The sequence below is a fragment of the Ensifer adhaerens genome (genome assembly GCF_000697965.2).
GTDB lineage: Bacteria > Pseudomonadota > Alphaproteobacteria > Rhizobiales > Rhizobiaceae > Ensifer > Ensifer adhaerens.
Genome location: NZ_CP015880.1, coordinates 2,531,781 through 2,756,110 on the forward strand (window position 1 = coordinate 2,531,781; position 224,330 = coordinate 2,756,110).

The window sequence follows — 224,330 nt, forward strand, 5'->3', positions numbered from 1 at the left end:
TGTCATGGCATTGACGATGTACCAGCTCTCCATTCCCGCACTCGTTCGCGGCCTTGGTGTCCTCACCAAGCTGCTCGACAAGGCAGAGGCTTTCGCTGAGGAAAAGGGCATCCCCACGGATGATCTCGTCCACGCCCGGCTGGCGCCCGATATGCTGACGCTTGCCGGTCAGGTGCAGCGTGTCAGCGACACCAGCAAGGGCCTGGTCGGCCGGCTGACGTCGATCGAAGTGCCCCGGTTCCCGGACGAGGAAAAGACGTTTGACGAACTGCGCCAGCGCATCGCCAAGTCCGTCGCCTTCCTTGAAACGGTGCGCCCTGTCGATCTCGAAGACAGCGACAGTCGCGAAGTCGTGCTGAATTTCCCGAACCTGAAGGTGACGCTCACGGGTGAGGAATACCTGCTAAAATTCGTGCTGCCGAACTTCTACTTCCACCTGACGACCGCCTACGACATCCTGCGCCACAAGGGCGTGCCGCTCGGCAAGGCAGACTTCCTCAGCCTCACCGCCTGATTCCGCCGCGGGAGACCCCCGGACACAAGAATGCCGCGCATCCACCCGGATGCGCGGCATTGTTTTTCAGGCAGGCAGGAAGCGCCTAGAACAGCCCTTCGATGTAGCCCTGATCATTGAGGAAGATCTTTTCCGACGAAGGCACCTTCGGCAGGCCGGGCATCGTCATGATCTCGCCGGTGATCACCACGATGAAGCCGGCGCCGGCGGCCAGCCGCACTTCACGGATCGGCACAGCATGGCCTGTCGGCGCACCGCGCAGGTTCGGATCGGTCGAGAAGGAATACTGCGTCTTTGCCATGCAGATCGGCAGATGGCCGTAACCCTGATCTTCCCAGCTGCGCAGCTGGTCGCGCACCGACTTGTCGGCAATCACCTCGCTCGCATGGTAGATGTCCTTGGCGATCGTCTCGATCTTGTGGAAGAGCGACATGTCGTCGGGGTAAAGCGGCGAGAACTGCGAGTGTCCGCCCTCGGCAAGTGCCGCCACCTTCATCGCCAGCTCCTCGATGCCGGCGGAGCCCTCGGCCCAATGGCGGCAGAGCACCGCTTCGGCGCCAAGCGTCGCCACATAATCCTTGATAGCCTGCACTTCGGCCTCGGTATCGGAGGTGAAGTGGTTGATCGCGACGATGACGGGTACGCCGAACTTCTTGACGTTCTGCACATGCCGGCCAAGGTTGGCGCAGCCCTTGCGCAGCGCCTCCAGATTTTCCTTCCCGAGGTCGTCCTTCTTGACGCCGCCGTTCATCTTGATCGCGCGGACGGTCGCGACCAGCACCGCGGCATCCGGCTTCAGCCCGGCCTTGCGGCACTTGATGTCGAAGAATTTTTCCGCGCCGAGATCGGCGCCGAAGCCGGCTTCGGTCACCACATAGTCGGCAAGCTTCAGTGCCGTCGTCGTCGCAATCACCGAGTTGCAGCCATGGGCGATGTTGGCAAAGGGGCCGCCATGGACGAAGGCGGGGTTGTTTTCGAGGGTCTGCACCAGGTTTGGCTGAATAGCATCCTTGAGCAGCACCGCCATCGCCCCATCGGCCTTGATGTCGCGCGCAAAGACCGGGCTCTTGTCACGGCGGTAGCCGATGATGATGTTGCCAAGCCGCTGCTCGAGATCCCTAAGATCCGCCGAAAGGCAGAGGATCGCCATGACTTCGGAGGCAACGGTGATGTCGAAGCCGGTCTCGCGTGGATAACCGTTGGCGATCCCGCCGAGCGAGCCGACGATGTTGCGCAGTGCGCGGTCGTTCATGTCCATCACCCGCCGCCACGAAATACGACGGACGTCTATGTTCTGCTCGTTGCCCCAGTAGATGTGATTGTCGAGCAGCGCCGCCAGCAGGTTGTGCGCCGAGGTGATCGCGTGGAAATCGCCGGTGAAGTGGAGGTTCATGTCCTCCATCGGCACAACCTGCGCATAACCGCCGCCGGCAGCACCGCCCTTGACGCCGAAGCAGGGCCCGAGGGACGCCTCGCGGATGCAGATGATCGCCTTCTTGCCGATGCGGTTCAGCCCATCGCCGAGGCCCACGGTCGTTGTCGTCTTGCCTTCGCCTGCCGGCGTCGGGTTGATCGCCGTCACCAGGATCAGATGGCCGTTCTTCTTCCCGCGCTGGCGGGCGATGAAATCGGCGCTGATCTTCGCCTTGTCATGGCCGTAGGGCAACAGGTCCTCCGGCGGTATGCCGAGTGCGGCCCCGATCTCCAGGATCGGCTTTTTCTTCGCCGCGCGCGCAATCTCGATATCGGACTTGACCTCCGCCATGACAGTTCCCTCCCCAGGGTCTCGTTTTTACCCGCGCCTTTCAAGGCGCAGTTCATGATACCGGAGCGGGATGAGGAAACGCGTCTGCGGTTTTCGACCCGCGTCCCGCTTGAACTCAAGTAATCGGCAGCGCCCGGATACTCGGGCGCCACCTTACCGTTCGGTCTTAGCGCGCGAGGATGTCGCGCATCTCGACGATGTTGGAGCGGACGCGCAGCGTATAGAAGCCCATCGTCGCCAGATGCGTCGGCATGATCCAGCCGGCTTCCTCGCCATTGGAGATGATCCATGGCTGGATGCGGAGTGCTGCCCGCAGTTGCTTGATCGTTTCCGTCCAGATCGGCAACAGGCCGCGCTGGGCGACGACGTTGTCGAAGTCGGCACCGGCGGCCGAAAGGATGCCGTAGTAGCCGTAGAGCTGGCCATAGGCGAACCAGAAGCGGTCATCCGCACGCGTGTCGAACCAGCCGCCATTGTGGTTTTCCGAGCGCTCGCGCAGGATCGCCGAGGTGTTGCCGAGGTCGTTGGCGACACGGTCGAGGAACTCGACGAGGTTATCGGAGCGGCCGTCGAAAATCGCCTCACACTTGCTGAGCGAGGTGTTGAAAGACCTCAGATCCTTCATCGCCGCGCGATAGAAGCTCGGCGTCGGAGTTTTCGGACCGAACGGGTTGATCCCGAAGTACCAGGTCTCTTCATCGAACTGCATGTTGCCGCGCGCGCTCTGCAGGGCGTTGTTGATGCCCGAGGTGCCGCGCATGCGACCGAGCGAGTCGACGAGCTCCACGGAAGTACGGCGGATCGCCTGGTTGACCCCGCGCTGGAACGACGCCTTGTTGTCGAGCCAGGGCGTGTCGTCCCAGTCGAGCCCGAAGAGACCGACCTTGTAGAGCAGCATCGACGAGATCCAGGCATTCTCGTTGACATTGAAATCGATGAGGTCGGCGGTGACATCGACGATCGCCGACGTCTGGCACACGGTGCCGGCCGGCAGTTGAACGGCCGCGAGCGCCTCCGGCGTCGATTCCATCGGCTGCGTTGCGACACCCGCAAGGTTGTTGGCAGTGCCGCCGGTCGTCGACTGTCCCGTCGACGTCGCACCGGGGCCGCTCATCGGCGAGCCGGCGGGCACCTTGCGCTCTGCCAGCTTGTACTGGTCGATGTAGTCTTCGTTGAAGTTCGTCCAGGCCTGGGTCTGCCAGATGAAGTAGCCGTAGAACAGGACCAGACCGATGAGGATGAGGCCGATCGGCCCCTTGAGCAGCCAGCTGCGCTGCCGGTACCAGTTGCCCGCCGCCACGAAGGGCCAAAGCAGCCAGGCAACGACGAGCCCGATGCCGCGCCCGATCGCGGTGAAGACACGCTGGAAAAACGCAACGATCGGATCGAACATGTCCTATTCCTCTCTGAGCCCATAGAGCTTGTGGCGGAAGGCCGCCTTGTCTTTCAGATATGTGCCGGTCAGCGTCGCCACAACATACTCCTTGAAGGTTTCGCTATAACGCTCGTAGGCGTCGTAGAAACCTTGCTTGTCGAAGACGAAGCGCGAGACGAAATCGCGGGGCACGAGCTGGGATATCAACCGGTTGACCAGCCACTGGTCCGGATGGGTGGGTGCTGCGCGCACCAACATGAAGCGATTTGCCGGCGCCACGTCCTGCATCCTGATCGTGCCGGTGGCAGCGACCGTGCGGATCATCTCCTGCAGGAACGGATAGGCGCCGTCTTTCGCGACCGCGGCGGCATATCGGTGCATCCAGGTCTGCAGCCAGATCCGGTCGGCATTGGCAAGATCGGCCGTCGGGTCGCTCTCGTTGATCAGCCCGCGCACCACCATGTCTGCGCGGTGCTGATAGAGCCCGGAATCCTCGACCCAGGAGGCCTGCGGCAGTTGCAGCCGCTTGGTCGAGGCGAGGAAATCGTAGATCCGGGCGTGATCGTTTATGGCGATATAGCTCACCTGCCAGGGCCGCGAGCGGCGGAAGCCTGGCACCGAGGGGTCGCAGATGACTGTCGTCGTCTTGTCGTCGAGAAAGACATAGACGCCGCCGAAATGATTGGCCCAGAAGGCTTCGTGATGGAAGACGAGCTGATCCGGCACCAGTGCGTTCTGGCGGATATCGCCGGTCTGCTTGGCAAGCTCGACCATGCGCGTCAGCATCTCGTCGTCGGCCCAGGCCGTCGGCACCTTCTTCAAGCGGTCGACGAGACCACGCAGTTCGGCCGCCTTGCCGAGCATGTCCTCGGCCGAAAGCACCCGGAACCGCACCTCGTTGATCGACAAGAGATCGTCGATGTCGTTTACGACCGAGACCGAATCCTCGATCTCGCCATAGAGCGCATCCTTGATGGTAATCGCGTTGATCGCACGGCTGTTGGCGTTGAAGAACTCGTGCATCAGCGCGGCCGTGTTGGAAAAGCTCGTATGCACGACCGGCAGCTCCGCCTGCTCCGGCGTCATGATGATGAAGCGGCGGTTGACCCGGTTCGGATCGAGGTAGTCCCGATCCCCCAGTTCCTCGGCGATCTCGGGCGAAAAGCCGGTCATGTCGATGCTGAACTGGGTCAGCGCCGTCGATCGCAGGCCAAACCCTTCGAGCGCCTTGTTGTAGCGCGCGATCAGATGCGGCTCGGAGATATCGAGCAGCCGTCCATAGATGAGTTCCGCTTCAAGCAGGCGTTTCATCGGTCTGTTTTTCCTAGCATCACCCCTGCCACCGGCCGTCGCGTTTCATCGCCTCGATCTCGCGGATCGCCTTTTCGCGCTGGCGCTCGCGGCGGATGATGTCGGTGACGGCGGCATCGTCCGACTTGTCGGTGTAGCGGAATTCGCTGTCGGCGTAGCGGTTGATCTCCTGCAGCACCATGTCGATGGTGATCGGACCCCGCAGCGCCTCGATCATCGCTTTCTTCTCGTCATAGCCCTTGTGCATGAAGGAGCCGGCGTCCTTGAACCAGTCATCCGGCAGTTCCACGTCCATTGCTCTCAGCTTGATCGCGTCGGTGATGTTCTTGATCGCCCGACCGGTAAAGCGCGGCTCGGCCTCCTTGATCATGTGCAGATAGGCGCCGACATCGGCCAGCGAGGCGATCGCGCCCTTCTCCTTCTCGTAACGCTCCCAGACAGCGACGAGGCCATCTTCCTTCGGCCGCGCGTGCTCAGCATAGGACTGAGCAACCGCGCGTTTGATCTCCTGCCCCTCGAAAAGCTGGTGCTCGCCAAGCGGGATCTTGTGGTTCTTGCCGACGAGCAGCGCGAAGATGTCGATGTAGTCGTCTTCGGTCTGCGGCCCATCGACCAGCCAGCGGGCGCCAGCGCGCTGGCGCAGCGCATCGTCGACATTCTCCGGGTAGTTGGAGAACATGCCGAAGGTGCAGTTGCCGCGCACCACGGTAGAGGCGCCGGCAAAGCTCTCCATCAACACCGCCGTCACCTCGTGCTGGCCGGCAGAGGCTCGATCGTCGGAGCGCTTCGCCGCCACCTGGTCGACATCGTCGATCGTGCCGAAACCGATCGCCCGCGGATTGATGACGTTGTTGACGAACTCCTTGCAGTTTTGCCCGGACTTGCCCTGATAGGAGGAGATCTGGTCGACGCCGAAGTTCTCGTAGTGGAAGGCGTAGCCGGCGATCTCGCAATAATCGTTGAGCATGCCGGCCAGCATCTGGATCAGGATCGTCTTGCCGGTGCCCGGCATGCCGTCGCCGATGAAGGTGAAGAGGAAGCCGCCGAGCTCGACGAACGGGTTCATCTGCCGGTCGAAGTCGTAGGCCATCAGCATCTTGGCAAGCTTCAGCGCCTGATACTTGGCGATGTGGTTGCCGATGATCTCCTCGGGCTTCTTGAAGGTCATGACCAGCGGCTTGCGCTTCTGGCCGGGTGCGACGTCCAAACCGTTCAGCGTAAAATCGTCCTGGTCGAGCCGGATATGCACGGTCTCGAAGCTCTGCAGCCCGGTAAAGCGCGCCTTGCGGGCAATCAGCCCTTCAATCGCCACCCGCGAGAAGGCCCGCGCCCGGGCGGTCAGCGCCAGATCATCGGGGGCCCCGGCAAGACCGCGATCGAGCGCCGAAATCAGGCTCTTCAGCGCGTCCTGCGGCGTGTCGAACAGGAAGTCGGGCTCGACAGCATCGTCGACCGGCTCGCCCTCGCCCGCCAGGGTCGCGCCGAGATAGGCAGCGAGTGTGAAGGCCGCGACGTAAGCCGAAGCCGACAGCAGCGCCTTGAACTGGTTCGCCTCCTCTCCGCCAAGCGGCGAGGTGGCGTTCTTCGCCTGCAGCTGTTCGAGGCTCGTCTGGCGGGCAAAGACATCGGCAACGGCCAGCGCCACCTGGATGCCGCGGCGCGTCCGGTAGAGCACGGCGTGCTGGGCCGGAGAGAACATCGGGTCGCCCTGGCGCACCGCCTGGATCGTCTTCGTCAGCTCCACCTCGCGCGTGCGCCGCTGGCCGCCAGTCGAAACTGTCGACACGAAGCGCCGGCCGGTGCCGGCAAGCGACGTTCCGGCGGCGGCATCTTCCCGCTCCAGGATGATGAGCTTCGTCACCAACCCTTGCGCCACCGCCTGGTGCTTGGCGATGTCGTCCTCGTGCAGCGTCGTCAGCCCCGTATTGAGTGTCATCGTCAAACCTCGCTCACGACCTGGTTGCCCGAAATGACATGCACCTTGTAGTCGCCGAACACCTGTTCCGCCTCGCCGGCGGCATAGAGCGCCTGGTAGGCGTCGTGCGGCACCAGCGCGTGCTTCTCGTAGGAAGAAACCCCCATGCGCGTCGCTTCCAGATTGGCGGTGTCGATGTGGAATTCTTCCTGCGCCGGGGTCGACGACCAGAAGCCGCGCTTGGCCGGCCGCTCCGATTTCGAGAAGACCTCCTGCACCGTCCAGGTCAGGAGCCAGGCGTTCTCGGTCTTGCGTACCTTCGAGAGGATGTCGTTGATGCGCGCATTGTTCTCGGTGATCCCGGCCGAGTAGAACGGCCCGAGCACGATGCGACGCAACTGCTTCGGATGCAGCTCGTCAAAATCCTTGTCGAGATTGGTGGCGATCGTCACCGGTGTCAGCGAATAGCTGCTGTTCTTGGACGCAAAATCGTCAAAGCGGCTGGCAAGCTCCGGATTGAGCAGGCCGCCAACCGGCAGAGGAATTTCCACCTGCGGGTTGAGCTTGCCATCAGCGGTCACCAGCATGTCGACGATCTTTTCCGAGGAATCCTCGATCGTCGCCATGTAGACCATCGGCAGAGTATTGGCCCCGTCGAAGGCGCCCCAGCTCACGATATAATAGGGCCGCATCGTCTTGGAATTGACGGCGACACGGATGGTCTCCGGCAGGATGAAGGGCGAAAAGATCTCGCCCTTGCCGATCTGCTCCAGATAGAGCCGCTCGGCCATGCGCGTCTGCAGCGCTTCCGGAAACGCCTTCTGCCTCAAGATGAAGTCGACCATCTCGTCGCGCAGCGCATCGGCCGATGGAATATCGGCCAGGCGCTTCGTCGCCGTCTGGCGATCGTTCTCCAGTTCCAGCACGTTCTGAAAGACCGGAAAGCCGCTTTCGGCGCGCGAAATCCGGAACTGGTCGACGAAGCCGATCCGGTTCTCCCAGCAGTCGATCGAGGCCTTCAACCGACCAAGATAGGGAACGATCACTTCACCGACGACGGTGTTGCGATAGAGCGGCGAGTTGCGGTCGCCGAGAAAGAGCTCAAGCCCGGCGAGTGCCGCGTGGATCGACGCGAAATACTGTGCGACAGCGGATGAAGCCGCGACCTTCATGCAAATCCCCGTGGCGCGTGCCGAAAGGCAAACTCGGTTCGGATCATGCGCCGCCCGTTCACTGCTTCACGTAATTGGCAGTGTTGTGCTTGTCCATGACAGCCTGGAAGCGGCGGGCAAAGGCATCGTCTGCCAGCTTCTTGCGGCGCTGGATATCCTGCGTTGAAAGCATGTTCTTTTCATGCATTTCCAGGAGATCGCCGATGTGGCGTTGCGCTGCGGCACCGATGCCGGCCATCGTCTCCTCGGCGGCCGTATCGACCTGGCTGCCGAGCGTGTTGATCTTGTGGGCGACGTCCTGCTGGGCGGCGGTCTTCAGCGAATCTTCCAGCGCCTTGTAGAGCACGATGCGCTGCTCGGTATCGATCGTCAGCTTGTTGATCAGCGTGTTCTGCGCGGCGATCTGGTTGTTGAGCGAATCGACGAAGGTCTGGAACATCGAGGTATAGCGCTCGAGCGTCTGGCTCTCGGCCAGCAGTTCCTGTTCCTTGGCCTGCTTCTCATTATATTCGGTCGCAAGCGCGGAGCGCTCGCCTTCGAGCTCGGTGCGCACCTTCTGCTCGATCGAGGCGGCGATGCGGTTTTCGATGTCGAGCAGCAGCGGGTTCAGTTCCTCGATGCGCTTCTGCACCGCTTCGAGGTTCGCCATCGTGCCCTTGCGGCGCTCGATCACCTGGATCAGGCTCTGCTCCGAAGTCTTGTAGCGCTGGTCGAGGATCGACTTCTGTTCCTTGAGGATGCCGACGATCATGTCGGACTTGGAAAGCAGTTCCTGCAGGTTGCCGGCAAGCGACATGTTGCGCACGCGGTCGGTGCGCATGCGCTGCATCTTCTGCTTGGAGAAGATGCCGATGAACTTCTCGTAGCCCGTATAGTTCTTCATGCTCTCGAATTCGGAGCCGAAGACATTGGTCGCGTCTTCGAGGCCGATGATCAGGTCGGCGATGTTGGCTTCCATCACCTTTTGCTGGTTGATCACGTCCTGGATGCGGGCATTCTCGATGTCGAAATTGACGTCGCCAAGCTTGGTTTCGGCCTTGGCGAACTGTTCGAGCACGACACCTGATTGTTCGAGCTTGCCGCGCATCTGCTCGACCACGCCCTTCGTCTTTTCGATCTCCGCGTCAAAATTCTGAAGAGTCGCCATGTCCTGCCCCTCGGTCCACCGCGGCGATATCCGCCAGCCCGGCTGAATTATTCAGCCTTCGATTGCAGTTATATAAAGGGTGTTTACCGAAAGAGAACAAGCCTTTCCCGGCAGCTTTTTGATCAGCCACCACAGCGAAGTGCTTGAGATATCGACGGCATTGCCGCGCGCAGGTCCAGGAAAGATGGGAAACGGCTTTCCGTCCGGGGTTTGCGTCGTCCCTATTTGGCAGCCGGCGACGCCTTCAAATAGGCAATCACGTCGGCGATGTCCTGCGGCTTCTTCAGACCGGCAAAAGCCATCTTGGTGGCACCGACCATTGCCTTGGGGCTCAGCAGGTATTCGCTCAACGTCGCCTCGTCCCAGACGCGACCCTCAGCGCCAAAGGCCTTCATTGCATCGGAGTAGTTGTAGTCGGCGACGGATGCGGCCGGACGTCCGACGACACCCATGAGGCTTGGGCCGACGCGGTTTGTCGGCTCGCTTGCCGTGTGACAGGCCGCGCATTTGCGAAAGACGGCAGCGCCAGCCGTAGCGTCGCCGCCGGCATGGGCGACCGTTACGCCAAGACAGAGTGTGCCAAGACAGAGCGTGATGGAAAGGCTGGTGACGAGACGCAACATCTAAGACCCCTGGCGTGCGATAGAGCGGAGAATGACATCGCGCGCGTGGCGGTTTCAAGCCGCCACGACGCCGCACTCACTCGCAGCGCATCAGGTCGTCCCAATGGCGCCGGCAATAGGAGACATATTTCTCGTTGCCGCCAACCTCGACCTGGGCGCCCTCGCGCGCGACCTTGCCCTCACCGTCCAGGCGCACGACCATCGTCGCCTTGCGGCCGCAATGGCAGATGGTGCGCACTTCGCGCAGCTCGTCGGCAATCGCCAGCAGCGCCATCGAGCCCGGAAACAGCTTGCCCTGGAAATCCGTACGCAGACCATAGGCCATGACCGGAATGCCGATGCGGTCGGCGACGCGGGCGAGCTGCCAGACCTGCCCCTCATTGAGGAACTGCGCCTCGTCGACGAAGATGCAGGCGATCTCGCCTTCGCCATCCGAGTGCAACCGATCGATCAGCCCATAGAGATCGTCGTCGCCGTGAAAGGGAATGGCGTCCGCACCAAGACCAATGCGGGAGGAAATGCGGCCGACGCCGCCCCGGTCGTCATGGGCGGCGATCAGCATCACCACGCGCATGCCGCGCTCCTGGTAGTTGTAGGAGGCTTGCAGGAGCATCGTGCTCTTGCCCGCATTCATCGTCGCATAGCTGAAATAGAGTTTGGCCATAGTCACCGCGTCCGGTTTTTCCGTTTTTTGGGTAATGACGAGGCTTGGCCGGGAAGGCCAGAGCCCGTTTGCAGCACCCACAGTTTTTCGGCGGACTAGACTATTTCGTGGACATTGCGACATCGAGCGTCGCATCGTGCACCCCGCCAGCATATTGACGCAATACACTTCCTCCGACATCAAAGCGCTTGAATTCGCTATCCAATGGTGTTTGGCTAAAACAATAATCGAGGCAGGGGAACGACAACGATGAAAAAACGACTCTCTCTCAAACTGATACTGGCAGGCGCCGTTTCGGTCGTCGCCATCACCGCTCAGCAGGCTGCAGCTGCCGAGCCGGAAAGCTGTGGCACCGTCCGTTTCTCCGACGTCGGATGGACGGATATCACCGCGACCACTGCCACCGTTTCCACCGTTCTAAAGGGCCTCGGCTACCAGACCGACATCAAGGTTCTCTCGGTTCCGGTCACCTACACCTCGCTCAAGAACAAGGACATCGACGTCTTCCTCGGCAACTGGATGCCGACCCAGGAAAACGATGTTCGTCCCTTCCTCGACGACAAGTCGGTCGAATCCTTCGGGCCGAACCTGGTCGGTGCCAAGTACACGCTGGCGACCAACGCCAAGGGCGCCGAGCTCGGCATCAAGGACTTCAAGGATATCGCCACCAAGAAGACCGAACTCGACGGCAAGATCTACGGCATCGAGCCGGGTAATGACGGCAACCGCTTGATCATCGACATGGTCGACAAGGATACCTTCGGCCTCAAGGGCTTCGAAGTGGTCGAATCCTCCGAGCAGGGCATGCTGGCGCAGGTCGCCCGTGCCGAAAAGGACGGCGCGCCGGTTGTCTTCCTCGGCTGGGAACCGCATCCGATGAACGCCAACTTCAAGCTGACCTATCTTTCGGGTGGCGACGACATCTTCGGCGCCAATTTCGGCGGCGCGGAAGTCTTCACCAATGTGCGCGCCGGCTACACCACCGAGTGCCCCAACGTCGGCAAGCTTTTGACCAACCTCAAGTTCTCGCTCCAGATGGAAAACGAGATCATGGGCAAGATCCTGAACGACGGCCAGGAGCCGGACAAGGCGGCCGAGGAATGGCTGAAGGCCAACCCGACTGCCGTCGATCCGTGGCTCGCCGGCGTGACCGCCAAGGATGGCGGCGACGGCTTGGCCGCAGTCAAGGCCGCGCTCGGCCTCTGATCGGCATCAAGGCGGGGAATGACCCCGCCTTTTTTCACCGCGTCATGCGCTCCTTTTTGACCTGACGAGACGGATTACCTTCGTGGAATATCTGACCGATAACCGCATCCCCATCGGCGGCTGGGCCAAGGCATTCGTCGACTGGCTGACGACGAATTTCGATTTCTTCTTCGACCAGCTCGCCCGCTTCCTTCAGGCCGTCGCCGACTCGCTGCTCTGGGTGCTTTATGCCCCGCACCCGCTGATCGTCGTCGCCGTCATCACCGGGCTCGCCTGGTGGTTCCGCCGTTCGATCGGCATAACGCTGTTCACCGGCCTGGGCCTGCTCCTGATCATCAACCAGGGCTACTGGAAGGAAACGACGGAAACCCTGGCGCTTGTGCTCGCTGCCACCGCCGTGAGCATGGCCGTCGGCGTGCCGCTCGGCATCGCAGCCGCCCGTCGCCCATGGGTCTACGCCGTCATGCGGCCGATCCTCGACCTGATGCAGACGATCCCGACCTTCGTTTATCTGATCCCGGCGCTGATCCTCTTCGGCCTCGGCATGGTTCCGGGTCTGATCGCGACCGTGATCTTCGCCATTCCCGCACCGATCCGGCTGACGCGCCTCGGCATCATCTCGACGCCGCCGTCGCTGGTGGAAGCCGCACAGGCCTTCGGCGCGACGCCCGGCCAGGTATTGCGCAAGGTGGAGCTGCCCTTTGCCATGCCGCAGATCATGGCTGGCCTCACCCAGACCATCATGCTGTCGCTGTCGATGGTGGTTATCGCCGCGCTCGTCGGCGCCAGCGGCCTCGGCGTTCCGGTCGTGAGAGCCTTGAACACGGTCAACATCGCCAAGGGCTTCGAAGCTGGCCTTTGCATCGTCATCCTGGCGATCATTCTCGACCGCCTTTTCCGCTCGTCCGACGAAGGAGAAGGCGCATGACCAACGCCGTCGTTTTCAAGAATGTCGACATCATCTTCGGCAACAACCCTCAAGTCGCGCTGCAGATGGTCGACCAGGGCAAGACCCGCGACGAGATCGGCGCCGAAACCGGCCTCGTGCTCGGCGTCGCCGGCGCCTCGCTCGAAATCACCGAGGGCGAGATCCTCGTGCTGATGGGGCTTTCGGGCTCCGGCAAGTCGACGCTGCTTCGCGCGGTCAACGGCCTTGCCCCGGTCGTGCGGGGCGACGTCGAGGTGAAGACCGCAAATGGTGCGCTCAATCCCTATCGAACCAATCCGAAGTCGCTGCGCGACTTCCGCATGCACACGGTCTCGATGGTGTTTCAGCAGTTCGCGCTTCTGCCCTGGCGCACCGTCGCCGACAATGTCGGCTTCGGGCTTGAGCTTGCCGGCATGCCGGACGCCGAACGCAAGGCGCGCGTCGGCGAACAGCTCGAACTCGTCAATCTCTCGAAATGGGCGGGTCGCAAGGTCAACGAGCTTTCGGGCGGCATGCAGCAGCGCGTCGGGCTTGCCCGCGCCTTTGCGACCGGTGCACCGATCCTGTTGATGGACGAGCCGTTCTCGGCCCTCGACCCCTTGATCCGCACCCGCCTGCAGGACGAGTTGCTGGAGTTCCAGCGGCGGCTGAAGAAGACCATCATCTTCGTCAGCCACGATCTCGACGAGGCCTTCCGCATCGGCAACCGCATCGCCATCATGGAGGGCGGGCGCATCATCCAGTGCGGCACGCCTCAAGATATCGTCAAGAACCCGGCCAACCAGTATGTCGCCGATTTCGTCCAGCACATGAACCCGATCACCATGCTGACGGCGAAGGACGTGATGCAGACCGGCGTCCAGCGCGGAGTGACTGTTGCCGGCGTGACCGCGACGGCCAAGCCCACGACACCGCTCGTCGACATCCTCGACGCCATGTCCCGCCAGCCGGGCAGCATCGGTGTCGTCGACAACGGTTCCGTGGTCGGTACGATCGACGCCCAGGATATCGTCCAGGGACTGACGCGCCACCGCAACAAAAGTTGACGAAGCCGCTCAACAAGCCAATAAAAGCCCGGAGCGTCGTTCCGGGCTTTTTTCGTCCCGGCGACGACCGCATGGCAGGAAAAGGGAAAGACCATGAGCGACAAGCCGAACGTTCTGCGCGACACCGATAACGAAGCCCGCACGCTGGCCCGCACGCTTCTGCGGGGCGCGCGCAGCGCATCGCTTGCGGCGATCGAGCCGGAGAGCGGCGGCTTCCCCTTCGTCAGCCGCGTGCTCGTCGGCATGGATGTCGACGGGGTGCCTGTCATCCTGATCTCGAAACTGTCGACACACACGCAGGCGCTGCTGGCCGACGCCAGGGCCTCGCTCCTGACCGGCGAGCCTGGCAAGGGCGACCCGCTCGCCCATCCTCGCCTGACCGTGCAATGCACCGCCGAACAGGTTGCGCGCGACAGCGAAGCACATACCCGCATCCGCGAGCGATTCGTCCGCCGCCACCCCAAGTCGAAACTCTACGTCGATTTTCCCGATTTCGGCTTCTTCCGGCTGTCGCCGCTGCGTGCCAGTCTCAACGGCGGCTTCGGCCGCGCCTATGTTTTGACCGCCGAAGACCTTCTGATCGACACGCCTGCCATCGCCTCGCTCGCCGCGATGGAGGCGAACGCGATCGATCACATGAATACGGATCATTCTGACGCAGTTCAGCGCTATGCGGTGAAGCTCTGCAAGGCACCGGAAGGCAACTGGAAAGTCGTGGGTATCGACGCCGCGGGGCTCGATCTTGCAGATGGCGATCAGCTAAAACGCCTTGAGTTCCCGACACCTATCGAAGATAGTTCCAATTTACGGGCAATTTTGCGTGAACTTAACGGTTAATCGCTGGAGAGCTACCCCCATTTCTTGCAGTAGGTGGTTGCCCTTTTATGCATCACGACTAATTATCTTGCTTCGTCAACCATAACTACGTGTGATGTAATTTTCGCATGGAGCACGCAATGCAGCCACTTTCGCCTGAAAAACACGATGAAGCCGAGGTAGCAGCCGGTTTCCTCTCGGCCATGGCAAATCCTAAGCGCCTCCTCATCCTCGATTCCCTCGTGAAGGAAGAGATGGCAGTCGGCGCATTGGCCAACAAGGTTGGGCTGAGCCAGTCGGCTCTCTCCCAGCATCTTTCTAAGCTCCGTGCTCAGAATCTCGTCAGCACCCGTCGCGATGCGCAGACGATTTACTATTCGAGCTCATCCGACGCGGTCATGCGGATTCTAGGCACGCTCAATCAAATCTACGGTGACGACCAGAGCGCCACTGCAGAAAAGACTCCGGTCCGTAAATCGGCCTGATATTCGGTCCGCATCTGCGGACCCGTTCGGACAGCCCCACACGAGAAATCGCGCGGGGCTTATTCTTTGGCGGATAGTCTTCCCAGTTTGCACGCGAAAGGTGCCGGCGCTTGCTGGCATTTACCGAGCCTTGAGACTTCCGGGGCACGATGCGCCGCGACAGAATCAGCCGGAAAGCGGACATCGGGATATGCGTGACAAGGTCCGCTGGGGCATCGCCGGAACCGGCACGATCGCAAACAGTCTTGCCTCGGACTTCCGCTTCGCAACCCATGCGAGCCTCGTCGCCGTCTCGTCCCGCAGCGCGCAGAAGGCCGAGAGCTTCGCTGGGCGTTTCGGCGGCATCCGCGGCTATCAGGGCATCGAGGCACTGGCGGCCTCTCCCGATATCGACGCGATCTACGTCGCCTCACCCAATGCTGAGCACTTTCAACAGGCCACCCTCGCCTTGGCCGCCGGCAAAGCCGTTCTCGTCGAAAAGCCGCTGACGACGTCGTCGGCCGACGCGCGCACGCTTGCAAACGCCGCTGCCGCCGGCAGCACCTTCGCCATGGAGGCACTGTGGACCTGTTTCCTTCCGGCGATTTCCAGGGTTCGCGAACTGCTCGCGGCCGGAACGCTCGGCGCGATCCGCCATGTCCGGGCGAACCTCGCCTACGAGAAACCGTTCGACGCCGGCAGCCGGTTCTTCGATCCGGCGCTCGGCGGCGGGTCGATGCTCGACCTCGGCATTTATCCGATCGCCCTTTGCCTCAATCTGTTCGGGCACCCCGGGTCCGTCGATGGCACATGGAAGCGCGCGCCGACCGGCGTCGACAGTTCAGCCAAGATCAAGCTGGCCTATGACGGCTTTGACGCTGAACTGGGCTGCGGCTTCGATCGAAACGGGCACAATCGCTTCGTTATCGAGGGCGAGCGCGGCACGCTGGTTATCGACACGCCGTTTCTGAAGGCAAGCCGCCTCTTCGTTGTCACCGGCGGCGCGGCGCGCAAGCTACTGGCTTTCAACGGAAAAACGACCTGCCGGCTGGCCCGGCATATCCCCCTGCCCGGCCTTACCCGCCACGATCATCACTTCCCCGGGAGCGGCCTGCAATTCGAGATCGAGGCAGCAAGCGCGGCGATTCTCGAGGGCCGCAGCGAACATCCGTTGATGCCGCTATCGGCCAGCATAAAGGCCCTGGAAATCATCGAGACGGTCCGCTCAAGGACACCTGAGGCAGGCTAGTTCTACCTCGAAACGGAACGCAAAACGTGGCCGACGCTGCGCCTCTAGAGGTCGAGCGGACGGTAGTCCCGCCAGCCGCCGTTGAGCGCCAACACCACCTCCGTTAGATGTCGCGCCGTCGCGCCGGAGAAAAACGGTGTTTCGCCGCCTTTGAGCGCCTGCGCCTGCACTGCAATGCCGCGCACGAAATCGATCTGCGACGGAAAGGCCGGAAGCGCACTTGCCGATGGCGCCGTCGGATAGCGCATCTTGGTTCCGGGATAGAGCCGAAGCGGAAGCTTGCGGCCGAGTTTCCACTCCAGCCAGTCGAGCCCGCGATGCAGGAGCGGCCGCTTCGCCCCGAAGATCTCCAGATGGATCGGCGAGCGATTGTCCCAGAGATCGCGAACGGTGATCATGCCCTTTTCGCCGATGATCGTCAGCGAGCGGTCGCGCGGCGCCGCCAGGCCGCAGGTGACCCGCGCCGTCAGGCCGGAGCGGAACGTCAGGCAACCCACGGAAAAATCGGGCCCGAGCGCCAGCGTCTCGGTTCCCGGCCCCTTGTCCGGAAAGGTCAGCGCCGAGACGGCACTGACTTCGGCGACCGGGCCGAAGAGGGAGACAAGCCAGCTTGCTGCATAACCCGCATGTTCGAGCGTGCAGCCGACCTCGAACTCATGCACGCCCGGCCAGCGGGCGCCCGAGCGGCTGCGCCAGGCGCGCCAGTTGGCCTTGAACACCGGGCCATCTTCCATCTCGGCATAGACAAGCCGCGGCGTGCCAATGGCACCGTCCGCAAGCAGACGGGCGCAGAGCGCCTGCGCGTCGCTGAGCCCATTGGCCGGTGCACCGGCCAGAACAAGCCCCTTGGCCCTTGCCAGGTCGACGAGTTCGCTCGCCTGCTCCACCGTCATCGCCAGGGGCTTTTCGCAATAGACGTGCTTTCCGGCCGAAAGCGCCCGGAAATTTACGGTATAGTGGCTCTCCGGCGTCGTCAGATTGACGACGATCGACACCGCGGGATCGGCAAGCACGGCGTCGAGCGAGGCGTAGGGCGAAACCTTCCAGTAGCGTGCGAACGCGTCGAGGCGCTCGGCATCGCGATCCCAGACGCCGGTGAGCCGCAGCTCCGGATGGTTGGCAAGCGTCGTCATGTAATAGTCGGCGACGAAGCCGGTTCCGACAAAGGCAATCAAGGTCACGCTTTCAGTCTCCTATCGCGCGTCGGCCAGGAACGACGCGACGTAAACGAGCGGCGCATTCCAGTTGATGGCGATTTCGTTGGACCCATAGGCTTCGATATCGTCGACATAGCAGGTTTGCGGCGCGCAACCGCGCAGCCGCTCCCTGGCGATGTCATCGACAAAGGTCGAGTTCGGACCGCCGGCAAGCGAACCGACGGGCGGATTTGGCAGCTGCGGATCGCGCTGACGGGCATACCAGCGGCTGTGCTGGTTCTGCGGCGAGCGGCTGCCATAGCCGGTTATGTAGGAAAGCCCCATCGCATTGCGCCCGAGGATGTAGTCCATGCCCTCGCGCGCGCCGTCAAGAAAGACCCTGTCGCCGGAGAGATCGTAGGCGGCCGACAGCACGACGATGTTCTGCAGCATCAACTGGTTCGATCCCCAGTCGTAGCGGCGCTCGTTCGGCCGGTAGACGATACCGAATGGCTCCGCCTGTTGCAGCGACAGCAGGTGCTGCGCGCTCGTGAGCACCGAATTGCGGATCGTTTCCTGATCGACCGCCGGCAGCGCCCTGCCATAAAGGGCGAGTTGCAGCCGCGCGAAGCCGGCAACGTCTCGCCAGTTGAAAGCGCCGCCGGGCGAAAACACATCCGCCTCCCAGAGCGGCGAGGCCCGCAGGGTCTTGAGATATTCGCCGTTGCCGGTCGTCAGATAAAGCTCGGTCGCCGCCCAGAAAAGCTCGTCGGAAATGCTGTCGTCGTCGTAGTCGCCGCCGCCGCCGAACCCATCGGACTTGGGGGCGAGGAGCGCCGGATTGGCATTCGCCGCCACCCACGCCTTGCGCGCCGCCGAAAGCAGCCGCGCGGAAAATGTCGGGTTATGCTCGGCAAAGAGCCTCGCGCCCTGGGCAGCCACCGCCGCAACATCGAGCGTCGCCGCGGTCGAGGGGCGGTAAAGCGCGCGCGGCTGCGGGTCGTCGCCCGGCAGCATAGGTGCGGCGGTCCAAGCCGTATCGTGGATCTTGTGGTGCACCATGCCGGCGAGCGGCTCGCCGTCCGGGACCATCATCCGCAGCAGGAACTCCAGCTCCCAGCGCGCCTCGTCGAGGATGTCCGGAAGGCCATTGCCGTTTTCCGGAATACGCAACAGCCCGTCGCGCATCACCGCCGATGTGGGCGCAAACGTCAGGCCGCGTTCGTAGGCGGCCAGCAGTTGGGCAGCAGCCAGCGCTCCGGTCACCGCATATTTGCCGTGGTCGCCCGCGTCATACCAGCCGCCGGTGACGTCCAGTTGGTAGGAACAGGACCAGCCGCCGTAGAGCGCCTCGGCCTGCGCGCCGCCAAGGCACGTAACCGCCTTGTCGCCCTGGTTCGGCGCGACGCCGACATGGCCGGCCGTCCGGGCATAGGCCTTGCCGGCGATCGCCCCCCTGATCTCGATCCCGCTTCTTTGCGGGTAGAACCAGGACAGCGCATCGACCCGCAACCGCATGTAGAGATCCTCGCCGATCGAAAAGCGGTCGCTTGCCCAGTCGCCGGATACCAGTCGATAGCCGTCGCCCGGCGTCTTGAACGCTGAGAAGTCCGCAACCTGCGTCTCGACCCCGGCCGTCGGATCGAAACCGTGGGGCTGCGTCTTGCCCTTGCCGACGATCCTGTCCGCAGAATCCAACAGTCGAAAATCGATGGGTTGTTTCGCATCGGCGACGAAGGTCGCCCGCTTCGGGCCATCCGTCAGGTAGCCGAGCTGGTTGACGCGAATGGCCGGCCCTTCGGCCGCCCGCCGCGCCGCCGGCGAGGAAACCCCGGTCGCCACCAGCGAGACGTCGTCGAGGCAGACACGGCCGCTCTCGCCGCCGCCAAGCGGAAAAACGAGCTGCGCTTCGTCCGGCTCCTGCCCCGCGAACTCCGCCGAAAAAAGGCTGCCCTCCGGCGTGCCTTCCATCGTGAATTCGTCCACCATGGTCCAGGGATCGGCGGCGCGCTGCACCCTTGCCTGGACGCTGCGCGCCGGCTCGGCGATCACCCTCATCGACAAACGGTAGATGCGACCGGGCTCGAGCTTCAAGCCATTGGTGCCGATGAGTTGGCTCCAGGCTTCACCGCCCCGCGCAGCCTCGACGCAAAGCCGGCCGTTCTCGCGCGCGAACGCCAGCCCGTCGCTCGCCCAGAACGTGTCCTGTCTTTTGTCAAAGTGGCCGTCAGCAATCAGTTCGGCGCCCTTTGCCAGGCCCGGCAGGAAGAGCACGGCAATCGCCGCGTGTGCTATCCCGAACCTCGACACGTTTCCAACTCCGAACTCGCCGGCCGCCCAAAAGGCGCCACGGAGCCGACAAGCCATGGCAGCAGAGCGTTGCCGCAAACAAGTTAAGCTTGAGAAAAGATCCGGCGGCGCGGCGAAATTTCGCTGTCGCCAAGACCCGTCGCGACCTGTCTGGCGGACCGGTGCGAGGCTTGACGCGCCTCGGCGCCCTGATAGTTTGACCAAAGGGTAAAAATTTGGGCGGCAGCACCGCCCGGACGACAAGAGAGACCGAGGAGAACTGGAATGTCGAACCGCCTTAACACGCCGAACGACCTGCGTGCTTTCTGGATGCCGTTCACTGCGAACCGGCAGTTCAAGAAGGAACCGCGCCTCTTCGTCGGCGCCAAGGACATGCACTACACGACCCATGACGGCCGCACGGTACTGGACGGCACGGCGGGTCTGTGGTGCGTCAATGCCGGCCATTGTCGCCCGAAGATCACCGAGGCGATCCGTGAGCAGGCGGGCGAGCTCGACTATGCGCCGGCCTTCCAGCTCGGCCACCCCAAGGCCTTCGAACTGGCAAACCGCCTGGTCGACATCGCGCCCGAGGGCATGAACCACGTTCTCTACACCAACTCTGGCTCGGAATCGGTAGACACCGCGCTGAAGGTGGCACTCGCCTATCACCGCGCCAAGGGCGACGGCTCGCGTTTCCGCCTGATTGGTCGCGAGCGCGGCTATCACGGCGTCAACTTCGGCGGCATTTCGGTCGGCGGCATCGTCTCCAACCGCAAGATGTTCGGCACGCTTCTGACCGGCGTCGACCATATGCCGCACACCCACTTGCCGGCCCAGAATGGCTTCACCCGCGGCGAGCCCGAGCATGGCGGCGATATCGCGACCGAACTCGAGCGTATCGTTACGCTGCATGACGCCTCCACCATCGCAGCCGTCATCGTCGAACCGGTGGCCGGCTCCACCGGCGTGCTGATCCCGCCGAAGGGCTACCTGCAGAAACTGCGCGAGATCTGCACCAAGCACGGCATCCTGCTGATTTTCGATGAAGTCATCACCGGTTTCGGCCGCCTCGGCACGCCGTTTGCCGCGCAGTATTTCGACGTGAAGCCGGATATCATTACGACCGCAAAGGGTCTCACCAACGGCGTCATCCCGATGGGTGCGGTCTTCGTCACCTCCGAGATCCATGATGCCTTCATGAATGGCCCGGAGCACATGATCGAGTTCTTCCACGGCTACACCTATTCGGGCAACCCGATCGCCTCGGCCGCCGCCCTCGGCACGCTCGATACCTACAAGGAAGAGGGCCTCTTGACCCGCGCCGCCGAGTTGGCACCCTATTGGGAAGAGGGCCTGCACTCGCTGAAGGACTGCCCGCATGTCATCGACATCCGCAATCTCGGCCTGATCGGCGCGATCGAGCTGCAGCCGATCGCCGGCGAGCCGACGAAGCGCGCTTTCTCCGCCTTCCTCAAGGCCTATGAGAGCGGCCTCTTGATCCGCACCACCGGCGACATCATTGCGCTGTCACCGCCGCTGATCATCAGCAAGGCAGAAATCGACGAGCTGTTCGGCAAGCTGCGCGCCGTTCTCAACAGCAATATCTAAGCAGGCCTCGTCGAGACCGTCAGAACCCTTTCCCCGGCAACGGGGGAAGGGTTACTCTTATCCGCAACAATGAAACCAAGCGTCGTCCCGCCGAGAGAGCATCCGGGGCGCGTATAAGAAATGGAGTTGCCTCATGTCCGAAGCGCTGGAACGCTATATCGATCAGGGCGTTGGACGCGAGCCGGCTGACATCGTCTTGAAGGGCGGGCAGTTCTTCGATCTCGTCACTGGCGAACTGGTCGCCTCCGACATCGCGATCTCCGGCGACCGCATCGTCGGCACCTTCGGCAGCTACGAGGGGCGCGAGGAAATCGACATCACGGCCCGCATCGTCGTGCCCGGCTTCATCGACACCCATCTGCACATCGAATCCTCGCTGGTCACGCCGCACGAGTTCGACCGCTGCGTCCTGCCGCTCGGCATCACCACCGTCGTCTGCGATCCGCACGAGATCGCCAACGTGCTCGGCACCGAGGGCATCGAGTATTTCCTGGATTCGGCGCTCGAGACGATCATGGACATCCGCGTCCAGCTCTCCTCCTGCGTGCCGGCGACGCATCTCGAAACGTCGGGCGCCGACCTGCCGATCGAACGTCTCCTGCCCTTCCGCCACCATCCGAAAGTCATTGGCCTTGCCGAGTTCATGAACTTTCCGGGTGTTGTGCACAAGGACCCGGTCTGCCTCGCCAAGCTCGATGCCTTCCAGGGCGCCCATATCGACGGTCATGCTCCACTGCTTTCGGGCAAGGACCTGAACGGCTATCTGGCAGCCGGCATCCGCACCGATCATGAATGCACCAGCGCTGAAGAAGCCATGGAGAAGATCCGCAAGGGCATGCACATCCTCGTGCGGGAGGGCTCGGTCTCCAAGGACCTGCATGCGCTGATGCCCATCATCACCGAGCGGCTGTCGCCGCACCTGGCGCTCTGCACCGACGACCGCAACCCGCTCGACATCGCCGAGCAGGGTCACCTCGACCATATGATCCGCACGGCGATATCCGCCGGCGTCGAGCCGCTGGCGATCTACCGCGCCGCCTCGATCTCGGCCGCCCGCGCCTTCGGTCTGCGCGACCGCGGCTTGGTCGCGCCCGGCTGGCGCGCCGATCTCGTGGTCATCGACAGCCTGGAAAACTGCAAGGCCGAAACGGTGTTCTCCGGTGGTCGCCGCGTCACCGACGCGCTCTTTGCCACCCGCAAGACGGTCGCCCCCGTCGGGCTCGACAGCGTCAAGGCCGGCCAAGTCCATGCCAGCGCCTTCGGCATTCCGGTCGCAGACGGCGACACCTCGGTCATCGGCGTTCTGCCCGGCAAGATCATCACCGAGCACCGCCGCTACCGCCTGCCGGCGGTCGGCAACCAGACCGGCGTCGATCTCGGCCGCGACATCATCAAGGTCGCCGTCATCGAACGCCACGGCGTCAACGGCAATCATGCCAATGGCTTCGTGCAGGGGTTCGGGCTGAAGAAAGGCGCGATCGCCTCGACCGTCGGCCATGACAGCCACAACATCTGCGTCGTTGGCGTCAACGACGAGGACATGGCGATCGCCGCCAACCGGCTCGGCGAGATCAAGGGCGGTTTCGTCGTCGTCGAGGACGGCAAGGTGACCGGCGAGATCGCGCTTCCGGTCGCAGGCCTGATGAGCCTCGAGCCCTATGAGAGCGTCCGTGACACGCTGCACGACCTGCGCCACGCCGCCTTCGCGCTCGGCGCAACGCTGGAGGAACCCTTCCTGCAGCTCGCCTTCCTGCCGCTGCCGGTCATCCCGCATCTGAAGATCTCGGATCGCGGGCTGGTCGATGTCGACAAGTTCATGCTGATCGGGTGATTGGCGGCGGCACTCAGTTGTCGGCCACGGCGGGCGCCAGTTCCTTGCGGAAATAGACGACGCGCTCCGTCTCCTCAAAGCCAAGCGCCATGTGCAGGCTTTGGCTCCTCAGATTGTCGGTCGCCGTGTCGGAGGCGAGTTCCTGGCAGCCCCGGCTTGTCGCCCAGCGTTCGACCGCGGTGATCAGGGCGCGCGCCACGCCGCGACGGCGGTAGGCGGGCAAGACGTAAATGCCTTCGAGGAAGCCGACGGGCGAGGTCTCGCAGCCGTTGACGTAATCGTGGCGGATCGACGCTTCAGCGAAACCGGCAGCGACGCCGGCTTCGTCCTCGCAAAGGAACGAAGCGTAGCGGTCGCCCTCCGCGAGACTGGATTCGACTTCGGCGCGATGATCCGCCGCCGGTGTATCCGGCCAGAGCGCCAGACGCATCTCGACCCAGCGGCCGATGGTTTCGCCATCCATCAACAATACGCGCATCAGAACTTCCCTGAGAAGGCCGACAGTCCGGCAACCCTGATGCTACCGGCTTCAGGCCGTGCCGGATATCCGGGCAATTCCAGGGGCTCAACCGCCGACGGCGCCAGAAACTCCAGCGGTTCCCGGGTGAGATTGAAGACGAAGAGCAGCCGCTCGCCGTCTTTCTCGCGAACAAAGGCCAGGAGATCGCTGTTCGTGTCGAGGAACCGCATCGTGCCATCGCTGAGTGCCGGCTGCGATCGGCGGAAGGCGAGCGTCGCGCGATAGTGATCGAGCACCGTGTCCCCGGTTTGCTGGGCGTCGACCGAAAGCCGCCGATGATCCTCGGGCACCGGCAGCCACGGCTTGCCGGCGGTAAAGCCGGCATTGGCCGCCGCGTGCTCCCAAACCATCGGTGTGCGGCATCCGTCGCGGCCCTTATAGGAGGGCCAGAAACGGATGCCATATGGATCGCGCAGATCCTCGAAAGCAAGCTCCGCCTCCGGCAGCCCCAGTTCCTCGCCCTGATAAAGGCAGATCGAGCCGCGCAGGCTGGAAAGCAGTGTGATCGCCAGCCGCGCCACCCTCTCCCGCTCCGCTTCATTGCGGGCAAAGCGGCTGACATGGCGCGTCACGTCGTGGTTGGAAAAGGCCCAGCAGACCCAGCCGTCGGTCACCGCCTCCTGGAAGTTCTCGACGCAGCGGCGGATATGGGTCGCGGTAAAGTCCGGCCCCAGGAGGTCAAAGGTATAGCACATGTTGAGCTTGTCGCCGCCGCTGGTATAGGCGGCCACGGTCTTCAGCGAGCGGGCGCCGTCGCCCACCTCGCCGACGGTCATGCGGCCTTCGTAGCGATCAAGCAATGCCCGGAACCGCGCGAGGAAGGCGATGTTTTCCGGCTGGCTCTTGTCGTGGAGATGGTCCTGCATGCCGTAGGGGTTCACGTCGGGCGCATCGTTGCTGGTGGCATCCGGATCCGGCACGAGCGGCGGGTTGTCCCGCAAGTGCTTGTCGTGGAAGTAGAAGTTGACCGTATCTAGACGGAAGCCGTCGACGCCCCGCTCCAGCCAGAAGCGGGCAGCATCGAGCACCGCGTCCTGAACTTCGGGATTGTGAAAGTTGAGGTCCGGCTGCGAGCCTAAGAAGTTGTGCATGTAATACTGCTTCCGCACCCCGTCCCATTCCCAGGCCGGTCCGCCGAAGATCGACAGCCAGTTGTTGGGCGCTGTGCCGTCCGGCTTAGGATCGGCCCAGACATACCAGTCCCCCTTCCCGTTCGTTCGGCTGGAGCGGCTCTCGACAAACCAGGGATGGCGATCGGCGGTGTGGGAGATCACCTGGTCGATGATCACTTTCAGGCCAAGACGATGGGCCTCGCCAAGCATCTCGTCGAAATCGGCGAGTGTTCCGAACATCGGATCGACGTCGCAGTAATCCGAGACGTCGTAGCCCATGTCGGCCTGCGGCGAGGTGAAGAACGGCGACAGCCAGATCGCTTCGACGCCGAGCGAGGCGATGTGCGGCAGCCTGCGGGTGACACCCTTGAGATCGCCGATGCCGTCGTCGTCGGTATCCTGGAACGAGCGCGGATAGACCTGATAGATCACCGCACCGCGCCACCAATCGTCACCCGATACCTGCCGAGACGCCATGTAAGCCCCCTGAAGACGGTCTGTCGCGCAAAGGTGTAGCGTTGCCCGGCGCCGGAGTAAACGCCATTCACCGCCACGCACGGATCGCCACCAAACAGCCGGAAACTATCTCTTGCCGAGAACGATCGAGACCCTTATCCCGTCTCAGACGAAATCTTGTGAGGAGGAAAGTCGTTGGCCGGAAAGATGCTTGCGATCGGAGAGTGCATGGTCGAGCTCATGCAGGCGGAAGGCGGGCTCTTGCGCAAAGGCTATGCCGGCGACACGTTCAACGCCGCCTATTATGCGCGGCTCTTCATGCCTGCTGATTGGACCGTCGCCTATTGCTCCGCCGTCGGCACCGACACGGTTTCCGACGAGATGCTGGCCTTCATGGCGGAAAAAGCGATCGACACCTCGGCCGTCCGTCGCATCGAGAACCGCTCGGCAGGCCTCTATATGATCCATCTGAAGGACGGCGAGCGCAGCTTCTCCTACTGGCGCTCGCACTCGGCTGCCAAGCTGCTTGCCGACGACGCCGAGCACCTCAGACGCGCAATCGAAGCCTCCGACCTCATCCTCTTCTCCGGCATCACGCTGGCGATCCTTGCGCCCGATGCCGTAGAAACGCTGCTGTCGGAACTGCGCCGCGCCAAGGCTGCCGGCAAGACGGTGGTCTTCGACCCGAACATTCGCCCGCGTCTCTGGGACGATGCCGAGCGCATGCGCCGCACGCTGACCGACGGTGCCCGCGCCGCGACCCTGGTGATGCCGAGCTTCGACGACGAGATGACCCATTTCGGCGATGCATCGATCGACGCGACGATTGCCCGTTACAAGAGCCTGGGCGCCACCAACCTTGTCGTCAAGGATGGCGAGAAGGGTGTGACGCTCGCCTTCGGCGATGCCCCGGTTGAGCATGTGCCGGCGACCCCGGTCGAGCGCGTCGTCGATACGACCAGTGCCGGCGACAGCTTCAACGGCGCCTTCGTCTCCCGCCTGGTGGCGGGCGACAAGCCAGCCCAGGCCGCCGCCCTTGCGGCAAGCGTCGCTGCCGGCGTCATCGGCCATCACGGCGCGCTCGTGGCGCGGGAGAAGCTGCCTGCCGCGTGAGCGGCGGGGTCACTTTTCAGGAACTTTAGGAAGGATGCAGACGGAAAGCCTGTTTGGTTTTCCGCTCCCTCTTTAGCGGCGCTTCTTCGCCTTGGACTCGTACGGGTTGTCGCCCGAACGGAAGTGCATGCGGATCGGCACGCCCGGCAGGTCGAAATCGTTGCGCAGGCCGTTGATCAGGTAGCGCACGTAGGATTCCGGCAGCGCGTCCGGCCGCGTGCAGGAGATCATGAAGCCCGGCGGGCGCGCCTTCACCTGGGTCATGTACTTGAGCTTGAGCCGGCGACCGGAAACGGCCGGTGGCGGATGCTGAACCGTCTGCGATTCCAGCCAGCGGTTGAGCCGCGCGGTGGAGATGCGGCGGTTCCAGGTCTTGTCGGTCTCGATGATCGCCTGCATCAGCCGATCGAGGCCGTAGCCGGTGTGACCGGAAATCGGCACGGCACGGATGCCGCGGGCCTGCGGCAGCAGCCGCTCGGTCTTTTCGCGAAGATCGGCAAGCACCGCCTGCCAATCCTCGACCAGGTCCCACTTGTTGAAGGCGAGAACGGCCGCCCGGCCTTCGCGCAGCACGAGGTCGACGATCTGCAGATCCTGCTTCTCGAAAGGGATGGTCGCGTCGAAGACGATGACCACCGTTTCGGCAAAGCGGATCGCCCGCAGGGCGTCGGCGACCGAGAGCTTTTCGAGCTTCTCCTGAACCTTGGCCTTGCGGCGCATGCCGGCAGTGTCGAACATCTTGATGGTGCGACCGCGCCAGTCCCATTCGACCGAGATGGAATCGCGGGTGATGCCGGCTTCCGGGCCGGTCAACAGCCGGTCTTCGCCGAGGAAGCGGTTGATCAGGGTCGACTTGCCGGCGTTCGGCCGGCCGACGATCGCCACCCGCAGCGGCTTGGTCTCGTCATAGGCGGTCTCCACCTCTTCGTCTTCACCGTCGTCCTTGAACGTGGGGCGCAGATCGATATCGGTTTCGGCCACGTCGTCTTCCGGCGGGTAGGCCCGGTCTTCGCCGATCGCAGCGACGATCGCGTCGCGCAGATCGAGCATGCCCTGGCCGTGTTCGGCCGAGATCGGGCACGGCTCGCCAAGGCCAAGCGTGAAGGCATCGTAGAAGCCACCGTCGGAACCGCGTGCTTCCGACTTGTTGGCGACCAGCACCACCGGCTTGCCGCGGCGGCGCAGCATTTCGGCAAGCGTCTCGTCTGCCGGCGTCAGGCCGCCCTTGGCGTCCACCAGGAACAGCGAAAGATCGGCTTCGTCGATCGCGGCCTCGGTCTGCGCCCACATGCGCCCCTGCAGCGTGTCGGGTCCCGATTGCTCGAGACCGGCCGTGTCGATGATGCGGAAGCGCAGATCGATCAACTTGGCGTCCCCCGGGCGACGGTCGCGGGTGACACCCGGCGTATCGTCGACGAGCGCCAGCTTCTTGCCGACCAAACGGTTGAACAAGGTGGACTTGCCGACATTGGGACGCCCGACGATGGCGACGGTGAAGCTCATGGATCTATCCGTTTCCGCTTGGAGCGCTGCTGCCAACAAGGCGGCTGCGCTCATAAATTCGTTTTCTGCCGCATCGGGCAGCGACAGTCCCAGCAGGAACTGTTCCGATTGTACTCGGCAATCCCGAACGCAAAACCGCTTAAGCACTTTTGCTGGAACTGCTTGCCTTGTCTCTCACAGTTCCGGACGCAAAACCGCTGAGCACTTTTGCTGAAACTGCTTTAAACGCTTTAGCGCACAATCCCAAGGTCGAGACCGACATTGGGATCATGCGCTGATTCGAAAGGGTCTTTCACCCTGTGCCCTTCCGGTGGGATGGGCTGTCGTCTTATGCCTTGCCGCTCGCGGCGATCACGTCGAGCAGCATCTGGGCGCGACCGGTGACGTTGCGCGGGCTCTGCGCATCGTCGACGATCTGCTGGAACCAGGTCTTCGCCTTGGCGTAGTCGCCGGACTTGTAGGCAGCGAGGCCAAGGGCTTCACGCGCCGAGTGGCGCATGTTGTTCTGCGGCGTAGCAAGCTGCTCGACCTCGGCCGAAACCTGGTCGTAACCGCCGGTATCGACGAGCAGGTAGGCTGCACGCAGACGCGCTGCCTCCTGGATAGCTGCCGGGACGCTGCTGTCCTTGCCGATAGCGGAGAAGGCCTTGGCAGCCGCCTCTGTCTCGCCCTTCTGCGCCTGCAGCGTGGCAGCGCGCAGACGCGCCAGCACCGGATAGGCGCCGTAGCCGTCCTTCTCCAGCGTGTTCAAGGCGGCGAGCGCCTCGTCCGTCTTGTTTTCCTTGGCGAGGTTCAACGCCTGCAGGAACGCATCGCCCGACTTCGAGGAGGCGCCATCCTGCCAGTAATCGAAGCCGACCTTGCCGATGGTGCCGAGTACGATAAGCACGGCGATGGCCACGATGACGCCGCCGAAGCGGGCCCAGATGCTCTTCATCTGGTCGGAACGCAGTTCCTCATTGACCTCGCGGATAAAGCTGTCGTCTTGGTTCGCCATCTATTGCCCCGGCCTTGCCTGCACACTGGCCCGTCGCGCCAACGGTCATATGACGATCGGCGAAACGGACACTCTCAAACTGTTCGAGCATGCACGAGGGGTCCTTGCCGCACCCGCCGCACTCTCATGGATTTTGCGCCTTCTACCCGATTTTGCGGCGCTTGTAAGGGGGCCGACGCGATTTAGAGCGCCTATGGCCGACACGAGGCCGACTCCGTCGCTCTAAATTTTCTGTTACTGCAATTCCGGACGCAAAACCGCGGTGCACTTTTGCTGGAAATTGCATCAGCCCATGACGACCGGTGCAACGCCGATCAACCATTCGTGCAGCTTCCAGACGAAGAGCACGTAGGCGACGAGGCCGATGATGATGGCGAGCACGTCGTTGGAGGCCGATTTGAACACCGGCAGTACGCGTTCGCCTGCCCGCTCGCGGCGTTTCAGCGAGATACGCAGGATCACCGCCCAGGCGAGAAACGAGCCGAACAGCAGGACGGAGGACGTCTCGCCGTTGGCGAGCAGATGCGCCAGCGCCCAGACCTTGATCGAAAGCACCTGAGGATGCTTGACCGCAACCGCGATGCGCCCGGCCGGAAGGAAGCCGGCAGCAAGGAAGATGAAGGCAAAAAGCATCAGAAGCAGTGCGATGTGGCGCATGAATACGGGCGGATCGTAGAGCATGCCCGTTTCGCTGCGGGCCTGGCCGAAGCCATAGATGATCAGACAGAGGCCGATGAGGCTGAGGATTGCATAGATCCCCATCCAGGTGCCCTTGCCGCGGCGCTCGATGACGCCGGCGCGGAAACCGGGCGCGACGACGCGGATGAGATGCAGGCCGAGAAAAAGAAGGATGCCGAGAACGAGTATCGCCATGGGGCCACCGCTTTGTTCGAGTATCGGGCAAACTCAGCGCCGCTCGTCGGAAAAGACGGGAGCTGGCCGCTGAAGCGTGTTGATTTCCAGTGTATTCGGTTCCCGGACCGATTCCGCCCAGGTTGCTATGGAGTAGCCTTGATGGCGCGTTTTTTCCAGACCGATCAAAGGATTGCCGCATTTTCGAACCATTTGCGACAAAACCAAAACAGTGCAGTTGATCATGATCCGTATTCCGCTTGCCCTCTCGCTCGCCCTTCTTCCCGCTCTTGCCAGGGCCGAGCCGGCGTCGCCGGCCACCGCGCCCGCCGGTGACAGGCAGTTGGTGATCGTCTCGTTCGACGGCGCGCATGACAACGCGCTATGGGAAAAAAGCCTGGCGATGGCCAAGCGCACCGGTGCGCATTTCACCTATTTCCTCTCCTGCACCTTTCTGATGACCCGGGCGGACGGCAAGACGCTCTACAAGCCGCCGGGCCAGAAGGCAGGCCGCTCGAATGTCGGCTTCGCGCAGAGCCGTGAAGAGATCGCGGCCCGCGTCGGCCACATCTGGCAGGCCCATCTCGACGGCCACGACATCGCCAGCCACGCCTGCGGCCACTTCGACGGCAAGGGCTGGAGCAAAGCCGACTGGCAAAGCGAGTTTTCGACCTTCAACGCGGCGCTCAAGGACGCCTGGAAGAAGGCGGACAAGCCCGAGGCCGAGCCGGCCGGCTGGGCCGAATTCGCCGCAACCGGGATCAAGGGATTCCGCGCGCCCTATCTGTCGCTGAGCGACGGCCTGCTGCCGGCACTCAAGGCGGACAACTTCACCTATGACGCAAGCCTGGTGACCAAGGGTCCGGGCTGGCCGACGACAAAGGATGGCCTGCCGCGTTTCGGACTGCCGCTGATCCCCGAAGGGCCGTCGCAGCGCCCTGTCATCGGCATGGACTACAATCTCTTCGTCCGCCACTCCATGGGTGTGGAGAACAAGAAGGACAGCGCCCGCTTCGAGGAGCGCACCTACGAGGCCTACAGGAAAGCCTTCGACCGGGAATATGCGGGCGACCGCATCCCACTGCAGCTCGGCTTCCATTTCGTCGAAATGAACGGCGGCGCCTACTGGCGCGCGCTCGATCGGCTGCTGGGCGAAGTCTGCGGCAAGCCCGACGTCGCCTGCGTCAGCTACGCCCAGGCGCTGCCGCTGATCGAGCAGGCAAAAAAGAAGGCGGGTCGAACCGCCTTCTGATTGGCTTTTTTCGCTCGCCTCAGGCCAGCTCTTCGTTGCCGCCAACCGCAATGAACTTCTGGTCGATGTGCGGCAGCGGCTCGTCATCGATTGCCGCTTCGAATGCGCGCAGGCGCTTGTAGATCGACAACAGTTCGACGATCGTCGGCCAGGACGAAACTAGGTACTGAAATGACGACGACACCTGCCCGAAAGCATTCGAGATCTGGTTCAACGCACCAAGCGCAACCTTGCCGGCGATGATCGAAGGCACGATGATCACCAGCGAAAAGATACCATTGATCTGCAAATAGAAAATGCGGGCAACGTTGAAGTACAAATAGTGGAAATAGAGCCGGAAGTAGTTCCGGCGAACGTTATCGAAGAGATCGGCGACCGTCGGCGGTTGGGCGCGATCAGCATGGTCCTCACCATAAACCAGCTCTTTGCGGTAGGCAGCTTCCACGCGCTGGTTGCGGAACTCGAGGCCCGGCAGCTTGATACCAACGAGAGCCAGGAACACCGTACCGAACAGCGACCAAAGTATAGCGGACGTAACGAGCGGATACGGGATGACGCCAATGAGCGGCAATTCGGTGACGTGCGACTCGAGCCGGATCAAGACCGGCATGAACGCTATCAACGTCATCACACTATCGATCAGGCTAACGCCAAGCCCTTCCACTGTAGTGGAAAAGCGCATCGTGTCTTCCTGCACGCGCTGCGAGGCCCCTTCGATATGGCGCAGCTTGTCCCAGTTGGCCATGTAGTATTCGTTCATCGCTGTTCGCCAACGGAAGATGTAGTGACTGACGAAAAAGCGTGTGATGACCCCGACCGCGACCGCGACCATGGCGATGCCGAGAAAGACGGAGATTTCTCCGTAGACTTCCGCTGCAGGAACCACCTTGGTCTTCGCAATGATTGCCTGGATCATATCCCAGAACGGGCCGTACCAGTTGTTGATTGCGACGCTGACCTGCACCTGAAAATAGGTGACGAAGAGGATGAGTGCCGAGCCGAGGATCGACCAGTTCTGCCAACGGTGCGGCGAGTAGACGTACCAGAAAGCGGCAAACAGCCCGACGACAAGCGCGAAATAGAGGTAGAACCAGATGAAGGCCGGCGACCAGAAGGCAGAGATGCCGGTGATCGGCGGCGCATCCGCGGCCAAAGGCGGCATTCCGAAGACGGCACCCAGCTGTTCGCCACCGCCATACCAGAAGGCTACGGCAACCAGCGACCAGACGACAAAAGATATGAAGAAGAGCTTCGGCTTCGGAAAGAAGGATAGGAACAAGTGCGGCACTCTCGTTTCGGTGGAGACGAACAACTCGCCTCCCGAAGCGCCGAAACTAGGGCAAAGCGCCGTCGTCAACAATCGGGTAATGTAAACGTTACTGTTATTTCATCCAGGCGCGCGCCGGTGCCGGAGGGTCTTTTTTCGCCGCTGCTCAGGCCCTCAATGCCTGTGAAATCCGCTTCAGCTCGACGACGATGACCCCACCGCACAGGAAAAGAACGGCAGCCGCGATCAAGGTTGGTGCGGCGAAGCTGCCGGTGCGCTCCGCAAGCCAGCCGGCGACCAGCGGACCGACGATTTGCCCAATACCGAAAGCAGCCGTCATCAACGCAAGCGCCTTGCGCGGGCTCTCGGGCGCCAGCTTCCGGCCGATCTGCAGGCCATAAGCAGTGATCATCATGAAGGTTGCGCCGAGCATCAGGCCGCCGGCAAGCGGCGCATAGGGCAAAGGCAGGCTGACCGTCAGCACCAGCCCGACCGCCTCGACCAGAAGGCCGATCGCGTAGACACCGGCAAGACCGAAGCGCGGCACGGCAAAGCGCCAGAGATAGACGGAGAGCGCTGCGGCAAGCCCCGTTAGCAGCCAGGCGAGAAATTCGATGCTGTGGCCGCCGCTCGGATCGCGCGCCATGGTGACGAGGAAGGTTGCGGTGATCACGTAGCCGAAGCCGAAGAGCGCATAGGTGAACGTCACTACGGTCAGCGGCCGCGTCCAGCGCAGCGGCCTTTCGCGCACCGGACCAGAACCGGACGACGGAACGCCGGGAAGAAGTGCGGCAACGACGATCGTCCCGACCAATCCGACCAGCGCGCCGGTAAACCAGTCGCCCATGGAGGTCGTCAGGCCGGCGTGACCCGCGATCGGGTTCGCCCAGACGCAAAGCGATGAAAACGCGATACCGAGGCCGACGCCGCCAAAGTGAACGGCCGGCACGTGTTCCGAGCGCGCGAGCACGCCATGGCCGAGCACGATGCCGGAGATGAAGATCATCGCAAAGGCGCTGGCAAGGCCGGCGAGGAAACGGATCAGCGCCAGCACGACGACGGAGGACGAGAGGCCCATGGCCGCCAGCAGAGCCGTCGTGGCGACGAGCGACAGCAGACCGATCCGCCGCTCGTGCCCATGGGCCCAGCCATAGGCCGCAAGAATGGCGCCGGCGAGATAGCCGACGAAATTGGCCGAGGCGATGAGCCCGGCATCACCCGGCGACAGGCCGAGATCCACCATCATCGCCGGCAGGATCGGCGTATAGGAGAAGCGTCCGAAGCCCATGGCGACGGCCATGGCGATGGCGCCGGCGGTTGCCGTGGCGGAGATGTTGGTCTGCAGCGGTCGGTCGAGCGTGGTCATATCATTTTATTGCGCCGCAACACGACGCACGACAAACGACAATAATTGAAGGATCTATTGAAGAAATCGAACGATCGCCGATTTCAATGGCTTAGACCAATCGCCTAAAAGGTGAGGTGCACCACATCACGGCGGCAGATCATGCATCGCGGCGATGGAGCAAAAAATCGTCTGGAGGACGACGGAGGCTGCAGGCCGCCGCCGTATCCCTGGGTCAGCCCGGTAGTGTCACCACCAGCGGCCCGCCGCGGGTGACGACAACTGTGTGCTCATACTGCACCGTCGGCGCGCGCGGGTCGCTGTAGAGCGTCCAGTCGTCGTTGCCGCCCTCGGCCCATTGCGCGCCCATCGACAGGAAGGGTTCGACGGTGAAGACCATGCCGTCGGTCATCCGGCGACGTTCGCGCGGATCCGGCCAGGTGGCGATCTCGGTCGGCTCCTCGTGCAGCGAGCGGCCGATGCCGTGGCTGGCGAGATTGGTGACAAGCGAATAGCGGTTCTTGCGGGCGAAGTCGCCGATCGCGTTGCCGATGGCAGCCAGCGGCTGGTCGGGGCGCACCTGCTTGAGGCCCACCCACATCGCCCGCTTGCCATCGCGGCAGAGCCGGTCGATCGCGGCCGTGACCGGCGGTACCGGGAACGAGGCGCCGGTATCGGCAAAGATGCCGTCCTTTTCGGCCGAGACGTCGATGTTGACGAGATCGCCGGCCTTGATCACGCGGTTGCCGGGAATGCCGTGGGCGATTTCCTCGTTGACGCTGATGCATGTGGCACCAGGAAACTGGTAGCAGAGTTCGGGCGCCGAGCGTGCGCCGGCCTCTTCCAGTACCTTGCGGCCGATCGCATCGAGTTCCGCAGTGGTAATGCCGGGCTCGAGCGCCTCGCCCATCGTCTGCAGGGCATTGGCGCAGATGCGGCCGATTTCCTTCAGCCGCAGCAGATCTTCTTCGTTGTTGAGGGTCATCCGTGTCTCGCTTTCGCGCTCACATGTAGCGTGTCGCAACGCGTTATGCCAGCGTCGAGCGGGACGACCGGAGCCGGGCCCCAGCCCCGGTCGTCGAATGGTCAGACGGAGGCCGCCGCTGCTGCCCTTTCCTCGGCCAACGCCTGGCGCACGAGCGGCGCCACCCTGGTGCCGTAGAGTTCGATGCCGCGCATGATCTGGTCGTGCGGCATCGGACCGATCGCCATCTGCAGCAGGAAGCGATCGTTACGGAACAGCTTCCAGTTCTCGACGATCTTCTCGGCCACCGTTTCCGGATCACCGAGGAAGAGGTTGCCGGAGGGGCTGCGCGCCTGGTCGAAATGCGCCCGGTTCGTCGGTCCCCAGCCGCGCTCGCGGCCGATGCGGTTCATCACTTCCGCCTGCGGCCCGTAGAACTGGTCGGCGGCAAGATCGGTCGTATCGGCGATGAAGCCGTGCACGTTGATGCTGGTCTTCAGCCTGGCGGCGTCCTGGCCGGCACGCCGGGCCGCCTCGCGGTAGAGATCGAACAGCGGCGCAAACCGGCGCGGCTCTCCGCCGATGATCGCAAGCGCCACCGGCAGGCCGAGCGCACCCGCGCGGGCCACCGATTGCGGCGTGCCGCCTACGGCGATCCAGAGCGGCAGCACCTCCTGCAGCGGCCGCGGATAGACGCCGCGATCATGGATCGCCGGCCGCATCTCGCCGGCCCACGAGACCTTTTCGCTTTCGCGCAGCGCCATCAGGAGGTCGAGCTTTTCGGCAAAGAGCTGGTCGTAGTCATCGAGCGACTGGCCGAAGAGCGGGAAGGATTCGATGAACGACCCGCGACCGGCCATGATCTCGGCGCGGCCGCCCGAGATCAGATCAAGGGTCGAGAATTGCTGGAAGACGCGTACGGGATCGTCCGAGCTCAACACCGTGACGGCACTGGTCAGCCGGATATTCTTCGTTTTTGCCGCTGCGGCCGCGAGGATGACCGCCGGCGCGGAGGCCGCGTAGTCAGGCCGATGGTGTTCGCCGAGCCCGAAAACATCGAGGCCAACCTGATCTGCAAGCTCGATTTCCTCGAGAAGGTTCTTGAGGCGACGCTGGCCCTCCATGCCCTTGTGATCCGCGTTCGGATCGACATCCGCAAATGTGTAAAGCCCGAGTTCCATGAGGTCTGTCCTTTTTCTGTTTGCACAACAGATAGTTGGCGCACACATGAGCAGCAAATGCGCATCCGGGAAACGCTGTGTTTCCCGGATGCATACGAACGAGACCTTACCCTCTCGGTAGACCGTCAAGCAGGACGTCGAGGCCCTTCCGGAACGTGCCATCCCAATCGCTGTCCAGGAGCAGGCGCGTGCGCTCGATCGTCGGGTAGCGTTCGCTGAGCGCCGAGAGGCGCTTCTGTCCGGCAGCCTGGTCGGCGTGCGAAAGCGCGAAGCTCGCCCGGGTGACGGTGGCGCCGAGCACGTAGTTCCAGAGCGACCAGATCGCGACATTCATGTCCGCGTCGGCAACGCCGGCTCTCGACAGCACCTCGCTCATGGTTTCCAGGCGGCCGAGTACATTCGCGCCGAGCGCCCGGCGCGGCAGCAGCGACGCCGACCAGGGATGGCGCAGCATGATTGCGCGCCAGTCTTCGAGCATGTGAACCACATCCCTGCGCCAGTCCTCGGGCTCGATCCTTTGCGGGGGGGCGCGATAGGCAAACACCGCATCGAGCGCCAGGTCGAAAACCTCCTCCTTGTTGGCGACATGCCAATAGAGGCTCATGACGCCCGCACCGAGACGGTCGGCGAGACGGCGCATCTTCAAGCCGTCGATACCCTCGGCGTCCAGCAATTCGACCGCAGTCGCCACGATGCGCTCCAGAGACAGGGACGGCTCGCCGCCCGGCTTCTTCCCGGCCTGGGCTGCCGACTCTATCCGCTGGGAGCGTTTGCCCTGCCCGCCGTTCCCTTTCGCCGCCATGCGTCTTCCTTGCTGATTGGAGTGTCGATTTACGCCGACAACGCGCCGGATGTCGATCCTGAACGATTGACTCGTACGGCGTACGATGTAAATGAGTCGTACGCTGTACGAGTCAATAGCAAGAGCGTCGGCGAAAGGTCAAACCTGCAGGCCTGCAAGCGGCATCGCGCGCAGACCTCGGAGACGAGAGAACACCATGTCACGCGCAATCAGACATCTCATGATCGGAGGACTCATCATCATGACTACGGGCGTTTCCACGGCGGCCACCGCGAGCGAGCAGGCGGCCAAGCTGACGGTCGTCAACCCCAAGAACCTCTACGACCCGACGCCGCATGGCTATAGCACCGCGGTGATCGTGCCTGCCGGGGCACGGGTGGCCTACATTTCAGGACAGGGCGGCCAGGATAGCACCGGCGGCCTGTCTCCCGACTTCGCGGTTCAGGTCAAGCAGGCCTATGCCAATCTGGGCGCAGCGCTCGAGGGGCTCGGCGCAAGGCCGGACCAGGTCGCCAAGCTCACCATCTTCGTGGTCGACCACGACATGTCCAAGCTCGAGGTCCTGACCGGCAGCGTCAAGGAAATGTTCGGCGCGACGCTGCCGGCGCAGACACTGGTACCCGTGCCCAAGCTGGCGGTCGACGGCATGCTGTTCGAGGTGGAAGCGGTCGCTGTCATCGACTGACGGCGGCCCGGTTTGCGGCACCGCGCGTCGGCCCGGAAGGCAGAGTATGGTCGGGAGAAACGGACGCGCGGCGAAAATCGCCGCTCGCCCGGCTCTTAGCTCAGCGTCCTTTTGACCGCGTTGCGCCAACCCTTGAACTTGGCCTTACGCGTCTTTTCGTCCATGGCGGGCTCGAAGCGGCGGTCGCGTGCCCAGGACTTGGCAAAGTCTTCCTGCTTCGGCCAGACGCCGGCGCGGCTGCCGGCAAGCCAGGCGACGCCGAGCGCAGTCGTTTCCAGGATGACGGGCCGATCGACCGGCGCGTCGAGCAGGTCGGAAAGCCGCTGCATCGTCCAGTCGGAGGCAACCATGCCGCCGTCGACGCGCAGAACCGTCTCCTTGCCGTTGCTGCGCCAGTCCTTGTGCATCGCCTCAAGCAAGTCGCGCGTCTGGTAACAGACGGCTTCGAGTGCCGCGCGGGCAAACTCCGCCGGACCGGTGTTGCGGGTCATGCCGAAGATCGCGCCGCGCGCGTCCGGATCCCAATGCGGCGCGCCGAGCCCGGTGAAGGCCGGCACGAGATAGACGTCCTGCGTCGGATCGGCGCTTGCGGCAAGCGTCCCGGTATCGGGCGCAGCCTTGATCACCTTCAGCCCGTCGCGCAGCCATTGCACCGCAGCACCCGCGACGAAGATCGAGCCTTCGAGCGCATAGGTGGTTTCGCCATCAAGCTTGTAGGCAATGGTGGTGAGCAACCGGTTCTTCGAACGCACCATGTCCTTGCCGGTGTTGAGCAGTGCGAAGCAGCCGGTGCCATAGGTGGATTTCAACATGCCCGGCTTGAAGCAGGCCTGGCCGATGGTCGCCGCCTGCTGGTCGCCGGCAACGCCGAGGATCGGGATCGCCGCGCCGAAAAGTGCGGTATCGGTAACGCCGAAATCGGCGGCGCAATCCTTGACCTCGGGCAGCATGGCGCGCGGCACCTTGAGGATCTTCAGAAGCTCGTCGTCCCAGGCATTTTCGGCGATGTTATAGAGCAGCGTGCGCGAGGCGTTGGTCGCGTCGGTCACGAAGGATTTGCCGCCGGTCAGCCGCCAGATGAGGAAGGTATCGATGGTGCCGAAGCAGAGTTCGCCCTTGGCGGCGCGGGCCTGCGCCCTGTCGATGTTGGTCAGCAGCCAGTTGAGCTTGGTACCGGAGAAATAGGGATCGAGCAGCAGGCCCGTCTTCCGGGTGAAAGTCTTTTCCAGCCCCTGCTTCTTCAGCCGATCACAATAGGAGGCGGTGCGACGGTCCTGCCAGACGATGGCGTTGTGAATGGGATTGCCGGTCTTGCGATCCCAGACGACGACGGTTTCGCGCTGGTTGGTGATGCCGATCGCCGAAAGGTCGCCGGCCTTGATGCCGGCCTTGGCGATAGCGTCCTCAACCGTCGAAAGCACCGTTTGCCAGATTTCCTCGGGATCGTGTTCGACCCACCCGGATTTCGGAAAATACTGCTTGAATTCCTTGTGGCTGGCCCCGGCGATCTGCTGCTGACCGTCGAAGATGATCGCCCGGCTCGAGGTCGTACCCTGATCGATCGCGAGAATATATCCGCCCATATGCCCCTCCCCGGCCACACGCATGTTTGTTCACCCGGCCTTGAAGGCGGGATCTCATTTCGAAAACTTCAATACGATGGCAAAACGAATGTCAAACGAAAACAAAACGCAACCGCCGACTTCGCCATTCCCCTCCTCAACTCTGCGGTCCCGATCCCAAAAACACAATTGTCAGCGCCGGCGTTTTCCGCGTAGGCTGGCGCTGTTGCGCCGCAACAAAGCAGTGCGCGGCGCCACAAAGGGAGAGAGCAGCAATGACGAAAACAGCGGTCATCACCGGTTCGACGAGCGGCATCGGGCTTGCGATCGCCAAGGCCTTCGCCAAGGGTGGCGCCAATATCGTGCTGAACGGCTTCGGTAGCCCGGACGAAATCAAGAAGGCGACGGACGACGTGAGCGCGCTGACGACAGGAACGGTCGTCTATCATGCCGCCGACATGACGAAGCCAGCCGAGATCGCCGATCTGATCACCACGGCGACGACCCGCTTCGGCGGCGTCGATATCCTCGTCAACAATGCCGGTATCCAATATGTCGAGAAGGTCGAGGATTTCCCGATCGAGCAATGGGACCGCATCATCGCGATCAACCTCTCCTCGTCCTTCCACACGATCCGCGCCGCTATTCCCGGCATGAAGGCGAAGGGTTGGGGCCGCATCATCAACATCGCCTCGGCCCATGGCCTCGTCGCCTCGCCCTTCAAGGCGGCCTATGTGGCGGCGAAGCACGGCGTTCTCGGTCTGACGAAGACCGTGGCGCTCGAAGTGGCCGAAAGCGGAATCACCGCGAACTCGATCTGCCCGGGCTACGTGCTGACGCCGCTCGTCGAAAAGCAGATCCCCGATCAAGCCCGCACCCGCGGCATCACCGAGCAGCAGGTGATCAACGACGTGATGCTGAAGGGGCAGCCGACGAAGAAGTTCATCACCGTCGAACAGGTCGCAGCCCTTGCCGTCTATCTCGCCGGCGACGACGCGGCACAGATCACCGGCACCCATGTGTCGATGGACGGCGGTTGGACGGCGCAGTAACGGCCGACATTCGTCAAGTGGTCGGCAGCGCGGACCGGATGCCCCCCGCGCTGCCCGCATGGCGTGCAAAAGTCCGCCCAGCCCTTTGCTTTTCTGCATAACCACCTAAGATCAAAGTGATTTCAGGACGTATGCAGCAGCAGGGAATGAATGGCATGCCCCAACCGACCGGTTCAATCAGCTTCATCCTCAACGACCGCGAGGTCGCTCTTTCCGACATCGCACCGACAACGACGCTGCTCGACTATCTGCGGCTGGAACGCCGGCTGACCGGCACCAAGGAAGGTTGTGCGGAGGGCGACTGCGGCGCCTGCACCGTGCTCGTCGGGCGGCTGGTCAGCGACCGGCTCGTCTATGAGAGCGTCAACGCCTGCATCCGCTTCCTCGGCTCGCTGCAGGCAACCCATGTCGTCACCGTCGAGCATCTCGCCGGTCCGGATGGCACGCTGCATCCGGTGCAGCAGGCAATGGTCGATTTTCACGGCTCGCAATGCGGCTTCTGCACGCCCGGCTTCGTCATGTCGCTCTATGGCCTCTGGCTTGGCAACGACAGCCCCAGCCGCGCCGATATCGAAAAGGCGCTGCAGGGCAATCTCTGTCGCTGCACCGGTTATGAGCCCATCGTGCGCGCGGCCGAAGCGGCGGCAGAGGCGCGCCCCTCCGACATCTTCGATCCGATCACCAGGGAGCGGGAAACGATCACCATCAGGCTGAAGGCGCTGGCACCGACGGAAACGATCACACTCCGCCAGGGCGAATATTGTCTGATCGTGCCGGCCGACGGCAGTGGCCTGGCGGAAGCACTCGCCGACCATCCCGGGGCGACGGTCGTTGCCGGCTCCACCGATGTCGGCCTCTGGGTGACGAAGCAGATGCGGGCGATCAACCCGGTGATCTTCATCAACGGCATCACCGAATTGCAGCAGATCGAGGAAACCGCGGACGGCCTGATTATCGGCGCCGGCGTCAGCTACACCATGGCCTATGCCGCCCTCGCCAAGACGTTTCTCGGGCTCGGTCCGCTGATCAACCGCATCGGCGGCGAACAGGTGCGCAACATGGGCACGATCGGCGGCAATATCGCTAACGGCTCACCGATCGGCGACAGTCCGCCGCCCCTGATCGTGCTTGGCGCGACGGTGACCCTGCGCTCGACCGCCGGTCGGCGGACGTTGCCGCTCGAATCCTTCTTCATCGCTTATGGCAAGCAGGATCGCCAACCCGGCGAATTCGTCGAAAGCATCTTCGTGCCGCGCCTGCCGGCGGGCGATCTCTTTGCCGCCTACAAGATCTCCAAGCGCCGCGACGAAGATATCTCCGCGCTGCTTGGCGCGTTCCGTCTATCGGTGGATGGCGGCATCGTCCGCTCCGCCCGCATCGCCTTCGGCGGCATGGCCGCGACGCCCAAGCGCGCCAGCAACGTCGAGGCGGCGCTGATCGGCAAGCCATGGACCGAGGAAACGGTCCGCGCCGCGCAAGCCGCCTTCGAGAGCGATTACCAGCCGCTCACCGACTGGCGGGCAACGAGCGACTACCGCATGCTTGCGGCGAAGAACCTTCTGATGCGTTTCTTCCTGGAAAGCGGCGGCGAGCCGGCGCAACTGGTTCGCTTTGCTGCGGGAGGCCGATAGTCATGGACAAATCCACCTTCGAGGAACGCAAGACGATCCGCGGCGAGATGCATGTTTCCCAGCGTCACGACAGCGCCCACAAGCATGTCTCCGGCACCGCCGACTACATCGACGACATGCCCGAGCCGGCGGGCACGCTGCATGGCGCGCTTGGCATGACCGACCGGGCGCATGCGGAAATCACCGCCATGGACCTTTCGGCCGTCGCCGCCGTGCCCGGTGTCATGCTGGTGCTGACCGCCAAGGACATGCCGCATTCCAACGACATCAGCCCGAGCCACCTGCATGACGAGCCGGTGCTTGCCGATGGCCTCGTGCAGTTTCATGGCCAGCCGGCCTTCGCCGTGATTGCAGAAACCCGTGACATCGCCCGTCGGGCGGCAAGGCTCGCCAAGATCACCTATCGCGACCTGCCGCATTTCACCGACATTCTCGATGCCGTCGCCCATGGCGGGCAGTTGGTCACCCAGCCGCTCACGCTGCAGCGCGGCGATGCCGAGGCGGAGCTGGAAAAGGCGCCACGGCGGCTCAAAGGCAGCATGCGCGTCGGCGGACAGGAGCATTTCTACCTCGAAGGCCATATCGCCCTTGCCATTCCCGGCGAGGACGACGAGGTCACCGTCTGGTCCTCGACCCAGCATCCGAGCGAGATCCAGCACATGGTCTCGCACGTGCTCGGCGTGCCCTCCAATGCGGTGACCGTGAACGTGCGCCGCATGGGTGGTGGCTTCGGCGGCAAGGAAACGCAAGGAAACCAGTTCGCAGCCCTTGCCGCGGTCGCGGCGAAGAAGCTCAACCGCGCCGTCAAGTTCCGCCCGGATCGCGACGAGGACATGACGGCAACCGGCAAGCGCCACGACTTCCTCGTCGATTACGACGTCGGCTTCGACGACGAGGGCCGCATCCATGCGGTCCATGCCAACTACGCGGCGCGCTGCGGCTACTCTTCGGACCTCTCCGGCCCGGTCACAGACCGTGCGCTGTTCCATGCGGACAGCTCCTATTTCTATCCGCATGTGAAGCTCACCTCACAGCCGCTGAAGACCAACACGGTCTCAAACACCGCTTATCGTGGCTTCGGCGGCCCGCAAGGCATGGTCGGCGGCGAGCGCATCATCGAGGAAATCGCCTACCAGCTCGGCAAGGATCCGCTCGAAATCCGCAAGCTGAATTTCTATGGCGACAAGGGCTCCGGCCGCGATGTCACGCCCTACCATCAGCAGGTCGAAGACAACATCATCGCGCAGATCGTCGCGGAGCTGGAAGAAAGCGCCGACTATCAGGCGCGCCGTCAGGCGATCCTCGCGTTCAATCGGGAAAGCCGCGTCATCCGCAAGGGCATCGCGCTGACGCCGGTGAAGTTCGGCATCTCCTTCACCATGACCGCCTTCAACCAGGCGGGCGCGCTTGTGCATATCTACCAGGACGGCTCGATCCACCTCAACCACGGCGGCACCGAGATGGGCCAAGGCCTCTACATCAAGGTCGCGCAGGTGATCGCCGACAGCTTCCAGGTCGACCTCGACCGCGTTCGCATCACTGCGACGACGACCGGCAAGGTGCCGAACACGTCGGCGACCGCCGCCTCTTCGGGCTCTGACTTGAACGGCATGGCCGCCTTCGACGCCGCGCGCCAGATCAAGGACCGTCTCGTCGGTTTCGCCTGCGAGCGCTGGCAGACGACGCCCGAGAATGTCAGCTTCGTCGCCAACCACGTGAAGATCGGCGAGGAGCTGATCCCCTTCCCTGAATTCATCAAGCAGGCCTATATGGGCCGTATCCAGCTTTCGGCCGCCGGCTACTACAAGACGCCGAAGATCCACTGGGATCGAGCCAGCGGCCGCGGCACACCCTTCTATTACTTCGCCTATGGCGCTGCGGTTTCGGAGGTTTCGATCGACACGCTGACCGGCGAATACATGGTCGACCGGGTCGACGTGCTGCACGACGTCGGCCGTTCGCTCAATCCGGCGATCGACCTCGGTCAGATCGAGGGCGGCTTCGTGCAAGGGATGGGCTGGCTGACGACGGAAGAGCTCTGGTGGGACGACAAGGGACGGCTTCGCACGCACGCCCCCTCCACCTACAAGATCCCCCTTGCCTCCGACCGGCCGAAGATCTTCAACGTCAAGCTTGCCGAATGGTCGAGCAACGCCGAGAAGACCATTGGCCGCTCCAAGGCGGTGGGAGAGCCGCCCTTCATGCTGCCGATCTCGGTTCTGGAAGCCCTGTCGATGGCGGTGGCGAGTGTCGCCGACTACCGCGAGTGCCCGCGGCTCGATGCTCCGGCAACACCGGAGCGTGTGCTGATGGCCGTCGAACGTCTGCGCAATCGCTGACAGCCATCACGATTTGCCTCAGATCCGCGGCAGTTCATTGATGCTGAACAGGCGGCGAGCGTTGGCCATCGCCTCCTCGTCGTCGCGGTGCGGGCTATGAACATCCATGAAACCCATGTCTCTCTTGATATGATCGGAGAGCGTGTTGACATCGAGCATCGGCTTGGGGGCAACAAGGCCACCGAACAGGGCGGCTGTGAGCCGGGCGACCGGCTCGAATGAAAGAAATGCTTTTCTTTCAGTACGTTCGTAAGTGTCGCAAGTCATTTCAGCACCTGTTTCGTCTTGGGAAGTTGACTTGAAGGATGCCGTGGAGGAGGATCGAAATCCAATCGAACATCCGTCTGGATGCATCAAGAGAACTTATCCATGAAGATGTCGAAGCAGTTTCCGCTGAATGCGCTGCGGGTCTTCGAGGCGGTCGCAAGGCTCGGCAGCTTCACCAAGGCCGGTGAAGAGCTGGGCATGACCCAGACGGCCGTAAGCTACCAGGTCAAGTTGATCGAGGAGAATGTCGGCGAGCCGCTGTTCCTGCGGCGCCCGCGCCAGATCTCGCTGACGGAAGTCGGCCAGCGCATGGCGCCGCGCGTCACCGAAGCCTTCGAGATGCTGCAGGAAGCGGTTTCGAATGCCCGTGGCGATATCGACAGCGCGCTCCTGATCAGCTCGACGCCGACCTTCGCCTCGCAATGGCTTGCCCGCAACATCGGCAGCTTCCAGCTCGCCCATCCGAACATCGCCGTTCGGCTGACGACCAGCGACTCGCTCACCGATTTTACCCGCGAACCGGCCGACCTTGCCATCCGCTCCGGTGCCGGCGTCTGGCCCGGCCTCGACACGCATCCGCTGATGCGGGTGGAATTCAGCCCGATGCTGAGTCCGGCGCTTGCCGAGACCATTGGCGGCGTGCACGAGCCGCGCGACCTGCTGAAGCTGCGCATCATCGATCCCGGTGACCCCTGGTGGCCGATGTGGTTCAAGGCCGCCGGCGTCAAGGATCCCGATCTCGAAGGACGGCCGCACAGCCGCCTCGGCGCGCAATCCTTCGAGGCGCGCGCCGCCATCGCCGGCCAGGGCGTGGCGATCCTGACGCCGGAATTCTACCCCGATGACGTGGCGCTCGGTCGGCTCTACCAGCCCTTCGAGCTGCGCTGCAGCGACGGCTGCGATTATTGGCTCGCCTATCCGCACGCCCGCCGCAACACACCCAAGATCAGGATTTTCCGCGACTGGATCCTCGGCGAACTTTGCGCGCCGAACTTCCTGCAAGCAAATAGCGCTTGAGGAGCGTCGAAGCCCCTTTTCCCCTCCGTGGTTTATGCGCAAAGTGAGGCAACGGAGACAAAGGGGATCTGAATGTACGAGTTCGCCATCGCCTGGGAATGGCTGGCCTTTGCCGTGCGCTGGTTGCACGTCATCACCGCCATCGCCTGGATCGGCTCATCCTTCTATTTCATCGCGCTCGACCTGGGTCTCGTGAAGCGCGATCACTTGCCCGTCGGCGCCTATGGCGAAGAATGGCAGGTCCATGGCGGCGGTTTCTATCACATCCAGAAATACCTGGTCGCACCGGCCTCGATGCCCGAGCATCTCACCTGGTTCAAATGGGAATCCTACGTGACGTGGCTTTCTGGCTTCGCCATGCTCTGTGTCGTCTACTATGGCGGCGCCGATCTGTTCCTGATCGACCGCCACGTGCTCGACATCTCGGCGACCACGGCGATCCTGATTTCGCTCGCCTCGCTCGGCATCGGCTGGCTGTTTTACGATCTGCTCTGCAAGTCGCCGATCGGCAGGAACACCTGGGGGTTGATGGCACTGCTCTATGTGGCGCTGGTCGTCATGGCCTGGGGCTATACGCAGGTCTTCACCGGCCGCGCCGCCTTCCTGCATCTCGGCGCTTTCACCGCGACGATCATGTCGGCCAACGTCTTCTTCATCATCATCCCCAACCAGAAGATCGTCGTCGCCGACCTGATCGCCGGCCGCACGCCGGATCCGAAACTCGGCGCGCAGGCCAAGCAGCGCTCGCTGCACAACAACTACCTGACGCTGCCCGTCATCTTCTTCATGCTGTCGAACCACTATCCGCTTGCGTTTGCCACCGCGTTCAACTGGATCATCGCCGCACTCGTCTTCCTGATGGGCGTCACCATCCGCCACTGGTTCAACACCACCCACGCCCGCAAGGGCCGGCCGACCTGGACCTGGCTCGTCACCGCCCTCCTCTTCATCCTGATCATGTGGCTTTCGACCGTGCCGAAGGTGCTGACCGGCGGCGAAAAGGCCGAGGTTGCGCCCGCCTTCAGCCGCTTCGCCGCCAATGCCCACTTCCCTGCAGTCAAGGACACGGTCTCGACACGCTGTTCCATGTGCCATGCGGCAGAACCGGTTTATGAGGGTATCACCCAGGCGCCGAAGGGCGTGATGCTCGAAAGCGACGCGGAGATTGCCGCCCATGCCCGCGAAATCTATATCCAGGCCGGGCGCAGCCATGCGATGCCGCCCGGCAACGTGACAGACATGACGACGGACGAGCGCCAGCTTCTGACAGCCTGGTTCGAAAGCGCCGTCGAGGAAGGCAAGACACAATGACGACCACCCTCATCCGCGGCCGATTGCTGAGCTTCAACCGCGCGCCATCGTCGATCGACGACAGCGCCGCCTACAGCTACGAGAGCGACGGTGCGCTTCTGATTGAGGGGGGACAGATCGCCGCGAGCGGCTCCTATGCTGCGGTCAAGGCAAGCGCGCCTGACGGCGTCGCTGAAGTGGACCATCGCCCACACCTGATCGTGCCCGGCTTCATCGACACGCATCTGCATTTCCCGCAGATGCAGGTCATGGCCTCCTATGCCGCCAACTTGCTTGAATGGCTGAACACCTACACCTTCCCCGAGGAGTGCCGCTTCGTCGAGACCGCCCATGCGGAGCGCATCGCGACGCGCTTCTTCGATGAGATGGTGCGCTATGGCACGACAACAGCAACCGCCTATTGCTCGGTTCACAAGGCGTCGGCCGATGCCTTCTTCGCCGAGGCGCTGCGCCGCGACATGCGCATGGTCGCCGGCAAGGTGATGATGGACCGCAACGCCCCGCAAGGCCTGCTCGACACGCCGCAGATGAGCTACGACGAAACCCGCGCGGTCATCCGCGAATGGCACGGCAAGGGCCGCAATCATGTGGCGATCACCCCGCGCTTCGCCATCACCTCAACGCCGGAGCAGATGGACGTCGCGAAGTCGCTGGTGCACGAATTCCCCGACCTGCACCTCCAGACGCACCTTTCGGAAAACCGCGACGAGATCGCCTTTACCTGCGAACTCTATCCGGAAGCCAAGGACTACACAGACGTCTACGCCCGCTACGGCCTGCTCGGACCGAAGAGCCTGTTCGGCCACTGCATCCATCTGTCTGAGCGCGAGGCGGATGTCATGAGCGAGACCGGCTCGGTCGCCGTTTTCTGCCCGACCTCCAATCTTTTTCTCGGTTCTGGCCTCTTCCCGCTGCGCGCGCTCAGCCGCCGCGAAAAGCCGGTGCGCACCTCGGTCGCCTCCGACATCGGCGGCGGTACCAGCTATTCCATGCTGAAGACGCTCGACGAGGCCTACAAGATCCTGCAGCTGCAGGGCGAGCGGCTGAACCCGTTCGACAGCTTCTTCATGATGACCCGCGGCAATGCCGAGGCGCTATCGCTGGTCGACAAGATCGGAACTTTGGAAGCCGGCACCGACGCCGATTTCATCGTGCTCGACATGGCGGCGACGCCGGCGATGGCGCTTCGGGCCGAAGTGGTCAACTCTCTGGCAGACGAACTCTTCCTGCTGCAGACCATGGGCGACGACCGGTCGATCGTCGAAACCTATGTCGCCGGCAAGCCGGCAAAATCGGCGCTTGCCGCCGCATGACCGACCAAAAGCAGAGAGGTCAAGAAAATTGACCTCTCTGCGTTCTGGCTATTAACAAGCCTCTGCCAAACATGGTAATGGCTCGTTCAATCTCCGTTGGACGAAGGCCTTATCCATGACGCAAATCCTCGAAATCAGCGATCTCAAGGCGCTCGCCAAGCGCCGGGTGCCGAAACTCTTCTTCGATTACGCCGACAGCGGCGCCTGGACCGAAGGCACCTATCGCGCCAACGAGGAGGATTTCGCCAAGGTGAAGCTGCGCCAGCGCGTGCTGGTGGATATGACCGACCGGTCGCTGGAAACGACGATGATCGGCCAGAAGGTGTCGATGCCGGTGGCACTCGCCCCGACCGGCCTCACCGGCATGCAGCACGCCGACGGCGAAATGCTGGCAGCCCAGGCGGCTGAAGCCTTCGGCGTGCCCTTCACGCTCTCGACGATGAGCATCTGCTCGATCGAGGACGTCGCCTCGGTCACCACCAAGCCCTTCTGGTTCCAGCTCTACGTCATGCGCGAACGCGAATTCGTGCTGAACCTGATCGACCGGGCCAAGGCGGCGAAGTGCTCGGCGCTGGTGCTGACGCTCGACCTGCAGATCCTCGGCCAGCGTCACAAGGATCTTCGCAACGGCCTCTCGGCACCGCCGAAGATGACGCCGAAGCACCTCTGGCAGATGGCGACGCGCCCCGGCTGGTGCATGAAGATGCTCGGCACCAAGCGCCGCACCTTCCGCAACATCGTCGGCCACGCGAAAAGCGTCACCGACCTCTCGTCGCTCGGCGCCTGGACGGCGGAACAGTTCGACCCGCAGCTCTCGTGGAAGGATGTCGCCTGGATCAAGGAACGCTGGGGCGGACCGCTGATCCTCAAGGGCATTCTCGACCCCGAGGACGCCAAGATGGCAGCGGCGACCGGTGCCGACGCGATCATCGTCTCCAACCACGGCGGCCGCCAGCTCGACGGCGCCCATTCCTCGATCAGCATGCTGCCGCGCATCGTCGATGCGGTCGGCCACCAGATCGAGGTGCATATCGATGGCGGTATCCGCTCCGGCCAGGACGTGCTGAAGGCCGTCGCCATGGGCGCCAAGGGCACCTATATCGGCCGCCCCTTCCTCTACGGCCTCGGCGCCATGGGCAAGGAGGGCGTCACCAAGACGCTGGAAATCATCCGCAAGGAGATGGACATCACCATGGCCCTCTGCGGCAAGCGCGATATCAACGACGTCAACCGCGACATTCTCGCGGATTGATCGACCGCGTCAGCGATCCGCATTTGTTGCCCGGATGAGGGAGGGCTTCAGGGTCTTCTCTCAATCCGAAGTACCCGGCTCGCCGTCGATAAGGTCGGCTTCGGACAACCGAGTTCGTGGCGAAGATTGCTTACGGAACCGCCACAGCAAGCGTTCTGGTGAAAAAGGCTGCGATTTCAGCGTTGATGGTGCGATGGAGTTCTACCCGATCAACCCCGGGAGGATCCGCGCATATCGCGGGCACGGCGTCTCTCATTTGCGGCGAGCACGGAGCAAGGAACGTGAAATGCCCGGCGTTTGGGACGACCTCGACGCGGATTTCGGACTGCATGTCGCGCGCAAGCGCCAGGGCGTTGTCATCAGGCGATAGCTCCTCATCCTTTTCGCCGACATAGACCGATATCGGAGCCGCAACGGATTTTAGCCCTTCCGTAGGGAAGAGGACGCTGAGCGGTGCCAGCAAAACGAAGGATCGGATTCGCGCGTCGGCTGAAGCCCCAAGTTCGGCACCCTCCACCCCGATGCGCCCGCGAGCTTCGCAGACATGGCGATCATCGGGACGTTTGGCGCAATAGCCTACAAGACGGGAAAGGTCAGGCTTGGCTCCCGCCAGGATAAGCCCCGTCGTCCCGCCTGCGGAAAACCCGACGAAGCCGATCCGCTCGCGGTCGATGTGCAGAGCAAGGACGGGATCATCGAGGGTGGCCGTCAAAGCCGCCGATATTTGCATGGCGCGTCCGTAGATGGCGCCGGCGGTGCTGATCCGACTTGTGTCCTGAAAATTGTCGCCGACATGCGTGACGCTGACGACCATGTATCCCTGCCGCGCGAGGGACGAAGCCAGGTCGTGGTGGCCCCACATACTCCCCATGCTGCCATGCGAGAGCATGATCAAAGGGTAGCGGTCGTCACCGATGGGCGCCGATCGAGACACGTCGACCTCGTAAGGTCCGATGCTGCTGACATCCGTCTGGTCGGGGCTTGGAAAGAACACGACCGCATCCATCGGCTTTTGCTCGACGGGGTCGACCACCTCAAGCTTCTTGGCGCCTACGCCTTCGATAACGCCGGCGCTGGCATTGGCACTCCAGAGAAGGACGAGGCACAGAGAGGCCAGCAATCTGAAAAACATATCGCTTGGATCCAAGAGAAATGATGATGTTTAAGCCATTGAAAATTATATTTTAAATATCACCCTTTGCATCACCACGAACACTCATCCTTCAATCTCAGCTGCCGCGGTAGGTCGAATAGCCGTAGGGCGAGAGAAGCAGCGGCACGTGATAATGGCTCGCCGGATCGGCGATGCCGAAGCGCAAGGGGATGCGGTCGAGGAAGGCCGGCTCCGGCAGTGTAACGCCGGACCGGCGCAGATAGTCGCCGGCATGGAACACCAGCTCGTAGTTGCCGGCCATGAAGCCGATGCCTTCGACCATCGGGCCGTCGACACGGCCGTCGCTGTTGGTATGTACGGTGCGGATCAACTGCCGCTCTTCCCCCTCCAGCCAGTAGAGGTCGATGCGCAGACCCTCGGCCGGTTTCCCGAGAGCGGTATCGAGAACATGGGTGGTCAGGCGGCCGGCGCTGCTCATGGCTTCTCTCTTTCACACATTGGCGCGGGATGCTGTCAGAAGCCGCGCGCACGTCCTGCTAGATAGCGCTGTCTATGACGAAAGGCTCGTCATAGAAGAACTCCTCGAGATTGTTACCCGGCCCTTCGCGGTCGACGATGAGGAAATCGCTGACGGCGCCGACGGACATCAGCGGGTGGTGCCAGATATTGCGGCCGTAGTTGACGCCCTGCCGGCCGTTCGCCTGGAAAACGCGCGGCGTGCCCGGGCGCCCGTCCTCGTCGTCCGCCACCACGACGAGCCATGGGCGGTCGTCGAGCGGCGAAAAGCTCTGGCTGCCGAGCGGGTGGCGCTCCATCATCGTCACCGAATAGGGGAAAGACCGCGGCTGGCCGCGGAAGATGTTGATGATGACATTGGCGCCGTCGCCGACGACATCGGCACGCGCAAGACCGTGGAAACGTTCCGTGTTGCCGCCGTTGATGTGGCGCATCGTTGCCGGATCGGCTTCGATGATGGTGCCGAAGGGAGCGAAGGCCTCGCGTGTCAGCGGTTCGATTTCGAGCAGGCGCGACATTATGCGGAGACCTCGCAGGACGATTTTGCGCTTGCGGATGTCCGATCCAGTTCGAGGGCCCTCCTCATGAGCGGGGACAGGCATCGAACGGTTTTGTCAGGCATTTTCGTCTCCAGGAATCATCGACTGCAGGCGCAGGCGGGCGATTTTCTCGACCTGTGCGCAAGCGGTTTCAAATTCCTCTTCGGGCGAATTGTCAATGCGGCTTTGGAAGGAGGCAAGAATTTGCCCCTTGGTCAGCCCCTTCACCGCGATGATGAAGGGGAAGCCGAATTTTTTCGTGTAGGTGTCGTTGAGCGCGGTGAAGCGCTCATGCTCCTCTGGTGTCAGCCGGTCGAGGCCGGCAGACGCCTGCTCCGCCGTCGAGTCCGCCGTCAGCTTACCGGCGATCGCCAGCTTGCCGGCAAGATCGGGGTGCGCGCGCAGCACCTGCATCTTCTCGCGCGGCAGCGCCGTGCGAAAGGCCTGGCAGAGCGCCGAATGCACCGTGCCCGCCGTCAGCCCGGTCGCCGCGGCTCGGTCGTAGGCGCGTTCGGCAACCCAGGGCGAGTGCTCGAACACGCCACCGAGCCGGGCAACGAAGGCATCACGGTCGGTCATCAGAGCGCCCCTTCCGGCTTGTGGTGCTGGTACCAATGGTTGGCGATGTCAATGCGACGCGGCACCCAGACCTTGTCGTGCGACATGACGTAGTCGATGAAGCGAGCGAGCGCAGCAGCGCGGCCCGGGCGGCCGACGAGACGGCAGTGAAGGCCGATATTCATCATCTTGGCGTCGCCCTGGCGACCTTCCTCGTAGAGCACGTCAAATGTGTCCTTGAGGTAGCTGAAGAACTGGTCGCCGCTGTTAAAGCCCTGCGGCGTCGCAAAGCGCATGTCGTTGGCATCAAGCGTATAGGGAATGATCAGGTGCGGCTTGTCGGCCGAAAGACCCGGCACCCAGTAGGGCAGTTCGTCGGCGTAGCTGTCGCAGGAGTAAAGGAACCCGCCTTCCTCCAGCACCAGCTTCAGCGTATTGGCCGAAGGCTTGCCCTGGTAGATGCCGAGCGGCCGCTCGCCGGTGAGCTCCGTGTGCAGGCGGACGACCTCGCGGATATGCTCGCGTTCGACCTCTTCCGGCACGTCCTTGTATTCCAGCCAGCGCAGACCGTGGCTGGCGATTTCCCAGCCGGCTTCCTTCATGGCAGCGACGGCTTCCGGATTGCGCGCCATGGCCTGCGTCACGCCATAGACGGTCAGCGGGACGTTGCGGCTGGTGAACATGCGCCACAGCCGCCAGAAGCCGGAACGGGCACCGTATTCGTAGATCGATTCCATGTTGAGGTTACGCTGGCCAGCCCAGGGCTGCGCGCCGACAATTTCCGACAGCAGGCACTCGGACGCTGGGTCGCCATCGAGAATGCAGCTTTCGCCGCCCTCTTCGTAGTTCAGCACGAACTGCACGGCGATGCGCGCATCGCCCGGCCAGTTTGCCTTCGGCGGATTGCGGCCGTAGCCAACGAGGTCGCGCGGATACTTAGTCTCAGACATCAAATCACCCTTCGAATTTTTAGGAACGGTATCACCGCCGACCGGATTGTCGATACCGAAATGACGTGAGGCAGGGCAGCGGCAGCGCCACGGCCCTGACGGAAATTACCAGAAAAATTCGGCTGAGCCCGAGGTTGAGAGATTTTTCGAAACAGCGTTGAATGGATCGGCAAGGACAACGGCCCTCATCGAGATGAAATCCTACATTCAAGCGCTCCGCGAAAAAGTCGGTCCCGGCCTGCTTCTCTGCCCGTCAGTGGCGGCCGTCATTGTCGATTCCGATGGCCGGGTCCTCTTGCAGGAGAAAGCAAGTGGCGAAGGCTGGAGCCTGCCGGCCGGCGCGATCGAGCCGGGCGAGACGCCTGTCGATGCGGTCATCCGCGAGGTCATGGAGGAAACCGGCTATCCGGTCTCGGTCGAGCGGATACTGGGCGTCTTCGGCGGAGAAGCGTTTCGCTACACCTACCCGAACGGCGACCACGTCGAATATGTGGTTACCCTCTATCGATGCCGGATCGTCGGTTCCCAGCAGCCGATCACCGATGGCGAAACGAAGTCGCTGCGCTACTTCGCGCCGGCGGACATGCCGGACCTCGGCCTGCCCTATCCGAAAGCGCTGCTCTTTGCAGCTTCGCCCGCGTCCGTTTCCGATTAGCGCTGCGCCATCAGCGCAGCGACGATCAGCGGCAGCGGCCGGACCGCGCCTTGCGGCGCCAGCGATGGGTCGGCGGCGGCCCGCTTCGCCCGCTCTGCGCGCGTGTTCGTCGAGATCTTGCCGAGCGGGTGCTGTGAATGCACCCGCATGGGTGCGCCCGTCTCCTGCTCGACAAACAGCGCAAGGCTGCCGATCGAAAGCGGTTTTGATAGGCAGGGCTCGAACAGGTCACGGAGCGGCGCCTCGAGCCGCCGCATCGCGTCTGGCGCAAGCGGACCGGTCAGCATCATGTGGAAACGGTATTCGTCCATCACATGCGGATCGCCCCAACGGTGCAGGTTGGAGAACTGTGGGGCGGTCAGCCGGTCCGGATCGGAGCGCTCGATCTCGTCTTCGCTGAGCGGCGCGCGGAAGGCGTCGAACTCCTGGATGACGTTGGCCGCAAGCAGATGCATGGCCGTGCTCGGCACCTGCGGCATCAGCCCGAAGCATCGGCCGATGCGGGCGACCTCCAGGCGATCGATTTCGAACGGAGTCTGGGCGCCGGCAAAATGCATCAGCGCCTTCAGAAGCTTCGGTTCCGTCATGTCCGGATGCAGGCGGAACGGCGACATCATCACCGCATGAAAGCCGAAGCGTCGCGGAACCGCCGTGTGATAGGCGACATCCGCGGCGCTCAAGCCCGCGACCGACGGCAACTCGGCAGGTTCCCCGGAATAGACATTGCGCCCCAGCCAGCTTGCAGCGGTCGCGGAAAGCGGGTCGGCCATCGGCGGCGTAAAACAAATGGCATAGCGCATCGGCTGGCTCCGGGTATCCGTCAGCGCAGGATGAGCAATAGCTGCGGTTTTCCGCCCTCACCCCGACTTGTCCAATGGCCGCGTCTTAGGTGATTTGCGTGACAGATTGACGAAGTCGGCCGGGGATGAGCGCGGCAGCGGTGCGAACGTCACCCCTCGTTTTTCGGAACCATCCGGCCCATCGCCCGTTCCTAAAAGGTAGGAAAACAAGGATGGAGAAGAAGCGTGACCTATCACAATGCGAACCTTCAGGACGCCCGGATCAAGGAGACCCACGACCTGATCGCAAGCGACAAGGTTGAAGGCACGAGGGTCTATGGCCCCGACGACAAACACATCGGCTCGATCGAGCGCGTGATCATCGAGAAGCGCAGCGGGCGCGTCGCCTATGCGGTGCTCGGCTTCGGCGGTTTTCTCGGCCTCGGCGAAGACCACTATCCATTGCCTTGGGCAAAGCTGACCTATGACGAGAAGCTCGGCGGCTATCGCACTGATGTGACTCGCGATCAGGTCGAAAACGCGCCGAAATATCACGGCACCGAAGAATACGACTGGAACGCGGAAAACGGACGCCGTGTCTACGACTACTACGGCGTGCCGCCCTACTGGATGTAATGCCTGACTTTCGATCTTTCGGGTCCCGCCGCGGGCGGGGCCCTTCGCATGTCCGGCCCTAAAGATGTTTCTCGCGAAGTGCGGCTATGTGATTCCGGCAGAAGAAAGAATCGGGAATATCGATCGCCGGAGAACCGGCGATCTCTTCGACGACGAAACGCGCCAGGCGGTGTGCGATGCCGAAGCTCACCTTGAACCCGCCGGTCAGGACCGAGACGTTCGGATGGTCCGGATGCCGGCCTGCCATCGGCTCGCGCCCCGTCGCTTTCGGGCGCAACCCTGCCCATCGCTCCACCACCTCGGCACCCGCCAGGCGCGGCGCGAGCGCTACGGCGCGCCGAAGCAGCTCATCCAGCTGCTCGTCCGTCGACAGGGGATCGGCAAAACTGTTTTCGCTGGTGCTGCCGACCGCCACATGGCCGTCGTCATGGGCAATAATGTAGACGCCGTCGGCAAAGATCACCGGAAGCGCCGGATCGATCTCCGCGCGCAGCAGTGCCGCCTGCCCCTTGACAGCCGTGCCGCTCGTTTCCGCCAGCGGCACCGACACGTCGTCGATCAGTTGAAAACTGCCGACGCCGGCCGCGATGATGCAATGCTCGAAATCGATCCGGGTGCCATCGTCGAGTTCGGCCCGGCCGCGTTCCGGCTCGATCCGGCGCACGCCCCTGCCCTCGTCTAAATAGGCGTTCGGTGCCTGCAGGAGCGCTGTGCGGAGCGCAGCAAGCATGCGACGCGGCGAAACCCGTGCGGCGAGCGTGTCGAAGACCATGCCATGCGCCGCCGCGGCAGCACCCGGCCAGCCCTCAGGCCCGTCGTCCTTCACGTGCCAGTGGAACTGCCTGTCGGCCGCGCGCCAATGGCTCCGTGCATCCTGCTCGTGCCGGAGGGCGATATCGCGCAGGTGAGGCTTGGCAAGCGGGATCAAACGACCCGTCCGCCGATAGCCGGTCGAAAGCCCTGTCTCCGCCTCGAGCGCCGCTATCTCTTCCTCGAGCGTCACAAGCGCGTCGAATTGGAACTGTTTCTTATCGTTCCAGCGATCCGGCATATGCGGCATGAGCGCGCCCAAAAGGCCACCGCTGGCGCCTGCGCCGATCGCTTGTTGCTCGGCGACCCGCACGGCCATGCCCCTGCGCGTGGCGCAAATGGCGGCCCACAGCCCCATGATGCCGCCGCCGACGACCAAAAGCTCGCTCATCGATTGACCTTCTCCGGCCGGCGGATTATCGCCTTGGCCATGACAGGATCCGCAGACCCGATCGAGCCCCCGGCGCACCAGAACCTTGATTGGCACGAGGGCGATATGCCCTATTCCCGGGAGTTTGGCGATCACTTTTATTGCCGCACCGACGGGCGGCTGGAGTGCGGCCACGTCTTCCTGTCGGGCAACGGCCTGCCCGATCGTTGGGTCGGTGCGGGCACCTTCCGCATCGGCGAACTCGGCTTCGGTACCGGGCTCAATTTCTGCGAGACGTGGCGCCAGTGGAAGATGACCGCGGCCGCTGGCGACCAGCTGCAGTTCGTGTCCTTCGAGCGCTTTCCGATGGCGGCCGAAGAGATTTCGCGCGCCCTCAGCCATTGGCCAGAGATCGACACGGAGCACCAGGCGCTGGCCTCGCGCTGGCCGGTCGAGCCTGATGGTGATGTCCAGATCGACTTTGGTGACGGCGTCAGCCTCACGGTCGTCTGCGGCGCGGCACTCGGCGGCGTCGCCCGCGCGGAAGACCCGTTCGAAGCCTGGTATCTCGACGGCTTCGCGCCGTCGCGCAATCCCGACATGTGGTCGGAGGAACTGATGCGGCTGGTCTTCGAAAAGACCACGCCCGGCGGCAGCTTCGCCACCTATGCCGCCGCCGGTTTCGTCCGACGCAATTTGCAGGCCGCAGGCTTTGCCGTCGAGAAGCGCAAGGGTTTTGCCGGCAAACGCGAGATGCTGCGGGGCGACCGACCCTAGCGCTCGTCGCGATTGCGGCCTGTCTTGAACGGTTGCGCCACCCGACTGCAGAAATGCGTCAGCGCAAGCGTTTTACTCCACAAGAGAACTGAACTGTCGCAAATGGCGGGCCATCGCCGTCTCGAATCTGCGACACACTCCCCATCGGCAACACGGTGGGTCTTTCATGAACGACGATCAGTTTCCCGATGCAGCAACCGGCGACGCAACCTCGACGCCGCTGGAGCGCCGACGCCGCCCGGGCGGGCGCAGCGCCGAGCGTGTGCGCAAGTCTCCCGGCGGGAAATATCTCAATCTTGTCAATACGCTGGCGAAATCCACCGTACTTTCGGATGATGCGCTTGAATCGGTGCATGAGGCATCGCTAACGATCCTCGAAGAGATCGGCATGGACGTTATCCTGCCGGAGGCGCGCGAGCGGATGAAGGCGGCTGGCGCCGACTTGACGCCCGGCACCGACCGGGTGCGCTTCGACCGCGGCCTGATCATGGACATGATCGCCTCTGTTCCTCCGGCCTTCACCATGCACGCCCGCAACCCGGCCCGCAATGTCGCGATCGGCGGCAACAATCTCGTCTTCGCCCAGATCGCCAGCGCGCCGTTCGTCGCAGACCGGGACGGCGGCCGCCGCACCGGCAACCAGGAAGACTACCGAAAGCTGGTGAAGCTCGCGCAGTCCTATGACATCGTCCACACGACCGGCGGCTATCCGGTCGAGCCGGTCGACATCCATGCCTCGGTGCGCCACCTCGATTGCCTCTCCGACATGGTGAAGCTCACCGACAAGGTGTTCCACGTCTATTCGCTGGGCAAGCAGCGCAACACCGACGGCATCGAGATCGCCCGCATCGGCCGTGGCATCACGATGGAGCAGATGGAGCGCGAGCCGTCGCTCTTCACCATCATCAACACCTCCTCGCCGCTCCGGCTCGACGGGCCGATGCTGCAGGGCATCATCGAGATGTCCTCGCGCAACCAGGTGGTGGTCGTCACGCCCTTCACGCTCGCCGGCGCCATGGCGCCGGTGACGATCGCCGGTGCGCTCGTCCAGCAGAACGCCGAAGCGCTCTGCGGCATCGCCTTCACCCAGATGGTCAGGCGCGGCGCACCCGTGATGTATGGCGGCTTCACCTCCAACGTCGACATGAAGACCGGAGCGCCCGCCTTCGGCACGCCGGAATACATGAAGGCGGTGGTCGCCGGGGGCCAGCTCGCCCGCCGCTACAACATCCCCTACCGCACCTCGAACACCAACGCCGCCAATACGCTGGACGCTCAAGCGGCCTACGAATCCGCCATGTCGCTCTGGGCGCTGACGCAAGGGGGCGGCAATTTCGTCATGCATGCCGCCGGCTGGACCGAAGGTGGGCTTACGGCCTCCTTCGAGAAGTTCATTCTCGACGTCGACATGTTGCAGATGGTGGCGGAATACCTGACCCCGCTTGATGTCAGCGAAGATGCGCTGGGCCTCGATGCCGTGCGCGACGTCGGCCCGGGCGGCCATTACTTCGGCACGCTGCACACGCTGCAGCGCTACGAGACCGCCTTCTATTCACCGATCCTGTCGGACTGGCGCAACTTCGAGACCTGGACCGAAGCCGGGCGGCCGACGACATCCGATCACGCCAACCGGATCTTCAAACAGAAGCTGAACGAATACGAGCGCCCGCCCCTCGATCCGGCGATCGAGGAGGAACTCGATGCCTTTGTCGCCAAACGCAAGGCCGAGGGCGGCGTCCCCACCGACTTCTGACGGGACGCCTTGGGTAAACCGGAAAGCGTTACGAAGTCCGGCTGCGGCCGAGCCTTAAGGGAACACCGCGGCCCGTGCCGTTGCGATCAGTTGCTCGGTGGTTGCAGCCACGCAGTTGCGGTCGATCTCGGCGACTGTCCGCTCGCGGACATGGGCGGAAAGCTGCTTGCGGAGATCGCCAAGCGTCCGGGGTGCTGCGCAAATCACCAGGCTGTCGAAGGCATGGTTGGCGGCGTAGCTCTCCAGCCTTCCGGCCACGTCCGCAACAAAGCGCTGCTGCTCCTCGCGAACGGGATCGCTCTTGTATTCCATGGCCGAGCGTCCGTGTCCGACGGACGAATGCGACCGGCCCGGCTTGTCGGCCATGATGTCCTGAACGCGCTTCGGTTCGGTGTGAAAGGTCTCCTCCTCCGGCCGCTGGCGCTCTTCCTTCAACAGGTTCACGCCCTTGACGATGCGCGCGGTGTTGCCATCCGCGGCCAGTATCCAAGTCCGGTTCTGCACGATTGTCTCCCAGTGAAAGGTGTGGATCGCGAAGGGTCATGAAAACCCTGTAAAGGAAACGAACGAGCGGCGATCCGGTTCCATCGGAAGGTGGCGATGATGCTGATTATTTGGCCGGATGCGCCGGTCACATCCGCGCGATATAGGCTTCGAAGCTGCGTTCCGGCGTCACCTCGTAACGCTCGCGCTGGACACGAAGCGTGCTGATCCTGTCGACCCGGAAATCGCGGAAATCCGACCTCAGTTCGCACCAGCCCGTCAGCAGCCAGAAGTGGCCGAAGACGCTGAGGCCGAGCGGCCAGATGGTGCGCTCGGAATGTTCGTCCTTGAGGCTGTCATAGGCCAGGCGAAGCTTGCGGCGACCGGCGATCGCCAGGCGGATCTCGCCGAGCAGCGCCGGCGGTTCCGGCTGGAGCGAAGAGCGGAAGGCGCGAAGGGGCGCGGCTGTCAGCCGCTGCCGATGTTCGGGCGGCAGACCATGGGCGATCTTCTCCATCGCCTCGCGCGCCGCCTGGGCGAGCCTGCCGTCGCCGAGCATCTGCACGGCGCGGGCGCCGAAAGCGAGCGCTTCCAGCTGCTCGAAGGTAAAGGCAAGCGGCGGCGCATCGAACGCACCGCGCAGGAGATAGCCGACACCGCGTTCGCCGTCGATCGGCGCGCCGGAGGCGATCAGGTGCTCCATGTCGCGATAGATGGTGCGCTGGGCGACCTCCATCTTCTCGGCGATCTCGCGCGCCGTCATCACCCGGCCGCTCGCGCGCAGGAGCTGGATGATGCGAAACAGCCGGTCGGCGGGTCTCATGCCTGGCCTCCCCGCGGCAAGACTTCGTTCAAAAGGGCTACCGCGCGCATCGCGTGTCCACAAGCACGGCACCGTCGATAATGGCCATAAGGCTGTCAGTTGCCCTGTGTTAAATCAAGCGACAACTCACAGGGAGCCTCATCATGACCAGCGATCACATCCTTGAACTTGCTGTCTGCATCGTCACCGACAGGCCGGCGGCCACAGCCACGCGCCAGCGAGCGATGCAGGCCGTTTCCCGCTATCCGGGCTTCGTCTCCTGGCGCGCGGTCGATTCCTGCGAGACCTCGGGCATGTTCGCAGACCTGGTCGAATGGGAGACACTGGAGGCTGCGCAATCGGCCGGAGAGCGCGTCCGGGTCGATCCGGAGTTCGCACCTTACGCAGCGACGATCAGCGCGGTAATGCTCGTGCAGCATTTTAGCGGCGGCCAGAGGATCTGACCGGCCCGGAATTGGACGAGCAAAGGACTGCCTGAGCGATGGCCGAACCACTGAAGAATCTGCTGCACCCCGGTGTCGTCATCGCCATCGCCGATGCGCTCGAACGCAACGCCGCCGGTTTCGACCGCAAGAGGTTCGTGGCGCTTGCGGGTGACGGGCTGGAGGCGCTGGAGCTGATGCAGCGCTCGCTGCAGATCCGCGACGCGCTGGTCGAGACGCTGCCGCAGGCGTTTCCGGAGGCGGCCGCCAACCTCCACGCCTGCCTTCCTCGCGACGGCGCGGACGGTATCAGCGGCTGGTCGCTGCTGCCCTTCAGCCAGTACGTCGCCTTGCGCGGCCTCGACGACTTCGACCTGTCGCTGTCGCTGTTGCGGGCGCTGACGCCGCATTTCACAGCCGAGTTCGGCATCCGCGTCTTCATCGATCGCGACCAGGAGCGCGCCCTCGCGACGATCCGGGACTGGACGAAGGATCCCAACCATCACGTCCGGCGACTGGCGAGCGAAGGCACCCGCCCGCGCCTGCCCTGGGCGATGCGACTGCTGCAGCTCATCCGCGATCCGCAGCCGATCCTGCCGATCCTGACCGCGCTTCTCGACGACCCCGAGGAGTATGTGCGCCGCTCGGTTGCCAACAGCCTCAACGACATCGCCAAGGACCATTCGGATCTGGTGGCTGCTTTCGTCGCCGAACAGATCGGCGACGCATCGCCGGAGCGCCGCCAGCTTCTGCGCCACGCCTCGCGCACGCTGCTGAAGCAGGGGCACGCGGACGCGCTCGGCAATTTCGGTTTCGCTCCCCCGGCCGGCATCAATGCGCGCTTTTCGCTCGATCGTTCGGACATCGTGCTTGGCGAAAGCCTCGGCCTGCGCCTCGCCGTCAGCCATGACGCCGAGACGAGCCAGAAGGTGATGATCGACTACGCTGTGCACCATCGCAAGGCAAACGGTGCGACCTCGCCGAAAGTCTTCAAGTGGACATCCGCGACGCTTGTCCCCGGCGGCTCGATCGAGATCGAGAAACGCCATGCGATCCGGCCCATTACGACCCGTCGCTATTACCCGGGCGCGCATCGCATCGTCATCCTCGTCAACGGCCAGGAAGCGGCAGAAGCGGGCTTCGATCTCGCGCTTGAGTAGATCTCATTTCGCACCTGCGAAAAGATGGACCTTGACTTTTTCGTCCAAACCAACGACATGGTGCCCAGCGTCACCTTCCGGCCGCCGCGTGAGCGCGCCCTCGGCAGACATCGAAAGCCGTGAAGAAGGATAGCGCACATATCACCGCGATAGGCGGTACAGCACAGGCGCTTGACGACTTAATTCAACCCACAAGTTCCCAATTCACGCGGGGTTCTTGACGCCGAACGACACCGGAACAGCAACGATGCGGTTCCGGCGAATGCGTTTGGCGCCCCCAAAAGGTATATGCATTTGTCCACCTTTAAAGATCTCGGCCTCTCCGAGCACATTCTGGAAACCCTGACTGCCAACGGCTTCGAAAAGCCGACCCCGATCCAGGCTCAGGCGATCCCGCTGGTGCTGAAGGGCAACGATCTCATCGGTCTCGCCCAGACCGGCACCGGCAAGACGGCCGCCTTCGGCCTGCCGATGATCGAGAAGCTCGTTGCCGAAGGCAAGCGCCCCGATCCGCGCAACATTCGCGCCCTGGTTCTGGCGCCGACCCGCGAACTGGTCAACCAGATCGCCGCCAACCTCAAGCTGTTCGTCAAGAAGTCACCGCTGAAGATCGGCGTTGTCGTTGGCGGCGTCTCGATCAACAAGCAGACCGAACAGCTCGCCCGCGGTGTCGACATCCTGGTCGCAACCCCCGGCCGCCTGCTCGACCTCGTTGCCCGCAAGGCCGTGACGCTGACGCAGGGCCGCTACCTGGTTCTCGACGAAGCCGACCAGATGCTCGACCTCGGCTTCATCCACGACCTGCGCAAGATCTCCAAGCTGGTGCCGAAGAACCGCCAGACGCTGCTCTTCTCGGCCACCATGCCGAAGCAGATCGCCGAGCTTGCTGGCGAGTACCTGACCAACCCGGTCAAGGTCGAAGTCACGCCTCCGGGCAAGGCTGCCGACAAGGTCGAACAGTATGTTCACTTCGTTCCCGGCAAGGACCTGAAGACGACCATCCTCAAGAAGACGCTGACAGAGAACCCGGACGGCCTGTCGCTGATCTTCAGCCGCACCAAGCATGGCGCCGAGAAGCTGATGAAGCATCTCGACCACGTCGGCTTCAAGGCCGCCTCGATCCACGGCAACAAGAGCCAGGGCCAGCGCGAGCGCGCGCTCAAGGCCTTCCGTGACGGCGAGATCCGCGTGCTGGTCGCGACCGACGTCGCCGCCCGCGGCATCGACATCCCCGGCGTTACTCACGTCTACAACTACGACCTGCCGGAAGTGCCGGATGCCTATGTTCACCGCATCGGCCGCACCGCGCGCGCCGGCCGCGACGGCATCGCCATCGCCTTCTGCGCGCCGGACGAAATCCGCCTGCTGCGCGACATCGAGAAGCTGATGGGCATCAACATTGCCGTTGCCAGCGGCGAGGCTCCCGCCGACCAGGCGCGTCCGGCCAAGGGCCGCGGCGGCCGTGGCAACAACGGCGCCGGCCACCGCAAGGGCAATGGCGGCGGTCACCACCAGAACGGCGGCCGTCCGCCGCGCCGTGAGCGTCCGGCCGGCGAGCCGGTTGCTGCGACCAGCGGCTTCACCGGTGACGACCTATTGCGCGACGAGCGTCGCCCGCAGCGCCAGGAGCGCCGCGATCACGGCCATCCGCAGACCGACGGCCGTGGCGAAGGCAACCGCAACCACGAAGGCAAGAAGCACCACGGACGTCCCGGCCAGAAGCAGGGCGAACGTCGTGACCGCAACCATGGCGGCCGCAACGAAAACCGTGGCGGTGGCGAGCGTCGCGAAGGCGGCCAGGGCCAGCGTCGGGGCAATGGCGGCAATCGCGGCCACCAGGGCTGACCCAGGCGCTGCGCGTCAACCGGGCGCGCAAAAGCCAGCGTAGAATTTTGAAATGTGAACGGCGGGTCGCTTCGGCCCGCCGTTTTAGTTTTGGGCCAAGCGCATGCCGCTATTGCAAAACCGCTTCACACTCTCGCGCGTCGTGCTTCACGCCTGCTTGCGGTTGGTGAGATAGACGCCGGCAACGGCAATGATGGTGCCGATGACCATCGGCAGCGTCAGCGCTTCGCCGAAGAAGAGCCACGCCTGCACGGCGGCAAGCGGCGGCACGAGATAGATCAGCGACGCTGCGCGCGACACCTGCCCCCGACGGATCAAATAAAGCAGCAGCGCGATCGCGCCCATCGAGAGCCCGAGAACCGACCAGGCAAGTGCCAGAACCACCTGGAGGTTCCAAGTGACGTGCAAGTCTTCGAGCATCAGCGCCAGCGGGATCGTCACGATCAGCGCGCCGAGATATTGCAGCGCTGCGATGGTGCGGATGTCACCGCTCTGCAGATGGCGCTTCTGGTAGAGCGTGCCATAGGTGACGGCGCCCATGCCGAGCACGTTGATGATCACAGGCAGAAAGTGGATCGGCGTCGCCCCCGTGTCGATCGCCAGCACCTTCGGCAGGACGGCAAGCGCAATGCCGAAGAAGCCGAGCACCAGCCCGAGCTTCTGCTGCGTGCTCAGCCTCTCGTCGATGACGAAGGCCGCGGCGACCGCGGTCATCAGCGGCTGCAGGCCGGCGATGATGCCGGAAATGCCGGCCGGCACGCCCTCGCCGATCGCCCACCAGACCGACCCGAGATAGAGCCCGTGCAGGAACATGCCGGACACGATCGCATGACCGGCCATTTTCCAGGACTTCGGCCATCGTGCGCCGGTGACGACGCAGAACAGGATGAAGAGCGCGATCGCCAGCGTGTAGCGCAACACGAGAAAGGTCAGCGGATCTGCGTAGACCGCAGCATATTTCGCCACCACCCAGCCGGTGGACCAGAGCAGAACGAAGATGGCGGGAGCCAGACGGGCGAGCATGGTGAGCCTATCGGAATGACGGCGGCAGGTGGAAGCAATGAACCGCCCTCGCTGAAGCGCGTCGGGCTGTTGTAACGCTTTGATCTGCCGCTGATTTCGCGCTCAAATCCCTCCGATTTAAGCACTCATGCAAGTATCCGCGCCGGTATCGATGGTCAAAGCAATTTTTCTGATGGGAAGCATCAGCCAATCGGAACCATCAGCCTGAGCGAGGATAGCGACAGCGAGACGAAACCGGGATCGTACTCCTCGCGATAGTGCAGCAAGGCGGTATCGACCGCGTGGCCTTCGGCCGCGATCCAGTCGAACATTCTCTGGTAATGGGCAAAGACGTCGCCACTATCAGGGTGATGCAGGGCCGTGACGAAGCGCATGGCCGGCAGGTCGACAAAGCCTGGGTGCACGGTCGTCTCTGCCTTGTCGGAAACATAGCCGACGAGATAGCGGAATCCATCCGGGCGATCGTTCCAGGAGATGCCGACCAAGGCTGCATGATCGCCTGGATGCAGATGCTGGTGATGCCCCTGCATTTCGGCGATCAGCCGGCGAACGGCACCATCGGCCGCCTCGCCGAAGGTGCCCTCCCAGAACGATCCGGAAATGCGCTGTGCGGGTCTCTCGACAATTTCGAACACCATGGTCGCCTCTTAAAAAAGAGATCCTGCAGCGATTGCCAGGGGTCTCCCGCATGGCAAGCCCTGGAGCAAAACGGAATTTGCCTCAAAGCAGTTCCACGAAGGCCCGCGCCGCGTGGCTGAACTGCCTCTCGCGGTGGGTCAAAAGCTCGAAGCTGCGCTCAGCCAGTTCGAACGGCAGTTCCACGAGCCGGCCGCTATCGACGAAAGGTTGTGCTGCGAGCCGGGAAACGGCCGTGACGAAAGGACCGCTTTCGACCGCCGTCAGCACCGCCTCGTTCGAGGGCAGCTCAAGCTCGATCCTGAGCCGATCGACGTCTGCTCCATGATCATTCATCGATTGCAGGAACATTGCCCGCGTGCCGGAGCCTTCCTCGCGCAGCACCCAGCGCGCAGAAAGCAGCATTTCCAGATTGACGGCAGCCCCAACGAACGCGTGCAAGGGCGCGGCATAGACGGCGATGCGATCGACGGCGACGCGGCGATGGTCGAGCTTGGCGCCATCCACGCGCCCCTCGACGAAGCCGAGCTGCGCCGTGCCCTCTTCCACCGCCTCGGCGACGACGGCCGTGTTGCGCACGGTGAGCTTCACATCGACCTGGGGATAGTCGTGGGTGAAGCGGGCAAGGCGCGACGGCAGCCAATAGCTCGCGACCGTCTGGCTGGCAGCGATCGACAGTTCGCCGCGGCGAAGCTCCGAGAGATCGCGCAGGCAGGCAGTGGCGGCGAGCGCCCGGGCGAGCACCGCCTTTGCCTCCGGCAGGAAGATCTTGCCGGCATCGGTCAGCGTCAGGCCGCGGCCGACGCGATCGAACAATCTGATGTCGTGCTGGGTTTCGAGCGCCGCGATGGCCGCGCTTGCGGCCGACTGCGTGACGTTCATCGCCTCGGCGGCTTTGGTCATGTGCAGCCGCTCGGCGACCGCGACGAAGATTTTAAGCTGATCGAGTGTCATGGTAGATCAATCGCAAAAATCGATCAGAATGACAAGAATAATCCGTTAGACTGATTCATGGATGAGCGTAGGTTGCGCCCATGTCCAGATCGCATTCCCCATTTCGCTCCCAATTTTCCTCAGTCGCCTCCCGCCTGACGTGCATTCTTCCGGGCCTTTTCCTCTGCTGTCTCGTCGCACTTGCGGCCATCGGTCTGGAATGGATCGAGCGGCGCTGGACCGGCCGCGCCTGGCTGGAAGCGCTCGTTCTCGCGATCCTTCTCGGCGCTATCGTCCGCAGCCTCTGGACACCCGGCCCCCGCTTCCTCTCCGGCATCCACTTCTCGGCGAAAGTCCTGCTGGAGACAGCGATCGTGCTGATCGGCGCGATGCTGAGCTTCGATGCGATCGCCGCGAGCGGGCCGACCCTGCTCGTCACCATCGTCGCCATGGTTCTTCTGTCGATTTCCACCGGCTACGTGATTGCGCGCATGCTCGGGCTGCCGAAACGCCTGGCGACCTTGATTGCCTGCGGCAACGCCATCTGCGGCAACTCGGCGATCGCCGCCGTCGCACCGGCCATCGGTGCCCGCGGCGAGGAGGTCGCAGCTGCAATTTCTTTTACCGCCATCCTCGGCATCGCCGTCGTCCTGTCGCTGCCCTTCGTCGGCGGTTGGCTCGGCATGACGCCTCAGGGCTACGGCGTCTTTGCCGGCATGACCGTCTATGCCGTACCCCAGGTCCTGGCCGCGGCCAGCCCCTTCAGCCCGCTCTCGGTCCAGGTGGGCACGCTGGTCAAGCTCGTGCGCGTGCTGATGCTCGGCCCCGTCGTCTTCTGCTTCTCGCTAATTGGCAGCCGCGATACCGAGCCGGAATGCAAAGCGCCCGGACAACGGAAGTCGCGCCTCGCCACGATCCTCCATTTCGTTCCCTGGTTCATTCTGGGTTTCCTCGCCGTTGCGATCGCCCGCAACAGCGGCGCAATCTCCGACACACTCGCGACCGACGCCGTGACGGTCTCCACCTGGCTGACGGTCATCGCCATGGCCGCCCTCGGCCTTGAGGTCGACATCCGCGCGCTCGCCCATTGCGGGCCGCGTGCAAGTGCTGCCGCCACATTGTCGCTGCTGGTGCTCGGTGTCCTCGCGGTCCTCGCGATCGTCTGCCTGGGTCTCGGCTAGCTTCGGCGCCCGCGTCCAAATTTAGAGCAAGTGCATATTTCTTGCCCACCCGGTCGCAACCACTTTCTGCGACCGGATGCGGCTGCCCTGTCGTTGGGCAGATTTCCCCGCGAACGGGCGCTTCTGGCGTGGCCAACTTTCTTTTCAGGCGACTGAGCACGCTTCTTGCATTGCAACCAGCCTTGTACTCAAATGGTCAAAAATAAGGGGACCACGCCTTTGGCATTTGACGAAATGATGAATGCGGACAGCAGTCCGCGCCAGCCATATTCGACCTATCATGATTGGTATGCCAGCCAGGACAGAAATCGGCTCATAGCGAAATCCAAGGACGCCGAGAACATCTTCCGGAAAACCGGCATCACCTTCGCGGTCTACGGACACGCAGACAGTTCCGAAAAGCTCATCCCCTTCGATCTCATCCCCCGCATCATCTCCGGCCGCGAATGGCGCAAGCTCGCCCAGGGCATCGAACAGCGGGTCATCGCTCTCAACGCCTTTCTCGACGACATCTACCACAAGCAGGAAATCATCCGCGCCGGCCGCATCCCGCGCGAACTGATCGAGAAGAACGAAGCCTTCCTGCCGCAGATGATCGGTTTCCGCCCGCCGGGCGGCGTCTATACCCATATCGTCGGCACCGACATCGTCAGAACCGGCGAAGACCAGTTCTACGTTCTCGAAGATAACGCGCGTACCCCGTCCGGCGTCAGCTACATGCTGGAAAACCGCGAAACGATGATGCAGATGTTCCCGGAACTCTTCCATCAGAACCGCGTGCGCCCGGTCGAGAACTACCCCTACCTGCTGCGGCAGAGCCTTTCGTCGCTAGCCCCTCCCGGCTGCAGCGGCAAGCCGCGCGTCGCGGTGCTGACGCCCGGCATCTACAATTCGGCTTACTACGAACACGCGTTCCTCGCCGACCAGATGGGCGTCGAGCTCGTCGAAGGATCGGACCTGCGGGTGATCGACGGCAAGGTGAAGATGCGCACCACCCGCGGCTACGAGGCGATCGACGTGCTCTACCGCCGCGTCGATGACGACTTCCTCGACCCACTCACCTTCCGACCGGATTCCGCCCTCGGCATTCCCGGCATCATGGACGTCTACCGCGCCGGCAACATCACCATTGCCAACGCGCCCGGCACCGGAATTTCCGACGACAAGGCGATCTATTCCTACATGCCCGAGATCGTCGAGTTCTATACCGGCCGCAAGCCGCTCTTGGAAAACGTCCCGACCTGGCGCTGTTCCGAGCCGCAGAGTCTCAAATACGTGCTCGAGCATCTGGAAGAGCTGGTGGTCAAGGAGGTCCACGGCTCAGGCGGCTACGGCATGCTGGTAGGCCCGACGGCGACCAGGAAGGAACGCGCCGTCTTCGCCGAGAAGCTGAAAGCCCGCCCGACCAATTACATCGCCCAGCCGACGCTTTCCCTTTCCACCGTGCCGATCCTCGTCAACAAGGGCATCGCGCCCCGGCACGTCGACCTTCGCCCCTATGTCCTCGTCTCCGACAAGGTCCAGATCATCCCCGGCGGCCTGACGCGCGTGGCGCTGAAAGCCGGTTCGCTCGTCGTGAACTCCAGCCAGGGTGGCGGGACCAAGGACACCTGGGTGCTGGAGGACTGAGAGATGCTGGGAAGAACTGCAAACGGCCTCTACTGGATGTTCCGCTATATCGAACGCGCCGAAAACAGCGCCCGGCTGATCGATGCCGGCCTGCGCATGGCGCTGACCCGCAGCGAGGCAACGGAGGGCGACTGGGACGGTGTGCTGCAAAGTGCGGGCGTGCGCGAACTTTATGACGAGGTGCACGAAACGCTGACGAGCATCGACGCGATCGACTTCCTGCTGCGCGACCGGGCCAACCCCTCAAGCGTGATGTCCTGCATCGAGGCGGGGCGTCACAATGCCCGCATGGTGCGCACGGCGCTGACGCGCGAAACCTGGGAAGCCACCAACGAGTGCTATCTCGAGATGAGGGCAATGCTGTCGAAGAAGGCGCGCCCGACGGACATGCCGGAGATCATCGACATGATCAAGCGCCGCGCCGGCCTCATCCGTGGCGCCTTCCACGGCACCATGCTTCGAAACGAGATCTTCAATTTCTCGCGCATCGGCACCTTCATCGAACGGGCCGACAACACCGCCCGCATACTTGACGTGAAGTACTACGTGCTTCTGCCGGCGGTCGCCGCCGTCGGCTCGTCGATGGACAATGTGCAGTGGGAATCGATCCTGCGCTCGGTCTCGGCGCATCGCGCCTATGGCTGGGTCTATGACGCCGAACTTCGCCCCGCCAACATCGCCGACTTCCTGATTTCCAACGGCCGCATGCCGCGCTCGCTTGCCTATTGCTACGAGAAGATCGCCAGCAACCTCGGCTATCTCGAGCGGGAGTATGGCGAACGCCATGCCGCCCACGAGACGGCCGACCGGACGCTAGCGTCGCTGCGCAGCCAGTCGATCAAGGACATCATGGATCAGGGGCTGCATGAGTATCTCGAAGAATTCATCAGCCACAACAACCGTCTGGGACAGGAAATCTCCGACGGCTACCGATTCTACTAGAGCAGTTTCAGCGAAAGTGTAACGCCGTTTCGCGTTTGGAATTGCGTAAAAACAAGGAGATAGAGCGCTTTCACAACTCCGTTTTGACCGGAAGCGTTCTAGATCGGAGGATGGCATGCACCTGAAGATCAGCCACACGACCGAATATCACTATGACGAGCCCGTGCAGTATGCCCTGCAGCGCTTGCGGCTGACGCCGCTCACCCAGGTGGGCCAGACCGTGCTCGGCTGGGAGACCCTCGTCGATGGCGCTGCGATCGAAGTGAACTACGACGACCACTTCGGCAACCGTGTTCACCTCGTCAGCATCGACGGCGACCGCGAAACGATCCATATCACGGCCTCCGGCGAGGTCCACACGGAGGACCGCGCCGGCGTCTTCGGCCCGCACCAGTCCTATGTGCCGCTGTGGCTCTTTGCACGCGAAACACCGCTTACCAAGGCCGGAAAGCTCATCCGCGAGCTCGCAAAATCCGCCGAAGGTGACACCGCCCTTGCCCGCATGCATGCGCTGATGGAGACGATCCACGAGGCGGTGACGTACAAACCCGGCGAGACCCATGCGGAAACGACGGCCGAGGATGCGCTGGAAAGCGGCCAGGGCGTCTGCCAGGACCATGCCCATATCCTGATCGCAGCGGCGCGCTCGCTCGATCTACCGGCGCGCTACATCTCGGGCTACCTGATGATGGAGGGGCACCCCGAACAGACGGCCAGCCACGCCTGGGCCGAGGTGCATCTCAACGGGCTCGGCTGGGTCGGCTTCGATGCAGCCAACAAGATCTGCCCAGATGATCGCTATGTCCGCATCGCCTCCGGCCTCTGCTACCGCGACGCCGCCCCCATCTCCGGGCTGATCCACGGCGAGGCGAAGGAGACGCTGAAGGTGTCGGTCACGGTCGAACAGCAGCAGCAAAGCCAAAACCAAAGCCAGGCCCGGGGCCAGAGCCAAAATCAGAGTCAGTAGGGCCTGAGGCGGGGCGGCGAGGACGCCCCGCCGAAGCTGCAGGGTGTTGCAACTACCGCGAGGCGCTCGCCTGCAGGATGCGGCAGAGCGAAACCAGCCCGCTGTCATAACCGCCGCCAACGACATCGCGACAGCGTTTGATCAGCTTGACCCGCTCGCCGACGGGCAGTGCATTGAACGCGGCCATCGAAGCGCCTGGTGAAACCGAGCCTCCCGAACCGCCTCCGGTTCCACCGCCAACGCTGCCGCCACCCCCGGAGCTCCCGCCGCCGGATCCCGTTCCAACTCCCACGCCGAGCCCAAGCCCGACGCCGTTGCCGCCGCCTGCATTGGCCTTGAGACCAGCAGTCAGGCCATTCCGTCCACCGACCGTGGCATTGACCGAAGTGTTGAGCCCTTTTCCGCCGCCAAGGCCGACATCGGCATCCGCGTTGATGCCATTGGCGCCGCCGGCGCTCGCCTGCACATCGGCGTTGACGCCTTGCGCACCGCCGATCGAGGCGTTTGCGTTGGCATTGACGCCGTTTGCGCCGCCGAGCGATGCATCGACATCGGCCTTAAGGCCGTTCGAGCCACCAAGTCCGACATTGGCGTTCAGCCCGCTCGGGCCACCGACGGACACGCCGACGCCAAGACCGTTCGCACTCTGTGAAAATGCCGGCTGGGACAGCGCCACCGTCGCAAGAAGACCGAGCGACAACGCAAATACATTCCTCCGCATGATCGTCCTCCTAACAAGGTCAGGGTCGGAATGGCCCCGACAAAGGGGATACGTCGCAGGGTTGCTGCCGGTTGCAGCGGATCAGCCGAAAAGCGAGGGTTTTGCCCGGTGTGGATAACACAGGGCGAAGATGCGGCCGAAGGCGTGTCTTTTCGAAACGATGGCCTTGGCACCCAAACAGGATCGCCGCACTGAAAGTGGTGCGGTGATCGTTCTGAGGCTCTTAGCGGATCAAAGGACGTCTGATGAGACGCGCGCCGTTGTAAGGCTGGCCAATGGCCCGAAAAAGCCGATGATGCGCGTAATGCGCGTCGCGTTGGGATCGAGGAATGCGATGTCCAGACCCTCGGGGAAAGATGATCCGTCGGGCATCACAAATCGCCAGGCGAAGCGTGCGATCCCATGATGAACATCCACGTCGCTTGTCCGAGTAATACGCGCGCCCGGGTGCCCAGCCTGAATACCTGCAATGTGCGCGAGCAGTTCTTCTGCACCGGCGGCATGAACCGTCGGGTCCGTGTACGTTGCGCCATCGGCCCAGATCGGCACCAGCAACGCCCGCCTCTGCTCGGCGTCCTCCGACGACCAGGCAGCGCAATACGAATCGATAAGATCTGTTAACGGCACGCTTCTTCACTCCCTTAGATCATAGGTTCCGACACGCTCCGACGGCCAAGTCGAGGAGCATGCTCCTTCTCGCCGCAAGATAGCTGACGGCTGTTCGGCTGCTGCATTTATCCTTCGATCGTCTCCGATCAATGGAGCACTGCCGCGGCCGCCCACCTGCAGGCACGCAACGTCGCGGGAGAAAACTATGACGTCGACGCTGCGAGGCCAATACGCACCGCGCGGTCAGTGGTTACCCAGAGGTAAGGGAAGATGAACAGGCCCGCCGACTAGGGCTGATTGCAGCGATGAAGACGGTCGCGGGTCAGTGCGAGCATAAAAGTTACAGGTCCCGTCCCGCGACGATGCTTGCGGGTGCGCCAAGCCTGCTCAGCTCGCAGCGGCCTCCTCGACGCTGGCACCTGGGACCGTCGCACCGCAATTACGGTGCGACGGCGGCCTTTGCGCGTCTGTTATGACGCAAGCTGTGTTGAGCGCCAAAGACAAGAGCGAACTGTCCGCTCTCGCGCCGACAGCGTCAGTGGCTGTCGCGGTTCATCGGAATTTCCGCGCCGCGCGGACCGACGAGGAAGTCGAGATCCGCGCCCGTGTCGGCCTGCATCACGCTCTTGACGTAGAGGCCGGCATAACCACCCTTGAGCGGCATCACCGGCGACACCCAGGCAGCGCGACGACGGGCCAGTTCTTCGTCGGAGACATCGAGATGGATGGTGCGGGCCGGCACGTCGACGGCGATCATGTCGCCGTTTTGAACCAGTGCCAGCGGGCCGCCATCGGCCGCTTCCGGCGCCGTGTGCAGGATGACCGTACCGTAGGCCGTGCCGGACATGCGCGCATCGGAGATGCGGATCATGTCGGTAATGCCCTTTTTCAGCACCTTCGGGGGCAGGCCCATGTTGCCGACCTCGGCCATGCCCGGGTAACCCTTCGGGCCGCAATATTTCAGCACCATCACGCAGGTCTCGTCGATGTCGAGATCATCGCGATTGATGCGGGCGTGGTAGTCCTCGATGCTCTCGAACACCACCGCCCGGCCCTTGTGCTGCATCAGGTGCGGCGATGCGGCGGACGGCTTCAGCACGCAGCCCTTGGGCGCAAGATTGCCGCGCAGCACCGCGATGCCGCCGGACTTGGTCAGCGCTTTGTCGCGCGGCACGATGACGTCGTCATTGTAGTTGACGACATCCTTGACGTCGTTCCAGATCGTGTCACCGGTGACGGTCACAGCATCCTTGTGAAGGAGGCCCATTTCGCCCACGGCCTTGATCACGACCGGCAGCCCGCCGGCATAATAGAACTCCTCCATCAGGTACTTGCCCGACGGCTGCAGGTTGACGATCGTCGGCACGTCGCGGCCGAGGCGATCCCAATCGTCGAGACTGAGGTCGACACCGACACGGCCGGCAAGCGCCAAGAGGTGCAGCACGGCGTTGGTCGAGCCGCCGACCGCGCCGTTGACGCGAATGGCGTTCTCGAAGGCCTGCTTCGTCAGGATATCCGAAGGCTTCAGATCCTCCTTGACCATGTCGACGATGCGGCGGCCGGAGAGCTGGGAGATCACCCGGCGGCGGGCATCGACGGCAGGGATCGCCGCATTGCCGGGCAGGGTCATGCCGAGCGCTTCGGCCATCGAGGCCATGGTCGAGGCCGTGCCCATGGTCATGCAACTGCCGGCCGAGCGGGCCATGCCCTGCTCCGCATCCATGAATTCGGCGAGCGACATCTCGCCGGACTTCACCATTTCCGAAAACTGCCAGATCGCCGTGCCCGAGCCGACATCCTTGCCGCGCCACTTGCCGTTCAGCATCGGGCCGCCAGAAACGAGGATGACCGGGATGTCGACGCTGGCAGCCCCCATCAGCAGGCTCGGCGTGGTCTTGTCGCAACCGCCGAGCAGCACGACGCCATCGACCGGATTGCCGCGGATCGCCTCTTCGACGTCCATGGCCGCAAGATTGCGGAACATCATCGCCGTGGGCCGCAGCGTGCTTTCGCCAACGGAAAACACCGGGAATTCGACCGGGAAGCCACCGGCCTCGTAGACGCCGCGCTTCACCCGCTCTGCGAGATCACGCAGATGCGCGTTGCACGGCGTCAGCTCCGACCAGGTGTTACAGATGCCGATGATCGGCCGGCCATCGAAGGTGTCGGCGGGCAGGCCCTGGTTCTTCATCCAGGAGCGGTGCATGATGGCATTCTTGCCGGTACCGCCGAACCAATCCTGCGAACGCAGCTTGCGCGGCCATTCAGCTTTCTTCTTCATCTCTTCCTTCCTTATGCGGCCCGCACCGTTCACGCGGGCCCGATGACGGCGTGCTTCAGGCGAGCGTGTAGGCCGTCTTGACGGTGGTGTAGAACTCGGCGGCGTAGCGCCCCTGCTCGCGCGAGCCGTGGGACGAACCCTTGCGGCCGCCGAAGGGCACGTGGAAATCGACGCCCGCCGTCGGCAGGTTGACCATCACCATGCCGGCCTCGGCATTGCGCTTGAAATGGGTCGCGTGCTTGAGGCTGGTGGTGGCGATGCCCGAGGACAGACCGAAGGGCGTGTCGTTGGCGACAGTGAGCGCCTCATCGTAGTCCTTGACGCGGATGACGGATGCGACCGGCCCGAAGATCTCTTCCCGAGAAATGCGCATCGCGTTCGTCGCTTCGGTGAACAGCGTCGGCTGCAGGTAGAAACCGGGCGTGTCGCGCTTCAGAAGCTCGCCGCCGAAGGCAAGCTTGGCGCCTTCCTGGCGGCCGATGGCGATATAGTCGGTGTCCTGGTTGAGCTGGCTCTCATCGACCACCGGACCGATCTGGGTGCCGGCCTTCAAGGCGTCGTCGATCACAAGCCCCTTCATCCGTTCGCCCATGGCCGCCACGAAGCGATCATGAATGCCCTCGGTGACGATGAGGCGCGAAGATGCCGTGCAACGCTGGCCGGTCGAGAAGAAGGCGGAGTTGACCGCGGCTTCCACTGCAACATTGAGGTCGGCGTCATCGAGCACGACGAAGGGGTTCTTGCCGCCCATCTCCAGCTGGTATTTGCGATTGTGTTCGACGGAGGCGAGCGCCACGCGTTTGCCCGTGCCGGTCGAGCCGGTGAAGGTGATGGCGTGAATGTCGGGGCTGTCGAGCATCGCCTGGCCGACGACCGAGCCCTTGCCCATGACGAGGTTCAAGACGCCCTTCGGCAGGCCGGCGCGGTTAAGAATGTCGACGATGGCCCAGGAACTGCCGGGCACCAGTTCGGCCGGCTTGAAGACGACGGTGTTGCCGTAGCAGAGTGCCGGCGCGATCTTCCAGGCGGGAATGGCGATCGGGAAGTTCCAGGGCGTGATGATGCCGACGACACCGACCGGCTCGCGGGTGATCTCGACGCCGATATTGGGTCTTGCCGACGGCAGCACCTCGCCCGCCAACCGCAGGCACTCGCCGGCGAAGAAGTCGAAGATCTGGCCGGCGCGCACCGTCTCGCCGATGCCTTCGGCCAAGGTCTTGCCTTCCTCACGCGACAAGAGCTTTCCGAGTTCGTCCTTGCGCGCAAGGATCTCGTCGGCGGTCTTCCTCAGGATCGCGTGGCGCTCGAGAATACCGGAGCGCGACCAGGCCGGAAACGCCGCCTTCGCAGCCGCGATCGCCAAACGCGCATCCTCGGCTGACGCGCGGGCGTATTCGCCGACCACGTCGTTGGTATCGGACGGGTTGATGTTGGCAACCCCGTCACCGCCGACCCATTCGCCGGCTATCAGGTTCTGGTGCAAAGTCATGGCCTCAGGCCTCCTTCATAGATGCGCATGACCGTCCCTCGCGAACGGTCGCGCTTAGGAGATGTGTCAGAGCTGGCGGATCGCGACCTCTTCGTCAGCTGCGATCGCGAGAGCGTTGCGGAGCGGAAGGCCAAAACCATCGGCCTCGATCTCAAACACGTCACCTTCCTCGGTGCGGATGCCATCACCGAAGGACAGCGTCGCCGTGCCGAACATGTGCACGTGGATGTCGCCCGGCTGGCGGAACAAGCCATACTTGAAATGGTGATGCTCGAGATTGGCAAAGCTGTGCGACATGTTGGCTTCGCCCGACAGGAACGGCTTTTCCCACAGCACCTTGCCACCACGCAGGATACGCGACATGCCGCGAATGTCCTCCGGTGCGACACCGATGCGGATCTCCGGACCGAAGCTCGCCTGGCGCAGCTTCGAATGCGCGAGCCAGAGATAGTTGACCCTCTCGGTCTTGTGGTCGGAGAATTCGTTGGCAACGGCAAAACCGATGCGGAACGGCACGCCCTCGTCGGAGATCACGTAGATGCCGGCCATTTCCGGCTCTTCGCCACCATCCTCGGCAAAGGCGGGCGAAACGAGCGCATCACCCGGCGCCACGGCGGAGGTGCCGTTGCCCTTGTAGAACCATTCCGGCTGCACGCCTGTTTCGCCGGCCTTCGGCTTGCCGCCTTCGAGCCCCATGCGGAACATCTTCATCGAGTCGGTCAGGGTTTCCTCGGCCGCCTCGCTCGTCTTCTTGTGCATGGCGTCGCGGGTTGCGGCGGAGCCGAGATGGGTGAGACCCGTGCCGGTCAGGTGCAGGTGTGCCGGATCCGGATGAGTGATCGGCGGCAGGAAGCGCCCCTCCGCATAGGCCTTTTCGAGGTCGACGGCGGCGCCGAGCCCCTTGGCCTCGATCGTCTGCTTCAGGCTCCATCCGGCATTGGCCGCTTCCACCGCCAGCGCATAGACGCTTGTCGCGCCGTTCACCGCATGCGCCGCCTCACCCGGCAGCCGTACCGCCACCGTGATCGACCCGTCTTCGTTCCTGATCTGCGAAATCAGCACGATGCTATCCTTCCTATCGTCTTGGGTCGCTGTGTTCGCCTCTTCAAGGCAAAAGCGTCCCCGTGGGTGGCTTTCGCCACCCAATTCCGGCGGACCAATCCGCCGATCCTGGCAGCTGTGGCTGCCGGTGAATGTTACTGGTTCGCGTCGGGTCTTATGGCTTTCCGCTCAACCCTTGTTCTTGTTGTAGACATCGAAGAACACGGCAGCGAGCAGCACGAGGCCCTTGATCAACTGCTGGTAATCGATGCCGATGCCCATGATCGACATGCCGTTGTTCATCACGCCCATGATGAAGGCGCCGATGACGGCCCCGATGATCTTGCCTACACCGCCCGACGCCGAGGCACCGCCGATAAAGCAGGCCGCAATGACGTCGAGCTCGAAACCGACGCCGGCCTTCGGCGTTGCCGAATTGAGGCGAGCGGTGATGATCATGCCGGCGAGTGCCGCAAGCACGCCCATGTTGACGAAGGTGTAGAAGGTCAGCCGCTCGGTGTTGATGCCCGAAAGCTTGGTCGCCTTGACGTTGCCGCCCATGGCATAGATGCGGCGACCGATCGTCGAGCGCGTGGTGACGAAGGTATAGAGCGCAATCAGCACGGCCATGGCGATCAGCACGTTCGGCAGGCCGCGATAGGTCGCAAGCTGGAAGCCGATGAACAGCGCCACGGCAGCGATGACAGCCATCTGCACGGCGAAGAAAATGAACGGCTCGTTCTCCGTGCCGTGCTGCTCGTTGATCTTGCGGTCACGAATGCCCGCGTAGATCGCGTAGCCGACGAGCGCGATGACGGCGACGAGCGCCACCATGTTCTGAATGGTCTCGGGCGCCGGATTGAGGAAATAGAGGAAATCCGGAACGAAGCCGGTCGACAGCAGCTGGAATTCCTTCGGGAACGGACCGATCGGGCGGCCGCCGAGCACCACATAGGTGAGCCCGCGGAACACCAGCATGCCGGCCAGCGTCACGATGAAGGATGGGATCTTCTGGTAGGCAACCCAATAGCCCTGGGCCGCCCCCATGACGCCGCCAACGATCAGACAGGCGGGAATGACGATAATGGCGGGCAAGCCCCATTTGACCAGCATGATCGCTGAGATCGCGCCGATGAAGGCGACGATCGAGCCGACCGACAGGTCGATATGCCCGGCAACGATGATCAGCAGCATGCCGAGCGCCATGATGACGATGAAGGAGTTCTGCAGCACCAGGTTGGTGATGTTGACCGGCTTGAACAGCACGCCGTTGGTGACGAACTGGAAGAACAGCATGATCACCACGAGCGCGACGAGCAGGCCGTATTCGCGGATGTTGTTCTTGAGATAGTCCCCGATCGAGGGCTTGTTGTTTTGGGTGCTCGTATCGGCGACCATTAGTGTTTCTCCCCTGAACGCATGATGGCACGCATGATGGATTCCTGGCTCGCTTCCGCCTTCGAAAGCTCCGCGACGATGCGGCCCTCGTTCATGACGTAGATGCGATCGCAGGTTCCAAGCAGCTCCGGCATTTCCGATGAGATCATCAGGATGCCCTTACCCTCGGCGGCAAGCTGGTTGATGATGGTGTAGATCTCATACTTCGCGCCGATATCGATACCGCGTGTCGGCTCGTCGAGAATGAGAACTTCCGGATTGGTGAACAGCCATTTGGACAAGACGACCTTCTGCTGGTTGCCGCCCGAAAGGTTGACCGTTTCCTGATAGATCGAGTGCGAACGGATGCGCAGCTTCGAGCGATAGTCGGAGGCGACCTTCGCTTCCTTGCGATCGTCGATGACGCCGTTCGCGGCCACCGCCTTCAGATTGGAGAGCGTTGTGTTCTCCTTGATGTTGTTGATCAGCACGAGCCCGAGCTGCTTGCGGTCCTCGGTGACATAGGCGAGCCCCGCATCGATCGCACGCGGAATGGTGCTGACGTCGACGGGCTTGCCGCGCATCGTCACGTCGCCGGTGATCTTGTGGCCCCAGGACTTGCCGAAGAGGCTCATCGCCGTTTCGGTGCGCCCTGCCCCCATCAACCCGGCGATGCCGACGACCTCGCCGGCGCGCACGGTGAAATTGACGTCGTGCAGGAACTGCCGGTCGCGGTGCTGCTGGTGGAAGACGTTCCAGTTCTTCACTTCGAGCAGCGTCTCGCCGATCTTCGGTTCGCGCGGCGGATAACGGTCTTCCATGGCGCGGCCGACCATGCCCTTGATGATCCGGTCTTCGCCAATGTCTTCGCTGTGACAGTCGAGCGTTTCGACCGTGCCGCCGTCGCGCAGGATGGTGATCTGGTCGGCGACCTTGCGGATCTCGTTCAGCTTGTGCGAAATGATGATCGAGGTCATGCCCTGGGTGCGAAACTCCATCAGCAGCTTCAAAAGCGCATCGGAATCGGTTTCGTTGAGCGAGGCGGTCGGCTCGTCAAGGATCAACAGCCGCACCTTCTTCGAAAGCGCCTTGGCGATCTCGACCAGTTGCTGCTTGCCGACACCGATGTCGGTGATCAACGTCGCCGGGGATTCGCTCAAGCCAACCTTCTTCAGCAGTTCCTGCGTACGGGCAAAGGTCTGCGGCCAGTGAATCACACCGTTGCTGGCGATCTCGTTGCCGAGGAAGATGTTCTCGGCGATCGACAGCAGCGGCACCAGCGCCAGTTCCTGGTGGATGATGATGATGCCGAGGTCTTCGCTGTCGGAAATCGTCGAGAAGCGGCGGGCTTCGCCGCCATAGTGGATTTCGCCATCATAGGTGCCGGCGGGATAGACGCCGCTCAGCACCTTCATCAGCGTCGACTTGCCGGCGCCGTTTTCGCCGACGAGTGCGTGGATCTCGCCTTCGCGGACCTTGAAGCTGACATTGTCCAGCGCCTTGACGCCCGGGAACGTCTTGGTGATGCCCCGCATTTCAAGAATGATATTGTCCATGTTCAGTCATTCCAGCGGCAGTCTTCAAGAGAGTACCGGCTCCGTCATCTGGATAAAAGGGCCCGCGCGCATGCACGGGCCCTCACGCTCAAAAAGATCAGTTGTTGATCTGGTCTTCGGTGTAGTAGCCCGAGCTGACGAGCACGTCCTTGATGTTGGACTTGTCGACGGCAACCGGCTTCAGCAGGTAGGACGGAACCACCTTGACGCCGTTGTCATAGGTCTTGGTGTCGTTCACTTCCGGCTCCTTGCCTTCCATGATCGCGTTGACCATGCCGACGGTGACCTTGGCGAGTTCGCGCGTGTCCTTGAAGATCGACGAATACTGTTCGCCGGCAAGGATCGACTTGACCGACGGCAGTTCGGCGTCCTGGCCGGTGACGGCAGGCATTGCCATGTCGCCCGAACCGTAGCCGACGCCCTTCAGCGCCGAAATGATGCCGATCGACAGGCCGTCATAGGGCGACAGAACGCCATCGACCTTGGCGTCGGTGTAGTTCGACGACAGCAGGTTTTCCATGCGGGCCTGGGCCACGGCACCGTCCCAACGCAGCGTGCCGACCTGGTCCATGCCCTTCTGGCCGGACTTGACGACGATCTTCTTGCTGTCGATCAGCGGCTGCAGGACCGACATCGCGCCGTCGTAGAAGAAGAAGGCGTTGTTATCGTCCGGCGAACCACCGAACAGCTCGATGTTCTTCGGCTCGGTTGCGCCGTCGAGCTTGAGGCCCTGGACCAGCGACGTGGCCTGCTGCACGCCGACCTGGAAGTTGTCGAAGGTGGCGTAGTAGTCGACATTGCCCGAGTCGCGGATCAGGCGGTCATAGGCGATGACCTTGACGCCGGCGTCGTGGGCCTTCTGCAGGATGTCGGAGAGCGTGGTGCCGTCGATGGCGCCGATGACGAGAACCTTGGCGCCCTTGGTCACCATGTTCTCGATCTGGGCGAGCTGGTTCGGGATGTCGTCGTCAGCAAACTGCAGGTCCGGCGTGTAACCAGCTTCCTTGAACAGCTTCTCCATGGTCTCGCCGTCGGAAATCCAGCGGGTCGACGTCTTCGTCGGCATGGAAATGCCGACCGTGCCCTTGTCCTGCGCAAATGCCGGTGCAGCGAAGGACGCGATCGAAATCGCGGCGGCTGCGAGAAGCGAAGTCATCAATTTCATCAGTTCTCTCCCAAAAAAGTTGAAGCCGGCAGGCGAGAGCCTTTCCGTCTATGCGCAGCAATCCGCCGCCCGAGATCTTCGTCTCCGGCAGCGGATCAAGGTGAAGGAGAGGCCTCCCCGCCTCGCATGCTCCTACATGCGCTGGCACATAAGCAAAAACTGGAATGAAACCATATAACTGTCAAATACAATTTTGCTTTGAATACATACCAAAAGTGATATATCGAGCGCAAACAGTGTGATTTTTGAAAATCCCTGAAAACCAAAGAAAAAAACGCAGAGGTTGAAATGCGCGATCAGAAACCGAGCACCGCCGGCGAACTCTTCGATTCGACGCTTTTCCGCTCGGGCCTGAAGATCAGCCACCTCCGGCTGATTCTCGCGATCGACGATCACCGCCGCATCAGCGCAGCCGCTGACGCCCTCGGCATCTCGCAACCGGCGGCCTCGCGCATGCTCTCGGAAATCGAGACCATGCTGAAGGCGCCGGTCTGCGAACGCGTTGCCCGCGGTGTCCTGTTGACGCCCTATGGCGAAGCGCTGGCGCGACGCGCGCGCAGCATCTTTCTGGAACTCCGGGAGGCATCGCGCGAGATCAACGAGTTGAAGACCGGCAGCGGCGGCTCGGTTTCGCTCGGCTCGGTCACCGGCCCGGCGCTCAATCTCGCCGTGCCCGCCATCCGTCAGGTGATGACCGCCTATCCCGGCATCGAGATCAACGTCCAGATCGAAAACAGCAACGTGCTGGCAAGGGAACTGCTCGCCGCCCGCCACGATTTCATCATCGGCCGCATCCCCGACGACCAGCCGCCGCGGCTCTTCAACATGGTGGAGATCGGCTACGAGGAGGTTTGCCTGATCGTGCGCGACGGCCATCCGCTGCTCGACAAGCCCATGGTCGTCGCCGAGGACTTGCCCTCCTATGACTGGGTATTCCAGCCGCCCGGCACCCTTCTGAGACGCGCGGTCGAAGACAGCTTCGTGGCGGCCGGGGTGAGACTGCCGGCGACCGTGATCAACACCTCCTCGATCATCCTGACGCTGTCGATGGTGCGCAACACCAACGCAATTGCACCTGTGGCACTCGACGTCGCCAACCTGATTGCCGGCAACGGTACGCCGGCCGGCGAAATCCGCATCCTGAAGACCGAAATCCCGATCCGAATCAAACCCTATGGGCTGATCACTGCCGAGGGACGCGCGCTGCCGCCGAGCGCCAAGCTGCTCTACGACCTGATCCTCAAGCAGGGCCGCGCCTGATCAGCCCTGGCATGATCAGTCTGATCAGCCCGGGATAATCTCCGCCTGCCATGGTGCGCCGCGATCGGAGACGTCATGTTTGGAATGTCAGTCTTTCAGTCGGTGCTCGAGCGGCTGAAATCGGAAGAGGATATCGAACCGGCACCGGCTGAAGCGACGCGCGTCGCCACGCCTTACGCCCCGGCATTCGACAACGCCTTTGCTGCCGAAAGCGCCCGCTCGGCTGCCTTCGGCGCCGTCGAGCGGGCCTATCTCGATGCGTCCTTCGTGGAGCCGCCACCTCCACCGGTCATGCCGGACTATCTCAGCCGTACGACCCTTGCCGACGTGGCCGAGGAACTGGCCCTTGTCGACCACGAAACACAAATGACGCTTGCGGCAAAGCGCCGGGCCTTCGCGGCCCTGAACCATCCGGACCGTCTGCCGGCCGCGTTTCGCGCCAATGCCACCGTGCGCATGAAACTCGCCAACATGCTGATCGACGAAGCCGCAAAGCAGATGCGCGCCATCACCCCGGCGCCGTGAACCTCAGCCAGCGTCGCTCCCGTCGCCCTTGCCTTGCCCCTCGTCCCCAGCTTTCTCAACGCCCTTCTCGCTCGGCTTGTAGAAAACCAAGAGAGCCGCCGAGGCATAGGCGGTGACCGCGAGGAAAATCATCCCCCACATCGTTTGCTCGCCCAGGAATTCGACCACTGTCCAGACGCCGCAGAAGCCCACGATCAGCAGACGGATCCACAGTGGGCGGTAGAAGGGATGGTCCGGATCGATGAATTTGAGCATTCTGTCCTCTGGTGGCCTTGTCGCGTGCGTCCCATTTAGGGGAAATTCGTCGCGGACGGCAAGGCCATGGCCTCCGACTCCCTTGACGGGCGCAATAAAAATGGAATAAAAATTCCGAAATAATCTACATCGGCGACTTCATTCTAAATAGGAAGTGGCCGAGTAGAAACGGAGGTATCAAGGGAGAGGTGCTGAGCGCAGCGTTCCAACGCGCGGTCATTCGTGGCAATTCTCCAAACCATTCGCGGAAGCAGCGTTCCGCGGCGCCTTTGCGCGATGAGCGCCGATCATCACGCCCCTTCCCGGTCGCGAACCGGAATTCGAGAGAAACAGAGATGACAGTCAGATTTGGTCTTCTGGGCGCCGGCCGCATCGGCAAGGTTCATGCGAAAGCCGTCAGCGGCAATCCCGACGCTGTGCTTGTTGCCGTCGCCGATGCCTTCCCCGCCGCCGCCGATGCCATCGCCAAGCAGTATGGCTGCGAGGTCCGCACCATAGAAGCGATCGAAGCGGCGAAGGACATCGACGCCGTCGTCATCTGCACGCCGACTGATACCCATGCCGACCTGATCGAACGCTTCGCCCGCGCCGGCAAGGCGATCTTCTGCGAGAAGCCCGTCGATCTCGACGCCGAGCGCGTGAAGGCCTGCCTCAAGGTCGTGAGCGAGACCAAGGCCAAGCTGATGGTCGGCTTCAACCGCCGCTTCGACCCGCATTTCATGGCCGTGAAGAAGGCGATCGACGCCGGCAAGATCGGCGATGTCGAAATGGTGACGATCACCTCGCGCGATCCGGGCGCCCCGCCGGTCGACTATATCAAGCGTTCGGGCGGCATCTTCCGCGACATGACCATCCACGACTTCGACATGGCCCGCTTCCTACTCGGCGAAGAGCCGGTCTCGGTGACGGCAACCGCTGCCGTTCTCGTCGACAAGGCGATCGGCGAAGCCGGCGACTACGACAGCGTTTCGGTCATCCTGCAGACGGCGTCCGGCAAGCAGGCGATCATCTCCAACTCCCGACGCGCCACCTACGGCTACGACCAGCGCATCGAAGTCCACGGCTCGAAGGGCGTGGCTTCCGCCGAGAACCAGCGCCCGGTCTCGATCGAGATCGCCAATGGCGACGGCTACACCCGCCCGCCGCTGCATGATTTCTTCATGACCCGCTATACCGAAGCCTATGCCAACGAGATCGAGAGCTTCATCGCCGCGATCGAAAAGGGTGCGGAAATCACGCCGTCCGGCAAGGATGGTCTCGCGGCTCTCGCGCTTGCCGATGCGGCTGTAAAGTCCGTCGTCGAAAAGCGCCAGATCAGCGTCGCCTGAGCCTTCAACCGACGACCGATCAAGGAGAAAGGCCGGGCGCCATGTGCCCGGCCTTTTTCGTATCCGCACTGCCCGGCCGCGGCCGTTTCAACCGTCGGCGCGCGCTGGCACCTTCTCCCGGCGCGCGGTTTCCTGGCCGGTGCTGGGCGCCGCACCCGGCCGACCGGAGAGAAAGCCCTGTATCTGCAGGCAGCCCTCCTCCGCGAGGATTTGTCTTTGCCGTTCGGTTTCGACGCCCTCGGTCACGACCGCGAGCCTAAGGCTGTGGCCAAGCGCGATGATCGCCCGGACGATCGCCTGCGCCGAAGGGTCCTTTTCCAGCGCCGCGGTGAAGCTGCAGTCGATCTTCAGCTTGTCGAAGGGGAACGTCTGAAGGTTGCTCAGCGACGAATGGCCGGTGCCGAAATCGTCCATGACAATCCGCACACCAAGGACCCGTAGCCGCACCAACACTGCCAGCACGTCCTCGCGATTGTGCATCAGCGCCGCCTCGGTGATCTCAAGTTCGAGCCGCCAGGGATTAAGGCCGGTGCGGCGCAGGATGTTCGCAACCTGGTCGAAGAGGTTGGGCAAAAGGAACTGGACCGGCGAAATGTTGACGGAAATCGGCAGGGGCTCGTTCCACTTCGCCGCTTCCGTGCAGGCCCGCTCCAGCACCCATTCGCCGATCTGGATGATCGAGCCGCTCTCCTCGGCAATCGGGATAAAGACATCCGGGCCGATCAACCCGCGCTGCGGATGCTCCCAGCGCAGCAGCGCTTCGTAGCCGATGATCCGGTCGCTCTGGACTTCGACCAGTGGCTGGTATTCGAGGAAGAATTGTCGGCGGAGCACCGCATGGCGCAGGTCGTTTTCGATCTGGCGGCGGGTGCGTACCGCCTCGTCCATCTCCCGGTCGAAGAAGCAGGCGATGCCCTTGCCGCTCTGCTTGGCGCGGTAGAGCGCCGTGTCGGCATTGTTGCGCAACTGATCCGCCGTCTGCCCGTCTGCCGGAAAGATCGCAGCCCCGATGCTGACGCCGACGGCGGTCGGGTCACGATTGGTGTCCATCTCGGCAGCAAACAGCGCCAGGATCCGGTCCGTCAACTGCCGCGCCGCCTCCGGCTCCCTGCCGCCCACCTGGATGATCGCAAACTCGTCGCCGCCGAGCCGGGCGATCGTATCCTGCTCGCCGACGGCTGCGCGCAGGATGTCGGCGACCTTCATCAGGATGCGATCGCCCTCGCCATGGCCGAAGATATCGTTGACCGCCTTGAAGCGGTCGAGGTCGAGGCAGAGGATCGCCAGTTCTTCGTTTCTCGCAGCAGCCGCCGCCAGCGTCTGGCCCAGCCTGCGGTCGAAGAAGGCGCGGTTCGGCAAGTCCGTCAGCGCGTCATGATGGGCGAGATGTTCGATCGTGCGCTCGGCTTCCTTACGCGCCCGCAGGTCACGCACGAAGATCACGTCGCATTCCCGGCCGCGATACTCGATCGTCCGGCACATGAACTCCACGGGAATGGTGCGCCCTTCTGCGTTCAAGAGGTCGATTTCGCCCGGACCGTCGCCGTGTCTGTGGGCGTCCAACCCCTCCTCGCCGAAGACGAAGATGTCTGCCGGGTGCCGTCCGGAAAGCTCCGAAAGCTTGCGACCTGTCAGGCCCGCGAAGCGCTCGTTGGCGTCCACGATTACGCCATCGAAGACGATCGCCATGCCTTCGAGCGATGCATTGGCGAGTCCGCGCAGATCTGTCAGATGCCGGTCGAGGAAGAGCGCGCCGAAGGCGAGCACGATCAATGTGGTCGAAGCGGCAATGACGCCGCCTGCAAGCCAGGCGGGATGCATGGTATCGGCAACGGCGACATTGGCCTCGGGCACCAGCGTGATGCCGCTCATCGAGGTGAAGTGCAGCGCGCAGATGCCGACGACCAGCAGGAGCGACGCGACGACCAGGCGCCGCACGCCGCGCAAGAGCTGAAAGGCGTAGAGCGCGGCACCGGCCAGCACCGTCCCGGCGAGTACGGCGGAGACGGTGAATTGGGGATCGTAGGCAATATGTCCCTGGATCTCGATTGCCCGCATGCCGGTAAAGTGCATCGCCGCAATGCCGGCGCCGAGCAGCAGGCCACCGCAGGTCATCGAGAGATGCGAGCGCCCGCCAAGACCGATCGCAAAGGCCATCCAGGACGCTGCGATCGCCACGGCCACCGACAGGAGCGTGCCCCAGGCGCCATAGGCAACGGGAACGCCGCCGTCATAGGCGAGCATGGCGATGAAATGGGTGGACCAGACGCCGATACCGCAGGCAAAACCGCTGGCCGCGATCCACAAACCGCGTTGGCTGCCTTCGCTTCGTTGCGCGCGCAACAGGAGCAGCATCGTCGCGACGCTGCCTGCCAGGCAGACGATCGAGGCAACCAGGATGAGGCGCCAGTCATGATCGTCGCGTATGCATGCAATCACTGAAAACATAATCGTCTCCCGCGTCAGGGTCACCTTGACAAGGAGTCGCTAAATAACTGTAAATTGTATCACTGGAATTGTTCGCCTTCGGTACAACCCCAAAAATGGTTGCCCGAAAATTCGCCTCAACCGTGCATCGCCGATCCGCCGACGCTGGCGATGTCGCCATCGATCACACCCAGCGCCCGCGCCAGGTGCCCCTCGAAAACCAGGCGCTGTTCGTCGGCAACGACCGTGATTTCCGGCGGCCCCTGAAGACGGATCTGCATCGATTGGGCAAGCCCCTCCTCGATCCCGGGCAGCATCAGATCGAAGTATCGGATGCCGGGTCCGGTGACATGGACCGGCATGCGCTCGTAGAGGCTCAACATGCGCGAGATGCCGTTGCCGAGCGCGATGCCGGCCTGGCGAAAGGCATAGCCGGCCATGCGGTGGCCCTGTCGTGCGCTGGCGGCAATCTTGTCGAGCTCCGTCACCGGAACGAACTTGGCGGGGATCGTGTCTGCCGGCACTTCGAACGCCGCGCGCAGGATGCCGTAGAACCCGGCCGCCGCCTCGATGCAGCCATAGGCGCCGCAGCGGCAAAGGCCCGCGGACGGCGCGTGCAGCATGTGGCCGAAATTCGGCGCGCTGACATCCATATCGCCGCTCTGGCTCTTGCGGGCAACACCAAGGCCGATGCTGTGGCCGAGCGAGATCGCCGCAAGCGCCCTAAAGCCGCTCTCCGGCTTACGCTCTGCCTGGGCGGCGAGGGCCTGCGCGACCAGAAGGGTTTCGTTGCTGAGCATGACCTTCGCCCGCCAGTCCGGCGCGAGCAGCGCGGCGAAATCCAGCTCCTCCCGCCCGAACACCGGCGACCACAAGAGCCGCGCGGACGCGCCGTCGACCAGGCCCTTGCTGCTGATAGAGACGGCCAGTACCTGGTTCCGCTCCAGTCTCGACCGCTGCAACAGGCGCTCGAGCGCATCGACGAATGCCCGGGCGAAAGGGGCCGTACCGCGCTCGTCGTGATTTCGGGTTTCGTCGAAGCGGTCGAGCAACGTGCCGCCGTAGTCGACCAGCGAATATTGCACGATGTCGGACGAGATCCGAACGACGATCAGATGACCGTGATCGCGGCGTGGCGTGAACAGCACCCGCGGCCGCCCGCGCCCGCCCTGGACCTGCTGCTCTGCCTTGGCGAGCGCACCAGCTTTTTCCAGTTCCGCCGTGATCGCCGAAACGGTCGCGGAGGCAAGCCCGGTCTCGGCAGAGATTTCCGTATGGGAGAGATTGCCGGCGCGCCTGAGCGCCGCAAGGACCAGCGCGCTGTTTTGCTGACGCACGAGCTCAGTGCTGGACTTGGTCAGCATGAGACGTCCCTGTCAGTGGCGGATCCTTCGAACACATGCCCCTCCCAAAGCATCTGTTGAACGGCAAGACAAGGAGCAGAACGCCTTGTCGACAGCCTTGTGGCACCGATTTTCAGGGCGGTCGAGAAACATCGGACGCGACCGCTCGCGGAGCACCTTGTTGATGCCGCAACCAAGCTTTCGCACCGTGTTGACAGCCTCAAAAATCCATGACATTCATTTTCTCGACTGTCGAGAAAATAATTCCGCACAATGTAGCGGCACGATCTACGACAGCGTCTTAAGGCTGGCGGAGGATGGTGCGGGAGGTTCGCACGCTTGGCCGGCCCTCACTCGGGAGGATGAAATGAAAACCGTTTTGAAGCTGATGGCAGGGGTTGCCGTCATCGTTTCCCTGCATTCCGTTGCCCAGGCGAAGGACCTGGTCGTCGGCGTATCCTGGTCCAACTTCCAGGAAGAGCGCTGGAAAACCGACGAAGCCGCCATCAAGGCAGCCCTCGAAGCCTCGGGCGACAAGTACATCTCCGCTGACGCCCAGTCGTCCGCCGCCAAGCAGCTGACCGACATCGAGTCGCTGATCGCTCAGGGCGCCAACGCACTGATCGTACTTGCCCAGGACAGCGACGCCATCGGCCCGGCGATCGAAAAGGCCGCTGCCGAAGGCATTCCGGTCGTCGGCTATGACCGCCTGATCGAAAACCCGGCCGCCTTCTACATCACCTTCGACAACAAGGAAGTGGGCCGCATGCAGGCCCGCGAAGTGTTCAAGGTCAAGCCGGAAGGCAACTATGTCTTCATCAAGGGCTCGTCCTCCGACCCGAACGCCGACTTCCTCTTCTCCGGACAGATGGAAGTGCTGAAGGAAGCCGTCGACGCCGGCAAGATCAAGAATGTCGGCGAAGCCTATACCGACGGCTGGAAGCCTGAAAACGCCCAGAAGAACATGGAGCAGTTCCTGACCGCCAACGACAACAAGGTCGATGCGGTCGTCGCTTCCAACGACGGCACCGCGGGCGGTGCGGTCGCAGCCCTCGACGCCCAGGGCCTGGCCGGCTCCGTTCCGGTCTCCGGGCAGGACGCCGACAAGGCGGCCCTGAACCGTGTTGCTCTCGGCACGCAGACCGTCTCGGTCTGGAAAGACAGCCGTGAACTCGGCAAGCGCGCCGCAGAAGTCGCCGTCGAACTTGCCGGCGGCAAGAAGATGGAAGAAGTCTCTGGCGTCACCACCTTCAACGGCGGCCCGAAGGGCGTGGCCATGCAGTCGGTCTTCCTGGCTCCCCTGCCGATCACCAAGGACAACCTGAACGTCGTCATCGACGCGGGCTGGATCTCCAAGGCTGAAGCCTGCCAGGGCGTCAAGGGCGACGTCGCGGCCTGCAAATAAGCCGCACCAGCAGAACTGAGCGCTGACAAAAGACAAGCGCCGCAACGCAACCCGTTGCGGCGCTTGCGCAAGGTGCGGACGCGGCGGACAATACCGCTACCGCGACCGCACAATCAGCACGAAGGCTCGGTTTCTGCCGTCGTACCGGACTTGTCGCGTCCACTTGGGGCTCTTGGTGCCACTGACGCGATGACATCAACAACATAAGTGGGGGGAAGGCACGTCCATGGCCGACATCACACAAGGCAACACAAAGGGCGCACAGACAAATCGCGCCCGTACAGCGGACGAGAACCCGGTAAAACGTTTCTTCCGCGCCACCGAGATCGACACCCGGCTGCTCGGCATGGTCGGCGCGCTCATCATCATCTGGGTCGGCTTCCAGATCATGACCGGCGGGCTGTTCCTGACGCCGCGCAACCTGTGGAACCTGACGGTTCAGACCTCCTCCGTCGCCGTGATGGCGACCGGCATGGTGCTGATCATCGTCACCCGCAACATCGACCTCTCCGTCGGCTCCGTGCTCGGCTTCTGCGGCATGGTCATGGGGGTCATGCAGGCGAAGTTCCTGCCGCAATATCTCGGCCTCGAACACCCGGCCATCTGGATCATCACCCTTCTGAGCGGCATCGCCGTCGGTGCCGCCATCGGCGCGCTGCAGGGCTCGATCGTCGCCTTCCTCAACGTGCCCGCCTTCATCGTCACGCTGGGCGGCCTGCTCGTCTGGCGCGGCGCCACCTGGTTCGTCACCAGCGGCCAGACGGTCGCGCCGATGAACGCCACCTTCCGCCTGATGGGCGGCGGCACTGAAGGCTCGATCGGCGCAACGGCAAGCTGGATCGTCGGCATCCTTGCCTGCATCGCCATCGTCGCCGCCATCCTCAATTCGCGCAAGCAGCGCAAGCGCTTCCGCTTCCCGCTCCGTCCGATCTGGGCGGAGTACTTCCTGGCGATCCTCGGCTGTATCCTGGTTCTCGGCGCGATCGCCGTTGCCAACAGCTACTACTGGCCGACCAACATCGCCCGCAAATATGCCGACGCCAACGGCATCGCCTGGCCGGACGGCGGTCTGCTGATCTCGCACGGCATTGCCATTCCGGTGCTGATGGCGATCGCCGTCGGCATCGTCATGACCTTCATTGCCACCCGCCTGCGTTTCGGCCGCTACGTCTTTGCGCTCGGCGGCAACCCGGAAGCGGCCGAACTCGCCGGCATCAAGACCCGCTGGGTTACCGTCAAGATCTTCACGCTGATGGGCATCCTCTGCGCCATCGCCGCGGCGATCTCGACCGCCCGCCTCAATGCGGCAACCAACGCGCAAGGCGAACTCGACGAGCTCTACACGATTGCTGCAGCAGTCATCGGCGGCACCTCGCTTGCCGGCGGCGTCGGCACGATCGCCGGCGCCATGATCGGCGCGCTCGTCATGCAATCCCTACAGTCGGGCATGGTGCTCTTGGGGATCGACAGTCCGTTCCAGCGCATCGTCGTCGGCGTAGTCCTCGTCGTCGCCGTCTGGCTCGACACCGTCTACCGCGCCCGCGCCAAGTAAGGAGTACGATCCATGAAAGACCAACGCACTCCGCTTGTGGAAATGAAGAACATTTCCATCTCCTTCGGCGGCATTCACGCCGTAGACAACGCCTCCGTCGACCTCTACCCCGGAGAGGTCGTGGCACTGCTCGGCCACAACGGTGCCGGCAAGTCGACGCTGATCAAGATCCTCTCGGGCGCCTACAAGCGCGATGCCGGCGAGATCCTGATCAATGGCGAGGCCGCCGACATCAACAACCCGCGCGACGCCAAGAAATACGGCATCGAGACGATCTACCAGACGCTCGCCGTCGCCGACAATGTCGACGCCGCCGCCAACCTCTATCTCGGCCGTGAGCTGCGCACCCCCTGGGGCACGCTCGACGACGTGGCGATGGAGGCCAAGGCCCGCGAAGTCATGGGGCGCCTCAACCCCAACTTCCAGCGCTTCAAGGAGCCGGTGAAGGCGCTTTCGGGCGGCCAGCGGCAATCGGTGGCGATCGCGCGCGCGATCCTCTTCGACGCCCGCATCCTGATCATGGACGAGCCGACGGCAGCCCTTGGGCCGCAGGAAACCGCCCAGGTCGGCGATCTCATCAAGCAGCTGAAGCGCGAAGGCATCGGCATCTTCCTGATCAGCCACGACATCCACGACGTCTTCGACCTCGCCGACCGCGTGTCGGTCATGAAGAATGGCCAGGTCGTCGGCCAGGCCCGCACCGAGGACGTCACCAAGGACGAGGTGCTCGGCATGATCATCATGGGCAAGGTGCCGCCAAAGGCGATCCCCGGCCCAGGCGCCATGCAGGTGGCGTAAGCCCAGCGTCGCACAAGACCACCCTCTCAATGACGCCGCGCCCCCCGGGCGCGGCGTTTCTATTTGCCCGATGGGGCTCGCCCCGCAGCACGGGCCGGCTCTGTGCCGCGCCCTTCCCCCGCGCTGCCGGCGCGAAAGATCAGCGTCCGGCTCAGCGCATAGTTCACCGAAAAGACCAGGAGCAGCGCCAGCGCCTGGGCAATGACATAGTGCATGACGGCCGATAGCAGCGTGAAGGCGACCGCGTTTATTCCGGCGCCGAAGGTCGACACCGCCAAGAACTTCGGCAACGCCTTCAGGTGCGGTTCGTCGGATCGGAAGGTGAAACGCCGCTGCAGGAAATAGTTGACGACGACGGCAAAGTAGAAAGCGATGGTGGACGCATAGACCGGTTCGAGCCGCGCCGTCTCGACCAGGACGGCGAGCGTAGCCACCTGCAGGCTCGCCGCGATGCAGCCGCAGGCGAAATAGCGAACAAAGCTCATATCCAGAAGGCGTCTCATCCGGTGCCTTTCGCATCGAGCGACATCCAGCGGCTGGCGCATAGATGGTCGCCGCCTGGTCGAAAACAACGTTTTAGTAGCTTTTGCTTATAAGAGCAGCTAGAAATACAGGCAGTAAAGAGCAGACAACCGTATTCATCAAAGCAGCGCCAGGCTCCTTTCGAGGGGCCGGCTTGATAACGGGGCTCGGCCATGTCGCAGCACTTTCAACAGGCCATCCTGGCGCTCGGCGAGGCGATTGCCCATGAACGCGGCGCTACAGATGACAGCCGGGGCGCCCTGGGCGTACGTGCGGCAGAGTTTCTGCTGAAAGTTCATCGTCAGATGCCCGACTATCTGCGCCCGCCCTTCCATAGTCTCGTGCTTCTTTTCAATGCCTGGCCGCTGCTGCGCAGAGGCAAGTTCTTTCATCAGCTTTCGCTCGACGACCGACTGGCCGAACTCGACAAATGGCGGCAATCCCGCCTCGAGTTCCGGCGGCGCTTCGTCGAGTTCCATATGTCATTGGCATTATTCTGTATTTACTCAGACCTTTACGGCCAGGATTACCAGCATGAACCTGCAACCGGAGCACCTGCTAGCCCCTGAGAGGCTTGCCCCCGACATCATCGTCATCGGCTCCGGCCCGGGCGGTGCGGTGACCGCCACCCGTTGCGCGGAGGCGGGCAAGTCCGTGCTGATGATCGAGGAAGGTCCGCATCTGGCGCTCGAGTCTGCGCCGCATTTCTCCCGCGAGGAAATCCTTCAGAAGTACCGCAACGCCGGCATCAACATCGGCTTCGGCGCGACGAAGATCGCCTATGTCGAGGGCTGCTGCGTCGGCGGCGGCAGCGAGATCAACCGCGGCCTCTACCACCGCACGCCGCAAGCGGTGCTCGACCGCTGGCGCCGCGACTATCGGGTCGATGCCCTGACGCTCGAAGAACTGACCCCGCATTTCGACGCCTGCGAGGCAGTAGCCCGGGTCGAATACCTGCCTGGCCCTGCGCCGCAGCTGTCGACACGGCTCGATGAGGGTGCGCAGCGGCTCGGATGGTCTTCCCTCGAAGTGCCGCGCCTCTTTGCCTACGCCGCCGCCGGGGCCGGCGGATCTCCGGGCCGCAAGCAATCGATGTCGGCAACCTTCGTGCCGCGCTTCCTCGACGCCGGCGGTATGCTGCTTGCCGATACCCGACCAAGCTTACCCATGCGAACGGGCAGTGGACGGTGCATGCGCGCAGCAAGGGACCGGCGGGCACGCGCCAGATCGAACTGAAGGCCAAAACCGTCTTCGTTGCCGGCGGCGCGGTGCAGACCCCGTGGCTGCTACGCCGCTCAGGCATCACGCGCCATGTCGGCGACAGCTTGCGCTTCCATCCGATGCTGAAGGTGGTGGCAGTCTTTCCCGACGAACTCAATACCCCTGGCGAACTCGAACCGGTCCACCAGATCAAGGAATTCGACCCGCGCTTCAGCATGGGCTGCTCGATGAGCAAACGGCCGGCGCTGGCGCTGGCCATGGCGGCGCACCCGGAGATGATCGATGCGGTCGATCGGGACTGGCGGCGCATGGCGATCTACTACGTGCAGAGCACCGGCGGATCCGGCAAGGTGAGATCCCTGCCCGGCTTTCGCGATCCCCTGGTGCGCGTCGGCCTTCAACCGTCGGACCTGAAGGAACTGGCCGTCGGCCTTGCACGCCTCGCCGAAGTGCTCTTTGCCGCCGGTGCCCTTGCAGTCTATCCGAGCATTCCGGGCTATCCGGTGCTGAAATCGCTGGCCGATATCGCCAAGCTTCCCGAAACGCTTCCTCCCAAGCAGGCAAACGCCACTGCGCTTCACCTCTTCTCCTCCTGCCCGATGGGCGAGGACGCCGAGAAATGCGCTGCGAGTTCGTTCGGGCGCGTGCATGGCGCCAGCAATCTCTACATCGCCGACGCTTCGCTTCTGTGCGGGCCGACGGTCGTCAATCCACAAGGGACAGTGATGGCCGTCGCGCATCGCAACATCACACGCGCGCTCGAGGATCGGGCGATCTGATCAGAAAACTTCCGCAGACAGGGGCTGGAGGGACATATGCGACATCTCATCACCGGCGGATCGGGCTTCATCGGCAACCTCGCAGCTCGACGGTTGCGCGAACACGGCGACGAGGTGCGGGTGCTCGACCTCTGGGAGGATCGCTCCCGCCCGGCGGATATCGAGTTCGTCAATTGCTCCGTGCTCGACCGCGACGGCGTGCGCGCCGCCATGCGCGACGTCGACGTCGTCCACCACAATGCGGCGCTGGTGGCGCAGACCGATGCGGGGCGCGACTACTGGAACGTCAACGTCGAGGGGACCCGTATCGTCTGCGAGGAAGCCGCAAGAGCGGGCGTCCGGTCGCTGATCCATGTCAGTTCGACCGCCGCCTACGGCATTCCGCCTTCCGGCCCGATCACGGCGACAACCCCGCTTCGCCCGGTGGAGCCCTATGGAAAATCGAAGCGCGCCGGCGAAGAAGTGGCCGAGGCCATCTGCACGGCCGCCGATATGACCCTGATCACCATCCGGCCCCGCGCCACCCTTGGCGGCGGCCGGCTCGGCATCTTCCAGATCCTCTTTGAATGGATCAGCGAAAACCGCGCCGTCTATGTCATCGGATCCGGCAACATCAAGTTCCAGTTCGTCCACGCCCATGATCTCATGGATTTCTACATGCTGGCGCTCAAGGCCGGTCGGAGCGGCACCTACAATGTCGGCACCGACAGCTTCGGCACGCTGCGCCATGACCTGGAGGCCCTGATCCGCTATGCCGGCAGCACATCGAAAGTCCGGAGCCTTCCGACCTCCGCTACCATCAACACGCTGCGGGCGCTGCATTGGCTGAGGGTCTCGCCGCTGGTGCCCTGGCACTACCTCACCTACCACAAGGAATGCTACTTCGACGTCGAGCCCCTGCTTGCCATGGGCTGGCGGCCGAAATACTCCAACGAAGCCATGCTGCAGGAGAGCTACGACTGGTATCGCCAAAGCGCGAAGCTCGCGTCCGCCGTCACCGCAAAGAGCCCGCACCGCGCGCCGCTCAAGCAGGGCGCGCTCTGGCTGCTCAAGATGATATCGTAAGCGAGCGGGGCGCCGGAGCCGGCGCGCCCATCGGCTGCGGCTCCGTCACTGGCCAAAAGATTTCGTCGTCATAGCCGCGGAACGTATCGACGCCGGCAATTGGGCTTGCGCTGCGAATCAGGGCGCGCATGCCGTGGCTCTGCGCCACCGCCCAGTCGCGCTCCACCCGGTCGCCAATCATGATCGCCTGCTCCGCCGGCACCTGCGCACGATTGAGCACATGGGCAAGACCGGCCGGATGCGGCTTCAAAGCGCCGACTTCGGGATCCATGGCGGAGACGACGATGCTGGCGCCAAGGCCAAGCGCCTTCAGTTTCTCCGACGCCGGATAGTCGGACAAAACCGCAATCGTCTTTCCCTGAACCGCAAGGCCGGCAAACACCCGCTCGACGCCGCGGCACCGGCAAGCCGGAAGGAGATCGAGCGGACGCCGTTCGATCCATTCCTCGACCGTCTTCCGGACGCTCTCCGGCGACTGCCCGCACCGCTCCGCAGTCAGTTCGTATTGCCGGGCTGCCACATCGGTCGCCAACGCATCGCCCAGTTCCTCGCGGCAGTCGCGAAAGGCGCGCAGGACGCGGATGGTGCCAAGGCTGCACCTGCGCGCCGCGTCAGCAACAAGCCGCAGCAGCATCCGCGCCCGCAGCCGCCGCTGGTCGTAGAGCGTGCCGTCGAGATCGAACACCACGAGACGCACCCGATCCCAATCCACCGGTCCATTTGGCAAGGCCCCGTTCGGCAGCGTCGAACCGGTCATTGCAGCGACGATATCGGCACGAGGAACGAAGCGGCCAGGAAGTCCAGCACCGGCACGTTGACGAAGCTCGCGAACAGGAAGACGACGATGGTCAAGGTCAGCATGACGTCCAGCCGCCGGGAGTGAAACAGCCTTTCCGGCCGTTGCACCACCGATCCGGGGCGCGTGGCAAGCCAGAGATAGACGGCGAAGAGGCCGCTGATGAACGGAAAGACGAGGATGTATTCCACCCGGTATTTCACCAGGAAAACGCCAAGCAGAAACGCCGTCATCATCGCGTAGACGAAGCAGGAAACGGTGAGGCTCTCCTCGGTGTAGTATTCGAATGACCGCCTATATTTCTTCAGGACGGCGACCCCCGCATTCGCGGCGATGTCGCGATACTCCCCGAGCCGCTTGGCCGCCATCAGGAAGGCGCCGGCCATCCAGTAAGCCGCAAGCACGCTGACCGGCGGCAAGGTCACCTGATCGACGATGGCCCAGCCGAGCAGGAAGCGGATCGGATTGTTGAGGCATTCCGTCAGCACATCGAGATAGGGCTTGTCCTTCGCCCGGATGGGCTCGACGTTGTAGAGGATGCCGGACAGCAGGAAGAGCAGCGACGTGGCGAAGAACAGCTTGCCGACGACCGACGCAAGCAGCAGTCCGATGACGGCAAGCAGCAGATACTCGCCGTAGACGATGCGCGGCTGCATCTCAACGACGACGGCGCGACGCTGCGATTTGGTCGGATGGGCCGCGTCGCGTTCCCGGTCGAGCCACTCGTTTATGACGTAATTGGCCGATGCGATCGAGACGGCGCTCAGAAGCCCCACGGGAATATTGATGACGAGAGCGGCCGGATCAGGCTCGCTGAGGGCACAGGCAAGGATCAGCCCAGGCAGGATGAAGACGTGCTTGGTGACATGGTCGAACCGGGCCAGCGACAGGTAGTCGCTTGCCCTCCCCCGCGGTTGGGGCCCCAACGCCTCGATAGGCGTCGTCTCTTCCGGGTTTGCTGGCATGTCCCTCTCCTTGTCTAGAGACCACGCGCCTGAGTCGGGACGCCTACGGCGCGCCGGTACTTGCCGTCTGGTAGATGCGACCGTCCCTCTCGGAGCGCACGAGCTTCAGCTTGGCGAGTTTGACGAGCTCTTTCTCCGTTACCAGGTAGAACCGCCAGTCGATCGCATCGACGAAGACGACATAGGCATTCTTCTGCGCCATATCCTCGCGAAACCGCTCTAGCTGTACGTCGAGCGAACCCGCGTCACTCTCAAGGCCGGTTCGCCTTTCGCTGTGGGAGGGGATCCAGTCCGTCGAGCGGCGCGTCAGGAAATTGAGCGGGTCGCACGCATTGGTGAAGATGACCGCATCTGCCGGCAACGCCCTGACTGCGCGCACGATCGGCGACGACTTCCAGGCCGTGCTCTGAAACCCCACCCCGTCACGGAAGGCCTCCGCCGTCTGGGCGGTGCTGCGCAGTCCGTGGATGGCGAGAAGGCAGAGCAGGATCAGCGCAAGCGAACGCCGGACGACAGGTGCTGCATCGACGCGACCGCAATAGTCCGCCGCCGCAATTACCAGAACGAAGATGATGGCGACATAGAAGGGAAGCGAGTAGCGCGAATTAAGCTGCAGGTTCGCCTCCACATGCACGGCGAGCACGACGAACAGCAGATAGAAATATCCAAACAGGCCGAAGATGAGGGTCATCAGATCGTGGTCGTCCGGCTGGCGTTCGGGCCAGTTTCGCTTCAGCGTCTGCACCAGAACAACCGTCGCCGCGACAAGCGCGAGAAGCAGCACCGGGATGCGGATCACCTGCGGCACCTGGCTCGGCAGGAGAAAGCTCGCCAGAAGCGACAGCCCGCCTAGCCAGCGATCGGCATCGGCATTGCCATAGAACCAGAGCGCGCGGCCAACCGACCGGCCGACAAGCAGCTTGCTGACGATCACCCAGGCGAGAAAGATACCGGCGCTACCAGCGAACAGGAGGACGACGTCGAGGAGCCTTTGGCGAAGGGATCGCGCCGAATTGTAGAAGAGCGCGATTGTGGCAAAGGCCGCCCCGACCGGAGGCGCCACGAAGCGAGCGAGCATGGCAAGCCCGACGCAGGCAGACGAGGCAAGCAAGGGCCCCCGCCCTTCACCGCGCATATAGCGAATGAAGAAACGGATGGCGAGAAATGTCAGCGCAAGGAACAGCGCCTCCGACATCGCTATCGTGCTCGTCCAGAGGAATGTCGGATTGACGATGATCAAAAGCGTTCCGACGGTCACGAAGAACGGTTGATCCGGTAGCGCCGTCCTGAACAGCGAAAAGACGAGCCAGGTATTGAGTAGATAAAGCAGAAAGGCGATGCCGAGCGCGACATGCTCAAGCGCAAACCCAAGGGATCCCCCGGCACCCAGCATCCACGCGTAAAGCGGCGCGTCATAGGGCGTGCTGACGATCTGCATGTAACGCGTCGAATCCGGTAGGATGCCGATACCGTTCCAGGTGTTCAGCACGAAAAGCACGGCCGCGAGAGCAACAAGAAACATCAACGCGGGATCGGAGCGCAGCCTCTCCAACGCCGGTTCGCCGGTCGTGAGATATCGGTTGACCAAAACTTGCCCCCTCGCCTGAAACAATTACGCGAGCACTGGGTACTGGAGCACTTGGTTACTGGAACGCTTGCTTACTTGAGCACTGGCACTTTAATTTAGAATTATCTTTAATGCAGAATTTATAACGCGCCGCCTTTCGTCGCAAGGACGTTCGCCTGACCAATTCTAGCTACATCGGGTGGGTGATCCCGTCAGATGGGTTGGCCGTCGCCCGGCGCCATTGCCCGAAGCGATGCGCCGCGACCACAACGCAAGCACAGGATGGCGGTTTCTACCACAATCTCTTGCAATGACCATTGAAGCGACGCGCAAGCTAGGCTAAGAACCGCTCACAGCCTGCTTCGGCGGCCCTGCCGCCAACGGATGCACCCGTAGCTCAGCTGGATAGAGTGTTGGATTCCGATTCCAAAGGTCACAGGTTCGAATCCTGTCGGGTGCGCCATTTTACGTCTTGAAATTTTTGATTGATAACGTGCCGTCTTCAAGATGCGAGAAGCGCTGGTTGATGGCAGGCAATCCGTACATGTCCGCGCCCTTCCGATTTTCCTAGACTACCGTTTCGGCCTCGAGTGCCTGCAATTCCCTGAAGGAAGCCATCCACCCCTCGGGAAGGCCGTGTGACGCGTTCACCGGCGTGTCGGGCGCTTCGATATGGATCGCTTGGTTAACCCAGACCAATCCACAATAGACCTTCATGAGATATGCCCGCTTTTGCCAGCGCGAAAGCGGCCACTGAGGATCGGCACCGCAAGCGATCTGCGACACCAGTTCCCCACCGTCCACGCTCTGGTCGACGCGATGAAGCGAACAGCCGAGCAGGCGAGCCTTCGCTTCATAGGCGTCCTCCACGCCTCTCAGCCCCTTGAACGCCGGCAAGGCTGCCGGATGGATGTTGAACGTATCGACGCTATCAAACAGTTCGCTCGAAACCAGACGGTCAAAGAACAGCAGTATATTGTTGACGCGCAGGTCTTGAAGGGCTGCGGCCACCTTGGTGGAAAACAGCTTCCTGTCTCGCTCTTCGATGCGGATGTGCTTCGCGTTGACGCGGCCGGCAACCACCTCCGCCCCACACCCTCTATCAGTGATCACCGTGAAATCGACGCCGTCGTGTCGAACAATGCGAGCCACCTGTTCAAACGCTGCCCCACCAGAAGATACAAGGACGGCGAGTTTCATGTCTTGCGCTCCGTAAATATTTTACCGCCCCGAGGAATGCCCCGACATGGCGCAGCTACCGCGTCGCACGTCTGGTGAGACGCTGAAAGCACTGTAGGTTTTCGAACTGCCACACTTTCCATCCGTGTGGATGCCATGAAAGGACGCATGACGCAGAGGCAGGCAGACGGAAGTATCAGATCACCCCCTGCTTTGAGAAGACTATGGCACTTGCGCTTCAACCGATTGATGCGGCGGCCGCCGTGCTCTGTCGTTCCGCGAAACACAGGGCAACATATTCGTCGACCCATGGGCCAACGAGAAAAGTACCGGGCTGCGCATAGCCACGCCCGCCCGTTGGTGGCTATGCGCCCTGGTCTTCTGTGCTGAACGACGCGCTGATGGCCAACACATGGAGTCCATTCCGCGTTGGCGGAAGCGACCGCCCACGGTCGTTGGAAGCCGCCGCCCGCTCAAGTCGCGTCGCGTTCCGTCCTGAGATTGGAGACGACGCGGCGGTTCTGGACCTTGCAGGAGCGCTCGGTGCAGTCGCGCACCTCGCGGTCGTTGCCGTAGCCTTTGGCCCACAAGCGATTGGGGTCCACACCCTTGGACACCAGATAGGCCATTACCGCATCGGCGCGTTTCTGCGACAGCGTTTCCATCTTGGAAGCGGAGCCGCTGTCGTCGGAGAAGCCCTGTAGCTTGACCAGCCAGCGCGGGTTGCTGTTGAGCCAGATCGCCTGCTTGTCGAGTGTCGCCTTGGCGACGCTGTCGAGTGCGGAGGAATCCTGGGTGAAGTAGGTCCGGCGGCCGACATTGAGGATAAAGTCCTCTTCGGTACCGACCGATACGGTTTCGAAGCCGGGTGCCGGGTCGTCGGTTTTTCCGGTCATCGGCACGGCTGCGGGCTCTTCGACTGCGGCCATCTCGGTGGTGTTGCAGGAAGCAAGCGTCAAGAGAATGGCGGCCGCGGAAAGCAGCCTCGTCAATCCGGTCATAGCGGGCATCGGGTGATATTCCTCATTCGACCGGAGTTGCGACCGGGGTTGCTTGGCTGACCTCGGGGGCCTTTTCGGCGATATGCGGCAGCACCTGCACCGCCGTGCCGATGGGGCAACGCTGGTAAAGGTCGATCGCATCCTCGTTGAACATGCGGATGCAACCGCTGGAGGCATCCTTGCCGATGCTGCCCGGCTCCAGCGTGCCATGGAAGCGGTAGCCGGTATCGACGCCGTCGCGCAGCAGGTACATGGCGCGCGGGCCGAGCGGATTTTTCGGCGAACCGCCCTCGACGAACTCAGGCAGCTCGGGGTGGCGCTCACGCATCTCCGGTGGCGGCGTCCAGCGCGGCCACAGCGATTTCCGGTCGATCGTCGCCCGGCCGTACCATTTGAAACCCTCTTTCCCGACGCCGACGCCGTAGCGGATGGCCGTCTTGTTCTCCATGATCAGGTAGAGAAAGTGGTGCCTGGTATCGACGACGACGGTGCCGATCGGCTCGCTACTGAAATACTTGACGACCTGGCGCTGCCATTTCCTGTCAATGTTGGCGAAATTGGTGCTCCGGTATGTCACGCCGTTGTCCACGGCCGGGCCGGAAAAATAGGCTGTCGCCTTTGCCAGTGCCGGGCTCTGAAGCGCATTGGCGCCAAGCAGCGCCAAACCACCAAGCATAGTCTCCCTGCGGGTCCACACCATCGGCAATATCCCCCGAAAGCCAATTAGCGAGGCTGCAGTAAATCAGATTTTTGAACTGCTACAACAGAAAATTCTCACGCATCGATTCTTTCGCGACGGCCGGACAATAGATTGGATCTTCTCGGCGTTCGTCGCAAACGAACAGGCGGCAGACATCGCCAGCCCACCGCGGACGTGCCTTCGCCCGCCTCGCCGTTGCAATGCTGCGCGGCGCCGGCCGCGGCGTAAGCGCCGGGCGAGCGTCAGCTGCGTTTACCGGCAATATGCGGCGAACTACTTGATATCGCGTGCCTGACCTGACGCCCTGAGCTCCGCGAGCGTCTTTCCAAGGCAACTCCCGCCGGCATCAGAGCCAACCGCCTTGGCCGCGCCGTCCAGCGTGATCGTACCGGCGAAGTTGTCAGAAGCCTGATAGGTTGCGGTTCCATCCGCAGTCACCTTGGACAGATAGAAGGCGTGCTGGGTGCCCTTGTATTCGCAGGCAACGGCAAACGGAAATTGATCGAACAGGACGCCTTCGGCACGTGCCGAGGTACCGAAGGACTGAACGCTGGTCGCAACCAGCAGTACTGCCAGAGACTTGGACATATTCGCAGAGCGTATGCGCACCATCGATCCCCCAACCCAGTTAGATAAAGGTATCCGTCGAGCGCGATGGTGCCGCCTAGCGTGCGCTTTGACAAGCCCGACTGGCAGATTCAAGCACAGCAAATATCGACCAGCGGTTGGCCGCTCCTTCCCGCTTCAAGCGGATGGCGCCAAGGAACAGGCGGCAGGCGTCACGCCAGCGCAAACAAGATCGTTCTGAACGGCCAGTCACGCCGGATGGCTGAAGCGGGCGATCTGCGCGCCCCGCATCAGGTTGCGGAAATTCGCGCCGCTCATGTGCACCAGCGTCCGGTGATCGCCGCCTTCGAAATAGACGTCGCTGACATCGCCGAGGCTTTCGTCTAGCAGCACCGGCACGTCATAGGCCGAACCAACCGGCGGCACGGCGCCGATGTCGCAATCGGCAAAGAGATTGCAGACCTCCTCTTCCGAAGCGAGGCCGAGGCGGCGGTCCATTACGTCCTGCAGGGTCGAGAGTTCGACCCGGTGCGTGCTCGGCACGACGGCGAGCACGTAGCCCATTTCGTGGTGAACGACCACGGATTTGGCAAGCCGGCTGCCCGGCACATGCGCCGCCCGCGCCGTCTGGCTGGTGGTCGCGGTGCGGTGGTGGTCGACGGTGTCATAGGCGACACCCGAACCGTCGATATAGTCCTGAAGTTTTCTGGCGATCGTCATCGTCGACACCCCTTCTCTCTCGTGGTGGCGCGGAGAGGTTATTGTCCTCCCATCCCTCACGAAGTCAACGACGGGCGGCGACGATCCTGTTCGGCAGCAAAGGGAGCGCCTGGTCGCGCGGCGACATTTGCGAGACCGGCAACGGCCAGGCGATCGCGAGCCCCGGATCGAGCGGGTTAAGCCCGCCTTCGGCCTCGGGCGCATAGGGCTTGTCGTGCAGATAAATCAGCTCGCAATCCTCGGTCAGCGTCTGGAACCCGTGGGCAAAACCGCCAGGGATCATCATCGAGCGACCATTGTCCGCACTCAGCACCTCCCCGTGCCATTGCAGATAGGTCGCAGAATCCGGCCGCAGGTCGACCGCCACATCGAAGACAGCGCCGGAAAGGCAGGAGACGAATTTCGCCTCGTCGTGCGGCGCCTGCTGGAAGTGCAGGCCGCGGATCGTGCCTGCTGCCTGCGTCAGGGTATGGTTGATCTGCGCGATCTTTCCATCGCCGCCGAAATCGGCCAGCGCCTCGCGACAAAAGAAGCGCGAGAAGAAACCGCGATCATCGCCCCTGCGTTGCCGCTCGACGACGATGAGACCCGCTATGGGTGTAGAAATTCGATCGAATCGCGACATGGTTCCTTCCGCCAGAGACCAAGGACTACCCGTCTTTTCGCCCTTAAGAAACCGGCCTTGACCGTATTTGCAATTGCCGACATGAAAGCGTTCACAGGAAAGCGTTGCGAATCGGCGAAAGCGCCAGGGATCGCGATTCGCGGTCGAGAGCGTATCCATAGGTTGTATCCGAAGAAGGGCATCAGACAGCAATGGCAGTGGAAGACGATCGTCTCGCATTCGAAGCCCACAAGACCGAAATGGCCCTTGCGCTCGGCAAGGATCAGGGCGCTTTCCAGCAGGCACACGACACTGTGGTAGCGCTCGACAAGTACGACTACTCCTATCTCTGGTCGTTCATGGGCGTGCCGATCATCCAGATGCCGGCCGATGTCATGGCGACCCAGGAGGTCATCTGGAACACCAAGCCAGACATCATCATCGAGACGGGCGTTGCCCGCGGCGGCTCGATGATCTTCATGGCCGCAATGCTGCAACTGATCGGCAAAGGCAAAGTCATCGGCGTCGATATCGATATCCGCGCCCACAATCGTGACTCGATCGAAAACCACCCGATGTCCTCGCGCATCACGCTGATCGAGGGGCCGTCGACGACGGCCGAAACGCTGGCGAGGGTCGCGGCCGAAATCCCAGAGGGTGCTTCGGTCATGGTGGTACTCGACAGCGACCACAGCCGTGATCACGTGCTGGACGAATTGCGGAACTACGGATCTCTGGTGACCGAAGGGCAATATCTCGTGGTCGCCGACACGCTGCTTGGCTATGGCGACGCGTCTCAGACACCTACGAAGCGCTCGAAAATCTGGCATCCGGGCGATGAGCCCTACGCCGCGCTCAACGCCTACCTCAAGGAAACGGATCGCTTCGAAACGGACCCGGTTCTCAACGGCAAGCTTGTGCTTTCGAGCTCCCCCGGAGGCTATCTGAAGTGCGTGCGCAACTAGGAACCGGAGATATCCCAAGCGCGCTGTTCGAGAGTCCTTGCCACGACACGGATGGAGACCTCGACACCATCTTCGCGCCGGACGAGCCCCACGTATGACCGCCGTCGTCATCTCCCAGCCGATGCTTTTTCCCTGGCCGGGCTTTTTCGAACAACTGGCGCTTGCCGACGGCTACATCTACCTCGACGATGCCCAATTCTCGAAAGGCAGCTTCACCAATCGCATCCAACTCCTGAAAGGCAACGATCGTTGCTGGATGACGATACCGCTTGCGGGAAAAGGAAGCTTCCAGAAGATCCAGGACCTTTCGGCGACCGCCGACAACTGGCGCGCCAGCCATCGCTCGTTGCTGCGCCAGTCGCTTGATGGCGCGCCCTACATCGATGACGCGCTGGCAATCTTAGACGAGGTCTACGCCAACGACAGCCTGTGTGATCTTCTGATTGCGAGCACCGAGGTCCCGGCCCGCTATCTCGGCATCGGCTTCGAACGCACCATCCGGCGCTCCCGCGACATGGCTTCGAATGGAACGTCCTGGCAGCGCGTGCTCGACCTGGTGCTTGAGGCGAATGGAACGCGCTATCTGACCGGACACGGCGCTGCCAACTATCTCGATCATCAGGCCTTCGAAGCTGCCGGTGTTTACGTCGAATACATGAATTACAGCTGCACGCCGTGGCCCCAGCCCCGCGAAACCTTCACGCCTTATGTTTCCGTCCTGGACCTCATTGCGCGCACTGGGCCCGATGCGCGCAAGCATTTGTTACCAAAAACCATTTCGTGGCGGGAATTCCTGAAGGAGGAAGCAAGCGTATCATGAAGAACGGCACCATCATTTCCGAAAGCGCGCGCCAGGAATTCGAGACCAAGGGTTATCACGTCGTACCCGGCTTCTACGACATTCAGTCAGAGATTGCCCCGATCCACGAAGGCATCCGCCAGACCCTCGAACTGATCTGCAACAAGTACGGCGTCGACGCCCCGACCGACACGGCGCACGAGGCGATGACGATCGCCTATCGCAAGCTCATTGCGGTCAACCGCTCTTGGGGCGGTGAAGTCTATGATGCGATAAAGCAGATCCCTGCCTTTATGCGGCTCGTCAGCTCGGCTGCCAACGACGAGGTCTTTAAGGCACTTCGGCCCGGCAGCATCCCGGGCATCGCAGCTGGCGGCTACGGCATGCGCATCGACAATCCCGGCGAAGAAAAGTTCCGCGCGCAGTGGCATCAAGAATTCCCCTCGCAACTGCGCAGTGTCGACGGCATCGTTTTCTGGACGCCGCTTTTGCCGGTCACCGAAGACATGGGCCCGGTCCAGATTGCCGAGGGGTCGCAGGCCGAAGGTCTCGTTCCGGTCTATGAAGACGACGCCGGCGCTGGCAAGACCGGCGCCTATGCGTTGCATCTTCACAAGGGTGAAGAGCGGCTTGCCCGCTACAAACAGGTCGCTCCCTTGAGCAGGCCCGGCGATCTGATCCTGATGGACTTCCTGACCTTGCATCAGTCGGGTCACAACGTTTCGCAGACGCCGCGGTGGAGCATCCAGTTCCGCTATTTCAACTACGCCGACCCGCTCGGCATCCGCATCGGCTGGAAGGGCTCGTTCGCCGCAGGCGTAAAGTTCGCCGAGGTTCTGCCGGAGCTGGTTGCACCGCAGGGAGAATTGGCATGACGAACTGCCGTGTGTGCGGCGGCCACATTGGCGCACCGACCTACGACGTGCCCGCGCCGGCGCTGACCTCGATCATGACGCTGCTCGACGTACCGACACGCGTCTTCGTCTGCGGCGCTTGTGGACATGCGCAAAGCGACGATATTCCCGATATCCAAGCCTTCTACGACACCGGCTACCGGATCTCGCTGACCAGCGAAAATCATGATCAGATCTTCGCGGTCGCAACCGATGGCACGATCACCTATCGCACCGATCACCAGGCCGCACTGGCGCTGCGGTTGCTCGATCTGCCCGAGGGCGCCTCAATCCTCGACTATGGTGCAGCAAAGGCAGTGACACTGCGCAAGATGGTTGCGAACCGCAGCGACTTGCGTCCGCACGTCTTCGACGTCAGTGCCGATTATGCGGCCGCCTGGCAGGGCTGGGTGCCGGAAGCGGCCCAGGCCACCTACGCCGCGCCCGAAGGCTGGCAGAACAAGTTCGACGCCGTCATGAGCCACTTCGTCATCGAGCACGTGGCCGATCCCGTCGGCTTCATGCGCGACGTGCGCAACCTCCTGCGGCCGGGCGGCAGCTTCCTGTTTTCCATGCCCGATGTCGCCGGCAACCCGGGCGACATGGCCGTCGCCGATCACGTCAACCATTTCAGCGAAGCCTCGCTCGCCCATGCCCTGGCAAGCGTCGGGTTCGAACTGCAGGTGATTGACTCGACCTCGTTCCCTGGCGCCTTCTTCGTCGTTGCAAAGCGCGCGGAAGCGACCGTCGAGGCCGCCCACACGTCGAAATCCGCCGCCGATGCGGCCAAGGAAGCCCGCGACATCTGCGCCTTCTGGGATCGGGCGTCGGAAACGCTCGCGGGCGGGGCAGATCGCTACGCCAAGCGCAAGGTCGCGATCTACGGCGCCGGTTTCTACGGAAGCTGGATCTACTGCCGGATCGGCCAGGCCGTCGATGTCGTGGCATTCCTCGACCGCAACGAGAACATGAAGGGCGCCACCCATTTCGGCATCCCGGTGCTTTCGCCTGAGGACCTGCCAGCGGAAGCCGAAGCACTGTTCATCGGTCTCAACCCGCTGAAGGCCCGCGCTGCGATTGCCGCGCAACCCTGGCTGCAGCGGCCTGGGCTCGACCACGTCTGGCTCTGACAAGAGCACACAGCAAGAAGCCGGAGCGGGACGAAAACTCGACAAAATCCCGCCCGGCATCCACGCCTCTTTCGAACTCCCGGTTCTCACCAAGCGCTCCCCATGAAACCCCGCATCCTCTACACCAAACCTTCGATCACCGACCGTGAAGTGACCTATGCGACCGATGCGGCGGCCAATGGCTGGGGCGAGCGCTGCTACGACTACATCAACCGCTTCGAGGCGGCCTTCGCCGCGCATCTCGGCACGACGCACGCGATCTCGACATCGAGTTGCACCGGCGCGCTGCACATGGGGCTTGCCGCACTCGGCGTCGGCCCCGGCGACGAAGTGATCCTTGCGGACACCAACTGGACGGCGTCTGCCGCGCCGATCGTTCACCTCGGCGCAAAACCGGTCTTCGTCGACGTGCTTGCTGATAGCTGGTGCATCGATCCGGAAAAGGTCGAAGCGGCAATCACGCCAAGAACCAAGGCGATCCTTGCGGTTCACATCTACGGCAATCTCTGCGACATGGACCGGCTGCTTGAGATCGGCGCCCGGCACGGCATTCCTGTTGTCGAGGATGCGGCCGAAGCGCTCGGGTCCGAGTGGCATGGACGCAAGGCCGGGTCGCTCGGCGCCTTCGGCGCCTTTTCCTTCCACGGCACCAAGACGGTCACGACCGGCGAAGGCGGCATGTTCGTCACCAGCGATGCGAAGCTCCATGAAAAGGTGTTGACGCTCTCCAATCACGGCCGCGCCCGCGGGCAAAAAAAGCAGTTCTGGCCGGACGAGATCGGTTTCAAATACAAGATGTCGAACCTGCAGGCCGCCGTCGGCCTCGCGCAGATCGAGCGCGTCGGCGAGCTGGTCGATCGCAAGCGAGAAATCTTCTACGCCTATCGCGAGCAGCTTGCAGGCGTGAACGCCATTGCCATGAACCCAGAGCCGGAGGGAACGAAGAACGGCTTCTGGATGCCAACCGTCGTCTTTGCGCCGGAAACCGGCGTCACCCGGGAGGCTCTGCAGAACGCCTTTGCGGCCGAGAACATCGACGCCCGTGTCTTTTTCTGGCCGCTGAGTTCGTTGCCGCCCTTCGACGAGGTGCCAGCGAACACCGTGGCCTATGACCTGCCCGGCCGCGCGATCAACCTGCCGAGCTATCACGACATGACATCCGACGAGATCGGCCGCGTGGTCGAGGTCCTGCGGGGCTGCCTCGCCGCCTGAGAGCAGGCGCGCGCAGACCACCTCCGCGCAAGGTCGCCAGGATATTAGGACTTTGCAATGCGCCATGCCGAGTGGCCGGCGCAAATACGGGGCGGTCGCATGAAAATCGTCATTCTCGCCGGTGGCTACGGCACGCGGATCTCGGAGGAGAGCCATCTCCGGCCAAAACCGATGATCGAAATCGGCGGGCGGCCGATTCTCTGGCACATCATGAAGATCTACAGCCACTACGGCTTCTCGGATTTCGTGATCTGCCTCGGCTATCGCGGCTACATGATCAAGGAATACTTCGCCAACTACGTGCTGCATTCCTCCGACGTCACCTATTGCATGGCGACGGGTGAAACCCTGTTCCATTCGAACAAGGCCGAGCCCTGGCGCGTGACGCTCGTCGATACCGGAACGGACTCCATGACCGGCGGGCGCCTGAAACGCGTGGCCGACCATCTCGGCGATACGTTCTGCCTCACCTATGGCGACGGCGTTGCCGACATCGATATCAAGGCGCTGACCGACTTCCACCGCCATCACGGCCGCCAGGCGACGGTCACCAGCGTGGTCCCGCCCGGCCGATATGGCGCGCTTGCTGTCAGCGACGGGCGGGTCAGAAGCTTCATCGAAAAGCCGGCAGGCGACAACGGTCACATCAATGGTGGCTTCTTCGTCCTCAACCGTTCGGTGCTCGATCGCATCGAAGGCGATCAGACGCCGTTCGAAGCGGAGCCTCTGGAAGGTCTCGCCGCAGACGGCCAGTTGATGGCCTTCGAACACGCCGGTTTCTGGCGCCCGATGGATACGTTGCGCGACAAGAACCAGCTCGAAGACCTCTGGCAGAGCGGAGCGGCCCCCTGGAAAGTCTGGGCATGAGCAGGCTTGCGGACCCGTCCTTCTGGGCCGGAAAACGGGTGATGCTGACTGGTCACTCCGGCTTCAAGGGAAGCTGGGCCCGCCTGTGGCTGACACAAATGGGCGCTGAGGTGACCGGATACGGCCTGTCACCGGCGGCCACCCGCTCGCTGCACGCACTGCTCGGATCGGAATCGGCCACCAACGAACATTTCGCCGACATCCGCGACGGCGACACGCTCGCATCCGCCGTCCGCGCTTGCGACCCGCAGATCGTCCTTCACATGGCGGCCCAGCCTCTGGTTCGCGAAAGCTACCGGACGCCGGTCGAAACCTTCGACGTCAACGTCATGGGCACGGCGCGCCTGCTGGAGGCAACTCGCGCAGCCCCTGCCCTCAAGACCGTCCTTGTCGTCACCACCGACAAGGTCTACCGCAACGACGAAAGCGGCCGGCATTTTCCGGAAGACGCCGTGCTTGGCGGCCATGATCCTTATTCCGGTTCGAAGGCCGCCTGCGAGCTGGTCGTTTCGACCTGGCGGGATTCCTATCTGCGTGAGCGCGGCATAAGGGTGGCAACCGCCCGTGGCGGCAACGTGCTCGGCGGCGGCGATTTTTCCGCGGACCGGCTGGTTCCGGATATCGTTCGCGCTGCCCTTACGGGCGAGACGCTGGACATCCGGAGCCCGATGGCGACACGTCCCTGGCAGCACGTGCTCGACTGCCTCAACGGATACTTCGTCTATGCCGAGGCGCTTCATGGCGGCCAGACCGATGTGGCGGCGCTGAATTTCGGCCCGGCTCCGGACGAGCGACAGATCCCAGTTCGGGACGTTGCCGCCGCCATCCAGACCGCGATGGGCTTGCCCACGCAATGGCGTGACGCGTCATCCGAGGACCAGCCGCACGAAATGAAGTCGCTCGGCCTCGATCCGGCGCTTGCCGGACGGACGTTGTCATGGGCAACCCGTCTATCGCAGGACGAGGCGATCGCCTGGACCGCCCACTGGTATGACGGCTGGCGCCGCGGCGCTGACGCCCGTGATCTGACACTCAGCCAAATCGACGCATTCATGAGAGGCTAACGACTTCGATGTCCCACAACTGCCGTTTCTGCTCGACACCGCTCAAGACCGTCGTTGCCGACCTGGGCTCCACGCCCTGGTCCAATTCCTTTCTCGAACCGACGAAGGAAGCCATCGCCCGCGAGCGATCGTTTCCGCTGAAGGCGATGGTCTGCTCCGAGTGCCTGCTGGTGCAGACGACGGAAAACGTGCCGGCCGATGAAATCTTCACCGACGGCTACGCCTACCTCTCTTCCTTCTCCACAAGCTGGCTCGAACACGCACGCCGCTACGCCGAGAGCATGACCGAACGCTTCGCGCTCGATGACAATTCGCAGGTCGTCGAGATCGCCTCGAACGACGGCTATCTGCTGCAGTATTTCGTTGCCAAGGGCATCCCGGCGCTCGGCATCGAACCGGCCGCCAATGCCGCGCGACTGGCCGAGGAGCGGCAGGTCCCGACCGAGGTCGCCTTCTTCGGACGGGAGACGGCAACCGAACTCGTCAAGCGCGGCATTCGCGCCGATCTCACGGCGGCCAACAACGTGCTCGCCCATGTGCCCGATATCGCCGACTTCGTCGGCGGCTTCGCCATCCTGCTGAAGCCCGATGGCGTTGCGACGTTCGAGTTCCCACATTTGCTGCGTCTGATGGAAGGCGTGCAATTCGACACGATCTACCACGAGCACTATTCCTATCTGTCGCTGGCGGCCGTCGAACGCATCTTCGAAAGCTCAGGCCTCAAGGTCTTCGACGTCGAGGAACTGCCGACCCATGGCGGTTCGCTGCGCGTCTATGCGCAGCTGAGGTCCGGCGTGCGCGAGACCACGCTGGAACTCGAGCGGTTGCGAGCGACTGAGGCGCTTGCCGGGCTGATGCGGATGGAGACCTACACGGCATTCGACGACCGCATCGCCGCCGTCTGCAAGGATTTTCAGAACTTCCTGGCGAACGCCAAGGCGGAGGGAAAAACCGTAGCCGCCTATGGCGCCGCTGCGAAAGGCAACACGTTCCTCAATGTCTGCGGGCTGTCGCCCAGCGAAATCGCCTTTGCCGTGGACCGCAATGACCTGAAGCAGGGCAAGCTCCTGCCCGGTACCCATATTCCGGTGCACGCGCCGACGGTCATCGAGGATGCAAAGCCCGATTATCTCGTCATCCTGCCCTGGAACCTGAAGACCGAGATCGTCGCCGACAACGAGGCGATCCGCGACTGGGGCGGCCGCTTCGTCGTCGCCATTCCGAAGCTGAGCGTCTTCTAATCCTAGACGCCAGGAAGTGTGGACAGTCCTCAACCAGACCGCGTTGAGCCGCCCAAAATCGACTTTATTGATCGCCTTAGGTCGCTTTGCCGTAAATTCGGTGACTTTGCCGTAAATTCGGCACGATCTAAGTGAACGTCAGGGTTGGCGTGGGTATTGACGGTTGAAAAAAATGCACCCAAGGAGGTGCTATGTCCACGATTGACCTATGCCTTGTCGCCACCCGGCGCCCGGACCTGCTTGCCCAGACGCTGGCGAGCTTCCGGGACAAAATCTTTTCCAGGCTCGACCTGCGCGGCGCCTACCTCAATCTCGATCCGGTTTTCGGATCGGAGGAGGATCATCGTGCCTGCGTCGAGATATTCCGCAACCATTTTCCCGACGGAACCGTGTTCCAGCCCGAGAGCCCGGGCTTTTGTGCGGCCGTCGCGAAACTCTGGTCGGCCACCAGCGCCGACTACGTCTTCCACCTGGAGGACGACTGGATCTCGCTGAGGGACATGGGCGAAGAACTGCTGGCGCCCTTCGCGGACCCGGCGATCAGCCAGGTCTCGTTCCACACGGCGGACCAGAACTGGAATATCCGCCGCAAGGGCCATTTCCATCGGCGCAACGAATACGCGTATCTGTTCGGGATCAAGATCCCGCTGTTTCGCACTTTCCCGAAATTCACGACGTCGCCGTCGATCCTTCGCGGCGACTTCGCGCGGCAATGCGCCGGCCTGATGGACCTCTCGCGTGATCCGGAAAAGCAGTTCTATTCGGGCGTCAACCCGGCGATGGAGGCCTATGTCGCCAGTCGCCGCAACTATATCTTCTCGCCCGAGGCGCAGCCGGTCATCAAGGATATGGGCCGGGAATGGCGCGAGCAACGCCGCATCCAGAAGGTGATCACCGACTCGACCTCGGTCTGGCGGCAAAGCGCCTAAGCGGCCGGGCCTGGACCGGATGGCTCGAAACGAAGCGATACAAGCGGGACGATGGCCCCGCTTGTATCGGTACCTTCACGCAGTCACGGCAGCGTCCTTGCGCTGAAAGCCCTTGCTCGCGACCATAAGGCTGCGCGTGTAATCTTCACCGATACGCCCGGCGACGAGGTCCGCCGAGGACAAGCGCTCGACGACGCGTCCACCCTGCATCACCGCCAACCGATCACACATATGGGTGACGACACCGAGATCGTGGCTGACCATGATGAAGGTCAGCTTATGGTCGCGCCGGACCTGTTCCAGGAGATTCAAGACTTCCGCCTGGACCGAGGCGTCGAGCGCCGAAGTCGGCTCGTCGAGCAGCAGGATCGAGGGTTCAAGGATCAGCGCCCGGGCGATCGCAACGCGCTGGCGCTGACCGCCCGACAGCTGGTGCGGATAACGGAAGCGGAAACCCGACCCGAGACCGACCTCGTCAAGCGCCTTCAGGATGCGCCGCTCGCCGTCGGCCACGCCGTGGATCGCCAGCGGCTCCAGCAATTGCCGGTCGATCGTCTGGCGCGGGTGCAGCGAGCCATAGGGATCTTGAAACACCATCTGCACGGCGCGGTAGAAGGCCTTGTCGCGCTTTGCCCCCTGCAGAACACGATCATGCACGCGAATGGTGCCGCCGGTGACGGGCGCGAGACCGGCGATCGCCCGAAGCAAGGTCGACTTGCCCGATCCGGACTCGCCGACGAGCCCGAAGGATTCGCCCGGCGCAATCTCGACGCTGACGTCGTTCAGCGCCTTGAACTCGTCATAGGTGACGGAAAGGTTCGAAACGGAAACGGCTGAGGTCATTGGGCCCACTCCGGCTTGCGGTCGAGAACCGGCAGAGGATGACGATCGGATCCGATCGCCGGCATGCAGTTCAGCAAACCTTGGGTATAGGGATGCTTGGCATTGGCAAGCTCGGACGCCGCCAGTTCCTCGACGATCCGGCCGGCATACATGACGATCACGCGGTCACAGAAGGACGACACGAGCCGCAGATCGTGCGACACGAAGACCAGACCCATGCCTCGATCGGCGACGAGCTTGTCGAGGATGCCAAGCACTTCGAGCTGTACCGTCACGTCGAGCGCCGAGGTCGGCTCGTCGGCGATCAAGAGTTCCGGCCCGGCAACCAGCATCATCGCGATCATCGCGCGCTGGCCCATGCCGCCCGAAACCTCGTGCGGGTAGAGATCGTAAACGCGCTTCGGATCACGGATCTGCACCGCGGCCAGCATGTCGAGTGCCCTCTCCCGGGCCTCGCCGCGGCTGACATTTTCGTGCTGCCGTAGCGTCTCGACGATCTGCCGGCCGATGCTCATCACCGGGTTCAACGAGTACTTGGGGTCCTGCAGGATCATCGCGATCCGCTTACCCCTGAGATCCCGGCGGACCTTCGGCGATGCGGAGAGCAGGTCGATGCCGTCAAAGTTCAACTGCTTTGCCGTCACCTGCGCATGACCAGGCGTCAGCCCCATGATCGCCCGGCCGGTCTGCGACTTGCCGGAGCCGCTTTCGCCGACGATGCCGAGGCGCTCGCGGCCGAGCGTGAAGGAGACGCCGCGCACGGCCTCGACGAGGCCGGTGCGGGTCGGGAACGAGACCTTGAGGTCTTCAACGGTCAGAAGCGCACTCATTGGCCGCTCTCCCGCGGATCGAGCGCGTCGCGCAGACCGTCGCCGAGCAGGTTGAAACCGAGGCTGACGATCAGGATCGCGATGCCGGGCATCGTTGCCACCCACCACTGGTCGAGGATGAAACGGCGACCGGAAGCGATCATGGCGCCCCATTCCGGCAGCGGCGGCTGTGCGCCGAGGCCGAGGAAGCCGAGGCCCGCGGCCGTCAGGATGATGCCGGCCATGTCGAGCGTGACACGCACGATCAACGACGACATGCACATCGGCATCACATGGCGGAAGACGATACGGATCGGCGATGCGCCCATGAGCTGCACGGCGGCGATGTAGTCGGAGTTGCGCACCGTCAGCGTCTCGGCGCGGGCGATACGCGCATAGGGCGGCCAGGAGGTGATGGCGATCGCGATGACGGCGTTCTCGATGCCCGGTCCGAGCGCTGCCACGAAGGCGAGCGCCAGAACCAGTTTCGGGAAGGCGAGGAAGATATCGGTGATACGCATCAGCACTGCGTCGACCCAGCCGCCAGCATAGCCGGCGACAGCGCCGACGATGAGCCCGACAGGTGCTGCGATGATCGCAACGAGAAGCACGACGGCAAGCGTCAGCCGCGAACCATGGATCAGCCGCGAGAGAATATCGCGGCCGAGATCGTCGGTGCCGAGCAGGTAGCCGGGGGTTCCCGGCGGCAGCAGACGGGCGTTGGCAAGATCCCCGATATAGGGCGAATGCGGCGCCAGGAAATCGGCGAAGGCGGCAACGAAGACCAACGCCAGCAGGATGAGCAGGCCGAGAACGGCGAGCTTGTTGGCGGCAAAACGCTGCCACGTCATATAGGCACGGCCAAGCCGGGCCTGGGTGCGCGACTGCGGGCGATCGGACAGCAGCCATTCGCGACGCGTCATCGCACGGGTTTCGGTAACGGTACTCATCGCTGGCGCGTCCTCGGGTCGAGCGTCCGGTAGAGAAGATCGGACAGGAGATTGATGCCGATGAAGACCGAACCGATGATGATGGTGCCACCAAGCACGGCGTTCATGTCGGCATTCTGCAGCGAGTTGGTGATGTAGAGACCGAGACCTGGCCAGGCGAAGACGGTTTCCGTCAAGACCGAGCCCTCGAGCAGGCCGGCATAGGAGAGCGCAATCACCGTGACGAGCGGCACGGCCGCGTTCCGGAGCGCGTGGCCCCAGATGATCCGGGTCTCGGACAGGCCCTTGGCGCGCGCCGCGACGATGTACTCCTGCTGCAGCTCGTTGAGCATGAAGCTGCGCGTCATGCGGCTGATATAGGCGAGCGAGAAGTAGCCGAGCAGCGAGGCCGGCAGAATGATGTGGCGGAACACATCCCAGAGCACGTCCCACTGCCGCTGCCAGAGCGCGTCGAACAGGTAGAAGCCTGTGATCGGCGTGAACGTGTACTCGAACACGATATCGATACGGCCGGGATAGGCGACCCACTTCAGCCGCGCGTAGAACACCAGCAGCGACAGGAGCGCCAGCCAGAAGATCGGCACGGAATAGCCGACAAGGCCGATGACGCGCACGATCTGGTCGGCAATGCTGCCGCGCTTGACGGCCGCAAGTACGCCGAGCGGAACGCCGAACAGGGCGCCGATGAGCGTGCCGAGCGTCGCGAGCTCCATGGTCGCCGGGAAGACGCGGCGGATGTCGGTCATCACCGGATTGGTCGTCAGCACCGAAACGCCGAAGTCACCGGTCAGCGCCTGGCGGACATAGATGAAGAATTGTTGGTAGAGGGGCAGATTGAGCCCCATCGCCTCGCGCGTCCTTTCGACGACATGCGTCGGCGCCCGGTCGCCGAGAACGGCCAGAACCGGGTCGATCGGGATTACCCGGCCGATGAAAAAGGTGACGGCCAGAAGGCCGAGATAGGTGGTGACGACAACGACAAGAAAGCGCAGCACCGCTGCCACGATCTTACCGGGACGGGCGCGTTTGCGCCCGCCCACTGTCCCTGTTGCGCTCATGCTCAAGGGAACGATCCTTTCGGTTTATTCCTTCGAGACGGCTTATTCTTTGGTGATGCCGGCGACGAAGTTGGTGTCGAAGCTCGGACCGAGCTTCAGGCCCTTGACGTTGCCGCGGTAGCCGGCGACTTCGGTCTGCTGGAAGATGATGACGAACGGGCTTTCGCCCAGCACCGTCTTCTGCAGTTCCTTGTAGGTCTCCGCACGCTTGGCGCTGTCGCGCTCGAGCAGAGCGTCCTTGGTCTTCTTCGTCAGCTCCGGAACGTCCCAGGCATTGCGCCAGGCAAGGGTCTTGTTCTTGCCTTCGTCGGAGTTGTCAGGGTTGCTGGTGAAGGTTTCGGCGTTCGAGTTCGGGTCGAAATAGTCCATGCCCCACTGACCGATATACATGTCGTGGTTACGGGCACGATACTTCGTCAGCGTCTGCTTGCCGTCGCCGGGGATGATTTCGAGCTTCACGCCGGCCTGGCCCAGCGTCTGCTGGAAGGACTCGGCAATGCCGGTGACCGGCTGGCCGTTGCGAACGTCCATGGTGACGGTGAAGCCGTCGGCAAGGCCGGCCTTGGTCAGCAGTTCCTTCGCCTTGGCAACGTCGAGCTTGTAGGGGTTCTCGTCGAGTGCACCCAGAACGCCCTTCGGCAGGAAGCTCTGGTGGATCTCGCCGATGCCCTTGATGAGGGTCGAGCCGATGGCATCGTAGTCGACCAGATACTTGAACGCTTCGCGCACTTCGGGCTTTGCGAGGTTCGCATTCTTCTGGTTGAGGCTGATGTAGTAGACCGTGCCCTTCGGCGCGTTCGTGGTGGCGAGGTCGGCATTCTTCGAAACGGCGTCGAAATCGCCCGGCTCGAGGTTGCGTGCCACGTCGATATCGCCCGCTTCAAGCGCCAGGCGCTGGCCCGAGCTTTCCTTCATGTGGCGATAGATGACGCGAGCAAGCTTTGCCTGTTCGCCATAGTAGTTTTCGTTGCGCTCGAGAACGATGACTTCGTTGGCGCGCCATTCGCGCAGCTTGAATGGGCCCGAGCCGGCATAGCCGGTCTTCAGCCATTCATTGCCGAAGTCGTTGTCATACTTGTACTCGTCCGTCGGCGTGACCGGCTTGACGTTTTCGAGCACGAGCTTCTTGTCGAGCACGGCGCCCACGGTTGCCGTCAGGCAGTTCAAGACGAAGCTCGGCGCATAGGCCTGATCGACGGTGAAGACAAAGGTCTGCGCGTCCGTTGCCTTGGCCTTTTCCGTCACGTTGTCGCCCGTAAGGCCGAACTGGGTGAGGATGAAGGCCGGGCTCTTGTCGAGCTTCACGGCACGCTCGAAGGACCAGGCGACGTCTTCAGCGGTCACCGGATTGCCGGAAGCGAACTTCAGGCCGGGCTTCAGCTTGAACGTATAGGTCAGGCCGTCGTCGGACACGGTCCAGCTGTCGGCGAGGTCGCCGACGACCTTGGTCGTGTCGTTGATGTCGAGGCGCACCAGCATGCTGTAGGTGTTGCCGGTGATTTCGGCCGCGGTCAGCTCGAAAGCTTCGCCCGGATCCATGGTAATCACGTCGTCGATCGCAAAGGCTTCGACCAGCGTGTCCTTCGGCGTTTCCGCAAAGGCCGGTGCGGTTGCAGCCATCACCATGGCCAGCGCCGCAGAAGCCGTCAGAAGACGAAGACGTCCATTGAGCTTGTGCATCATGTTTGCAGTTCCCTCGTTTGCGCCCTTTTGGGCCCCTTCTTCATGGGTTCAGGCGGCCTCGTGCCAAGCCTGTCCCAGAACTCTCCACCAGTTCTCCCGGCATATCTTTGCCAGTTCGGCATCACCATATCCGGCGCTTCTGAGCGCCGCAACGAGCGCCTGACTACCGGCCGCATCAGCAATCTCCTCGGGGATCGTTGCCCCGTCGAAATCCGACCCGAGTGCGACGCAGTCGATGCCCATGCGCTCGATGAGATAGTCGACATGGCGCACCATGTCGGAAAGCGGCGTTGCGGCATTTTCCTGGCCGTCGGCGCGCAGCATCGTCGTCGCGTAATTGAGCCCCACGAGGCCCTTGCTTTCGCGGACGGCGTCGAGCTGCTTGTCGGTCAGGTTGCGCGCGACCGGGGTCAGCGCATGCGCATTCGAATGGCTGGCGACCAGCGGCTGGTCGGTGGTCTTCGCCACGTCCCAGAAGCCCTTCTCGGTGATGTGTGCAAGATCGATCAGAATGCCCAGACGGTTGCAGGTCCGCACGAGCTCGAAGCCGGCGTCCGTCAGTCCGGGTGCGGTGTCCGGAGACATCGGATAGGAGAACGGTACGCCATGACCGAAGACGTTGTGGCGGCTCCAGACCGGCCCGAGCGAACGCAGGCCAGCGGCATAGAACGTTTCGAGCGCGGAAAGATCGGCGCCGATCGCTTCGCAGCCTTCCATGTGGAGGACCGAGGCGAAGACGCCGGCCTCGACCGCCCTACGGATTTCGGCGGTCGACCGGCAGAGCTTCCACGCCCCTGCCCGGTCGAGGCGGACGGCGATATCGGCGAGCTCCATGGCGATCGCCAGCGACGGCAGGTGCTCGAGCGGTGCCGAAAGCGGCGTTTCGTAGTGACCGTTCTCGTTCGGCGGCTGCAGGACGAGATCTCCCGAGGGCACGTAGATTGCCGAGAGGCCACCAACGAGACCGCCCGCCTTGGCGCGCGGCGCATCGATATGGCCCTGGTCGATGCCGTCGACGAATTCGCGTACCGGGTCCTGGCCCTTCCGGGCGTTCTGCCACAGACGCAGAAGCACGTCGTTATGGCCATCGAAAACCGCCTGCATTCCTGAATTTCCTTATCATTTCAGGGAGATCGGACGGGCCGTTCGGGTCGCGTCCAGGGGAAAGTCGAAGCGATGCTAGTGAAAGCCCAAAGCCTTTTCAATGAATATCAGGGGGTTTTACCCAGGCCTGCCTGTAGCGAAATGTTGCATGATTGCCGCATAGCCGCTGGCAAACACGGTGCCGCAGGGCTTCGAACCCCAGCCAAGGGATGAAAACCCAGCGTTTCTCATGCAAGGAGAATGGCTTGGGCCCACGGATCGGGCCGACATGCTGCATGATGCGGCACAGGGAGGTTGGTGGTGCGTTCGTTTTCTCTTGCGGGCTCGGAGAGGCCCTGGGGCCGCATCGCTGCGACGCTTCTCCTGGCGGCCACCCTTGCGGCCTGCGCCGGACGCCCCGTGGGCGTGCTCGTCCCTTCGGGCACGACGGGTGGCGCCTCCAAGGTCGATCTGCTGGTCGCAACCACCCGTGCCCCCTCCACCGAGCCGGGCGTGCTTTTTAGCGGCGAACGCTCAGCCGAGCTTTCGCTGACGGAAATTGCCGTCTCCATTCCGCCGGAAAAGAACCGCAAGGTCGGCCAGGTGCAATGGCCGACGAAGCTTCCCGCCAATCCGGAGCGGGATTTCTCCACCGTCAGCGTCACGCCGCTCAATCAGGGCAACGACGTGCAGAACTGGGTGAAAGGTCATCTGCCGAAAACCCGGCGCGTACTGATCTTCGTTCACGGCTTCAACAACCGCTACGAAGACGCCGTTTATCGTTTCGCCCAGATCGTGCACGACAGCGGCACCGATGTCGCGCCCGTCATCTTCACCTGGCCCTCGCGCGCCAGCATATTCGACTACAATTACGACAAGGAAAGCACCAACTATTCGCGCGACGCGCTGGAGGAACTGCTGCGGCGTGCCTCAAGCAATCCTGCTGTCGGCGAAATCACCGTCATGGCCCATTCCATGGGGTCGTGGGTGACGGTCGAGGCACTGCGCCAGATGGCGATCCGCGACGGACGCATCGCGCCCAAGATCACCGACGTCATCCTGGCGTCGCCCGACCTCGACGTCGACGTCTTCGGCCAGCAGATCCGCGCCATGGGTACGAAGCGCCCGAAGTTCACGCTGTTCGTATCGCGCGACGACCGGGCGCTGACCTTGTCGAGGCGTATCTCCGGCAATGTCGACCGCCTCGGCCAGATCGACCCGACCGCCGAGCCCTATCGCACGCAACTGGAACAGGCCGGCATCAGCGTCATCGATCTGACAGCGCTGAAGGGCGGCGACAAGCTCAACCACGGGAAGTTCGCCGAAAGCCCCGAAGTCGTGCGCCTGCTTGGCAACCGGCTGATCGCCGGCCAGACCGTGACCGATTCCGATGTCGGTCTCGGCGAACGCATCGGCGCCGTCACGCTCGGCGCCACGCAGACGGTCGGCAATGCCGCGAGCCTGGCGGTTTCGACGCCGATCATGATCTTCGATCCCAACACCCGCAGGAACTACGACGGGCAGCTGCGGCGTCTCGGCCAATCGATGGAAAACACCGTCGGCTCGGCAGTGACCCCTTGGACACCGCCGGAAAGCGGGGGAGCCGCGAAAAGCAACACCCCCGACCGTCACTCTCGTTAGACGGGCAGCTCGCGCCGCTCGGCTTCCGTCACCATCGCGAGGTCGAGCACTTTCTGCAGGTTCGCCGCATGGCGGAACCCGGGCTCCTCCGTCTTGCCCTTACGGACGGCGGCCACGAAGCGCTCGTAGTTCGTCGCGACGGTGCCCGCATCGACATCGCGCCAGGTCGCGGTTTCGACGTCCGCCCCGAGGCAGGCGCGCAGCGTCGATCCATCGGGCGTGTGCACCACTTCGAGGGCACCCTTGTCGCCGTGTAGCCTCAGCCGGAGCTCGTTCAGATGCCCGGTCGCCCAGCGGCTGGCATGGACGACGCCCATGGCGCCGTTGCCGAACTCGGCCGTCATGACGAAGCTGTCATTGGCGTCGAGATCATACTCGCCGATGCGGTTATCAGGCGCCTTGTCGAAGGTCTTCAGCCGCGCGAAGACCCGGGCGGCGTCCGTGCCCGCGCCATAGCCGGCAAAGTCGAGAATGTGGATGCCGACATCGCCGAGCACGCCGTTCGAGCCGTGCTTCGTCGAGAGCCGCCACAGCCATTGCGATTCCGTCGCCCAGTCGCCCCAGGCCTTGGAAACGAGCCAGCTCTGCAGATAGGACGCTTCGAGGTGGCGCAGCTTGCCGACCTCGCCGGCAAGCACCATTGCGCGTGCCTTCTGCAGCGGCGCGACGTTGCGGTAGGTGAGGTTGACCATGGTCACAAGGCCGGAACGCTCGGCCGCTTCCGCCATCTCTGCCGCCTTGGCATAATTCTCGGCGAGCGGCTTTTCGCACAGCACATGCTTGCCGGCGGCAATGAGCGCCAGCGTCGTCGGGTGATGCGCCTTGTCGGGCGTCACGTTCGTCGCCGCATCGAACTTGCCCCAGGCGATCGCCTCGTCGAGCGAGGTGAAGGTCGCGGCAATGCCGTGCTTGTCGGCAAAAGCCTTGGCCCGGGCGGGATCGACATCGACAGCGCCGACCATCTCGACGCCTTCGATCTTGGTAAAGGCCTGGGCATGGCTGTTTGCCATGCCGCCGGTTCCTACAATGAGAAGACGCATGATGCTCACCTGTATCCTGCTTCGCCGGCCTGGTGCAGCCTGGGGCCGCGCTCGACGATCGGCTCCAGCGCCTTTTCGACCGGTACGTTTGGTGCGTCGTGGATCGCCGTGTAGCGGTTGTCGGCGTTGTAGGCCCACTTCACCGAATTGCGCAGCACCTTCTGGACATTGCCGTCGTGATAGGTCGGGTAGGTTTCGTGGCCGGGACGGAAATAGAAGATGTTGCCGGCACCGCGGCGCCAGGTCAGCCCCGAGCGGAACACTTCGCCGCCGGCAAACCACGAGATGAAGACGGTTTCGAGCGGCTCCGGCACCGAGAACTGCTCACCGTACATTTCCTCGTTCTCGAGCACGAAGTTCTCCTCGATGCCTTCGGCGATCGGGTGACGCGGATTGATCGCCCAGACGCGCTCACGCTCGCCTGCTTCGCGCCATTTTAGCGCGCAGGGCGTGCCCATCAGCCGCTTGAAGATCTTGGAGAAGTGGCCGGAGTGCAGCACGATCAGGCCCATGCCCTCCCAGACGCGCTTGGCAACGCGCTCGACGATCTCGTCGCTGACGGCGCCGTGGTCCTTGTGGCCCCACCAGAGAAGCACATCGGTGTTGGCAAGGCGCTCGACGCTCAGGCCATGTTCCGGCTCCTGCAGCGTCGCCGTCGTCGCCTCGATCGCAGCTTCCGTATTCAGCGCCGCCGCGATCGTATTGTGCATCCCGTTTGGATAGATGCTGCGGACGATTTCGTTGGTCTGCTCGTGAATATTCTCGCCCCAAACAACTGTTCTGATAGGCACGGCCATTCTCCTTGCGTGTTCGCCCGTTACGGGCCTGTCGTCTTACGATAGATGGGGCCGCCAGGAATTGGCGACCCCGAAGCTCTGGGTGTCTTCAGTTTGATCGGGGTCTGGTCAGGCAGCCCCTTTCATGGGTGCGCGGCCGAGAGCCTGCCCCGATGCATCGAAGCGGTGGATGCTGCCGCCGAGCGGCGAGATGTGAATTGTCTCACCCGGCCGGTGATGCGAGGTGCCACCTTCCCGGACGATGACCGGTTCGCCAGCGCCGATATCGAGATAAATGTAGCTGTCGGACCCCAGCATTTCGGAATGCACCACCGTTCCCGACCATTGACCCCCACTCGCCTTGATCTCCAGATGCTCCGCTCGGATGCCGATCGTATGGGCATCGTAGGGCGCAGCCAGTGCGCCGGACAGAAAGTTCATCTTCGGCGAACCGATAAAGCCGGCGACGAAGACGGAGTTCGGGCTTTCATAGAGTTCGAGCGGCGTGCCGATCTGTTCGACCCGGCCATCCCGTAGCACGCAAATGCGATCGGCCAGTGTCATCGCCTCGACCTGGTCGTGGGTGACATAGATCATCGTCGTCTTGTGCATGCTGCGATGCAGCTTGGCGATCTCGATGCGGGTCGCAACGCGCAGCGCCGCATCGAGATTGGAGAGCGGCTCGTCGAAGAGAAAGACCTTGGGATCGCGCACGATAGCCCGGCCGATCGCCACGCGCTGGCGCTGGCCGCCGGAGAGCTGCCGCGGCAGCCGCTGCAGATAGGGCGTCAGCTGCAGCATCTCGGCTGCCGCCTCGACGCGCTTCTTGCACTGCTCCTTGTCCTTGCCGGCAAGCTGCATGCCGAAGGACATGTTCTCGAATACCGTCATATGCGGGTAAAGCGCATAGGACTGGAACACCATCGCGATGCCGCGCTTCGACGGCGTCAACTGGTTGACCACCTGGCCGTCGAAGGACAGCGTGCCCGATGAGATGTCTTCGAGCCCGGCGATCAGCCGCAGCAGCGTGGACTTGCCGCAGCCGGAGGGCCCGACAAAGACCATGAATTCGCCGGCCCGGATATCCATGCTGACGCCCTTGATCACCTCGAAGGCGCCGAAGGACTTGCGGATGTTGCGCAATTGGAGCTCTGCCATATTTTCTCCCCTTATCCTTTGACGCCGCCGGCGGTGAGCCCGGAGATGATCCGCCGCTGAAAGATCAGCACGAGAACAACCAGTGGCACGGTGACGATGATCGATGCGGCCATGATGTTGCCCCACGGAATTTCGTACTGGCTGTTTCCCGAGAGCAGCGCGATCGCGACCGGCACCGTGCGCTGGCTGTCCGATGAGGTGAAGGTCAGCGCGAACAGGAACTCGTTCCAGGCGGCGATGAACGCGAGCAGCCCCGTCGTCACCAGCGCCGGCCACATCAGCGGCATGAACACGCGGGTGATGATCACCCAGGGTGTGGCGCCATCGACGATCGCCGCTTCCTCGATCTCCACCGGCAGATCGCGCATGAAGGTGGTGAGCACCCAGACCGTGAACGGCAAGGTGAAGATCATGTAGGAAAAGATCAGCGCCAGGGGCGTGTTGAAGATGCCGACCGAGCGGATGAGTTCAAAGAGGCCGGCAAGCACCGCGATCTGCGGAAACATCGACACCGACAGGATCGTCAGAAGCAGGAGCCCGCGACCGCGGAACCGCACTCGCGCCAACGCATAGGCAGCGGTGACGGCCAGGAGCAACGACACGGCAACGACGATCGTTGCGACCAGCAGCGAATTGGCGAGATTGCGCAGGAAGCCGCTGCTGGTGACGATGCCCGCGTAGTTGTCGAAGGAGATCTCGGTCGGCCAGTAGTCGACCCGGAACAGCGCCGTCCCGGATTTAAAGCTCGTCAGCACCGCATAGTAGAACGGGAAGACGGCCATGATGATGATGGCGGCAACGAGGGCGTAGAACGCCGTGCGCTTGGCAAGGGTGGCAACCATCAGCGCTCTCCTTCGAGATTGACGCGGCCGAACCACATGTAGGCGACGGTGATCGCCGCGATGATCAGGAACAGCATCGTCGAGGCCGCGGCGCCATAGGCGAACTTGTCGAAGTCAAACAGGTTTTCGCGCGCGAGCACCGACATCGTCTTGGTCTTCGCGTTGTTGGGCGTCAGCACATAGATGAGATCGAAGATGCGCAGCGCATCGAGCATGCGGAAGATCACCGCCACCATCAGCGCCGGCCGGATCAAGGGCAACGTCAACCGCCAGAAGACCTTGAGCGGATGCACGCCATCGATCTTGGCCGCCTCATAGATATCCGACGGTACCATCTGCAGGCCGGCCAGCATCAGGAGCGCCATGAACGGCGTCGTCTTCCAGACGTCGACGATCAAAACGGCGACCATCGCGGTCTCCGGATTGGCGGTCCAGGCGACCTTCTGGCTGATGAGGCCGAGGCCGAGCAGAAGATCGTTCAGGATGCCGAACTGATCGTTGAGCATCCAGGCCCACATCTTGGCGGACACGATCGTCGGGATCGCCCAGGGAATCAGGATTGCGGCGCGCACCAGCCCGCGGCCCGGGAAATTCGCATTCAGGACCAGCGCGACGATCAGGCCGAGCACCGTCTCGATGGTGACGGAAACGGCCGAGAACTTCAGCGTGTTCCAGACGGCGTTCCACCAGGCCGGATCGGCAAGCAGGCCGTTATAGACGGTGCGCCCGCTCTTCAGCGTGATCCAGGAAAGGTAGTTCTTGAAGCCGACGAACTCGGCGCCTTCGAGGTTGGTCAGCGACGCATTGGTGAAGCTGAAATAGACTGTGCGAATGAGCGGCCAGCCGGCGACGAGTGCCAGCACCAGAAGCGTCGGTGCGAGAAAGATCCAGGCGGAGCGGATGCGCTCGGCGTTGAGATCGGAGCGGATCCGGGCCTGCTGCCCAAGGGCGGAAGGCGGGTCTGCGACGGAAATGTCGGTCATGTCTGTACTCACCCTTGCCATTCGGCGCACGGCCGAGCGGTTGATCGGAGAGAAAAGGCGGTGGCTCGGTGGAGCGAAGGGAGGCTTGACAAGCACTCCCCTCGCCCCCGGGAGGATCACCAGTTGTCGCCCTTCATCTCGGTGAGTTCGACTTCGAGCAGTTCAAGATTTTCCGCTGCCGTGCCGTTGCCGGAAAGCGAGTTGTGCACCGCGTTCCAGAACTTGGCGGAAACCTCGTTGTATTTGACCTTGGTGACGGCCGACGGGCGCGGCACCGCGCTTTCGAAGATCGGTTTCCAGGCCGGCATGAACGGCTGGGCCTTGGCGACCTCCGCATCGTCGTAGAGTGCGGCAACCGTCGGCAGGTTCGAAAGCTCGATCGCCCGGCGCTTCTGCACCTCGGCGGACGACAGGAACTTGGCGAGCGCAATCGCCGCCTCCTGGTCGTCGGAATATTTGGAGACGGCGACGTTCCAGCCGCCGAGCGTCGAAGACGGCTGGTCACCATCGGTGGCCGTCGGCAGCGGCGCGACGGCAAACTTGCCCTTCACAGCGCTGTCATCGCCATTGCCGAGCGCATAGGCATAGGGCCAGTTGCGCATGAAGACGGAATTGCCGGTCTGCCAGACCCCGCGCGATTCCTCCTCCTGATAGGCAAGCACGCCCTGCGGCGAGATCGTGCCGACCCATCCCTTGATCCGGTCGATTGCGGCGGCCGCCTTCTCGTTGTTGATCGAGATCGTGCCGTCGGGCTCGACGATCTGGCCACCGCCCGACGACTTGACCCATTCGAGTGCGTTGCAGGTCAGGCCCTCATAGGCATTGCCCTGGAAGACATAGCCCCAGAGATCGGCTTGGCCGGCGGCCCGCTCCTTCTCCTGGATTTCCTTGGCGGTCGCAGCCAGCTCGTCCCAGGTCTTCGGCGGCGTCTTGCCGTATTTTTCGAGCAGGTCCTTGCGATAGAACAGTGCCGGTGCATCGGTGAAAACCGGCAAGGCCACGAGGCGACCGTTCACCGTCTGCGAAGCGATGATCGACGGGAAGTGCTGGCCAACAACGTCCTTTGCCGCCTCCGTCAGATCGACGAACTGGTCGGCCAGTTGCGGCGCCCAGACGACATCGGTCTGGTAGACGTCGACATCCTTGTTTCCGGCGGCAAGCCACAGCCGGTACTGGCTGAACTGCTCGCTGCTCGATGGCGGCATGGTGACCAGGCTCACCTTGTGCCCGGTCTGCTTCTCGAAAATGTCCAGCTGTTCGCGAATGAAATGGACGTTCTTCCCGGTCGTGTTGGCGGCGAGCGAAAGCTCGGCGGCGCCAGCCGTCCCGGCTGCAACGATTGCGGCACAAAAACTCAGCACATTGAGCGTGGTTGTCATTGGGTCGACTCCTCCTGTTCCCCCTCCCACCGCACGAAAGCTCCTCGGCAAATTCGAAAGCGGTTTGGATAAGAAAAAGTTGGCAGAAGACGGAAAAACTGTCAATCCACACACTTAGAAAAGTCCATTTGGCGTGGATTATTACAAATAATCGTTATTTTTCAACAAAATAGCAATGGGAGAAAAAAATCGACCGCCCCTCACAGAACCCCATAAAATCAAAGGGGAACTGTATTAATTTAAAACGGTTTGGTAAAATACATACCCGGCCTGTAGAACCTAGCGTCCCCGACAAACCGATTGTTACGGGCAGCGAAGGTGTATATTTCTGGGACCGGGCTAGGCTTGAGGAAACGCATTTCGAATGAAGCTGAGGGAGTTCGCACAACAACTGGGGCTTTCGCCGACGACGGTCAGCCGGGCGCTGAGCGGTTATCCCGAAGTCAGCGAAAAGACGCGCAAGCGCGTGGCCGAAGAGGCAACCCGCCTTGGCTATCGTCCGAACATCAATGCGGTGCGGCTCGCCACCGGTCGGGCCGGCGCGATCGGCGTGGTCATGGGCCGCTCCGGCGAGTTCCATTTTTCCGAGTTCATGGGTGGCCTGGCCGAACGGCTCGGCACCGAGGATATCGACATTCTCGTCAGCCCAATGGACGACAAGAACCCCACGGGCGAAATCCAGCTCTATAGCCGGCTCGCCGTCAGCGGCCGCGTCGACGCCGTGATCGTACACTCGCCCGAACCGAACGACGAGCGCATCGCCCTCCTCCACAAGCTCGGCATGCCCTTCCTCGTGCACGGGCGCTCCGATATCGACGTGCCGCACGCCTGGCTCGACATCGACAACGAAGGCGCGATCCGCCGCGCGACCTCGCATCTCATCGATCTCGGCCATCGCCGCATCGCCATGATCAACGGCCGGCAGGGCCGCACTTTCTCGCTTCACCGCGACAAGGGGTACCGCGACGCGCTGCAGGCGCGCGGCATCGCCTTCGATCCGCGCCTCGTCGCCCATGGCAACTTTACCGACGAACTCGGCTTTCGCTTCGCGCGCTCGTTCCTGGAGCAGACGCCTCGCCCGACCGCCTTCGTTGCCGGCTCGATGATGACAGCGCTCGGCATCTACCGGGCAGCACGGTCCATGGGCCTGGAGATCGGCCGCGAGGTCTCGGTCATCGCCCATGACGACGTTTTCCCTTACCTCACGGCCGACAACATGGTTCCGTCGCTCTCGGCGACACGCTCTTCGATGCGGGCGGCGGGCGCGCGCTCGGCCGACCTCGTGCTGCAGCTTCTCTCAGGCCGGCCGACCGAAGAGGTTCACGAACTCTGGCCGGTGGAACTGATCCTCAGGGAATCGACCGCGCCACCGCAGGGCGCTTGAGGACAGGCGCTGCCGACCGCTTCAGTGGAAGGTCGACTTGGAAAAGAGATTGAGGACCACCACGCCTGCTATGATCAGCCCCAGTCCGAGGATCGCCGCCAGATCGAGCTTCTGCCCGAAGGCGAAGTAACCGACGAGCGAAATGAGCACGATGCCGAGCCCGCTCCACACCGCATAGGCGATGCCGACGGGGATGAAGCGCAGCGTGTAGGACAGGAAGAAGAAGGCGATCGCATAGCAGACCACCATCATCACCGTCGGCCCCAGCCGGGTGAAATGCTGTGCGGCCTGCATCGCCGAGGTGCCGAGCACTTCGAAGACGATGGCTGCAACCAGGACGGTATAGAGCATGGCGGGGTTCATCGGGGACTCCATTCCGGACCAGAGCAGTTCCAGGAAAAGTGCAAAGCGGTTTTCCGTCCGGAACTGCGTGATTTCAAAGACTTAGATCACTCCAGTGTTTCGATAAAACGATGAAGTTATCTATTGCGCCGAAAGCGCCTTGAGATTTTCAACCAGACCGACCCGCGCCTCCGCATCGAGGTCGTGGCTCTGCATCAGATCCGCGAGCCAGACGCCGTCGCAGGCGAAACGCGCAAGCACGCAGCCGGTCGAACCGTCCGTCTCCGCAAACTCCGCCGATCGCCGGCCGACCCAGTCGCGCCAACGGCTCTTCAGATGCGGCTCGGCAATCAGCGCGATGGTCAGCATGCGCCAGCCCGGCACGTCTGTTGCCGGATCGAGCGCGAAGCAGACATCGATATAGGCGCGGGTGAAGCGCCCCTTCGCCACCGGATCGCGCGCCATCGCCGCCTCGATCTCGCGATCGAACCGTGTCACCAGGTCGTCGAACAGCCCGTCGAGCAGCGCGAGCTTGTTCGGGAAATGGTGCAGCAGCCCGCCCTTGCTGACCCCGGCTGCCTGCGACACGGCATCGAGCGTGATGCCAGCCACGCCCTGCTCGTGCGAAAGGCGTGCGGCAACCTCCAGCAATTGCTGGCGCACCTGTTCCGGCTGTTTCTTGCGACGATGAGCTTCGGTCATGCACCCATAAAGATACCGTCTGGACGGTTTGTCAAGAGAAGTGTTGTTTGACCGCGATGAAACGCCGCAAATTCCGCGTTCTGAAAACCGTTGTCCGCCCGGTCGCGGCGCGCTAGGACCGAACGAACGAAGGACGCAGAGCATGGCGGAACCGGAAACCACGACCCTCTACGAAGCCATCGGCGGTGACCCGACGGTCCGCGCCCTGACGCGCCGTTTCTATGAGCTGATGGACACGTTGCCAGAAGCGGCGCGCTGCCGTGCCGTGCATCCGCCCGATCTTTCCGGAAGCGAAGAGAAGTTTTACGAGTACCTGACCGGCTGGCTCGGCGGGCCGCCCATCTATGTCGAAAAGCGCGGCCATCCGATGCTGCGCCGTCGCCATTTCGTCGCCGAGATCGGGCCTGAGGAACGGGACGAGTGGCTGCTTTGCTTTACCCGCGCGCTTGAGGAAACGATCGACCATCCGAAGCTCCGGCAGATCATCCTCGACCCGATCACCCGCCTCGCCCTTCACATGCAGAACAAGGAATGACCATGTCGCACAGCGGATTTCGCGCCACGACGCTATTTGTTGCCGGTTTGATGGGCCTGACCGGCGTCGTCAGCGCGGCCGCCGCTTCGCATGGCGACGACCCGAGGCTGCTTGCCGGCATTTCGGCGATGTGCCTCGCCCACGCCCCGGCGTTGGTGGCGCTCTACGCCGCCTGGCCGCACTTTCGAACGGCGGCCGTTGCCGCGCTCCTGATCGCGGCTGGCACGGCGCTGTTTTCGGCCGATCTCGCCATGCGCCATGTTGCAGGCCACGGTCTCTTCCCGATGTCCGCTCCGCTCGGCGGCACGACGATTATGGCGGGGTGGCTCGCCGTTTCGCTCGGCGCCTTCCTGCCGAAGAAGACGGCCTGACCCCAAAACAATCCGCCTCCCGGAGAGGTCCATCCGGGAGGCGAATAACACGCAAAATCAGGATCATATGTCCGCGCCGGCGCGCGGATCAGGCGCCTTCAACGGCCGAAAAACCCTCGAACTTCGGCGGACCGAGATACATCGCCCTGTTCTCGCCGGCGTTCTTGTGGGCCGCGCGAAAATTCTCCGACTTGGTCCAGGCTGAAAACGAATCCTTGTCCTTCCAGACCGAGTTCGAGACGAAGAGCGTGTAGCCCTCCTCCGGCACGCTGTCGCCGCGCAGCAGATGGAAGGAAACGAAGCCGGGCATTTCGGAAAGGCTGGAATCGCGCCCCTTCCACACCGCTTCGAAAGCCTCCTCGTGGCCGATGGCGATACGAAAACGGTTCATGGCAACAAACATCTTGGTCTCCTAGGTCCTTTCGCCGATACGGCGAAACGATCTGAATCTTTAAACGGACGCAACCCCGCACGGAAAACCGCTTCGCACTTTTCCTGGAATTGCTTCCTAGCTTACGCATTTCCGGACGGAAAACCGCTTCGCACTTTTCCTGGAATTGCTAGGCACTTTCCTTCTTGAGGGCGGCATCGCTTGTGGCCCGTGGAAAGGCGAGGATAGTTCCTTCCTTCGGCTCCGCAAGCCCGAACGGGTCGCGCACCGGCGGGCGCGCCTGCCAGGTGGGGAACTCGGCGACGTTGGTATTCTCTTCCACCATCCGCGCCCGTCGCGTCAGGATCTCGTAGAGCTCGGGCACCAGGCCGTCGCCCTGCTGGGCCGCCAGCTTGTGCAAGCCGATCATCATGGCGAGGTCGGGACGTTCTTCGTTCATTGCAAATTCTCGTCTTGTCTTTCAGAGGATTAGCGCTCGTTGCGGCTGGTGGTCAGGTCCTGGAGCGCGCGTTCCAGGCTCGACTTCGAGCCGTTGCGCAGCGGCACGAAGGCCTTGCCCCACTTCTTGCAGCCGGTCTTCACGCGAAGACATGCGTCATGGCTGATGCAGTCGATCGGGCAGAAGACGCAATCGACAGACGGCAGCACGCGGTCGATACGCGAAACGGCCTCACGCAGGCCACCGTCGTGGTGCAACAACTCGGCGCCGAAGGAGCTGGCGATTTCGCGCAAGTGCGCCACCTGGCAATCACGGCCACCGACATACAGGAAGCTGCGCCCTTCGAGCGTCGCCTTGCCGGCCTCCTGGCGGGCCTCGACCGGTTCCGAACCCGAGCGACCCTTGCCGTTCTTCGCCGCATTCTGGTGACGCTTGCCGCGCATGCAATCTTCTCCGTCTGGTCGCGCAACAAGGGCCTTCGTCAGGCAGCCGGTCGCATCGGGATATCCTCTCGACACACACCCTTCGGCTGCGTGACGAGGGCAACCTATTAAACTTGATAAACAGAGTAAAGTATAAACAGGAGTTTTCTAATCATATTTTTTCTTGCAGCTTCTGCGCGAATCCCACCAGCAAGGGGAGAAGGTCAGCGGACGGTCGCAACCATCGGCACGATGAAGGATTCGGAGCTTGGCGCTCCGGCCGGAAACGCCGGGAATGGCGCAGCGCGGCGAACCGCATCGATGGCGGCCTCGTCGATCGCCGGCGAGCCGGAACTGCCCGCGAGGCTGACACGCGTCAGGTTTCCATTCGACGTCAAGGTGAAACGAACGGTCGCCGTGCCGGATACGCCGTCGCGTCTTGCAGCCGACGGAACCTTGAACCGGCGTGTGATCCGCTTGCGGATCTTGCCGCCATAGTTCTCCATGTTGGCGTTGCCGACCTCGGACGCGCGGCTGTTGCCATTCGCAGCGGACGAACTGCCATTCTCCTGGCCGTCCTGCTTGCCCTTGACCTGATTTTGCGCCTGCTCGCCCTGATCGCCCGCCTTCTTGCGGGTGACCTTCTTCTTTTTCACCGGCTCCTTCTTCGGCTCCGGCTTTTCGACCTTTTCCTTCTTCGGCTCCTCGGGCTTTTCTTCCGGCACGACAGTCTCGACCGGCGCGACGCTCGCCGTCACCACAGCCTCGGCGACTTGCAGGGTAGGCATTTCCTCGGCCGGCAGGATCACGTCTGCCTCCGTCGCCGTCAGGTCGTGGGGTTGCTCTGCAGCGATCTCCTGCGTGGGGGCAACATCCTCGACCGGCTGGATCTCGGCGGGCTGAACCTCCTCGGGCAGATCTTCCGTGGGCTCGACGATTTCGGACACTTCACCCGACTGAAGCGTTTCCTCGAATGCATCGCCGAGAAGCGCCACTTCGACGCTTTCGCCACCCTGGATCAGATCCAGTTGCGTCTCGGGCGGGCTGCTACCAAACAGCGTCGCGAGCACGACGCCGTGGGTTGCAAGCGATAAGACGGCGGCCCCGCTCCAGATGACGATACGCTTCATTTCAGCCTTACCTTCGTCGCACCAGGGCGACGCAAACCTCATGCTCGGATTGCCGGACGCGCTAAGCCCCAGTCCCGCTCACCCCTTGAGTTCGACCGCCGACTTAGAGCCGGTCTTGATCCCGCTCATGCAGGCGCCCGGCTGAACCCCGTCGCCGACACAGGCCGGCGCGTCGTTGATCAGCAGGCTCTTCACCGCATCGCAGTTGGTGCCGGGCAGATCGAACTGGCGAACCTTGGTCTTGCCGGCGGGAAGGTCGCGGAAATCGAGCACGGCCATGCGTTCGACCAGCCCCTTCTGGTCGAAAATGACGAACTCGAAGGAAACCTTGCTCAACGACTGCGCGAATTCGTTGCCGGCAACGAAGGTGAGCTTGCAGCCCTTCTGGGACGGCGCCACCTCGTTGAGCTCGATGGTCAGCCCCCCAGCCGCTGCGGTCTCCTGCGCCTTGGCAGCGGTTGCGGCAACGAGAGCCGCAAGAGCAACGGAAACAATCGGAAGGCTGGGAAACTTCATGACGACACCACTCCAAAGGATCGAGCACACCACCGAACGCCGGCCGCACGCCCTTGTCCACAACCCGGCAGCAACTAACTTGAGTTTATAAGTCCGGTATTGCGTCCATAAATAAATATGAGTAATGAAGTCAAGATAGTAATCGAATTGCACGGCGGGAAATGCGGGGAAATCAGCGCGGCCTGCCCACTCGAAACGGCCGAAACACAGTGACCAACGACAACAATCTCGCACGCCCCTCGGAGCCTCCGGTGCTGACCGGACGGGCGCAACGGATCATCGAAAGTCGCGAGCTCTTCGGCACCGAAAACGAGATTCTCATTTCCCACGACGGCGCGATCTACCGCATGAAGATCACCCGCCAAGGCAAGCTGATCCTGAACAAATAGGCAGATGAAAATGACCGAGAGCCTTCGCCCCACTCCCGTTGAAATCCGCGCCTACCGCGCTGAAAACCCGAAGTTGCGCGAGCGTGATATCGCAGCCCAGCTCGGCGTTTCCGAAGCCGCGCTGGTCGCTGCCGAATGTGGGCTGACCGCCGTTCGTATCGATGCCGACGCCAACCGCTTCCTGTCGCGCGTCGAAGAGCTCGGTGAAGTCATGGCGCTGACCCGCAACGAAAGCGCCGTCCACGAAAAGATCGGCGTCTACGAGAAGATCACCACCGGCGAGATGGCGAGCATCGTACTTGGCGAACAGATCGACCTTCGTGTTTTCCCGAGCGCCTGGGCACACGCCTTCGCCGTGACGAAGACGGACGACAAGGGCGAAGTCCGCAAGAGCCTGCAGTTCTTCGACAAGTGGGGCAACGCCGTGCACAAGGTACATCTGCGCGCCGCATCGAACGACGCAGCCTACGAAAAGCTCGTCGCGGATTTCCGCCTCGACGATCAGACGCAAGAGTTTGTCGCCGACACCAGCGTTCAGCCGACCGACGACAAGCCGGAAACCGTCGTGGACGTCGTCGAGCTGCGTGAGCGCTGGACGAAGATGACGGACACCCATCAGTTCCACGGCATGTTGCGCAAGCTGAAGATCGGCCGCCGCCAGGCGCTGAGCAACATCGGCGACGATTTCGCCTGGCAGCTCGACCCGCAGAGCGTCGAAGCAATGATGCGGGCAAGCGCCGAAGTCGAACTGCCGATCATGTGCTTCGTCGGCAACCGCGGCATGATCCAGATCCATTCCGGCCCGATCGCCAAGATCGCGACGATGGGCCCCTGGCTCAACGTCATGGATCCAACCTTCCACCTGCATCTGCGCACCGACCACATTGCCGAGCTCTGGGCCGTGCGCAAGCCGACAGCCGACGGCCATGTCACCTCGATCGAGGCGCTCGACGCCAAGGGCGAAATGATCATCCAGTTCTTCGGCAAGCGCAAAGAGGGCCTGGCGGAACGTCCCGAATGGCGCTCGATCGCCGAAGGCCTGCCGCGCCTCGATACGACGGTTGCCGCCTGAGCGAGAGAATAGGATACGCAAGATGATCAACGGTCTCGACTTCCGTCGCCTTCGCCGCTCGGGGCTGGCGCTCGGCGCCTTCGCCCTTTCGGCGACCTTCCTGCTGCCGGCAGTGGCACCCGATGCCCCCGCCTTCATCCGGACGGCCATGGCCGAGGACACGCAGAAGGCCGACGTCTCGCGCGTCGTTTCGGTCGGCGGCGCCGTCACCGAGATCATCTATGCGCTCGGCGAAGAAGGCCGTCTCGTCGGGCGTGATTCCACCAGCACCTATCCGGAAGCAGCAAAGACGCTTCCGGATGTCGGTTATATGCGCCAGCTCGCGCCCGAAGGCATCATTGCGGTCAATCCGAGCGCCATCGTCGCAGTCGAAGGCAGCGGCCCGCCGGAGGCGCTGGCGGTGCTGAAGGAGGCCAACATCGCCTTCACCAGCGTGCCCGAGACCTTCGACAAGGCCGGCATTCCCACCAAGATCCGCGCCGTTGGCGCTTTTCTCGGCGTCGAGGACAAGGCCGAAACGCTCGCCAAGAGCGTCGAAGCCGACCTCGATGCAGCCGTGGCGGAGGGTGCCGCGCGCGCCGACGGTGAGCGCAAGCGCGTGCTGTTCATCCTGAGCACCCAGGGCGGCAAGGTCATGGCCTCCGGTCAGGGTACCGCCGCCAACGGCATCATCGAACTCGCCGGCGCGGTGAACGCCGTCGGCACCTTCCCCGGTTACAAGGCACTCACCGACGAAGCGATCGTCGAAGCCAAGCCCGACGTCATCCTGATGATGGATCGCGGTGGCGAACACGCCGCCAAGGCGGAAGAACTCTTCGCCATGCCGGCATTGAGCCTGACCCCTGCTGCCCAGAACAAGGCGCTGGTGCGCATGGACGGCCTGCACCTGCTCGGCTTCGGCCCGCGCACAGCAAGCGCCGTTCGCGAACTGAATGCCGCCATCTACGGGAAGAAGGCCAATGCCTCGCAGTGAGGCATTGGGCCGCGGCATGCGCCTGACCGGATTGGCCGCCGACATCCGCAACGAATGGCGTGCCGGCAACCGCTCGCGGCTGGCCCGGCTTCTCGTCGTCGCCCTCGTGGTAATCGCCATCGCCACCTTCGTCGGCTCGATCATGACCGGCGCGGCCGACGCGTCGCTCGCCAATGTCTGGCGCTGGCTGATCGGCGAGGCCGACCAGGCCCTGAGCATTCGCGACCGCATCATCATTCTCGATATCCGGCTCCCTCGCGCCGTGCTCGGCATGCTCGTTGGCGCGTCGCTTGCGGTTTCCGGCGTGGTCATGCAGGGGCTCTTCCGCAATCCCCTGGCCGATCCCGGCCTCGTCGGCGTTTCCTCGGGCGCGAGTCTTGGCGCCGTGCTGCTGATCGTGCTTGGAACCGCCACCTTCGGGCCACTATTTGCCCTGTTCGGTTTCTATGCGCTGCCGGTCGCTGCCTTCTTCGGCGGCCTCGTCACGACGCTTTTGCTCTACCGCATTGCCACGCGCGGCGGGCGGACCTCGATCGCCACCCTGCTTCTGGCCGGCATCGCGCTTGGCGCGCTGACCGGCGCCGTCACGGGCGTGCTCGTCTTCATGGCCGACGACAAGCAATTGCGCGACCTCACCTTCTGGGGCCTCGGCTCACTTGCCGGCGCCAACTGGACGAAGATCCTGGCCGCGGCGCCGATCATTCTGCTTTCGCTCGCCGTCACCCCTTTTCTCGCCCGCGGCCTCAATGCGATCACGCTCGGCGAGGCGGCAGCCTTCCACATGGGCATTCCCGTCCAGCGGCTGAAGAACGTCGCGATCGTCAGCGTTGCTGCGGCGACCGGCGCGTCGGTTGCCGTCAGCGGCGGCATCGGCTTCGTCGGCATCGTCGTGCCGCATCTGCTGCGCCTTGTCATCGGCCCCGATCACCGCTACCTGCTGCCGGCCTCGGCTCTGCTCGGCGGCACGCTGTTGATCCTTGCCGACATGATCGCCCGCACCATCGTTTCCCCGGCGGAACTGCCGATCGGCATCGTCACCGCTTTTATCGGCGCACCGTTCTTCCTCTGGATCCTGCTGCGCGGCCGTTCGAACATGGGATTGTGAGCGAAGCCATGATCAACGTTTCCAATCTCTCCGTCCGCCTCGGCGGGCGACCGGTCATCCACGGCGTTTCGCTCGAGGCCCGACCCGGCGCGCTGACGGCGATCGTCGGCCCGAACGGCTGCGGCAAGACCACGACGCTGAAGGCCATTTCCGGAGAGCTTGCACCAGCAGGCGGGACGATCCGCATCAACGGCCGCGACCTGCGCGGCCTGAAGCCCTGGGAACTCGCGTCGATGCGCGGCGTGCTGCCGCAATCGACCGTCATCTCCTTCCCGTTCACGGTGCGAGAAGTGGTTCGGCTCGGGCTTGCCGCCGGCGCAAACGCCGACGCCGCCCTGCACGACCGGATCGCGGCGGAAGCGCTCGAAGCGGTCGATCTCGGCGGCTTTGCCGGGCGTTTCTATCAGGAGCTGTCCGGCGGCGAGCAGCAGCGCGTGCAGCTTGCCCGCGTGCTTTGCCAGATCTCAGAACCCGTTACCGATGGCCAACCGCGTTACCTTCTGCTCGACGAGCCCGTCTCCAGCCTCGATATCCGCCACCAGCTGGGCATCATGCAGCTCGCGCGCAACTTTTGCGAACGCGGCGGCGGTGTCGTCGCCGTCATGCACGACCTCAATCTGACCGCCATGTTCGCCGACCACATGGTGATGATGAAGGCCGGCAAGGTCCGCGCCAGCGGCGCGCCGGCCGAGGTACTGACGGACGAGACGATGGAAGCGGTCTTCGGCTGCCGCATGCGGGTGGGCGTGGCTCCGCCGGCGCCCGTGCCCTTCGTGCTGCCGCAAACCGCATCGCTCTGACGCCAGCGCACGTCCTCATTCTTCCGAGAGCCAACACCAAGATTTATCGAAACAATTTCCGCACTTGCGCGTTGTTCTCCCGAAGCGCCGGCGTGGGCCTGCAGTTGTGCCCGCCGGTTTGATCAGGAAGCGCCGACCGTTCGCGGCCGGCGCATGTGTGAAAGGGAGTATTCGTCATGGCGTCAGGCCTCTTCTCCGGTTCGAGCTCGCGTTCGACAAAAAGCAACGGCAAGCTCGCCGACATCTCCATCGAGGAACAACTGGGCGAATTGCGCAATGATGTGGCGACGCTTGTCGCCCTCTTGGCCGATCGCGGATCGACGGCTTCGCAGCAGGCGCGCAGCAAGGCACAGGATGCCCGCGAACAGGCTGAAGCGGGCCTCAGCGAACTGTTGGCAAGCGGTGAAGATCTGCTGGCCGAGCTTCGTGATCGCTACGCCGGCACGGAAAAGCAGGTTCGGCACGCCGTGCGCGAACATCCCGTCGCAACCCTCGGCGCCGCCGCCCTGATCGGTCTGGCCATAGCCGCGCTTCTTCGTCGCTGAAGAAGATGCAAGCCGTTGAGGCGGATGGGTTGCACCCATCCGCTGAGATCGAGGGGAAGATGATCGAGGGCAATTCATGGGACCATTGACGGCAGCCCTGACCGCGCTCATGAGCGCCGATATCGGCGCGGCCACTGCGCGCGTGAAACGCAACGCGATCTTGTGGGGCATTATAGGATTGCTGCTTGCCACGGCCTATGTCTTCGGCCTCGCAGCCGCGTTCCTGTATCTCAGCGCACTTTACAGTCCGGTCGCAGCCTCCGCCGCGATCGCGATCGCGTTTTTCGTGACCGCGCTGGTGCTGTTCGGCATCATGGCGATGCTGCAAGGACGCGACCGCCGCCTGGCCGAGGAGCGTCGCCGCCGCAGACAGATGCAAACAAACCTGACACTGCTTGCCGCGGCGGGCATCCTGCGCAAACAGCCGCTGCTTGCGGTCGCCACCGCTCTAGCGATCGGGGCACTCGTGGGAACTGGCAAACGGCGCGAGCGGCGACGGACGACTGACGATTAAGCACGGGCTTCCCAACCCGGTGCGGGCCTTTCCCTCCGAACGTTGGTGTCTGGCAGGAGAGCCTTGCGCGCTTGCGCCTTTCGGCCGTCCCGATTGCGATCAACGCCTTAAAGCGGCAGGCGAATGAGCGCAGTGACGCCTGCCGGCAGATATTCCACCTTGACCGAGCTGCCCAAGACCTTGTCGAGGCTCCGCTCGATCAGGATCGAGCCGAAGCCGCGCCGTTTTGGCTCGCGCACCGGCGGCCCGCCGACTTCGGTCCAGGTGAGATGCAGAACGTTGTCGCCATCCTCGATCATGTTGCGCGCCGTCAGAACCACCTTCCCCTTCGGCACCGACAGCGACCCATATTTGACGGCGTTGGTGGCAAGCTCGTGCAGAACCAGACCGAGGCCGACCGCCTGGTCAGGCCCGAGCGATATCTCGTCCTTGTGGATCTCGATCTGCTCGGCATAGCAGTTGACATGCGGCAGCAACTGCTTGGCGATGAGGTCGGCGAGCCGGATGGTGCCCCATTCGTGATCGGAAAGCAGGCCGTGCGCTTCGGAGATCGCCTGCAATCTCCCGGCAAAGGCGGTCATGAATTCCGCCGGATCGCTGGTCTGGCGCAAGGTCTGACGGGCCAGTGACTGCAGCATCGCGAGCGTGTTCTTGACCCGGTGGTTGAGCTCCTTCAGCAACAGCCGCGTGCGCTGTACCGACGCCTGCTGGTCGGTGACATCGATCGTGACGCCGATGAACGTCAACGGATTGCCCTTGCTGTCGCGATCATGCACGCGGCCGCGCCCGAGCAGCCAGCGGCCGGTGTCGCCGACGCGGAACATGCCGTCGTACTCGTCGTCGGCCTTCATCGCCTGGCGTAACTTGGAAAAAGTCGCGCCGCGATCGTCGATATGGATCGCTCCGAAGATCTCGCGGGCGCCGACGAAGCTGTCGGCCGGCAGTCCGAACATGCGTTTCATCGCGCTGTTACCGGCAATGACCCCGGAGCGGATATCCCACAACCAACTGCCGATGTTCGCTGCTTCGAGCGCCATTGCGTGGCGCTGCTCCTCGCGTGACAGCGCCGCCTCTTTCAGCGCGCGCCGGCGCGCTTCGTCCTTGATCTTGAAGAGGGAAGCGGCCAGCCCGGCGAGCCGGCTCAGCTGGTCCATCAGCGCCTGTGGCACGTCGGCGCGCGGCTTGTCGTCGAGAACGCAGACCGTGCCGACGGCCTGCCCGTCGAGCATGATCGGCGCGCCGGCATAAAATCGCAGGAACGGCGGCCCTACGACCCGCGAACGTCGCATGAACCGCGGATCAGTCGACGCGTCGAGCACGACGAGACTGGCGTCGGCTTCGGCCGCCACTTGCACGCAGAAGGACTCCTCCGACGACGCCCGGCTCTCCGTGGTTCCGACGGCCGCTTTGAACCATTGCCATTCGCGGTCGATCAAGGTCACCAGCGCAATCGGCGCGTCGAACAGGCCGGCCGCAATTTCAACGATGCCGTCGAAGTCCCGATCCGGCACCGCCATGTCGGGCACGGTCGCGTGCAAGACGCTCAGACGTTCAGGCGCGTCGAGCAGCGTCATGACGGGCGGGTCTGTCCTTTCAGTCCTCATGCGCATTCGGTCTCAATTCCCAATCTGAGCGGCTTGGGGAGCCCTTGCAGGCTGCACCCGCATCTCGCTCGGTTCTGGGCATATCGACCCAAAATCGTCATGATTTGCGCTCTGCCTCCACCACCCGCCTGCCCCCTCGGGCACAGGCGTCAGTGAAAGCAGGACACCGCCGCTTTTGCAACGGTGTCCGGCTCGAAACTTTCCTCAGGAAACAAAGGCGCGCGACGTGATCGGGGCCGACGTCTCGTCGGGGCCGTAGTCGTTTTCGCCCTTCACCTGAAGAATGTCCTGCAAGCGCTGGCGCGCGCGGTTGACACGGCTCTTGATCGTTCCGAGCGCGCAGCCGCAGATCGTGGCCGCTTCCTCGTAGGAAAAGCCGGAAGCGCCCACGAGGATGATCGCTTCACGCTGGTCGGGCGGCAACATCTCCAGCGCCTTGCGGAAATCCTGCAGGTCCAGCGAGCCGTATTGTTCAGGATGATGGGCGAGAGACTCGGTGAAATGTCCGTCGCTGTCCTGAACTTCGCGTCCGCGCTTGCGCATCTGGCTGTAGAGTTCGTTGCGCAGGATGGTGAAGAGCCAGGCCTTCATGTTGGTGCCCATCTCGAAGTGGTCCTGCTTCGCCCAGGCCTTCATGATCGTGTCCTGAACCAGGTCGTCGGCACGGTCGTGACGTCCGATCAGCGACATGGCGAAGGCACGCAGACTCGGCAACGCGGCCAGCATCTCACGCTTGAAATCATTCTTTTCGGATGACATTCCGGTACTTACTCCCTGCCCTGCAGCGCCGATTGCTGCTCGGCCGCGTCGAGTTTTTCCAGAAGATCGAGAAAACGCGCGGGTATCGCCTCTTCCTGCACGGACTGATAGAGCGCCTTCAGCTTCGCTGCAATTTGCGCATTTGGATCTTCTGTCCATAAGGTCGTGCCGGTGGTCCGCCCTGCCCCTGTTTTATGTTTCATTTTCAAACTGTCGCCTTCAAGTGTCGAAATCGCCAAAACTGTCCATAGCCGCCATAACGCTGTTGAAAATTGAAATGTTCCCTCGCGGAACCTTTTTTTACGCGGAGCGTTCTCGCAACGTCACCGTAAAACGATTTTCGAGGGAGTTCCTCTATGACTTTGTCCACGCGGATCGCACCGCTCCTGCCGTATCTGCGCCGCTACTCACGCGCGCTAACCGGCTCGCAGACATCAGGCGACGCCTATGTTGCCGCCGTTCTCGAAGCGCTGATCGCCGACACGTCGATTTTCCCCGAAGCAAGCAATGATCGCGTTGGCCTGTTCCGCCTGTTCACCTCGCTCTTCGGCTCGTCGTCCGTGCTCGTGCCTGAACCAGTTTCTCCGTTTGCCTGGGAGCAGCGCGCGTCGATCAATCTCGCAACCGTCTCGCCGCTTGCCCGCCAGGCATTCCTTCTGGTCTCGGTCGAAGGCTTCCGGCCGGAGGAAGCGGCCGAAGTTCTCGATGTCAGCATCGACAAGGTCGGTGGCCTGCTCGATCGCGCCTCGCAGGAAATCTCGCGCCAGGTCGCGACCGATATCATGATCATCGAGGACGAACCGCTGATCGCCATCGATATCGAGCAGATGGTCGAGAGCCTTGGCCATCGCGTCACCGGGATCGCCCGCACGCGCGACGAAGCGATCGCGCTCTACAAGAAGACACGGCCGAGCATGGTGCTTGCCGATATCCAGCTTGCCGATGGCAGCTCCGGCATCGACGCGGTCAACGACATCCTGAAGACGAGCGCCATTCCGGTGATCTTCATCACCGCCTTCCCGGAGCGGCTCCTGACCGGCGAACGGCCGGAACCGACCTTCCTGGTCACCAAGCCGTTCAACCCGGACATGGTCAAGGCGCTGATCAGCCAGGCTTTGTTCTTCAACGAATCCACCAAGGCGGCGGCCTGAGCGCGACTGCATGTTCCCCTCGACTGTAAGCGGTCGAGGGGGCATGCGCCGATCCAGATCTTGCAGCGGCCCGCGCCTTACGGCGCGTAGGCCGCTGCAGGTCGTTTCGGGAGTTGTTTGGCAAGATTGCCGGAACGTCCCGACGAGAACTCTCTGAGCTGACATCAGCAATTTCGTCACTGGACCTGCGCATTCACCGGCGGCTTCTGCCAATCTGCGCGTACCACCACACTTGGCCAGGTTTCTCGCAAAGGAAGCCCCCTGAAAACACAACAGCCAGTGCCGAGGGAAGGCACTGGCTGGTATGTGCAACTCACTCGGGGAGTGTGAGTTGTAGGCCGGCGGTCTGCCTCCGGCGCCGCATTGGGGGCTATGCGCGCCACCGTCCGGTCAACAACAGAATGCGCGACACGGAAAAAGGTTCCATGACCCCGCAACAACCTTTTCGGCAGCAGCCGTCACGCCATCTTGTCGAGCTCGTCACGGTGGCGATAGAGCGCCAGGAAGCGGCGATAGTCGCGATCATAGGCGTCGCGAACCGCCGTGTTCGGCAGGCGCTCGTGCCCACCTGACGCCATTTCGGCGCCGGCCGCGGCGAGATCCGCGTGCATGCCGCCGGCAACCGCTGCCGCCATTGCCGTTCCGAGCAGGACGGCATCCGGCGCTTCCGGCGCCACAACCCGGCAGCCGGTAACGTCACAATAGAGTTCCATGAGCAGCGCATTGCGCACGTGGCCACCGGTGACGTGCAGTGTGTCGAGTTGGTAGCCGACCTCGCGCATCATCTCCAGGATATGGCGGATGCCGAGCGCGATCGCGACGCAGGTGCGCCAGTAGAGCCGGCAGAGCGCGTCGAAGGAGGAATCAAGCGGCAGGCCGCTGATGACGCCGAGGCCATGCGGATCGGCGAGCGGCGAGCGGTTGCCGTGGAAATCCGGCAAGACATGCAGGCGATCGGCAAAGGCCGCGCCCTGCTCGGCGCGCAGTTCCTGCACCCGGGCGATGATCCGGCCATGGGTTTCAGCGGTCGGTTCGAGACCGCCGCCATGGAGCCGCACGATATGGTCGAGCAGCGCGCCGGTCGCCGATTGCCCGCCCTCGATCAACCAGGCGCCGGGCAGCACCGCCTCGTAATAGGGGCCCCACATGCCGAAACCCGGCTTCATGTCCTTGGAAAAGGCGACGATGCAGCTCGACGTGCCGGCAATCAGGGCCAGCTGTTTTTCGAGCTTCTCCGGCTTGCCGATGAAGCCGCCGACGACGCCGAGCGCGCCGGCATAGGCATCGATCATGCCGGGGGCTACCTGGCAGGCCTCGTCGAGGCCAAGCTCGGCGGCGGCCGCAGCGCTCAGACGGCCGACGGAGCTTCCGATCGGCAGGGTCTCTTCCGGCAGCCCGCCGTGCTCAATGAGATCCTCGAGCCCGATCTTTGCGAGATAGTCCGGCTGCCAGCCGCGCTTCTCATGCGCCAGGTAATTCCACTTGGCCGTCAGCGTGCAGCGCGAACGCGCAGCACTGCCGGTCGCCCGCCAGGAAAGATAGTCGGCAAGATCGAAGAAGAAGCCGGCCTTCTGCCATTGCTGCGGCAGATTGCGCTTCAGCCACATGAGCTTCGGCATTTCCATTTCCGGCGACATCACGCGGCCGGAGAAGTCGAGCACCGGATGGCCGGTCGCCGTGCAAAAATCCGCCTCGGCGAGCGCCCGGTGATCGAGCCAGACGATCGTGTCCCAGCGCGCCTCACCCTTGCGATTGACCGAAAGCGGCTTGCCCTCGCGGTCGCGCACCACCAGCGAGCAGGTGGCATCGAAGCCGATCGCTCCAATATCCTCCGCAGCGATCCCGGCCTTTTCCTTCGCCGCTTTGACGGCGCCGCAGACGGCGCGCCAGATATCTTCGGAATCGTGCTCGGCGTGGTTTTCTTCCGGCCGGTTCATGGCGATCGGCAGGTCGGCACGCGCAAGCAACCTGCCCTTGCCGTCAAAAATACCGGCGCGCGCACTGCCGGTACCGACATCGACCGCAACGACGAATTCACGCATCAAAGAAAGTCCCCGCCCCCAAGATCACGATGATTTAGGATCTGCCCGACCCAATCACAACCGCGATCGATTGTCATGAAGGAGAGCGGACGTGCGGGCGGAAAACCGCACACATGTTCCTCGTCCCGCTCCCGTTTCGTCCCTGCTGCTATCGGCCGACAAACTGTAGCAATTCGCCCATGTCGTCAAACAGCGCGTCGGGACTGAGAGCGGCAAGACTCTGCCGGTGCTTGTCGGTGCGCGCGTGGCTGCCGCCGGCAAAGGCAAAGACCCGCATGCCCGCCGCCTTCGCCGCTTCGATGCCGGCCGGACTGTCCTCGACGACGACGCAGTCGTGGGGAACGAAGCCCATCTGGCGGCTCGCGTGGAGAAAGAGATCCGGTGCCGGCTTGCCGTGTTTCACCATGGTGGCGGAGAAGATGTTGGGCTCGAAGAGGTCGATGAGCCCCGTGACGGTCAGCGACAGGCGGATGCGCTCGGGCTGGCTGGAAGAGGCGACGCAACAGGCGCCCTTCAGGCCTTCAACGGCGCCCCGGATGCCGGCGATCGGCTGGAGTTCGGTGCGGAAACGGTCGTAAAGCCGGAGGCGCATGCCTTCGAGAAACGCATCGTCGGTGGCAAGCCCGTATTCGTCGTGCAGGATCGCCGACATGCTCTTGAGGCTGCGTCCGAGAAAGCGTTCGGTCGCCTCCTCGGTGGTCATCGAGACGCCGGCGGCCGAGAGCACGTCCACCAGCACCTCCAGCGAGATCGGCTCGCTGTCGACGAGTACCCCGTCGCAGTCGAAGATCACCAGCCCGGACGCCGCATCCGCCATCGCATTTTATCCCTCAAGCTTGCCGTCCAGATAAAGCTGGAGCGTAGCGCGCGTACCCTTTTCCCAGAGGGTTTTCAATGCATCGGCGAAACGACGTCGGAAGAGATCGGAGCGAGCAACGTCGCCGAAGATGTCGCCGAGCGCCAGGAAGGCCATGGGGTCGTCCTTGGCGGCAAGCGCTGCCTTGTTCAGCCGGTCGGCGCTCTGGTCGTTGAAGGCGATCGTCTTGCCGCTGTCCGACGTGCCGGCAAAGTATCGGCACCAGAGCGCTGAAACGAGCGACAGCCCGACGACATCCTCGCCGCGCGCCAGCCGATCGGCCGTCGAAGGCAGGATGAACTTCGGCTGCCGGTTGGAGCCGTCCTGGGCCAGCCGCGGGATCGTGTCGCCGATCTTCGGATTGGAAAAGCGCGTCTCGATCAGCTTGTAATAGTCGCAGAGATCGGTGTTCGGCACCGGCGGAATGACCGGGATGATCTCGTCATGCTCCAGCTTGGCAAGGAAGGCGCGGATCAGCGGCTCCTCCATCGCCTCGTGGACAAAATGAATGTCGAGCAAGGCGGCGGGATAGGCGATCGCCGCATGGCCGCCATTGAGAATGCGGATCTTCATGTGCTCATAGGGCGCCACGTCAGGCACGAACTGGACGCCGACCTTCTCCAGGGCCGGGCGACCGAGTGGGAAGTGATCTTCGAGCACCCACTGCTTGAATTCCTCGCAGAACACCGGCCAGGCATCCTCGATGCCGTAGTCGTCGGCGACGATGCCGATCTCGCGCGCACCGGTTGCCGGCGTGATCCGGTCGACCATGCCGTTCGGGAAGGCGACATTGGCGTCGATCCAGTCGGCAAAGGCGGGATCATGGAGACGGGCCAGCCCCGAAACCGCCGCATGGGTAACCTCGCCGTTGCCCGGGATGTTGTCGCAGGACATCACGGTGAACGGCGGCACGTTTTTGCCGCGGCGCGCCTTCAGCCCGGCAACGATCAGCCCGAACACCGTCTTCGGAGCCGCCGGGTTCTGCGCATCGGCAACGATATCGGGGTGGGTCGGATTGAACACACCCGAGGCCGGATCGATGAAATAGCCGCCTTCAGTGATGGTCAGCGAGACTATGCGGATCGAGGGATCAGCGAGCCTGGCAACGATCCCGGCGACGTCGCCCGGTTCCAGATAGTCGATCATTGCGCCGGTGACATGGGCGCCTGTGCGGTTGTTGTCCTGCTCGACGACGGTCGTCAGGAAATCCTGCGCCGCGAGCTTGGCCCGCATCGTTGCGTCGGAGGGAAGGACGCCGGCACCGATGATCGCCCAGTCCCTGTCGTGACCGGCGTTGAAAAGATCATCGAGATAGACGGCCTGGTGCGCCCGGTGGAAGTTGCCGACGCCGAAATGCACGATGCCCGCCGTCAGTTGCGACCGATCGTAGGCAGGCACGCCGGCTTTGGCCTTGATCGTGTCGAGGGCGGCAATTGAGAGTTTGGTCGTCATGATCCCGTATCCTTTCGAGGCTTCACCGACTGGCGCCGGTTCAGCTCATCCAATTGCCGCCATCGACGTTGTAGGTCTGCGAGACGACGTAGTCGCTCTCGGCTGACGCGAGGAAGATCGCCATGCCCGTCAGGTCCTCTGCCGTTCCCATCCGGCCGAAGGGCACCTCGGCGCCAACGAGCTTCTTCTTTTCGCCGCGCGGGCGGTTCTCGTATTTGGCAAACAGCGCATCGACGCCGTCCCAGTGTTCGCCATCGACCACGCCGGGCGCGATCGCGTTGACGTTGATGCCGTGCTTGATGAGGCCGAGGCCGGCCGACTGGGTGAGACTGATGACCGCCGCCTTGGTGGCGCAATAGACGGCGACCAGCGCCTCGCCGCGCCTGCCTGCCTGGCTTGCCATGTTGATGATCTTGCCGCCCCTGCCCTGATCGATCATCTGCCTGGCTGCGGCCTGCATCGTGAACAGCGTGCCCGATACGTTGATCGCAAACAGCCGGTCGTAGCTCTGACGGCTGATCTCGACGATCGGCGCAAGGTCGAAGAGCGCGGCATTGTTGACGAGAATGTCGAGCCCACCCGCCTGCCGGACGACGGCGGCGATCGCCTCGTCGATCGACGCCTGTTGGGTCACGTCCATCTCCACCGCATAGGCGCCGGCGCCGATCTCGGACGCTGTCTCACGCGCCCGCTCGATGTTGATGTCGGCGATCGCGACCGTGGCGCCCTCGCGGATATAGGCCTCCGCGAAGGCACGACCGATCCCTCGCGCAGATCCGGTGATCAGCGCGCTCTTCCCGTCGAGCCTCTTCATCGAACCGCCAGCCCCTTTTCGTCGAACCTGTGGACGCGCTGCGGATCGGGCGTCAGGAAGACCCGGTCACCATGGGTCACGGCGAAATCGCCGCTGACCCGCGCCGTCACCGTGCCGACATTGTCGACATTGACGTGCAGGAAGGTGTCGGAGCCGAGATGCTCGGCGACACCGACCGTGCCCTGCCAGGTTCCGCTTTCCTTCGAAAGCGCCAGATGTTCAGGCCGAATGCCCATCGTGTGCGCCTGATAGGCGGAAGCCGCCGCACCGCTGACGATGTTCATGCGCGGCGAGCCGATGAAGCCGGCGACGAACAGGTTGTCCGGCTTGTGGTAGAGGTCGAGGGGCGAGCCGACCTGCTCGATGCGACCACGATTGAGCACCACGATCTTGTCGGCCATGGTCATCGCCTCCACCTGGTCGTGGGTGACGTAGATCATCGTCGTCTTCAGGTCCTGGTGCAGTTGGCTGATTTCAAGCCGCATGTTGACGCGCAGCGCCGCGTCGAGGTTCGACAGCGGCTCGTCGAACAGGAACGCCTTCGGCTGGCGCACGATCGCTCGGCCGATCGCGACGCGCTGGCGCTGGCCGCCCGAAAGCTGGCGCGGCTTGCGGTCGAGATAGTCGGTGAGGTTCAACACGCGGGCTGCATCCGACACCTTCTTGTCGATGACGGCCTTGTCCTCGCCCGCCATTTTCAGGGGAAAGGCGATGTTGGAACGCACGCTCATATGCGGATAGAGCGCATAGGACTGGAACACCATCGACAGGCCGCGCTGTGCCGGTGGCAGTTCGGTGGCGTTCTTGCCGTCGATGACGATGTCGCCGTCACTGACGTCTTCGAGGCCGGCAATCAGCCGGAGCAGCGTCGACTTCCCGCAACCGGACGGTCCGACGAAGACGACGAACTCGCCATTGTTGATGTCGAGGTCGATCGAGGGGATGACGGCATGGGCGCCGAAGACCTTCGAAACCTTGCTGAGTGTAATGCTTCCCATTGTCGTATCCCTTATTTGACCGCGCCGAAGGTGAGGCCGCGTACGAGCTGCTTCTGCGAGAACCAGCCGAGTATGAGGATGGGGGCGATCGCCATGGTCGAGGCGGCCGAGAGCTTGGCGTAGAACAGGCCTTCAGGGCTCGAATAGGAGGCGATGAACGCCGTCAGCGGTGCTGCCTTGGCGGCACTGAGGTTCAGCGTCCAGAACGCCTCGTTCCAGGCGAGGATGATGTTCAAGAGCAGCGTCGAGGCGATGCCCGGGATCGCCATCGGCGTCAGCACATAGATGATCTCCTTGGAGAGCGATGCACCGTCCATGCGCGCGGCCTCCAGGATCTCGCCGGGGATTTCCTTGAAGTAGGTGTAAAGCATCCAGATGATGATCGGCAGGTTGATCAGCGTCAGCACGATCACGAGGCCGGTGCGGGTGTCGAGCAGGCCGGTGTTGCGGAACAACAGATACATCGGCACCAGCACACCGACCGACGGCATCATCTTGGTGGAGAGCATCCACATGAGCACGTCCTTGGTGCGCTTGGTCGGCGAGAACGCCATCGCCCAGGCGGACGGGATGGCGATGATCAGGCCGATCAGCGTCGAGCCGAAGGAGACGACGACCGAGTTCATGAAGTGCAGGAAGTAGTTCGAGCGGCTTTGCACCTCATGATAGTTTTCCGTCGTCCAGTCGAAAAAGAACAGCGACGGCGGTGATGCGATCGCCTCGGCCTCGGTCTTGAAGCTCGTCAGGAACGTCCAGAGGATCGGGAAGAAGATGAGGATGCCGATCGTCCAGGCGACGACGGTCACGACGATCTTTCTTTGGGTGGAGACGTTGCGTGCCATGGTTCTCAAGCCTCCAGCGTCTTGCCGATCATGCGCATCAGGAAGAATGCGACGATGTTGGCGAGGATGACCGCGATGATGCCGCCGGCCGAAGCACCGCCCACGTCGAACTGCAGCAGGGCCTGCGCATAGACGAGGAAGGTCAGGTTGGTGCTCTGCGTGCCCGGGCCGCCATTGGTGGTGACCAGAATTTCGGCAAAGACCGAGAGCAGGAAGATCGTCTGAATGAGGATGACGACGGTGATCGCGCGAGAAAGATGCGGCAACACCAGGTAGATGAAGCGGCTCCAGGCGCCGGCGCCGTCCATCTGCGCGGCTTCCTTCTGCTCCTCGTCGAGCGACTGCAGCGCCGTCAGAAGGATCAGTGTCGCGAACGGCAGCCACTGCCAGGCGACGATCAGGATCACCGACATCAGGGGTGCGTTGGCGAGAAAGTCGAAAGGCTGCAGCCCGAAGAGCTTGGCGATCCAGGCAAAGAGCCCATTGACCGGGTTCATGAACATGTTCTTCCAGACGAGTGCCGCGACCGTCGGCATGATCAGGAACGGCGCGATGACCAGAATGCGCACGATCCCCTGCCCGAACATCGGCTGGTCCAGCAGAAGCGCCAGCGCGATGCCGCCGATGACAGTGATGAACAACACGCCGAGCACGATCGCCAGCGTGTTGAAGAGCGCCTGGAAGAAAGCGGGATCGGTCAGGAAGTAGCTGTAGTTGGAAAAGCCCGCGAACTCCTCCATCCCCGGCATCAGAAGATTGTAGCGCAGGAACGAGAAGTAGATCGTCATGGCCAGCGGAACGATCATCCAGGCCAGAAGCAGAAGCACCGAAGGCGCAATCATCAGACGCGCGGCGGAGCGGGTGTGCAAGGTCGCCATGGCGTCCCCCCAAATGACGGAATTCAACGCTGTTTCGAGATCGGGTCGGGCGGCGCGTTTTTCCGCGCGAGCCCTGCGGCTACCTTCGGGATTTACCGGGGCGCCAGCCATTTGCGGCCAGCACCCCGGGCCCTTGGGAGCCTTACTTGATGTAACCGGCCTTGGTCATTTCGCGTTCGGTCAGCTTCTGGGCGCTGGCAAGCGCGTCGTCGACGCTCATCTGGCCGGCAAGAGCCGCCGAGAACTGCTGGCCGACCGCCGTGCCGAGACCCTGGAATTCCGGGATCGCCACGAACTGCACGCCGACATAGGGAACCGGCTTGACCGCCGGGTTCTTCGGGTCGGCCGCGTTGATCGAGTCGAGCGTCATCTTCGCGAAGGGTGCTGCCTTCTGGTACTCGGGGTTGGCGTAGAGCGAGGTGCGCGTGCCCGGAGGAACGTTCGCCCAGCCTTCCTTGTCTGCGACGAGCTTCAGATAGTCCTTGCCGGTTGCCCAGGAGATGAACTTCTCGGCCGAGGCGACCTTCTGCGAGCCCGCGGGGATCGCAAGGTTCCAGGCCCAGAGCCAGTTGCCGCGTTTGCCAAGGCCGGTGTCCGGCGCCAGCGCGAAGCCGACCTTGTCGGCAACGGTCGATTCCTTCGGGTTGGTGACGAAGGAAGCGGCCACCGTCGCATCGATCCACATGCCGCACTTGCCGGTCTGGAACAGCGACAGGTTCTCGTTGAAGCCGTTCGAGGATGCGCCGGGCGGTCCGGCGTCGTTCATCAGCTTGACGTAGAAGTCGAGCGCGTTCTTCCATTCGGGCTGGTCGAACTGCGGCTTCCAGTTCTCGTCGAACCAGCGGGCGCCAAAGGCGTTCGCGGTCGCCGTCAGGAAGGCCATGTTCTCGCCCCAGCCGGCCTTGCCGCGCAGGCAGATGCCGTAGACTTCGGCGTTCTTGTCGGTGATCTTGCGCGCCGCGTCGGCAATGAACTCCCAGGTCGGCGCGTCGGGCATGGTGAGCCCCGCCTTCTCGAACAGATCCTTGCGATACATCACCATCGAGCTTTCGCCGTAGAAGGGCGCCGCATAGAGCTTGCCGTCGATGGTGAGGCCGGAGCGGATCGCCGGCAAGAGGTCGTCGACATCGTAGTCGGCGCCGAGATTGTCGAGCGGCAGCAGCCAGCCCTGCTTCGCCCAGATCGGCACTTCATAGGTGCCGATCGTCATGATGTCGTACTGGCCGCCCTTGGTGGCGATATCGGTCGTCACGCGCTGGCGCAGCACGTTTTCCTCAAGCGTTACCCACTCGAGCTGAATGTCCGGATTCTTGGACGTGAAATCTTCCGTCAGCTTCTGCATCCGGATCATGTCGCCGTTGTTCACGGTCGCGATCGTCAGGGTTTCTGCTTGGGCCAGACCCGACAGTGCGACTGCCGAGCACGTGCCCAGCAGGAAAGTTCTCAAGTTCATCGACTTCCTCCCAGAAGAAATTGAGCATTTGCCTCGCTCATGGGCAATTACTCACTTCTCATGACGAATTGTCAATGCGCATTCGTTGCTGCGGCGCACACAGAAACATTAGAAGATTGTTTTGATTGCCGATTTTTTCGTTTCGCAAATGCGAAAGGCCGGCGCTGGGACCGGCCTTTTCAATCGTTTCGCATAACGATCATGCGTTGAGCAGATAGATCGCCGTCGCCTCATCGGTGATAAGGCCGTTGATAATGCCGCCCTTTACGGCCGCCCGCAGCGCCTCATATTTGCGCTGCCCCTTGGCAAGTCCGATGACAGACGCCCGGTCGCGCGGCGGCAAGGGAACGGAGGCGACGCGCTCGTTGAAGCTGCCCGAGAGCAACGCGCCATCATGATCGAACATCCAGCCACAGATCTCGCCCGCGGCACCCGCCTTGGTCAGACCGGCCATCTCGTCCTGGGCGAGGAACCCGTCCTGGCAGAGCGGCGCGTCCGGGCCGAGCTCGCCGACGCCGACGAAGGCGACATTGGCTTCGGCGCCTAGCTTCAGAGCCACCTGCACCAGGCTCTGGCTGTGCAGCACCTCCCGCTCCTCGGCCGAAGCGGCGAGCACCGGCAGCGGCATCGGAAAATGCCGGGCCTTGACCGCATCGGCCATGCTGAAGATGACGTTGTAATAGGCGGCCGAACCGTCGAGGCCGATATTGCCCGTGAGCGACACGATGCGGTGCTGCGGACATTCCATCGGCGGCAACTGATCGACCGCCGCTTTCAGCGTGCGCCCGGTACCGATCGCCAGCACCTGCGGCTCGGACGATTTCAGCCAGCGCTCGATCTCGGCCGCCCCGGCTTCCGCGATGCCAACGGTCGTCGAGGTCGAGCCGGGATCGCTCGGCACCACCTCCACATGTTTCAGTCCGTATTTGTCGCGAAGACCTGCGGCCGCCTCGAGGCAGGCGGCAATCGGATGGTCGAGCCGAACCTTGATCAGCCGCTCGGACATGGCGAGCGAAACCAACCGCTGCGCCGACTGGCGCGAGATTCCCATGACGGTGGCGATCTCATCCTGGGTGCGGCCAGCGACATAGTATAACCAGCCCGCCCGGGCAGCATCGTCAAGCCTGTTGTTCGCCTCGCCCCTGCGTGCCATCGCTGTTCTCCATCCCCCCCGATCACGATACTTTTGGATCCTGTCGATCCAAAAGTATCGTGATCGATCCTCATAAGCAGAGCGGGGTGCGGGCGGAAAACCGCGCACACTTTTCCTCACCCCGCTCTGATCTGCTGCCACTATTGCCCCGCCCTGTCAAACATCGGCCAAGAACAAGGGCTTGGCAGGTCTGCCGCAAGGCCCGGGATCACAAGGCTTTTCGCCCGTTTCGACCTTAAATTTTTACCGTTTGATAAAAAAATAAAGCGTGTTACCGTTCCATCATCCTGAGAAAACATTGGGAGCCAAAAATGGGAACGACACAATCTGGGATCCTCGGCGGCCGCCTGCCGCTCGGGGAGTACGAGAGCAATTTCTCCGACCTGCATCCACCGCTCGACAAGCACGAGGCCCTCGTCGCTTCCGACCGCTGTTATTTCTGTCATGACGCGCCGTGCATGACGGCCTGTCCCACCTCCATCGATATCCCGCTGTTCATTCGGCAGATATCGACCGGCAACCCGATCGGATCGGCCAAGACGATCTTCGATCAGAACATCCTGGGCGGCATGTGCGCCCGCGTCTGTCCCACCGAAACGCTGTGCGAACAGGCTTGCGTTCGCAACACCGCCGAGGAGCGCCCGGTCGAGATCGGCCGCCTGCAGCGCTATGCAACCGACGTGGCGATGAAAGAGAACAAGCAGTTCTACACCCGTGCTGAAACCTCCGGCCGCAAGATCGCCGTCGTCGGCGCCGGCCCGGCCGGCCTTGCTGCTGCCCATCGGTTGGCCGTCAAGGGCCACGACGTCGTGATCTACGATGCCCGGCCGAAGTCCGGCGGCCTCAATGAGTACGGCATTGCCGCCTACAAGTCGGTCGACGACTTCGCGCAGAAGGAAGTCGACTACGTGCTGGCGATCGGCGGCATCGAAGTGCGCCAGGGCCAGGCGATCGGCCGCGATTTCACCCTCGCCGACCTCTCGGAACAGTATGACGCCGTCTTCCTCGGCCTCGGCCTTGCGGGCGTGAACGCGCTGCGTCTCGAAGGCGAAAGTGCCGAAGGCGTTGACGATGCCGTCGACTTCATCGCCGCCCTTCGCCAGTCGAAGACCAAGGCCGATATCCCGGTCGGCCGTCGCGTCGTCGTCCTCGGTGGCGGCATGACCGCAATCGATGCGGCGGTGCAGGCAAAGCTGCTCGGCGCGGAAGAAGTGACTATCTGTTATCGCCGCGGCAAGGAGCACATGAACGCCTCCGAGTTCGAGCAGGACCTGGCGGCCTCCAAGGGAGTCACCATCCGCCACTGGCTGCAGCCGAAGCGCATTGCCGAAAAGGATGGCAAGGTCGCCGGCATCGAGCTGGAATACACCACGCTCGAAGACGGAAAGCTGACGGCGACCGGCGAAACCGGTATCATTGCTGCCGACCAGATCTTCAAGGCGATCGGCCAGAGCTTCCTCGGAGCAGGCCTCGGCGCGCTGCAACTCGAAGGCGGCCGCATTGTTGCCGACGCCGAAGGGCGCACGTCGCTGCCCAACGTCTGGGCCGGCGGCGACTGCGTGCTCGGCGGTGAAGACCTCACGGTCTCGGCCGTCGCCATGGGCCGCGACGCGGCTGAATCGATCAATCGGGCCTTCGCCGCGGCAGCGCCGCGCGCGAGCGCAGTTGCCTAAGGGATCGGGAGGAGAAACCAATGGCTGATCTTCGCAATAATTTTGTCGGCATCAAATCCCCGAACCCGTTCTGGCTGGCATCCGCCCCACCAACGGACAAAGCTTACAACGTCGAGCGCGCCTTCAAGGCGGGCTGGGGCGGCGTCGTCTGGAAGACGCTCGGCGAGGAAGGCCCGCCGGTCGTCAACGTCAACGGCCCGCGCTACGGCGCGATCTGGGGCGCCGACCGCCGGCTGCTCGGGCTGAACAACATCGAGCTCATCACCGACCGCGACCTCTATGTGAACCTGCGCGAAATGAAGCAGGTGAAGATGAACTGGCCGGATCGCGCCCTGATCGCCTCGATCATGGTGCCCTGCGAGGAAGAGGCGTGGAAGGCGATCCTGCCGCTGGTCGAGGAAACCGGCGCCGACGGCATCGAACTCAACTTCGGCTGTCCGCACGGCATGTCTGAACGTGGCATGGGTGCTGCGGTCGGCCAGGTGCCGGAATACATCGAGATGGTCGTGCGCTGGTGCAAGCAGTACACGCGCATGCCTGTCATCACCAAATTGACGCCCAATATCACCGACATCCGCAAGCCCGCCCGCGCCGCCAAGGCCGGCGGCACCGACGCGGTGTCGTTGATCAACACGATCAATTCGATCGTCTCGGTCGACCTCGACAACTTCGCCCCCAACCCGACGGTCGGCGGCAAGGGCACCCACGGCGGCTATTGCGGCCCGGCGGTGAAGCCGATCGCGCTCAATATGGTCGCCGAGATCGCTCGCGACCCGGAAACCTACGGCCTGCCGATCTCCGGCATCGGCGGCATCACCACCTGGCGCGACGCGGCCGAGTTCCTGGCACTTGGCGCCGGCAACGTCCAGGTCTGCACCGCAGCCATGACCTATGGCTTCAAGATCGTCCAGGAAATGATCTCGGGCCTCTCCGACTGGATGGACGCCAAGGGTCACCGCAACCTCGATGATATCACCGGACGCGCGGTCCCGAACGTTACCGACTGGCAGTATCTGAACCTCAACTACATCGCCAAGGCGAAGATCGACCAGGATGCCTGCATCAAGTGCGGTCGCTGCCACATCGCCTGCGAGGATACCTCGCACCAGGCGATCACGCAGTTCGTCAACGGCGTACGTCACTTCGAGGTAATGGAAGACGAGTGCGTTGGCTGCAATCTCTGCGTCAACGTCTGTCCCGTCGAAAACTGCATCACCATGGAAGAGCTGCCGGCCGGCACGCTCGACCAGCGCACCGGCAAGCCGGTCGATCCGAACTACGCCAACTGGACGACCCATCCGAACAACCCGATGGCCCGCCAGGCCGCTGAGTAGCGGATCTCGTCACTTCATCGAAACGCCGCCGGACCACAAATCCGGCGGCGTTTTCTCATGTGCCCTCAGAACTCGACGACGACCTTGCCGAACGGGCCGCGGTCGAGATGCGCCAAAGCCTCGCGGAACTGTTCGAACGAATAGCGCGCATCGATGACTGGCTTGATCGCGGTCCGGTCGATCGCCACGACGAAATCCTGCAGCGCCCGGCGGTGAGCGACGCCAATGCCCTGGATGACCGGCGATTTCAGCAGGACCGGCGTGACCGGCGCCGAGATCTCCGCGCCCTCGAACACCCCGATCACCGATATCCGCCCTTGCACGGCAACCGCCTGCAGCGACTTGCCAAGATTGGCACCGCCCGCCATCTCCAGAATATGATCGGCGCCGTGATCGCCGGTAATCTCGAGAACCCGCTCCGCCCAATCCTCTCTTACGCGGTTGATGCCATGGTCGGCGCCCAGAGCAAGCGCGCGCTCGAGCTTTTCCTGGCTGGCCGACGTGACGATGACCTCGGCGCCATGCGCCTTGGCGATCTGCAACCCGAACAGCGATACGCCGCCGGTGCCCTGCACGACCACGCGGTCGCCAGCCTTGGGATGCCCCTTCTCGACCAGGGCGAACCAGGCCGTCACCCCGGCACAGGGCAAGGTGCTCGCCTCGCCATCGTCCAGGCTCTCGGGTGCTGCTACGAACCAGTCCTCGGGGAAAGCGACATATTGCGACGCGACACCCGGGTTCAGGCCGCCAAGGGCAAACGACGTTGGGTGACGAGCCGTTCCCGGCTTTTGACCGTCGATCCAGGTCGGATCGAAAACGGAGATGACCCGATCGCCGGGCTGGAAGCGCGTCACGCCGCGGCCGACCGCTTCCACCACCCCTGCCATGTCGGAGCCCGGCACGAAGGGGAAGGAAAGCGGCATGCCCATGCCGTTTTCCAAGACCAGCTTGTCGCGAAAATTGAGCGACACGGCCGTCGTGCGAACCAGCACCTCACCTGGGCCCGGCTCCGGAACACGGCGCTCGGTAATTTTGAGGTTTTCGGCTCCAAGCGCGTCGATCGTCCATTCCTTCATCAGTCTTGCCATAGTCCGTTCCTTTCACTGCATTGATCTGATGGAGGAAGCATAGCGTTGAATTTATCTCTCCAGTTGCGATAAGAATTCGCCATATTGGTTCTCAAAAGGAGACAATCTTGGAGCGGTTGGGAGGCATTTCGATCTTCGTCGAGGCGGTCGAAGCTGGCGGATTTTCAGCGGCGGCCGAACGGCTGAACCTCTCGCGCTCCGCTGTCGGCAAGACGATTGCCAAGCTCGAACAAAGACTTGGCGTCCGGCTCTTCCATCGCACGACCCGCACGCAGAGCCTGACGGCCGAAGGCCAGCTCTATTATGAAAGTTGTCTCAGAGCCGTTGGTGAGATTCGTGCCGGCGAGGCACTGCTGGAATCGGGCAAGCAGGAGATCAGAGGTCGGCTGCGCATGTCCCTGCCCGTGGTTTTCGGACGGCAATGCGTCATGCCGCTCTTGTCGGAACTGCTGGGTCAGCACCCGCTCCTGGAACTCGACGTCAATTTCAGCGACCGCAGGGTCGATCTTGTCGAGGATGGCTTCGATCTCGCCATTCGCACAGGTCCACTGCCCGATGAACCCGATGTGATGGCGCGCAAGGTTGCCGACCAGCCCATGACGGTCTGCGCCTCCCCCGCCTACCTGCAGCGGCACGGCACGCCGCGCAGCATCGATGACCTTCTTCACCATCAGGCGATCCTCTATCGGCGCAGCAGCGATGCGCTTTCCTGGTCCTTCCCGGTCAAGGGAGCGGTACCCCGGCAGGTGACGCCGCCGGCACGGCTGAAACTGGACGACCTGACCTCGATCGCCGATGCGGCGGCAGACGGCTTCGGCCTTGCATGGCTGCCGTGCTGGCTGGTGCGCAGCCACATCGACTCAGGACGGCTCGTCCGCATTCTTACCGATGTGCCCGCCCTCTCCTTCGCAGCCCATGTCGTGTGGCCGCGCACGCAATACATGCCGCCGAAATTGCGGCTGATGATCGACACGCTGGCCGATCGACTGGCCCCCATGATGCAATGATCCGCGGAGCATTCCTGCTTCCGAAGGCGGCGGCGTGCGGATAATGGCCGGCTTTGGCGGCCGCTTCGCCCGGCTCTGCGGATCCCGCCCGCACCCGAGCGCGTTCCTGCGGCCGGATTCGGATGAATAGCGTGCTGCGCCGATAACGAACAGGACACGAAAACGAAACAGATTGTGTAAAAATGGTAAGTTGTCGGCTCGTACGATCTGGATGATAAGGGAGAACTCATACGGGGTGCCCCGCGGGCTCGATCAGGGCCGTAGCGCTGTCTCCGACGGTTTTGACCCTGCAGCCGGACGAAGCTCCGGCAGAGCCGGACTTGCTGCTTGACGATCATTTCGGCCAACCGACGCAAGCGAATGCACCTCGTCTCCGGGGCCATACTCGGTACGTTCGTTCTGGCGCATTTCTTCAACCACTCGCTCGGCCTGATCTCCGTCGAAGCGATGGAAACCGCCCGCAAAGGCTTCAATCTCATCTGGCACAGCCTGCCCGGCACGGTGCTGCTCTACGGCGCCCTGCTGCTGCATTTCGCCATGGCGCTCGAAAGCATCTATCGTCGGCAGACGCTCAGAATGCCGGCGCGCGAGGCGCTGAAGATCGTCTTCGGCCTCAGCCTGCCTTTCCTTTTGATCGGCCACGTGACGGCCGCACGCGTCGAGCCACTTCTCACCGGGGTCGACGCGGATTATCCGGACATGCTCCGCATGCTCTGGTCGAATTCCGTCAATGCCACGAGACAATCGCTCGCCCTGCTGCTCGTCTGGGGCCACGGCTGCCTCGGGGCTTGGTTCTGGATGCGCGGCCGAGCCTGGTTCCCGCGCTACGAAATCCTGCTCTACACAGTCGCGATCCTCGTGCCGATCTTCGCGCTGCTCGGCTTCGTCAGCGGCGCCCGCTCGATCGAGGACGGTTACGCCGAACATGGCGGCTACGGCGACCGTTCCTATTCGAAGCCTCCGTTCGACCTCACGCTTCTCGAGGATATTCGGCTCGGCCTCTATTTCGGCTTCGGCGGCCTGATCGCCGGCACGTTCCTGCTGCGGGCCATGCCAAAGGGCGGGCGCATTCGCGTGCGCTATCCCGACGGTCGGGTGGCCACCGTCAATCTCGGCTTCAGCGTGCTCGAGGCGAGTAGGGCCGCGGGCATCGCCCACGTCTCGGTCTGCGGCGGCCGTGGCCGATGCTCGACCTGCCGGGTACGCATCATCCAGGGGCTTGAAGACCAGCCGCCACCCGAGGATGCAGAGCTCGCGACACTCACCCGGATCGGCGCACCCGACAATGTCCGCCTCGCCTGCCAGTTTCGCCCTGTCCACAACGTCACCGTCGTGCCGATCCTCGACAGCGACAGCCTCGGCATCAAGAAGCAGATCGGCCGCGAGGGCGGCGAAGGTCGCGAACGGCGCATCGCCGTGCTCTTCTGCGACCTGCGCGGCTTCACCAGCATTGCCGAACACAAGCTGCCTTTCGACACCGTGTTCCTGCTCAACCGTTACTTCGAGATGGTGGGCGAAGCGGTCGAGGATTCCGGTGGCGTCATCGACAAGTTCATCGGCGACGGCGCATTGGCGATCTTCGGGCTGAAGAGCACCTACACGGAGGCCTGCCGGCAGTCGCTTGCCGCCGCCGTGCGCATATCCAAGGGCCTCGAGACGCTGAACCAGACCTTCCGCGGCGAACTCGACGAGCCGCTGCGCATCGCCATGGGCCTGCACGCCGGCCCAGCGATCATCGGGGAGATCGGCTACGGCCAAGCGACGTCGCTGACCGCGGTCGGCGATACGATCAACACGGCGAGCCGTCTGGAAGGCCTCGCCAAGGAACACGACGTACAATTGGCCGTCTCGGCCGAGCTCGTCAACCGCGCGGGCCTGGTGATCGAAGGGCATGAGCGGCTGGACATCGGCCTGCGCGGCCGGCAGGCGACGCTCGAAACCTGGATCGTCGGGGATGCAGCCGGTATCTCCGAAGCCTTGCAACCGGCACCGTCGAACGCGTAGTGCAACCCCTTGAAAGCGTGAAACAGTTTTCACGCCCGAAGTTGCATACCTTCAAGGCTTTGGATCTTTTCACGGTTTCAATGAAGCGCTGAAATGATCTAGTAGTGGAGATCCTTCCCGCCCTCGCCGCCGATCCAATCCGGAAGCCCGCATGAAACAGGACGTCTCCCCGAAAACCGCGCACCAGGTTCATGCGAAGGGCGCCGAGAAGCTGAAGGCGCACCTGGCGATGATGACCTTCGCCGTCCTGATCGCAGGCTCCTTTTCCTTCGGCGGCCTTGCCACCCAACATATGGGCGCCGGGCCGCTGACGCTCTGGCGCTATCTGTTGACCGTCGTGGTCCTTGGCCTGCTCACCTTCGGCTATGCGCGCGTTCCCTTTCGCTTTCCCAAGCAAGCGTGGCGTTTCGTGATCCTCGGCGGGTTGATCGCCGTCTACATGCTGACGATGTTCAAGGCGCTGGAGTTCACCAGCCCTGTTTCAACAGGCGCGGTCTTCACGCTGATGCCGCTCTTGAGCGCCGGCTTCGCGTTTGTGTTGCTCGGTCAGCATACACGCCCTGGCGTGCTCGCCGGGCTCATCATCGCTGCCCTTGGCGCCGTCTGGGTGATCTTTCGCGCCGACGTCGGCGCGATCCTTGCCTTCGACGTCGGCCAGGGCGAATTGATCTTCTTCGTCGGCGTCGTCTGCCACGCGGTCTATGTGCCGCTGATCCGCAAGTTCGGCCGAGAGGAAAGTCCATTCGCCTTCGGCTTCTGGGTGGCTGTCTTCACCGTGCCCTGGCTGCTGGTACCGGGCGCGGCCGGTCTCGTCACGGCCGATTTCGCCAGCCTGCCACCGGTCGTCTGGCTCGCCGTCCTCTATCTGGCCGTTGTGACCACGGCGATCACCTTCCTGCTCCTGCAATACGCCTCGATGCGGCTACCCGCATCGAAAGTGCTTGGCTACGGCTATCTGACGCCGAGCTTCATCATCCTGCTCGAAGGTCTGCTCGGTCATGGCTGGACCAGCCTGCCGGTGCTTGCCGGCGCGCTGACCACGGCCTGCGGCCTGCTGTTGATGGCGCTGCTGCCAGATTGAAAGGCGGCTCAAGCCGCCGGCTGCTCGCTCACCTGCAGCCCGTCGACGAAGAGCCGTTCGAGGAAGCGTGCCGCATCCTCGAAGCGCCCATCGCCAGCATTGCCCTGGCCGAGCACGGCGCGCACCTGCACGTCGAAGTCGGCGTAGTGCTGGGTGGTGGACCAGATCGCGAAGATCAGGTGATAGGGATCGCATTTGGCGATCTTGCCGGCTTTGGCCCAGGCCCGGATTACCTCGGCCTTCTCGTCGACCAGCGACTTCAAGGGCCCCTTGAGCTCGTCCTCGATATGCGGCGCGCCCTGCAGCACCTCGTTGGCGAAGAGCCGGCTTTCGCGCGGATAGTCACGGGCCATTTCGAGCTTGCGCCGAATATAGCTGCGGATTTCGGCGACCGGATTCCCCTCGGCGTTGAACTCCCGCAAGGGGTCGAGCCAGGTGTCGAGCACCCGGTCGATCAGCGCCCGGTGCATCGCTTCCTTGGTGCGGAAATAATAGAGCAAATTGGGCTTCGACATTCCCGCCACTTCGGCAATCTGGTCGACGGTCGAGCCGCGGAAACCGTTGGCGGAAAAGACTTCGAGCGCGGCCTCGAGAATGCGCTCTTCCTTCTCCCCTTGTATGCGGGTCCGCCTCTGGGTCCTGGCCGCTCTCGGTAATACCATCTTTCCCCCTGGCCATGCCTGCGCAGCTCGTCGCGCAGGAACCGGCTGCCCAATTTCCGGCCTCGCCATCTTATTGGGCAACAACTTCGTTTTTTTGTTTTTCCGGCTTGAGTGCCGCAACGGAAGTTGTAATGTTTACCAACCGGTCAAATTATCAGCCAGTTCACCGCCAAAGGCAACGGCTGATCGAAGGGCACCAGAAAAAACCAAGCCTGGATTTGACCACGGGAACATGAGGGCGCGCCGATCCAGGCAAAGCCCTGAAGAGATGAGGAGACCGCCGTGGCTGCACCTGGCGAGAACATGCGCGTCAATGCCGACCGCCTGTGGGATTCACTTATGGAAATGGCCAAGATCGGCCCTGGTGTCGCGGGCGGCAACAACCGCCAGACGCTGACCGACGAGGACGCCGAAGGGCGCCGGCTGTTCCAGTCCTGGTGCGAAAAGGCCGGCCTCACCATGGGCGTCGACACCATGGGCAATATGTTCTTCACAAGGCCCGGCACCGACCCGGATGCGCTGCCCGTCTATATCGGCTCGCATCTCGATACCCAGCCGACCGGCGGCAAGTATGACGGCGTCCTCGGCGTGCTCTCGGGCCTTGAGGTCGTTCGCTCGATGAACGATCTCGGCATCAAGACCAAGCATCCCGTCGTCGTCACCAACTGGACCAACGAGGAAGGCGCGCGCTTCGCGCCGGCCATGCTCGCATCGGGCGTCTTTGCCGGCGTGCACAGTCAGGATTTCGCCTATGGCCGCAAGGATCCGGAAGGAAAGACCTTCGGCGACGAACTGAAACGCATCGGCTGGGTCGGCGACGAGGAAGTCGGCGCCCGCAAGATGCACGCCTATTTCGAGTACCATATCGAGCAGGGCCCGATCCTCGAAGCAGAGGGCAAGGACATCGGCGTCGTCACCCACTGTCAGGGCCTGTGGTGGCTGGAGTTCACGCTCACCGGCCGCGAAGCCCATACGGGCTCGACGCCAATGAACATGCGCGTCAACGCCGGCCTTGCCATGGCCCGCATCCTGGAAATGGTCCAGGGCGTCGCGATGGAAAACCAGCCGGGCGCCGTCGGCGGCGTCGGCCAAGTGTTCTTCTCACCCAATTCCCGCAATGTGCTGCCGGGCAAAGTGGTCTTCACCGTCGACATCCGCTCGCCGGACAGGGCCAAGCTCGACCGCATGCGGGCAAAGATCGAGGCCGAGGCACCGAAGATCACTGACGCGCTTGGCGTCGGCTGTTCCATCGAGGCGATCGGCCATTTCGAGCCGGTCACCTTCGATCCAAAGCTCGTCAGCGCCGTGCGTAACGCCGCCGAGCATCTCGGCTACAGCCACATGAACCTCATCTCGGGCGCCGGGCATGATGCCTGCTGGGCCGCCAAGGTGGCGCCGACGACGATGATCATGTGCCCCTGCGTCGGTGGCCTCAGCCACAACGAGGCGGAGGACATCTCCAGGGAGTGGGCCAGCGCCGGCGCCGACGTCCTCTTCCACGCCGTCGTCGAAACGGCCGAAATCGTCGAATGAGTTTGCGGGCGGGACGAAAGTTCCGCCCTTTTTCGTGGCGGTTGCCTGGCCGCCGGAAGAGCAATCGCGAGGATCAAGAACCATGAGCACTGTCATCAAGGGTGGAACCATCGTCACCGCCGACCTGACCTACAAGGCGGACGTCAAGATCGAGGGCGGAAAGATCGTCGAGATCGGCCCGAACCTTTCCGGAACCGAGACGCTGGACGCGAACGGCTGCTACATCATGCCCGGCGGCATCGATCCGCACACCCATCTCGAAATGCCCTTTATGGGCACCTATTCCTCGGACGATTTCGAAAGCGGAACGCGGGCAGCACTCGCCGGCGGCACGACCATGGTGGTCGACTTTGCGCTGCCCTCGCCCAACCAGTCGCTGCTCGAAGCGCTGACCATGTGGGACAACAAATCCACCCGTGCGAACTGCGACTATTCCTTCCACATGGCAATCACCTGGTGGAGCGAGCAGGTCTTCAACGAGATGGAGACCATCGTCAAAGACAAGGGCATCAACACCTTCAAGCACTTCATGGCCTATAAGGGCGCACTGATGGTGGATGACGACGAAATGTTCTCGTCCTTCCAGCGCTGCGCCGCCCTCGGCGCGCTACCACTGGTGCATGCCGAAAACGGCGACGTGGTCGCCCAGCTCCAGGCAAAGCTGCTGTCAGAAGGCAACAACGGGCCGGAGGCGCACGCCTATTCGCGTCCGGCCGAAGTCGAGGGCGAAGCGACCAACCGCGCGATCATGATCGCCGACATGGCCGGATGCCCCGTCTACATCGTGCACACCTCCTGTGAGCAGGCGCATGAAGCGATCCGCCGCGCCCGCTCCAAGGGCATGCGCGTGTTCGGCGAACCGCTGATCCAGCATCTGACGCTGGATGAAACCGAATACTTCAACAAGGACTGGGACCATGCAGCCCGCCGCGTAATGTCGCCCCCCTTCCGCAACAAGCTGCATCAGGACAGTCTCTGGGCAGGCCTTGCCTCGGGCTCGCTGCAGGTAGTGGCGACCGACCACTGCGCCTTTACATCCGAGCAGAAGCGCTTCGGCGTTGGCGATTTCACCAAGATCCCGAACGGCACCGGTGGCCTCGAAGACCGCATGCCGATGCTCTGGACCCATGGCGTCAACACCGGCCGCATCACCATGAACGAGTTCGTGGCCGTGACCTCGACCAACATTGCCAAGATCCTCAACATCTACCCGAAGAAGGGCGCAATCCTTGTTGGCGCCGATGCCGACCTCGTCGTCTGGGATCCGAAGCGCACCAAGACGATCTCCGCCAAGAGCCAGCAGTCGGCGATCGACTACAACGTCTTCGAAGGCAAGGAGGTAAAGGGCCTGCCGCGCTTTACCCTTACCCGCGGCGTCGTCGCGATCGAGGAGAGCACGGTCAAGACCCGCGAGGGCCACGGCGAATTTGTCCGCCGCGATCCTTTCCCAGCCGTGAGTTCGGCCCTTTCCACCTGGAAGGAAGTCACCGCCCCCCGCGCCGTCCAGCGCAGCGGCATCCCGGCCACGGGCGTTTGAATGAAGGAGAACACGAACAGGGTGTTGCCGATACCTGCACGTCAGCGCGAGGTTTGGTTTCCGCAGCTCCACGCGGCGGCAGCCCTCGTCGGCACATACACGGCATCTGCCCTGTTGGTGATCATTGAGCCGAAATCGATTGCCGGCATCCCTTTGCAGGTAATCATTCCCGCCGGCCTTCTTGTGCCCTTCTGCGCCTCATTGTTCGCATTGGTCATCTTCGCGCCGGCAAGCTTCGGAATTTACCGACTGATGGAGCGATTTCGGGTACGCAACCTTAGCCTTCACTGCTTCGCAGGCGTCCTCTGCGTGGCTTCGACAGGTGCTGCCGTCCTCCTCCTGGGGCAGGCGGCGTCGTTCTTCGGATACGTTCGCGCAGATGCAGAGGCAACAGGTCTCCTCGCCTCGATGAAAGGCTCCGGGGATCTCCTGCTCCTCGCAGTCGCTGCCATCAGCGGGGCCGCCGGAGGAGCAGCCTTCTACTTCGCGCGGAAAATAAGACTTGCCGAGATCTCCGTTGCGCAGACAGTCGGAGGACGATCATAGATGGTCCAGATCCTGTCGATCCGGTCGCTACGTTTGCCTCCTTCCGTCAGCTTAGCCGACGCTCCCCCACATCTCTGTCCCACCGGACATGTCCCGCCACCTTGGCGGGGCGTTTCGGCCTGGGAGCCGTCAGGCGGGCACGAGCTGATCGAGCTCGGGCAGCAGCACGAGGCTTTCGCGCTGGTTCGGATCCGTGCGCGCGATGACGGCCGAACAGGGCGCGTTCGAGCGGTTCTCCGGCAGATGCGGCATGCCGGCGGGGATGTAGACCATCTCACCGGCCCTAGCGACGATGTGCTCCTCAAGCCTCTCGCCAAACCAGGTCCAGGCCTCCCCGGAAAGCACGTAGATCGCCGTCTCGTGGCTCTCGTGCAGATGCGCCTTGGCGCGCGCACCGGGCGGGATCGTGACGATGTGCATGCAGAGCCCGGTTGCCCCGACGGTCTCCGCTGTAATGCCCTCGAAATAGTTGAGCCCCTGCTGGCCGGCCACGGCGCCTTCAGGACGAACCACGCGACAGCCCGGATTGGATGATCGAGACATGAGCGTTCTCCAGAATTCCCTGAAAAACCAGCAACAAACGGCTTCGCACCCAAATCCGCGATTGCATGTTGCCGGTCCGGATAGCAGTCTGACACAGACCAGCCAGAATGAGTATTCGCCGATGACGTCCAATACCGCATCCGTGGTTTCGGCCCGGGACCTCTGCCTGACTTTCGAAACCGCCGATGGCCCGGTGCATGCACTGACCGGCGTCAACCTGGATGTCGCCAAGGGTGACTTCGTTTCCTTCATCGGTCCGTCCGGCTGCGGCAAGACGACCTTCTTGCGCGTGATCGCCGATCTGGAAAAAGCGACCTCCGGCACGATCAGCGTCAACGGCATGACGCCTGAGCAAGCGCGCAACAAGCGCGCCTATGGCTACGTCTTCCAGGCCGCAGCGCTCTATCCCTGGCGCACCATCGAAAACAACATCGCTCTACCGCTGGAGATCATGGGCTATTCGAAGGAAGAGAAGAAGGCCCGCATCGAGCGCACGCTCGACCTCGTCAACCTCTCCGGCTTCGGCAAGAAATATCCCTGGCAGCTCTCCGGTGGTATGCAGCAGCGCGCCTCCATCGCCCGCGCACTGGCGTTTGATGCCGACCTGCTTCTGATGGACGAGCCCTTCGGCGCGCTCGACGAGATCGTTCGCGACCACCTCAACGAACAGCTCTTGAAGCTCTGGGCCCGCACCAACAAGACGATCTGCTTCGTCACCCATTCGATCCCTGAAGCTGTCTACCTCTCCACCAAGATCGTGGTGATGAGCCCCCGCCCCGGCCGCGTCACCGATGTGATCGAATCGCCGCTGCCGCGCGAACGGCCGCTCGGCATTCGCGAGACACCGGAGTTCCTCGAAATCGCCCATCGCGTCCGCGAAGGCCTGCGCGCGGGACACAGCTATGACGAATAGCATCGGCATCCGCCGGGCCGAACAGACCGACATGGCCGCCTGCGCCGGCATTCTCAACCGCTGGATCGACGCGACGGCCTGGATGCCGCGGGTGCACGAGCATGCCGATGTCGAACGCTATTATGCCGAGACCGTCTTTGCCGAACGCATCGTGCTCTTGGCAGAGGACGACGGCGAGATCGCCGGCTTCCTTTCCCTCTCTGACGACCACCACGTCGCCGCGCTTTACATCGATGAGCGGCATCGTGGCGCAGGCATTGGCGCCCGGCTGATCGACACCGCCAAGGCGATGTCATCGGATGAATTGAGCCTATGGACCTTCGAACACAATCGTGATGCCCAGCGCTTCTACGAGCACCAGGGCTTCGAGGCTGTGCGGCGGACCGACGGCGACAACGAGGAGCAACTGCCGGATATCCTCTATCGCTGGCGCGGCAGAAAGGTGCGGGCATGAACCTTGCCTTCGGCCTCTGGATGCTCTTGGCAACGACGATCTTCCTCGGTGGCGCGACCGCCTCGCGCGCCTATGTCTCCAACAACCACCTCGGCATGCTCTTGCTTGCACTCGGGCTCTACGTGATCGGCAACATCATCATGGTGAAGCTCATGCGCGAGGGCGGCCTCGGCCTGGCAATCTCGCTGTCGGCGATCGTGCAGCTCGTTATGGTCAATGTCATCGCCTTCACCGTGTTCGGCGAACGATTGAGCCTCACGCAGGCCGCCGGCGTGCTTCTCGGCATCGTCGCAATGGGCCTGATGTTGTTCCCCGCAAGCGGAAAGGCGTGACAATGCAGGAACCAAGTTTCTTCAGGGACAAGTTGGTGCCGGTCGGCACCGTCGTCCTGCTGCTGATCGCCATCTGGTATGTCGCGGTCGTCTTCCTCAACGCCCCCTTCGAGCGTGATACGGCAGCCCGCGCCGGCACCGAGATCAGCTTCTCTGAGATCGTGCGCAACACCATGGCGCAGGAACGTCCGGTACTGCCGGCACCGCACCAGGTGATCGCCGAGATCTGGGACACCACCTTCAACAAGGCAATCACCTCGAAGCGCAGCCTCGTCTACCACGCCTGGATCACGCTTTCGGCAACCCTTCTCGGCTTCGGCATCGGCGCCGCCCTCGGCATCCTCCTGGCAGTCGGCATCGTGCACAACCGCGCCATGGACCGCTCGCTGATGCCCTGGGTCATCGCCAGCCAGACGATCCCGATCCTCGCGATTGCGCCGATGATCATCGTCGTCTTGAACGCCATCGGCATTTCCGGACTTTTGCCGAAGGCACTGATCTCGACCTATCTCTCCTTCTTCCCGGTCGTCGTCGGCATGGTGAAGGGCCTGCGCAGCCCGGAAACGATCCAGCTCGACCTCATGCACACCTACAATGCCTCCCCGTCGCAGACTTTCTGGAAGCTGCGCTGGCCGTCGTCGATGCCCTACCTCTTCACCTCGCTGAAGGTTGCCGTCGCCATCTCGCTGGTCGGCGCCATCGTCGGCGAATTGCCGACCGGTGCGGTCGCAGGTCTTGGTGCCCGGCTGCTGGCCGGCTCCTACTATGGCCAGACGGTGCAGATCTGGGCCGCTCTCTTCATGGCGGCAGCCCTTGCGGCCGTTCTCGTCATGATCGTCGGCTTTGCCCACACCGCCGTCCTGAAGCGCATGGGAGCCAAGCCATGAACCTTCCCGTCCTTGCCGCCGCGATCATCTTCTGGCTCGCCGCCTGGGCCTTCAACGAATGGCTGGTGCGCCAGAACTTCCGGAGCGCGGCCGCAAACAGCGCCGCCCGCTTCGCCGTGCCGGTGATCTTCGGCATCACTATCCTGGTTCTCTGGGAAGGCATCGTCCGCGGCTTCCAGGTCCCCTCCGTGCTTTTGCCGGCACCCTCGATGATCTGGCAAAAGCTGATCAATTCGCTGCCGACGCTTGGGGCCGATTTCCGCCAGACCTTCCTGAAGGCAGTGTTGATCGGCTATGCGCTCGGCTGCGGCCTCGGCTTCGCCGTTGCGATCCTGATCGACCGTTCGCCCTTCCTGCAGAAAGGCCTTCTGCCACTCGGCAATTTCGTTTCGGCCCTTCCCGTCATCGGAGTAGCCCCGATCATGGTCATGTGGTTCGGCTTCGACTGGCAGTCGAAGGTCGCCGTCGTCGTCATCATGACCTTCTTCCCGATGCTGGTGAACACGGTTGCCGGCCTTGCCGCCGCCAGCCACATGGAACGCGACCTGATGCGCACCTACGCCGCCTCCTGGTGGCAGACGCTGGTCAAATTACGCCTGCCGGCCGCCTGGCCGTTCATCTTCACCGCGCTCAAGATCAATTCGACGCTGGCGCTGATCGGCGCCATCGTCGCCGAGTTCTTCGGGACCCCCATCGTCGGCATGGGGTTCCGGATTTCCACGGAAGTGGGACGCATGAATGTCGACATGGTCTGGGCCGAGATCGCCGTTGCGGCGGTCGCCGGTTCCGCCTTCTACGGCGTGGTCGCACTCATCGAGCGCGCCGTCACCTTCTGGCATCCCTCCATTCGCGGAGGGCGCGCCTGAGCCTGCTTGAAGAACTTAAATAAAACGAAGTAAAAACAAGAGGGAACTGACATGAACAAAAGACTTGCATCGCTTCTCGCCGCAGGCGTCTTTTCGCTCGCAGCGTTCCAGGCTGAAGCTGCCGAAAAGGTGACGCTGCAGCTGAAGTGGGTGACCCAGGCGCAGTTTGCCGGCTACTACGTCGCCAAGGACAAAGGCTTCTACGAAGAAGAAGGCCTCGACGTCGACATCAAGCCCGGCGGTCCGGACATCGCCCCGGCCCAGGTGATCGCCGGCGGCGGCGCCGACGTTATCGTCGACTGGATGCCGTCGGCCCTTGCCACCCGCGAAAAGGGCGTGCCGCTCGTCAACATTGCCCAGCCGTTCAAGAAATCCGGCATGATGCTGACCTGCCTGAAGGAAACCGGCGTCACCAGCCCGGACAAGTTCAAGGGTCAGACGCTTGGCGTGTGGTTCTTCGGCAACGAGTATCCGTTCCTCTCCTGGATGGCGCACCTGAAGATCCCGACCGACGGCGGCCCGAACGGCGTGACCGTCCTGAAACAGGGCTTCAACGTCGACCCGCTGATCCAGAAGCAGGCAGCCTGCATCTCCACCATGACCTATAACGAGTACTGGCAGGTCATCGATGCCGGCATCAAGACGGACGACCTGGTGACCTTCAAGTATGAAGACCAGGGCGTGGCGACGCTCGAAGACGGCCTGTACGTACTTGAGGACAAACTCAAGGATCCCGCCTTCAAGGACAAGATGGTCAAGTTCGTCCGTGCCTCGATGAAGGGCTGGAAATATGCCGAGCAGAACCCGGACGAGGCCGCCGATATCGTTCTTGAAAACGATTCCACCGGCGCCCAGACGGAGAAGCACCAGAAGCGCATGATGAGCGAAGTGGCAAAGCTCACCGCCGGCTCCAACGGCTCGCTCGACGAAGCAGACTACAAACGCACCGTGCAGTCGCTGCTTTCGGGTGGTTCCGATCCCGTGATTTCCAAGGAGCCCGAGGGCGCCTGGACACATGAGATCACCGACGCCGCGCTGAAATAGGCCTGTCTCCGCAACGCAAAAGAGGGTCGCACGGCTCAGTATCGTGCGGCCCTCTTCCGTTTTCTTAGCGGTCGTTCGCATCCGCCAAGCTGCTGCCGGGTACCGGGCGTGGGGGTGGTAATCCGGCGAACAACGGCGCTACCTTTGCTTGCCATTGTCAAGATCGTGTCAAGATCGCAACCATAACCGCAGAACGAACGGAATATTGAGGCACCATCTCTTCGTGCACCCTTGTAAGCGCCGAAGGCCGAGATTACATAGGCCACGATGTTTGTTGGAGGCAGGCATGATGGAGGACGTCTTTTTTCCAGTGCCTTGCCTGCGGTAACCGGTCCCAGTTCCGCCCGCGTCTACGGTCTGATACCGTGCACGCGGAGCGCGAAGTGAGGAATACGCCATCTCCTGTTCCCGAGCACTTTGCCGGGACCTTGTGGCGGTGCGGTAAAATAGCCTGATTGCCCGTGGATCCTGCATCAAGCGGAGATCCGCTCGATATTGTTTCCATTGCCGGGACTGTGAAGCCGATGGCTCAAAAAGTATTGCCTGTCCTTAGCGTGTGCGCTGCGATGACCCTTGGTTCGCTTTCCTTCGCCCGGGCGGAGGAAGCAGCGCAACCGAAACCAGCACCGAGCTTGCCCTCCATCGTCGTGACGACGGCGGTCGACCAGTCGATCAGCGACCGGGTGGTCGCGACCGGCACCATCCAGGCCGTCGAGCAGGTCTATGTCGCCCCGATGGTCGACGGCCTCTCCATCCGCACGCTCAATGTCGATGTCGGCGACACGGTCGAGGCCGGCAGCGTTCTCGTGGTTCTCAACGACGACGCGCTTCGCCTGCAAAAAAGCGAACTCGAAGCCTCGCTTGCCAAGGCCGAGGCCGGGCTTGCCCAGTTGAACGCCCAACTCAGCGAAACCAAAGCCAACAACGACGAGGCCAAACGCGTCAGCGACCGTGCGGCCGAACTCTCCAAGAACGGCACCGTCTCGACGGCCGAGGCCGATCGCGTCCGGGCGCTCGCGATCGCGACGCATGCCCGTGTGCTTTCGGCCGAACAGGCCGTTGCCGTGGCCAGTGCCGACATCAAGGTCGCCGAAGCGCAAATCGACGACATCGACCTGCGCCTCGCCCGAACCGAGGTCAAGGCACCGGTCGCAGGTGTCATCTCGGCCAAGAATGCCAAGGTCGGCGCGATCGCCACCGGTAACAGCGACCCGCTCTTCGCCATGATCCGCGACGGTGCCATCGAGATGAAAGCCGACGTCGCCGAAGCCGATATCATCAAGCTCGCCGTCGGCCAGCCGGCCGTCGTGACGCTTGCCGGCGGCAACACCAAGGTCGAAGGCAAGATCCGCCTGATCGCTCCGACGGTCGATCCCGTCAGCCGCCTCGGCACCGTCTTCATCAGCCTGATGGACACCGAGAAGGCACGCGCCGGCATGTATGCGAGCGCGCTGATCACCGCCGAACAGAAGCAGACGGTGGTCCTGCCGCAAACGGCCGTTACCAATGAGAACGGCCGCACCATCGTTCGCAAGGTCGAAAACGGCGTCATCCGCATCCTGCCGGTCAAGACAGGGATTTCCGACGGCAAGTTCATCGAAGTCCTCGAGGGCCTGAAGGCCGGGGAGGAAGTGGTAGCGAGAGCCGGCGCCTATGTCCGCGACGGTGACCGCATCAACCCCGTCAAGTCCGCCGCATCAGCGACCAACTGACAGGAACCGTGACCATGAACTTCTCAGCCTGGTCCATACGCAATCCGATCGCTCCGATCCTCTTCTTCGTCGTCCTGATGGTGCTGGGCTACCAGTCCTTCGTGTCGTTGCCGATCACCCGCTTCCCCAATATCGACGTCCCGATCGTCTCGATCAACGTGACGCAGAGCGGCGCCTCTCCGGCCGAGCTCGAAACCCAGGTCACCAAGGAAGTCGAGGACGCGGTCGCAAGCGTCACCGGCGTCGATCATATCCAGTCGACGATCAACGACGGTACCTCGACCACCGCCGTCATTTTCCGCATGGAAGTGCCTACGGCCCAGGCGGTGCAGGACGTCAAGGACGCGATCGACCGTATCCGCAGCGACCTGCCGACCTCGATCGAAGAACCGATCGTCTCCAAGGTCGACGTCGAGGGCCAGGCGATCCAGACCTTCTCCGTGTCCGCGCCGGGCATGTCGCTCGAAGAACTCTCCTGGTTCGTCGACGACGTCATCAAGCGTGAGATCCAGGGCAAGAAGGGCATCGGCCGCGTCGACCGTTACGGCGGCGCCGACCGCGAAGTCCGGGTCGAACTCAACGAAGACAAGCTGAATTCGCTCGGCATCACCGCCGCCGACGTCAACGGCCAGCTGCGCCGCATGAACATGGACCTCGGCTCCGGCCGTGGTCAGGTCGGCGGCAGCGAGCAGGCGATCCGTACGCTGGGCGATACCCGCAATGTCGAGCAGCTCGCCAACACGATGATCTCGGTGCCGAGCGGCCGCTTCGTGCGCCTGTCCGATCTCGGCACGGTCACCGATACCTATGAGGAACCGCGTTCCTTCTCGCGCTTCAACGGCAACCCCGGCGTGACCTTCGCGGTCTTCCGCGCGAAGGGCGCCTCGGAAGTCAGCGTCGCCGAGACGGTCGCAAAGTCGCTCGAAAAGATCCGCGCGGCGAACCCCGACGTCACCATCGAGATGGTCGACGATTCCGTCTACTTCACCTACGGCAACTACGAGGCGGCGCTGCACACGCTGATGGAAGGCGCGCTGCTCGCCGTCATCGTCGTCATGCTCTTCCTGCGCAACTGGCGGGCAACGCTGATTTCCGCCGTGGCCCTGCCGCTGTCGGCGATCCCGACCTTTTGGGTCATGGACCTGCTCGGCTTCTCGCTGAACCTCGTCAGCTTCCTGGCGATGACGCTCGCAACCGGTATTCTCGTCGACGATGCGATCGTCGAGATCGAGAACATCGAGCGGCACATCCATATGGGCAAATCGCCCTATCGCGCCTCGATCGAAGCGGCGGACGAAATCGGCCTTGCCGTTATCGCGACGACCTTCACCATCATCGCGGTCTTCGTGCCCGTATCCTTCATGCCGGGCATTCCCGGCCAGTACTTCATCCAGTTCGGTCTGACGGTCGCCGTCGCGGTGTTCTTCTCACTGCTCGTCGCGCGTCTGATCACGCCTGTGATGGCCGCCTATCTGATGCGCCCGTCGGACGCCGGCAGTGATCATCATGACCGGGACGGCTTCATGATGCGCAACTATACGCGCCTTGTGGTCGCCACCACGAAGCACTGGTACACCCGCTACCTGACGCTGCTTGCGGCCATCGTCTTCTCGGTTGGTTCTGTCTTCGCGCTCGTCCTCTTCGTGCCCGGCAGCTTCCTGCCGCCGGAAGACGCCTCGCGCGTCAGCCTGTCGATCGAGCTGCCGCCGGACGCCATGCTCGAGGACACCGACCGCACCACCACCGAGATCTACGATCGGATCAAGGATATCGAAGGCGTCGACAACATCTTCGTACTTGGCGGCGCTTCGCCGAAGGGCGACCTGGAACTGCGCCGCGCGACGGTGACGGTGCTTCTCAAGAAGCTCGACCAGTCGCTCGTCAACAAGATCGTCAATGACGTCATCGGTCGCACGCCGGTGATCGGCGCGTACCTGCCGAAGATGCCGCCTGCCGGCCGCATCATCCCGCAGTCGCAGATCGAGAAGGAAATCTTCGCTCGCGTCCGTGACATTCCGGATGTGCGGGTGATCAAGCTCAACGACCGCGGTGAGCGCGACCTCTCCTTCAACCTGCTCTCCAACAACGAGGCCGATCTCGACCAGGCGGTGGCGACGCTGGAAGGCAAGTTGAGGAGCGACTCGTTGCTGGCCAATGTCAGCCCGGATGGCGCCCTTCCCCGTCCGGAACTGCAGATCCGTCCGCGGGACGAGCAGATGTCGCGCCTCGGCATCACCACCGCGCAGATCTCCGAGGTGATCCGTGTCGCCACCATCGGCGATATCGACGCGGCGCTGACCAAGATCGCCCTCGACGGGCGGCTGATCCCGATCCGCGTGCAGATCAACCGCGACTTCCGCACGGATATCGCCGCGATCCGCAATCTGAAGATCACGACCGCCGCCGGCGCCACCGTGCCGCTGTCGAGCGTTGCCGACATCAACTATTCGGAAGGCCCGAGCTCGATCAAGCGCTACGATCGCAACCGCGTCGTATCGCTCGGCGCGGATCTCCCGGTCGGTGTTGCGCTCAACACCGCCTCGGAGCGCTTCAAGCAGATCGCCGGCCAGGCCGATCTGCCGAAGTCCGTGCAGTTCCTCGAAAGCGGCGACGCCGAGGTGCAGGCGGAAATGCAGCAGAGCTTCGGCAACGCCATGCTGCTCGGCCTGATGCTGGTGCTGGTGGTGCTGATCCTCTTGTTCAAGGACGTGATCCAGCCCTTCACCATCCTGTTCTCGCTGCCGCTCGCAATCGGCGGCGTGGCGGCCGCGCTGATCCTGACACAGAACGCGCTATCCATGCCGGTTCTGATCGGAATCCTGATGCTGATGGGTATCGTCACGAAGAACGCGATCCTGCTCGTCGACTTCGGTATCGAGATGATGCATCACGGCATGGACCGGCAGGTCGCCATGATCGAGGCCGGCCGCAAGCGCGCCCGCCCGATCATCATGACCTCGATCGCCATGTCGGCGGGCATGCTGCCCTCCGCGCTCGGCGTCGGCGAAGGCGGCTCGTTCCGCGCCCCGATGGCGATCGCCGTGATCGGCGGCATCATCGTCTCGACGGTGTTGAGCCTCGTGATCGTGCCGTCGTTCTTCCTGATCATGGACGACCTCTCGCGACTGCTCGCCCGCATCTTCGGCCGCTTCGTCGGCAAGAAGGACGAGGAAAACCTGCCGCTCGACCGCGAGGCCCTCACCGATCTGGTGCATGAGCAAGGCAAGACGATCGAAGGCCTGGAAGACCGGCTGAAGACGCTGGAAACGGACCAGACCAAGGGACGGTCCGGCGGCAAGGTCATCAACCACCCGGCGCTCGCTGCCGAGTAGGTCATCGCCGAAGAGGCTCTCCGCCCGGGGCGGCCACAATTCTAAAGCAAGCCCGCGCCCTGCAAGCGCGGGCTTTTTGTGATTTCTATTTGATCGAGGTCAAACCAAGATCTGCAAAGCCCTCTACCCTAGCGCTGGATTTTACTCAGGACGGGTACGATGAAGACGTTGCGATTGAACTCGAACGACAGGGCGGTGCTGCTCGGCTCCTGCTTTTTCGAAAAGCTGCCGGCGGCGGCGTCGAGCGCCATTCTCGATGATGTCGTGGTTTCCACCCACGAGGAGCACGACATCCTCTTTGGCCAGGGCGAGGCACTGGACCAAGTCTTCTTGGTCCTCTCCGGTCTGGTGCGGCTCTACCGGCTGGGCAAGGACGGGCGCGAGGCGGATATCGCCGTCTTCCCGAAAGGCGAACTTTTCGGCGAAAGCGCCATGTTCCTTGGCAACCGCGCCACCGCCAACGCCCAGGCGATCGAGACGACTATGCTTGCGCGCATCGACAGCCGCAGGCTTCGCAAGCTGGCCGAACAGACGCCCGAGATCGCCGACGCACTGATGCAGCTTTTGTGCCGGCACGCGCAAATGGCGGAGGATTGCCTGGCCGAAGACCGGCTGCTCACGGCACCGCAGCGGGTCGCGAGCTATATCCTCGGCAATTGCCCCGATGGCATCACCAACTTTTCCTTCCGCCTGCCCTTCCAGAAGAATGTGCTGGCCGGCAAGTTGGGCCTGGCGCCCGAGGCACTGTCTCGCGCCTTCTCGGCCCTTCGCCGCTCCGGCGTCACCGTCAAGGGCCGCGTCATCGAGATCCATGACCGGCAGGCGCTGGAGCGCTTCTGACGCGTTGACGAAGGTTCAGGCGCCAGAAGCAACAAAAGCGGACGGCGTCAGAGGCCGCCGTGCAGCGTCAGGAAATCGACGATCCGGTTGATGCCGTCGCCGCGCTTCATGTCGGTAAAGACGAAGGGCTTTTCCGCCCGCATGCGCGTCGCATCCCGCTGCATCACGTCGAGATCGGCCCCGACATAGGGCGCCAGATCCTTCTTGTTGATGACCAGAAGGTCCGATTTGGTGATGCCCGGCCCGCCCTTGCGCGGGATTTCCTCGCCCTGGCAGACCGAGATGACATAGATCGTCAGGTCAGCGAGATCAGGCGAAAAGGTCGCCGCAAGATTGTCACCGCCGGATTCGATGAAGACGACATCGAGATCGGGGATGCGGCGGTTGAGATCAGCGATCGCCTGCAGATTGATCGTGGCGTCCTCGCGGATCGCCGTATGCGGGCATCCACCGGTCTCCACCCCGACGATGCGATCGGAGGGCAGCGCTTGCATGCGCACCAACGCCTCGGCATCTTCCTTGGTGTAGATATCGTTGGTGACGACAGCGACGGAGTACTTCTCTCGCATCGCCTTGCAGAGCTTGTCGGTCAGCGCCGTCTTGCCCGAGCCCACCGGCCCGCCGATGCCGACGCGAAGGGGACCGTTCTTCGATGCCATCTGGATGTCCTTTCAAGGTGGAAGCAATTCCAGGGAAGCGTGAGACGGTTTCCGTCCGAAATTGCGCAGTTCTATGAGTTACGAACGGAAGAGCCGCGAATGCAGGCTCTCGTGTCTGAGCGACGAAATATCCGCTGTCATCGTGGCCGAGCCGAGGTCGTCGAGCGAGACGCCGGCGGCCTTGACGGCTGTCGCCGCGATGACCGGTTCGAGTGCTGCAATGATGCCGACGCCATCGCGCTGGCCGGTCACGCCGCAACGGATCGCCACCGAGACGGCGTTCGAGACCGAGGCGTTGAGATAGGCGGCAAGCGCCGGCTCGAGGCCCGTTTCATGAGCGCCGGCGACGGCACCGACTGCGACCGGATAGGCGACACTCTTAGGCAGCGCATCCAGAACCGGATGCGGCCACGAGCGCGCCGCTGCCAGAAACGCCTGGCCCTGCAGCATCGTTTCCATATGGCGCTCGCGGCCTCCCGCCAGGGCTTCGGCAAGCTCTGCCGCCGCAGCCAGCCGGGCATGGTCGTTCACGGCGCGATAGCTCTCGGCCAGAAGCAGCGCATCGTTCCAGCCGTAGCCCAGAGAGATGACCGCCTCCAGCCAGTTGCGAAGCTCGCCGGCGTCGCTCACCAGACGGTCGTGAACCGCCTGCTCAAGCCCGCTGGAATAGGAAAAGGCGCCGACGGGAAAGGCCGGCGACATCCATGTCACGAGGCGAAGCAGCGCTTGCGTATCGACCCGCTCAGCCATGGTGGTGATGATTATGGCCATGGTTGTGGCCGCCGGCATGGTAAGCGCCGCGCAGCGGATGGAAAGGCAGCGAAACCTCGTTCACCGCCGCGCCCAGGCCTTCGAGCATCTGGCGGATCACCGGATCGCGGACAATCAGGATGCGGCTCTCTTCGAACTGTGCCGGCAGGTGGCGATTGCCGAGATGCCAGGCAAGCTCGATCAGATGCATCGCGTCGCGCGGGCGGATCTCGTAGAGCGCCTCGGGCGCGGCAGCGATGCGGATATGGCCGCCGCCTTCGAGCACCAGGAGGTCGCCATCGGCAAGCATAACCGCTTCCTTGAGATCCAGCATCACCACATCGTCGTTTTCGAGATGCAGCAACTTGCGGCGCAGATGCCGCGCGTCGTGCGTCAATGTCACGCTATGAAGCGGCGCAATATCGGCCGGCCCCGGCGAGAGAACCTCTGTCGAACGATAGGGCATCGTCAGAGAACCTCGACCTTTTCCGGCGTCACGAGCTCGAGGCGCGCCTCGACGAGCAGGTCGGCCATCGCCGCCTGAAAGGCCTTCAGATGTGGTTCCTCGAAATGCGCGTCGACGGCTGCCTTGTCCTTCCAGGTTTCGACAAAAACCAGCGCGTCGGGCTCGGCCGGCTTGCGGTAGAGATCATAGGTGATGCAGCCGGCCTCGCGCCGGGTGGCCTCGATCAGCGGTGCTGCGAGCGACACTACCTCATCCCCCTTGCCGGGGTGTGCGGTCAGGTAGGCGATAATGTAAACCATTGAACCCTCGATATCTTTTCTGCCGGCTACTTTAGCAAGAAAAAGCCCTGGCGCCAGCGGCGGGTGCGGCTTTTCAGGCGCTTGCGGCGGCTGTACCGCGCAAGAAAAAGCCCGAAGACCGGATCCGATCTTCGGGCTCTTTCCAATCAGGAACGATAGGTCGCTGCCATCAGGCGGCAAGCTTCTGGGACTTCAGCGTCTCCAGAATGTTCTGCGGCGAGGAAACGCCATAGGGGTCGCTGTCGCAGTTGTCGGAATAGCCCTCTTCCTCGAACCACTGCTCGACAACGCCGTTGTTGACGACGGCAGCGTAGCGCCAGGAGCGCATGCCGAAGCCGAGATTGTCCTTGGCGACGAGCATGCCCATCTTGCGGGTGAACTCACCCGAACCGTCCGGGATCAGCTTGACGTTTTCGAGGCTCTGGGACTTGCCCCAGGCGTTCATGACGAAAGCGTCGTTGACCGAGATGCAGTAGATTTCGTCAACGCCCTCGGCGCGGAAATCGGCCGTCAGCTTTTCGAAATCGGGCAGCTGGAAGGTCGAGCAGGTAGGCGTAAACGCGCCCGGCAGCGAGAACAGCACGACGCGCTTGCCTGCGAAGTAATCGTCGGAGGACACGTCCTCCCAGCGGAACGGGTTCGAGCCGCCAACGGCCTCGTCGCGAACGCGGGTGCGGAACGTTACAGCGGGTACTTTTCTGCCAAGCATCGTCATCTCCTTTGGACCACGATGATTTGGATCGGTTCGACCAAAATCATGAACGTGATCGTCTCTTGTAAGTTAGAGCGGGATACATGCGGAGAACCGCAAACCGCTCTGGCGCAGCTCTCGGTCGGCAGGTCTTGGGAGGATTGCTGGCAACCGAGGAAGGTCAGCCGTCTTCCTATCGGATATTGCGCTGCGACGCAGCACGAAAGGCCCCAATTCACATGCGAACATGGCAGCCATGCGGTGGCCGCATGGCTGCCGCCTGCCAATCACTGCCTGCCAATCATTGCTCAATTGTGGAGCCGCAGCGACAGCCCGAGGCTTGGCGGGACCGGGTTCCACAGGCCCGTTCGCAAGCCCGCCTCACGCAACGCGCGCGCCGTCCATGTGTTGCAGCCGAAAAGCGCGTTGAAGCTGCCTCCGGCCTCGAAGAAGCGGTCGTTGCCATTGTAGGAAAAACCCTCGATCGAAACGACAGCTCCGGCCTCGCGGGTGAAGCTTTCGGCAATAAAGCCGAGCAGCCGATCGTATCCCGCTTCGTCCAGCTCGAAGCCGGTGACGGCAGCCTGCGGCTCGACGATCCGACCGGCGATATCCACATGCATCACCGAGCGGTCGACGGTCAGCGCCTTGAACACGGGCCCGGGCTTCAGCTCAGACCAGGTCGGCGTTTCCAGATAGAAGGACCGCCCGCCCCAGCCAAAGATCAGCCATTCAGCCTGCGGATGCGCAAGCGGCACGCCGGCCGCCTCGACAAAGCCGAACCGCGCTCGAATCTCGTCCGTCAGGGGTATGGCGATGTCCGTGTGGATCGGGCCGGAAAGCAGAAGGATGCGCGTGCCCCCTGCTCCCGCAGCGGAGGCGGAAACCGGCAGGAGCGGCAGCGGCAGCAAGGTTCCGGCAACGATGGCAAGTATCGCCGCCAGTAGGCCGAAGAAAGCCCATTTCAGGCCACGCTTCATTCCCTGTCCCTGCTTGTTCAGAATAGGAAATAGCGCTGTGCCATCGGCACGACCGTCGCCGGCTCGCAGGTCAGAAGCTCACCGTCGGCGCGCACCTCATAGGTCTCCGGATCGACCTCGATATGCGGCAGCAGGTTGTTGTGGATCATCGATGCCTTGCCGATGCCGCCACGGGTGTTGCGGACCGCCACAAGCTGCTTGGCAACGCCGAGCTTGGCGGCAAGGCCGGCGTCGAGCGAGGCCTGCGACACGAAGGTTACAGACGAACTCGTGCGGTTCTTGCCGTAGGCGGCAAACATCGGCCGGTAGTGCACCGGCTGCGGCGTCGGGATGGAGGCATTCGGATCGCCCATGGGTGCCATCGCGATCGAGCCGCCGAGAAGCACGAAGTCGGGCTTCACGCCGAAGAAGGCTGGGTTCCAGAGGACGAGATCGGCGCGCTTGCCGACCTCGATGGAGCCGATCTCATGGCTGAGGCCGTGGGCGATCGCCGGATTGATCGTGTATTTGGCGATATAGCGCTTCACCCGGAAATTGTCGTTGTCGCCGGTTTCCTGCGGCAGCGGCCCGCGCTGACGCTTCATCTTGTCGGCAGTCTGCCAGGTGCGGATCGCCACTTCGCCGACGCGGCCCATGGCCTGGCTGTCAGACGAGATGATCGAGAAGGCGCCGATATCATGCAGGATGTCCTCGGCCGCGATCGTTTCCTTGCGGATGCGGCTCTCGGCAAAGGCGATGTCCTCGGGGATCGAGGGCGACAGGTGATGGCAGACCATCAGCATGTCCAGATGCTCGGCAAGCGTATTCTTGGTGTAGGGCCGCGTCGGATTGGTCGAGGACGGAATGACGTTCGGCTGGCCGCAGATCTTGATGATGTCGGGGGCGTGGCCGCCGCCGGCCCCTTCCGTGTGGAAGGCATGGATGGTGCGGCCCTTGATCGCCGCGATCGTATCCTCGACGAAGCCGCTCTCGTTCAAGGTGTCCGTATGGATCATCACCTGCACGTCGTATTCGTCGGCGACACCGAGGCAGCAATCGATCGCCGCCGGCGTCGAGCCCCAGTCCTCATGCAATTTCAGCGAGGTGGCGCCAGCGAGCACCATTTCCACCAGCGCGCCCGGCCGCGACGCATTGCCCTTGCCGGCAAAGGCGATGTTCATCGGGAAGCCGTCGGCCGCCTCGATCATGCGGGCGAGATGCCAGGGACCGGAGGTGCAGGTGGTGGCGAGCGTGCCATGGCCCGGCCCGGCGCCGCCTCCAAGCATGGTCGTAAGCCCGCTCACCAGCGCTTCCTCGATCTGTTGCGGGCAGATGTAATGAATGTGGCTGTCCATGCCGCCCGCGGTGATGATCTTGCCTTCGCCCGCGATGACCTCCGTGCCGGGACCGACGATGACGGTGACGCCCGGTTGCGTGTCCGGGTTGCCGGCCTTGCCGATGCCGGCGATGCGTCCGTCCTTGAGGCCGATATCCGCTTTGACGATGCCCCAGTGATCGACGATCAGCGCATTGGTGATGACGGTGTCGACGGCGCCCTCGGCGCGTGTCGCCTGGCTCTGCCCCATGCCGTCGCGAATGACCTTGCCGCCACCGAACTTCACCTCCTCGCCATAGGTCGTGAAGTCCTTCTCCACCTCGACGAAAAGTTCGGTGTCAGCGAGCCGCACCTTGTCGCCGACCGTCGGGCCGAACATGTTGGCATAGGCCGCGCGCGACATCTTGTAGGGCATGGTTCAGGCTCCTTGGGACGAAGTAGAAATGGGATGGAGGCGGCGAAGACGGCCGCTGGCTGCAAGCGCATCGACATGGCGGCGCTCGGCGGCGAAGGGATGCCATTCCCAACCGACATGGCCGAAGCCGGCAAGAACGACCTCGTCGTCGGGTGTCGCTAGATGCGCGAGCACATCGGCAATCACGATCATCCCGCTCGATGGAACGACATAAGGGGCCGGCGAAAAGCCGGCGAGATCCTGCTCCACCTGGTCGTGCACATCGACCGGGACGACGCGAAAGCCGCGGTTGGTCGAACGGGCGAAGCTCTCGAAACCGACAGTGTAATCGTCGCAGAAATCGTCGAGGTCCGGATGCGTTTCCGCAAGCCCGGCGCGCATGGCGGCAAACTTCGCGCCGGAGCGAACGCACCATATCTCCCGCGCCTGGCGCACGGCGGCATTCGTCTTCCAGCGACCACCGCCGAGCATGGAAATCCCCGGGCGTCCGGTATTGCAGACCGCGACGATATCGGTCCTGTGGCCGCTGGCGCCGACAGAGCGGCAATCGTTGAAGCGCACGACGAGATCGGCGGCATCGATCGTTGCGCCGGCGCCGTCAGGCACCTCGCCATTGCCCACGATCATGATGACGCGGCGAGCCTGCAATGGTCAGTTCCCTTGAGCTTCGAGAAATTCGTTGAGTTCGGCGGTACGCTTCTGCGTGAGCTGGGCAAGGCAGCCTGAAACCAGCATCGGCTCGGCCTGGCCGCCACGGGCCTGGAAACCGGCCAGCTCGCATTGTCCGTCCCGATAGCCGATCCAGGCGCGCTGCGTCGTCTTCAGCGCCTCGACCGCGCCGATATCGGCGCCTTCCAGCTCCTTGTCGACCTTCTGCGCCGCCGTCATCGCCTGCCTGTAGACCGCATTCAGTTCCGCGTCCGCCGCTTCGTATTCCCGGTAGGCGCAGTCATTCAGATCCGGCTGAGCCATCGCATTCGCGCAATCCACGTCCGGCTCATCCTCGGCGAGCGCCGGGGTGGCAAGCACCAGAAGCAAACCGAGAACCGGCAGCACTCTCATAGCTTGCCCATCACCTGCTGGCGGAAGCCATAGACCTCGCGCTTGCCGGAAAGCGGTATCAGCGTCACCTGGCGCGTCTGGCCCGGCTCGAACCGCACGGCCGTGCCGGCGGGAATGTCGAGCCGGCAGCCGTAGGCTGCTTTCCTGTCAAACTGCAGCCCCGCATTGGTTTCGGCGAAGTGATAGTGGCTGCCGACCTGGATCGGGCGGTCGCCGGTGTTGGCAACCTCAATCGTCGCCGTGTCGAGACCGGCATTGAGCTCGATCTCTCCGGCCGCAGCAATGATTTCTCCTGGGATCATGGTCTTCTCCTCAAGCCGCCCTCGGCCGGCCGCATGCTTTTATCCCGCGTTCAGGCCTCAGGCACCCTGCGCCAACAAGCCACGTACTCACCTCACGCTTAGCGGATCGGCTCGTGCACGGTGACGAGCTTGGTCCCGTCAGGAAACGTCGCCTCGATCTGGATGTCGTGGATCATCTCGGGGATTCCCTCCATCACCTGATCGCGCGTCAGCACCTGGGCGCCCGCCTCCATCAGTTCGGCAACCGAGCGCCCGTCGCGCGCGCCCTCGACGACGAAATCGGTGATCAGCGCGATCGCTTCGGGATGGTTGAGTTTCACGCCGCGCTCCAGGCGCCTGCGGGCGACCATGGCCGCCATCGAAATCAGCAGTTTGTCTTTCTCGCGCGGGGTAAGATTCATGCGTCGCCACCGGTTGTTCGTGAAGCAATTTCCTGGAAATCTGCGAAGCGGTCTTCCGCCAGGAATTACAAAGTTTCAATGCGTTAGATCATTTCACTGTTTCAAATAAAAATGTGAAACGAGCTAGAGAACCCAGACTTTCGGCACAGTCTTCTGCATGCGCAAGTGCGAAATAACCGGGATGAGGATTTTTCTGAGCGCGAAGCCATCCGGCGCCACGAAACGGGCAACCAGCTTGTCGCGGCCATGGACCTGAAAATGGCTGATGCCGACGCACGCTGCGCCATCGACGAGCGACCGAAGACGCGGCAGCAAGGGTTCGCAGTCGGGACCGACATGGAGCAGCGTGGCGAAGGCGGCCCCACCATCGAGCACCGCCTTGCGCTGACTGAGGCGCGCGACCTCTCCTGATAGCGCCAGATTGTCCGCATGCAGCAGCTTGCCCTCGACGCGGATACGCCAGCGATCGCGGAAGAGCCCGGTTTCAACCGCCTCGCCCATCGCCTTGCGACCGAGCAGAACCGCTTCCACCGCGAGAAACGTCGCGTCGGCAGCAAGCTCCACCTCCAGCGAGCGCGACAGCGAGGCACGGTCGAAGAGGATCGTCTCCTGTGGCAACCAGTCGACACGCGCGCCGGCGGCAACCTCGATGCGCGTTTTCACTTCGACGGTATCGGCGCTCGCCTTATAGATCTTCTCGCAGGCCTGCGTCGTCACCGTCACGTCCGTTCCAGCCCCTGCCGCAACCTCCCAGACCATGCGGTCGCCGCCGGTGAGGCCGCCGGAGGAATTGATGAGCACTGCCTCCATCGAGGTGTCGAAGGTCTTTGGCAGGCGGATCTTGGCGCAGCCTTCCTGGTAGAGTTCGGCAATGCGGCTGTGGCCGAGCGCCGCCTTGGCGACCACCCGTCCCTTGCCCCAGGCCCGCTGCGGGGCGATGCGTGCTGCCTTGTCCATGTCAGACCGCTAAGCGGCGTCCTTCATTTTCGACGCGGCGCCCCATAGGCGCGATCGCCTTATCTTGGCGCTATCGTCCGCATCGCGGCACGACAAGTCAAGTTATTGTTTTGCAAAGAAAATCGTCAGCATGCCGCATTTCCGTGCAGGCCTTGCGCAGAAAACGGGCAGCCGCCTACGCCACGCGATCCGGCGGTTCGCGACCGTCGAAAAACGCCGTGATATTGTCGGCCACCTTCATGCCCATGGCGACGCGCGTCTCCTCCGTGGCACTGCCGAGATGTGGAAGCAGCACGACATTTTCCAGCCCGCGCAGACGTTCCGGCACGTTCGGCTCCGCCTCGAAGACATCGAGCCCGGCGCCGCGGATGACGCCGTTTTCGAGCGCCGCAATCAGCGCCGGCTCGTCGATCACATCACCCCGCGCCGTGTTGACGAGGTAGGCGCCCTTTTTCATCAGCGCCAGCCGTTCGGCGTTGATCAGGTGACGGTTTTCGCCGCCGCCGGGGCAATGGAGCGACACGAAGTCTGCAACCTTCAATACGTCCTCGACCGTGTCGAGTTGACGCGCACCGTAGCGGCTTGCCTCGGCCGGGTCGATGCGCGAGCGATTGTAGAAGACGACATCCATGTCGAAGCCGAAATGACAGCGCTTGGCCATGGCCTTGCCGATGCGGCCGAAGCCGATGATGCCGAGCGTCTTGCCGGTGATCTTGCCGCCGATCATGTGGGTCGGCCGCCATCCACTCCATTCGCCGGCCCGTACCTGCCGCTCGCCCTCGCCTGCCCGCCGCGCGACCGCAAGCAGCAACGTCATGGCGATGTCGGCGGTGCAATCTGTGAGAACGCCGGGCGTGTTGGTGACGACGATGTCGGCAGCCTTGGCGGCCGCGACGTCGATGTGATTGTAGCCGACGCCATAGTTGCCGAGGATCTTCGCGCGGAGGCCGCCACCGGCGAAGAGGTCGGCCGGAAGTCGATCAGAAACTGTCGGAAGAACGGCGTCATAGGTCCGGAGTGCTTCAGCCAGTTCTGCAGCCGTCAGAGGCACGTCCCCTTCGTTCAAGGTGACGTCGAAGCGTTCGGCAAGCACCTGCTCCACCGCCGCCGGCCAACGACGGGTGAGGAGAATGCGGGGTTTCGAGCTCATGCCTGCCTCCGGATCAGAATCGCTGCGAGATAGTGCACGAAACGGCGCGACGCGACAGCTATCTCGACAAGCGAAACACCTATCACGAAAAGCAAAAAAGAGGCGCCGTTGCGGGCGCCTCTTCTCGGGCTTCGGACATGTCAGGCCTTGGCGAAGGCGAGCAGGTCGGCGTTGAGCTGGTCCTTGTGGGTGTCGGTAATGCCGTGCGGTGCGCCGGCATAGACCTTGAGCTCCGCATGCGGCACCAGCGTCTTCGAGGCCCGTGCAGCCGCATCGATCGGCACGATCTGATCGTCGTCGCCATGGATGATCAAGGTCGGCACGTCGAACTTCTTCAGGTCCTCGGTAAAGTCGGTCTGCGAGAAGGCGACGATCGAGTCATAAGTGTTCTTGTGTCCCCCCATCATGCCCTGCAGCCAGAAACTGTCGATCATGCCCTGAGAGGCGATCGCGCCCGGGCGGTTGAAGCCGAAGAACGGACCGGACGCGATGTCGCGGTAGAGCTTCGAGCGATCCTTCAGGCTTGCCGCCTGCAGGCCGTCGAAGACTTCCTTCGGCAGGCCGCCGGGGTTCCTGTCGGTCTTGACCATCAGCGGCGGCACGGCCGAGATCAAACCGGCCCTGGCGATCCGGCTGGTGCCGTGGCGGCCGATATAGCGGCTGATTTCGCCGCCGCCAGTCGAAAACCCGGCAAGGAAGACACCCTTGAGATCGAGCGCGTTGATCAGATCCGCGAGGTCGTCGGCATAGTGGTCCATGTCGTTGCCGTCCCACGGCTGCGACGAGCGGCCGTGGCCGCGGCGGTCATGGGTGACGACGCGGAAGCCGTTGGCGGCAAGGTGGAAGGCCTGCGCCTCCCAGCTGTCGGACGACAGCGGCCAGCCGTGGCTGAGCACGACGACCGGGCCATCCTTCGGACCCCAGTCCTTGTAATAGATCTCGACGCCATCGCGGGTGATGATGCGGCTGCCCATGGTGTTTTCTCCCTTAGTGCCGGAGGCGCCGGCGGTTGCTGCGGTGGTGGATGCGGCCTTGGCCGACGTGTTCATGGCATTGACCGCGGCTGCGGTGGCGGCAGCGCCAAAGGCGGCCGAGAGAACCGTGCGGCGGGAGATGCCGTTGGCTTCGGTCTTGCTGATTGCCTTGCTCATGGAAACGCTCCTTCTTCCCTGCGGTCACACCGCTGTTAAATACTTAGCGTTTAAATCGTGCGCGACTTATGTGGATTTATGTCGCTACCGATTAGATCGTGCACAATATTTATACCGTAGCCGCGCTATAGTCAATGTCTTGCGATTATATCGTGAACGATTTATTTTGAGAGCATGACAGGAGAAAGCGATGATTGACACCGATCCCAAGGGCGATGAGGCAATGCTGGCGCTCGATAGTTTCCTGTGCTTTGCGGTCTATTCCGCAAACCACGCCTTCACGCGCATCTACAAGCCGCTGCTGGAAGAGCTCGATCTCACCTATCCGCAATATCTGGTGATGGTGCTGTTGTGGGAAAAGGACGACCAGACGGTCGGCAGCCTCGGCGAGCGGCTCTTCCTGGAATCGAGCACTTTGACCCCGATGCTGAAGCGCCTGGAGGCCGCCGGCTACATCGCCCGCGTGCGCGATAAGGCGGACGAGCGGCAGGTCCGGGTACAATTGACCGAGATGGGCAAGGCGCTGCGGCAGAAGGCAATCGACGTACCCCGCAACCTTGGCGAAGCGACAAAGCTCGGCCCCGACGATCTCGAGCGACTGCGCGCCGAAGTCTCGTCGCTCAGAGACACGCTATTGAAATAATAGACCGCTGCGCCGAGCATCACCAAAAGAAAAGCCCGGCGATTGCTCGCCGGGCCCCAACCACTCGGACACAAGGTCCGAAATCAGAACTACTCGTTCTGGAAGTAGTTGTACTTGCCGTCGTCACCCTTCTTCCAGGTGTACATGACGTAGTCCGGACGCGTGATGTCGCCCTTTTCGTCATAGCCGAGTTCGCCGATTGCGGTCTTGAACGGACCCTTTGCCTTGATGGCTTCGGCAACTGCCTGCGGGTCGTTGCCACCGGAAGCCTTGGCAGCTTCGGCGATGACCTGGAGAGCGGCGTAGGCGTAGAGCGTGTAGGCTTCCGGTTCGAAGCCGGCAGAGCGGAACTTCTCGACGAGGTCCTTGGCAGCCGGGTTCTTGCGCGGATCCGGAGCGAACGTCATCAGCGTGCCGTCAACGGCGTCGCCGGCGATCGAGGCCAGTTCGTTCGAAACGATACCGTCGCCCGACATCAGGGTAGCCTTGAGGCCCTGGTCCTTCATCTGGCGCATGATCAGGCCGGCTTCGGTGTGCAGACCGCCGTAGTAGACGATCGAAACGCCGGCTTCCTTCATCTTGGCGATCAGAGCCGAGAAGTCCTTGTCGCCGGTGTTGATGCCTTCATAGAGGGCTTCGGTGAGGCCGGCTTCGTTCATCGACTTCTTGGTTTCGTCGGCAAGGCCCTGACCATAGGGGGTCTTGTCGTGAATGACGGCGATCTTCGCGTCCTTGAAGTTGGCAGCGAGGTAGGCACCGGCAACCGCACCCTGCTGGTCGTCACGGCCGCAGGTACGGAACGTGTTCCAGAGACCGCGCTCGGTGAACTGCGGGTTGGTGGAGGCCGGGGTTACCTGCAGGATACCGTTTTCGGCGTAAACTTCAGAAGCCGGGATGGACACGCCCGAGTTGAAGTGACCGACAACGAACTTCACACCGTCAGCAACGAACTTGTTGGCGACCGAAACGCCCTGCTTGGCATCCGAAACGTCGTCGCCGAGCACAACCTTGATCTGTTCCCCATTGATACCGCCAGCGGCATTGATGTCAGCGGCGGCCTGCTCTGCACCTTTCTGGAGCTGTGCACCGAAAGCGGCGTTCGGGCCAGTCAGCGGGCCGGCGACACCAACGAGAATATCAGCCCAGGCGCTGCCGCTGAAGGCAACCATAGCCGTCAGCGCGACCGCCGACAGAAGAGACTTTTTCATCTTGTTACTCCCAATTATTCGAGCGGGTCTCGTTACCAACCTGCGCAATGCCCACCATAGTTGCGCCGGTGTTTCTTTCGCACCGGCCGCGGCGGCCGGCGCGCGCTGTTCCCTTTATTTGGCTTTCCAGGAGAAAGGCGAAGCCTTCTCATAGAGCCAATAGTAGTTATTGGTCATTTGCTTGGTCCGGTAGTACCGGAAACCTGCGGTAGCAAACAACAAAAGTACGATCGTGTCCACGATATAGTATTGCAGGCTGAACATGGTGCCTTCGAACAGCGCATGGTGGACGAAACGGATGCCCAGTCCCAGCAACGCCACGTAGAGGATGAGCCGCGGCATGCCTTCCCAGCTTTCAGCCACGCTCTTGCCCGTGCGCCAGGCGGTCCAGCCGCCGAGCACGCAGCTTATGAAAAGAAACTGCCAGATCGACACTTCTTCGTAGAGAATTCCCTGCATGTCACTTGCTCCAGATGCGGCCGGTCAATGACGGCCGCCTTCGAGATAGGCCGCGCGCACTTCCGGATTGGCGAGGAGTTCCTTGCCGGAACCGCTCATCGTCACCCGGCCGTTCACCATCACGTAGCCGCGGTCCGAAAGCTTGAGCGCGCCGAAGGCGTTCTGCTCGACGAGGAAGACCGTCAGCCCCTCCTCCTTGTTGAGTTTCTTGATCGCTTCGAAGATGCCCTTGACGATCAGCGGTGCGAGACCGAGCGACGGCTCGTCGAGAAGCAAAAGCTTCGGCCGGGCCATCAGCGCGCGGCCGATCGACAGCATCTGCTGCTCACCGCCCGAAAGCGTGCCGCCGCGCTGCGCCTGGCGCTCCTTCAGGCGCGGGAAAAGCGTAAACACCTTTTCCACGTCCTGGTCGAAGTGCTTCAGGTTGTCGAGGCTGGCGCCCATCTGCAGATTTTCGAACACGGTCATGCGCGGGAAGATGCGCCGACCCTCAGGCGATTGCGCAATGCGCAGCCGGGCGATCTCGTGCGTCGGCATGCGGGTGATGTCCTGGCCTTCGAAGAAGACCGAACCGGTGCGCGCCTGCGGGCTGCCGCAGATGGTCATCATCAGCGTCGACTTGCCGGCACCGTTGGCACCGATCAGGCAGACGATTTCACCACGGTGAACTTCGACATCGACCCCGCTGAGCGCCCGGATGTTGCCGTAGTAGGTCTCGACGGCTTTGACTTGGAGAAGTGGCGCCGTCATCAGTGGGTGCCCCCCTGCCCGCCTTCGATTTCCTCGATTTGTTCGATCACCTCTTCAACCTCTTCATCCTCGACACCCAGATAGGCCGCAATGACCCTCGGATCGTTCTTCACGAAATCCGGTGTGCCGTCGGAAATCTTCTGTCCATATTCCAGGACCACCACGTGGTCGGAGATCTCCATGACCACGGACATGTCGTGTTCGATCAAAAGAATCGACGTGCCGGTATCGGCGCGAATGCTTTTCAGCAATTCGTTGAGCGCCAGAGACTCGCGCGGATTGAGACCGGCGGCCGGCTCGTCCAGGCAGAGAAGCTCGGGCCCGGTGCACATGGCACGCGCGATCTCGAGACGGCGCTGGGCGCCATAGGAGAGATCGCCGGCCGGATCGTCCGCACGGTCGATCAGCGACGCCTTTTCCAGCCAGTGCTTGGCAAGTTCGATCGCCTCGTGCGACGCCTGGCGATAGGCCGGGAAGCCGAGCAGACCGAGGAAGGTGTAGCCGGATGCCTGCATCAGCTTGTTGTGCTGCGCGACGAGCAGGTTTTCGAGCACCGTCAGACCGGAGAACATCCGGATGTTCTGGAAGGTACGCGCTACCTTGGCGAGCTTGGTGATCTCGAAGTCGGGCAGACGCTCCAGCAGGTATTCCTTGCCGGCCTTCTGCTTCATCGTGATCATGCCCATCGTCGGCTTGTAGAAGCCGGTGATGCAGTTGAACACCGTGGTCTTGCCCGCTCCGTTCGGGCCGATCAGCGCGGTGATGTCACCGCGATAGGCTTCGAAGGAGAAGTCGTTGATGGCCATGAGACCGCCGAAGCGCATCGACAGGTGCTCAACCTTGAGAATGGGGTCTTTTGTCATTGTCGTTGTCTCGCGGGCCATCAACCGTGCCCTTCCTTGGTGAAGCTGCCGGAGACTGCCTTGCGTTCGTGCAGGAAGGCTGTCGGTTCGCGTGATCCGACGAAGCCGCGCGGCTTCCAGACCATGACGACGACCATGGCCAGGCCAAAGATCAGCATACGGTAGAGTTCAGGTGTGAAGTCCGGTCCGAAGACCATCTTCAGGAAGGAAAGCTCACGCAGGATTTCGGTGCCGCCGATCATGACGGCCGCAGCGACTGCGATGCCGGTAAGCGAGCCCATGCCGCCGAGAACCACGATCGCGAGAATGACCGCGGATTCCAGGAAGACGAAGGATTCGGGCGACACGAAGCCCTGGCGCACCGCGAAGAACGAGCCGGCGATACCGCCGAACATGGCGCCCGTCGCAAATGCGGTGAGCTTGGTCGTCACCGTGTTGATACCGAGCGAGCGGCAGGCGATCTCGTCCTCGCGCAACGCTTCCCAGGCGCGGCCGATCGGCATGCGGCGCAGCCGGATCGTCACATAAGCCGTGAGCAGCGCAAGTGCCAGGATCAGATAGAACAGGAAGATCTTGTAATAGGCCGACGACATCGGCAGGCCCATCATTGCTGCAAAACCGTCCTTCGAGGCATCGAACTTGATGCCGAACAGCGTCGCCTTGGCGATACCGGAGACGCCGAAGGTACCCTTCGTCACTTCGGTCCAGTTGATCAACACCAGTCGGATGATTTCACCGAAGGCGAGCGTCACGATCGCCAGATAGTCACCGCGAAGACGCAAGACCGGGAAGCCGAGAATCATGCCCCAGAAGGCGGCGAGAATGCCGGCGACCGGAAGAAGAACCCAGAAGGACAGGCCGAAATAGGTCGACAGCAGGGCGTAGGAATAGGCGCCGACCGCGTAGAAGGCGACGTAACCCAAGTCCAGCAGGCCAGCGAGGCCGACGACGATGTTGAGCCCCCAGGCCAGCATCACGTAGATCAGGATCTGGATGCCGAAATTGTCGACCCACTTCAGCGAGCCCTGGACGCCGAAGATCGCGACGACGAGCGGCGGATAGATGAGCAGGAACGCAATCGCGAGCTTGGAGAAGTTGCGGCTGAAGAAGGTCTCCTCCTTCACCGCATCGTCGGCCTCGGCCTTGGCGGCCTTGCGCCGAGCCATGGCCGGCTGGACATAGGCAACCATCAGGAAGCGGCCGACGGCAGCGACAATCACGAAGATCGCCAGCAGTCCCCAGCGCTGGTTGAGGATCAGCTCGTTGCGGATGTTCTGGTCGGACTTGAGACCGACGAACAGCACGAAAAGGCCGAGCGAAATCAGGCCCGCGAAGACAGCCTCGCGCAGGGCCCGCGCCGTCACGTCAGTGCCGGCGCTTGCAGTCGTAGAAGCAATGTTTGCCATGGAATTATACCTTCTCGACTTCCGGTCGTCCGAGAATGCCAGACGGCTTGAAGATCAGGACGATGGCGAGAATGGAGAAGGTCGCGACGTCCTTGTAGTCGATGGTGAAATAGGCCGACCAGAGGGACTCGATGAGCCCGATCAACAGTCCGCCGAGAACGGCGCCCGGCAGCGATCCGATGCCGCCGAGAACGGCCGCGGTGAACGCTTTGACGCCAGGCACGAAACCGTCGGTGAAGACGACGACGCCATAATACATCAGATACATCGTGCCGGCGACGGCAGCGAGTGCTGCGCCCATGATGAAGGTCACCGAGATGGTGCGGTCGACGTCAACACCCAGCAGCGCCGCCATCTTCCGGTCCTGTTCGGTCGCGCGCTGGGCGCGGCCGAGCGGCGTCTTGTTGACGATGTACCAGAAGATCGAAAGCAGAGCCGCCGTGATGACGATGATGATGATCTGCTTCAGCGAGATGGTGATGCCGAAGACTTCGTAGACCGAGGAGACGAGCGGCGGGATCGGCTTGTTGCGCGGGCCCTGCGTCACCTGGATGAAGTTCGACAACGCAATCGACATGCCGATCGCCGTGATCAGCGGCGCAAGCCGGAACGAACCGCGCAGCGGCCGATAGGCCACTTTCTCGATCGTCCAGTTCCAGAGACCTGCGGTCAGCATGCCGACGATCATCATCAGCAGGAGAGCAAGTACAACCGGGACGCCCCCGATGAATGTTGTGAGAATAAGAAAGACAATCAAAGCAGCAAAGCCGCCGAGCATGAAGATATCGCCGTGGGCGAAGTTGATCATGCCAATGATGCCGTAGACCATGGTATAACCGATTGCGATCATACCATAAATAGACCCAAGAGTCAGCCCGTTGACGAGCTGCTGGACGAAATACTCCATCAATCTTCCCCTGGACCAGATCCATTACGGTCCGGTCTCTTGTTTTTTGAGCTCATTGTTGAGCGCTGTGTTTGCTCGATTCCATACCTCTTTCAAACGAAAAGGAAAGCTAAAAAACGCGACTTCGCCAAAAACTTCCTCGATAAAATCGATTTGACGCTTTTACAGCCAGAAAAATCAAATCTTTCGCAGCTTTCGCCCGCGAAAGCATCAACTTTAGTCGTAAAAGCGTCGGGTATTCTATGAAGCTTCGACAGCCACTTCGGTCTGCATTACACCTCGAATGCTTAGGCGCGCATGCGCTGACCGTTCGAATCGAACAGCGGATGCGGCTGAAGACGGGCCGGCAGGATCTCACCCAAGAGTTCGATCGACCAGCCATCGCTTCGGTCGGCGATCTCCTTGGGCACGTAGCCCATGGCGACCGAAACCCCACTTGCATGCGCATAGCCGCCCGATGTCACCCAGCCGCGCACGACACCGTCGAGATAGATGGGCTCGTCGCCGATGACGTCCGCATCCCTCGCATCGAGCACGAAGGTCCGCAGCCGCATCGCGCCGCCATCCGCCTTCTCCTTCAAGGCCGCCGCCTTGCCAATGAAATCCGCATCCTTGCCGGTCGCGACGAAACGGCCGAGCCCAGCCTCGACCGGGCCATAGAGCGGACGATATTCGCGCGCCCAGCTGCCGAAGGATTTTTCGACGCGCAATGCATTCAGCGCCCTCAGGCCGAACAAACGGATCCCGGAAGCCGCCCCCTTCTCCATCAGCAGTTCGAAGAGATAACGCTGGTACTCCGGTTTCATCCAGATCTCGTAGCCGAGATCGCCGGTGTAGCTGACGCGGCCGACGAGCGCGGGCGCCATGCCGAGATCCATCCGGCGGATGTCCATGAACGGGAAATCGGCGTCGGAGACATCGAGATGGGTCAGGCTTTCAAGCACATCGCGCGCCTTCGGCCCGGCGATCGACAGGCCGGCCAGCTCCAGCTTCAACGCCTTCAGCGTCACCGAGCCGTCCGCCGGCAGATGCGCCTCGAACCAGCGCATGTGGTAGTCCTCGGCTATGCCGGATCCAACAAGCAGGAAATCCCCCTCTTCGAGCTTGGCAAGGGTGAAGTCGCCGATCAGCTTGCCGTCCTCCTTCAGCATCGGTGCCAATGCCATGCGCCCGACCTCAGGGATGCGGCAGGCAAGCATGCGGTCGAGCCAGGCTTCAGCGCCCTTGCCGGTGATCGCATATTTGGCAAAGCCCGATGTCTCCATCAGGCCGACGCCTTCGCGCACGGCCCGGGCCTCCGCGCCCACCGTCTCAAAGTCGGTCGAACGGCGCCACGAGAAGGCGTCCTTCACGCCTTCGGGTGCAAACCACAGCGGCGTTTCAAGCCCGTAGGACGCGCCGAAGACGGCGCCCGCAGCCTTCAGCCGGTCGTAGATCGGCGTCGTCAACAGAGGCCTTGCCGCCGGCAGCTCCTCGTTCGGATAACGGATCGAGAAGCGACGCGAGTAGTTCTCGCGCACCTTGGCATTGGTATAGGCAAGCGTGGCGAAATCGCCGTAGCGCGAAACGTCCATGGCAAAGACGTCGAAGCCGGGGTCGCCATGGATCATCCAGTTGGCAAGCGCCAGGCCGACGCCGCCACCCTGGCTGAATCCGGCCATGACGGCGCAGGCCGACCAGAAATTCCTCAAGCCCCGCACCGGGCCGACCAGCGGGTTACCGTCCGGCGAGAAGGTGAAAGGACCGTTGATGATCTTCTTGATGCCGGCCTTGTTGAAGGCCGGGAAGTGCCGGAAGCCGACCTCGAGTTCGGGCGAGATACGGTCGATGTCCTCGGCGAGAAGTTCATGGCCGAAGTCCCAGGGCGTCGTGACGGGCGACCACGGACGACACGCCTTCTCATAGGTGCCCATCAGCATGCCGTTCCGCTCCTGGCGGAGATAAATCTCGCCGTCGAAATCGACACAGTGCATCAGCTCCTTGCCGCGCGTCTGGTTGAACTCGATGACCTCGGGCATGTCCTCGGTGATGAGATACATGTGCTCCATAGCGAGCACAGGCAGCTCCAGCCCCACCATGCGCCCCACCTCGCGGGCCCAGAGGCCGGCGGCGTTGACGACGTGTTCGGCGACAATTTCGCCCTGGTTGGTGATCACCCGCCAGCAACCGTCGTCCCGCTGCACCAGGTCCTCGACCTTGGTGTGCAGATAGATCTCCGCACCGTTCTTCTTCGCCGATTTGGCATAGGCATGCGTCGTGCCATAGGGATCGAGATGCCCCTCGACCGGATCGAACACCGCGCCGACGAATTGGTCGGGATCGAGCAGCGGCATCAGGTCGTGCGCTTCCCTGGGTGTCAAAAGCTCGGCTTCGAGCCCCATGTAGCGGCCCTTGGCAAGGATCGATTTCATCCAGTCGAAACGTTCCTTGGTGGCGGCGAGCATCATGCCGGAGGTCATGTGCAGGCCGACATCGTGGCCGGAATACGCCTCGATCTCCTTGTAGAGCTCGACCGTATATTTCTGCAGCTTGGCGACGTTCGGGTCACCGTTGATCGTGTGCATGCCACCGGCCGCGTGCCAGGTGGAGCCGGAGGTGAGTTCCGATCGTTCGAGCAGCACGGCGTCGGTCCAGCCGAATTTCGTCAGGTGATAGAGCACCGAACAACCGACGACACCGCCTCCGATAACGACGACCTTGGCATGGCTTTTCATGCGTACACTCCGTCTCCCCATGCTCCTGTCGGAGGCATGGCCAAATTGTCAGGAAGAAACTCAGGCACGGCGACCGCTTGCTTCAGAGACAGAAGTGCAAGCGGCGAATGATGAAAGCCTAGTCAGAAAGACGGCGCCGATAAAGACACGGCTGCGAAGGACGCTTGTCCATTTCCGCCGTTTGTTGGTGGATGGGCGACCTGTTTGCGGCATTTCATGCCGCATTTGATTTCGACCTGTTGAAGGGGCCGTTTCAATCCGAGAAGGCGGCGGTGAGATCGAAGGCCCGCCCCATCTTCATCAGGTCATCGAAGAGCGATACCGCATAGCTCCGCGGCACGATCAGCTCGAACGTGTCCTCGTCCGTCCGGGCGAGATTGACCGGGATGTGACCGCACAGCGCATTGGTGCTGCCGCCAACCGTGAAGGCTGAGGGATGAAGATCAAGGCCGATGCCCTTGACGAGGATGCTGCGCACGTTCGGGCCGGCGATCCGGAAGACGACGCGCCCATCGCTTTGGTCGACAACATAGGCACCGCCGTCGCAAAGCTCTTCGAGCCAACGTACGAGCCCGCTCGGCGCTTCCACCTCGGAGACGACAAGCCATTCCCCCGGTGCCGAAAACCGCATGGGCAAGTCGGACTGTGCGGCGATCGCCTCACGCACGGTCTCCTCCCGGCCGGCGCGCGCAAGAACCGTCGCCATCGTGCGCCAATGCCCGACCATCAGGTGGTCGGCCGCCGGCGACGTGGGTGCCGATCGAAGTTTCTGCTCCAGTGCGTGGCGGTTGTTGTAGTCGCGAACCATCACCGCCTCCTCAGGCCTTCAGCTTTGCATTTTGCGGATCGACGAAGACCGGGTCGCAGACCTCGGCGACGATCTCCTGATCACGCAGCTTGTCGAACACCACGACCTTCTCGCCATAGCGTTCGCGCCCGGATTTCAGGAAGGCGAGCGCGATGGCGTGCCCCAGGACCGGCGAGAAACCGGCCGAGCTGACCCAACCCTGATCGTTCAGCGTCGAGGGCTTGGTCCCCTCCTTCAGAAGATGCGCTCCGGCCCGCATGTCCTTGTCGGCATCGACGGGCTTCAGACCAACGAGCTGCATGCGATCCGCCGCCGTCAGGCCGTAGCGCGTCGACAGGCGCTTGCCGATGAAGTCGGTCTTCTGCATCGAGAGCATTCGGCCGAGGCCGGCATCGTCTGGCGTCACGCGACCGTCGAATTCGGCATGCGTCAGCAGACCCTTCTCCAGCCGCAGCACGTTCAAGGCTTCGACGCCATAGGCACAGATTTCATGCGGCCGGCCGGCCTCCATGATCTGGTCGGCCACCGCCTCGCCATAACCTGCCGGCACCGCCAGTTCGAAAGCCAGCTCCCCGGAGAAGGAAATGCGGAAGAGCCGCGCCGACACGCCGCTTTTCAGGACGATCTTGCGGGCGGACAGGAACGGAAACGCGCCATCGGAAATATCGCCATCGACGATCTGCTGCAGCACCGCGCGCGCTTTCGGACCAGCGATCGCCATCTGCGCCCATTGGTCGGTCGACGAGGTGAAGCGGACTTCGAGTTCCGGCCAGAGCGTCTGGGCGCAATATTCCAGGTGCGCCATGACGGGACCGGCCATCGCCGTCGTCGTGGTGACGAAGAAATGCTCCTCGTCGAAGCGGCTGACCGTACCGTCGTCGAAGACGAAACCGTCTTCGCGCAGCATCAGGCCGTAACGCGCCTTGCCGATCGGCAGCTTCAGGACCGGGTTGCAATAGAGACGGTTGAGGAACTCCGCAGCGTCGGGGCCTAAGACCTCGATCTTGCCGAGGGTCGAGACGTCACAGAGGCCGACATTGGCCCGCACGTTCAAGACTTCGCGATCGACGCTGTCGCGCCAGGTCTTTTCGCCGGCGCGCGGGAACCAGGCGGAACGATGCCAGAGCCCGGCCTCGACGAAGGTCGCGCCATTTTTCATCGCCCAGCCATGCAGCGGCGACTTGCGCGCCGGTGCTGCATGCTCATCGCGCGCCGTGCCGGCAAGTGCACCGAAGGAGACCGGGGTGTAGAACGGCCTGAAGGTGGTGGTGCCGACCTCTGCCGGGCTGACGCCGCGCATGCCGGCAAGGATGCCGACGGCATTGATGTTGGAAAGCTTGCCCTGATCGGTCGCCATGCCGCTGGTCGTGTAGCGCTTGGCGTGCTCGACATGGCCGAAACCTTCGCGCAGCGCCAGGCCGAGATCCTTCGCATGCACGTCGTTCTGGAAATCGACAAAGGCCTTCGATTTGGCGCCCGGCACATACCAGAGCGCTGAAAAGGACGTGGCCTCTTCGCCATCGACGACCGGTGCTGCGGCCGAGCTGGCGCTGAAACCGAGGTCGGCCGCAATCGCTGCGGCCTTCTCCGCACCATCGGACAGGCAGCCCGAGAGCGTGTAGACACCGTTTGCAGCGCCCACGGGACGCAGCCCGCCACCGACATCAGGTGCGACGAAGGCCTTCAATTCCTCCGACCAGACCGGTCTTGCGCCGCGCTGGCAGGCAAGATGCACGACCGGGCTCCAGCCACCGGACATCCCCAGCGCATCGCAGGCGATCAGTTCCTCGAAGCCGGAGCGTTCGACGACGATGCCCTTGAGGCGCTGCCTGCCCTTGGTGTCGACGACGGAAGCCGAGCGGATGACCCGGATGCCATCAGGCGCCTGATCGGCGGATTCCGCTCGGGCGTCGACGATCGCCGCGATGGCGACGCCCTTGGACGCAAGGGCCCGCGCCGTGCGGTACCCGGCGCTGCCGCTGGTAAAGATCGTGATCTGCTTGCCGGCGGCCACACCATAGCGCTCGGCATAGGTGGTCATGGCTCCCGCCATCATCACGCCGGGCCTATCATTGCCGCCGAACACCAGCGGGCGTTCCTCGGCACCGGTTGCCATCAGCGCGCGCTTGGCAACGATGCGCCAGACACGCTCGCTCACGAGCTTCGAAGACGGTTCAGCGACGTGTTTCTGCACGCGTTCAACCGCGCCGAAGACGTTGTCGTCATACCAGCCGAAGACAGTGGTGCGCGAAAGCAGCGTGACATTGGGCAGCGCTTGCAGTTCGGCGACGGTGCGGTCGGCAAAGACCGATGCCGGCGCGCCGTCGACGGTCTCGCCGGTCGCAAGCAGGGAGCCGCCGAGCCGGAAATCCTCGTCGGCGACGATGACCCGAAGGCCGGCGCGGCCGGCCGTCAGTGCTGCCATCAGGCCGGCGGGACCGGCACCGACGACGAGCAGGTCGCAGAACGCCCAGGACTTCTCGTAGCTCTCGGGGTCGCGCTCCAGCACCGCCCGGCCGAGGCCGGCGGCGCGGCGGATGAAGGGTTCGTAGACGCGCTCCCAGAACTGCTTCGGCCACATGAAGGTCTTGTAGTAGAAGCCGGCGCCGAGGAACGGCGAAAGGACGCCGTTGACCGCCCCGACATCGAAGCCGAGAGACGGCCAGCGGTTCTGGCTTTTGGCAGTCAGCCCGCCATAGAGCTCGGCGACGGTCGCCTTGGTGTTGGCATCGGTGCGAGCACCAGAGCCGAGGGTGACGAGCGCGTTGGGTTCGGAGGGCCCGGCGCTGACGATGCCGCGCGGCCGGTGGTATTTGAAGCTGCGGCCGACGAGCAGCTGGTCATTGGCAAGAAGTGCGGAGGCGAGCGTATCGCCGGAAAATCCGCGCAGCGGCCGGCCGTCGAAGGTGAAGCTCAACGTTTTGCTGCGATCGACGAGACCGCCGGAGGAAAGACGATAACTGGTCATCGCGCTGCCCTCCGCGCAAACTCGGCCGCATCGACGACGGAATAGACCTCGTGGGTGGCCGTATCGCGCTCGACCACCAGGAAGCGGCGACAGCCGGCGATGTGATGCCAATGCTCCAACGTGCGCCCACGCGGGTTGGCGCGCACATAGACGTAATCATGCCAGGCCTCGTCCGAATCCATCGGCTCGGGACGGCCGCGCGAGGCGTCGCCGCGGATCACGAATTCTTCCTTCGGTCGGACCCCGCAATGCGGGCAGGTAATCAGGCTTGCCATCGTCTTCCGTGTCCTGAAGCCGCACTCCGGCTTCCTGTTCATTCCATACGAGCCGGCGGGCCGGCCGTGTCCTGTCAGTGAAGGTTGGGCTGCGGGCCGGCGCCGGCCTCGTCGACGGCATAGCCGCGGGCGAAGCGATCGAGCCTCAAGGCGCGCGCCACCGGATGGGTGTCGTTCTTGGCGATCAGGTGGGCGAAGCAGTAGCCGGAAGCCGGCGTCGCCTTGAAACCGCCGTAGCACCAGCCGCAGTTCAAGTAGAGATTGTCGATCGAGGTGCGGTCGATGATCGGCGAGCCGTCCATGCTCATGTCCATGACGCCCCCCCAGGCGCGCAGCACCCGAACGCGCGACAGGCCGGGGATCATCGTCACCCCCTCCTCCATCACGTGCTCGGCGGTCGCCAGATTGCCGCGCTGGGCATAGGACGAATAGCCGTCGATCTCGGCGCCGAAGACGAGGCCGCCCTTGTCCGATTGCGAGATGTAGAAGTGGCCGCCACCATAGACGATCACGTGATCGATGCAGGGCTTCAGCCCCTCGGTCACGAAGGCCTGCAGCACATGGCTTTCCAGCGGCAGCTTCAGATCCGCCATTTCGCCGACGCGCGAGGTGTTGCCGGCCGCCGCCAGCGCCAGCTTGCCGCAGCCGATGAACCCCTTGGTCGTTTCGACGCCGGTGACGACACCGTTTTCGCGGCGAATGCCGGTCACTTCGCAATGCTCGATGATGTCGACACCATGCTGGTCGGCGCCGCGGGCATAGCCCCAAGCGACCGCATCATGCCGCGCGGTACCGGCGCGGCGCTGCAGCAGGCCACCGAGGATCGGATAGCGGGCGTGATCGTAGTTGAGGAAGGGGATCATCTTCTTCAACTGCTCACGCTCGATGAGCTCCGCTGCCACACCTTCCATCCACATGGCATTGCCGCGGCGCACATAGGCATCGCGCTGGCCGTCGCTGTGGTAGAGCATGATGACGCCGCGCTGCGACAGCATCACATTGTAGTTGAGATCCTGCTCCAGCCCCTCCCAGAGCTTCATCGAGAACTCGTAGAAGGGTTCGTTGCCGGGCAGCATGTAGTTGGAGCGCACGATCGTCGTGTTGCGGCCGACATTACCCGAGCCGAGATAGCCCTTTTCCAGGACCGCGACGTTCTTCACGCCGAATTCCTTGGCGAGATAATAGGCGGTCGAGAGCCCATGGCCGCCGCCGCCGACGATGATCACGTCATAGTGGGATTTCGGCTGTGGCTGGCGCCAATGCGGTTTCCAGTTCAGGTTTCCGGAAAGGGCGTTCCTGACAAGCGAGAAGGCGGAATAACGCATGAAGGCATCCAGTTCAGTTGCGCCGGCACATTTGCACAGCCGGAACGCGGAAGCAAAGACGCAAAGCCTCTCGCAATTGCAAAAAGCTTGAGATGCTCCGCCCCGCAGATCAGTTGCGACCACGCGTAAAGAGCCGCCTGCCATGTCAAAAGCATGGCTATAATCTTCCTCTCAATATGCTATGGGCCTGATGACGGACCGAAAGACAGGGCGAATGCTGGAGATACTGCAACAATCGGCAATAACGGCGGGTCGGGCCATTCTCGACATCTACAATGCCGGGCCGGAGGTCACGCACAAGCCTGACTGCTCGCCGGTCACCGATGCCGACACGACGGCCGAACGCATCATCCTGGCAGACCTCGCCTCCGCCTTTCCGGACATCCCCGTGGTCGCCGAGGAAGCGGTGTCCGCCGGCTTCGTGCCGGAGATTTCCGGCAAGTCGTTTTTCCTTGTCGATCCGCTCGACGGCACCAAGGAATTCATCAGCCGCAACGACGACTTCACCGTCAACATCGCGCTGATCGAAAACGGCGCGCCCGTCGCGGGCGTCGTCTACGCCCCGGCGCTTGGAATCCTCTATGCGGCACACCATGGCAAGGCGGTAAAGTCGGTTATTGATGGCAGCTTTCGCCTGACCGAAGAAACGATCATCGGCTGCCGCAGCTGCGGGGATCGCATGGTGGGGCTCGCCAGCCGCTGGCACAACAGCGCCGAGACGATCGACTACCTCGAAAAACACGGCATCGCCGATTACCGGACGGTCGGCTCGTCCTTGAAATTCTGCCTGCTCGCCGAAGGCGTGGCCGACGTCTATCCCCGCTTCAGCCGGACGATGGAATGGGACACCGCCGCTGGCGACGCGATCCTGAGGGCCGCCGGTGGCGAAACGCTGACGATGGATGGCACGCCGCTTACCTACGGCAAGCGCAACCAGAAGGACGACAGCGACTTCGCCAATCCCTGGTTCGTATCGCGCGGCAAGCCCTGAGCAGGTCGCGCAAGGGCTGAGCCGGTTCCTAAGCCTCTCTCGTCTGGATCCCAGCGGCGATCAGCTGGCCGATCGATTTCTCGTTAAAGGGTTTGTCGATCCGCGGAACGTGCCTGAGATAGGTCGGGAAGTGCTCGGCATCGCCGTAGCCGCTGGTGAAGCCGAACGGCATTCCGCGGGCAAGCATGGCATCGGCAACCACGAAACTCGTGTGATCGCCGAGATTGACGTCGAGGATCGCAAAATCGAAGGCCTGGAGCGCCAGCAGCTCCAATGCCTGGTTCGCATTTCCGGCGATCGTAACCTGCAATATTCCGAGAGAAGCGAGGATTTCCTCGACGTCCATGGCGATGATGAAGTTGTCCTCGAGAACGAGGACCGTCCGGACGGACGGTGAAAGCTCGGCCATGTCAATGCACTCCATTTTTCACGCACAGCGACGGCAGTCATCGTCGCTGCAGGCGCATTTCCAGGCGGAATGCCGTCCAGAGTCCCGGAACCTCCACTGAGGCAACGGCAACGACTGAGCTTAGGCTCCAATGGCCTGACCTGGCATTTAAAAAAGACATGTGAGCGTCATGACGGGATCGGGAACAACCCTTTCGTCGCGGCGTTCAGTTCATGCGGCGTGGCCTCGGCCGCCTCCGCTCGACATTCCAAGACAGAACTGGAGCAGAAGAATGAAACAGACTGCCGCCGTGCTGAAGCCCAAGGTCAGGGACGAAGAATTCGACATCGGCCTGACGAAGGCCTATCGCCAGCAGATGGCAACCGCGCTTTCCGATATCCTTGCCGATACCTACAAGCTGGTGATCAAGAGCCACATCTACCACTGGAACGTGGTCGGGCCCCTGTTCAAGCCGCTGCACGAACTGACCGAAGAGCACTACAACGCGCTGTTCAAGGCAACCGACATCATTGCCGAGCGCATTCGCGCCCTTGGCCACCTGGCGCCGGCGAAGCTCGCCGAAGCAAAAACCTTCGCCCCCAGCGCCGCCTCGGTCAACCACACGACGGCGGCCGAGATGGTGGCAGACCTGATCACCGATCACGAAGCGGCGGCGCGACGCATACGCGAGGCCGGCACCAAGGCCGATGAAAACGGCGACCTGGTCACGACGGACATGCTGACCGATCGCCTCAACTTCCATGAAAAGGCTCTGTGGATGCTGCGGGCGACCGTTGCCGCCTGATCTCCCCCACCTTGACATCGATGCGGCCCCGGCGCCGCATCGATCGGCTTCGACTGGGCACGTCAGATGAACGGCCGCTTGGGTTCGCGGAGCCCTTCCCAGCCTGAAACCGCAAGCAGGCCGTCGATGTCGCGGACATTGCAGCCCTTCTCCGCCCAGCGGATCAGGCCCCGTTCGGCAAGTTTCTTCAACGTCTTGTTGGTGTGAACGATCGAAAGGCCGAGCGTGTCGGCTACATGCTGCTGGCTGATCGGAATGGCGACGCGGCTGTTGCTGAAGAGGTCGAGTACCTCCGCGCGCTGATAGAGGAAGGCGATGAGATAGGCCGCCCGCTCCAGCGCGGATCGGCGGCCGATGCTCAAGAGGTTTTCATCCAGAATGCGCTCCTCGCGTGCAGCGATCCAGGTGAGATCATAGGCAAGCTCAGGGTAGTTCTCGAACAGGCGGTTGAGCTTGCCGCGCTCGAAGACGCACAGAGTGACGGGCGACAGCGCTTCGATCGAATGCTGCATCTCCCCCATCAGGCTGCCCTGCAGTCCGATCAGATCGCCGGGCATCACATAGTTGAGGATCTGGCGGCGGCCGTCATCGAGCATTTTGTAGCGGAAGCCCCAGCCGGAAAGCACGGTGAAAAGGTGCGCACTGTGCGCGCCTTCGACGAGTATGGTCGCGCCACCATCGACCGCCAGTTCGCCAGTCTTGAACTGCGAAACGAAGGCAAGTTCTTCGCCGGTAAAGGCACGAAAATGATCGAGCTTGCGCAAGGGACAGCTTTCGCAAGGGGTGCGCTTTTCGTTGCGGGCTGTCATTTCGTTCATCGTTCCATCCACCGCATGCGTTCGTTCAGGCTTTTGCGTCCAAAACTGCAAGTAGCGCCGGCATCGCAGGTGACAAGATACAACCCTGAAAACACTTGGTTTTCCGAAGCGCCATCGTTGCCATGATCATGGACAGCCAGCCCTTGGCGCCCTATCTCTTGCACTCGACCCCGCCACAGGAGCTTCACCATGTCCCACCCTGCCTTCGCCCCCGGCAATGTCGCCGTCGTTACCGGTGCTGCTTCCGGCATCGGCCTTGCGGCTGCCAGACACTTCGCGACGCTCGGCATGTACGTCGTGCTCACCGACCTCGCGGGCGACAAGCTGGAGAAGGCGGCCGCCGAAGTCGCAGCCGCCTCGCCCGGCGGGGCGCGGCACGTCACGGCCATCGCGACAGACGTCTCGCGGCTCGACACGCTGGAAGCGCTCGAGCGGGAGGTTCATCAGCGGCTCGGCGACGTGCATGTACTCATGAACAATGCCGGCATTCAGCCCGGCAGCGCGATCCTCGGCCCCATGGCCGCCTGGGAGGCGACGCTCGGGGTCAATCTCTGGGGCGTCATCAACGGTTCGCGCGTCTTTGCATCCCGGATGATCGCCCACGGCAAACCGGCCGTCATCATCAACACCGGCTCGAAACAGGGCATCACCACGCCGCCCGGCGACCCGGCTTACAACGTCTCCAAGGCGGCCGTGAAGGTCTTTACCGAGGCGCTGGAGCACGAGCTGCGCAACACCGCCGGAAGCCAGGTCCACGCGCACCTGCTGATCCCCGGTTTCGTCTACACCGGGCTGACGGCTGGCGGCCGCACGGAAAAGCCCGCCGGCGCCTGGACGTCGGAACAGACGGTCGGCTTCATGATGGAGAGCCTGGCGCGCGGGGATTTCTACATCCTCTGCCCTGATAACGACGTGTCACGCGCGACCGACGAACGGCGTATCCTGTGGGCCGCCGGCGACATCGTCGAGAACCGGCCGCCGCTGTCGCGCTGGCATCCGAAATATGCCGATGCCTTCAAGGCATTCCTCGACAAGGATGGCGATTGATCCTCCTACGTTGACGCTGCGTTCTCGGCGACCCTTCTGGTGCTGGCCGGACACATCGTGTTTTGTGGGACGACGATAATGAGGGACTAAGAATGACGAGCGGCATCCATCACATCACCCTGATTGCCCGGAAGGTCCAGGCAAACGTCGACTTCTATGTCGGCTTTCTTGGCTTGCGCCTGGTCAAGCGGACGGGCGGCTATGAGGACGCCAACCAGCTGCACCTTTTTTACGGCGACGCCGAGGGTTCGCCGGGTTCGCTCGTGACCTTCCTGATGTGGGAAGACGGCGGCCGCGGCCGCGTGGGCCATGGCCAGCCGAGCGAAATCGCGTTTGCCATCCGGCCGGAGAGTATCGGCTTCTGGCTGACCCGCGCGCTGCAGTTCAACATCGCCACATCAGGGCCAGCGCAGGAGTTCGGTGAGCCGGTGCTGCGGCTCAAGGATCCGGACGGTGTCATCGTCAAGCTCGTCGGCACCGAGACGGTTTCGGGTGCGGCCCCCTGGAGCACGCGCGATATCCCGGCGGAAGACGCCATCCGCCGCCTGCGTGGCGCCACGATCCTCACGGAAAAGCCGGAGGAATCCGTTCGCTTCCTGACGTCCCACTTCGGCTATACGGAAACTGGCGCAACCGACGCGATCCGTCGGCTCACCTCCGCCTCCGGCGACACCATCGACGTGCGCAATGCAAGCGGCTTCTGGACGTCTGCGCCCGGAACCGGAACGATCGATCACATCGCCTTCCGTGCACCCGACCGAGCCGCCGTGGAACGGGTGCACGAGGACCTGCAACGGGATGGCGCGGGCGCGATCAATGCGCATGACCGCAAATACTTCTATTCGCTCTACGTCCGCGAACCCGGTGGGTCGCTCTACGAACTGGCCAGCGACGTGCCCGGCTTCACCGTCGACGAACCGAAGGAAACACTCGGCACCGAACTCTTCGTACCGGCGCATTTCAGCGCCGCGCGCGAAGAAATGCTGCTGGCCATGCCGCAGTTCGCTCTGCCGGGAGAACCGCGGCTGACCGAGCGCGACCTGCCCTTCGTGCACCGCTTCTATCACCCTGACGTACTGGATGACCGCACCTTCATGCTCTTGCACGGCAGCGGCGCCAACGAAACGCAGCTTCTCCACCTCGCCCATCAGGTCGACAGGCAGGCGACGCTTGTCGGCATTCGCGGCCGGTCGAACGAGGAGGGAACGCCGCGCTGGTTCCGGCGCTATTCGCCGACGACCTTCGACCAGAAGGACGTGCGGTCGGAAGCCGAGGCCTTTGCTGCCTTCGTCGAGGGTGCCCGCGACGGCTACCGCATCGATCTGGAGAAGACGGTTTTCATCGGCTACTCCAACGGCGCCAATCTTCTGGTGGCCCTGATGCTGTTGCATCCGGGGCTCGTGCGCAATGTCGTACTGATGCGCTCGATGCTCGTCCTCGACGACGTGCCGCCGCCGGATCTCTCGGGTACGAAGGTGCTGCTCCTCACCGGCAAGCACGACAGCTACGGCGACTTCGCTCCACGCCTCAGAGAAGAGCTCGTCCGCACGCGCGCGGATCTGACTGCGGTCGACCTCGACATGGGCCACGAGATCGGCGCGCCAGATATCGCGGCTATCCAGCAATGGCTGCAGGATAAGGGCCTCTAAGCGTTCCCCAGGTCGTTTCGGCGAACGCTTTCGAGAAATCCAACAGCGCTCGCTCCCTCACCCTCATGCTCGGGCTTTGCCCGAGCATCCATACCCAGTCCTGTCCGCGATGTCCGGGGCAGCCTTAGCGCCTCACTGTGTCGGCAGCCTACCGCGCTCCCTCAGCGCCGGCAAAATCCGCAAATGCCTTGACGAAGGCGGCGAGCCGGTCGCGGGCGTCCGTATCCGTCAGCGTCCCCGCCTCATCGAAAAGCGTATCCGCCTTGGGCAGCATCAGGCGCTTGCCGGACCAGAGCTCGGCGCCGAGCGTGCGCATGACGGGCAGCCAGGCGTTCTGGCTAAGGATGGTGCCGAAATTGCCGGGCGAGCTGCCGGCAAGCGCAAAGGGCCGACCGCGAAACACCTTGGCGATATCGGCAGAAGGCCGGCTCATCCAGTCGATCGCGTTCTTGAACACGCCGGGGATGGAGTTGTTGTATTCCGGCGTGAACAGGATGACGCCGTCGGCAGCCATCACCTTTTGCTTCAGCGCCGTCACGGCGTCCGGAATGCCGCTCTCCTTTTCGACATCGCCGTCATAGAGCGGAATTCCGTGCAGCGTCGCGGTGTCGAATTCGACGCCACCAGGCAGGTTTTCCGCGGCCGCCCGCATCAGGCCGGTGTTGAACGACGCCTTGCGCAGGCTCCCGGAAATGCCGAGGATTTTTGTCATGAGGTCTGGTCCTTTTCCAAGTCCTTGCGGGCGCGCCTCGAAGCGCGAGGCGGGATGCCATCGACATAGGTAACGCAACAGCTGTCATGATGGGTCCGCGCGGAACCGATGTCCAACGGGATCAGAGGGATAGAGACAAAAAAGCCGGGGACGAGCCCCGGCTTTTCGTTGGGATCAGACCGTTAGACGAGCGGCTTCAGCCGGGCCTCGATCTGCGCGCGCTTCGGCTCCAGGAACGGCGGCAGAGACAGGCTCTCACCGAGCGTTTCCATCGGCTCGTCGACGGCAAAACCGGGACCATCGGTCGCGATCTCGAAGAGGACGCCGTTCGGCTCGCGGAAATAGAGCGAGCGGAAATAATAGCGTTCGACCTCGCCGCTCGACGGCAGACGGAAGCCGTTAAGCCGTTCCGTCCATTCCGTCAGCGCCGCATTATCAGGCGCCCGGAAGGCGACGTGGTGCACGGCACCGGCGCCCTGACGCGCGATCGGCAATCCCGGTTGGACGGCCACGTGCAGTTCGGCCGCAGGACCGCCCTCGCCCATGGTGAAGACGTTGACTTCCCCCTCGCCGTCCGGCGACGGATAGGTGCGGGCCTTGCTCATGTTCATCACATGCGTCAGGACGAGTTCGGTGTTCGTGATGTCAGGCACGCTGATGGTGATCGGTCCGAGGCCCTTGATCTGGCGCTCGGCCGGCACCGGGCTCTTTTCCCAGGGGTGCGAGGGCGCAAGCCCGCCGTCGTCGACCAGCCGGAAACGTTGGCCTTCGGCATCCTCGAAATCAAGCGCGGTGCGGCCATCGATCTCGGTGACCTCTCCACTCGTGACCTTGAGTTCGTCGAAGCGGTCCTTCCACCAGCGAACGGTTTCGGCGCTGCCGACCCTCAGACCCGTGCGCGAAATGCTGTGCGTGCCGCGCCCTTCCGGCCCGACCGGCCAGTCGAAGAAGGTCAAGTCCGTGCCGGGCGTGGCGCGCCCGTCGGCATAGAAGAGGTGATAGGCGGTGGTGTCGTCCTGGTTGACGGTTTTCTTGACCAGCCGCAGCCCGAGCGTCTCGGTGTAGAAGCGCAGGTTTTCCGGTGCGTTGGCGGTGATCGCCGTCAGGTGATGGATCCCAGTCAGTTGCAAGCTCATGATTGCCTCCAATGCGTTGGCATTGCTGTTGAGCCCAATATGGGATGCCGCATCGTTTCCGACAGTGGACCAATAGAGAACAGAACGTTCTCCTCAGGTAAACAACAAACGGCCCGTCCGCGCTGCCATCGCTGAGACGCAACAGCAATCAGCGCGCCCTCAGCGGCGATTGAGATCGCCGAGATAGGTGTTTTCAAGGCGGGAGATTGCGTAGGCCTTGGGGTCGATGTCGACGAGGAGCACGGCTTCCTGCCCAGACCCCGCCTTGGCGAGCAACTGCCCGTCGGGTGCTGCAATGCGCGACAGCCCGGCGAAGGAGAACAGCGGGTCCGAACCACAATGGTTGATGTAGGCGACGAACACCTGGTTCTCGAAGGCGCGCGTCTGGATCATGTGCTCGGCGATGAAATCGCCGGACCAGCCCGCCGGCAGCGCCGTCGGCACCAGCACGGCCTCGGCGCCGGCGAGCGCCAGCCGCCGCACATTCTCCGGAAACTCGACGTCGTAGCAGATCAGCATGCCGCAGGTGACGCCACGATGTGTGAAGAGCCGCGTCGACGGCTCCGGCGCGCGGAAAATCGAACGCTCATAGTCGCCGTAGAGATGGGACTTGCGGTAGACGACCGGCGCGGCATCGCCATCGACATAGACGGCGCTGTTATAGACGTCGTCGCCGTCGCGCTCGGCAAAGCCGGCGATGAGCGCAATGCCCGTCTCAGCGGAAATCGCCTTGAGGCGCTGAACGATCGCGCCATCCGGCGCCTCGGCGAGCGCTGTCAACGCCTCGCCGGCGCCATAGCCGGTGACGCCGAGTTCGGGCGTCAAAAGCAGCGTCGCCCCTTGTCCTGCAGCTTCCGCCGCGGCACGGGCAATGCGGTCAAGATTGGCGGCGACGTCACCCGCCGCCGATTGCATCTGGAGGGCGGCGAGCTTCATCATTTTCCATCCGACGACATGGCGCCAAGCAGCTTCGGCAGGTCGCCGAAACGGGCAACGAGGCTGAAGATCACCGCGGCGGTCGTGACGAAGAGTACCGTCACCGACGCCATGGTCGGCGTATAGCCGTAGCGCAGCGCATTGAAGATCTTGATCGGCAGCGTTTCCACCGTGAAGCCGACCGTCATGTAGGCAACGATGTATTCGTTGAGCGACAGCACGAAGGCGAAGGCGTAGCCCGACACGATATAGGGCAGGATCAGCGGCAGCACGACGGTGCGGAAGATCGTGCGCTCATCCGCCCCCATGGTCGAGGCGGCCTCGACCAGCGAGCGGTCGATCGAGGTGAAACCGAGCGACAACGTCACCAGCGGCAGCGTCACGAAGAAGATTGCGTGGCTGACGACGGCCGTCCACGGCTGGCCGTAGAAGCCCACGGTCGCCCAGAAGGTGAGCATGCCGAGCGCGGTGATGACAGGCGGCAGCGTGAACGGCGCGACACCGAGAAGCTGGAAAATGTTCGCCCAGGGTGCAATGCGCCGCCACAGGAACCAGGAGAGCGGCAGAGCGATCGCCACCGCAAGCGCTGCCGAAAGCACCGCCAGCGTCACCGAGGCAAAGAGCGCGTTGCGCCATTCCGGATTGAGGAAGATCTCGCCATACCAGGAGAGCGAAAAGCCCTGCGGCGGGAAGGCGAGCGTCTGCTTCTGGTTGACCGAGACGCCGGCAACGACGATCAGCGGCAGCGACAGGAACAGGCCGATCAGGAAGAAGTAGGCCTTGCGGAAGATCGAGGTCATGCCGCTTCTCCCTTGCGTCCGGCAATCACGGTGAGCGCCACGAGGCCGAGCGTGACCAGCACGAGGAACACGGCCATGGCGGCGGCGAACGGCATGTTCGACTGGTAGATCGCCTGGTCGGTGATCAGCACCGACAGCGTCCAGTGCTGCGGCCGGCCGAGCAGCTGCGGCAACAGATAGGAGCCGAGCGCGAAGATGAAGACCATGATCAAGGTGGCGGTGATGGTGTTGCGCAGCGCCGGCACGACCACGGTGAAGAAGGCCTTGAGCGGTGATGCGCCGAGCGTGCGGGCGGCTTCCGTCAGCGTCGGATCGAGGCGCACGAGCGCCGGGAAAAGCACCAGCACCGTATAGGGGAAGGCCTGATAGACCATACCGGTCAAGACCGCGCCGAAGCTCGGCGTCAAGGCCTTGGCCTGCTCCATGATGCCGAGCGCAACGAGGATGTTGGTGATCCCTGCGGTGCGCGAAAACAGCGTCGACCAGGCAAAGCCGATGATGACTTCCGAGAGCGACAGGATCGACAGCAGCGCCACCAGCCACACGACCTGTACCTTCCGCGCCATGCGCGTCAGCATGTAGGTGAAGGGCAAGGCGAGCACGACGCAGCAGATCGCCACGATGACGGCGAGCATCAGCGAAAAGCCGAGCACACCGCCGAAAAAGACCGAGAGGAAGCGGGCGTAATTGTCGAAGACGAAGGCCGGCGTGTAGAAGCCGCCCTGCTGGCGCTGGAAGAAGCTGACGGCGATCATCGTGCCGAAGGGCACGACGAAGAAGATCGTCAGCATGGCCGCCGGAAAGAGGAGCGGCAGGTAGTCGCCAAGGGTTTGGGGCGGTTCGCGTCTCATTTCTTCAGCACCACGCAGACATCCGGAGTGAGCGCGATGCCGACTTCCTGGCCGACGGAAACGTCGGGCCGGGCGCGCGGCGTCGAGACGGCGACAATCTGGTGTCCCGCGATATCGACGAAGGTTTCGATCGTGCCGCCGAGATCGCGCACGAAGGTGACCTTGCCGGTGAGCGCCCCGGCGCCGGGCGCCGTCAGGTGCACGTCTTCCGGGCGAACCGACAGCGTGCCCTTGTTGGCGCCCGCAGGCAGGGCGAGGCCGGGGACGACATGACCGAGGACTTCCGCGCGGCCGGCGCTGTCGGCCTGTACCTCGAGCAGGTTGGTCTGGCCGATGAAGTCGGCGACAAAGCTGTCGGCCGGGCGGCGATAGATTTCGATCGGCGACGCAGCCTGGCGGATCTCGCCGCCGCTCATGACGACGACGGTGTCGGCCATGGTCATCGCTTCGCGCTGGTCGTGGGTAACGACGATGGTGGTGATGCCCAGCTTCTGCTGCAGCTGGCGCAGTTCTACCTGCATCGCCTCGCGCAGCTTCGCGTCGAGTGCCGAAAGCGGTTCGTCGAGCAGGAACAGTTTCGGCGAGATCGACAGGGCGCGGGCGATCGCCACGCGCTGGCGCTGGCCGCCGGACAGCTTGGCGACCGGCCGGTCGGCATAGCCCGAGAGATGGATCATCGACAGAAGCTCGTCGACGCGCTTCTTCTGGTCTTCTTTTGCCGCACCGCGGATGCGCAGGGGGTAGGCGATGTTTTCGCCGACGGTCAGGTGCGGAAACAGCGCCAGCGACTGGAACACCATGCCGAGGTTGCGCTTGTGCGTAGGAACCCGGGTGATGTCCTCGCCGTCGAGCCGGATCGCGCCGCCGGTCGGCAGATCAAGCCCGGCGATCATGCGCAGCAGCGTGGTCTTGCCGCAGCCAGATGGTCCGAGCATGCAGACGAAGGTGCCGTGCGGCACCGTCAGATCGACATTGTTGACGGCCCTGAAGGCTCCGAATTCCTTGACGACGTTTTGAAGGGCAAGTCCGGACATTGTTTCTCCGCGAGGATGGTCCCCTCCGCCTCATGGGAGGGTTTCAGGCGGGGAGCGGCTGCAAGGCCCCTCCCCGTCGTTATGCTTGTGGCTCGCCCCGGAGGCCGGGGAGCTGGCCGGATCAGCCGACGATCAGCTCGGTCCACTTCTGGTTCAGCCAATCCGACTTGGTCTGGTAGAGATCGTAGCGCGGAATGATCGGCTCGATATCCGACGAGACGGCTGCGAATTCCTTGTCGGTCAGATCCGTAACCTCGCGCTTGACGGTCGGGGACGTTCCGACCTTGCGCGACAGCGTCGCCTGGATCGAGGGTTGGCACATGTAGTCGATGAAGATATGGGCTTCCTCGGACTTCTGCGAGGCACGCGACAGTGCCCAGCAACCGGAATCCTGAATGCCGCCTTCCTTCGGGAAGGTGGAGCGGACCGGGTGACCGTCGGCAGCAGCAAGGCCGGTGACGTCGTGATAGTACTGGCCCATCGGGATTTCGCCCGACTTCAGCGACTGCTCGAACTGCGCCTCGTCGCGGTACCACAGGCGAACGTTGGGCTTCACTTCGGCAAGCTTGTCGAACGCCTTGAGAAGGCCTTCTTCGGTGTCGAGCGCATTGGTGCCGCCGAAGAACGTCTTGGCCGTCACTTCGAGCAGGAACGAGTTGGAGACGAGCGCGAGCAGGCCGAGCTTGTCGGCGTTCGCCGGATCCCAGAAGGCGGTCCAGGAGGTCGGCGCTTCCTTGTAGACGTCGGTGTTGGTCACCAGCGTGATGTACCAGGAAACCGCGCCGATGCCGGCAATGCGTCCGTCCGGATACTTGTTGACGAAGCGATCAAGCAGGTTCGAGGCATTCTTGATCTTGGCGGTATCGAGCGGCGTCCAGAGATCGGTCGACTGGCCCTTCAGCATCGCGACCTGCGACATCATCGAAACGTCGGCTGGGGCCTGGCCGGCGCGGGCGGCCTGTTCGAGCTGGACGAGCCAGGCTTCACCGGTCGGTTCCGCGATCGACTCGACGGCAATGCCGGTCGCTTTGGTGAATTCCGGGAAGATGTTCTTGTCGAACGAATCCTTGAAGTAGCCGCCATAGACGCCGACCTTCAGCGACTTGTCCTGCGCGCGCAGGATCGACGGCATCGCCAACATGGAGGCACCGGCAAGGCCGGCGCCGAGCAGCGTGCGGCGCTTGATGGAAGTGGTGATCATTCGCGTTCTCCTTTGTTTCGGCGGTGATCCGCCTTGTTCCCTGTTCTGTTTGATTTCTTGCACATTTTCAGTCTCAGTGCGCGGCTGTTTTGCGCTCCAGCATGCGCGAATATTGTGTCAGCGGATAACACAGCACGAAGAAGATCACCGCGACCAGCCCATAGACCGTGAAAGGTTCGAAGGTTGCATTATTGATCGCATTCGCGGTTCTGAGAAGCTCTTCGAAGCCGATGATCGAGGTCAGCGCCGTGCTCTTGATGAGCTGCACGAGGAAGCCGACGGCGGCCGGCCGGGTGATGGCGAAGGCCTGCGGCAGGATGACGAGCCGCAGTTCCTGCAACCGGTGCAGCCCGAGGCTCGCGCCGGCATCCCACTGCCCGCGCGGCAGTGCCTCGACCCCGCCACGCCAGATCTCGGCGAGATAGGCACTGGCATAGAAGGTCAATCCGAGGGCTGCCGCCGTCCACGGCTCGATGCGGAAACCGAGCATCGGCAGGCCGAAGAACATCAGGAACAGCTGCATCAGGAGCGGTGTTCCCTGGAAGAGCGCGATGTAGCCGGAGCCGAAGCGCCGCGCCCAACGGCGCTCGGAAATGCGCGCTGCAAGGACGGCAAGCCCCACTGCTGCGCCGCCGGCAAAAGCGACGATCGACAGCAGGATCGTCCACCGCGTAGCGAAGATCAGGTTGCGCAGGATGTCCCAGAAGGTGAACTCGATCATGACACGCCCGCTCCAAGCACGCGGCGCCCGCCGGCGACGAACAGCCGCCGAAGCGCCATCGACAGGCCGAGATAGATCAGCGTGACGACGAAATAGGTCTCGAATGAGCGGAAAGTGCGCGCCTGCAGCAGGTCCGCCTCATGCGCCAACTCCCGCACCGCGATCTGCGAGACGACCGCCGATTCCAGCATCATGATGATCACCTGGCTGGTGAGCGCCGGGAAAATCACCTTCAGCGCCTGCGGCAGGATGATCTTGACGAAGACCTGGCGGGGCTTAAGCCCGAGCGCAAACGCCGCCTCGCTCTGCCCCTTCGGCACAGCATCGAGACCCGCACCGACGATCTCGGTCGTATAGGCCGCCATATTCAGCGTCATGGCGACGATTGCCGCGACGATCGGGTCGAGCCGGATGCCGAGGCTCGGCAGGCCGAAATAGATGAAGAACAGCTGCACCAGGAACGGCGTGTTCCTGACGACTTCGACATAGACGGCCACCGCCTTGCGCAAGACGCCATAGCGGCTGCGGCGGGCGGCGGCGAAGAGAATGCTGATCAGGATGCCGAGCACCGTGGTGCAGGCGATCAGGAACACGGTCATGGCCGCGCCATGGGCGATTGCGCCCGCGGCGTCCTTGAGCCAACCGAAGCTGAGGCCGTAGCCCATCGTCGCAACCTTTCCTCAAGCGGGCCGCGAGGGGATTGCCCCCCGCGGCCACCGAGCTTGTTAGTCCTTGAGGTTGTCGGGGTTGAGCGGCGTCTTCAGCCAGGCCTCCGAGCTCGCGTTCAACTTGCCGTCCGAGAGCATTTTGGCAACGGAGTCGTTGACCGCCTTCTTCAGGCCTTCCTCGCTCTTGTTGAGACCGATATGCGACGGCGAGGTCAGAAGCTGGAACTTCTGCTCCGGTTTCAACGCTTCCTGGCGGGCCAGCACCTGGGCGCCGACGTCGTTGCCGACGACCATCAGTTGCGTCTGGCCGGAGATGAAGGCCTGGATCACAGCATTGTAGTTGTCGAAGCGCTGGATGTCGGCATTGGCCGGGGCCGCCTCGGTAAGCGAGGTGTCTTCCAGCGTGCCGCGATTGACGGCGATGGTCTTCTCGGCAAGGTCTTCCTTGCCGGCAACCTTCAGTTCCGCCGGGCCGATGACGGCGATGTAGTAAGGCGCGTAAGCCGCGGCAAAATCGATCACCTCGGCGCGCTCCTTGGAGAAGCCGACGCTCATCAGGATGTCGACGCGCTTGTCGTTGAGATAAGGAATGCGGTTCTGCCCTGTGACGCTGACGAGGTTGAGCTTGACGCCGAGATCATCGGCGATCTGCTGCGCGACGTCGACGTCATAGCCCTTGATGCTCATGTCGGCGCTGGCCGAGGAGAACGGCGGGAAGTCGGAGAAGATGCCGACATTGATCTGGCCGGCGGACTTGATATCGGCAAGCGCGTCGGCCTTGGCGATGCCGGCGGCGGCCCCGAGCATCAGGGCGGCGGCGAAGGCTGTCTTCAGTTTTGCATGGATCGTCATGGTAATTCCCCTACCCGGAAGCTTTGTGATTGTGCAGTCTGGTGGTCGGCCGCCGTTTCCGGTCCGGCAGCCGACGAACCCTTAGTCAGGCCTCAGGCGGACTTGCCCGTGATCGCCGGGCTGAAGACCATGAGGCTCAGGATTTCGAAGAGCACCTGCGCGCCCGCATGGGCCGTGTTGGTGGTCGAGTCATATTGCGGCGCCACTTCGACGACGTCGCCGCCGACGAGGTTGATGCCCTTGAGGCCACGGATCAATTCCAGCACTTCGCGGGTCGTCAGACCGCCGACTTCCGGCGTGCCGGTACCCGGCGCGAAGGATGGATCGAGGCTGTCGATGTCGAAGGACAGATAGGTCGGGCCGTCGCCGACGATCTTCTTCGCTTTCTCGATGATCGCGGGAATGCCGAGACCGGTCACTTCCTCCGCATGGATGACGGTCATGCCGGACTCGTAGGAGAACTCCCAGAGATATTCGGCCGAACCGCGGATGCCGATCTGCACGACGCGGGTCGGGTCGAGCACGCCGTCGAGCACCGCGTTGCGGAACGGACCGCCATGGTGGAACTTGGTGAGGTCGTAGGCGCCGCCGGTGTCGCAATGCGCGTCGATGTGGATCATACCGACCGGGCGCTTTTTGCCGACCGCTTTCAGGATCGGGTGGGTGATCGAGTGGTCGCCGCCGACCGACAGCGGCAGCACGCCGGCATCGACGATCTGGTTGATGCGCTTCTCGATGTCCTCATGGCTGAGTTCCAGCCGGTAGCGGCTCTGGAACGGCACGTCGCCGATATCCGCGACGCGGAGTTCTTGAACCGGCGTGCAGCCGAGCACGTGGTTATAAGGGCCGATACGCTCGATCGAGCGCAGCGCCCGCGGTCCAAAGCGCGAGCCCGGACGGTTGGTGACGCCAAGATCCATGGGAATGCCGACGATCGCCACCTGCAGATTGCCGAAATCCGGGTTCTCCGCGTCAACAGGCATGTGCGGCGCCGTCAGGAAAGTCGGGATGCCGGAATAGGGCGCGAGACGTGTGCCGCTCTTGTTGAAGATCTTGTCGGCGACCTTGCGGAAGGTCGGGTCGAACAGCTCGCCGCCATGGCTTTCGCCATACTTTGCCTTCAGTTCGGCAAGCTTGTTGTCGTTCCAGGCCATCGATTCAATCCTCCGTCTTCCATAGCCTGAGGCATGCGCGCGAAGGCGCCACAGATATCTGTCTGCGGAAGGGGCCGGCTCGTCCGGCGCGTTCATGTTCCCCAGGCGTTTTCGCCTTTGTTGATGAATATTAGGCGGCAATTCCCCTAGAAAATCAATTGACATTGTTATAGCGTTTCGTGTGAGAAAAATTCACATCACAGCAACCGCCGGAACGCCCCGATTTGTCCAGCCGCCTGCCTCCCCTCAACCCCTTGCGCGCCTTCGAAGCGACAGCGCGGCGGGGCTCCGTTTCGGCCGCGGCGCGTGAACTCAACGTCACCCACGGTGCGATCAGCCATCAGATCCGCGCGCTCGAACTTTCGGTCAAGGCGGCGCTGTTCGAGCGCGGCGGCAAGCGGCTGAAGCTGACGCCGCAGGGGGCATTGCTGCTGCCGGCCGTCACCCACGCCTTTGCCGAAATCGCCGCGGCGACCGCAGCGATGACGCGGCCGACGACGAGCGGCGAACTGCGCATCACCTGCGTCCCGGCGCTGCTTTCCTTCTGGCTGATCCCGCGGCTGCATCTTTTCACCGAGCAGTATCCGGACGTGCGTCTGACGCTGATCGCCTCTAACGACGAGGCGTATCTCCACTCGCCCGACGTCGACGTCTGCCTGATCTATGGCGACGGCAACTGGTCCGGCGCCTGGGCCAAGCTCTGGAGCCGTCTCGAACTTTTCCCTGTCGTCAGCCCGACCCTGCTCAACATGCGGCCACTGCGCTCGGTTCGCGACCTGCGCGACCACGTCATGCTGCATGGCGACGATGGCCGCGAATGGAACACCTGGCTTGCGGCGGCGGATGCCAGCGACCTGCAGCGCGGCCAGCAGCATTTCATGAGTGACGCACGGCTTTCGACCGAGGCGGCCCTGCACAACCAGGGCGTCGCGCTCGGCGATACGATTACCGCCGGCAGCCTGATCGCGCGCGGCGAACTGATCGCCCCTTTCGACCTGACGGTGCCCGCCAACGACGCCTTCTTCGTCGCCTGCCGCAACGAGGTGCTGGCGGCACCGATCGTGCGCATCTTCATCGACTGGATGTTCGAAACACTCGAAAGCGACCCGATGCCGGAACTGCAGACATCGGCGCGCACGATTATTCGCAGCCGCACCTCGAAATCCGAGCCGACAGATCGTAAATCGGAGAAGAACGGTTTTCAGCCGGTTTCGGCGCCGAGCCGTGCTCGCCGCACCGATCGTCCGCAGAAACGCAAAGCCAAGGCCTAACCCACAGGAACACCCATCATGCCGCATTTCAACCCGCTCGTCGAAAAGCTCTCGCCGCCGCCCGTGCCCTCGGTGCTGGCCTGGGCGAAATCCTACGACGGCTCCCGTGGCCCGCTGATCGACCTGTCGCAGGCAGTGCCCGGCTATCCCGCCCATCCGGACATGCTGGCCTGGCTCGGTGAGGCTGCAGCCTCAACCGCTTACACCGGCTACGGCGCGATCGAGGGCGAAGCGGAGCTGCGTGAGGCCTATGCGGCGCATGTCGCCGGCCTCTATGGTGCCGCGGTCACCGCGGACAACATCCACATCACCTCGGGCTGCAACCAGGCCTTCATCTGCACGGCAATGGCCATTGCCGGCGCGGGCGATACGATCCTGATGACCAACCCCTATTACTTCAACCAGGAAACGACGCTGTCGATGCTCGGCATCAATGTCGAGCTCGTACCTTGCGATGCCGGCGCCGGCTTCCTGCCGGAGGTCGATGCAATTGCCGCGGCACTTCACCCCGGCATCCGGGCGCTCGCGCTGGTCTCGCCCAACAATCCGACCGGCGCCGTCTACCCGCCGGAGCTGCTCGCCCGTATCTACGAGGCCTGCCGTGCCAAGGGCGTCTGGCTGATCCTCGACGAAACCTATCGCGACTTCCTGCCCGATGCCTCCGCAGCGCCCCATGGCCTGCTGGCCACCGAAGGCTGGCAGGATAGCTTCATCGGCCTCTACAGCTTTTCCAAGTCTTTCTGCATCCCGGGCCATCGCCTGGGCGCGATCACCGCCGGCCCTGCCGTCATCGAGCAGGTGACGAAGATCATGGACAACCTGCAGATCTGCGCGCCGCGCTCAGCCCAGGCCGCGGTCGCGAAGGCAATTCCGGCTCTTGCCGACTGGCGTCAGACGAACCGCGCCGAAATCGCGGCACGAGCCGATGCGCTGCGCGACGTCATGAGCCGCCTGCCGAAGTGGAAGCTGCAGGCGGTCGGCGCCTATTTCGCCTATGTCCGCCACCCCTACCCGGATATCGATTCGCAGTTCATCGCCGAGAAGCTGGCCAAGCTCGCCGGCGTCGTCTGCCTGCCCGGCGACTATTTCGGCGAAGGCCAGGAGAACTACCTGCGCTTTGCCTTCGCCAATGCCGACGCCGAAACGATCCGCAAGCTTGAAGAGCGGCTGGCGAACTTCACGCCACCCGGTCTCTGATCGCAACGTAATCGCGCGGCGTTATCCGCGCCGCGCGATCAAAATGCCGACAAGCACGATCGCCCCGCCGATCGCCTGCATCAGCCCGACCGGCTCGGCAAGCAGGAGCCAGGCGAGGATCGCCGCCACGACCGGCTGCAACAGCAGGGTCAGCGACGAAAATGCGGGCGGCAGATAGGCGAGTGCGTAGGTGATCGCCACCTGCCCGCCGGCATGGCTGACGAAGGCGAGCCCGAAAAGCATCGCCCAGCCGAAGGCGGTCGGCGGCAACAGCGACGGCTCGAACAGGACGGCCATCGGCAGCATGCAGATCGCAGCCGAAGCCGTGCTCCAGATCATGATGCGCACGGTGCTGAACAGGCTGCGCAGCTGCCCGATCGCCAGAATATAGCCGGCGTAGAACATCGCCGCGACGACGGCCACGCCATCGCCGAGCAGATTGCCGTCACCCAGCGCCATCGGGCCGCCCTTGAGGATCACCACGCCCGCGACTGCCGTTGCGAGGCCGAGGGCGAAGACGGCGCTGACGCGCGAGCGAAACAAAAGCCAGCTCGTGAGCGTCACGAAGACGGGCGCGAGATTGGCAAGCAGCGTGGCGTTGGCGACCGATGTCTTGGTCAACGCATAGTGCCAGGCACCGAGATCGATCGCGAGAAACACGCCCGGCAGGACCAGAAGCGCATATTCCGAGAGCTTTTCCGGTCGCCGCCCCCCGGCGCCCTCGGGACGAAACCAGGTCCAGGCGAGAAGCGGGATCAAGGCCAGCGCCACGCGCCAGAAGGCGGTCGCCATCGGCCCGACTTCCGATAGCCGCACGAAGATCGGCGAGCCGCCGATCGCAGCGCCGCCAATGAGAAGGGCAGCCATGGCAACGCGATTATGGGAATGGGAAGCTTGGGTCACGGGAGGCATCCGGAAGGGCGCGGTCGTCTGGGGCGGTAAGCCGACGAGCTACCAGATGCGGACGACCGGTGACAGCCCTGCAAGCGCCGAAGCCTGAAAGAAAAAACGGCCGCCGCAGATTGCGACGGCCGTCGTTCAAGGACGTAGCGCTGTATTCAGGCAGCGTCGGGAACGTGAACGGTCTTCACTTCGAGGAAGTCCTCAAGGCCGAACATGCCGCCTTCGCGACCGTTGCCGGACTGCTTGTAGCCGCCGAACGGGCTGCCGTAGCGGTGCGGCCCGCCATTGATGTGCACCATGCCGGCGCGCAGGCGTCCGGCGACGCGCTCGGCCCGCTCCGGGTTGCCCGTCTGCACATAGGCGGCAAGGCCGTAGTTGGTGTCGTTGGCAATCGCGATCGCCTCCTCCTCGGTGTCGAAGGGAATGATCGCCAGCACCGGACCGAAGACTTCCTCGCGGGCGATGCGCATCTCGTTGTTGACGTCGGCAAAGATCGTCGGCTTGACGAAGTAGCCGGTCTCGAAGCCCTCCGGCTTGCCGGCACCGCCGACGAGCAGCCGCGCGCCGTCGGCAATGCCTGCTTCGATCAGCGCCTGCACCCGGCCGAACTGGATGTGGCTGACGAGCGGTCCGATATGGCCGCCCTCTTGCGTCGGGTCTCCGACTTTCGCCTCGCGGCCGACGCGCTTGGCGATCTCAACCACCTGATCATAGACGCTACGCTCCACCAGCATGCGGGTCGGCGCGTCGCAGGACTGGCCGGAATTGTTGAAGCATTCGAGCACGCTGCCGGTGACGCGGTCTTCGAGATCGGCGTCGGCAAAGACGATGTTCGGCGACTTGCCACCGAGCTCCAGCGTCACGCGCTTGACCGTTTCGGCGGCATCCTTGCTGACGGCGATGCCGGCGCGGGTCGAGCCGGTGAACGACATCATGTCAATGTCGGGATGCTTCGACAGCGCGGCACCGGCGTTGATGCCGTCGCCGTTGACGAGGTTGAAGACGCCGGCCGGGAAGCCCGCCTCATGCACCATTTCAGCGTAAAGCATGGCATTGAGCGGCGTGAACTCGCTCGGCTTCAATACGCAGGTCGAGCCGGTCGCGAGCGCCGGCACCACCTTCAGCGCGATCTGGTTGATCGGCCAGTTCCAGGGCGTGATCAGGCCGCAGACGCCGATCGGCTCGCGCAGGATCACGTCGCCGTTCGGCAGCCGGTCGCGGGTCTTCAGGCGCTTCAGCGCATCGATGAAGCCCTGCAGGTGGCCGACGCCGACATCGGCCTGCTGCTCACGGGTCATAGTCTTCGGCGCGCCGAGTTCCATGGTGATGGTGTCGACCATCTCGTCATAGCGGCGCTTGTAGACGGCAAGCAGCTTTTCAAGCAGCACCAGGCGCTCCTCGACGCTCGTCCGGCTATAGGTCGCAAAGGCCTTCTTGGCCGCAGCAACGGCCCGGTCGATGTCCGCGGCCGTACCCATGGAGATCACCGCAACCGGCTTTTCCGTTGCCGGGTTCAGGACCTCGAGGTCGTTGGCGACGATGGGATCCACCCAGCTGCCGTTGATGTAGAACTTGCGTTTGTCGAGCATTCGCTCCTCCTTCCCGTCAGTTTGTCTTTTGTTTTTCAGCAAGCCATTCAAGGATTAGCGCTCGGTAACGCTCACCCGAAAAGCTCGGAAAATGTCCGCCGTGAACGATACGCGCGGGTATCTTCAGCAGCCGTTCCATCGACGCCAGATAGTCGTCGGCGTTGGAATGATAAGTGTCCTCGATCAGCGGGCCATCGTAGAGGATGTCGCCGGAGAACAGGATCCCGGTCTTCGCCTCGAAGAGCGCAATCCCGCCGGGCGAATGGCCGGGCGTGTGGATCACCTCGAAGACGCGGTCGCCGAGATCGATATGGTCGCCGTCTTCGAGCAGCCGCGTCGCCGGCGCCGCCTTCACCGCATAGGTGGTGGAGGCGTAGGGCTCGGGCGGCAGCGCGTCGAAGATCTCGTCGGCGACGTAGGGGTCGGCGAGCGTGTTCTTGCGCGTCGGATGCGCCAGAAGTTCCGCCTCGGCCGAATGCACGCAGCGGCACTCGAACTCGTGATGGCAGCCGATATGGTCGAAGTGGGTGTGGCTGGCGACGGCGTCCAAGGCGCGTTCGGTGACGACGGGCACCCATTGCCGGAGCGACACGACACCCATGCCGCTATCGACGAGCATATCGCGGTCGCGGCCGCGCACATGCCAGATGTTGCAGCGGTAGAATTCCTGGATATAGGGCTCATCGATAGCGGTGACGCCGTCGTCGAGCCGCCTCGCCCGGTACCAGTCCTGAGGTGCAATTCTCTGCATCATGCTACGCATGTCCACCCGTGGCGGGCAAGGCTACGACGTCGGCGGTGCGCACGGCAAGCGGCACAATCTCGCCCTCGCGCACGCTTGCCGATTGCGGCAGGTGCGCGACCAGCGCCCTCGTATCCGCCGCACAGGGCTGCAGGTGGCAGCGGTAATGCGTGCCGAAGAAAGCGCTGCCGGCAACCCGCGCCTCACCAAGCGCCACTGTCGGACCCTCTGCCTTGTCGTCAGCGCGGAAGTGTTCCGGCCGGATGGTGAGCGTAATCCGGTCGCCGGCCTTCGGCGACGATGCGGTAAAGTTGCCGGTCGGCAGCGCCAGGCTGCCGAGCGGGGTTTCGACACGGGCGGAGCTGGCGTCCGCCGCCGCCACACGGCCGGAAACGAAATTGACCTCGCCCATGAAGCCCGCCGAAAACAGCGAGCGCGGGCGCATATAGATCTCCGATGGCGGGCCAAAATCCTCGATACGGCCCTGGTTCATCACCACGATCCGGTCGGCGATCGCCATCGCCTCTTCCTGGTCGTGGGTGACGTGCACGAAGGTCGTGCCGACGCGCTTTTGGATCGCCTTCAGCTCGTCCTGCATCTGGCGGCGCAGTTTCAGGTCGAGCGCGCCGAGCGGTTCGTCGAGAAGCAGCACATCCGGGTCGACGGCAAGCGCGCGGGCGAGCGCCACGCGCTGGCGCTGGCCGCCCGAGAGCTCGTGCGGCCGCTTGCCGGCGGAAGCCTTCAGACCGACGAGATCGAGGAAACCGAGCGCCTTTTCGTCCCGCTCGGCCTTGGCAAGGCCGCGCATCCTGAGGCCAAAACCGACATTGTCGACAAGGCGCATGTGTGGAAACAGCGCATAGTCCTGGAACATCGTCGTCGTCGGACGCTTGGCCGGCGCCACATAGGTCATGTCCTGCCCGGCGATCGTCACGCGCCCCGCGCTTGGCGACTGAAAGCCACCAAGGAGCGACAGAAGCGTGGTCTTGCCGCAGCCGGACGGCCCGAGCAGCACGATGAACTCGCCAGCCCGGATATCGAGGGAAACGTTATCCAGGGCCGTGAAGGCACCGAAGATCTTGCTGACGTTTTCGATCGAGACAGGAGCGGTCATTGTTTTTTCGTCCTTCCGAACAGGGAAAGCTCAAGGATGAGGAGCACGGCGACAGAGGCTAAGAACACCAGCGAGCCGATGGCATTGGTCTTGGGGTTGAGGCCGGAGCGCAGCATGCTCCAGATCTCGACGGGCAGCGTCACGTCGAAGCGCGACAGCAGGAAGGCGATGATGAACTCGTCCCAGCTGAAGGTGACGGAAAGGAAGAAGGCAGCAAGGATCGACGGCATCAGCATCGGCGCCGTCACCAGCGCCATCACTTTGAAATCGTTGGCGCCGAGATCGCGCGCAGCCCGCTCGATGTTGATGTGATGATCCCCCATCGAGGCATAGATGATGGCAAAGCAGAGCGGCAGGTTGATCACCACATGGCCGATGCCGACCGTCATCAGCGACAGCGGGATATGCAGCGCGTTCATGAGCGACAAAAGGCCAAGCGCGATGATCAGGTAGCTGACCGTCATCGGCGCGATCAGCAGTCCCCTTTGCAGCGCCGAGCCGGGCAGCTTGTAGCGCGCGAGCGCATAGGCTGCGAGAAAGCCGAGCAGCACGGAGATGACCGAGGAGACGAGCGCCACGACCATCGAGTTACCAAGCGCTGCCATCAGCTTGCGGTCGGCGAAAACCGCCTCGTACCATTGCAGCGAAAAGCCGTTGAACGGCGGCACCGGCAGGCGACCATCCTGGAACGAGAACAGCACCAATACGGCAACCGGCAGGAAGATGAAGGCATAGACGAGGACGAGATAGGTCCAGGAGAGCACGCTTGCGGAGATCTGGCGCAGCATCGTCAGGCCCTCTCGATCTTCAGCCAGCGAGCGCAGGCGAGATAGGCGACGGTGACGGCGAGCATCAGCACGATCGACAGCGCCGCTGCCATCGGGAAATCCGCCCGGCGCCCGAGCTGCAGCATGATGATCTGCGGCAGCACCAGCTCGTTGTTGCCGCCGAGGATCTGCGGCGTGACATAGTCGCCGATGCAAAGCACGAAGGTAAGGAAGGCGCCGGTCATGATACCGGGCAGCGTCAAGGGCAGCACCACATGCCAGAAGGTCTGGAAGGCATTGGCGCCGAGGTCTGCGGCCGCGCGGCGGTAGTTTGGCGAAAGCTGGATCAGGTTGGAATAGATCGTCAGCGTCAAAAGCATGACGAAGAAGTGCACGAAACCGATGACCGTGGCCGTGCGCGTGCTCGCCAGCTCCAGCGGCTCGGAGATAAGGCCGATGCTCATGAAGACCTGATTGATTACACCGTTCTTCGATAACACCAGCAGCCAGGAATAGGAGCG

General features: G+C 63.0%; 220 protein-coding genes and 1 tRNA gene (1 of these 221 only partly in view). 87 read left to right on the top strand and 134 right to left on the bottom strand.

Annotated elements, in window-relative coordinates; genetic code table 11:
- Positions 1-4: 4 nt before the first annotated feature.
- On the top strand, positions 5-514 hold the full coding sequence (locus FA04_RS12285) for a DUF1993 domain-containing protein (RefSeq protein WP_034788889.1): 510 nt from the start codon (positions 5-7) through the stop codon (positions 512-514).
- Between the two features lie 85 nt (positions 515-599).
- On the opposite strand, the gene FA04_RS12290 is transcribed toward FA04_RS12285, so the two are convergent.
- The 8 genes from FA04_RS12290 to FA04_RS12325 all read right to left on the bottom strand — a co-directional run bounded on the left by FA04_RS12290 (position 600) and on the right by FA04_RS12325 (position 10,486).
- A complete protein-coding gene (locus FA04_RS12290; RefSeq protein WP_034788903.1) occupies positions 600-2,279 on the bottom strand; it encodes a formate--tetrahydrofolate ligase in 1,680 nt (559 codons plus the stop codon).
- 166 nt (positions 2,280-2,445) lie between these two features.
- Positions 2,446-3,672 (bottom strand): DUF2333 family protein, encoded by a 1,227-nt coding sequence (locus tag FA04_RS12295; RefSeq protein WP_034788906.1) that lies wholly within the window; start codon positions 3,670-3,672, stop codon positions 2,446-2,448.
- Between the two features lie 3 nt (positions 3,673-3,675).
- Positions 3,676-4,965 (bottom strand): DUF6638 family protein, encoded by a 1,290-nt coding sequence (locus tag FA04_RS12300; protein WP_034788908.1) that lies wholly within the window; start codon positions 4,963-4,965, stop codon positions 3,676-3,678.
- 19 nt (positions 4,966-4,984) lie between these two features.
- On the bottom strand, positions 4,985-6,901 hold the full coding sequence (locus tag FA04_RS12305; protein WP_034788911.1) for an AAA family ATPase: 1,917 nt from the start codon (positions 6,899-6,901) through the stop codon (positions 4,985-4,987).
- Between the two features lie 2 nt (positions 6,902-6,903).
- Positions 6,904-8,052 (bottom strand): hypothetical protein, encoded by a 1,149-nt coding sequence (locus FA04_RS12310; protein ID WP_034788914.1) that lies wholly within the window; start codon positions 8,050-8,052, stop codon positions 6,904-6,906.
- Positions 8,053-8,110: 58 nt separating this feature from the next.
- Positions 8,111-9,199 carry a coiled-coil domain-containing protein gene (locus tag FA04_RS12315; RefSeq protein WP_034788917.1) on the bottom strand — a complete coding sequence of 363 codons (1,089 nt, stop codon included), beginning with the start codon at positions 9,197-9,199 and terminating at the stop codon, positions 8,111-8,113.
- 221 nt (positions 9,200-9,420) lie between these two features.
- Positions 9,421-9,822, bottom strand: coding sequence for a c-type cytochrome (locus FA04_RS12320; protein ID WP_034788920.1), 402 nt, complete (start codon positions 9,820-9,822; stop codon positions 9,421-9,423).
- A 76-nt stretch (positions 9,823-9,898) separates the two neighbouring features.
- The gene (locus tag FA04_RS12325) at positions 9,899-10,486 is read right to left on the bottom strand and encodes a thymidine kinase (protein WP_034788924.1); all 588 of its coding nucleotides are present in this window, start codon (positions 10,484-10,486) and stop codon (positions 9,899-9,901) included.
- 249 nt (positions 10,487-10,735) lie between these two features.
- Between FA04_RS12325 and FA04_RS12330 the strand changes: the two genes are divergently transcribed.
- The 6 genes from FA04_RS12330 to FA04_RS12355 all read left to right on the top strand — a co-directional run bounded on the left by FA04_RS12330 (position 10,736) and on the right by FA04_RS12355 (position 16,195).
- Positions 10,736-11,692 carry a choline ABC transporter substrate-binding protein gene (locus tag FA04_RS12330; protein ID WP_034788927.1) on the top strand — a complete coding sequence of 319 codons (957 nt, stop codon included), beginning with the start codon at positions 10,736-10,738 and terminating at the stop codon, positions 11,690-11,692.
- Between the two features lie 82 nt (positions 11,693-11,774).
- Positions 11,775-12,620, top strand: a complete 846-nt coding sequence (choW, locus tag FA04_RS12335) for a choline ABC transporter permease subunit (RefSeq protein ID WP_034788930.1) — start codon at positions 11,775-11,777, stop codon at positions 12,618-12,620.
- On the top strand, positions 12,617-13,666 hold the full coding sequence (gene choV / locus FA04_RS12340) for a choline ABC transporter ATP-binding protein (RefSeq protein ID WP_034788932.1): 1,050 nt from the start codon (positions 12,617-12,619) through the stop codon (positions 13,664-13,666). Before choW ends, choV begins: the two co-directional genes overlap by 4 nt.
- 93 nt (positions 13,667-13,759) lie before the next feature.
- The gene (locus FA04_RS12345) at positions 13,760-14,503 is read left to right on the top strand and encodes a HugZ family pyridoxamine 5'-phosphate oxidase (protein WP_034788934.1); all 744 of its coding nucleotides are present in this window, start codon (positions 13,760-13,762) and stop codon (positions 14,501-14,503) included.
- A gap of 119 nt (positions 14,504-14,622) precedes the next feature.
- Complete coding sequence (locus FA04_RS12350) at positions 14,623-14,967, top strand: ArsR/SmtB family transcription factor (RefSeq protein ID WP_034788940.1); 345 nt, start codon at positions 14,623-14,625, stop codon at positions 14,965-14,967.
- A gap of 190 nt (positions 14,968-15,157) precedes the next feature.
- A complete protein-coding gene (locus tag FA04_RS12355) occupies positions 15,158-16,195 on the top strand; it encodes a Gfo/Idh/MocA family protein (protein WP_034788942.1) in 1,038 nt (345 codons plus the stop codon).
- A gap of 44 nt (positions 16,196-16,239) precedes the next feature.
- On the opposite strand, the gene FA04_RS12360 is transcribed toward FA04_RS12355, so the two are convergent.
- Both FA04_RS12360 and FA04_RS12365 read right to left on the bottom strand, forming a co-directional pair.
- Entirely contained in the window at positions 16,240-17,328 is a 1,089-nt protein-coding gene (locus FA04_RS12360; protein WP_051659145.1) for a Gfo/Idh/MocA family protein, read from the bottom strand.
- Between the two features lie 60 nt (positions 17,329-17,388).
- Positions 17,389-19,641, bottom strand: coding sequence for a glycoside hydrolase family 9 protein (locus FA04_RS12365; protein ID WP_051659146.1), 2,253 nt, complete (start codon positions 19,639-19,641; stop codon positions 17,389-17,391).
- 264 nt (positions 19,642-19,905) lie between these two features.
- Between FA04_RS12365 and aptA the strand changes: the two genes are divergently transcribed.
- Entirely contained in the window at positions 19,906-21,231 is a 1,326-nt protein-coding gene (aptA, locus tag FA04_RS12370; protein ID WP_034788948.1) for an omega-aminotransferase AptA, read from the top strand.
- Between the two features lie 133 nt (positions 21,232-21,364).
- Positions 21,365-23,062 carry an adenine deaminase gene (gene ade, locus FA04_RS12375; protein WP_034788950.1) on the top strand — a complete coding sequence of 566 codons (1,698 nt, stop codon included), beginning with the start codon at positions 21,365-21,367 and terminating at the stop codon, positions 23,060-23,062.
- A 13-nt stretch (positions 23,063-23,075) separates the two neighbouring features.
- Here the strand turns inward: ade and aac(6') are convergent, their stop codons facing one another.
- Positions 23,076-23,540, bottom strand: a complete 465-nt coding sequence (gene aac(6') / locus FA04_RS12380) for an aminoglycoside 6'-N-acetyltransferase (protein WP_051659141.1) — start codon at positions 23,538-23,540, stop codon at positions 23,076-23,078.
- Positions 23,540-25,171 carry a beta-galactosidase BglA gene (bglA, locus tag FA04_RS12385; protein ID WP_034788951.1) on the bottom strand — a complete coding sequence of 544 codons (1,632 nt, stop codon included), beginning with the start codon at positions 25,169-25,171 and terminating at the stop codon, positions 23,540-23,542. The genes aac(6') and bglA overlap by 1 nt, the downstream gene beginning before the upstream one ends.
- A gap of 174 nt (positions 25,172-25,345) precedes the next feature.
- Here bglA and FA04_RS12390 point away from each other — a divergent pair, with 174 nt between their 5' ends.
- Positions 25,346-26,263 carry a sugar kinase gene (locus tag FA04_RS12390; RefSeq protein WP_034788952.1) on the top strand — a complete coding sequence of 306 codons (918 nt, stop codon included), beginning with the start codon at positions 25,346-25,348 and terminating at the stop codon, positions 26,261-26,263.
- A 72-nt stretch (positions 26,264-26,335) separates the two neighbouring features.
- On the opposite strand, the gene der is transcribed toward FA04_RS12390, so the two are convergent.
- The 4 genes from der to FA04_RS35140 form a co-directional block, all read right to left on the bottom strand.
- Positions 26,336-27,766, bottom strand: a complete 1,431-nt coding sequence (gene der / locus FA04_RS12395) for a ribosome biogenesis GTPase Der (protein WP_034788953.1) — start codon at positions 27,764-27,766, stop codon at positions 26,336-26,338.
- A 328-nt stretch (positions 27,767-28,094) separates the two neighbouring features.
- Entirely contained in the window at positions 28,095-28,763 is a 669-nt protein-coding gene (locus FA04_RS12400; protein WP_034788954.1) for a tetratricopeptide repeat protein, read from the bottom strand.
- 285 nt (positions 28,764-29,048) lie between these two features.
- Complete coding sequence (locus tag FA04_RS12405) at positions 29,049-29,636, bottom strand: NnrU family protein (RefSeq protein WP_034788957.1); 588 nt, start codon at positions 29,634-29,636, stop codon at positions 29,049-29,051.
- A 33-nt stretch (positions 29,637-29,669) separates the two neighbouring features.
- Positions 29,670-29,861: a hypothetical protein gene (locus FA04_RS35140; RefSeq protein ID WP_060528884.1), complete on the bottom strand. Its 192-nt coding sequence runs from the start codon at positions 29,859-29,861 to the stop codon at positions 29,670-29,672.
- Between FA04_RS35140 and FA04_RS12410 the strand changes: the two genes are divergently transcribed.
- Positions 29,860-30,867 carry a polysaccharide deacetylase family protein gene (locus FA04_RS12410; RefSeq protein WP_034789068.1) on the top strand — a complete coding sequence of 336 codons (1,008 nt, stop codon included), beginning with the start codon at positions 29,860-29,862 and terminating at the stop codon, positions 30,865-30,867. The genes FA04_RS35140 and FA04_RS12410 overlap by 2 nt on opposite strands.
- A gap of 19 nt (positions 30,868-30,886) precedes the next feature.
- Here the strand turns inward: FA04_RS12410 and sbmA are convergent, their stop codons facing one another.
- The 5 genes from sbmA to FA04_RS12435 form a co-directional block, all read right to left on the bottom strand.
- On the bottom strand, positions 30,887-32,146 hold the full coding sequence (gene sbmA / locus FA04_RS12415) for a peptide antibiotic transporter SbmA (protein WP_034789080.1): 1,260 nt from the start codon (positions 32,144-32,146) through the stop codon (positions 30,887-30,889).
- 154 nt (positions 32,147-32,300) lie between these two features.
- On the bottom strand, positions 32,301-33,500 hold the full coding sequence (locus tag FA04_RS12420) for an MFS transporter (RefSeq protein WP_167550696.1): 1,200 nt from the start codon (positions 33,498-33,500) through the stop codon (positions 32,301-32,303).
- A 214-nt stretch (positions 33,501-33,714) separates the two neighbouring features.
- A complete protein-coding gene (map, locus tag FA04_RS12425; RefSeq protein ID WP_034788960.1) occupies positions 33,715-34,464 on the bottom strand; it encodes a type I methionyl aminopeptidase in 750 nt (249 codons plus the stop codon).
- A 101-nt stretch (positions 34,465-34,565) separates the two neighbouring features.
- Entirely contained in the window at positions 34,566-35,624 is a 1,059-nt protein-coding gene (locus FA04_RS12430) for an LLM class flavin-dependent oxidoreductase (RefSeq protein WP_034788963.1), read from the bottom strand.
- 106 nt (positions 35,625-35,730) lie between these two features.
- A complete protein-coding gene (locus tag FA04_RS12435) occupies positions 35,731-36,426 on the bottom strand; it encodes a TetR/AcrR family transcriptional regulator C-terminal domain-containing protein (RefSeq protein ID WP_034788966.1) in 696 nt (231 codons plus the stop codon).
- Between the two features lie 196 nt (positions 36,427-36,622).
- On the opposite strand from FA04_RS12435, the gene FA04_RS12440 reads away from it, so the two are divergent.
- On the top strand, positions 36,623-37,111 hold the full coding sequence (locus FA04_RS12440; protein WP_034788969.1) for a RidA family protein: 489 nt from the start codon (positions 36,623-36,625) through the stop codon (positions 37,109-37,111).
- 95 nt (positions 37,112-37,206) lie between these two features.
- On the opposite strand, the gene glpK is transcribed toward FA04_RS12440, so the two are convergent.
- Positions 37,207-38,694 (bottom strand): glycerol kinase GlpK, encoded by a 1,488-nt coding sequence (gene glpK, locus FA04_RS12445; protein ID WP_034788970.1) that lies wholly within the window; start codon positions 38,692-38,694, stop codon positions 37,207-37,209.
- 254 nt (positions 38,695-38,948) lie between these two features.
- Between glpK and FA04_RS12450 the strand changes: the two genes are divergently transcribed.
- From FA04_RS12450 to xdhB, 3 genes are all read left to right on the top strand, one after another.
- Positions 38,949-39,725 (top strand): 3-hydroxybutyrate dehydrogenase, encoded by a 777-nt coding sequence (locus FA04_RS12450; RefSeq protein ID WP_034788972.1) that lies wholly within the window; start codon positions 38,949-38,951, stop codon positions 39,723-39,725.
- 155 nt (positions 39,726-39,880) lie between these two features.
- Positions 39,881-41,356, top strand: coding sequence for a xanthine dehydrogenase small subunit (xdhA, locus tag FA04_RS12455; protein ID WP_034789086.1), 1,476 nt, complete (start codon positions 39,881-39,883; stop codon positions 41,354-41,356).
- A gap of 2 nt (positions 41,357-41,358) precedes the next feature.
- Entirely contained in the window at positions 41,359-43,695 is a 2,337-nt protein-coding gene (gene xdhB, locus FA04_RS12460) for a xanthine dehydrogenase molybdopterin binding subunit (protein WP_034788974.1), read from the top strand.
- 18 nt (positions 43,696-43,713) lie between these two features.
- On the opposite strand, the gene FA04_RS12465 is transcribed toward xdhB, so the two are convergent.
- Positions 43,714-44,052 carry a hypothetical protein gene (locus tag FA04_RS12465; protein WP_143106240.1) on the bottom strand — a complete coding sequence of 113 codons (339 nt, stop codon included), beginning with the start codon at positions 44,050-44,052 and terminating at the stop codon, positions 43,714-43,716.
- Positions 44,053-44,064: 12 nt separating this feature from the next.
- Between FA04_RS12465 and FA04_RS12470 the strand changes: the two genes are divergently transcribed.
- From FA04_RS12470 to FA04_RS12485, 4 genes are all read left to right on the top strand, one after another.
- Positions 44,065-44,979 carry a LysR substrate-binding domain-containing protein gene (locus FA04_RS12470; RefSeq protein WP_034788978.1) on the top strand — a complete coding sequence of 305 codons (915 nt, stop codon included), beginning with the start codon at positions 44,065-44,067 and terminating at the stop codon, positions 44,977-44,979.
- Between the two features lie 72 nt (positions 44,980-45,051).
- Complete coding sequence (gene puuD, locus FA04_RS12475; protein WP_034788980.1) at positions 45,052-46,290, top strand: urate hydroxylase PuuD; 1,239 nt, start codon at positions 45,052-45,054, stop codon at positions 46,288-46,290.
- On the top strand, positions 46,287-47,603 hold the full coding sequence (gene guaD, locus FA04_RS12480) for a guanine deaminase (protein WP_034788983.1): 1,317 nt from the start codon (positions 46,287-46,289) through the stop codon (positions 47,601-47,603). Before puuD ends, guaD begins: the two co-directional genes overlap by 4 nt.
- Before the next feature lie 115 nt (positions 47,604-47,718).
- Positions 47,719-48,855, top strand: a complete 1,137-nt coding sequence (locus tag FA04_RS12485) for an alpha-hydroxy acid oxidase (RefSeq protein ID WP_034788987.1) — start codon at positions 47,719-47,721, stop codon at positions 48,853-48,855.
- Positions 48,856-48,985: 130 nt separating this feature from the next.
- Here the strand turns inward: FA04_RS12485 and FA04_RS12490 are convergent, their stop codons facing one another.
- The 5 genes from FA04_RS12490 to puuE form a co-directional block, all read right to left on the bottom strand.
- Entirely contained in the window at positions 48,986-50,002 is a 1,017-nt protein-coding gene (locus FA04_RS12490; protein WP_234798703.1) for an alpha/beta hydrolase family protein, read from the bottom strand.
- 82 nt (positions 50,003-50,084) lie between these two features.
- On the bottom strand, positions 50,085-50,447 hold the full coding sequence (gene uraH, locus FA04_RS12495) for a hydroxyisourate hydrolase (protein WP_034788993.1): 363 nt from the start codon (positions 50,445-50,447) through the stop codon (positions 50,085-50,087).
- 58 nt (positions 50,448-50,505) lie between these two features.
- Positions 50,506-51,003: an ureidoglycolate lyase gene (locus FA04_RS12500; RefSeq protein WP_034788995.1), complete on the bottom strand. Its 498-nt coding sequence runs from the start codon at positions 51,001-51,003 to the stop codon at positions 50,506-50,508.
- 96 nt (positions 51,004-51,099) lie between these two features.
- Positions 51,100-51,603, bottom strand: a complete 504-nt coding sequence (gene uraD, locus FA04_RS12505; RefSeq protein WP_034788998.1) for a 2-oxo-4-hydroxy-4-carboxy-5-ureidoimidazoline decarboxylase — start codon at positions 51,601-51,603, stop codon at positions 51,100-51,102.
- Complete coding sequence (puuE, locus tag FA04_RS12510) at positions 51,603-52,532, bottom strand: allantoinase PuuE (RefSeq protein WP_034789000.1); 930 nt, start codon at positions 52,530-52,532, stop codon at positions 51,603-51,605. Before puuE ends, uraD begins: the two co-directional genes overlap by 1 nt.
- A gap of 193 nt (positions 52,533-52,725) precedes the next feature.
- On the opposite strand from puuE, the gene FA04_RS12515 reads away from it, so the two are divergent.
- The gene (locus tag FA04_RS12515; protein ID WP_034789092.1) at positions 52,726-53,187 is read left to right on the top strand and encodes an NUDIX domain-containing protein; all 462 of its coding nucleotides are present in this window, start codon (positions 52,726-52,728) and stop codon (positions 53,185-53,187) included.
- Here FA04_RS12515 and FA04_RS12520 read toward each other — a convergent pair.
- Positions 53,184-53,987 carry a DUF1045 domain-containing protein gene (locus FA04_RS12520; RefSeq protein WP_034789003.1) on the bottom strand — a complete coding sequence of 268 codons (804 nt, stop codon included), beginning with the start codon at positions 53,985-53,987 and terminating at the stop codon, positions 53,184-53,186. The two genes, FA04_RS12515 and FA04_RS12520, sit on opposite strands and share 4 nt — an antisense overlap.
- Positions 53,988-54,212: 225 nt before the next feature.
- On the opposite strand from FA04_RS12520, the gene FA04_RS12525 reads away from it, so the two are divergent.
- The gene (locus tag FA04_RS12525) at positions 54,213-54,602 is read left to right on the top strand and encodes a PRC-barrel domain-containing protein (RefSeq protein ID WP_034789006.1); all 390 of its coding nucleotides are present in this window, start codon (positions 54,213-54,215) and stop codon (positions 54,600-54,602) included.
- A 58-nt stretch (positions 54,603-54,660) separates the two neighbouring features.
- Here the strand turns inward: FA04_RS12525 and FA04_RS12530 are convergent, their stop codons facing one another.
- The gene (locus tag FA04_RS12530) at positions 54,661-55,803 is read right to left on the bottom strand and encodes an NAD(P)/FAD-dependent oxidoreductase (protein ID WP_034789009.1); all 1,143 of its coding nucleotides are present in this window, start codon (positions 55,801-55,803) and stop codon (positions 54,661-54,663) included.
- A 39-nt stretch (positions 55,804-55,842) separates the two neighbouring features.
- Here FA04_RS12530 and mnmC2 point away from each other — a divergent pair, with 39 nt between their 5' ends.
- Positions 55,843-56,559, top strand: a complete 717-nt coding sequence (mnmC2, locus tag FA04_RS12535; RefSeq protein ID WP_034789095.1) for a tRNA (5-methylaminomethyl-2-thiouridine)(34)-methyltransferase MnmC2 — start codon at positions 55,843-55,845, stop codon at positions 56,557-56,559.
- 166 nt (positions 56,560-56,725) lie between these two features.
- Complete coding sequence (locus FA04_RS12540; RefSeq protein ID WP_034789013.1) at positions 56,726-58,312, top strand: trimethylamine methyltransferase family protein; 1,587 nt, start codon at positions 56,726-56,728, stop codon at positions 58,310-58,312.
- Positions 58,313-58,366: 54 nt separating this feature from the next.
- Here FA04_RS12540 and FA04_RS12545 read toward each other — a convergent pair whose 3' ends face one another.
- Together FA04_RS12545 and FA04_RS12550 are read right to left on the bottom strand one after the other, a co-directional pair.
- On the bottom strand, positions 58,367-58,816 hold the full coding sequence (locus FA04_RS12545; RefSeq protein ID WP_034789016.1) for a host attachment protein: 450 nt from the start codon (positions 58,814-58,816) through the stop codon (positions 58,367-58,369).
- Positions 58,817-58,943: 127 nt separating this feature from the next.
- Positions 58,944-59,618: a helix-turn-helix transcriptional regulator gene (locus FA04_RS12550; protein WP_034789019.1), complete on the bottom strand. Its 675-nt coding sequence runs from the start codon at positions 59,616-59,618 to the stop codon at positions 58,944-58,946.
- 143 nt (positions 59,619-59,761) lie between these two features.
- On the opposite strand from FA04_RS12550, the gene FA04_RS12555 reads away from it, so the two are divergent.
- From FA04_RS12555 to FA04_RS12565, 3 genes are all read left to right on the top strand, one after another.
- Positions 59,762-60,061, top strand: coding sequence for a hypothetical protein (locus FA04_RS12555; protein WP_034789021.1), 300 nt, complete (start codon positions 59,762-59,764; stop codon positions 60,059-60,061).
- A 38-nt stretch (positions 60,062-60,099) separates the two neighbouring features.
- The gene (locus FA04_RS12560) at positions 60,100-61,200 is read left to right on the top strand and encodes a DNA alkylation repair protein (RefSeq protein WP_034789023.1); all 1,101 of its coding nucleotides are present in this window, start codon (positions 60,100-60,102) and stop codon (positions 61,198-61,200) included.
- Between the two features lie 294 nt (positions 61,201-61,494).
- On the top strand, positions 61,495-63,045 hold the full coding sequence (locus FA04_RS12565) for a DEAD/DEAH box helicase (RefSeq protein ID WP_060528915.1): 1,551 nt from the start codon (positions 61,495-61,497) through the stop codon (positions 63,043-63,045).
- A gap of 147 nt (positions 63,046-63,192) precedes the next feature.
- On the opposite strand, the gene FA04_RS12570 is transcribed toward FA04_RS12565, so the two are convergent.
- From FA04_RS12570 to FA04_RS12580, 3 genes are all read right to left on the bottom strand, one after another.
- On the bottom strand, positions 63,193-64,068 hold the full coding sequence (locus FA04_RS12570) for a DMT family transporter (protein ID WP_034803471.1): 876 nt from the start codon (positions 64,066-64,068) through the stop codon (positions 63,193-63,195).
- 182 nt (positions 64,069-64,250) lie between these two features.
- Positions 64,251-64,706: a GyrI-like domain-containing protein gene (locus FA04_RS12575; RefSeq protein ID WP_034803463.1), complete on the bottom strand. Its 456-nt coding sequence runs from the start codon at positions 64,704-64,706 to the stop codon at positions 64,251-64,253.
- An 82-nt stretch (positions 64,707-64,788) separates the two neighbouring features.
- The gene (locus FA04_RS12580) at positions 64,789-65,658 is read right to left on the bottom strand and encodes a LysR family transcriptional regulator (protein ID WP_034803462.1); all 870 of its coding nucleotides are present in this window, start codon (positions 65,656-65,658) and stop codon (positions 64,789-64,791) included.
- Positions 65,659-65,738: 80 nt separating this feature from the next.
- On the opposite strand from FA04_RS12580, the gene FA04_RS12585 reads away from it, so the two are divergent.
- The 4 genes from FA04_RS12585 to FA04_RS12600 all read left to right on the top strand — a co-directional run bounded on the left by FA04_RS12585 (position 65,739) and on the right by FA04_RS12600 (position 70,356).
- The gene (locus FA04_RS12585) at positions 65,739-66,818 is read left to right on the top strand and encodes a YeiH family protein (RefSeq protein ID WP_082572793.1); all 1,080 of its coding nucleotides are present in this window, start codon (positions 65,739-65,741) and stop codon (positions 66,816-66,818) included.
- Positions 66,819-67,052: 234 nt separating this feature from the next.
- On the top strand, positions 67,053-68,447 hold the full coding sequence (locus tag FA04_RS12590) for a circularly permuted type 2 ATP-grasp protein (protein WP_034803477.1): 1,395 nt from the start codon (positions 67,053-67,055) through the stop codon (positions 68,445-68,447).
- A 3-nt stretch (positions 68,448-68,450) separates the two neighbouring features.
- Positions 68,451-69,389 (top strand): alpha-E domain-containing protein, encoded by a 939-nt coding sequence (locus FA04_RS12595; protein WP_034803460.1) that lies wholly within the window; start codon positions 68,451-68,453, stop codon positions 69,387-69,389.
- 115 nt (positions 69,390-69,504) lie between these two features.
- Entirely contained in the window at positions 69,505-70,356 is an 852-nt protein-coding gene (locus FA04_RS12600; protein ID WP_034803458.1) for a transglutaminase family protein, read from the top strand.
- A 52-nt stretch (positions 70,357-70,408) separates the two neighbouring features.
- Here the strand turns inward: FA04_RS12600 and FA04_RS12605 are convergent, their stop codons facing one another.
- The 8 genes from FA04_RS12605 to chvE all read right to left on the bottom strand — a co-directional run bounded on the left by FA04_RS12605 (position 70,409) and on the right by chvE (position 80,595).
- The gene (locus FA04_RS12605) at positions 70,409-71,077 is read right to left on the bottom strand and encodes a hypothetical protein (RefSeq protein ID WP_034803457.1); all 669 of its coding nucleotides are present in this window, start codon (positions 71,075-71,077) and stop codon (positions 70,409-70,411) included.
- Positions 71,078-71,308: 231 nt separating this feature from the next.
- Positions 71,309-71,632 carry a nuclear transport factor 2 family protein gene (locus FA04_RS12610; protein WP_127889350.1) on the bottom strand — a complete coding sequence of 108 codons (324 nt, stop codon included), beginning with the start codon at positions 71,630-71,632 and terminating at the stop codon, positions 71,309-71,311.
- Positions 71,633-72,221: 589 nt separating this feature from the next.
- The gene (gene araD, locus FA04_RS12615; RefSeq protein WP_034803454.1) at positions 72,222-73,967 is read right to left on the bottom strand and encodes an L-arabinonate dehydratase; all 1,746 of its coding nucleotides are present in this window, start codon (positions 73,965-73,967) and stop codon (positions 72,222-72,224) included.
- Between the two features lie 55 nt (positions 73,968-74,022).
- Positions 74,023-75,456 (bottom strand): aldehyde dehydrogenase family protein, encoded by a 1,434-nt coding sequence (locus FA04_RS12620; RefSeq protein ID WP_064817004.1) that lies wholly within the window; start codon positions 75,454-75,456, stop codon positions 74,023-74,025.
- A 66-nt stretch (positions 75,457-75,522) separates the two neighbouring features.
- Complete coding sequence (araD1, locus tag FA04_RS12625) at positions 75,523-76,518, bottom strand: AraD1 family protein (RefSeq protein WP_034793883.1); 996 nt, start codon at positions 76,516-76,518, stop codon at positions 75,523-75,525.
- Positions 76,519-76,686: 168 nt separating this feature from the next.
- Positions 76,687-77,895 carry a multiple monosaccharide ABC transporter permease gene (mmsB, locus tag FA04_RS12630; RefSeq protein WP_034793886.1) on the bottom strand — a complete coding sequence of 403 codons (1,209 nt, stop codon included), beginning with the start codon at positions 77,893-77,895 and terminating at the stop codon, positions 76,687-76,689.
- Complete coding sequence (gene mmsA, locus FA04_RS12635) at positions 77,895-79,430, bottom strand: multiple monosaccharide ABC transporter ATP-binding protein (RefSeq protein ID WP_034793889.1); 1,536 nt, start codon at positions 79,428-79,430, stop codon at positions 77,895-77,897. The genes mmsB and mmsA overlap by 1 nt, the downstream gene beginning before the upstream one ends.
- Positions 79,431-79,527: 97 nt before the next feature.
- Positions 79,528-80,595, bottom strand: coding sequence for a multiple monosaccharide ABC transporter substrate-binding protein (chvE, locus tag FA04_RS12640; protein ID WP_034793892.1), 1,068 nt, complete (start codon positions 80,593-80,595; stop codon positions 79,528-79,530).
- Between the two features lie 288 nt (positions 80,596-80,883).
- Here chvE and FA04_RS12645 point away from each other — a divergent pair, with 288 nt between their 5' ends.
- Together FA04_RS12645 and FA04_RS12650 are read left to right on the top strand one after the other, a co-directional pair.
- Positions 80,884-81,855 carry a LysR family transcriptional regulator gene (locus FA04_RS12645; RefSeq protein ID WP_034793895.1) on the top strand — a complete coding sequence of 324 codons (972 nt, stop codon included), beginning with the start codon at positions 80,884-80,886 and terminating at the stop codon, positions 81,853-81,855.
- Between the two features lie 75 nt (positions 81,856-81,930).
- Positions 81,931-82,380 (top strand): hypothetical protein, encoded by a 450-nt coding sequence (locus FA04_RS12650; protein WP_034793909.1) that lies wholly within the window; start codon positions 81,931-81,933, stop codon positions 82,378-82,380.
- A gap of 3 nt (positions 82,381-82,383) precedes the next feature.
- Here FA04_RS12650 and FA04_RS12655 read toward each other — a convergent pair whose 3' ends face one another.
- Positions 82,384-82,635, bottom strand: a complete 252-nt coding sequence (locus FA04_RS12655; protein WP_034793912.1) for a hypothetical protein — start codon at positions 82,633-82,635, stop codon at positions 82,384-82,386.
- A 335-nt stretch (positions 82,636-82,970) separates the two neighbouring features.
- Between FA04_RS12655 and iolG the strand changes: the two genes are divergently transcribed.
- Complete coding sequence (iolG, locus tag FA04_RS12660) at positions 82,971-83,963, top strand: inositol 2-dehydrogenase (protein ID WP_034793914.1); 993 nt, start codon at positions 82,971-82,973, stop codon at positions 83,961-83,963.
- 87 nt (positions 83,964-84,050) lie between these two features.
- Here the strand turns inward: iolG and FA04_RS12665 are convergent, their stop codons facing one another.
- The gene (locus FA04_RS12665) at positions 84,051-86,411 is read right to left on the bottom strand and encodes a bifunctional diguanylate cyclase/phosphodiesterase (protein ID WP_051659297.1); all 2,361 of its coding nucleotides are present in this window, start codon (positions 86,409-86,411) and stop codon (positions 84,051-84,053) included.
- Between the two features lie 116 nt (positions 86,412-86,527).
- Positions 86,528-87,754 carry an ROK family transcriptional regulator gene (locus FA04_RS12670; RefSeq protein ID WP_034793917.1) on the bottom strand — a complete coding sequence of 409 codons (1,227 nt, stop codon included), beginning with the start codon at positions 87,752-87,754 and terminating at the stop codon, positions 86,528-86,530.
- A 346-nt stretch (positions 87,755-88,100) separates the two neighbouring features.
- On the opposite strand from FA04_RS12670, the gene xylF reads away from it, so the two are divergent.
- The 3 genes from xylF (at position 88,101) to FA04_RS12685 (ending at position 91,488) form a co-directional block, all read left to right on the top strand.
- Positions 88,101-89,138, top strand: a complete 1,038-nt coding sequence (gene xylF, locus FA04_RS12675; RefSeq protein WP_034793921.1) for a D-xylose ABC transporter substrate-binding protein — start codon at positions 88,101-88,103, stop codon at positions 89,136-89,138.
- A 226-nt stretch (positions 89,139-89,364) separates the two neighbouring features.
- Positions 89,365-90,690: a sugar ABC transporter permease gene (locus FA04_RS12680; protein ID WP_034793924.1), complete on the top strand. Its 1,326-nt coding sequence runs from the start codon at positions 89,365-89,367 to the stop codon at positions 90,688-90,690.
- A gap of 12 nt (positions 90,691-90,702) precedes the next feature.
- On the top strand, positions 90,703-91,488 hold the full coding sequence (locus FA04_RS12685) for an ATP-binding cassette domain-containing protein (RefSeq protein ID WP_034793927.1): 786 nt from the start codon (positions 90,703-90,705) through the stop codon (positions 91,486-91,488).
- A gap of 59 nt (positions 91,489-91,547) precedes the next feature.
- On the opposite strand, the gene FA04_RS12690 is transcribed toward FA04_RS12685, so the two are convergent.
- On the bottom strand, positions 91,548-91,991 hold the full coding sequence (locus FA04_RS12690) for a GtrA family protein (RefSeq protein WP_051659298.1): 444 nt from the start codon (positions 91,989-91,991) through the stop codon (positions 91,548-91,550).
- Between the two features lie 192 nt (positions 91,992-92,183).
- On the opposite strand from FA04_RS12690, the gene FA04_RS35145 reads away from it, so the two are divergent.
- From FA04_RS35145 to FA04_RS12705, 4 genes are read left to right on the top strand one after another with little or no spacing between them, the layout of a single operon-like run.
- A complete protein-coding gene (locus tag FA04_RS35145) occupies positions 92,184-92,579 on the top strand; it encodes a hypothetical protein (protein ID WP_060605073.1) in 396 nt (131 codons plus the stop codon).
- Positions 92,545-93,246: a GMC family oxidoreductase N-terminal domain-containing protein gene (locus FA04_RS35800; protein WP_208870269.1), complete on the top strand. Its 702-nt coding sequence runs from the start codon at positions 92,545-92,547 to the stop codon at positions 93,244-93,246. The genes FA04_RS35145 and FA04_RS35800 overlap by 35 nt, the downstream gene beginning before the upstream one ends.
- Positions 93,198-94,010 carry a GMC oxidoreductase gene (locus FA04_RS36295; protein ID WP_208870270.1) on the top strand — a complete coding sequence of 271 codons (813 nt, stop codon included), beginning with the start codon at positions 93,198-93,200 and terminating at the stop codon, positions 94,008-94,010. Before FA04_RS35800 ends, FA04_RS36295 begins: the two co-directional genes overlap by 49 nt.
- Before the next feature lie 36 nt (positions 94,011-94,046).
- A complete protein-coding gene (locus FA04_RS12705; protein ID WP_034793933.1) occupies positions 94,047-95,075 on the top strand; it encodes an NAD-dependent epimerase/dehydratase family protein in 1,029 nt (342 codons plus the stop codon).
- On the opposite strand, the gene FA04_RS12710 is transcribed toward FA04_RS12705, so the two are convergent.
- The 3 genes from FA04_RS12710 to FA04_RS12720 are packed head-to-tail and all read right to left on the bottom strand — an operon-like array spanning position 95,059 to position 98,358.
- Positions 95,059-95,832: an HAD family hydrolase gene (locus FA04_RS12710; RefSeq protein ID WP_051659299.1), complete on the bottom strand. Its 774-nt coding sequence runs from the start codon at positions 95,830-95,832 to the stop codon at positions 95,059-95,061. The genes FA04_RS12705 and FA04_RS12710 overlap by 17 nt on opposite strands.
- Complete coding sequence (locus FA04_RS12715; RefSeq protein WP_051659300.1) at positions 95,829-96,836, bottom strand: UbiA family prenyltransferase; 1,008 nt, start codon at positions 96,834-96,836, stop codon at positions 95,829-95,831. Before FA04_RS12715 ends, FA04_RS12710 begins: the two co-directional genes overlap by 4 nt.
- Before the next feature lie 43 nt (positions 96,837-96,879).
- A complete protein-coding gene (locus FA04_RS12720; RefSeq protein ID WP_134886360.1) occupies positions 96,880-98,358 on the bottom strand; it encodes an ArnT family glycosyltransferase in 1,479 nt (492 codons plus the stop codon).
- 431 nt (positions 98,359-98,789) lie between these two features.
- Between FA04_RS12720 and FA04_RS12725 the strand changes: the two genes are divergently transcribed.
- Positions 98,790-98,866, top strand: a tRNA-Arg gene (locus FA04_RS12725).
- A 104-nt stretch (positions 98,867-98,970) separates the two neighbouring features.
- Here FA04_RS12725 and FA04_RS12730 read toward each other — a convergent pair.
- The 6 genes from FA04_RS12730 to FA04_RS12755 all read right to left on the bottom strand — a co-directional run bounded on the left by FA04_RS12730 (position 98,971) and on the right by FA04_RS12755 (position 103,195).
- Positions 98,971-99,603, bottom strand: coding sequence for a formyltransferase family protein (locus tag FA04_RS12730; RefSeq protein WP_082566324.1), 633 nt, complete (start codon positions 99,601-99,603; stop codon positions 98,971-98,973).
- Positions 99,604-100,055: 452 nt separating this feature from the next.
- Complete coding sequence (locus tag FA04_RS12735; RefSeq protein ID WP_034793945.1) at positions 100,056-100,592, bottom strand: OmpA family protein; 537 nt, start codon at positions 100,590-100,592, stop codon at positions 100,056-100,058.
- Between the two features lie 13 nt (positions 100,593-100,605).
- Complete coding sequence (locus FA04_RS12740) at positions 100,606-101,283, bottom strand: L,D-transpeptidase (protein WP_034793947.1); 678 nt, start codon at positions 101,281-101,283, stop codon at positions 100,606-100,608.
- A gap of 273 nt (positions 101,284-101,556) precedes the next feature.
- A complete protein-coding gene (locus FA04_RS12745; RefSeq protein WP_051659302.1) occupies positions 101,557-101,871 on the bottom strand; it encodes a hypothetical protein in 315 nt (104 codons plus the stop codon).
- A gap of 228 nt (positions 101,872-102,099) precedes the next feature.
- The gene (locus FA04_RS12750) at positions 102,100-102,570 is read right to left on the bottom strand and encodes an aminoacyl-tRNA deacylase (RefSeq protein WP_034794215.1); all 471 of its coding nucleotides are present in this window, start codon (positions 102,568-102,570) and stop codon (positions 102,100-102,102) included.
- Between the two features lie 64 nt (positions 102,571-102,634).
- Positions 102,635-103,195 (bottom strand): dTDP-4-dehydrorhamnose 3,5-epimerase family protein, encoded by a 561-nt coding sequence (locus FA04_RS12755; RefSeq protein ID WP_034794218.1) that lies wholly within the window; start codon positions 103,193-103,195, stop codon positions 102,635-102,637.
- A gap of 191 nt (positions 103,196-103,386) precedes the next feature.
- Here FA04_RS12755 and FA04_RS12760 point away from each other — a divergent pair, with 191 nt between their 5' ends.
- The 9 genes from FA04_RS12760 (at position 103,387) to FA04_RS12800 (ending at position 112,274) form a co-directional block, all read left to right on the top strand.
- A complete protein-coding gene (locus tag FA04_RS12760) occupies positions 103,387-104,139 on the top strand; it encodes a cephalosporin hydroxylase family protein (RefSeq protein WP_034793950.1) in 753 nt (250 codons plus the stop codon).
- A gap of 94 nt (positions 104,140-104,233) precedes the next feature.
- Positions 104,234-104,959: a WbqC family protein gene (locus FA04_RS12765; RefSeq protein WP_034793960.1), complete on the top strand. Its 726-nt coding sequence runs from the start codon at positions 104,234-104,236 to the stop codon at positions 104,957-104,959.
- On the top strand, positions 104,956-105,813 hold the full coding sequence (locus FA04_RS12770) for a phytanoyl-CoA dioxygenase family protein (RefSeq protein ID WP_034793962.1): 858 nt from the start codon (positions 104,956-104,958) through the stop codon (positions 105,811-105,813). Before FA04_RS12765 ends, FA04_RS12770 begins: the two co-directional genes overlap by 4 nt.
- The gene (locus FA04_RS12775) at positions 105,810-106,961 is read left to right on the top strand and encodes a class I SAM-dependent methyltransferase (protein WP_034793964.1); all 1,152 of its coding nucleotides are present in this window, start codon (positions 105,810-105,812) and stop codon (positions 106,959-106,961) included. The genes FA04_RS12770 and FA04_RS12775 overlap by 4 nt, the downstream gene beginning before the upstream one ends.
- A gap of 102 nt (positions 106,962-107,063) precedes the next feature.
- The gene (locus FA04_RS12780) at positions 107,064-108,173 is read left to right on the top strand and encodes a DegT/DnrJ/EryC1/StrS family aminotransferase (RefSeq protein ID WP_034793966.1); all 1,110 of its coding nucleotides are present in this window, start codon (positions 107,064-107,066) and stop codon (positions 108,171-108,173) included.
- Positions 108,174-108,272: 99 nt separating this feature from the next.
- The gene (rfbF, locus tag FA04_RS12785) at positions 108,273-109,040 is read left to right on the top strand and encodes a glucose-1-phosphate cytidylyltransferase (protein ID WP_034793969.1); all 768 of its coding nucleotides are present in this window, start codon (positions 108,273-108,275) and stop codon (positions 109,038-109,040) included.
- On the top strand, positions 109,037-110,104 hold the full coding sequence (gene rfbG, locus FA04_RS12790; protein ID WP_034793972.1) for a CDP-glucose 4,6-dehydratase: 1,068 nt from the start codon (positions 109,037-109,039) through the stop codon (positions 110,102-110,104). The genes rfbF and rfbG overlap by 4 nt, the downstream gene beginning before the upstream one ends.
- Before the next feature lie 8 nt (positions 110,105-110,112).
- Positions 110,113-111,345, top strand: coding sequence for a class I SAM-dependent methyltransferase (locus FA04_RS12795; RefSeq protein ID WP_034793975.1), 1,233 nt, complete (start codon positions 110,113-110,115; stop codon positions 111,343-111,345).
- 191 nt (positions 111,346-111,536) lie between these two features.
- On the top strand, positions 111,537-112,274 hold the full coding sequence (locus FA04_RS12800) for a hypothetical protein (protein WP_226020614.1): 738 nt from the start codon (positions 111,537-111,539) through the stop codon (positions 112,272-112,274).
- A gap of 75 nt (positions 112,275-112,349) precedes the next feature.
- Here the strand turns inward: FA04_RS12800 and FA04_RS12805 are convergent, their stop codons facing one another.
- Genes FA04_RS12805 through FA04_RS12830 form a run of 6 tightly spaced genes read right to left on the bottom strand, consistent with a single transcriptional unit; the run spans position 112,350 to position 118,721 of the window.
- Positions 112,350-113,117: an ABC transporter ATP-binding protein gene (locus FA04_RS12805; RefSeq protein WP_034793978.1), complete on the bottom strand. Its 768-nt coding sequence runs from the start codon at positions 113,115-113,117 to the stop codon at positions 112,350-112,352.
- The gene (locus tag FA04_RS12810) at positions 113,114-113,947 is read right to left on the bottom strand and encodes an ABC transporter ATP-binding protein (RefSeq protein ID WP_034793982.1); all 834 of its coding nucleotides are present in this window, start codon (positions 113,945-113,947) and stop codon (positions 113,114-113,116) included. The genes FA04_RS12805 and FA04_RS12810 overlap by 4 nt, the downstream gene beginning before the upstream one ends.
- Positions 113,944-114,876, bottom strand: coding sequence for an ABC transporter permease (locus tag FA04_RS12815; RefSeq protein ID WP_034793984.1), 933 nt, complete (start codon positions 114,874-114,876; stop codon positions 113,944-113,946). The genes FA04_RS12810 and FA04_RS12815 overlap by 4 nt, the downstream gene beginning before the upstream one ends.
- Positions 114,873-115,934, bottom strand: a complete 1,062-nt coding sequence (locus FA04_RS12820; protein WP_034793987.1) for an ABC transporter permease — start codon at positions 115,932-115,934, stop codon at positions 114,873-114,875. The genes FA04_RS12815 and FA04_RS12820 overlap by 4 nt, the downstream gene beginning before the upstream one ends.
- Before the next feature lie 42 nt (positions 115,935-115,976).
- Complete coding sequence (locus FA04_RS12825; RefSeq protein WP_034793990.1) at positions 115,977-117,617, bottom strand: ABC transporter substrate-binding protein; 1,641 nt, start codon at positions 117,615-117,617, stop codon at positions 115,977-115,979.
- 48 nt (positions 117,618-117,665) lie between these two features.
- On the bottom strand, positions 117,666-118,721 hold the full coding sequence (locus FA04_RS12830) for a dipeptidase (RefSeq protein ID WP_034794001.1): 1,056 nt from the start codon (positions 118,719-118,721) through the stop codon (positions 117,666-117,668).
- 345 nt (positions 118,722-119,066) lie between these two features.
- On the opposite strand from FA04_RS12830, the gene FA04_RS12835 reads away from it, so the two are divergent.
- Positions 119,067-120,341 (top strand): alpha/beta hydrolase, encoded by a 1,275-nt coding sequence (locus FA04_RS12835; protein WP_234798763.1) that lies wholly within the window; start codon positions 119,067-119,069, stop codon positions 120,339-120,341.
- Here the strand turns inward: FA04_RS12835 and FA04_RS12840 are convergent.
- The 6 genes from FA04_RS12840 to FA04_RS12865 all read right to left on the bottom strand — a co-directional run bounded on the left by FA04_RS12840 (position 120,338) and on the right by FA04_RS12865 (position 126,519).
- Positions 120,338-121,381, bottom strand: a complete 1,044-nt coding sequence (locus FA04_RS12840; protein ID WP_034794226.1) for a Gfo/Idh/MocA family protein — start codon at positions 121,379-121,381, stop codon at positions 120,338-120,340. The two genes, FA04_RS12835 and FA04_RS12840, sit on opposite strands and share 4 nt — an antisense overlap.
- 5 nt (positions 121,382-121,386) lie before the next feature.
- Positions 121,387-122,178 (bottom strand): ThuA domain-containing protein, encoded by a 792-nt coding sequence (locus tag FA04_RS12845; protein WP_210333263.1) that lies wholly within the window; start codon positions 122,176-122,178, stop codon positions 121,387-121,389.
- A 108-nt stretch (positions 122,179-122,286) separates the two neighbouring features.
- Positions 122,287-123,315, bottom strand: coding sequence for an ABC transporter ATP-binding protein (locus FA04_RS12850; protein ID WP_034794003.1), 1,029 nt, complete (start codon positions 123,313-123,315; stop codon positions 122,287-122,289).
- 11 nt (positions 123,316-123,326) lie between these two features.
- Positions 123,327-124,157 (bottom strand): carbohydrate ABC transporter permease, encoded by an 831-nt coding sequence (locus tag FA04_RS12855; RefSeq protein WP_034794005.1) that lies wholly within the window; start codon positions 124,155-124,157, stop codon positions 123,327-123,329.
- The gene (locus FA04_RS12860; protein ID WP_034794007.1) at positions 124,157-125,140 is read right to left on the bottom strand and encodes a carbohydrate ABC transporter permease; all 984 of its coding nucleotides are present in this window, start codon (positions 125,138-125,140) and stop codon (positions 124,157-124,159) included. Before FA04_RS12860 ends, FA04_RS12855 begins: the two co-directional genes overlap by 1 nt.
- Before the next feature lie 116 nt (positions 125,141-125,256).
- On the bottom strand, positions 125,257-126,519 hold the full coding sequence (locus FA04_RS12865) for an ABC transporter substrate-binding protein (RefSeq protein ID WP_051659303.1): 1,263 nt from the start codon (positions 126,517-126,519) through the stop codon (positions 125,257-125,259).
- A 364-nt stretch (positions 126,520-126,883) separates the two neighbouring features.
- On the opposite strand from FA04_RS12865, the gene FA04_RS12870 reads away from it, so the two are divergent.
- Positions 126,884-127,903 carry a substrate-binding domain-containing protein gene (locus tag FA04_RS12870; RefSeq protein ID WP_034794009.1) on the top strand — a complete coding sequence of 340 codons (1,020 nt, stop codon included), beginning with the start codon at positions 126,884-126,886 and terminating at the stop codon, positions 127,901-127,903.
- A gap of 21 nt (positions 127,904-127,924) precedes the next feature.
- Here the strand turns inward: FA04_RS12870 and FA04_RS12875 are convergent, their stop codons facing one another.
- Complete coding sequence (locus FA04_RS12875) at positions 127,925-128,266, bottom strand: DMT family transporter (RefSeq protein WP_034794243.1); 342 nt, start codon at positions 128,264-128,266, stop codon at positions 127,925-127,927.
- A gap of 120 nt (positions 128,267-128,386) precedes the next feature.
- Entirely contained in the window at positions 128,387-128,947 is a 561-nt protein-coding gene (locus FA04_RS12880; RefSeq protein WP_034794011.1) for a TetR/AcrR family transcriptional regulator, read from the bottom strand.
- 142 nt (positions 128,948-129,089) lie between these two features.
- Here FA04_RS12880 and FA04_RS12885 point away from each other — a divergent pair, with 142 nt between their 5' ends.
- Positions 129,090-129,482 carry a globin domain-containing protein gene (locus tag FA04_RS12885; RefSeq protein WP_034794012.1) on the top strand — a complete coding sequence of 131 codons (393 nt, stop codon included), beginning with the start codon at positions 129,090-129,092 and terminating at the stop codon, positions 129,480-129,482.
- A gap of 2 nt (positions 129,483-129,484) precedes the next feature.
- On the top strand, positions 129,485-129,853 hold the full coding sequence (locus FA04_RS12890; RefSeq protein WP_034794246.1) for a DUF423 domain-containing protein: 369 nt from the start codon (positions 129,485-129,487) through the stop codon (positions 129,851-129,853).
- A gap of 88 nt (positions 129,854-129,941) precedes the next feature.
- Here FA04_RS12890 and hmuQ read toward each other — a convergent pair whose 3' ends face one another.
- From hmuQ to FA04_RS12915, 5 genes are all read right to left on the bottom strand, one after another.
- Positions 129,942-130,256 (bottom strand): heme-degrading protein HmuQ, encoded by a 315-nt coding sequence (gene hmuQ / locus FA04_RS12895; protein WP_034794014.1) that lies wholly within the window; start codon positions 130,254-130,256, stop codon positions 129,942-129,944.
- Positions 130,257-130,413: 157 nt separating this feature from the next.
- Entirely contained in the window at positions 130,414-130,683 is a 270-nt protein-coding gene (locus FA04_RS12900; RefSeq protein WP_034794016.1) for a hypothetical protein, read from the bottom strand.
- A 29-nt stretch (positions 130,684-130,712) separates the two neighbouring features.
- On the bottom strand, positions 130,713-131,126 hold the full coding sequence (locus FA04_RS12905) for a DUF2325 domain-containing protein (RefSeq protein ID WP_034794019.1): 414 nt from the start codon (positions 131,124-131,126) through the stop codon (positions 130,713-130,715).
- A 203-nt stretch (positions 131,127-131,329) separates the two neighbouring features.
- Positions 131,330-132,235, bottom strand: coding sequence for a cell envelope integrity TolA family protein (locus tag FA04_RS12910; RefSeq protein WP_034794022.1), 906 nt, complete (start codon positions 132,233-132,235; stop codon positions 131,330-131,332).
- Positions 132,236-132,313: 78 nt separating this feature from the next.
- A complete protein-coding gene (locus FA04_RS12915; protein WP_034794025.1) occupies positions 132,314-132,751 on the bottom strand; it encodes a hypothetical protein in 438 nt (145 codons plus the stop codon).
- A gap of 251 nt (positions 132,752-133,002) precedes the next feature.
- On the opposite strand from FA04_RS12915, the gene hemP reads away from it, so the two are divergent.
- From hemP to FA04_RS12950, 7 genes are all read left to right on the top strand, one after another.
- A complete protein-coding gene (gene hemP, locus FA04_RS36690) occupies positions 133,003-133,140 on the top strand; it encodes a hemin uptake protein HemP (protein WP_034794249.1) in 138 nt (45 codons plus the stop codon).
- A gap of 10 nt (positions 133,141-133,150) precedes the next feature.
- On the top strand, positions 133,151-134,212 hold the full coding sequence (locus tag FA04_RS12925) for a hemin-degrading factor (protein ID WP_034794252.1): 1,062 nt from the start codon (positions 133,151-133,153) through the stop codon (positions 134,210-134,212).
- Between the two features lie 22 nt (positions 134,213-134,234).
- Complete coding sequence (locus tag FA04_RS12930) at positions 134,235-135,185, top strand: heme/hemin ABC transporter substrate-binding protein (RefSeq protein WP_034794028.1); 951 nt, start codon at positions 134,235-134,237, stop codon at positions 135,183-135,185.
- A complete protein-coding gene (locus tag FA04_RS12935; protein WP_034794033.1) occupies positions 135,172-136,290 on the top strand; it encodes a FecCD family ABC transporter permease in 1,119 nt (372 codons plus the stop codon). The genes FA04_RS12930 and FA04_RS12935 overlap by 14 nt, the downstream gene beginning before the upstream one ends.
- A gap of 8 nt (positions 136,291-136,298) precedes the next feature.
- Complete coding sequence (locus FA04_RS12940) at positions 136,299-137,090, top strand: heme ABC transporter ATP-binding protein (protein ID WP_034794256.1); 792 nt, start codon at positions 136,299-136,301, stop codon at positions 137,088-137,090.
- A gap of 176 nt (positions 137,091-137,266) precedes the next feature.
- Entirely contained in the window at positions 137,267-137,635 is a 369-nt protein-coding gene (locus tag FA04_RS12945; RefSeq protein ID WP_034794036.1) for a DUF883 family protein, read from the top strand.
- 76 nt (positions 137,636-137,711) lie between these two features.
- Complete coding sequence (locus tag FA04_RS12950) at positions 137,712-138,149, top strand: hypothetical protein (RefSeq protein ID WP_034794039.1); 438 nt, start codon at positions 137,712-137,714, stop codon at positions 138,147-138,149.
- A gap of 107 nt (positions 138,150-138,256) precedes the next feature.
- Here FA04_RS12950 and FA04_RS12955 read toward each other — a convergent pair whose 3' ends face one another.
- The 3 genes from FA04_RS12955 to FA04_RS12965 all read right to left on the bottom strand — a co-directional run bounded on the left by FA04_RS12955 (position 138,257) and on the right by FA04_RS12965 (position 140,715).
- A complete protein-coding gene (locus tag FA04_RS12955; protein WP_034794041.1) occupies positions 138,257-139,759 on the bottom strand; it encodes a sensor histidine kinase in 1,503 nt (500 codons plus the stop codon).
- Positions 139,760-139,957: 198 nt separating this feature from the next.
- Positions 139,958-140,512: an RNA polymerase sigma factor gene (locus FA04_RS12960; protein WP_034794051.1), complete on the bottom strand. Its 555-nt coding sequence runs from the start codon at positions 140,510-140,512 to the stop codon at positions 139,958-139,960.
- A gap of 8 nt (positions 140,513-140,520) precedes the next feature.
- A complete protein-coding gene (locus FA04_RS12965; protein WP_034794063.1) occupies positions 140,521-140,715 on the bottom strand; it encodes a NepR family anti-sigma factor in 195 nt (64 codons plus the stop codon).
- Between the two features lie 153 nt (positions 140,716-140,868).
- Here FA04_RS12965 and FA04_RS12970 point away from each other — a divergent pair, with 153 nt between their 5' ends.
- Positions 140,869-141,663, top strand: a complete 795-nt coding sequence (locus FA04_RS12970; protein ID WP_034794073.1) for a response regulator — start codon at positions 140,869-140,871, stop codon at positions 141,661-141,663.
- A gap of 458 nt (positions 141,664-142,121) precedes the next feature.
- On the opposite strand, the gene FA04_RS12975 is transcribed toward FA04_RS12970, so the two are convergent.
- From FA04_RS12975 to FA04_RS13015, 9 genes are all read right to left on the bottom strand, one after another.
- Positions 142,122-143,705, bottom strand: a complete 1,584-nt coding sequence (locus FA04_RS12975) for an FGGY-family carbohydrate kinase (protein WP_034794075.1) — start codon at positions 143,703-143,705, stop codon at positions 142,122-142,124.
- A gap of 148 nt (positions 143,706-143,853) precedes the next feature.
- Positions 143,854-144,522: an HAD family hydrolase gene (locus FA04_RS12980; protein ID WP_034794077.1), complete on the bottom strand. Its 669-nt coding sequence runs from the start codon at positions 144,520-144,522 to the stop codon at positions 143,854-143,856.
- 6 nt (positions 144,523-144,528) lie between these two features.
- A complete protein-coding gene (locus tag FA04_RS12985) occupies positions 144,529-146,013 on the bottom strand; it encodes a mannitol dehydrogenase family protein (protein WP_034794078.1) in 1,485 nt (494 codons plus the stop codon).
- Between the two features lie 40 nt (positions 146,014-146,053).
- Entirely contained in the window at positions 146,054-146,827 is a 774-nt protein-coding gene (locus FA04_RS12990; RefSeq protein ID WP_034794082.1) for an L-iditol 2-dehydrogenase, read from the bottom strand.
- On the bottom strand, positions 146,824-147,825 hold the full coding sequence (locus tag FA04_RS12995; protein ID WP_034794095.1) for an ABC transporter ATP-binding protein: 1,002 nt from the start codon (positions 147,823-147,825) through the stop codon (positions 146,824-146,826). Before FA04_RS12995 ends, FA04_RS12990 begins: the two co-directional genes overlap by 4 nt.
- Positions 147,826-147,836: 11 nt before the next feature.
- Positions 147,837-148,667: a carbohydrate ABC transporter permease gene (locus FA04_RS13000; RefSeq protein WP_034794097.1), complete on the bottom strand. Its 831-nt coding sequence runs from the start codon at positions 148,665-148,667 to the stop codon at positions 147,837-147,839.
- Positions 148,668-148,672: 5 nt separating this feature from the next.
- On the bottom strand, positions 148,673-149,545 hold the full coding sequence (locus tag FA04_RS13005; protein ID WP_034794260.1) for a carbohydrate ABC transporter permease: 873 nt from the start codon (positions 149,543-149,545) through the stop codon (positions 148,673-148,675).
- 142 nt (positions 149,546-149,687) lie between these two features.
- Entirely contained in the window at positions 149,688-150,998 is a 1,311-nt protein-coding gene (locus tag FA04_RS13010; protein ID WP_034794099.1) for an ABC transporter substrate-binding protein, read from the bottom strand.
- 199 nt (positions 150,999-151,197) lie between these two features.
- Positions 151,198-152,151, bottom strand: coding sequence for a sugar-binding transcriptional regulator (locus FA04_RS13015; protein WP_034794101.1), 954 nt, complete (start codon positions 152,149-152,151; stop codon positions 151,198-151,200).
- Positions 152,152-152,462: 311 nt separating this feature from the next.
- Between FA04_RS13015 and FA04_RS13020 the strand changes: the two genes are divergently transcribed.
- A complete protein-coding gene (locus FA04_RS13020; RefSeq protein WP_034794104.1) occupies positions 152,463-153,824 on the top strand; it encodes an NAD(P)-dependent oxidoreductase in 1,362 nt (453 codons plus the stop codon).
- Positions 153,825-153,844: 20 nt separating this feature from the next.
- Positions 153,845-155,158 carry an NAD-dependent dihydropyrimidine dehydrogenase subunit PreA gene (gene preA, locus FA04_RS13025; RefSeq protein ID WP_034794108.1) on the top strand — a complete coding sequence of 438 codons (1,314 nt, stop codon included), beginning with the start codon at positions 153,845-153,847 and terminating at the stop codon, positions 155,156-155,158.
- 65 nt (positions 155,159-155,223) lie between these two features.
- On the opposite strand, the gene FA04_RS13030 is transcribed toward preA, so the two are convergent.
- Positions 155,224-156,246, bottom strand: coding sequence for a zinc-dependent alcohol dehydrogenase family protein (locus tag FA04_RS13030; RefSeq protein ID WP_034794110.1), 1,023 nt, complete (start codon positions 156,244-156,246; stop codon positions 155,224-155,226).
- A 107-nt stretch (positions 156,247-156,353) separates the two neighbouring features.
- On the opposite strand from FA04_RS13030, the gene FA04_RS13035 reads away from it, so the two are divergent.
- From FA04_RS13035 to FA04_RS13045, 3 genes are all read left to right on the top strand, one after another.
- A complete protein-coding gene (locus tag FA04_RS13035; protein WP_034794112.1) occupies positions 156,354-157,253 on the top strand; it encodes a LysR family transcriptional regulator in 900 nt (299 codons plus the stop codon).
- Between the two features lie 327 nt (positions 157,254-157,580).
- Entirely contained in the window at positions 157,581-159,257 is a 1,677-nt protein-coding gene (locus FA04_RS13040) for an adenylate/guanylate cyclase domain-containing protein (RefSeq protein WP_034794114.1), read from the top strand.
- 151 nt (positions 159,258-159,408) lie between these two features.
- The gene (locus FA04_RS13045; RefSeq protein ID WP_051659304.1) at positions 159,409-160,338 is read left to right on the top strand and encodes a DMT family transporter; all 930 of its coding nucleotides are present in this window, start codon (positions 159,409-159,411) and stop codon (positions 160,336-160,338) included.
- Between the two features lie 8 nt (positions 160,339-160,346).
- Here the strand turns inward: FA04_RS13045 and FA04_RS13050 are convergent, their stop codons facing one another.
- The gene (locus FA04_RS13050; RefSeq protein ID WP_034794116.1) at positions 160,347-161,000 is read right to left on the bottom strand and encodes a TetR family transcriptional regulator C-terminal domain-containing protein; all 654 of its coding nucleotides are present in this window, start codon (positions 160,998-161,000) and stop codon (positions 160,347-160,349) included.
- Between the two features lie 282 nt (positions 161,001-161,282).
- Between FA04_RS13050 and FA04_RS13055 the strand changes: the two genes are divergently transcribed.
- The 3 genes from FA04_RS13055 to FA04_RS13065 all read left to right on the top strand — a co-directional run bounded on the left by FA04_RS13055 (position 161,283) and on the right by FA04_RS13065 (position 164,616).
- Entirely contained in the window at positions 161,283-162,533 is a 1,251-nt protein-coding gene (locus FA04_RS13055) for a Zn-dependent hydrolase (protein ID WP_090426347.1), read from the top strand.
- Positions 162,534-162,615: 82 nt separating this feature from the next.
- Positions 162,616-164,070, top strand: a complete 1,455-nt coding sequence (gene hydA / locus FA04_RS13060) for a dihydropyrimidinase (protein WP_034794120.1) — start codon at positions 162,616-162,618, stop codon at positions 164,068-164,070.
- Positions 164,071-164,616 carry a hypothetical protein gene (locus FA04_RS13065; RefSeq protein ID WP_034794122.1) on the top strand — a complete coding sequence of 182 codons (546 nt, stop codon included), beginning with the start codon at positions 164,071-164,073 and terminating at the stop codon, positions 164,614-164,616.
- A 129-nt stretch (positions 164,617-164,745) separates the two neighbouring features.
- On the opposite strand, the gene FA04_RS13070 is transcribed toward FA04_RS13065, so the two are convergent.
- Positions 164,746-165,159, bottom strand: a complete 414-nt coding sequence (locus FA04_RS13070) for a cupin domain-containing protein (RefSeq protein WP_034794134.1) — start codon at positions 165,157-165,159, stop codon at positions 164,746-164,748.
- A 121-nt stretch (positions 165,160-165,280) separates the two neighbouring features.
- Here FA04_RS13070 and FA04_RS13075 point away from each other — a divergent pair, with 121 nt between their 5' ends.
- The 9 genes from FA04_RS13075 (at position 165,281) to FA04_RS13115 (ending at position 175,539) form a co-directional block, all read left to right on the top strand.
- Complete coding sequence (locus tag FA04_RS13075) at positions 165,281-166,072, top strand: ABC transporter ATP-binding protein (protein WP_034794266.1); 792 nt, start codon at positions 165,281-165,283, stop codon at positions 166,070-166,072.
- A complete protein-coding gene (locus FA04_RS13080; RefSeq protein ID WP_034794136.1) occupies positions 166,062-166,526 on the top strand; it encodes a GNAT family N-acetyltransferase in 465 nt (154 codons plus the stop codon). Before FA04_RS13075 ends, FA04_RS13080 begins: the two co-directional genes overlap by 11 nt.
- Positions 166,523-166,858, top strand: coding sequence for a membrane protein (locus FA04_RS13085; RefSeq protein ID WP_034794138.1), 336 nt, complete (start codon positions 166,523-166,525; stop codon positions 166,856-166,858). The genes FA04_RS13080 and FA04_RS13085 overlap by 4 nt, the downstream gene beginning before the upstream one ends.
- Positions 166,859-166,860: 2 nt before the next feature.
- A complete protein-coding gene (locus FA04_RS13090) occupies positions 166,861-167,745 on the top strand; it encodes an ABC transporter permease (RefSeq protein ID WP_034794141.1) in 885 nt (294 codons plus the stop codon).
- A complete protein-coding gene (locus FA04_RS13095) occupies positions 167,742-168,611 on the top strand; it encodes an ABC transporter permease (RefSeq protein WP_034794144.1) in 870 nt (289 codons plus the stop codon). Before FA04_RS13090 ends, FA04_RS13095 begins: the two co-directional genes overlap by 4 nt.
- A gap of 51 nt (positions 168,612-168,662) precedes the next feature.
- Positions 168,663-169,655 carry an ABC transporter substrate-binding protein gene (locus FA04_RS13100; protein WP_034794145.1) on the top strand — a complete coding sequence of 331 codons (993 nt, stop codon included), beginning with the start codon at positions 168,663-168,665 and terminating at the stop codon, positions 169,653-169,655.
- Between the two features lie 524 nt (positions 169,656-170,179).
- Positions 170,180-171,367, top strand: coding sequence for an efflux RND transporter periplasmic adaptor subunit (locus tag FA04_RS13105; protein ID WP_034794147.1), 1,188 nt, complete (start codon positions 170,180-170,182; stop codon positions 171,365-171,367).
- Between the two features lie 14 nt (positions 171,368-171,381).
- On the top strand, positions 171,382-174,699 hold the full coding sequence (locus tag FA04_RS13110) for an efflux RND transporter permease subunit (protein ID WP_034794149.1): 3,318 nt from the start codon (positions 171,382-171,384) through the stop codon (positions 174,697-174,699).
- A gap of 159 nt (positions 174,700-174,858) precedes the next feature.
- Positions 174,859-175,539, top strand: coding sequence for a Crp/Fnr family transcriptional regulator (locus FA04_RS13115; RefSeq protein ID WP_034794150.1), 681 nt, complete (start codon positions 174,859-174,861; stop codon positions 175,537-175,539).
- 47 nt (positions 175,540-175,586) lie between these two features.
- On the opposite strand, the gene ureG is transcribed toward FA04_RS13115, so the two are convergent.
- The 14 genes from ureG to FA04_RS13185 form a co-directional block, all read right to left on the bottom strand.
- A complete protein-coding gene (gene ureG / locus FA04_RS13120) occupies positions 175,587-176,198 on the bottom strand; it encodes an urease accessory protein UreG (protein ID WP_034794155.1) in 612 nt (203 codons plus the stop codon).
- Positions 176,199-176,276: 78 nt separating this feature from the next.
- A complete protein-coding gene (locus FA04_RS13125) occupies positions 176,277-176,948 on the bottom strand; it encodes an urease accessory protein UreF (RefSeq protein WP_034794157.1) in 672 nt (223 codons plus the stop codon).
- Positions 176,941-177,414, bottom strand: coding sequence for an urease accessory protein UreE (gene ureE / locus FA04_RS13130; RefSeq protein WP_034794158.1), 474 nt, complete (start codon positions 177,412-177,414; stop codon positions 176,941-176,943). The genes FA04_RS13125 and ureE overlap by 8 nt, the downstream gene beginning before the upstream one ends.
- A 2-nt stretch (positions 177,415-177,416) precedes the next feature.
- Positions 177,417-177,713, bottom strand: a complete 297-nt coding sequence (locus FA04_RS13135) for a putative quinol monooxygenase (RefSeq protein ID WP_034794161.1) — start codon at positions 177,711-177,713, stop codon at positions 177,417-177,419.
- 169 nt (positions 177,714-177,882) lie between these two features.
- Positions 177,883-178,422, bottom strand: a complete 540-nt coding sequence (locus FA04_RS13140; protein ID WP_034794163.1) for a peroxiredoxin — start codon at positions 178,420-178,422, stop codon at positions 177,883-177,885.
- 290 nt (positions 178,423-178,712) lie between these two features.
- Positions 178,713-179,384, bottom strand: a complete 672-nt coding sequence (locus FA04_RS13145; RefSeq protein WP_034794165.1) for a TIGR02117 family protein — start codon at positions 179,382-179,384, stop codon at positions 178,713-178,715.
- Positions 179,385-179,401: 17 nt separating this feature from the next.
- Entirely contained in the window at positions 179,402-181,114 is a 1,713-nt protein-coding gene (ureC, locus tag FA04_RS13150) for an urease subunit alpha (RefSeq protein WP_034794169.1), read from the bottom strand.
- A 3-nt stretch (positions 181,115-181,117) separates the two neighbouring features.
- Positions 181,118-181,762: a Urease operon accessory protein gene (locus FA04_RS13155; protein ID WP_082572800.1), complete on the bottom strand. Its 645-nt coding sequence runs from the start codon at positions 181,760-181,762 to the stop codon at positions 181,118-181,120.
- A gap of 3 nt (positions 181,763-181,765) precedes the next feature.
- Positions 181,766-182,176, bottom strand: coding sequence for a lysozyme inhibitor LprI family protein (locus tag FA04_RS13160; RefSeq protein ID WP_034794179.1), 411 nt, complete (start codon positions 182,174-182,176; stop codon positions 181,766-181,768).
- A complete protein-coding gene (locus FA04_RS13165) occupies positions 182,173-182,478 on the bottom strand; it encodes an urease subunit beta (protein ID WP_034794182.1) in 306 nt (101 codons plus the stop codon). The genes FA04_RS13160 and FA04_RS13165 overlap by 4 nt, the downstream gene beginning before the upstream one ends.
- A 98-nt stretch (positions 182,479-182,576) precedes the next feature.
- Positions 182,577-182,879, bottom strand: a complete 303-nt coding sequence (locus FA04_RS13170) for an urease subunit gamma (protein WP_034794185.1) — start codon at positions 182,877-182,879, stop codon at positions 182,577-182,579.
- Between the two features lie 123 nt (positions 182,880-183,002).
- A complete protein-coding gene (locus FA04_RS13175) occupies positions 183,003-183,836 on the bottom strand; it encodes an urease accessory protein UreD (RefSeq protein ID WP_034794188.1) in 834 nt (277 codons plus the stop codon).
- 175 nt (positions 183,837-184,011) lie between these two features.
- Positions 184,012-184,986: a 2-hydroxyacid dehydrogenase gene (locus tag FA04_RS13180; protein ID WP_034794191.1), complete on the bottom strand. Its 975-nt coding sequence runs from the start codon at positions 184,984-184,986 to the stop codon at positions 184,012-184,014.
- A gap of 140 nt (positions 184,987-185,126) precedes the next feature.
- Positions 185,127-186,137 carry an alpha/beta fold hydrolase gene (locus FA04_RS13185; protein WP_064817005.1) on the bottom strand — a complete coding sequence of 337 codons (1,011 nt, stop codon included), beginning with the start codon at positions 186,135-186,137 and terminating at the stop codon, positions 185,127-185,129.
- 190 nt (positions 186,138-186,327) lie between these two features.
- Here FA04_RS13185 and FA04_RS13190 point away from each other — a divergent pair, with 190 nt between their 5' ends.
- Positions 186,328-186,780 carry a MarR family winged helix-turn-helix transcriptional regulator gene (locus FA04_RS13190; protein WP_034798821.1) on the top strand — a complete coding sequence of 151 codons (453 nt, stop codon included), beginning with the start codon at positions 186,328-186,330 and terminating at the stop codon, positions 186,778-186,780.
- An 89-nt stretch (positions 186,781-186,869) separates the two neighbouring features.
- Here the strand turns inward: FA04_RS13190 and FA04_RS13195 are convergent, their stop codons facing one another.
- The 11 genes from FA04_RS13195 to FA04_RS13245 all read right to left on the bottom strand — a co-directional run bounded on the left by FA04_RS13195 (position 186,870) and on the right by FA04_RS13245 (position 200,463).
- Positions 186,870-187,988, bottom strand: a complete 1,119-nt coding sequence (locus FA04_RS13195) for a branched-chain amino acid ABC transporter substrate-binding protein (RefSeq protein ID WP_034798823.1) — start codon at positions 187,986-187,988, stop codon at positions 186,870-186,872.
- A gap of 114 nt (positions 187,989-188,102) precedes the next feature.
- Complete coding sequence (locus FA04_RS13200) at positions 188,103-188,447, bottom strand: DUF6867 family protein (protein WP_034798825.1); 345 nt, start codon at positions 188,445-188,447, stop codon at positions 188,103-188,105.
- Between the two features lie 24 nt (positions 188,448-188,471).
- Positions 188,472-189,197, bottom strand: coding sequence for an ABC transporter ATP-binding protein (locus FA04_RS13205; protein WP_034798827.1), 726 nt, complete (start codon positions 189,195-189,197; stop codon positions 188,472-188,474).
- Positions 189,197-190,081, bottom strand: coding sequence for an ABC transporter ATP-binding protein (locus FA04_RS13210; RefSeq protein WP_034798829.1), 885 nt, complete (start codon positions 190,079-190,081; stop codon positions 189,197-189,199). Before FA04_RS13210 ends, FA04_RS13205 begins: the two co-directional genes overlap by 1 nt.
- A complete protein-coding gene (livM, locus tag FA04_RS13215) occupies positions 190,081-191,466 on the bottom strand; it encodes a high-affinity branched-chain amino acid ABC transporter permease LivM (protein WP_034798831.1) in 1,386 nt (461 codons plus the stop codon). The genes FA04_RS13210 and livM overlap by 1 nt, the downstream gene beginning before the upstream one ends.
- 4 nt (positions 191,467-191,470) lie before the next feature.
- Entirely contained in the window at positions 191,471-192,373 is a 903-nt protein-coding gene (locus FA04_RS13220; RefSeq protein WP_034798833.1) for a branched-chain amino acid ABC transporter permease, read from the bottom strand.
- A 287-nt stretch (positions 192,374-192,660) separates the two neighbouring features.
- On the bottom strand, positions 192,661-195,087 hold the full coding sequence (locus FA04_RS13225; protein ID WP_034798835.1) for a GcvT family protein: 2,427 nt from the start codon (positions 195,085-195,087) through the stop codon (positions 192,661-192,663).
- 253 nt (positions 195,088-195,340) lie between these two features.
- On the bottom strand, positions 195,341-195,895 hold the full coding sequence (locus FA04_RS13230; RefSeq protein WP_034798838.1) for a sarcosine oxidase subunit gamma: 555 nt from the start codon (positions 195,893-195,895) through the stop codon (positions 195,341-195,343).
- Positions 195,896-195,905: 10 nt separating this feature from the next.
- Positions 195,906-198,863 carry a sarcosine oxidase subunit alpha family protein gene (locus FA04_RS13235; RefSeq protein ID WP_034798840.1) on the bottom strand — a complete coding sequence of 986 codons (2,958 nt, stop codon included), beginning with the start codon at positions 198,861-198,863 and terminating at the stop codon, positions 195,906-195,908.
- Positions 198,860-199,138: a sarcosine oxidase subunit delta gene (locus FA04_RS13240; protein ID WP_034798842.1), complete on the bottom strand. Its 279-nt coding sequence runs from the start codon at positions 199,136-199,138 to the stop codon at positions 198,860-198,862. The genes FA04_RS13235 and FA04_RS13240 overlap by 4 nt, the downstream gene beginning before the upstream one ends.
- A gap of 74 nt (positions 199,139-199,212) precedes the next feature.
- Positions 199,213-200,463, bottom strand: a complete 1,251-nt coding sequence (locus FA04_RS13245; protein WP_034798844.1) for a sarcosine oxidase subunit beta family protein — start codon at positions 200,461-200,463, stop codon at positions 199,213-199,215.
- A gap of 214 nt (positions 200,464-200,677) precedes the next feature.
- Between FA04_RS13245 and cysQ the strand changes: the two genes are divergently transcribed.
- Positions 200,678-201,454, top strand: coding sequence for a 3'(2'),5'-bisphosphate nucleotidase CysQ (cysQ, locus tag FA04_RS13250; RefSeq protein WP_034798846.1), 777 nt, complete (start codon positions 200,678-200,680; stop codon positions 201,452-201,454).
- Between the two features lie 28 nt (positions 201,455-201,482).
- Here the strand turns inward: cysQ and FA04_RS13255 are convergent, their stop codons facing one another.
- The gene (locus FA04_RS13255) at positions 201,483-201,869 is read right to left on the bottom strand and encodes a response regulator (protein ID WP_034798951.1); all 387 of its coding nucleotides are present in this window, start codon (positions 201,867-201,869) and stop codon (positions 201,483-201,485) included.
- Positions 201,870-202,134: 265 nt separating this feature from the next.
- Between FA04_RS13255 and FA04_RS13260 the strand changes: the two genes are divergently transcribed.
- Positions 202,135-202,647: a Dps family protein gene (locus FA04_RS13260; RefSeq protein ID WP_034798847.1), complete on the top strand. Its 513-nt coding sequence runs from the start codon at positions 202,135-202,137 to the stop codon at positions 202,645-202,647.
- A 62-nt stretch (positions 202,648-202,709) separates the two neighbouring features.
- Here FA04_RS13260 and FA04_RS13265 read toward each other — a convergent pair whose 3' ends face one another.
- Entirely contained in the window at positions 202,710-203,465 is a 756-nt protein-coding gene (locus FA04_RS13265) for a Crp/Fnr family transcriptional regulator (RefSeq protein WP_034798848.1), read from the bottom strand.
- Positions 203,466-203,654: 189 nt separating this feature from the next.
- On the opposite strand from FA04_RS13265, the gene FA04_RS13270 reads away from it, so the two are divergent.
- A complete protein-coding gene (locus tag FA04_RS13270; protein WP_034798849.1) occupies positions 203,655-204,512 on the top strand; it encodes an SDR family NAD(P)-dependent oxidoreductase in 858 nt (285 codons plus the stop codon).
- 92 nt (positions 204,513-204,604) lie between these two features.
- On the top strand, positions 204,605-206,161 hold the full coding sequence (locus FA04_RS13275) for a VOC family protein (RefSeq protein WP_034798850.1): 1,557 nt from the start codon (positions 204,605-204,607) through the stop codon (positions 206,159-206,161).
- 148 nt (positions 206,162-206,309) lie between these two features.
- On the opposite strand, the gene FA04_RS13280 is transcribed toward FA04_RS13275, so the two are convergent.
- From FA04_RS13280 to speB, 11 genes are all read right to left on the bottom strand, one after another.
- Entirely contained in the window at positions 206,310-206,873 is a 564-nt protein-coding gene (locus FA04_RS13280) for an NADPH-dependent FMN reductase (RefSeq protein WP_034798852.1), read from the bottom strand.
- Between the two features lie 182 nt (positions 206,874-207,055).
- Positions 207,056-208,009 carry a ring-cleaving dioxygenase gene (locus tag FA04_RS13285; RefSeq protein WP_034798853.1) on the bottom strand — a complete coding sequence of 318 codons (954 nt, stop codon included), beginning with the start codon at positions 208,007-208,009 and terminating at the stop codon, positions 207,056-207,058.
- A 159-nt stretch (positions 208,010-208,168) separates the two neighbouring features.
- Positions 208,169-208,948, bottom strand: coding sequence for a carbon-nitrogen hydrolase family protein (locus tag FA04_RS13290; protein ID WP_034798855.1), 780 nt, complete (start codon positions 208,946-208,948; stop codon positions 208,169-208,171).
- Entirely contained in the window at positions 208,945-209,745 is an 801-nt protein-coding gene (locus FA04_RS13295) for an ABC transporter permease (protein WP_034798857.1), read from the bottom strand. Before FA04_RS13295 ends, FA04_RS13290 begins: the two co-directional genes overlap by 4 nt.
- Positions 209,742-210,596 carry an ABC transporter permease gene (locus FA04_RS13300; protein ID WP_034798859.1) on the bottom strand — a complete coding sequence of 285 codons (855 nt, stop codon included), beginning with the start codon at positions 210,594-210,596 and terminating at the stop codon, positions 209,742-209,744. Before FA04_RS13300 ends, FA04_RS13295 begins: the two co-directional genes overlap by 4 nt.
- Positions 210,593-211,630: an ABC transporter ATP-binding protein gene (locus FA04_RS13305; RefSeq protein WP_034798860.1), complete on the bottom strand. Its 1,038-nt coding sequence runs from the start codon at positions 211,628-211,630 to the stop codon at positions 210,593-210,595. The genes FA04_RS13300 and FA04_RS13305 overlap by 4 nt, the downstream gene beginning before the upstream one ends.
- Before the next feature lie 121 nt (positions 211,631-211,751).
- Positions 211,752-212,831 carry an ABC transporter substrate-binding protein gene (locus FA04_RS13310; RefSeq protein ID WP_034798862.1) on the bottom strand — a complete coding sequence of 360 codons (1,080 nt, stop codon included), beginning with the start codon at positions 212,829-212,831 and terminating at the stop codon, positions 211,752-211,754.
- A gap of 73 nt (positions 212,832-212,904) precedes the next feature.
- Complete coding sequence (locus tag FA04_RS13315) at positions 212,905-213,552, bottom strand: amino acid ABC transporter permease (protein ID WP_034798864.1); 648 nt, start codon at positions 213,550-213,552, stop codon at positions 212,905-212,907.
- A complete protein-coding gene (locus tag FA04_RS13320) occupies positions 213,549-214,217 on the bottom strand; it encodes an amino acid ABC transporter permease (protein WP_034798866.1) in 669 nt (222 codons plus the stop codon). Before FA04_RS13320 ends, FA04_RS13315 begins: the two co-directional genes overlap by 4 nt.
- A gap of 60 nt (positions 214,218-214,277) precedes the next feature.
- Positions 214,278-215,072, bottom strand: coding sequence for a transporter substrate-binding domain-containing protein (locus tag FA04_RS13325; RefSeq protein ID WP_034798868.1), 795 nt, complete (start codon positions 215,070-215,072; stop codon positions 214,278-214,280).
- Positions 215,073-215,164: 92 nt separating this feature from the next.
- A complete protein-coding gene (gene speB / locus FA04_RS13330; protein WP_034798870.1) occupies positions 215,165-216,226 on the bottom strand; it encodes an agmatinase in 1,062 nt (353 codons plus the stop codon).
- Between the two features lie 224 nt (positions 216,227-216,450).
- Here speB and FA04_RS13335 point away from each other — a divergent pair, with 224 nt between their 5' ends.
- Together FA04_RS13335 and FA04_RS13340 are read left to right on the top strand one after the other, a co-directional pair.
- Complete coding sequence (locus FA04_RS13335) at positions 216,451-217,497, top strand: LysR substrate-binding domain-containing protein (protein ID WP_034798872.1); 1,047 nt, start codon at positions 216,451-216,453, stop codon at positions 217,495-217,497.
- A gap of 18 nt (positions 217,498-217,515) precedes the next feature.
- Positions 217,516-218,694, top strand: a complete 1,179-nt coding sequence (locus FA04_RS13340; RefSeq protein WP_034798874.1) for an aminotransferase — start codon at positions 217,516-217,518, stop codon at positions 218,692-218,694.
- 21 nt (positions 218,695-218,715) lie between these two features.
- On the opposite strand, the gene FA04_RS13345 is transcribed toward FA04_RS13340, so the two are convergent.
- Positions 218,716-219,606 carry a DMT family transporter gene (locus FA04_RS13345; RefSeq protein WP_371273173.1) on the bottom strand — a complete coding sequence of 297 codons (891 nt, stop codon included), beginning with the start codon at positions 219,604-219,606 and terminating at the stop codon, positions 218,716-218,718.
- On the opposite strand from FA04_RS13345, the gene FA04_RS36390 reads away from it, so the two are divergent.
- Positions 219,560-219,694 (top strand): hypothetical protein, encoded by a 135-nt coding sequence (locus tag FA04_RS36390; protein WP_256385289.1) that lies wholly within the window; start codon positions 219,560-219,562, stop codon positions 219,692-219,694. The genes FA04_RS13345 and FA04_RS36390 overlap by 47 nt on opposite strands.
- Positions 219,695-219,752: 58 nt before the next feature.
- Here the strand turns inward: FA04_RS36390 and FA04_RS13350 are convergent, their stop codons facing one another.
- The 5 genes in view from FA04_RS13350 to FA04_RS13370 are tightly spaced (at most 16 nt apart) and all read right to left on the bottom strand, a layout consistent with a single transcriptional unit that may run on beyond the window.
- Positions 219,753-221,186, bottom strand: coding sequence for an aldehyde dehydrogenase family protein (locus FA04_RS13350; RefSeq protein WP_034798879.1), 1,434 nt, complete (start codon positions 221,184-221,186; stop codon positions 219,753-219,755).
- Positions 221,187-221,202: 16 nt separating this feature from the next.
- On the bottom strand, positions 221,203-221,937 hold the full coding sequence (locus tag FA04_RS13355) for an MBL fold metallo-hydrolase (RefSeq protein WP_034798954.1): 735 nt from the start codon (positions 221,935-221,937) through the stop codon (positions 221,203-221,205).
- 4 nt (positions 221,938-221,941) lie between these two features.
- Positions 221,942-223,042: an ABC transporter ATP-binding protein gene (locus FA04_RS13360; protein WP_034798880.1), complete on the bottom strand. Its 1,101-nt coding sequence runs from the start codon at positions 223,040-223,042 to the stop codon at positions 221,942-221,944.
- Entirely contained in the window at positions 223,039-223,830 is a 792-nt protein-coding gene (locus tag FA04_RS13365) for an ABC transporter permease (protein ID WP_034798882.1), read from the bottom strand. Before FA04_RS13365 ends, FA04_RS13360 begins: the two co-directional genes overlap by 4 nt.
- A 2-nt stretch (positions 223,831-223,832) precedes the next feature.
- A protein-coding gene (locus FA04_RS13370) for an ABC transporter permease (protein ID WP_034798883.1) crosses the window boundary here: on the bottom strand, positions 223,833-224,330 show its 3' portion. 384 nt of this gene lie beyond the right edge of the window; only the last 498 of its 882 coding nucleotides appear in the window; its start codon lies beyond the right edge, outside the window; the stop codon is at positions 223,833-223,835.

What these genes read in the sequence shown, in the direction of transcription:
- FA04_RS12285 (WP_034788889.1), top strand. Translation starts at nt 5, where the DNA reads ATGGCATTGACGATGTACCAGCTCTCCATTCCCGCACTCGTTCGCGGC.
- FA04_RS12290 (WP_034788903.1), bottom strand. Translation starts at nt 2,279, where the DNA reads ATGGCGGAGGTCAAGTCCGATATCGAGATTGCGCGCGCGGCGAAGAAA.
- FA04_RS12295 (WP_034788906.1), bottom strand. Translation starts at nt 3,672, where the DNA reads ATGTTCGATCCGATCGTTGCGTTTTTCCAGCGTGTCTTCACCGCGATC.
- FA04_RS12300 (WP_034788908.1), bottom strand. Translation starts at nt 4,965, where the DNA reads ATGAAACGCCTGCTTGAAGCGGAACTCATCTATGGACGGCTGCTCGAT.
- FA04_RS12305 (WP_034788911.1), bottom strand. Translation starts at nt 6,901, where the DNA reads ATGACACTCAATACGGGGCTGACGACGCTGCACGAGGACGACATCGCC.
- FA04_RS12310 (WP_034788914.1), bottom strand. Translation starts at nt 8,052, where the DNA reads ATGAAGGTCGCGGCTTCATCCGCTGTCGCACAGTATTTCGCGTCGATC.
- FA04_RS12315 (WP_034788917.1), bottom strand. Translation starts at nt 9,199, where the DNA reads ATGGCGACTCTTCAGAATTTTGACGCGGAGATCGAAAAGACGAAGGGC.
- FA04_RS12320 (WP_034788920.1), bottom strand. Translation starts at nt 9,822, where the DNA reads ATGTTGCGTCTCGTCACCAGCCTTTCCATCACGCTCTGTCTTGGCACA.
- FA04_RS12325 (WP_034788924.1), bottom strand. Translation starts at nt 10,486, where the DNA reads ATGGCCAAACTCTATTTCAGCTATGCGACGATGAATGCGGGCAAGAGC.
- FA04_RS12330 (WP_034788927.1), top strand. Translation starts at nt 10,736, where the DNA reads ATGAAAAAACGACTCTCTCTCAAACTGATACTGGCAGGCGCCGTTTCG.
- choV (WP_034788932.1), top strand. Translation starts at nt 12,617, where the DNA reads ATGACCAACGCCGTCGTTTTCAAGAATGTCGACATCATCTTCGGCAAC.
- FA04_RS12345 (WP_034788934.1), top strand. Translation starts at nt 13,760, where the DNA reads ATGAGCGACAAGCCGAACGTTCTGCGCGACACCGATAACGAAGCCCGC.
- FA04_RS12350 (WP_034788940.1), top strand. Translation starts at nt 14,623, where the DNA reads ATGCAGCCACTTTCGCCTGAAAAACACGATGAAGCCGAGGTAGCAGCC.
- FA04_RS12355 (WP_034788942.1), top strand. Translation starts at nt 15,158, where the DNA reads ATGCGTGACAAGGTCCGCTGGGGCATCGCCGGAACCGGCACGATCGCA.
- FA04_RS12360 (WP_051659145.1), bottom strand. Translation starts at nt 17,328, where the DNA reads ATGACGACGCTTGCCAACCATCCGGAGCTGCGGCTCACCGGCGTCTGG.
- aptA (WP_034788948.1), top strand. Translation starts at nt 19,906, where the DNA reads ATGTCGAACCGCCTTAACACGCCGAACGACCTGCGTGCTTTCTGGATG.
- ade (WP_034788950.1), top strand. Translation starts at nt 21,365, where the DNA reads ATGTCCGAAGCGCTGGAACGCTATATCGATCAGGGCGTTGGACGCGAG.
- bglA (WP_034788951.1), bottom strand. Translation starts at nt 25,171, where the DNA reads ATGGCGTCTCGGCAGGTATCGGGTGACGATTGGTGGCGCGGTGCGGTG.
- der (WP_034788953.1), bottom strand. Translation starts at nt 27,766, where the DNA reads ATGAGCTTCACCGTCGCCATCGTCGGGCGTCCCAATGTCGGCAAGTCC.
- FA04_RS12400 (WP_034788954.1), bottom strand. Translation starts at nt 28,763, where the DNA reads ATGGCGAACCAAGACGACAGCTTTATCCGCGAGGTCAATGAGGAACTG.
- FA04_RS12405 (WP_034788957.1), bottom strand. Translation starts at nt 29,636, where the DNA reads ATGGCGATACTCGTTCTCGGCATCCTTCTTTTTCTCGGCCTGCATCTC.
- FA04_RS12410 (WP_034789068.1), top strand. Translation starts at nt 29,860, where the DNA reads ATGATCCGTATTCCGCTTGCCCTCTCGCTCGCCCTTCTTCCCGCTCTT.
- FA04_RS35140 (WP_060528884.1), bottom strand. Translation starts at nt 29,861, where the DNA reads ATGATCAACTGCACTGTTTTGGTTTTGTCGCAAATGGTTCGAAAATGC.
- FA04_RS12420 (WP_167550696.1), bottom strand. Translation starts at nt 33,500, where the DNA reads ATGACCACGCTCGACCGACCGCTGCAGACCAACATCTCCGCCACGGCA.
- map (WP_034788960.1), bottom strand. Translation starts at nt 34,464, where the DNA reads ATGACCCTCAACAACGAAGAAGATCTGCTGCGGCTGAAGGAAATCGGC.
- FA04_RS12430 (WP_034788963.1), bottom strand. Translation starts at nt 35,624, where the DNA reads ATGGAACTCGGGCTTTACACATTTGCGGATGTCGATCCGAACGCGGAT.
- FA04_RS12435 (WP_034788966.1), bottom strand. Translation starts at nt 36,426, where the DNA reads ATGGCGGCGAAAGGGAACGGCGGGCAGGGCAAACGCTCCCAGCGGATA.
- FA04_RS12440 (WP_034788969.1), top strand. Translation starts at nt 36,623, where the DNA reads ATGTCACGCGCAATCAGACATCTCATGATCGGAGGACTCATCATCATG.
- glpK (WP_034788970.1), bottom strand. Translation starts at nt 38,694, where the DNA reads ATGGGCGGATATATTCTCGCGATCGATCAGGGTACGACCTCGAGCCGG.
- FA04_RS12450 (WP_034788972.1), top strand. Translation starts at nt 38,949, where the DNA reads ATGACGAAAACAGCGGTCATCACCGGTTCGACGAGCGGCATCGGGCTT.
- xdhA (WP_034789086.1), top strand. Translation starts at nt 39,881, where the DNA reads ATGCCCCAACCGACCGGTTCAATCAGCTTCATCCTCAACGACCGCGAG.
- xdhB (WP_034788974.1), top strand. Translation starts at nt 41,359, where the DNA reads ATGGACAAATCCACCTTCGAGGAACGCAAGACGATCCGCGGCGAGATG.
- FA04_RS12470 (WP_034788978.1), top strand. Translation starts at nt 44,065, where the DNA reads ATGAAGATGTCGAAGCAGTTTCCGCTGAATGCGCTGCGGGTCTTCGAG.
- puuD (WP_034788980.1), top strand. Translation starts at nt 45,052, where the DNA reads ATGTACGAGTTCGCCATCGCCTGGGAATGGCTGGCCTTTGCCGTGCGC.
- guaD (WP_034788983.1), top strand. Translation starts at nt 46,287, where the DNA reads ATGACGACCACCCTCATCCGCGGCCGATTGCTGAGCTTCAACCGCGCG.
- FA04_RS12485 (WP_034788987.1), top strand. Translation starts at nt 47,719, where the DNA reads ATGACGCAAATCCTCGAAATCAGCGATCTCAAGGCGCTCGCCAAGCGC.
- uraH (WP_034788993.1), bottom strand. Translation starts at nt 50,447, where the DNA reads ATGAGCAGCGCCGGCCGCCTGACCACCCATGTTCTCGATACCGCTCTC.
- FA04_RS12500 (WP_034788995.1), bottom strand. Translation starts at nt 51,003, where the DNA reads ATGTCGCGCCTGCTCGAAATCGAACCGCTGACACGCGAGGCCTTCGCT.
- uraD (WP_034788998.1), bottom strand. Translation starts at nt 51,603, where the DNA reads ATGACCGACCGTGATGCCTTCGTTGCCCGGCTCGGTGGCGTGTTCGAG.
- puuE (WP_034789000.1), bottom strand. Translation starts at nt 52,532, where the DNA reads ATGTCTGAGACTAAGTATCCGCGCGACCTCGTTGGCTACGGCCGCAAT.
- FA04_RS12515 (WP_034789092.1), top strand. Translation starts at nt 52,726, where the DNA reads ATGAAATCCTACATTCAAGCGCTCCGCGAAAAAGTCGGTCCCGGCCTG.
- FA04_RS12520 (WP_034789003.1), bottom strand. Translation starts at nt 53,987, where the DNA reads ATGCGCTATGCCATTTGTTTTACGCCGCCGATGGCCGACCCGCTTTCC.
- FA04_RS12530 (WP_034789009.1), bottom strand. Translation starts at nt 55,803, where the DNA reads ATGAGCGAGCTTTTGGTCGTCGGCGGCGGCATCATGGGGCTGTGGGCC.
- mnmC2 (WP_034789095.1), top strand. Translation starts at nt 55,843, where the DNA reads ATGACAGGATCCGCAGACCCGATCGAGCCCCCGGCGCACCAGAACCTT.
- FA04_RS12540 (WP_034789013.1), top strand. Translation starts at nt 56,726, where the DNA reads ATGAACGACGATCAGTTTCCCGATGCAGCAACCGGCGACGCAACCTCG.
- FA04_RS12550 (WP_034789019.1), bottom strand. Translation starts at nt 59,618, where the DNA reads ATGAGACCCGCCGACCGGCTGTTTCGCATCATCCAGCTCCTGCGCGCG.
- FA04_RS12555 (WP_034789021.1), top strand. Translation starts at nt 59,762, where the DNA reads ATGACCAGCGATCACATCCTTGAACTTGCTGTCTGCATCGTCACCGAC.
- FA04_RS12560 (WP_034789023.1), top strand. Translation starts at nt 60,100, where the DNA reads ATGGCCGAACCACTGAAGAATCTGCTGCACCCCGGTGTCGTCATCGCC.
- FA04_RS12570 (WP_034803471.1), bottom strand. Translation starts at nt 64,068, where the DNA reads ATGCTCGCCCGTCTGGCTCCCGCCATCTTCGTTCTGCTCTGGTCCACC.
- FA04_RS12575 (WP_034803463.1), bottom strand. Translation starts at nt 64,706, where the DNA reads ATGGTGTTCGAAATTGTCGAGAGACCCGCACAGCGCATTTCCGGATCG.
- FA04_RS12580 (WP_034803462.1), bottom strand. Translation starts at nt 65,658, where the DNA reads ATGACACTCGATCAGCTTAAAATCTTCGTCGCGGTCGCCGAGCGGCTG.
- FA04_RS12585 (WP_082572793.1), top strand. Translation starts at nt 65,739, where the DNA reads ATGTCCAGATCGCATTCCCCATTTCGCTCCCAATTTTCCTCAGTCGCC.
- FA04_RS12590 (WP_034803477.1), top strand. Translation starts at nt 67,053, where the DNA reads ATGATGAATGCGGACAGCAGTCCGCGCCAGCCATATTCGACCTATCAT.
- FA04_RS12595 (WP_034803460.1), top strand. Translation starts at nt 68,451, where the DNA reads ATGCTGGGAAGAACTGCAAACGGCCTCTACTGGATGTTCCGCTATATC.
- FA04_RS12600 (WP_034803458.1), top strand. Translation starts at nt 69,505, where the DNA reads ATGCACCTGAAGATCAGCCACACGACCGAATATCACTATGACGAGCCC.
- FA04_RS12605 (WP_034803457.1), bottom strand. Translation starts at nt 71,077, where the DNA reads ATGCGGAGGAATGTATTTGCGTTGTCGCTCGGTCTTCTTGCGACGGTG.
- araD (WP_034803454.1), bottom strand. Translation starts at nt 73,967, where the DNA reads ATGAAGAAGAAAGCTGAATGGCCGCGCAAGCTGCGTTCGCAGGATTGG.
- FA04_RS12620 (WP_064817004.1), bottom strand. Translation starts at nt 75,456, where the DNA reads ATGACTTTGCACCAGAACCTGATAGCCGGCGAATGGGTCGGCGGTGAC.
- mmsB (WP_034793886.1), bottom strand. Translation starts at nt 77,895, where the DNA reads ATGGTCGCCGATACGAGCACCCAAAACAACAAGCCCTCGATCGGGGAC.
- mmsA (WP_034793889.1), bottom strand. Translation starts at nt 79,430, where the DNA reads ATGGACAATATCATTCTTGAAATGCGGGGCATCACCAAGACGTTCCCG.
- chvE (WP_034793892.1), bottom strand. Translation starts at nt 80,595, where the DNA reads ATGAAATTGATGACTTCGCTTCTCGCAGCCGCCGCGATTTCGATCGCG.
- FA04_RS12645 (WP_034793895.1), top strand. Translation starts at nt 80,884, where the DNA reads ATGCGCGATCAGAAACCGAGCACCGCCGGCGAACTCTTCGATTCGACG.
- FA04_RS12650 (WP_034793909.1), top strand. Translation starts at nt 81,931, where the DNA reads ATGTTTGGAATGTCAGTCTTTCAGTCGGTGCTCGAGCGGCTGAAATCG.
- FA04_RS12655 (WP_034793912.1), bottom strand. Translation starts at nt 82,635, where the DNA reads ATGCTCAAATTCATCGATCCGGACCATCCCTTCTACCGCCCACTGTGG.
- iolG (WP_034793914.1), top strand. Translation starts at nt 82,971, where the DNA reads ATGACAGTCAGATTTGGTCTTCTGGGCGCCGGCCGCATCGGCAAGGTT.
- FA04_RS12665 (WP_051659297.1), bottom strand. Translation starts at nt 86,411, where the DNA reads ATGTTTTCAGTGATTGCATGCATACGCGACGATCATGACTGGCGCCTC.
- FA04_RS12670 (WP_034793917.1), bottom strand. Translation starts at nt 87,754, where the DNA reads ATGCTGACCAAGTCCAGCACTGAGCTCGTGCGTCAGCAAAACAGCGCG.
- xylF (WP_034793921.1), top strand. Translation starts at nt 88,101, where the DNA reads ATGAAAACCGTTTTGAAGCTGATGGCAGGGGTTGCCGTCATCGTTTCC.
- FA04_RS12680 (WP_034793924.1), top strand. Translation starts at nt 89,365, where the DNA reads ATGGCCGACATCACACAAGGCAACACAAAGGGCGCACAGACAAATCGC.
- FA04_RS12685 (WP_034793927.1), top strand. Translation starts at nt 90,703, where the DNA reads ATGAAAGACCAACGCACTCCGCTTGTGGAAATGAAGAACATTTCCATC.
- FA04_RS12690 (WP_051659298.1), bottom strand. Translation starts at nt 91,991, where the DNA reads ATGAGACGCCTTCTGGATATGAGCTTTGTTCGCTATTTCGCCTGCGGC.
- FA04_RS35145 (WP_060605073.1), top strand. Translation starts at nt 92,184, where the DNA reads ATGTCGCAGCACTTTCAACAGGCCATCCTGGCGCTCGGCGAGGCGATT.
- FA04_RS35800 (WP_208870269.1), top strand. Translation starts at nt 92,545, where the DNA reads ATGAACCTGCAACCGGAGCACCTGCTAGCCCCTGAGAGGCTTGCCCCC.
- FA04_RS12705 (WP_034793933.1), top strand. Translation starts at nt 94,047, where the DNA reads ATGCGACATCTCATCACCGGCGGATCGGGCTTCATCGGCAACCTCGCA.
- FA04_RS12710 (WP_051659299.1), bottom strand. Translation starts at nt 95,832, where the DNA reads ATGACCGGTTCGACGCTGCCGAACGGGGCCTTGCCAAATGGACCGGTG.
- FA04_RS12715 (WP_051659300.1), bottom strand. Translation starts at nt 96,836, where the DNA reads ATGCCAGCAAACCCGGAAGAGACGACGCCTATCGAGGCGTTGGGGCCC.
- FA04_RS12720 (WP_134886360.1), bottom strand. Translation starts at nt 98,358, where the DNA reads ATGTTTCTTGTTGCTCTCGCGGCCGTGCTTTTCGTGCTGAACACCTGG.
- FA04_RS12730 (WP_082566324.1), bottom strand. Translation starts at nt 99,603, where the DNA reads ATGAAACTCGCCGTCCTTGTATCTTCTGGTGGGGCAGCGTTTGAACAG.
- FA04_RS12735 (WP_034793945.1), bottom strand. Translation starts at nt 100,592, where the DNA reads ATGCCCGCTATGACCGGATTGACGAGGCTGCTTTCCGCGGCCGCCATT.
- FA04_RS12740 (WP_034793947.1), bottom strand. Translation starts at nt 101,283, where the DNA reads ATGGTGTGGACCCGCAGGGAGACTATGCTTGGTGGTTTGGCGCTGCTT.
- FA04_RS12745 (WP_051659302.1), bottom strand. Translation starts at nt 101,871, where the DNA reads ATGTCCAAGTCTCTGGCAGTACTGCTGGTTGCGACCAGCGTTCAGTCC.
- FA04_RS12750 (WP_034794215.1), bottom strand. Translation starts at nt 102,570, where the DNA reads ATGACGATCGCCAGAAAACTTCAGGACTATATCGACGGTTCGGGTGTC.
- FA04_RS12755 (WP_034794218.1), bottom strand. Translation starts at nt 103,195, where the DNA reads ATGTCGCGATTCGATCGAATTTCTACACCCATAGCGGGTCTCATCGTC.
- FA04_RS12760 (WP_034793950.1), top strand. Translation starts at nt 103,387, where the DNA reads ATGGCAGTGGAAGACGATCGTCTCGCATTCGAAGCCCACAAGACCGAA.
- FA04_RS12765 (WP_034793960.1), top strand. Translation starts at nt 104,234, where the DNA reads ATGACCGCCGTCGTCATCTCCCAGCCGATGCTTTTTCCCTGGCCGGGC.
- FA04_RS12770 (WP_034793962.1), top strand. Translation starts at nt 104,956, where the DNA reads ATGAAGAACGGCACCATCATTTCCGAAAGCGCGCGCCAGGAATTCGAG.
- FA04_RS12775 (WP_034793964.1), top strand. Translation starts at nt 105,810, where the DNA reads ATGACGAACTGCCGTGTGTGCGGCGGCCACATTGGCGCACCGACCTAC.
- FA04_RS12780 (WP_034793966.1), top strand. Translation starts at nt 107,064, where the DNA reads ATGAAACCCCGCATCCTCTACACCAAACCTTCGATCACCGACCGTGAA.
- rfbF (WP_034793969.1), top strand. Translation starts at nt 108,273, where the DNA reads ATGAAAATCGTCATTCTCGCCGGTGGCTACGGCACGCGGATCTCGGAG.
- rfbG (WP_034793972.1), top strand. Translation starts at nt 109,037, where the DNA reads ATGAGCAGGCTTGCGGACCCGTCCTTCTGGGCCGGAAAACGGGTGATG.
- FA04_RS12795 (WP_034793975.1), top strand. Translation starts at nt 110,113, where the DNA reads ATGTCCCACAACTGCCGTTTCTGCTCGACACCGCTCAAGACCGTCGTT.
- FA04_RS12800 (WP_226020614.1), top strand. Translation starts at nt 111,537, where the DNA reads ATGTCCACGATTGACCTATGCCTTGTCGCCACCCGGCGCCCGGACCTG.
- FA04_RS12805 (WP_034793978.1), bottom strand. Translation starts at nt 113,117, where the DNA reads ATGACCTCAGCCGTTTCCGTTTCGAACCTTTCCGTCACCTATGACGAG.
- FA04_RS12810 (WP_034793982.1), bottom strand. Translation starts at nt 113,947, where the DNA reads ATGAGTGCGCTTCTGACCGTTGAAGACCTCAAGGTCTCGTTCCCGACC.
- FA04_RS12815 (WP_034793984.1), bottom strand. Translation starts at nt 114,876, where the DNA reads ATGAGTACCGTTACCGAAACCCGTGCGATGACGCGTCGCGAATGGCTG.
- FA04_RS12820 (WP_034793987.1), bottom strand. Translation starts at nt 115,934, where the DNA reads ATGAGCGCAACAGGGACAGTGGGCGGGCGCAAACGCGCCCGTCCCGGT.
- FA04_RS12825 (WP_034793990.1), bottom strand. Translation starts at nt 117,617, where the DNA reads ATGATGCACAAGCTCAATGGACGTCTTCGTCTTCTGACGGCTTCTGCG.
- FA04_RS12830 (WP_034794001.1), bottom strand. Translation starts at nt 118,721, where the DNA reads ATGCAGGCGGTTTTCGATGGCCATAACGACGTGCTTCTGCGTCTGTGG.
- FA04_RS12840 (WP_034794226.1), bottom strand. Translation starts at nt 121,381, where the DNA reads ATGCGTCTTCTCATTGTAGGAACCGGCGGCATGGCAAACAGCCATGCC.
- FA04_RS12845 (WP_210333263.1), bottom strand. Translation starts at nt 122,178, where the DNA reads ATGGCCGTGCCTATCAGAACAGTTGTTTGGGGCGAGAATATTCACGAG.
- FA04_RS12850 (WP_034794003.1), bottom strand. Translation starts at nt 123,315, where the DNA reads ATGGCAGAGCTCCAATTGCGCAACATCCGCAAGTCCTTCGGCGCCTTC.
- FA04_RS12855 (WP_034794005.1), bottom strand. Translation starts at nt 124,157, where the DNA reads ATGGTTGCCACCCTTGCCAAGCGCACGGCGTTCTACGCCCTCGTTGCC.
- FA04_RS12860 (WP_034794007.1), bottom strand. Translation starts at nt 125,140, where the DNA reads ATGACCGACATTTCCGTCGCAGACCCGCCTTCCGCCCTTGGGCAGCAG.
- FA04_RS12865 (WP_051659303.1), bottom strand. Translation starts at nt 126,519, where the DNA reads ATGACAACCACGCTCAATGTGCTGAGTTTTTGTGCCGCAATCGTTGCA.
- FA04_RS12870 (WP_034794009.1), top strand. Translation starts at nt 126,884, where the DNA reads ATGAAGCTGAGGGAGTTCGCACAACAACTGGGGCTTTCGCCGACGACG.
- FA04_RS12875 (WP_034794243.1), bottom strand. Translation starts at nt 128,266, where the DNA reads ATGAACCCCGCCATGCTCTATACCGTCCTGGTTGCAGCCATCGTCTTC.
- FA04_RS12880 (WP_034794011.1), bottom strand. Translation starts at nt 128,947, where the DNA reads ATGACCGAAGCTCATCGTCGCAAGAAACAGCCGGAACAGGTGCGCCAG.
- FA04_RS12885 (WP_034794012.1), top strand. Translation starts at nt 129,090, where the DNA reads ATGGCGGAACCGGAAACCACGACCCTCTACGAAGCCATCGGCGGTGAC.
- FA04_RS12890 (WP_034794246.1), top strand. Translation starts at nt 129,485, where the DNA reads ATGTCGCACAGCGGATTTCGCGCCACGACGCTATTTGTTGCCGGTTTG.
- hmuQ (WP_034794014.1), bottom strand. Translation starts at nt 130,256, where the DNA reads ATGTTTGTTGCCATGAACCGTTTTCGTATCGCCATCGGCCACGAGGAG.
- FA04_RS12900 (WP_034794016.1), bottom strand. Translation starts at nt 130,683, where the DNA reads ATGAACGAAGAACGTCCCGACCTCGCCATGATGATCGGCTTGCACAAG.
- FA04_RS12905 (WP_034794019.1), bottom strand. Translation starts at nt 131,126, where the DNA reads ATGCGCGGCAAGCGTCACCAGAATGCGGCGAAGAACGGCAAGGGTCGC.
- FA04_RS12910 (WP_034794022.1), bottom strand. Translation starts at nt 132,235, where the DNA reads ATGAAGCGTATCGTCATCTGGAGCGGGGCCGCCGTCTTATCGCTTGCA.
- FA04_RS12915 (WP_034794025.1), bottom strand. Translation starts at nt 132,751, where the DNA reads ATGAAGTTTCCCAGCCTTCCGATTGTTTCCGTTGCTCTTGCGGCTCTC.
- FA04_RS12925 (WP_034794252.1), top strand. Translation starts at nt 133,151, where the DNA reads ATGACCGAGAGCCTTCGCCCCACTCCCGTTGAAATCCGCGCCTACCGC.
- FA04_RS12930 (WP_034794028.1), top strand. Translation starts at nt 134,235, where the DNA reads ATGATCAACGGTCTCGACTTCCGTCGCCTTCGCCGCTCGGGGCTGGCG.
- FA04_RS12935 (WP_034794033.1), top strand. Translation starts at nt 135,172, where the DNA reads ATGCCTCGCAGTGAGGCATTGGGCCGCGGCATGCGCCTGACCGGATTG.
- FA04_RS12940 (WP_034794256.1), top strand. Translation starts at nt 136,299, where the DNA reads ATGATCAACGTTTCCAATCTCTCCGTCCGCCTCGGCGGGCGACCGGTC.
- FA04_RS12945 (WP_034794036.1), top strand. Translation starts at nt 137,267, where the DNA reads ATGGCGTCAGGCCTCTTCTCCGGTTCGAGCTCGCGTTCGACAAAAAGC.
- FA04_RS12950 (WP_034794039.1), top strand. Translation starts at nt 137,712, where the DNA reads ATGGGACCATTGACGGCAGCCCTGACCGCGCTCATGAGCGCCGATATC.
- FA04_RS12955 (WP_034794041.1), bottom strand. Translation starts at nt 139,759, where the DNA reads ATGCGCATGAGGACTGAAAGGACAGACCCGCCCGTCATGACGCTGCTC.
- FA04_RS12960 (WP_034794051.1), bottom strand. Translation starts at nt 140,512, where the DNA reads ATGTCATCCGAAAAGAATGATTTCAAGCGTGAGATGCTGGCCGCGTTG.
- FA04_RS12965 (WP_034794063.1), bottom strand. Translation starts at nt 140,715, where the DNA reads ATGAAACATAAAACAGGGGCAGGGCGGACCACCGGCACGACCTTATGG.
- FA04_RS12970 (WP_034794073.1), top strand. Translation starts at nt 140,869, where the DNA reads ATGACTTTGTCCACGCGGATCGCACCGCTCCTGCCGTATCTGCGCCGC.
- FA04_RS12975 (WP_034794075.1), bottom strand. Translation starts at nt 143,705, where the DNA reads ATGCGTGAATTCGTCGTTGCGGTCGATGTCGGTACCGGCAGTGCGCGC.
- FA04_RS12980 (WP_034794077.1), bottom strand. Translation starts at nt 144,522, where the DNA reads ATGGCGGATGCGGCGTCCGGGCTGGTGATCTTCGACTGCGACGGGGTA.
- FA04_RS12985 (WP_034794078.1), bottom strand. Translation starts at nt 146,013, where the DNA reads ATGACGACCAAACTCTCAATTGCCGCCCTCGACACGATCAAGGCCAAA.
- FA04_RS12990 (WP_034794082.1), bottom strand. Translation starts at nt 146,827, where the DNA reads ATGAAGAGGCTCGACGGGAAGAGCGCGCTGATCACCGGATCTGCGCGA.
- FA04_RS12995 (WP_034794095.1), bottom strand. Translation starts at nt 147,825, where the DNA reads ATGGGAAGCATTACACTCAGCAAGGTTTCGAAGGTCTTCGGCGCCCAT.
- FA04_RS13000 (WP_034794097.1), bottom strand. Translation starts at nt 148,667, where the DNA reads ATGGCACGCAACGTCTCCACCCAAAGAAAGATCGTCGTGACCGTCGTC.
- FA04_RS13005 (WP_034794260.1), bottom strand. Translation starts at nt 149,545, where the DNA reads ATGGCGACCTTGCACACCCGCTCCGCCGCGCGTCTGATGATTGCGCCT.
- FA04_RS13010 (WP_034794099.1), bottom strand. Translation starts at nt 150,998, where the DNA reads ATGAACTTGAGAACTTTCCTGCTGGGCACGTGCTCGGCAGTCGCACTG.
- FA04_RS13015 (WP_034794101.1), bottom strand. Translation starts at nt 152,151, where the DNA reads ATGGCACGCAGGGGCGAGGCGAACAACAGGCTTGACGATGCTGCCCGG.
- FA04_RS13020 (WP_034794104.1), top strand. Translation starts at nt 152,463, where the DNA reads ATGGGAACGACACAATCTGGGATCCTCGGCGGCCGCCTGCCGCTCGGG.
- preA (WP_034794108.1), top strand. Translation starts at nt 153,845, where the DNA reads ATGGCTGATCTTCGCAATAATTTTGTCGGCATCAAATCCCCGAACCCG.
- FA04_RS13030 (WP_034794110.1), bottom strand. Translation starts at nt 156,246, where the DNA reads ATGGCAAGACTGATGAAGGAATGGACGATCGACGCGCTTGGAGCCGAA.
- FA04_RS13045 (WP_051659304.1), top strand. Translation starts at nt 159,409, where the DNA reads ATGAAACAGGACGTCTCCCCGAAAACCGCGCACCAGGTTCATGCGAAG.
- FA04_RS13050 (WP_034794116.1), bottom strand. Translation starts at nt 161,000, where the DNA reads ATGGTATTACCGAGAGCGGCCAGGACCCAGAGGCGGACCCGCATACAA.
- hydA (WP_034794120.1), top strand. Translation starts at nt 162,616, where the DNA reads ATGAGCACTGTCATCAAGGGTGGAACCATCGTCACCGCCGACCTGACC.
- FA04_RS13065 (WP_034794122.1), top strand. Translation starts at nt 164,071, where the DNA reads ATGAAGGAGAACACGAACAGGGTGTTGCCGATACCTGCACGTCAGCGC.
- FA04_RS13070 (WP_034794134.1), bottom strand. Translation starts at nt 165,159, where the DNA reads ATGTCTCGATCATCCAATCCGGGCTGTCGCGTGGTTCGTCCTGAAGGC.
- FA04_RS13075 (WP_034794266.1), top strand. Translation starts at nt 165,281, where the DNA reads ATGACGTCCAATACCGCATCCGTGGTTTCGGCCCGGGACCTCTGCCTG.
- FA04_RS13080 (WP_034794136.1), top strand. Translation starts at nt 166,062, where the DNA reads ATGACGAATAGCATCGGCATCCGCCGGGCCGAACAGACCGACATGGCC.
- FA04_RS13085 (WP_034794138.1), top strand. Translation starts at nt 166,523, where the DNA reads ATGAACCTTGCCTTCGGCCTCTGGATGCTCTTGGCAACGACGATCTTC.
- FA04_RS13090 (WP_034794141.1), top strand. Translation starts at nt 166,861, where the DNA reads ATGCAGGAACCAAGTTTCTTCAGGGACAAGTTGGTGCCGGTCGGCACC.
- FA04_RS13095 (WP_034794144.1), top strand. Translation starts at nt 167,742, where the DNA reads ATGAACCTTCCCGTCCTTGCCGCCGCGATCATCTTCTGGCTCGCCGCC.
- FA04_RS13100 (WP_034794145.1), top strand. Translation starts at nt 168,663, where the DNA reads ATGAACAAAAGACTTGCATCGCTTCTCGCCGCAGGCGTCTTTTCGCTC.
- FA04_RS13105 (WP_034794147.1), top strand. Translation starts at nt 170,180, where the DNA reads ATGGCTCAAAAAGTATTGCCTGTCCTTAGCGTGTGCGCTGCGATGACC.
- FA04_RS13110 (WP_034794149.1), top strand. Translation starts at nt 171,382, where the DNA reads ATGAACTTCTCAGCCTGGTCCATACGCAATCCGATCGCTCCGATCCTC.
- FA04_RS13115 (WP_034794150.1), top strand. Translation starts at nt 174,859, where the DNA reads ATGAAGACGTTGCGATTGAACTCGAACGACAGGGCGGTGCTGCTCGGC.
- ureG (WP_034794155.1), bottom strand. Translation starts at nt 176,198, where the DNA reads ATGGCATCGAAGAACGGTCCCCTTCGCGTCGGCATCGGCGGGCCGGTG.
- FA04_RS13125 (WP_034794157.1), bottom strand. Translation starts at nt 176,948, where the DNA reads ATGGCTGAGCGGGTCGATACGCAAGCGCTGCTTCGCCTCGTGACATGG.
- ureE (WP_034794158.1), bottom strand. Translation starts at nt 177,414, where the DNA reads ATGCCCTATCGTTCGACAGAGGTTCTCTCGCCGGGGCCGGCCGATATT.
- FA04_RS13135 (WP_034794161.1), bottom strand. Translation starts at nt 177,713, where the DNA reads ATGGTTTACATTATCGCCTACCTGACCGCACACCCCGGCAAGGGGGAT.
- FA04_RS13140 (WP_034794163.1), bottom strand. Translation starts at nt 178,422, where the DNA reads ATGCTTGGCAGAAAAGTACCCGCTGTAACGTTCCGCACCCGCGTTCGC.
- FA04_RS13145 (WP_034794165.1), bottom strand. Translation starts at nt 179,384, where the DNA reads ATGAAGCGTGGCCTGAAATGGGCTTTCTTCGGCCTACTGGCGGCGATA.
- ureC (WP_034794169.1), bottom strand. Translation starts at nt 181,114, where the DNA reads ATGCCCTACAAGATGTCGCGCGCGGCCTATGCCAACATGTTCGGCCCG.
- FA04_RS13160 (WP_034794179.1), bottom strand. Translation starts at nt 182,176, where the DNA reads ATGAGAGTGCTGCCGGTTCTCGGTTTGCTTCTGGTGCTTGCCACCCCG.
- FA04_RS13165 (WP_034794182.1), bottom strand. Translation starts at nt 182,478, where the DNA reads ATGATCCCAGGAGAAATCATTGCTGCGGCCGGAGAGATCGAGCTCAAT.
- FA04_RS13170 (WP_034794185.1), bottom strand. Translation starts at nt 182,879, where the DNA reads ATGAATCTTACCCCGCGCGAGAAAGACAAACTGCTGATTTCGATGGCG.
- FA04_RS13175 (WP_034794188.1), bottom strand. Translation starts at nt 183,836, where the DNA reads ATGGACAAGGCAGCACGCATCGCCCCGCAGCGGGCCTGGGGCAAGGGA.
- FA04_RS13180 (WP_034794191.1), bottom strand. Translation starts at nt 184,986, where the DNA reads ATGAGCTCGAAACCCCGCATTCTCCTCACCCGTCGTTGGCCGGCGGCG.
- FA04_RS13185 (WP_064817005.1), bottom strand. Translation starts at nt 186,137, where the DNA reads ATGAGCAAGGCAATCAGCAAGACCGAAGCCAACGGCATCTCCCGCCGC.
- FA04_RS13190 (WP_034798821.1), top strand. Translation starts at nt 186,328, where the DNA reads ATGATTGACACCGATCCCAAGGGCGATGAGGCAATGCTGGCGCTCGAT.
- FA04_RS13195 (WP_034798823.1), bottom strand. Translation starts at nt 187,988, where the DNA reads ATGAAAAAGTCTCTTCTGTCGGCGGTCGCGCTGACGGCTATGGTTGCC.
- FA04_RS13200 (WP_034798825.1), bottom strand. Translation starts at nt 188,447, where the DNA reads ATGCAGGGAATTCTCTACGAAGAAGTGTCGATCTGGCAGTTTCTTTTC.
- FA04_RS13205 (WP_034798827.1), bottom strand. Translation starts at nt 189,197, where the DNA reads ATGACGGCGCCACTTCTCCAAGTCAAAGCCGTCGAGACCTACTACGGC.
- FA04_RS13210 (WP_034798829.1), bottom strand. Translation starts at nt 190,081, where the DNA reads ATGGCCCGCGAGACAACGACAATGACAAAAGACCCCATTCTCAAGGTT.
- livM (WP_034798831.1), bottom strand. Translation starts at nt 191,466, where the DNA reads ATGGCAAACATTGCTTCTACGACTGCAAGCGCCGGCACTGACGTGACG.
- FA04_RS13220 (WP_034798833.1), bottom strand. Translation starts at nt 192,373, where the DNA reads ATGGAGTATTTCGTCCAGCAGCTCGTCAACGGGCTGACTCTTGGGTCT.
- FA04_RS13225 (WP_034798835.1), bottom strand. Translation starts at nt 195,087, where the DNA reads ATGAAAAGCCATGCCAAGGTCGTCGTTATCGGAGGCGGTGTCGTCGGT.
- FA04_RS13230 (WP_034798838.1), bottom strand. Translation starts at nt 195,895, where the DNA reads ATGGTTCGCGACTACAACAACCGCCACGCACTGGAGCAGAAACTTCGA.
- FA04_RS13235 (WP_034798840.1), bottom strand. Translation starts at nt 198,863, where the DNA reads ATGACCAGTTATCGTCTTTCCTCCGGCGGTCTCGTCGATCGCAGCAAA.
- FA04_RS13240 (WP_034798842.1), bottom strand. Translation starts at nt 199,138, where the DNA reads ATGGCAAGCCTGATTACCTGCCCGCATTGCGGGGTCCGACCGAAGGAA.
- FA04_RS13245 (WP_034798844.1), bottom strand. Translation starts at nt 200,463, where the DNA reads ATGCGTTATTCCGCCTTCTCGCTTGTCAGGAACGCCCTTTCCGGAAAC.
- cysQ (WP_034798846.1), top strand. Translation starts at nt 200,678, where the DNA reads ATGCTGGAGATACTGCAACAATCGGCAATAACGGCGGGTCGGGCCATT.
- FA04_RS13260 (WP_034798847.1), top strand. Translation starts at nt 202,135, where the DNA reads ATGAAACAGACTGCCGCCGTGCTGAAGCCCAAGGTCAGGGACGAAGAA.
- FA04_RS13265 (WP_034798848.1), bottom strand. Translation starts at nt 203,465, where the DNA reads ATGAACGAAATGACAGCCCGCAACGAAAAGCGCACCCCTTGCGAAAGC.
- FA04_RS13270 (WP_034798849.1), top strand. Translation starts at nt 203,655, where the DNA reads ATGTCCCACCCTGCCTTCGCCCCCGGCAATGTCGCCGTCGTTACCGGT.
- FA04_RS13275 (WP_034798850.1), top strand. Translation starts at nt 204,605, where the DNA reads ATGACGAGCGGCATCCATCACATCACCCTGATTGCCCGGAAGGTCCAG.
- FA04_RS13280 (WP_034798852.1), bottom strand. Translation starts at nt 206,873, where the DNA reads ATGACAAAAATCCTCGGCATTTCCGGGAGCCTGCGCAAGGCGTCGTTC.
- FA04_RS13285 (WP_034798853.1), bottom strand. Translation starts at nt 208,009, where the DNA reads ATGAGCTTGCAACTGACTGGGATCCATCACCTGACGGCGATCACCGCC.
- FA04_RS13290 (WP_034798855.1), bottom strand. Translation starts at nt 208,948, where the DNA reads ATGATGAAGCTCGCCGCCCTCCAGATGCAATCGGCGGCGGGTGACGTC.
- FA04_RS13295 (WP_034798857.1), bottom strand. Translation starts at nt 209,745, where the DNA reads ATGACCTCGATCTTCCGCAAGGCCTACTTCTTCCTGATCGGCCTGTTC.
- FA04_RS13300 (WP_034798859.1), bottom strand. Translation starts at nt 210,596, where the DNA reads ATGAGACGCGAACCGCCCCAAACCCTTGGCGACTACCTGCCGCTCCTC.
- FA04_RS13305 (WP_034798860.1), bottom strand. Translation starts at nt 211,630, where the DNA reads ATGTCCGGACTTGCCCTTCAAAACGTCGTCAAGGAATTCGGAGCCTTC.
- FA04_RS13310 (WP_034798862.1), bottom strand. Translation starts at nt 212,831, where the DNA reads ATGATCACCACTTCCATCAAGCGCCGCACGCTGCTCGGCGCCGGCCTT.
- FA04_RS13315 (WP_034798864.1), bottom strand. Translation starts at nt 213,552, where the DNA reads ATGATCGAGTTCACCTTCTGGGACATCCTGCGCAACCTGATCTTCGCT.
- FA04_RS13320 (WP_034798866.1), bottom strand. Translation starts at nt 214,217, where the DNA reads ATGGGCTACGGCCTCAGCTTCGGTTGGCTCAAGGACGCCGCGGGCGCA.
- FA04_RS13325 (WP_034798868.1), bottom strand. Translation starts at nt 215,072, where the DNA reads ATGACGATCCATGCAAAACTGAAGACAGCCTTCGCCGCCGCCCTGATG.
- speB (WP_034798870.1), bottom strand. Translation starts at nt 216,226, where the DNA reads ATGGCCTGGAACGACAACAAGCTTGCCGAACTGAAGGCAAAGTATGGC.
- FA04_RS13340 (WP_034798874.1), top strand. Translation starts at nt 217,516, where the DNA reads ATGCCGCATTTCAACCCGCTCGTCGAAAAGCTCTCGCCGCCGCCCGTG.
- FA04_RS36390 (WP_256385289.1), top strand. Translation starts at nt 219,560, where the DNA reads ATGGCAACGCGATTATGGGAATGGGAAGCTTGGGTCACGGGAGGCATC.
- FA04_RS13345 (WP_371273173.1), bottom strand. Translation starts at nt 219,606, where the DNA reads ATGCCTCCCGTGACCCAAGCTTCCCATTCCCATAATCGCGTTGCCATG.
- FA04_RS13350 (WP_034798879.1), bottom strand. Translation starts at nt 221,186, where the DNA reads ATGCTCGACAAACGCAAGTTCTACATCAACGGCAGCTGGGTGGATCCC.
- FA04_RS13355 (WP_034798954.1), bottom strand. Translation starts at nt 221,937, where the DNA reads ATGCAGAGAATTGCACCTCAGGACTGGTACCGGGCGAGGCGGCTCGAC.
- FA04_RS13360 (WP_034798880.1), bottom strand. Translation starts at nt 223,042, where the DNA reads ATGACCGCTCCTGTCTCGATCGAAAACGTCAGCAAGATCTTCGGTGCC.
- FA04_RS13365 (WP_034798882.1), bottom strand. Translation starts at nt 223,830, where the DNA reads ATGCTGCGCCAGATCTCCGCAAGCGTGCTCTCCTGGACCTATCTCGTC.